This window comes from Amaricoccus solimangrovi, assembly GCF_006385685.1.
GTDB lineage: Bacteria > Pseudomonadota > Alphaproteobacteria > Rhodobacterales > Rhodobacteraceae > Amaricoccus > Amaricoccus solimangrovi.
In genome coordinates this window covers 219,757-425,385 of sequence record NZ_VFRP01000002.1, presented here as the reverse complement: position 1 = coordinate 425,385, position 205,629 = coordinate 219,757, and the positions used below count along the sequence as shown (strand labels likewise).

Annotated in this window: 189 protein-coding genes, 1 tRNA gene and 6 pseudogenes (1 of these 196 only partly in view); 110 read left to right on the top strand and 86 right to left on the bottom strand. The window is 70.0% G+C overall.

The genetic code is table 11. The annotated features are described in order from the left end of the window. Positions 1–469: DDE-type integrase/transposase/recombinase (locus tag FJM51_RS04530; RefSeq protein WP_140452911.1), on the top strand; the 469-nt coding region annotated here is incomplete at its 5' end. A gap of 38 nt (positions 470–507) precedes the next feature. Here FJM51_RS04530 and FJM51_RS04520 read toward each other — a convergent pair. The 4 genes and pseudogenes from FJM51_RS04520 to FJM51_RS24305 form a co-directional block, all read right to left on the bottom strand. After that, positions 508–2,417: pseudogene (locus FJM51_RS04520) on the bottom strand (type I restriction endonuclease subunit R). Continuing rightward, on the bottom strand, positions 2,417–3,946 hold the full coding sequence (locus FJM51_RS04515) for a restriction endonuclease subunit S (RefSeq protein ID WP_181164443.1): 1,530 nt from the start codon (positions 3,944–3,946) through the stop codon (positions 2,417–2,419). Before FJM51_RS04515 ends, FJM51_RS04520 begins: the two are co-directional and overlap by 1 nt. Then, entirely contained in the window at positions 3,939–5,066 is a 1,128-nt protein-coding gene (locus FJM51_RS04510; protein ID WP_233712973.1) for an N-6 DNA methylase, read from the bottom strand. Before FJM51_RS04510 ends, FJM51_RS04515 begins: the two co-directional genes overlap by 8 nt. Positions 5,067–5,095: 29 nt before the next feature. Continuing rightward, positions 5,096–5,428, bottom strand: a complete 333-nt coding sequence (locus FJM51_RS24305; protein ID WP_233712971.1) for a type I restriction-modification system subunit M N-terminal domain-containing protein — start codon at positions 5,426–5,428, stop codon at positions 5,096–5,098. A 449-nt stretch (positions 5,429–5,877) separates the two neighbouring features. Here FJM51_RS24305 and FJM51_RS04505 point away from each other — a divergent pair, with 449 nt between their 5' ends. Beyond that, the gene (locus tag FJM51_RS04505; RefSeq protein ID WP_140452907.1) at positions 5,878–6,855 is read left to right on the top strand and encodes a hypothetical protein; all 978 of its coding nucleotides are present in this window, start codon (positions 5,878–5,880) and stop codon (positions 6,853–6,855) included. 378 nt (positions 6,856–7,233) lie between these two features. Next, positions 7,234–7,815: a beta-class carbonic anhydrase gene (locus tag FJM51_RS04500; RefSeq protein WP_140452906.1), complete on the top strand. Its 582-nt coding sequence runs from the start codon at positions 7,234–7,236 to the stop codon at positions 7,813–7,815. 113 nt (positions 7,816–7,928) lie between these two features. On the opposite strand, the gene groL is transcribed toward FJM51_RS04500, so the two are convergent. The 3 genes from groL to FJM51_RS04485 form a co-directional block, all read right to left on the bottom strand. Next, entirely contained in the window at positions 7,929–9,551 is a 1,623-nt protein-coding gene (groL, locus tag FJM51_RS04495) for a chaperonin GroEL (RefSeq protein WP_140452905.1), read from the bottom strand. Positions 9,552–9,604: 53 nt separating this feature from the next. Continuing rightward, positions 9,605–9,817 (bottom strand): hypothetical protein, encoded by a 213-nt coding sequence (locus FJM51_RS04490; protein ID WP_140452904.1) that lies wholly within the window; start codon positions 9,815–9,817, stop codon positions 9,605–9,607. 154 nt (positions 9,818–9,971) lie between these two features. Beyond that, on the bottom strand, positions 9,972–10,295 hold the full coding sequence (locus tag FJM51_RS04485; protein WP_140452903.1) for a hypothetical protein: 324 nt from the start codon (positions 10,293–10,295) through the stop codon (positions 9,972–9,974). Positions 10,296–10,538: 243 nt separating this feature from the next. Between FJM51_RS04485 and FJM51_RS04480 the strand changes: the two genes are divergently transcribed. The 3 genes from FJM51_RS04480 (at position 10,539) to FJM51_RS04470 (ending at position 14,364) form a co-directional block, all read left to right on the top strand. Beyond that, positions 10,539–10,976, top strand: a complete 438-nt coding sequence (locus FJM51_RS04480; RefSeq protein ID WP_140452902.1) for a recombinase family protein — start codon at positions 10,539–10,541, stop codon at positions 10,974–10,976. Between the two features lie 315 nt (positions 10,977–11,291). Then, positions 11,292–12,518 (top strand): FAD-dependent oxidoreductase, encoded by a 1,227-nt coding sequence (locus FJM51_RS04475; RefSeq protein ID WP_140452901.1) that lies wholly within the window; start codon positions 11,292–11,294, stop codon positions 12,516–12,518. 322 nt (positions 12,519–12,840) lie between these two features. Further along, entirely contained in the window at positions 12,841–14,364 is a 1,524-nt protein-coding gene (locus tag FJM51_RS04470; RefSeq protein WP_140452900.1) for a VOC family protein, read from the top strand. Between the two features lie 618 nt (positions 14,365–14,982). Here FJM51_RS04470 and FJM51_RS04465 read toward each other — a convergent pair. Next, positions 14,983–15,438 carry an Lrp/AsnC family transcriptional regulator gene (locus tag FJM51_RS04465; RefSeq protein ID WP_140452899.1) on the bottom strand — a complete coding sequence of 152 codons (456 nt, stop codon included), beginning with the start codon at positions 15,436–15,438 and terminating at the stop codon, positions 14,983–14,985. A gap of 177 nt (positions 15,439–15,615) precedes the next feature. Between FJM51_RS04465 and FJM51_RS04460 the strand changes: the two genes are divergently transcribed. After that, positions 15,616–19,149: an indolepyruvate ferredoxin oxidoreductase family protein gene (locus FJM51_RS04460; protein WP_306419413.1), complete on the top strand. Its 3,534-nt coding sequence runs from the start codon at positions 15,616–15,618 to the stop codon at positions 19,147–19,149. A 61-nt stretch (positions 19,150–19,210) separates the two neighbouring features. Here the strand turns inward: FJM51_RS04460 and FJM51_RS04455 are convergent, their stop codons facing one another. The 16 genes from FJM51_RS04455 to FJM51_RS04380 all read right to left on the bottom strand — a co-directional run bounded on the left by FJM51_RS04455 (position 19,211) and on the right by FJM51_RS04380 (position 34,945). After that, positions 19,211–19,576: a cytochrome c3 family protein gene (locus FJM51_RS04455; protein ID WP_233712977.1), complete on the bottom strand. Its 366-nt coding sequence runs from the start codon at positions 19,574–19,576 to the stop codon at positions 19,211–19,213. 2 nt (positions 19,577–19,578) lie between these two features. Next, entirely contained in the window at positions 19,579–20,220 is a 642-nt protein-coding gene (locus tag FJM51_RS04450) for a ferric reductase-like transmembrane domain-containing protein (RefSeq protein ID WP_140452896.1), read from the bottom strand. Beyond that, positions 20,220–20,657, bottom strand: coding sequence for a c-type cytochrome (locus FJM51_RS04445; protein ID WP_140452895.1), 438 nt, complete (start codon positions 20,655–20,657; stop codon positions 20,220–20,222). The genes FJM51_RS04450 and FJM51_RS04445 overlap by 1 nt, the downstream gene beginning before the upstream one ends. Before the next feature lie 6 nt (positions 20,658–20,663). Continuing rightward, positions 20,664–21,110 carry a c-type cytochrome gene (locus tag FJM51_RS04440; protein ID WP_140452894.1) on the bottom strand — a complete coding sequence of 149 codons (447 nt, stop codon included), beginning with the start codon at positions 21,108–21,110 and terminating at the stop codon, positions 20,664–20,666. Beyond that, positions 21,107–21,637 (bottom strand): methylamine dehydrogenase light chain, encoded by a 531-nt coding sequence (locus FJM51_RS04435; protein ID WP_140452893.1) that lies wholly within the window; start codon positions 21,635–21,637, stop codon positions 21,107–21,109. Before FJM51_RS04435 ends, FJM51_RS04440 begins: the two co-directional genes overlap by 4 nt. A 21-nt stretch (positions 21,638–21,658) precedes the next feature. Continuing rightward, positions 21,659–22,246, bottom strand: a complete 588-nt coding sequence (locus FJM51_RS04430; RefSeq protein ID WP_140452892.1) for a thioredoxin domain-containing protein — start codon at positions 22,244–22,246, stop codon at positions 21,659–21,661. Further along, complete coding sequence (locus FJM51_RS04425) at positions 22,243–22,773, bottom strand: MauE/DoxX family redox-associated membrane protein (RefSeq protein ID WP_140452891.1); 531 nt, start codon at positions 22,771–22,773, stop codon at positions 22,243–22,245. Before FJM51_RS04425 ends, FJM51_RS04430 begins: the two co-directional genes overlap by 4 nt. 1 nt (position 22,774) lies before the next feature. Then, positions 22,775–23,911 (bottom strand): amine dehydrogenase large subunit, encoded by a 1,137-nt coding sequence (locus tag FJM51_RS04420; RefSeq protein WP_140452890.1) that lies wholly within the window; start codon positions 23,909–23,911, stop codon positions 22,775–22,777. Positions 23,912–24,157: 246 nt separating this feature from the next. Beyond that, positions 24,158–25,561 (bottom strand): aldehyde dehydrogenase family protein, encoded by a 1,404-nt coding sequence (locus FJM51_RS04415; RefSeq protein ID WP_140452889.1) that lies wholly within the window; start codon positions 25,559–25,561, stop codon positions 24,158–24,160. Between the two features lie 120 nt (positions 25,562–25,681). After that, positions 25,682–26,605, bottom strand: coding sequence for a helix-turn-helix domain-containing protein (locus FJM51_RS04410; RefSeq protein ID WP_140452888.1), 924 nt, complete (start codon positions 26,603–26,605; stop codon positions 25,682–25,684). A 215-nt stretch (positions 26,606–26,820) separates the two neighbouring features. Then, positions 26,821–28,509, bottom strand: coding sequence for an AMP-binding protein (locus tag FJM51_RS04405; RefSeq protein ID WP_140452887.1), 1,689 nt, complete (start codon positions 28,507–28,509; stop codon positions 26,821–26,823). Between the two features lie 28 nt (positions 28,510–28,537). Then, positions 28,538–29,296: an enoyl-CoA hydratase-related protein gene (locus FJM51_RS04400; RefSeq protein WP_140452886.1), complete on the bottom strand. Its 759-nt coding sequence runs from the start codon at positions 29,294–29,296 to the stop codon at positions 28,538–28,540. Next, on the bottom strand, positions 29,293–30,174 hold the full coding sequence (locus FJM51_RS04395) for a hydroxymethylglutaryl-CoA lyase (RefSeq protein ID WP_140452885.1): 882 nt from the start codon (positions 30,172–30,174) through the stop codon (positions 29,293–29,295). Before FJM51_RS04395 ends, FJM51_RS04400 begins: the two co-directional genes overlap by 4 nt. Continuing rightward, complete coding sequence (locus tag FJM51_RS04390; RefSeq protein WP_140452884.1) at positions 30,167–32,155, bottom strand: acetyl-CoA carboxylase biotin carboxylase subunit; 1,989 nt, start codon at positions 32,153–32,155, stop codon at positions 30,167–30,169. The genes FJM51_RS04395 and FJM51_RS04390 overlap by 8 nt, the downstream gene beginning before the upstream one ends. Before the next feature lie 9 nt (positions 32,156–32,164). Next, positions 32,165–33,772: a carboxyl transferase domain-containing protein gene (locus FJM51_RS04385; RefSeq protein ID WP_140452883.1), complete on the bottom strand. Its 1,608-nt coding sequence runs from the start codon at positions 33,770–33,772 to the stop codon at positions 32,165–32,167. A 9-nt stretch (positions 33,773–33,781) separates the two neighbouring features. Continuing rightward, the gene (locus FJM51_RS04380) at positions 33,782–34,945 is read right to left on the bottom strand and encodes an isovaleryl-CoA dehydrogenase (protein WP_140452882.1); all 1,164 of its coding nucleotides are present in this window, start codon (positions 34,943–34,945) and stop codon (positions 33,782–33,784) included. A 292-nt stretch (positions 34,946–35,237) separates the two neighbouring features. Here FJM51_RS04380 and FJM51_RS04375 point away from each other — a divergent pair, with 292 nt between their 5' ends. After that, positions 35,238–36,284, top strand: a complete 1,047-nt coding sequence (locus tag FJM51_RS04375) for an AraC family transcriptional regulator (protein WP_140452881.1) — start codon at positions 35,238–35,240, stop codon at positions 36,282–36,284. Between the two features lie 103 nt (positions 36,285–36,387). Here FJM51_RS04375 and FJM51_RS04370 read toward each other — a convergent pair whose 3' ends face one another. Beyond that, positions 36,388–36,648 carry a hypothetical protein gene (locus FJM51_RS04370; RefSeq protein ID WP_140452880.1) on the bottom strand — a complete coding sequence of 87 codons (261 nt, stop codon included), beginning with the start codon at positions 36,646–36,648 and terminating at the stop codon, positions 36,388–36,390. 305 nt (positions 36,649–36,953) lie between these two features. Between FJM51_RS04370 and FJM51_RS04365 the strand changes: the two genes are divergently transcribed. The 5 genes and pseudogenes from FJM51_RS04365 to FJM51_RS04345 form a co-directional block, all read left to right on the top strand. Beyond that, positions 36,954–37,226 carry a transposase gene (locus FJM51_RS04365; RefSeq protein WP_140452879.1) on the top strand — a complete coding sequence of 91 codons (273 nt, stop codon included), beginning with the start codon at positions 36,954–36,956 and terminating at the stop codon, positions 37,224–37,226. After that, a complete protein-coding gene (locus tag FJM51_RS04360; protein WP_140452878.1) occupies positions 37,219–39,537 on the top strand; it encodes a xanthine dehydrogenase family protein molybdopterin-binding subunit in 2,319 nt (772 codons plus the stop codon). Before FJM51_RS04365 ends, FJM51_RS04360 begins: the two co-directional genes overlap by 8 nt. 77 nt (positions 39,538–39,614) lie before the next feature. Continuing rightward, positions 39,615–40,322, top strand: a pseudogene (locus FJM51_RS04355) (GTA baseplate fiber-binding domain-containing protein); the annotation flags it as partial. 63 nt (positions 40,323–40,385) lie between these two features. Next, a complete protein-coding gene (locus tag FJM51_RS04350; RefSeq protein WP_233712966.1) occupies positions 40,386–40,664 on the top strand; it encodes a DUF2793 domain-containing protein in 279 nt (92 codons plus the stop codon). A gap of 51 nt (positions 40,665–40,715) precedes the next feature. After that, positions 40,716–41,059: pseudogene (locus tag FJM51_RS04345) on the top strand (transposase); the annotation flags it as partial. A gap of 76 nt (positions 41,060–41,135) precedes the next feature. On the opposite strand, the gene FJM51_RS04340 reads toward FJM51_RS04345, so the two are convergent. Further along, a complete protein-coding gene (locus FJM51_RS04340; RefSeq protein ID WP_140452876.1) occupies positions 41,136–42,755 on the bottom strand; it encodes a class I adenylate-forming enzyme family protein in 1,620 nt (539 codons plus the stop codon). A 191-nt stretch (positions 42,756–42,946) separates the two neighbouring features. On the opposite strand from FJM51_RS04340, the gene FJM51_RS04335 reads away from it, so the two are divergent. The 14 genes from FJM51_RS04335 (at position 42,947) to FJM51_RS04270 (ending at position 57,280) form a co-directional block, all read left to right on the top strand. After that, positions 42,947–43,144, top strand: a complete 198-nt coding sequence (locus tag FJM51_RS04335) for a hypothetical protein (RefSeq protein ID WP_140452875.1) — start codon at positions 42,947–42,949, stop codon at positions 43,142–43,144. Between the two features lie 475 nt (positions 43,145–43,619). Further along, positions 43,620–45,704, top strand: a complete 2,085-nt coding sequence (locus FJM51_RS04330) for a winged helix-turn-helix domain-containing protein (RefSeq protein WP_181164441.1) — start codon at positions 43,620–43,622, stop codon at positions 45,702–45,704. A 330-nt stretch (positions 45,705–46,034) separates the two neighbouring features. Beyond that, the gene (locus tag FJM51_RS04325) at positions 46,035–46,964 is read left to right on the top strand and encodes a hypothetical protein (protein ID WP_140452873.1); all 930 of its coding nucleotides are present in this window, start codon (positions 46,035–46,037) and stop codon (positions 46,962–46,964) included. A 33-nt stretch (positions 46,965–46,997) separates the two neighbouring features. Then, entirely contained in the window at positions 46,998–48,284 is a 1,287-nt protein-coding gene (locus FJM51_RS04320) for a hypothetical protein (protein ID WP_140452872.1), read from the top strand. A 23-nt stretch (positions 48,285–48,307) separates the two neighbouring features. Continuing rightward, complete coding sequence (locus FJM51_RS04315; protein ID WP_140452871.1) at positions 48,308–50,074, top strand: hypothetical protein; 1,767 nt, start codon at positions 48,308–48,310, stop codon at positions 50,072–50,074. Between the two features lie 12 nt (positions 50,075–50,086). Next, positions 50,087–50,635, top strand: coding sequence for a hypothetical protein (locus tag FJM51_RS04310; protein WP_140452870.1), 549 nt, complete (start codon positions 50,087–50,089; stop codon positions 50,633–50,635). 33 nt (positions 50,636–50,668) lie between these two features. Beyond that, positions 50,669–51,775, top strand: coding sequence for a hypothetical protein (locus FJM51_RS04305; RefSeq protein WP_140452869.1), 1,107 nt, complete (start codon positions 50,669–50,671; stop codon positions 51,773–51,775). Positions 51,776–51,796: 21 nt separating this feature from the next. Continuing rightward, complete coding sequence (locus FJM51_RS04300; RefSeq protein WP_140452868.1) at positions 51,797–52,588, top strand: hypothetical protein; 792 nt, start codon at positions 51,797–51,799, stop codon at positions 52,586–52,588. Continuing rightward, a complete protein-coding gene (locus FJM51_RS04295) occupies positions 52,585–53,622 on the top strand; it encodes a DUF4438 domain-containing protein (RefSeq protein WP_140452867.1) in 1,038 nt (345 codons plus the stop codon). The genes FJM51_RS04300 and FJM51_RS04295 overlap by 4 nt, the downstream gene beginning before the upstream one ends. After that, positions 53,609–54,331 carry a hypothetical protein gene (locus FJM51_RS04290; RefSeq protein WP_140452866.1) on the top strand — a complete coding sequence of 241 codons (723 nt, stop codon included), beginning with the start codon at positions 53,609–53,611 and terminating at the stop codon, positions 54,329–54,331. The genes FJM51_RS04295 and FJM51_RS04290 overlap by 14 nt, the downstream gene beginning before the upstream one ends. A 22-nt stretch (positions 54,332–54,353) precedes the next feature. Then, positions 54,354–54,992 (top strand): hypothetical protein, encoded by a 639-nt coding sequence (locus FJM51_RS04285; RefSeq protein ID WP_140452865.1) that lies wholly within the window; start codon positions 54,354–54,356, stop codon positions 54,990–54,992. After that, positions 54,989–55,828 carry a trypsin-like serine peptidase gene (locus FJM51_RS04280; RefSeq protein ID WP_140452864.1) on the top strand — a complete coding sequence of 280 codons (840 nt, stop codon included), beginning with the start codon at positions 54,989–54,991 and terminating at the stop codon, positions 55,826–55,828. The genes FJM51_RS04285 and FJM51_RS04280 overlap by 4 nt, the downstream gene beginning before the upstream one ends. Positions 55,829–56,102: 274 nt before the next feature. Further along, positions 56,103–56,780 carry a class I SAM-dependent DNA methyltransferase gene (locus FJM51_RS04275; RefSeq protein WP_181164440.1) on the top strand — a complete coding sequence of 226 codons (678 nt, stop codon included), beginning with the start codon at positions 56,103–56,105 and terminating at the stop codon, positions 56,778–56,780. Next, entirely contained in the window at positions 56,777–57,280 is a 504-nt protein-coding gene (locus FJM51_RS04270) for a helix-turn-helix transcriptional regulator (RefSeq protein WP_210240204.1), read from the top strand. The genes FJM51_RS04275 and FJM51_RS04270 overlap by 4 nt, the downstream gene beginning before the upstream one ends. Positions 57,281–57,320: 40 nt before the next feature. Here the strand turns inward: FJM51_RS04270 and FJM51_RS04265 are convergent. The 12 genes and pseudogenes from FJM51_RS04265 to FJM51_RS04210 all read right to left on the bottom strand — a co-directional run. Continuing rightward, a pseudogene (locus FJM51_RS04265) lies at positions 57,321–57,449 on the bottom strand (IS3 family transposase); the annotation flags it as partial. Between the two features lie 12 nt (positions 57,450–57,461). Then, on the bottom strand, positions 57,462–57,788 hold the full coding sequence (locus tag FJM51_RS04260; RefSeq protein WP_140452862.1) for a hypothetical protein: 327 nt from the start codon (positions 57,786–57,788) through the stop codon (positions 57,462–57,464). A 39-nt stretch (positions 57,789–57,827) separates the two neighbouring features. Next, entirely contained in the window at positions 57,828–58,211 is a 384-nt protein-coding gene (locus tag FJM51_RS04255; protein ID WP_140452861.1) for a cytochrome C oxidase subunit IV family protein, read from the bottom strand. 7 nt (positions 58,212–58,218) lie between these two features. Further along, positions 58,219–58,932: a heme-copper oxidase subunit III family protein gene (locus tag FJM51_RS04250; RefSeq protein ID WP_140452860.1), complete on the bottom strand. Its 714-nt coding sequence runs from the start codon at positions 58,930–58,932 to the stop codon at positions 58,219–58,221. Positions 58,933–58,943: 11 nt separating this feature from the next. Continuing rightward, the gene (locus tag FJM51_RS04245; protein WP_140452859.1) at positions 58,944–59,645 is read right to left on the bottom strand and encodes a cytochrome c oxidase subunit 3; all 702 of its coding nucleotides are present in this window, start codon (positions 59,643–59,645) and stop codon (positions 58,944–58,946) included. Beyond that, complete coding sequence (locus FJM51_RS04240) at positions 59,642–61,414, bottom strand: cbb3-type cytochrome c oxidase subunit I (protein ID WP_140452858.1); 1,773 nt, start codon at positions 61,412–61,414, stop codon at positions 59,642–59,644. Before FJM51_RS04240 ends, FJM51_RS04245 begins: the two co-directional genes overlap by 4 nt. Positions 61,415–61,459: 45 nt before the next feature. After that, the gene (locus tag FJM51_RS04235; protein WP_140452857.1) at positions 61,460–62,284 is read right to left on the bottom strand and encodes a cytochrome c oxidase subunit II; all 825 of its coding nucleotides are present in this window, start codon (positions 62,282–62,284) and stop codon (positions 61,460–61,462) included. Between the two features lie 207 nt (positions 62,285–62,491). Then, a pseudogene (locus FJM51_RS04230) lies at positions 62,492–62,707 on the bottom strand (hypothetical protein); the annotation flags it as partial. Positions 62,708–62,835: 128 nt separating this feature from the next. Further along, positions 62,836–64,155 carry a TRAP transporter large permease gene (locus FJM51_RS04225; RefSeq protein ID WP_140452855.1) on the bottom strand — a complete coding sequence of 440 codons (1,320 nt, stop codon included), beginning with the start codon at positions 64,153–64,155 and terminating at the stop codon, positions 62,836–62,838. Then, positions 64,152–64,673: a TRAP transporter small permease gene (locus tag FJM51_RS04220; protein WP_140452854.1), complete on the bottom strand. Its 522-nt coding sequence runs from the start codon at positions 64,671–64,673 to the stop codon at positions 64,152–64,154. The genes FJM51_RS04225 and FJM51_RS04220 overlap by 4 nt, the downstream gene beginning before the upstream one ends. An 18-nt stretch (positions 64,674–64,691) precedes the next feature. Next, the gene (locus FJM51_RS04215) at positions 64,692–65,717 is read right to left on the bottom strand and encodes a TRAP transporter substrate-binding protein (protein ID WP_140452853.1); all 1,026 of its coding nucleotides are present in this window, start codon (positions 65,715–65,717) and stop codon (positions 64,692–64,694) included. Between the two features lie 66 nt (positions 65,718–65,783). Beyond that, the gene (locus FJM51_RS04210; protein ID WP_210240203.1) at positions 65,784–66,785 is read right to left on the bottom strand and encodes a GlxA family transcriptional regulator; all 1,002 of its coding nucleotides are present in this window, start codon (positions 66,783–66,785) and stop codon (positions 65,784–65,786) included. 241 nt (positions 66,786–67,026) lie between these two features. On the opposite strand from FJM51_RS04210, the gene FJM51_RS04205 reads away from it, so the two are divergent. The 12 genes from FJM51_RS04205 (at position 67,027) to FJM51_RS04150 (ending at position 75,965) form a co-directional block, all read left to right on the top strand. After that, entirely contained in the window at positions 67,027–68,421 is a 1,395-nt protein-coding gene (locus FJM51_RS04205; RefSeq protein WP_140452851.1) for an L-serine ammonia-lyase, read from the top strand. Between the two features lie 333 nt (positions 68,422–68,754). Next, the gene (locus FJM51_RS04200) at positions 68,755–69,969 is read left to right on the top strand and encodes a tyrosine-type recombinase/integrase (RefSeq protein WP_233712965.1); all 1,215 of its coding nucleotides are present in this window, start codon (positions 68,755–68,757) and stop codon (positions 69,967–69,969) included. A 5-nt stretch (positions 69,970–69,974) separates the two neighbouring features. After that, on the top strand, positions 69,975–70,700 hold the full coding sequence (locus tag FJM51_RS04195) for a hypothetical protein (protein WP_140452849.1): 726 nt from the start codon (positions 69,975–69,977) through the stop codon (positions 70,698–70,700). Positions 70,701–70,755: 55 nt separating this feature from the next. Beyond that, the gene (locus FJM51_RS04190; protein WP_140452848.1) at positions 70,756–70,980 is read left to right on the top strand and encodes a helix-turn-helix transcriptional regulator; all 225 of its coding nucleotides are present in this window, start codon (positions 70,756–70,758) and stop codon (positions 70,978–70,980) included. Position 70,981: 1 nt separating this feature from the next. Continuing rightward, entirely contained in the window at positions 70,982–71,191 is a 210-nt protein-coding gene (locus FJM51_RS04185) for a hypothetical protein (protein ID WP_140452847.1), read from the top strand. Continuing rightward, positions 71,188–72,072 carry a DUF7146 domain-containing protein gene (locus tag FJM51_RS04180; protein WP_140452846.1) on the top strand — a complete coding sequence of 295 codons (885 nt, stop codon included), beginning with the start codon at positions 71,188–71,190 and terminating at the stop codon, positions 72,070–72,072. The genes FJM51_RS04185 and FJM51_RS04180 overlap by 4 nt, the downstream gene beginning before the upstream one ends. After that, the gene (locus tag FJM51_RS04175) at positions 72,069–73,529 is read left to right on the top strand and encodes a DUF3631 domain-containing protein (protein WP_140452845.1); all 1,461 of its coding nucleotides are present in this window, start codon (positions 72,069–72,071) and stop codon (positions 73,527–73,529) included. The genes FJM51_RS04180 and FJM51_RS04175 overlap by 4 nt, the downstream gene beginning before the upstream one ends. Next, on the top strand, positions 73,526–73,807 hold the full coding sequence (locus FJM51_RS04170; RefSeq protein WP_140452844.1) for a hypothetical protein: 282 nt from the start codon (positions 73,526–73,528) through the stop codon (positions 73,805–73,807). The genes FJM51_RS04175 and FJM51_RS04170 overlap by 4 nt, the downstream gene beginning before the upstream one ends. Before the next feature lie 213 nt (positions 73,808–74,020). Beyond that, a complete protein-coding gene (locus FJM51_RS04165) occupies positions 74,021–74,380 on the top strand; it encodes a helix-turn-helix domain-containing protein (protein WP_140452843.1) in 360 nt (119 codons plus the stop codon). Between the two features lie 103 nt (positions 74,381–74,483). Beyond that, the gene (locus FJM51_RS04160) at positions 74,484–75,491 is read left to right on the top strand and encodes a phage major capsid family protein (protein WP_140452842.1); all 1,008 of its coding nucleotides are present in this window, start codon (positions 74,484–74,486) and stop codon (positions 75,489–75,491) included. Then, positions 75,488–75,739, top strand: a complete 252-nt coding sequence (locus tag FJM51_RS04155) for a hypothetical protein (RefSeq protein ID WP_140452841.1) — start codon at positions 75,488–75,490, stop codon at positions 75,737–75,739. Before FJM51_RS04160 ends, FJM51_RS04155 begins: the two co-directional genes overlap by 4 nt. Then, complete coding sequence (locus FJM51_RS04150; RefSeq protein ID WP_140452840.1) at positions 75,729–75,965, top strand: hypothetical protein; 237 nt, start codon at positions 75,729–75,731, stop codon at positions 75,963–75,965. The genes FJM51_RS04155 and FJM51_RS04150 overlap by 11 nt, the downstream gene beginning before the upstream one ends. 280 nt (positions 75,966–76,245) lie before the next feature. Here FJM51_RS04150 and FJM51_RS04145 read toward each other — a convergent pair whose 3' ends face one another. Beyond that, a complete protein-coding gene (locus FJM51_RS04145) occupies positions 76,246–76,992 on the bottom strand; it encodes a hypothetical protein (protein WP_140452839.1) in 747 nt (248 codons plus the stop codon). 322 nt (positions 76,993–77,314) lie between these two features. On the opposite strand from FJM51_RS04145, the gene FJM51_RS04135 reads away from it, so the two are divergent. The 3 genes from FJM51_RS04135 to FJM51_RS04125 are packed head-to-tail and all read left to right on the top strand — an operon-like array spanning position 77,315 to position 78,188. Further along, entirely contained in the window at positions 77,315–77,509 is a 195-nt protein-coding gene (locus FJM51_RS04135) for a hypothetical protein (protein WP_140452838.1), read from the top strand. Continuing rightward, on the top strand, positions 77,506–77,904 hold the full coding sequence (locus FJM51_RS04130; protein ID WP_140452837.1) for a hypothetical protein: 399 nt from the start codon (positions 77,506–77,508) through the stop codon (positions 77,902–77,904). The genes FJM51_RS04135 and FJM51_RS04130 overlap by 4 nt, the downstream gene beginning before the upstream one ends. Positions 77,905–77,906: 2 nt before the next feature. Next, positions 77,907–78,188, top strand: a complete 282-nt coding sequence (locus FJM51_RS04125; protein ID WP_140452836.1) for a hypothetical protein — start codon at positions 77,907–77,909, stop codon at positions 78,186–78,188. 101 nt (positions 78,189–78,289) lie between these two features. On the opposite strand, the gene FJM51_RS04120 is transcribed toward FJM51_RS04125, so the two are convergent. Continuing rightward, positions 78,290–78,364 (bottom strand) — tRNA-Asn (locus tag FJM51_RS04120). 158 nt (positions 78,365–78,522) lie between these two features. On the opposite strand from FJM51_RS04120, the gene FJM51_RS04115 reads away from it, so the two are divergent. After that, complete coding sequence (locus FJM51_RS04115) at positions 78,523–79,716, top strand: FAD-dependent oxidoreductase (RefSeq protein ID WP_140452835.1); 1,194 nt, start codon at positions 78,523–78,525, stop codon at positions 79,714–79,716. Between the two features lie 7 nt (positions 79,717–79,723). Here the strand turns inward: FJM51_RS04115 and xth are convergent, their stop codons facing one another. Further along, positions 79,724–80,503 (bottom strand): exodeoxyribonuclease III, encoded by a 780-nt coding sequence (gene xth, locus FJM51_RS04110; RefSeq protein ID WP_140452834.1) that lies wholly within the window; start codon positions 80,501–80,503, stop codon positions 79,724–79,726. 51 nt (positions 80,504–80,554) lie between these two features. After that, positions 80,555–80,887 (bottom strand): iron-sulfur cluster insertion protein ErpA, encoded by a 333-nt coding sequence (gene erpA, locus FJM51_RS04105; protein WP_140452833.1) that lies wholly within the window; start codon positions 80,885–80,887, stop codon positions 80,555–80,557. Positions 80,888–80,970: 83 nt separating this feature from the next. On the opposite strand from erpA, the gene FJM51_RS04100 reads away from it, so the two are divergent. Both FJM51_RS04100 and radC read left to right on the top strand, forming a co-directional pair. After that, positions 80,971–82,116 carry a deoxyguanosinetriphosphate triphosphohydrolase gene (locus FJM51_RS04100; RefSeq protein WP_140452832.1) on the top strand — a complete coding sequence of 382 codons (1,146 nt, stop codon included), beginning with the start codon at positions 80,971–80,973 and terminating at the stop codon, positions 82,114–82,116. Positions 82,117–82,199: 83 nt separating this feature from the next. Further along, on the top strand, positions 82,200–83,036 hold the full coding sequence (radC, locus tag FJM51_RS04095) for a RadC family protein (RefSeq protein WP_140452831.1): 837 nt from the start codon (positions 82,200–82,202) through the stop codon (positions 83,034–83,036). On the opposite strand, the gene FJM51_RS04090 is transcribed toward radC, so the two are convergent. After that, on the bottom strand, positions 83,029–84,258 hold the full coding sequence (locus tag FJM51_RS04090; RefSeq protein WP_140452830.1) for an ROK family transcriptional regulator: 1,230 nt from the start codon (positions 84,256–84,258) through the stop codon (positions 83,029–83,031). The genes radC and FJM51_RS04090 overlap by 8 nt on opposite strands. A gap of 167 nt (positions 84,259–84,425) precedes the next feature. Here FJM51_RS04090 and FJM51_RS04085 point away from each other — a divergent pair, with 167 nt between their 5' ends. The 8 genes and pseudogenes from FJM51_RS04085 to FJM51_RS24865 all read left to right on the top strand — a co-directional run. Then, complete coding sequence (locus FJM51_RS04085; RefSeq protein ID WP_181164439.1) at positions 84,426–85,451, top strand: sugar ABC transporter substrate-binding protein; 1,026 nt, start codon at positions 84,426–84,428, stop codon at positions 85,449–85,451. 131 nt (positions 85,452–85,582) lie between these two features. After that, positions 85,583–86,659, top strand: a complete 1,077-nt coding sequence (locus FJM51_RS04080; RefSeq protein WP_140452829.1) for an ABC transporter permease — start codon at positions 85,583–85,585, stop codon at positions 86,657–86,659. 5 nt (positions 86,660–86,664) lie between these two features. Beyond that, positions 86,665–87,444, top strand: coding sequence for an ATP-binding cassette domain-containing protein (locus FJM51_RS04075; protein ID WP_140452828.1), 780 nt, complete (start codon positions 86,665–86,667; stop codon positions 87,442–87,444). A gap of 971 nt (positions 87,445–88,415) precedes the next feature. Further along, the gene (locus FJM51_RS04070; protein ID WP_140452827.1) at positions 88,416–89,177 is read left to right on the top strand and encodes a sulfite exporter TauE/SafE family protein; all 762 of its coding nucleotides are present in this window, start codon (positions 88,416–88,418) and stop codon (positions 89,175–89,177) included. Continuing rightward, complete coding sequence (locus FJM51_RS04065; RefSeq protein WP_140452826.1) at positions 89,177–90,145, top strand: zinc-dependent alcohol dehydrogenase; 969 nt, start codon at positions 89,177–89,179, stop codon at positions 90,143–90,145. Before FJM51_RS04070 ends, FJM51_RS04065 begins: the two co-directional genes overlap by 1 nt. Next, positions 90,146–90,541, top strand: coding sequence for a 6-pyruvoyl trahydropterin synthase family protein (locus tag FJM51_RS04060; RefSeq protein ID WP_140452825.1), 396 nt, complete (start codon positions 90,146–90,148; stop codon positions 90,539–90,541). Further along, positions 90,538–91,572 carry a glycosyltransferase family 4 protein gene (locus FJM51_RS04055; protein WP_140452824.1) on the top strand — a complete coding sequence of 345 codons (1,035 nt, stop codon included), beginning with the start codon at positions 90,538–90,540 and terminating at the stop codon, positions 91,570–91,572. Before FJM51_RS04060 ends, FJM51_RS04055 begins: the two co-directional genes overlap by 4 nt. After that, a pseudogene (locus tag FJM51_RS24865) lies at positions 91,488–91,925 on the top strand (class I SAM-dependent methyltransferase); the annotation flags it as partial. The gene FJM51_RS04055 and the pseudogene FJM51_RS24865, both read left to right, overlap by 85 nt. A 338-nt stretch (positions 91,926–92,263) precedes the next feature. On the opposite strand, the gene FJM51_RS04045 reads toward FJM51_RS24865, so the two are convergent. Next, positions 92,264–93,109: a RibD family protein gene (locus tag FJM51_RS04045; protein ID WP_140452823.1), complete on the bottom strand. Its 846-nt coding sequence runs from the start codon at positions 93,107–93,109 to the stop codon at positions 92,264–92,266. Between the two features lie 175 nt (positions 93,110–93,284). On the opposite strand from FJM51_RS04045, the gene FJM51_RS04040 reads away from it, so the two are divergent. The 3 genes from FJM51_RS04040 (at position 93,285) to FJM51_RS04030 (ending at position 95,554) form a co-directional block, all read left to right on the top strand. Next, positions 93,285–93,821 (top strand): phosphatase PAP2 family protein, encoded by a 537-nt coding sequence (locus FJM51_RS04040; protein WP_140452822.1) that lies wholly within the window; start codon positions 93,285–93,287, stop codon positions 93,819–93,821. Between the two features lie 126 nt (positions 93,822–93,947). Beyond that, the gene (locus FJM51_RS04035; RefSeq protein WP_233712964.1) at positions 93,948–94,943 is read left to right on the top strand and encodes an XdhC family protein; all 996 of its coding nucleotides are present in this window, start codon (positions 93,948–93,950) and stop codon (positions 94,941–94,943) included. Continuing rightward, positions 94,940–95,554: a nucleotidyltransferase family protein gene (locus FJM51_RS04030; protein ID WP_140452821.1), complete on the top strand. Its 615-nt coding sequence runs from the start codon at positions 94,940–94,942 to the stop codon at positions 95,552–95,554. Before FJM51_RS04035 ends, FJM51_RS04030 begins: the two co-directional genes overlap by 4 nt. Here FJM51_RS04030 and FJM51_RS04025 read toward each other — a convergent pair. From FJM51_RS04025 to FJM51_RS04010, 4 genes are all read right to left on the bottom strand, one after another. Then, complete coding sequence (locus FJM51_RS04025) at positions 95,551–96,162, bottom strand: LolA family protein (protein ID WP_140452820.1); 612 nt, start codon at positions 96,160–96,162, stop codon at positions 95,551–95,553. The two genes, FJM51_RS04030 and FJM51_RS04025, sit on opposite strands and share 4 nt — an antisense overlap. A 75-nt stretch (positions 96,163–96,237) precedes the next feature. Continuing rightward, on the bottom strand, positions 96,238–96,486 hold the full coding sequence (locus FJM51_RS04020) for a hypothetical protein (protein ID WP_140452819.1): 249 nt from the start codon (positions 96,484–96,486) through the stop codon (positions 96,238–96,240). A gap of 92 nt (positions 96,487–96,578) precedes the next feature. Continuing rightward, a complete protein-coding gene (locus FJM51_RS04015; RefSeq protein ID WP_140452818.1) occupies positions 96,579–98,471 on the bottom strand; it encodes a potassium transporter Kup in 1,893 nt (630 codons plus the stop codon). A 74-nt stretch (positions 98,472–98,545) separates the two neighbouring features. Next, positions 98,546–99,187, bottom strand: coding sequence for a TetR family transcriptional regulator C-terminal domain-containing protein (locus FJM51_RS04010; protein ID WP_233712963.1), 642 nt, complete (start codon positions 99,185–99,187; stop codon positions 98,546–98,548). A 186-nt stretch (positions 99,188–99,373) separates the two neighbouring features. Here FJM51_RS04010 and aptA point away from each other — a divergent pair, with 186 nt between their 5' ends. From aptA to FJM51_RS03995, 3 genes are read left to right on the top strand one after another with little or no spacing between them, the layout of a single operon-like run. Continuing rightward, positions 99,374–100,711 carry an omega-aminotransferase AptA gene (gene aptA / locus FJM51_RS04005; protein ID WP_140452816.1) on the top strand — a complete coding sequence of 446 codons (1,338 nt, stop codon included), beginning with the start codon at positions 99,374–99,376 and terminating at the stop codon, positions 100,709–100,711. After that, a complete protein-coding gene (locus FJM51_RS04000; RefSeq protein ID WP_210240211.1) occupies positions 100,711–101,961 on the top strand; it encodes a Zn-dependent hydrolase in 1,251 nt (416 codons plus the stop codon). Before aptA ends, FJM51_RS04000 begins: the two co-directional genes overlap by 1 nt. A 37-nt stretch (positions 101,962–101,998) precedes the next feature. Further along, a complete protein-coding gene (locus FJM51_RS03995) occupies positions 101,999–103,057 on the top strand; it encodes an acyltransferase family protein (RefSeq protein ID WP_140452814.1) in 1,059 nt (352 codons plus the stop codon). A gap of 23 nt (positions 103,058–103,080) precedes the next feature. On the opposite strand, the gene FJM51_RS03990 is transcribed toward FJM51_RS03995, so the two are convergent. Beyond that, a complete protein-coding gene (locus FJM51_RS03990) occupies positions 103,081–103,638 on the bottom strand; it encodes an SRPBCC family protein (RefSeq protein WP_210240202.1) in 558 nt (185 codons plus the stop codon). After that, entirely contained in the window at positions 103,619–104,005 is a 387-nt protein-coding gene (locus FJM51_RS03985; protein ID WP_140452813.1) for an ArsR/SmtB family transcription factor, read from the bottom strand. Before FJM51_RS03985 ends, FJM51_RS03990 begins: the two co-directional genes overlap by 20 nt. A 129-nt stretch (positions 104,006–104,134) precedes the next feature. Between FJM51_RS03985 and hydA the strand changes: the two genes are divergently transcribed. Genes hydA through FJM51_RS03970 form a run of 3 tightly spaced genes read left to right on the top strand, consistent with a single transcriptional unit; the run spans position 104,135 to position 106,769 of the window. Then, complete coding sequence (gene hydA, locus FJM51_RS03980; RefSeq protein ID WP_140452812.1) at positions 104,135–105,589, top strand: dihydropyrimidinase; 1,455 nt, start codon at positions 104,135–104,137, stop codon at positions 105,587–105,589. Further along, positions 105,586–105,984: a hypothetical protein gene (locus FJM51_RS03975; RefSeq protein WP_140452811.1), complete on the top strand. Its 399-nt coding sequence runs from the start codon at positions 105,586–105,588 to the stop codon at positions 105,982–105,984. The genes hydA and FJM51_RS03975 overlap by 4 nt, the downstream gene beginning before the upstream one ends. Then, positions 105,981–106,769, top strand: coding sequence for an ABC transporter ATP-binding protein (locus FJM51_RS03970; RefSeq protein WP_140452810.1), 789 nt, complete (start codon positions 105,981–105,983; stop codon positions 106,767–106,769). The genes FJM51_RS03975 and FJM51_RS03970 overlap by 4 nt, the downstream gene beginning before the upstream one ends. Before the next feature lie 56 nt (positions 106,770–106,825). Here FJM51_RS03970 and FJM51_RS03965 read toward each other — a convergent pair whose 3' ends face one another. After that, complete coding sequence (locus FJM51_RS03965; RefSeq protein ID WP_140452809.1) at positions 106,826–109,012, bottom strand: esterase-like activity of phytase family protein; 2,187 nt, start codon at positions 109,010–109,012, stop codon at positions 106,826–106,828. A gap of 190 nt (positions 109,013–109,202) precedes the next feature. Between FJM51_RS03965 and FJM51_RS03960 the strand changes: the two genes are divergently transcribed. From FJM51_RS03960 to FJM51_RS03940, 5 genes are all read left to right on the top strand, one after another. Further along, positions 109,203–110,087, top strand: coding sequence for an ABC transporter permease (locus FJM51_RS03960; protein ID WP_140452808.1), 885 nt, complete (start codon positions 109,203–109,205; stop codon positions 110,085–110,087). Further along, entirely contained in the window at positions 110,084–110,923 is an 840-nt protein-coding gene (locus tag FJM51_RS03955; RefSeq protein WP_140452807.1) for an ABC transporter permease, read from the top strand. Before FJM51_RS03960 ends, FJM51_RS03955 begins: the two co-directional genes overlap by 4 nt. Positions 110,924–111,020: 97 nt before the next feature. Beyond that, the gene (locus tag FJM51_RS03950) at positions 111,021–112,007 is read left to right on the top strand and encodes an ABC transporter substrate-binding protein (RefSeq protein WP_140452806.1); all 987 of its coding nucleotides are present in this window, start codon (positions 111,021–111,023) and stop codon (positions 112,005–112,007) included. 74 nt (positions 112,008–112,081) lie between these two features. After that, positions 112,082–113,131, top strand: a complete 1,050-nt coding sequence (gene speB, locus FJM51_RS03945; RefSeq protein ID WP_140452805.1) for an agmatinase — start codon at positions 112,082–112,084, stop codon at positions 113,129–113,131. Beyond that, positions 113,128–114,630, top strand: coding sequence for a malonate--CoA ligase (locus FJM51_RS03940; RefSeq protein ID WP_140452804.1), 1,503 nt, complete (start codon positions 113,128–113,130; stop codon positions 114,628–114,630). The genes speB and FJM51_RS03940 overlap by 4 nt, the downstream gene beginning before the upstream one ends. 62 nt (positions 114,631–114,692) lie before the next feature. On the opposite strand, the gene FJM51_RS03935 is transcribed toward FJM51_RS03940, so the two are convergent. The 6 genes from FJM51_RS03935 to FJM51_RS03910 form a co-directional block, all read right to left on the bottom strand. Continuing rightward, positions 114,693–115,556 (bottom strand): hypothetical protein, encoded by an 864-nt coding sequence (locus FJM51_RS03935; protein ID WP_140452803.1) that lies wholly within the window; start codon positions 115,554–115,556, stop codon positions 114,693–114,695. Positions 115,557–115,862: 306 nt separating this feature from the next. Further along, a complete protein-coding gene (gene dxs / locus FJM51_RS03930) occupies positions 115,863–117,806 on the bottom strand; it encodes a 1-deoxy-D-xylulose-5-phosphate synthase (protein WP_140452802.1) in 1,944 nt (647 codons plus the stop codon). 74 nt (positions 117,807–117,880) lie between these two features. Then, positions 117,881–118,738, bottom strand: coding sequence for a polyprenyl synthetase family protein (locus FJM51_RS03925; protein ID WP_140452930.1), 858 nt, complete (start codon positions 118,736–118,738; stop codon positions 117,881–117,883). 151 nt (positions 118,739–118,889) lie between these two features. After that, positions 118,890–119,150 carry an exodeoxyribonuclease VII small subunit gene (locus FJM51_RS03920; RefSeq protein WP_140452801.1) on the bottom strand — a complete coding sequence of 87 codons (261 nt, stop codon included), beginning with the start codon at positions 119,148–119,150 and terminating at the stop codon, positions 118,890–118,892. Next, entirely contained in the window at positions 119,143–120,081 is a 939-nt protein-coding gene (locus FJM51_RS03915; protein WP_140452800.1) for a histone deacetylase family protein, read from the bottom strand. The genes FJM51_RS03920 and FJM51_RS03915 overlap by 8 nt, the downstream gene beginning before the upstream one ends. Before the next feature lie 67 nt (positions 120,082–120,148). Beyond that, entirely contained in the window at positions 120,149–120,607 is a 459-nt protein-coding gene (locus FJM51_RS03910) for a DMT family transporter (RefSeq protein ID WP_181164438.1), read from the bottom strand. 363 nt (positions 120,608–120,970) lie between these two features. Between FJM51_RS03910 and urtA the strand changes: the two genes are divergently transcribed. From urtA to urtE, 5 genes are all read left to right on the top strand, one after another. Beyond that, complete coding sequence (urtA, locus tag FJM51_RS03905; RefSeq protein ID WP_140452798.1) at positions 120,971–122,263, top strand: urea ABC transporter substrate-binding protein; 1,293 nt, start codon at positions 120,971–120,973, stop codon at positions 122,261–122,263. 89 nt (positions 122,264–122,352) lie between these two features. Then, the gene (gene urtB, locus FJM51_RS03900) at positions 122,353–123,954 is read left to right on the top strand and encodes an urea ABC transporter permease subunit UrtB (protein WP_140452797.1); all 1,602 of its coding nucleotides are present in this window, start codon (positions 122,353–122,355) and stop codon (positions 123,952–123,954) included. Positions 123,955–123,958: 4 nt separating this feature from the next. Further along, a complete protein-coding gene (gene urtC / locus FJM51_RS03895; RefSeq protein WP_140452796.1) occupies positions 123,959–125,080 on the top strand; it encodes an urea ABC transporter permease subunit UrtC in 1,122 nt (373 codons plus the stop codon). After that, on the top strand, positions 125,077–125,838 hold the full coding sequence (urtD, locus tag FJM51_RS03890; RefSeq protein WP_140452795.1) for an urea ABC transporter ATP-binding protein UrtD: 762 nt from the start codon (positions 125,077–125,079) through the stop codon (positions 125,836–125,838). The genes urtC and urtD overlap by 4 nt, the downstream gene beginning before the upstream one ends. After that, positions 125,828–126,535 (top strand): urea ABC transporter ATP-binding subunit UrtE, encoded by a 708-nt coding sequence (gene urtE / locus FJM51_RS03885; protein WP_267901362.1) that lies wholly within the window; start codon positions 125,828–125,830, stop codon positions 126,533–126,535. Before urtD ends, urtE begins: the two co-directional genes overlap by 11 nt. A 12-nt stretch (positions 126,536–126,547) precedes the next feature. Here the strand turns inward: urtE and FJM51_RS03880 are convergent, their stop codons facing one another. The 3 genes from FJM51_RS03880 to FJM51_RS03870 are packed head-to-tail and all read right to left on the bottom strand — an operon-like array spanning position 126,548 to position 133,175. Next, a complete protein-coding gene (locus tag FJM51_RS03880; protein ID WP_140452794.1) occupies positions 126,548–127,435 on the bottom strand; it encodes a transglutaminase family protein in 888 nt (295 codons plus the stop codon). Between the two features lie 4 nt (positions 127,436–127,439). Continuing rightward, positions 127,440–129,842, bottom strand: a complete 2,403-nt coding sequence (locus tag FJM51_RS03875) for a circularly permuted type 2 ATP-grasp protein (RefSeq protein ID WP_140452793.1) — start codon at positions 129,840–129,842, stop codon at positions 127,440–127,442. 6 nt (positions 129,843–129,848) lie between these two features. After that, on the bottom strand, positions 129,849–133,175 hold the full coding sequence (locus tag FJM51_RS03870) for a transglutaminase family protein (RefSeq protein WP_140452792.1): 3,327 nt from the start codon (positions 133,173–133,175) through the stop codon (positions 129,849–129,851). Between the two features lie 332 nt (positions 133,176–133,507). On the opposite strand from FJM51_RS03870, the gene FJM51_RS03865 reads away from it, so the two are divergent. Both FJM51_RS03865 and FJM51_RS03860 read left to right on the top strand, forming a co-directional pair. Then, positions 133,508–134,455, top strand: coding sequence for an AEC family transporter (locus tag FJM51_RS03865; protein WP_181164437.1), 948 nt, complete (start codon positions 133,508–133,510; stop codon positions 134,453–134,455). Between the two features lie 173 nt (positions 134,456–134,628). Then, positions 134,629–135,603: an AlbA family DNA-binding domain-containing protein gene (locus FJM51_RS03860; RefSeq protein ID WP_181164436.1), complete on the top strand. Its 975-nt coding sequence runs from the start codon at positions 134,629–134,631 to the stop codon at positions 135,601–135,603. Positions 135,604–135,655: 52 nt separating this feature from the next. Here FJM51_RS03860 and FJM51_RS03855 read toward each other — a convergent pair whose 3' ends face one another. The 5 genes from FJM51_RS03855 to FJM51_RS03835 are packed head-to-tail and all read right to left on the bottom strand — an operon-like array spanning position 135,656 to position 140,174. Continuing rightward, the gene (locus tag FJM51_RS03855) at positions 135,656–136,351 is read right to left on the bottom strand and encodes an ABC transporter ATP-binding protein (RefSeq protein ID WP_140452789.1); all 696 of its coding nucleotides are present in this window, start codon (positions 136,349–136,351) and stop codon (positions 135,656–135,658) included. Continuing rightward, positions 136,351–137,058 carry an ABC transporter ATP-binding protein gene (locus tag FJM51_RS03850; RefSeq protein WP_140452788.1) on the bottom strand — a complete coding sequence of 236 codons (708 nt, stop codon included), beginning with the start codon at positions 137,056–137,058 and terminating at the stop codon, positions 136,351–136,353. Before FJM51_RS03850 ends, FJM51_RS03855 begins: the two co-directional genes overlap by 1 nt. Continuing rightward, a complete protein-coding gene (locus FJM51_RS03845) occupies positions 137,046–137,987 on the bottom strand; it encodes a branched-chain amino acid ABC transporter permease (protein WP_140452787.1) in 942 nt (313 codons plus the stop codon). The genes FJM51_RS03850 and FJM51_RS03845 overlap by 13 nt, the downstream gene beginning before the upstream one ends. After that, complete coding sequence (locus FJM51_RS03840; RefSeq protein WP_140452786.1) at positions 137,984–138,865, bottom strand: branched-chain amino acid ABC transporter permease; 882 nt, start codon at positions 138,863–138,865, stop codon at positions 137,984–137,986. Before FJM51_RS03840 ends, FJM51_RS03845 begins: the two co-directional genes overlap by 4 nt. Positions 138,866–138,878: 13 nt before the next feature. Next, positions 138,879–140,174: an ABC transporter substrate-binding protein gene (locus FJM51_RS03835; protein ID WP_140452785.1), complete on the bottom strand. Its 1,296-nt coding sequence runs from the start codon at positions 140,172–140,174 to the stop codon at positions 138,879–138,881. Positions 140,175–140,354: 180 nt separating this feature from the next. Between FJM51_RS03835 and ampH the strand changes: the two genes are divergently transcribed. The 4 genes from ampH to FJM51_RS03815 all read left to right on the top strand — a co-directional run bounded on the left by ampH (position 140,355) and on the right by FJM51_RS03815 (position 144,105). Beyond that, positions 140,355–141,488 carry a D-alanyl-D-alanine-carboxypeptidase/endopeptidase AmpH gene (ampH, locus tag FJM51_RS03830; RefSeq protein ID WP_140452784.1) on the top strand — a complete coding sequence of 378 codons (1,134 nt, stop codon included), beginning with the start codon at positions 140,355–140,357 and terminating at the stop codon, positions 141,486–141,488. Between the two features lie 86 nt (positions 141,489–141,574). Then, positions 141,575–142,228 carry a protein-L-isoaspartate O-methyltransferase family protein gene (locus FJM51_RS03825; RefSeq protein ID WP_140452783.1) on the top strand — a complete coding sequence of 218 codons (654 nt, stop codon included), beginning with the start codon at positions 141,575–141,577 and terminating at the stop codon, positions 142,226–142,228. A 96-nt stretch (positions 142,229–142,324) separates the two neighbouring features. After that, entirely contained in the window at positions 142,325–143,686 is a 1,362-nt protein-coding gene (locus FJM51_RS03820) for a TolC family outer membrane protein (RefSeq protein ID WP_181164435.1), read from the top strand. A 5-nt stretch (positions 143,687–143,691) separates the two neighbouring features. Then, a complete protein-coding gene (locus FJM51_RS03815) occupies positions 143,692–144,105 on the top strand; it encodes a hypothetical protein (RefSeq protein ID WP_140452781.1) in 414 nt (137 codons plus the stop codon). Between the two features lie 5 nt (positions 144,106–144,110). Here FJM51_RS03815 and hpt read toward each other — a convergent pair whose 3' ends face one another. Further along, entirely contained in the window at positions 144,111–144,656 is a 546-nt protein-coding gene (gene hpt, locus FJM51_RS03810; RefSeq protein WP_140452780.1) for a hypoxanthine phosphoribosyltransferase, read from the bottom strand. 166 nt (positions 144,657–144,822) lie between these two features. Here hpt and FJM51_RS03805 point away from each other — a divergent pair, with 166 nt between their 5' ends. Further along, positions 144,823–145,290, top strand: a complete 468-nt coding sequence (locus FJM51_RS03805; protein ID WP_140452779.1) for a type II toxin-antitoxin system RatA family toxin — start codon at positions 144,823–144,825, stop codon at positions 145,288–145,290. On the opposite strand, the gene FJM51_RS03800 is transcribed toward FJM51_RS03805, so the two are convergent. The 3 genes from FJM51_RS03800 to FJM51_RS03790 are packed head-to-tail and all read right to left on the bottom strand — an operon-like array spanning position 145,266 to position 147,447. Then, the gene (locus FJM51_RS03800; protein WP_233712962.1) at positions 145,266–145,766 is read right to left on the bottom strand and encodes a CinA family protein; all 501 of its coding nucleotides are present in this window, start codon (positions 145,764–145,766) and stop codon (positions 145,266–145,268) included. The genes FJM51_RS03805 and FJM51_RS03800 overlap by 25 nt on opposite strands. A gap of 14 nt (positions 145,767–145,780) precedes the next feature. Further along, positions 145,781–146,275 (bottom strand): phosphatidylglycerophosphatase A family protein, encoded by a 495-nt coding sequence (locus tag FJM51_RS03795; RefSeq protein WP_140452778.1) that lies wholly within the window; start codon positions 146,273–146,275, stop codon positions 145,781–145,783. Next, a complete protein-coding gene (locus FJM51_RS03790) occupies positions 146,272–147,447 on the bottom strand; it encodes a bifunctional 2-C-methyl-D-erythritol 4-phosphate cytidylyltransferase/2-C-methyl-D-erythritol 2,4-cyclodiphosphate synthase (RefSeq protein ID WP_140452777.1) in 1,176 nt (391 codons plus the stop codon). The genes FJM51_RS03795 and FJM51_RS03790 overlap by 4 nt, the downstream gene beginning before the upstream one ends. A 168-nt stretch (positions 147,448–147,615) precedes the next feature. Here FJM51_RS03790 and dusB point away from each other — a divergent pair, with 168 nt between their 5' ends. The 9 genes from dusB (at position 147,616) to hflX (ending at position 159,518) form a co-directional block, all read left to right on the top strand. Then, positions 147,616–148,620 carry a tRNA dihydrouridine synthase DusB gene (gene dusB, locus FJM51_RS03785; RefSeq protein ID WP_140452776.1) on the top strand — a complete coding sequence of 335 codons (1,005 nt, stop codon included), beginning with the start codon at positions 147,616–147,618 and terminating at the stop codon, positions 148,618–148,620. Beyond that, entirely contained in the window at positions 148,617–149,696 is a 1,080-nt protein-coding gene (locus tag FJM51_RS03780; RefSeq protein WP_233712961.1) for a two-component system sensor histidine kinase NtrB, read from the top strand. The genes dusB and FJM51_RS03780 overlap by 4 nt, the downstream gene beginning before the upstream one ends. Positions 149,697–149,700: 4 nt before the next feature. Next, positions 149,701–151,152, top strand: coding sequence for a nitrogen regulation protein NR(I) (gene ntrC, locus FJM51_RS03775; RefSeq protein WP_140452775.1), 1,452 nt, complete (start codon positions 149,701–149,703; stop codon positions 151,150–151,152). A gap of 55 nt (positions 151,153–151,207) precedes the next feature. Further along, positions 151,208–153,475 carry a sensor histidine kinase NtrY-like gene (locus FJM51_RS03770; RefSeq protein WP_306419412.1) on the top strand — a complete coding sequence of 756 codons (2,268 nt, stop codon included), beginning with the start codon at positions 151,208–151,210 and terminating at the stop codon, positions 153,473–153,475. Further along, the gene (gene ntrX / locus FJM51_RS03765; protein WP_140452773.1) at positions 153,472–154,869 is read left to right on the top strand and encodes a nitrogen assimilation response regulator NtrX; all 1,398 of its coding nucleotides are present in this window, start codon (positions 153,472–153,474) and stop codon (positions 154,867–154,869) included. The genes FJM51_RS03770 and ntrX overlap by 4 nt, the downstream gene beginning before the upstream one ends. Before the next feature lie 52 nt (positions 154,870–154,921). Continuing rightward, positions 154,922–156,304, top strand: a complete 1,383-nt coding sequence (gene trkA, locus FJM51_RS03760) for a Trk system potassium transporter TrkA (protein ID WP_140452772.1) — start codon at positions 154,922–154,924, stop codon at positions 156,302–156,304. A gap of 3 nt (positions 156,305–156,307) precedes the next feature. After that, complete coding sequence (locus FJM51_RS03755; protein WP_140452771.1) at positions 156,308–157,855, top strand: TrkH family potassium uptake protein; 1,548 nt, start codon at positions 156,308–156,310, stop codon at positions 157,853–157,855. A 153-nt stretch (positions 157,856–158,008) separates the two neighbouring features. Continuing rightward, positions 158,009–158,245 (top strand): RNA chaperone Hfq, encoded by a 237-nt coding sequence (gene hfq, locus FJM51_RS03750; RefSeq protein WP_140452770.1) that lies wholly within the window; start codon positions 158,009–158,011, stop codon positions 158,243–158,245. Positions 158,246–158,258: 13 nt separating this feature from the next. Further along, positions 158,259–159,518, top strand: coding sequence for a GTPase HflX (gene hflX / locus FJM51_RS03745; RefSeq protein ID WP_233712960.1), 1,260 nt, complete (start codon positions 158,259–158,261; stop codon positions 159,516–159,518). A 61-nt stretch (positions 159,519–159,579) separates the two neighbouring features. On the opposite strand, the gene miaA is transcribed toward hflX, so the two are convergent. Then, the gene (miaA, locus tag FJM51_RS03740; protein ID WP_306419411.1) at positions 159,580–160,491 is read right to left on the bottom strand and encodes a tRNA (adenosine(37)-N6)-dimethylallyltransferase MiaA; all 912 of its coding nucleotides are present in this window, start codon (positions 160,489–160,491) and stop codon (positions 159,580–159,582) included. 322 nt (positions 160,492–160,813) lie between these two features. Here miaA and FJM51_RS03735 point away from each other — a divergent pair, with 322 nt between their 5' ends. The 4 genes from FJM51_RS03735 to FJM51_RS03720 all read left to right on the top strand — a co-directional run bounded on the left by FJM51_RS03735 (position 160,814) and on the right by FJM51_RS03720 (position 167,103). Then, a complete protein-coding gene (locus FJM51_RS03735; RefSeq protein WP_140452767.1) occupies positions 160,814–162,508 on the top strand; it encodes an ABC transporter substrate-binding protein in 1,695 nt (564 codons plus the stop codon). A 334-nt stretch (positions 162,509–162,842) separates the two neighbouring features. Beyond that, the gene (locus tag FJM51_RS03730) at positions 162,843–164,579 is read left to right on the top strand and encodes a type I secretion system permease/ATPase (protein WP_140452766.1); all 1,737 of its coding nucleotides are present in this window, start codon (positions 162,843–162,845) and stop codon (positions 164,577–164,579) included. After that, positions 164,576–165,880, top strand: coding sequence for an HlyD family type I secretion periplasmic adaptor subunit (locus FJM51_RS03725; protein ID WP_181164434.1), 1,305 nt, complete (start codon positions 164,576–164,578; stop codon positions 165,878–165,880). The genes FJM51_RS03730 and FJM51_RS03725 overlap by 4 nt, the downstream gene beginning before the upstream one ends. A 155-nt stretch (positions 165,881–166,035) precedes the next feature. Then, positions 166,036–167,103: an LLM class flavin-dependent oxidoreductase gene (locus tag FJM51_RS03720; RefSeq protein WP_140452764.1), complete on the top strand. Its 1,068-nt coding sequence runs from the start codon at positions 166,036–166,038 to the stop codon at positions 167,101–167,103. Here FJM51_RS03720 and FJM51_RS03715 read toward each other — a convergent pair. Continuing rightward, positions 167,089–168,225 (bottom strand): pyridoxal phosphate-dependent aminotransferase, encoded by a 1,137-nt coding sequence (locus FJM51_RS03715; protein WP_140452763.1) that lies wholly within the window; start codon positions 168,223–168,225, stop codon positions 167,089–167,091. The genes FJM51_RS03720 and FJM51_RS03715 overlap by 15 nt on opposite strands. A gap of 149 nt (positions 168,226–168,374) precedes the next feature. Between FJM51_RS03715 and FJM51_RS03710 the strand changes: the two genes are divergently transcribed. Beyond that, complete coding sequence (locus FJM51_RS03710) at positions 168,375–168,785, top strand: ACT domain-containing protein (RefSeq protein ID WP_210240201.1); 411 nt, start codon at positions 168,375–168,377, stop codon at positions 168,783–168,785. Between the two features lie 3 nt (positions 168,786–168,788). Here FJM51_RS03710 and FJM51_RS03705 read toward each other — a convergent pair whose 3' ends face one another. Beyond that, positions 168,789–171,731 (bottom strand): valine--tRNA ligase, encoded by a 2,943-nt coding sequence (locus FJM51_RS03705; protein WP_140452762.1) that lies wholly within the window; start codon positions 171,729–171,731, stop codon positions 168,789–168,791. A gap of 76 nt (positions 171,732–171,807) precedes the next feature. Beyond that, entirely contained in the window at positions 171,808–174,666 is a 2,859-nt protein-coding gene (locus tag FJM51_RS03700; RefSeq protein WP_140452761.1) for an adenosylcobalamin-dependent ribonucleoside-diphosphate reductase, read from the bottom strand. A 184-nt stretch (positions 174,667–174,850) separates the two neighbouring features. On the opposite strand from FJM51_RS03700, the gene hisS reads away from it, so the two are divergent. The 4 genes from hisS to clcA are packed head-to-tail and all read left to right on the top strand — an operon-like array spanning position 174,851 to position 179,554. Next, positions 174,851–176,344: a histidine--tRNA ligase gene (hisS, locus tag FJM51_RS03695; RefSeq protein WP_140452760.1), complete on the top strand. Its 1,494-nt coding sequence runs from the start codon at positions 174,851–174,853 to the stop codon at positions 176,342–176,344. Continuing rightward, positions 176,344–177,489 (top strand): ATP phosphoribosyltransferase regulatory subunit, encoded by a 1,146-nt coding sequence (locus FJM51_RS03690; protein WP_140452759.1) that lies wholly within the window; start codon positions 176,344–176,346, stop codon positions 177,487–177,489. Before hisS ends, FJM51_RS03690 begins: the two co-directional genes overlap by 1 nt. Further along, on the top strand, positions 177,486–178,211 hold the full coding sequence (hisG, locus tag FJM51_RS03685; RefSeq protein WP_140452758.1) for an ATP phosphoribosyltransferase: 726 nt from the start codon (positions 177,486–177,488) through the stop codon (positions 178,209–178,211). The genes FJM51_RS03690 and hisG overlap by 4 nt, the downstream gene beginning before the upstream one ends. A gap of 2 nt (positions 178,212–178,213) precedes the next feature. After that, positions 178,214–179,554: a H(+)/Cl(-) exchange transporter ClcA gene (gene clcA, locus FJM51_RS03680; protein ID WP_140452757.1), complete on the top strand. Its 1,341-nt coding sequence runs from the start codon at positions 178,214–178,216 to the stop codon at positions 179,552–179,554. 16 nt (positions 179,555–179,570) lie between these two features. Here the strand turns inward: clcA and FJM51_RS03675 are convergent, their stop codons facing one another. Together FJM51_RS03675 and FJM51_RS03670 are read right to left on the bottom strand one after the other, a co-directional pair. Further along, entirely contained in the window at positions 179,571–180,032 is a 462-nt protein-coding gene (locus tag FJM51_RS03675; RefSeq protein WP_140452756.1) for a hypothetical protein, read from the bottom strand. Between the two features lie 4 nt (positions 180,033–180,036). Beyond that, the gene (locus tag FJM51_RS03670) at positions 180,037–180,474 is read right to left on the bottom strand and encodes a DUF1489 family protein (protein ID WP_140452755.1); all 438 of its coding nucleotides are present in this window, start codon (positions 180,472–180,474) and stop codon (positions 180,037–180,039) included. A gap of 173 nt (positions 180,475–180,647) precedes the next feature. On the opposite strand from FJM51_RS03670, the gene FJM51_RS03665 reads away from it, so the two are divergent. Both FJM51_RS03665 and FJM51_RS03660 read left to right on the top strand, forming a co-directional pair. Beyond that, the gene (locus tag FJM51_RS03665) at positions 180,648–182,564 is read left to right on the top strand and encodes an acyl-CoA synthetase (protein ID WP_140452754.1); all 1,917 of its coding nucleotides are present in this window, start codon (positions 180,648–180,650) and stop codon (positions 182,562–182,564) included. Positions 182,565–182,634: 70 nt separating this feature from the next. Then, a complete protein-coding gene (locus FJM51_RS03660; protein ID WP_140452753.1) occupies positions 182,635–183,600 on the top strand; it encodes a magnesium transporter CorA family protein in 966 nt (321 codons plus the stop codon). A gap of 13 nt (positions 183,601–183,613) precedes the next feature. Here the strand turns inward: FJM51_RS03660 and FJM51_RS03655 are convergent, their stop codons facing one another. Then, on the bottom strand, positions 183,614–183,793 hold the full coding sequence (locus FJM51_RS03655) for a hypothetical protein (protein WP_140452752.1): 180 nt from the start codon (positions 183,791–183,793) through the stop codon (positions 183,614–183,616). Positions 183,794–184,007: 214 nt separating this feature from the next. On the opposite strand from FJM51_RS03655, the gene FJM51_RS03650 reads away from it, so the two are divergent. Next, on the top strand, positions 184,008–184,328 hold the full coding sequence (locus FJM51_RS03650; RefSeq protein ID WP_140452751.1) for a hypothetical protein: 321 nt from the start codon (positions 184,008–184,010) through the stop codon (positions 184,326–184,328). A 3-nt stretch (positions 184,329–184,331) separates the two neighbouring features. Here FJM51_RS03650 and FJM51_RS03645 read toward each other — a convergent pair whose 3' ends face one another. Both FJM51_RS03645 and FJM51_RS03640 read right to left on the bottom strand, forming a co-directional pair. Next, entirely contained in the window at positions 184,332–184,547 is a 216-nt protein-coding gene (locus FJM51_RS03645; RefSeq protein ID WP_140452750.1) for a SlyX family protein, read from the bottom strand. After that, a complete protein-coding gene (locus tag FJM51_RS03640) occupies positions 184,547–185,854 on the bottom strand; it encodes a hemolysin family protein (protein WP_140452749.1) in 1,308 nt (435 codons plus the stop codon). The genes FJM51_RS03645 and FJM51_RS03640 overlap by 1 nt, the downstream gene beginning before the upstream one ends. Positions 185,855–186,015: 161 nt before the next feature. Here FJM51_RS03640 and FJM51_RS03635 point away from each other — a divergent pair, with 161 nt between their 5' ends. Both FJM51_RS03635 and FJM51_RS03630 read left to right on the top strand, forming a co-directional pair. Then, the gene (locus tag FJM51_RS03635; RefSeq protein WP_210240200.1) at positions 186,016–186,513 is read left to right on the top strand and encodes a flavin reductase family protein; all 498 of its coding nucleotides are present in this window, start codon (positions 186,016–186,018) and stop codon (positions 186,511–186,513) included. A gap of 30 nt (positions 186,514–186,543) precedes the next feature. Further along, the gene (locus FJM51_RS03630) at positions 186,544–187,845 is read left to right on the top strand and encodes a PQQ-dependent sugar dehydrogenase (protein WP_140452748.1); all 1,302 of its coding nucleotides are present in this window, start codon (positions 186,544–186,546) and stop codon (positions 187,843–187,845) included. Positions 187,846–188,043: 198 nt separating this feature from the next. Here the strand turns inward: FJM51_RS03630 and lysM are convergent, their stop codons facing one another. The 3 genes from lysM to FJM51_RS03615 form a co-directional block, all read right to left on the bottom strand. Then, positions 188,044–188,493 (bottom strand): peptidoglycan-binding protein LysM, encoded by a 450-nt coding sequence (lysM, locus tag FJM51_RS03625; RefSeq protein ID WP_140452747.1) that lies wholly within the window; start codon positions 188,491–188,493, stop codon positions 188,044–188,046. A 70-nt stretch (positions 188,494–188,563) separates the two neighbouring features. Then, complete coding sequence (locus FJM51_RS03620; protein ID WP_140452746.1) at positions 188,564–190,342, bottom strand: ABC transporter transmembrane domain-containing protein; 1,779 nt, start codon at positions 190,340–190,342, stop codon at positions 188,564–188,566. 115 nt (positions 190,343–190,457) lie between these two features. Beyond that, complete coding sequence (locus tag FJM51_RS03615; RefSeq protein WP_140452745.1) at positions 190,458–191,684, bottom strand: FAD-dependent monooxygenase; 1,227 nt, start codon at positions 191,682–191,684, stop codon at positions 190,458–190,460. 87 nt (positions 191,685–191,771) lie between these two features. On the opposite strand from FJM51_RS03615, the gene FJM51_RS03610 reads away from it, so the two are divergent. The 3 genes from FJM51_RS03610 (at position 191,772) to FJM51_RS03600 (ending at position 197,019) form a co-directional block, all read left to right on the top strand. Next, positions 191,772–193,100, top strand: coding sequence for an amidase (locus FJM51_RS03610; protein ID WP_140452744.1), 1,329 nt, complete (start codon positions 191,772–191,774; stop codon positions 193,098–193,100). Between the two features lie 91 nt (positions 193,101–193,191). After that, positions 193,192–194,400, top strand: coding sequence for an aminotransferase class I/II-fold pyridoxal phosphate-dependent enzyme (locus FJM51_RS03605; RefSeq protein WP_140452743.1), 1,209 nt, complete (start codon positions 193,192–193,194; stop codon positions 194,398–194,400). A 3-nt stretch (positions 194,401–194,403) separates the two neighbouring features. Next, positions 194,404–197,019: a DNA translocase FtsK gene (locus FJM51_RS03600; protein ID WP_140452742.1), complete on the top strand. Its 2,616-nt coding sequence runs from the start codon at positions 194,404–194,406 to the stop codon at positions 197,017–197,019. An 18-nt stretch (positions 197,020–197,037) separates the two neighbouring features. Here FJM51_RS03600 and preA read toward each other — a convergent pair whose 3' ends face one another. The 4 genes from preA to FJM51_RS03580 form a co-directional block, all read right to left on the bottom strand. Next, on the bottom strand, positions 197,038–198,345 hold the full coding sequence (gene preA, locus FJM51_RS03595; protein WP_140452741.1) for an NAD-dependent dihydropyrimidine dehydrogenase subunit PreA: 1,308 nt from the start codon (positions 198,343–198,345) through the stop codon (positions 197,038–197,040). Between the two features lie 9 nt (positions 198,346–198,354). Then, positions 198,355–199,176, bottom strand: a complete 822-nt coding sequence (locus tag FJM51_RS03590; RefSeq protein WP_140452740.1) for a class I SAM-dependent methyltransferase — start codon at positions 199,174–199,176, stop codon at positions 198,355–198,357. A 116-nt stretch (positions 199,177–199,292) separates the two neighbouring features. Next, positions 199,293–200,105, bottom strand: coding sequence for a class I SAM-dependent methyltransferase (locus FJM51_RS03585; protein ID WP_233712976.1), 813 nt, complete (start codon positions 200,103–200,105; stop codon positions 199,293–199,295). A 40-nt stretch (positions 200,106–200,145) separates the two neighbouring features. Further along, the gene (locus FJM51_RS03580; RefSeq protein WP_140452738.1) at positions 200,146–201,483 is read right to left on the bottom strand and encodes an NAD(P)-dependent oxidoreductase; all 1,338 of its coding nucleotides are present in this window, start codon (positions 201,481–201,483) and stop codon (positions 200,146–200,148) included. 251 nt (positions 201,484–201,734) lie between these two features. On the opposite strand from FJM51_RS03580, the gene FJM51_RS03575 reads away from it, so the two are divergent. The 4 genes from FJM51_RS03575 to FJM51_RS03560 are packed head-to-tail and all read left to right on the top strand — an operon-like array spanning position 201,735 to position 203,801. Continuing rightward, positions 201,735–202,559, top strand: a complete 825-nt coding sequence (locus FJM51_RS03575; RefSeq protein WP_140452737.1) for an urease accessory protein UreD — start codon at positions 201,735–201,737, stop codon at positions 202,557–202,559. A gap of 27 nt (positions 202,560–202,586) precedes the next feature. Further along, complete coding sequence (locus tag FJM51_RS03570) at positions 202,587–202,889, top strand: urease subunit gamma (RefSeq protein WP_140452736.1); 303 nt, start codon at positions 202,587–202,589, stop codon at positions 202,887–202,889. Positions 202,890–202,912: 23 nt separating this feature from the next. Then, complete coding sequence (locus FJM51_RS03565) at positions 202,913–203,485, top strand: HupE/UreJ family protein (RefSeq protein ID WP_140452735.1); 573 nt, start codon at positions 202,913–202,915, stop codon at positions 203,483–203,485. Between the two features lie 10 nt (positions 203,486–203,495). Beyond that, complete coding sequence (locus FJM51_RS03560; protein ID WP_140452734.1) at positions 203,496–203,801, top strand: urease subunit beta; 306 nt, start codon at positions 203,496–203,498, stop codon at positions 203,799–203,801. Between the two features lie 95 nt (positions 203,802–203,896). Here the strand turns inward: FJM51_RS03560 and FJM51_RS03555 are convergent, their stop codons facing one another. Next, positions 203,897–204,745: a c-type cytochrome gene (locus FJM51_RS03555; protein ID WP_140452733.1), complete on the bottom strand. Its 849-nt coding sequence runs from the start codon at positions 204,743–204,745 to the stop codon at positions 203,897–203,899. A gap of 187 nt (positions 204,746–204,932) precedes the next feature. Here FJM51_RS03555 and ureC point away from each other — a divergent pair, with 187 nt between their 5' ends. After that, on the top strand, positions 204,933–205,629 hold the 5' portion of the coding sequence (gene ureC, locus FJM51_RS03550) for an urease subunit alpha (RefSeq protein WP_140452732.1). The gene runs 1,016 nt beyond the window's last position; the window shows 697 of its 1,713 coding nt (coding positions 1–697); its start codon is at positions 204,933–204,935; the stop codon falls past the right edge of the window.

Genomic DNA, 205,629 nt, shown 5'->3' with positions numbered 1-205,629 from the left:
CTTCGTCTACGTCGCGTTCGTCATCGACGCCTTCGCCCGACGCATCGTCGGCTGGCGCGTGTCGCGCGTCGCCAAGGCGGAATTCGTGCTCGACGCCCTCGATCAGGCGCTGCACCAGCGCCACCCCTTCGAGGGCGGCCAGCTCGTCTGCCACTCATACCGAGGGTCGCAATATGTCAGCATCCGCTACACCGAGCGTCTCGCCGAGGCCGGGATCGAGCCCTCCGTGGGCGGCGTCGGCGACAGCTACGACAACGCGCTCGCCGAAACGGTGATCGGCCTCTTCAAGACCGAGGTCATCCACCGCCGAGGGCCCTGGCGATCCTTCGAGGCCGTGGAGTTCGCCACCCTCGAATGGGTCCACTGGTTCAACGAGCGCCGCCTCCTCGAGCCGATCGGGAACATCCCGCCCGCCGAGGCCGAAGCAAACTACTACGCCGGACTGGAGGCACCCGCCGTGGCGGCGTAGGACTCAAACCAAAACGCCTCCGGGCAGCCCGGCGCGGTTCAGACGATCACCAGCCTGAGCGGGTCCTCGGGCTTGCGGTAGCGGTTGCGCAGGAGCTCCTGGCGCGCCTTTGACCGGATGTGCGGCTGCAGTTCCTTCGCGTCGGCCGCATTGCCGGTGATGATGACCTTCACCGCGCCGGCATCGTCCTGATCCGAGTGCCACTCGGGCCGCGCGGCCACGATGCGCTCGTAGACCTTGGCGGCGATGCTCCGGCTCATGCAGACGATCATCGCCTTGCCGTTCATCGCCTCCAGCCGCCGGTCGAAATGCCCCAGCAGGTCCGCGACCAGCGTGTCGAGCCGCTTGTCCGCCCCGACCAGCGCCTCGGCGCGCGCCCAGCGGCGGGCGGTCGCCGCGCGGGCGTCCTCGCCGATCCCGCCCGTGGCGTCGTCGAACTCGGTGTCGATCAGCCCCTCCAGCTCCGGGTTGATCTCGATCTTCGCGACCCGCGCCTCGTAATAGATCGGCACCGTGGCGCCGTCCTGCACCGCCTGGGCGATGTCGTAGACGTCGATCTGGTCGCCGAACCGTTGTATGTATTGGCGCTGACCAGCTCCACCGGGGTCCCCGTGAAGCCCACGAAGGTCGCGTTCGGCAGCGCGCGGCGCAGATGGTGCGCGAAGCCGTAGCGGATCTCGCCGGTCGCCGGGTCCAGCCGCGCGTCGAACCCGTATTGCGACCGGTGGGCCTCGTCCACGAAGACGATCACATTCGAGCGGTCGCTCAGCTCGGGGAAGGCCTCCTCGCCGGGCTTCGGCCGGAACTTCTGGATCGTCGTGAAGATGACCCCGCCCACCTTGCGCCCGCCGAGCAGCGCGCGGAGCCCGTCGATGTCCTCGGCCTGCGCCGGGTCCTCGCCGAACAGCGCGGCGCAGCGCGCGAAGGTGCCGAAGAGCTGCTGGTCCAGGTCGTTGCGGTCCGTCAGCACCACGAGCGTCGGGTTGCCGAGCGCGGGCTCGTGCATCAGCGCTCCGCCGAGATAGGCCATTAGCAGCGACTTGCCCGAGCCCTGCGTGTGCCAGATCACGCCGGCGCGCCCGTCCTCGCGGCGCGCCTCCAGCACCCGGGCCAGCCCCTTCCGGACTGCGTGAAACTGGTGGTAGCCCGCGATCTTCTTCACGGGCCCGCGTCCCTCGTCCTCGAAGACCACGAAGCGGCGCAGCATCGCGAGCAGCGTCGAGGGCGCGAGCAGCCCGTGGATCAGCGTCTCGAGCGCCAGCGCCGAACCCTCGTCCACCAGCGTCTCGCCGTCCACGGTCCGCCAGCGCATGTAGCGCTCGAAATCCGCCGAGACCGAGCCGTAGCGCGCGCTGATCCCGTCCGAGATCACCGAGATGAGGTTCGCCCGGAACAGCTCGGGGACCTGATCCTTGTAGGTCTCGATCTGGTTGAACGCCTCGGGCAGCCCCTTGCCTTCGGCGCCCTTCAGCTCGATCACGACGATCGGCAGGCCGTTCAGGAACAACAGGATGTCCGGCTGCCTCGGGGTCTTGCCGACGATCTCGAACTGGTTGACGGCGAGCCAGTCGTTGTCCCGGTCCTCCCAGTCCACCAGCCGCGCCACCGCCCCGACCGCCTCGCCATTCACCCAGGTCTGCACCTGGACCCCGCCCACCATCAGCTCGTGCAGCCGCCGGTTCTCGGCGATCGGATCGGCCGAGAAGGTTGCGTCCCGCACCTTCAGCGCGGCGTCCCGCACCGCGCTCTCGGGCAGGTCCGGGTTCAGCCGGGCGATCGCGGCCGTCAGCCGCTTCGAGAGGATCGCGTCGTGATAGGCGCCGCGTTCCGCATCCTCGGCGCGCCCGGCGTCCGGGGCGACGGCGGCGGCGGTCGCGGTGGCGAAGCCGAGGCCGCGCAACTCGTCGAGCGCCCAGGCTTCGAGATGGGCTTCCGACGTCCAGCTCATCAGCCGGCCTCGATCCCGGCGCGCTTCGGCTTCGGACCTGGAAGGTCGAGTTTCGGGGATAGCGAGGCCCCCAGCCCGAGGCAACTCTGGAAGATCTGGACGATCCGCTGCCTTGGCGGGGTCGAGACATAGGCGGCGTATTTCAGCGCCTGCCAGACCACGTCGCGGCCGGTGTCGTCGAGCTTGTTCTCGATGACGACGAGCTGCCCCTCCTTGTCGAACGCCAGCAGGTCCAGCCGCTCGCGGACCTCGCCGGACATCAGCTTCGGGAGCAGGGTGTCGCGGAGGGCGGCGAGGGTGTCGATCTGAGCTCCGTTGGCGCCTATCAACGCGAACTGTGGCCCGGTCTCCTCCGCGAACGCGGCGAAGACGCGATCGTCCGGTGTGGCCATCCCGTAAGTCTCCACCCGCTCATTCTGGACGCGCTGACGCCCTGACGAACCGACCATGCTCTGGATGGCGCATTCGCGGAACCCGTCATCGCGCGCGAGGCAGTAGACGAAGCCCGGCGATACGTGCCCCCGCCCGCGCATGACGATGAACTCGGTCGACCCCCAACCTACCGCGCTCTCGGGCATCGCGTCGACCAAAGCCGTCTTGCCGTTTTCAAGGCATGGCGTGATGCGCGCCAAAAGGACGTCACCGTTCCTGAACTTGGTCCCCGAGGTAAAGGCCCGCTGGATGGGGACATCCGTGCGAGGCCCGGACGTGGGCAGCGCCTTCATGTCGAAATAGGGCGCGACCTCACCCTTGCCGAGCCGTTCGCGCGGGTTGAACTCGACAAGCCTGGACGCGGGACAGGACCGCCACCCCTCCGGCAGGCCGTCCTCGCCAAAGCGGGCGGGGAAGAGGGTGGCGGTGGCGGGGTCCATGTGGGCGGGGGCGCGGCCCTCGGCCTTGGCGTGGACGGGGTCGAAATCGACGAACCAGGAACGGAACAGCGCCCGCGCCATCTCCTCCAGCGTCCGGTTCATTCGCCGGTTCAGCTCGATCTTGTTGTCCAGCGCGCCGAGGATGCGGGCGATGGCCTGCTGCTCGGCGCTAGGCGGCACCGCGACGAGCAGCTGCCGCTGCTGTTGCAACCCGATATAGGGAAAGGTGTCCGCTCCACCTGCCGCCGCCCATACTTGGTCCATGAAGGTGGCACAGTGCATCCAATAGTAGAGAAAGCGGCCTGAAAGGACCTCCGGCTTCAGGGCCCTCCAAACAGTTACTCCAGGATTGCACACGAAAGCTGGCGCCTCGATCGGCATCATCGCAAGGCGACCGACCGTCGCGCGATGCGTGAAGAGCACGTCACCACCACGTCCGATCCCCTTACGAACTCGCGCGAACGCAACATCATTGATCTTGTCACATGCCGAGAGATCGACTCGGCCTTCCACCAGGTCGGGAGGGCGGACGAAGGGCACGCCGTCGGTCACGAACGCGTTGGAGCGCGGCCTATACTCACCGTGGTTTCCATCTTCGACGAAAAGGATACCGCTATTCTGAAGTTGGCGGACGCTCTGCAATATCCATTCAGCCAAGGCTCTGGACCTCACCCAACCGCGCCTCGATCTCCAGCTCCAGCCCGCGCCCCTCGGCGAACTGCGCCAGCAGCTCGTCACGGAGCCGCGCGAACTTCTCCTCGAAGGGCTCGTCGTCATCCTCGGCCGCGCCCGCGCCGACGTAGCGGCCCGGGGTCAGCACGAAGTTGTGGGCGGCGATCTCCTCGCGGGTGGCCGCCTTGGCAAAGCCCGGCACGTCCTCATAGGCGCCCGCGTCGGCCTCACCGCGCCAGGCGTGATAGGCGCGGGCGATCCGGGCGGTCTCCTCGGGGCTGAGCGCCTTCTGCTTGCGGCTGCCTGGGATCAGCGCGCCCATCTTGCGCGCGTCGATGAACAGCACCTCACCCCGCCGGTCGCGCAGCCGCTGGTCCCGCGCGACGCCGTTCGACCGGTCCCGCGCGAGGATCCAGAGGCAGACCGGGATCGCCGTGCTGAAGAAGAGCTGCCCGGGCAGCGCCACCACCGCGTCCACCGCCTCCTGCTCGACCATCGCCCGGCGGATCTCGCCCTCGCCCGATTGCATCGAGGACATCGAGCCGTTGGCGAGCACCACGCCCGCGACCCCCGCCGGCGCGAGGTGGTGATAGACATGGCTCAGCCAGGCGAAATTGGCATTGCCCACCGGCGGCGCGCCGAAGCGCCAGCGCGCGTCCTCGCGCAGTGCCTCGCCTTCCCAGTCCGAGATGTTGAACGGCGGGTTCGCGAGGATGAAGTCGAAGCGCTCGTCCGCGAAGGCGTCGCGCTTCAGCGTGCCCTCCTGGTTCCAGCGCAGGTCGGCGAAGATGCCACGGATCGCGAGGTTCATCCGCGCGAGGCGGTAGGTGGTGTGGTTGCGCTCCTGGCCGTAGATCGAGAGGTCCTCGGACCGGCCCTGATGATGCGCGATGAAGCGCTCGGACTGGACGAAGAAGCCGCCGGTGCCGCAGCAGGGGTCGTAGACGCGGCCCTTGGTGGGCTCGATCATCTCGACCAGCGTCTCGACCACCGACTTCGCGGTGTAGAACTCGCCGCCGCGCTTGCCCTCGGCCGCCGCGAACTGGCCGATGCAGTATTCGTAGATCCGCCCGATCAGGTCGAAATCGGCCCGGGTGCCCTCCATCGGCATGTTCGAGAAGAGGGTGATGAGCCCTAGATGATGCCCCGGTCGAGGCTCTCGCGGCCGAAGACCTTCGGGAGCGCGTCCTTGAGCGTCGGGTTCGCCTCCTCGATCGCGCGCATCGCGTTGTCGATCTCGACGCCGATCTCCGGGGACTTCGCGATGGCGGTCAGGCGGGACCAGCGCGCGGCCTCGGGGACCCAGAAGATGTTCTCGGCGAGGTATTCCACGGGGTCTTCGGGGTCGGCGTAATCCTCGCTTGCCAGTTCGGCGTGCCTCAGTTCGAAGGCGGCCGAGACATAGCGCAGGAACAGGAGCCCGAGGGCGACGTGCTTGTACTCCCCCGCGTCCATCGCGCCGCGCATCTTGTCGGCGGCCTCGAACAGGGTTTTCTCGATATTCCCGACGGGATCGCGCCTCCAGGCCTTCGGATTTCGTCTTTGAGCACCGCCGCATAGCCAAGCTCGGGGTGCTTGACGACCTCGCCGGCTCTTGCTCGGGCAACCTCGCACGTGGCTCGGCGTCGGGGGAGCATGCACATGTCGGTGTGGCCGAACAAGTATCGGCTGCGCGCGATCTGTCGATACGACCACGCCGCGCGGCGCGTGGAGCGATACGCATGACACGGCGAACCCGGGCTGCTATTGCCAGAGAAACCCACGCGACGTCCGGAATGCCGACGCCGGATCTGGGCGCCAGAACCCCCCGGGCCGTGCCTCGTTTTTTCTGGTGTTCCTTGCTAGACTGACTGATACTGCCTCAGCGCGCGCCTATCCGCTTCCTTTCGATTTAGAATTCGGAAAGGACATCAGCAATGGGCCAGAGTACCGATCCAGTTCCGGCTGGCTGGAAGGGTGGCTTCGCCGAGTCGAACCCCGCGTTCGCATATCCCGATCCGGATCTATCCTCGCTACCGATGCTCCCGAACATGGCGAACATCCGCAGGTTGCAACGACAGCAGGCGGTTCTCTGGCCGGAGTTCTCGTGGCTGACCGACCCTGGCCAGGAGCAATCGCGCTGCTATCAGATGTTCGCGCCCGACATCTCGCGGATCGGCTATGACGACGAAGGTCGCGTCTATTCGATCATTTGCCCGCAACAGGGAGTCTGCACCGCCGCGTTAGGCTGCCTCAACGTCGAAGTCACGGTGACCGGCCAGCGCGGCTGGGTCGACGAGCCTTGCAAGACCCTCGCGGCCGACATGACCGTCACCGGTCAGATCTGGTTCAGCCCCAGCGCCAGGCAGAACAGTCTTGTCCGATGGCTCTGGAACGAGTTCGTGGCCAGCGATCACCCGTTCCCGCATGACAAGGCCCATGCGATACAGGTCAGTACGTTCAAGCCCGGCGCGCCGGATCAGCCGATCTTTCCCCTTCGCAAGGGTGAAACGACCGATTTTCGTATTCCCGAATTTGCGCGCCACCAGTCCGAAGCCTGGTCCGTGGGGAACCTTGGCGTCGAGATCGGCCCGATCAGGAAAACCGGGGATTCGGTCGCCGATACTTTCAACACCTTGGTCATGGACCTCTTCAACCTCTACTCCGGGAACCTGCTTTTACCCGGAAATATCCTCACCTGGAACGTCTGGTTCACCGAGCCGGCTCTGGTCAACCGGCAGGAGTGGGCTCGTCACGCCGAAGTCTGGCGAAAGTCGATCGACGCCGATCACGGCAGCCCCGACGGACCTGGCACGTCTGCCCGGTACTACAACGGCTCCCCCTTCGAGCCGGTCGAGGCGGCGGTCGAACGCGAGATCGAGAAGATCCTGCAGTTCATCAAGAACCATCTCTGACCGTGCCGGGGGGGTAATGTTGCGGATCGGGGGCGTGCAATAACCTTCCGTGGTGCCCCTGGAGAGCCATGACGGACAGCATGGAGCCGCGGCTCGGCCATTTGCTGGGGTTGAGGACCGCTTCGCCGATACCCGCCGCCAGCGGAGCCAGCCGTGGTATGCCGCCGGGGCAGGGCGGCGCGACACCCTTCGCGCTTGCCAGATTCTCCGGAATCGCATGTGCCCCCCGTACAGCATCTTCCGCGACCGAAGCGCCCACGCGGCTCCATCCGGCGTTACTACCAGCGCCGCGCAGGCTCATGGTCGGCGGCGTGCTTGATCCAGGCGCCGGACAAGCGGAAACTACCGCCCGGCTCGAGGGGCCGGGGGAGGAAGATCATGAGCATCAAGAGCGAAGTCGAAGCCGCCAACGCCGCGTACGCGGCGGATTTCGGCGAAAAGGCCAGTCTGACGCTGCCGCCTGCGCGAGGCTTCCTGATCCTGACCTGCATGGACGCGCGCCTCGACCCGGCGAAATACGCCGGGCTCGCCGAGGGAGACGCGCACGTGGTGCGCAACGCCGGTGGCAGGGCCACGGACGATGCGATCCGCAGCCTGGTGATCAGCCACAAGTTGCTCGGAACCCGCGAGTGGTTCGTCGTGCAGCACACCGACTGCGGCATGCTCTATTTCGACGATGCGACGATGGGTGACCTGCTTGCAGGGTCGCTCGAGACCGCCGAGCTGACGCCGCGAGGTTTCGAAAATGCCTCGAGCCCCGGCGGCTCCGCCGAAGGGCGATACATCAAGTGGCACACCATCGCGGATCAGCAGCGCGCGGTCATCGAGGATGTTACGCGGATCCGCCGGCATCCGCTCGTCGACCCGGTCGTACCGATCTACGGCTACGTCTATGACGTGAAGACCGGCCGGCTGAACGAGATCGTGGCGGCCAGTCAGGCGGGCCAGCCGCTGCGCTGAGGCGCCTCGGCTCGGTGGGGGGAGGGTTGATCCCCGCGGCGAGGTCTTCCAGCCTGCGTGCGAGCGCAGGATCCATACTGTCAACTTTCTATCGCGTCAGGATTGAGCCCTGATCACATCATGTCATCCATGACGCCGCCGTCCGCGGCCTTCGGTTGCGGCTTGTCAGCAATCATCGCCTCGGTGGTGATCAGGAGACCGGCGACCGAGCCGGCGTCCTGCAGCGCGGTGCGAACGACCTTCGCGGGGTCGATAACGCCGAACTTGAACATGTCGCCATACTCTTCGGTCTGGGCGTTGAAGCCGAGGCTCGCGTCCTCGGAGTCGATGATCTTGCCGACGACGACCGAGCCGTCCACGCCCGCGTTCGTGGCGATCTGCCGCAGCGGCGCCTGCAGCGCCTTGCGGACGATCGCGATGCCCGCGGTCTGATCAGGGTTAGCCCCTTCCAAGCCCCGGAGCTTCTTTGAGCCGCGCACCAACGCCACGCCGCCGCCGACCACCACGCCCTCCTGCACCGCGGCGCGGGTGGCGTGCAGCGCGTCGTCGACGCGATCCTTGCGCTCCTTCACCTCGGTCTCGGACGCACCGCCGACGCGGATCACCGCGACGCCGCCCGCGAGCTTTGCCAGCCGCTCCCGCAGCTTCTCCTTGTCGTAGTCCGAGGTGGTCTCCTCGATCTGTTGGCGGATCTGGGCGGTTCGACCGTCGATATCGGATTTTTCGCCCGCGCCGTCGACGAGCGTGGTCTCGTCCTTGGTGATCGAGATCCTGCGGGCCTTGCCGAGCAGGTCGAGCCCAACATTCTCGAGCTTCATGCCGAGTTCCTCGGAGATCACCTGGCCGCCGGTGAGGATCGCAATGTCCTGCAGCATCGCCTTGCGGCGGTCCCCGAAGCCGGGCGCCTTCACGGCCGCGATCTTGAGCCCTCCACGCAGCTTGTTGACCACGAGGGTCGCCAAGGCTTCACCCTCGATGTCCTCGGCGATGATCAGGAGTGGCTTGCCCGACTGGATCACCAACTCCAGCAGCGGCACCATCGGCTGCAGCGACGAAAGCTTCTTCTCGTGGATCAGAATTACCGCGTCCTCGAGCTCGGCGATCATCTTGTCGGTGTTGGTGATGAAGTAGGGGCTGAGATAGCCGCGGTCGAACTGCATGCCATCGACCACCTCGGTCTCGGTCACGAAGCCCTTGTTCTCCTCGACGGTGATCACACCTTCGTTGCCCACCTTCCGCATCGCGTCCGCGATCTGCTTGCCGATTTCGGCCTCCCCATTGGCGGCGATCGCGCCGACCTGGCCGATCTCCTCCGAGCCTGAAACCGTTCGGGCCTGGGACCTGATGTCCTCGACGACGATGGCGACCGCCTGGTCGATGCCGCGCTTCAGGTCCATCGGGTTCATACCCGCCGCGACCGACTTCATGCCCTCGCGGACGATCGCCTGGGCGAGCACGGTGGCGGTGGTGGTGCCGTCGCCGGCTACATCGCTGGTGCGGCTGGCCACGTCCCGGACCATCTGCGCGCCCATGTTTTCGAACTTGTCCTCGAGTTCGATGTTTTTGGCGACCGTGACCCCGTCCTTGGTGATCCGCGGCGCTCCGAACGACTGGGCAATGATAACGTTGCGACCCTTGGGGCCAAGGGTGACCCGCACCGCGTCGGCGAGGATGTTCACGCCCTTCAACATGCCGTCACGCGCATCGGTGTTGAACTTGAGCTGCTTGGCGCCCATGGCATCGCTCCCTGCGAAATCGGACGCGGGTCGGTATCTCGACCCACTGTCTCTCAATCATGATCCTGGCCGAACGTGCGCACAAGGGCCGCGTCCCGCGCGAAAAATGCACCAATCTCGATCGAGAGGATGGCGGACAGAGGACGCGCGGCGCCTTGGCTGGCGCTGCCAGAGAGGTTGCGGATCGTTGGCGTACCCAATGCGCCGCGCATTACCCGCGCCGACGTCTTCACCTTGACGTCAGACCAAAACCAAACAGGCTCCAACGTGTTTGTCCTACTTCAGTGGGTGCCCGGCCAGCAGATCATCCAGCTGAAGCCCCGCGCGGGCTGCCGCCCAGCGAGGATCGCCTCCAACATCTGTGGCGCGAGATGACAGCGACACGAGCGAAGGAGCGCGGCCGTGGATGCTGCCAGCGTCCTAGGCCGGTTCGCCGAGGAGCTCCATGCGCACGACGCGCCGCGCGAAGGGTGCCATCCCGTCAGGACCCGAAGCGCGATCCTTCACATGGATGCAGAGATCCGGGCAAAGCCCCGCGATCACGCCGATCAGGTCACCCCGTACCCGGTCATCGAGACCAGCGCCGATCACCACGGTCGCGATGCCGGGCTCGTTCTCGAGCTGGGCTATCACTTCATTGCGATCATGAGCCCCAAGCCACTGAATGGGCAGGTCTTCGAGCTCGCGCGCCACGTTTTCCACCACCGCCGGCAGGCGTCCTACAAGCAGTACGACGGGTCTCATCTCGACTCCTCCTTTATTAATCGTGGTGGGGCTCCCGCGTCGGTCGCAGCAGCTTGGTCAACCTTATCATGTCTGCTCGCGGTTGTGCGGAACGTCGCCGCCCTGATCGCCTTGGATCCGCTGGGCATCGCCGTCCTCCGCGCAGGCGCGCTTCGTCGCTACGCCGCGTGGTCGGAGCTGCCATCCGCCGCGCTGATCGCGGGGCCGCGGCCCCCCGGACCTGGGGCGATGGCGCCCGCGGCCATGCTTACGACCCCCGACCGGCCGCGGCCGGAGGATGCCACGAAACGCGGCGTCGACGTCGATGGCACGAGAAAGGGCCTCGTATCGACGCGCGGCCTCGGTGCCCAGTCCGGGCCGTCCGGTGTCACCACCAGCTTCCGTCTTCCCCGCTTGCGGAGCGTCCGCGGTGATCGGCTCATCGGCTACGAGCGGGTCTCGACGACGCGGCAGGGTGCGAGCGGCCTCGGGCTCGAGGCGCAGCGCCAGGCGATCGAGGGCTGTGCCGCCCAGCGAAGCGCGAACCTGCTTGCGCGGTTCACCGAGGTCGGCGTCTGGGAACGGCTCTTCATCTACGATGTCGCGCGGATCGCCACGACCGGCTCGACGCGGTCGCTCGCCCCGGCGCGAAGGGACAGCAGCGGCTCACCAAGCGCTGGCGGCTCGGTAGCGGAAGCCTGATCGATCAGCAGGCGCGCGGTGGCACAAAACCACGCACCGGACACGAGGACGGCATGGCATGGCTCCGAGGGCCGCGCCTCCTGCGTCGCCGTCTTCCGGAGACTCTGGCGGATGCTGGCCGGATGATGCTCCTTCGCTCGAGGCGTATCGTGGCCGATTTCACCTGACGACCAGATGCCGGTTCGCTCCGCCTGGTTAGCCCGGCCGGCCTTCTTGCCGCGAAGCGGGCGATCAGTGGAATTCAAGCGGCGATGGACCGGACGACCGCGGCGGCGTAGCCTCGCGTGATCGGTGCAAGGAGGGGAGGGAGATCCGATGCGGCGGATCGCGGTGCGATGCTGCGTCGTTGGCGGTGGCCCGGCGGGGATGATGTTGGGATACCTGCTCGGCCGCGCCGGCATCGACACGCTGGTGCTGGAGAAGCACGCGGACTTCTTCCGCGATTTTCGCGGCGATACCGTGCATCCCTCCACCTTGACCGTGCTGGACGAGCTCGGACTGGTCCATGACTTCCTGAAGCTGCCGCATCAGGAACTCCGGCGGATGGAAGGCGAAATCGGCACGCAGCGGTTTCGCATCGCCGATCTCTCTCGGCTCAGCGCGCCGCATCCTTTCATCGCGTTGATGCCGCAGTGGGACTTCCTCAACTTCCTGCGCGAAAAGGGAAGCGGTTTCCCGAGCCTCACCCTCATGATGCGGACCGCGGCTACCGATCTCCTGCTCGCCGGGGACACGGTCCGGGGCGTCAGGGCGGAGACGCCCGAGGGGCCGATCGAGATAAGCGCCGATCTGACTGTCGCGTGCGATGGCCGTCACTCGGTCCTGCGCGACCGCTCCGGCCTCGAAGTCGAGGACATCGGCGCGCCGATCGACGTGCTGTGGTTCCGCGCCGGCAAAGGCGCCGCGACCGATTCGCTCTTCGCGCGCATCGACGGCGGTGAGATGATGGTCACCTTCGATCGCGGCGACTACTGGCAGTGCGCCTACGTCATCGCCAAGGGTGCATTCGAGGCGGTCAAGGCACGCGGTCTCGACGCCTTCCGCGCCGCCGTCATCCGCATGGTGCCTCTCCTCGCCGGGGGCATCGCCGAGGTCGCGACCTGGGACGACGTAAAGCTCCTGACCGTGACCATCAATCGGCTGAGGCGTTGGTCTCGCCCCGGCCTGCTCTGCATCGGGGACGCCGCCCACGCGATGTCGCCAGTGGGCGGAGTCGGCGTCAACCTCGCGGTCCAGGACGCCGTCGCCACCGCCAACCTCCTCGCGGCCAGGCTCGCGGATGGTTGCCCGCCCGGGGCCGTGCTCGACGAAGTGCGCCGCCGCCGGGAGTTCCCGACCCGCACGACGCAGCGGATGCAGGTCGTGATCCAGAACACCATCCTCACACCGGCCCTCGAAGCCAGCGCCGGCCCCTTCGAGCCTCCGCTCGCGCTTCGCCTCGTGAGCGCGACACCGTGGCTGCAAGGGCTCACCGCGCGCTTGCTCGGGATCGGCGTGCGCGCTGAGCACGTCAGGTCTCCGGTGGCCGCGTCTGCGTCCTGAGGCTTCAGTCGTTGGCTCGCCGCTGACGACCAACCTTCGCGGCGACGGACCCGGTCTCGGACCAGCGCAGCGGTGTCCTCACCTGCTGGCGGGGCACCGCCGCTGGGCTCGGCGGCTGGACCTTCGTGACCATCGCACGGCCAGCGCCTCATCGTGTTGCCGGTGGTGCTGGCCTTCGTCCTCGGCTACGAGTTGGGCATGCCGCCGCTACTCGTTCGGGGCGCGGTTCGGCCTGGGAGACTCCACTGGCGTCGGCGGCCGATACCGCTTCGAATGACGGTGGTCCGGCCGCATTGTAGGTGCTGGGCGAGGAAGCCGCCTCATGACGACGGGAATCCACCATGTCACGGGAATCACCGGCGACGTTCAGCGCAACGTCGATTTCTACGCGGGCTTCCTGGGGCTCCGGCTGGTCAAGCAGACCGGAGGCTACGAGGATGCCGAGCAGCTGCACCTGTTCTACGGTGATGCTCTCGGCAGTCCCGGCTCGATCGTCAGCTTTCTCGTCTGGCAGGCGGGCGCGCGGGGACGGATCGGTCTTGGGCAGGTCTCGGAGATCGCTTTCGCCGTTGCGCGCGAAACCATCGGCGCCTGGCTGCAACGGGCGATCGCGGCGGGCGTGCCCATCACCGGCCCCGCGCGCGAAATGGGCGAGACGGTGTTGCGCCTGCGCGATCCCGACGGGCTCATCGTCAAGCTGGTCGGGATCGACCTGCCCGCCGCCGCGGCCCTGCCGGGCGCGGAGACGCCGCGTCGCATCCGGTCGGTCACCATCCTGACCCGTGATGCCGAAGTCACCGCCGGCTTCGCAGCTCGCTTCGGCTACGCCGTGGCGCTGCGTCAGGGGCCCTTCCTCCGCATGGCTTCGGACACCGACGTGATCGACATCCGCCACTCCGCGGGATTCGTGGACGGCGGGCAGGGCGTTGGAACCTTCGACCACGTCGCCTTTCGCGCACCGGATGTGGATGCCGTGCGCCGGATGCGGCTCGCGTTGCGCGATCACGATGGCGCGATCCGGGTCCATGACCGAAAGTACTTCACCTCGCTCTATGTCCGCGAACCCGCGGGCACCCTGTTCGAATATGCCACCGACACTCCCGGCTTCGCGGTTGACGAAACCCCGGACCGTCTGGGCAATTCCCTGATGATCCCGTCACGTGACGCGGCCCGCGCCAGGGATCTGCGCGTGATGCTGCCGCAGTTCGCCATGCCTGGCGAGGAACGTATGCCGATGCGCGAGCTGCCCTTCATCCACCGCTTTCACACGCCCGACGATCCCGACGGTTCGGTGATCGTGCTGTTGCATGGCACCGGCGGGAACGAGGCGGATCTGATGCCCCCGGCCTCGCGCGTCAGCCCGCGCGCGACGCTTCTGGGAGTTCGAGGCCGCGCGACCGAGGAAGGCGTCAATCGCTGGTTTCGCCGCTTCGATGCCGTCACCTATGATCAGGCCGACATCCGCGCCGAGGCCGAGGCCTTCGCCGCGTTCGTGGAGGGCGCGATCCGGGGTTACGGACTCGTCGCCGATCGGCTGACCTTCCTGGGCTATTCCAACGGCGCCAATTTTCTGGCCGCGGTGCTCCGGCTGCGACCCGCCACGGTGCGCCGTGCCATTCTCTTGCGCGCGACCGAGGTGCTGGAGTCGCCGCCCACGCCGGACCTGACCGGAACGCGAGTGCTGATGCTGAGCGGCGCGCGTGACCCGTTCGCCGAGATGGGTCCCGCGTTGGAGGCCTCCCTGAAGGCGGGCGGGGCAAGCGTCGATGCGAGCATCATTTCGGCTGGCCATGAACTGGTGTCCGAGGATGGCGCGATCGCCAAGGCCTGGCTGGCCACGGGCTAGCTAGCATTTCCCGATCGATCCGCGCCGGATCTCGCGGCGTGGCATTAGATGTCGGAAAGACCCATAACTCGTACAACGAACTCAGGCTCAGCAGCCTCGAGATTCAGGGAATGGAGGGCTACATTCAGCTAATTGAGGATGTCGCCGACGTCCACTTCGTCCGCGAGTTCGTAGGCAACGGATGGCCGAACGATGGCGCCCTCGGAATCCAGAAGCACGATGCTACCGGCGGAATTACGCCGCCAAGGTACCAGGAACACCCCGGCCCTGATCTGCTGCCGCCCTCGGATCACCCGTCGTGCTCGTCCGAAGTCGACCGGTCCAGATCGGCTCGGCGGCGCCTTGCTCCTAACCCGCTACCGTGCTCTCGCAGGGGCACTTGCGGCGGGAGGGAACGATGGCTCAAGGTCATGGATGGCCCTCAGCCTCGGCTGCGATGGTCGCAACGGGGTGGTTGGGCGCGACGTGGGGGCAGGAGCCCGCCGACGCCTGCGGCCGCCTGAGCAGGGACGAGTTCCAGGCGCTGACCGGAAAGACGGAGTACTCCGATCCGACCGGAATGCCTTGGAGCGGCATTTTCCCGGTCGCGCCCGATCCGGGCCAACGGGGCGCGGCGACTCAGACGGGAACGTCCAGCGACGCCTTGACCTTCCTCAGCGTGAAGCTCGTGTTGATCGAGGCGATGTTCGGAAGCTCGACGATCGCGTCCTTCACGGTCCGCTCGTAGTCCGACACGCTCCGCGCGATCACCTGAAGGATGTAGTCGTATTCCCCGCTGATCGAGAAGCACTGGATGATCTCCGGCACCTTCAGCGCGGCCTCCTCGAACTCCGTCAGCCTTTCCCGGCGGTGCTCCTTGAGCGTCACGAAGCAGAACACCGTGACGGCGAAGCCGGCGGCGTCGTGATCGACGACATGGCGGCGCTCGGTGATGACACCATCGTCGCGCATGCGCTGGAGACGGCGCCAGCAGGGCGTGTGGCTGAGGCCCACGCGTTCGGCGAGTTCGCGGGTCGGAATCTCCGGTGAGCGCTGGATTTCGCGAAGAATGCGCCGGTCCGCCTCGTCGATCATCGCGCCACTCCGTCTCCTCGGCCGTCCGCGCCCCACGGTGGTCCGGAACGTCGTACTCCGGTTTCGCTCTCACCGAAACAAGGATGCCACTTCGATGGCGAGCACAGGAACAACGTTGCGTGAAGCTGGCCCGCGCCGCGCGACAAAGCAACGCCAATCCCCGGCGTCCGGCGTAGGATGGGACCTAAGGCCCACGAAGACCTCGCGCCGATGCCCTCAGCCGAAGGGAGAGCCAGGGTGAACAAGGCAGTCAGCCTCGACGACAAGTATTCCGCCACCGCGGGCGCGGCCTACATGACCGGCATCCAGGCGCTCGTGCGCCTGCCGATGACGCAGATGCGCCGCGACCGCGCGGCGGGGCTCGATACCGCCGCCTTCATCAGCGGCTATCGCGGCTCGCCCCTCGGGATCTACGACCAGCAGCTCGTGAAGGCACGCGACCTGCTCGCCGAATACGATGTGACCTTCCAGCCCGGCGTGAACGAGGATCTGGCCGCCGCCGCGGTCTGGGGCTCGCAGCAGGCGGGGCTGTCGCCCGGGGCGCGCAAGGACGGCGTGCTCGGCATCTGGTATGGCAAGGGCCCCGGCGTGGACCGCTCGGGCGACGTCTTCAAACACGCGAACGCGGCTGGTACCTCCGCCCTTGGCGGCGTGCTCGCCTTCGCCGGCGACGACCACACCTGCAAGTCCTCCTCGATCCCGCACCAGTCCGACCACGCCTTCATGTCGGCGCTCATGCCCTGCCTCTACCCCTCCTCGATCCACGAGTTCATCGAGATCGGCCTGCTCGGGATCGCGATGTCGCGCTTCTCGGGCTGCTGGGTCGGGATGAAGGTCATCTCCGAGACGGTGGAGACGACCGCCGTGGTCGATCTCGCCGGGGAGCGGCGCCGGTTCGTGCTGCCCGAGTTCGAGATGCCGCCAGGCGGGCTCAACCTGCGCTGGCCCGACCCGCCGCTGGTTCAGGACGAGCGGTTGCAGGAGTACAAAGGCTACGCCGCCCTGGCCTTCGCGCGGGCGAACCGGCTCGACGAGATCACCCTCGACACGCCCGGCGCCCGGTTCGGGATCGTCGGCTCCGGCAAGGCCTACGAGGACGTGCGCCAGGCGCTGCACGAACTTGGCATCGGCCCGGAGGAAGCGCGCGCAATCGGCCTCCGGCTCTGCAAGGTGCGGATGACCTGGCCGCTCGAACCCGCGAACATCCGCGAATTCTCCGAGGGGCTCGAGGAAGTTCTGGTGGTCGAGGAGCGCCGCGAGATCATCGAGAACCAGATCAAGCAGCAGCTCTTCAACTGGCATTCCGACACCCGGCCCCGGATCGTCGGCAAGCTCGACGAGGACGACCGCCGCTTCCTGCCACACTCGAAGGGGCTGACCGTCGAGATGGTGGGCCGGGCGATCGCCGAGCGCCTGCTCGCCTTCGACCTCGATCCGGGCCTGCGCGCCCGGATCGAGGAGAAGCTCTCCCGCTTCAAGGCGCGTGAACGGGAGCTCGCGGACCACATCCCGCCCGTCGTCCGCCCGCCCTACTACTGCGCGGGTTGCCCGCACAACACCTCGACCCGCGTGCCCGAGGGTTCGCGCGTGCTCGCGGGCATCGGCTGCCACTTCATGGCGCAGTGGATGGAGCGGCGGACCGAGACCTTCACTCATATGGGCGGCGAGGGCGTCCCCTGGACGGCCGCGGGCCGCTACACCGACGAGCGCCACGTCTTCGTCAACATGGGCGACGGCACCTATTTCCACTCCGGCCAGCTCGCGATCCGCCAGTCGGTCTCGGCGGGCGCCAACGTCACCTACAAGCTGCTCTACAACGACGCGGTGGCGATGACCGGCGGCCAGCCGGTGGACGGCACGCTGAAGCCCGATCAGATCACGCACCAGCTTCACCACGAGGGGGTGGTGCCGATCTATCTCCTGAGCGAACGGCCCGGCGAATGGCCAGCGGCGCGGCTCGCGCCCGGAGTGATCGTGCGGCACCGCGATGAGATCGACGCGGTGATGGAGACGTTGCGCGAGGTGCCCGGCTGCTCGGCGATCGTCTACGTCCAGACCTGCGCGGCGGAGAAGCGGCGGCGGCGCAAGCGCGGGCTGATGGAAGACCCGGACATGCGGGTCTGGATCAATCCGGCGGTCTGCGAGGGCTGCGGCGACTGCTCGCTCCAGTCGAACTGCGTCGCGATCGAGCCGCTCGAGACCGAGATGGGCCGCAAGCGCGAGATCAACCAGTCGGCCTGCAACAAGGATTACTCCTGCCTCAAGGGATTCTGCCCGTCCTTCGTCACCCTGCGCGGCGCGAAGCTCAGGCGCGGCGCGCGCGCGGCGCCACCCGATCTCTCCGATCTGCCCGAACCGGAACCGCCTGGGCTCGACCGCGTCTGGAACATCGCGGTGACGGGCGTCGGCGGCACCGGGGTGCTGACGATCGGCGCGCTGATCGCGATGGCGGCGAACATCGAGGGAAAGAACCCGATGGTGCTCGACATGGCCGGGCTGGCGCAGAAGGGCGGCGCGGTGCTGAGCCACATCCGGCTCGCCCCGGCGGGCACCCGCGTCACGGAGCCCCGGATCGCGAGTGGCACCACCGACCTGCTGCTCGCCGCCGACGGCGTGGTGGCCACCAGCAGGGAGGGGATCACGCTCTGCGATCCGGCACGCACCCACGTGGTCCTGAACACGCGGATCACGCCGGTCGCCGATTTCGCCCGCCACCGCGATTTCGACTTCCGGGCGGCCCAGGTGGAGCGGACCGTCCGGAAGGCCGCGCGACCGGGCGCGCATGTCCACGATTTCGGCGGCATCGCGCGCGCGCTGACCGGCGACGAGATCGGCGCGAACGTCATGATGCTGGGCTACGCCTGGCAGGCCGGTCTGGTGCCGCTCGCCGCCGATGCGATCGAGCAGGCGATCGGGATCAACGGGGTCGCGGTCGAGGCGAATATCGACGCGTTCCGCTGGGGCCGGCTTCTGGCGAGCGATCCGGCGCGGGTCGGGACTTTCCTGCCCCCGCCGCGCCGCTCACTCGCCGATCTCCGGACGGAGGAGGTGATCGCGCATCGCGCCGGCCACCTCGCGCGCTACCAGAACGAAGCGCTCGCCCGGCGCTACCGCGAACTGGTCGCCCACGTCGCAGAGGTGGCGGAGGCGAAACTCTTCGACACGGCGAGCCGGGAGGCGCTGACGCGCGCGGTGGCGCTCAACTACGCGAAGGTGCTCGCCTACAAGGACGAATACGAGATCGCGCGACTCTACGCGGAGCCGGCCTTCAGGGAGCAGCTCGGCGCGCGGTTCGAGGGTGATTTCCGCCTCTCGTTCAACCTCGCCCCGCCCTTCCTCGCCGGAACCACGCCGAACGGTCGCCCGAGGAAGCGCGAGTTCGGCGCCGCGATGCCGACGATCTTCCGTCTGCTCGCGAAGCTCAGGGGGTTGCGCGGAACGCCGTTTGATCCGTTCAGGCATACCGCCGAGCGGCGGGCCGAGCGGGCGCTGATCGCGACCTACGAGGAGGATGTGGCACGGGCGCTCGCGGGCCTCGCGGAGGGGACGCTGGCGCTCCACGTCGAGATCCTGTCGTTGCCCGATGCGATCCGGGGCTTCGGGCCGGTCAAGACAGAGGCGATGCGAACGGCGGAGGCGCGGCGGGCCGCGCTCATCGCGCGACTCGGGGAGGGCCTCAACGCCGGTTCGGCGACGCGCGCGGCTGAGTGATGCGCCAGTCAGAGGGCCTATTCGTCGGCTCCACAGGGCAAGATCGGGCCGATCAGCCGGATCAGAACTCTTCGTCGGTCTGGTGGCAGGCGACGCAACTCCGCGTCGGTCCCGCCGGCTTGCCCTCGGCCTGCTCCTTGATGTGGCAGGAGCGGCAGAGGTCGTGGAACTGGCGCTCGAGCAGTGGCGAGACCTTTGGGTCGGTGACATGGCAGTGCATGCAGGTCGATCCTGTCCTGCGATCAACGAACTCGTGGTGGCAGGTCGCGCAAGGTATGCCTCGGTGATCATCGTCGTGGGCGAAGCGCATCGGCAGGATCGGCCGGCCCGCGCCGGCGATCGTGACCCGCTGGATCCTGAGGATCGGGGGTGGCGGGCCGAAGACGACAAGCGCCAGCCCGAGGACGAGCAACGCCGCGAAGAGCATCTTCACCTGCCGAGGTTCCGCGCGAGGACGAAGGCGGCGGCCGCGGCGAGGCCGGCGGCGGCGAAGGCGGGGGCCGAGGCGACAGCCGGTGCCCCGAGCCGGGCCCAGTACGACCGCCCCAGGCAGCAAGCGGAGATGACGGCGAGGAGCAGCGCGTCCTGCAGCCAGCGCGTCAGGTAGAAGCCGGTCAGCGCGACGTGCAGCGAAGCCGTCCCGACAACGGCGAAGCCGAGGAAGCGGTGGACGGCGCGGAAGCCGCGGAAGCTTCGGTGAACCCTGGCGCGTTCGGGCATGCGGGCGAGCAGAGTGAGCGGGGCGAGGACAAGGAGCGCGGCGAGGCCGAGCCACATCGCGAGGGGGGCGCCGGGCTGAAGGTAGACGCGGACGGCGCCATCGCCGAGGAGAAACCAGAAGGCATGAGCGCCGGCGATGGCGAGCACCCAGTAGCCGAGCCGTTCATGGCGCTTGGTCGCGGCGCCGCGGGCGGCAGGGATCATCTGGAACAGGATGCCGGCGAGGCCGAGAAAGCCGAGGGCGTTGCCGAGGTCCCAGAACCAGCCGCCGCCGACCCGCGCTCCGCTGGCGAAGGAGACGAGGAAAACGAGGCCGACAATGGCCGCCAGGACGGCGTTGCCGCGGCTCATCAGGGCCAGGGGTAGTCGGCGACCTTCCCGCCGTCGCGCGCGAGCGCGGCGACGACGCCCCGCCGGTAGTCGACAACGTCGGGGACCGGCACGGCGCGGCGCTCGGTCACTTCCGCCGCGGTGAAGAGAGGCGCGCCGTTGCCCCAGGCCTCGAGGACGTAGTTCATCACCTCGGCGATGCCCTCGTCGGAGAGCCCGGCCGAGATCACACCCGGTACGTGCATCATGTAGGTGCGCCCGGTATCCGATCGCGCGATCGTCCCGACCGAACCGATGAAGGTCGGGATGCCCGCCGCCGGCTCGCCCGTGCCGGTCATCGTGTGGCAGCCCGAGCAGTGCAGCGCGTAGCTGGTGCGGGGGGTGACTCCCCCCGCTCCGGCTTCGGCGAGCGACGGTCCGGACAGCAACACCGCGAGGGTGAGGAGGGCGCGGCGCATGCGGCGCTACTCCGATGCCGGGCGCAGCGCCTTGACATCGGCCATCTTTACGCCGTCGCGGGCGCCGGCGATGTCGTCGGGCGTCACCGTCTTGTCCGTCTTGCCGAGGGTATCGAGCACCCAGGTGCTGATCGCCGCCAGCTCGTCGTCGGTGGTGTCGGGCACCGGCGGCATCATCGTCCCGGCATACATCTCGCCGCGGACGGTGATCGGCATGTTGAGGCCCTGGGTGACGACGCCGGCGATGTACTTCGGGGCGTTGTCGCCGAGCGCCTGCCAGAACTCGGGGCGGTCGAGCGGTGGCGCGAGGCCAGGCGTGCCGACGCCGCCGGAGGCGTGGCAGGCGGAGCAATGCTGCTCGAAGAGCGCCGCGCCGTCGAGGTCGGCGGCCCCGGCCGCTCCGCCCGCGAGGACGAGCGCCAGCGCGGCGAGGGGAAGGCGGACGGCGGTCATTCCGCTTCACCCATCACGATCGACACGGTGCAGTGGTAGCCCTTCTCGGGATTGGCCATGCACCAGTTGACGTCGTTGTAGAGTCCCATGCGGTAGCCCGGCCGCTCGCCCTTGTTGTTGTTGCAGAAGGTCGCGCCGAGGACCGCGGGCTTGCCGCAGCAGTCGTTGTAGCTGATCAGGTAGTTCTTGCCGTCGTCGGGGTTGGCGCAGGTCCCGACCCAGGCGACCGACGAGGCGGCGCTGCCCGGCGGGCAGGCGGTGAGGCTGCCTCCCGACTGCTCACAGACGAAGCCGTCGATGGCGCAATGCCGCCAGTAGGCGCAGGGATCAGCGAGATCCTCGGCCGGCTCGGCGGCGTTTGCGCGGCGGTCGAAGGGCAGGACGGGGAGGCCCGCCGCGGCCCCGGCGACGACGACGCCGGTGGTGGCGAGGAACGAGCGCCGGCCGAAGGTCCGCGCGGAGGTTCGCACGTTGGCCTCGACGACCTTGTCGAAGCGCTTGAGCAGGCTGTCGATGATGCGCGACATGATCGGTTTCCTTCTTGTGCGTTACGAGGAGAGGCCAGCGATCGCGGCCTGGTAGGACGGGATGCCGGTCTCCGAGGCGGTGAACAGGCTCTCGAGCTGCTCGCGGCTGTTGACGAGGCCCTTGGCCACGACCTTGCCCCCCGGGTCGATCAGGACGGCGAAGGGAAGCTTCGCCACCTTGAAGCTCATGCCGAGCTCGGGAGAAAGGACGTAGGGAAAGCCCCCGAGCCCCTCGCTCTCGATCAGCCGGCGGTGCGGCGCCTCGCGCCCGTCTGAGGCGAGGACGATGTCGAGCCATTTCGCCTCGTCGCCCCGGATCGATTTGAGCGCGGGGAGCAGCGCCTTGCAGATCGGGCAACTCGTCGAGAGAAAGAAAACGAGCTGAGCCCGGCCACCGGTGCCGAGGCTGACCGGCGCGCCGTTGAGGTTGGCGAGCGCGAGTCGCGGTACCGCGGTGCCGAGGTCGGGGCCGTTCGAGGACATCATCGCCCCGACCGGGGAGACGCGCTCGAAGAGGATGCCCACCTGGCGGGCAAGGGCGAAGATGACCCCGAGTTGCAGGATGACAATCACCCAGAGGGCGATGACCGAGAAGCCGAGGAGCGTCATCGTCCGCCCTCCCGGATGTGCGGCAGGTGGGAGCCGAGCTTCTCGGCGACGCCGTACTGCGCCGCGAGGACGAGCGCCGCGACGATGGCGATCGCGGCGCCGAGCGGCGGGACCGTCGTGGCCGGCAGAAGGGCGACGGCGAGGCCAAGCCCCGCGAGGACCGCGTTGCGGGTGAGCGTGAGCGCCGAGACGATCTGCGGGGCGCCGCCGCAGCCGCATTCGATGCGGCCGCGGCCGTTCGCGAGCGCCAGCGCCATCAGTCCGCCGTATCCGGCGAAGAGCAGCGCGGCTGCGAGCCCGCCGAGGGGGCGGGTCGCCGGGACGAGGAGCGCGCCTACCGTGGCGATCTCGGCCACGGTCAGGCCGCGGACGATCGGCGCGGCGGCGGCCTCGGGGACGAGGCCGTAGCCTTGCGCGAAGCCGATCGTTTCGGGGAAATGGTCGAGCTTGTGCCAGGCGGCGCGGGCGAGGACGATCACCAGGAAGGCGGTGATCGTCACCGACGCCAGGGTTGCGGTGTCCGCCATCTCAGAAGTCGGTGGCGAGGATGGTCGGGAACAGCGCGGCGCCCTCGCGCGAGGCGGTCTCGGTCAGGGTGACCTTGCCGCCGTCGGACTTGACGTCGTAGCGGTGAACGCTGCCCTCGTGGCCGACGCCGAAGAGGACGGGCTGATCGCCACTCGACACCTCGATGCTCGCCTCGCCGTGGGCCGGCGAGCGGCCGACGACCTTCATCGTCGCCGTGTCGATCGCCCAGATCTCCTCGGCCGGGGCCTTGTGGGAGCCGTCGCGGGGATTCGAGTGCATCAGGACGAACAGGGTGTGGGCGGGCTTCGAGTAAGCCATCAGGTTGTAGCCGCTCGGCGCCCAGCCCTCCTCGGCGAACTTCACCTGCTTGTCGAGCACCGGCTTGTCGCCCGAGTCGTCGATCACATAGAGAGTGCCGCCGTAGGTGACGTAGACCAGCTTGCCGTCGATCCGCATCGCGTCGCCGTAGAGCGGGTCCTTGTCGGGGTCGAAGATCTTGTCGGACTTCGCCGGCGCGGCCGTCTTGCCGGTGGCGTCGTAAGTGAACTTGGCGAGGGTGCCGTCGCCGCAGAGCATGGTGAAGGCGTTGCCGGTCTCGGAGGGATAGGCCGTCCAGCATCCGGGCGTCGGCACCTCGCCGAGGTCCTTGCCCTCGACGGCGTCGGCGATGGTGACCGAGGTCGCGGGCGTGGCGTTCTGGGCGAGGATGAACTTCCCGTCGGACGAGACGTTGAGGATGCCGCGCTGGCTGAGCGCCTGGACGAGCTTCGGCGAGACCATGAACTCCTTCTTCGCCTTCAGCGTCTCCGGATCCCACTCATGGATGACCGCCTCGACCTCCCCGTAGGTATAGCGGCGGAGGTAGACCGACGAGCTGTAGAGCGTCGATTTGTCGGCGCTCATGTGCATCGTGGCCAGCGTGCCGGTGCCGATCGAGCCGACCAAGGAAAGGTCGTCGGCGTTCAGCACGTAGATCGGGCTCGACCCGTTGATGCCCATGTCCATGACGTAGACATGCGGGCCGGCCGGGATACGCTCCTGGACGGTCAGGGTCTCGGCCGGGAGGGCATCCTGCGCGAGAGCGGGTGTCCCCGCGGCGGCGAGGACCGAAAGGGCGACGAGGAACTGGCGTTTCATGGGCAACCTGCTGGGTTCCTGTTGAAAAAGTGGAGGGGGGAACGGGTCGCGGCGCGCGGTTGACTGTGAGCCACCTCACGCCCCCCCCCGGAACGCTTCACCGCGCGAGACGGCATTCCATTCACAATCCACCCCTCCCGTTGGCGGTCAGCCGGCTTGGGAAGAACCCCTATACCATACCCGAGGCCGGATATTCGGGTTTTCAATGCCGCCGACCTTGCCGCGTCTTCCCGACGCGAGCCGCGATCAGCCCCGCGCGATGTTGATCACCTGCATCTGGGTGTATTCGGCCAGGCCTTCGACCGACTGTTCGACCCCGAGTCCCGAGCCCTTGAAACCAGCCATTGGGATATGGGGACCGATGTTCAGCTGCTGGTTGACCCAGATGGTGCCGGATTCGATGCGCCCCGCTATTTCGGCCGCCTTCTCCACATCGGCCGAATGAACCGAGCCGCCGAGGCCGTAGTCCGAGCTGTTGATGCGGTCGATCACCGCGTCGACCTCGGTGAAGCGGATGACGGGCAGGATCGGGCCGAACTGCTCCTCGTCGACGATCCTCTGGCCGTCCCGCACATCCCGCACGATGGTCGGGCTGATGAAGTATCCCGAGCCGCCGCGCACCTCGCCGCCGGCGATGATCGTGCCGTCGTTGCGCGCATCCTCGAGGTGGCCCTTCACCTTCTCGTACTGCGCCTTGTTCTGGATCGGACCGATGGTCGTGCCCTGTTTGAGGCCGTCGTCGACGATCGCCTGCGAGGCGAAATCGGCCAGGGCATCGCAGAACTCGTCATAGATCTCGTCATGCACATAGGCGCGCTTGACTGCGAGGCAGACCTGGCCGGCGTTCAGGAAGGCACCGCCATAGACCTTCTCGGCCGTGCGGCGGACGTCGACGTCGGGCAGGACAATGGCGGGATCGTTGCCGCCCATCTCCAGCGTGACGCGCTTCATCGTCGCCGCCGCGCCCGCCGCGATCCGCTTGCCGGTTTCCGAGGAGCCGGTGAAGCCGATCTTCGCTACCCCGGGATGCGCGGTCATCTTCGGGCCGAGGTCGTTGTCGTCGGTCAGGATGTTCACCAGCCCGGCCGGGAAGACACGGGCGCAGAGCTCGCCGAGCTTCAGCGCCGAGACCGGCGTGGTAGGCGCCGGCTTCAGCACGATGGCGTTGCCAGCCATCAGCGCCGGGCCGATCTTCCAGCAGCAGAGCAGCAGCGGGAAATTCCACGCGACGATCCCGCCGACGACGCCGAGCGGCTTGTGGCGCGTCTCGATACGAAACTGCGCGTCGTCCTGGATCACCCGGTCCGGCAGCTCCAGCGTCGCGGTGTGCGCGAGGTAGCCTTGGGCCCATTCGACCTCGCCGCGCGCCTCGGCCAGGGGCTTGCCCTGCTCCTGGGTGATTGTGCGGGCCAGATCGTCGGCATTCTCGCCGATCGCGGCCGCGAGCGCCTCGATCCGCTCGCGGCGCTGCGCCATCGACAGCTCCGCCCACTTCTTCTGCGCCGCCCGGGCCGCCGCGACCGCCTCGTCGAGCTGGGCCTCGGTCGCATGCGGCACACGCGCGAAGACCGTTTCGGTCGCGGGATTGACGACGTCGAGCATCCGGTCGCTCGACACCAGCCGCCCGTCGATGAGCATCTTGTGGTCCATGGTTTCCTCCGGCAAGGCCGTTCGGTCGGCCGTTTGGGAAACCATAGCAGCGGGGCGCGATTCCCTCTCGGACATCGGCGCCAGCCGTCCCGCGACTCGCGCCAAAAAGATTGTGTCGGATCAACGATCCGACACAATCTCGACGCAATTCGCGTGATAGTCGCTCGGCGACATGCCGTAGCTGGCGCGGAACACCCGGTTGAAGTGTGAGAGCTCGCTGAAGCCGACGCGGAACGCAAGCTCGGCGATCGCCGGACGCTCGTTCATCTGCGCGGCCCGGCGCAGATGACTGGCGGTCAGCTTTGCCCGCCGGTCGGACAGGAACCGGGTGAAGGACGTGCCGTTGTCGCTGAAGTCGCGCTGTACCTGGCGGCGGGACATGTGCACCAGGGAAGCGAGCTGCTCGATCGAGAATTCCGGGTCCCGCAGGTGACGCTCGACCATCCCGCGGATGTAGTGGAACCGGCCGTGGCGGTCCCGGAAACGGGTCGCGTCGCCGACCGGCGCTTCGGACCTGAACATCAGCGCCACGAAGTCGAACAGATAATCCCCCGATATTTCGACGCTCTCGTCGGAATCACTCGGAGAAAGAAGAGCCAGAAGGCTCGGCCGCAGCGGATGAGACTTGCCGACGCGGCGTCCCGCTACCGGGGCGGCCGTTCGCCCCTCGAGACAAAGGCCACGTGGCAGATGGACCGAGGTAAACGAGGCCGCGCGCCCCTCGTATCGGAGTTCCGCCGGGCGGGTCGAATCCATCAGCACGCAGTCACCGGCGGTCAGCGCCTCTTCATGACCGTCATGCACAAGGATGGTCTCGCCGGATTTTTGCACCAACAGAAAGAGATACTCGTTGTCATCCCGACGGATGCCCTCGCGCTGCCTGTCGATGCGGTCGATCCGGCACTCGATCTCGGCGATATCGATGCCGAACCGTCGGCGCAGCTGGAAATCACCCATCCCGCCGTGCCCGCCCCTCAGCGGAGAACTGTAATAGTGCCCGCAGTTCGAGAGGATGCAATTCCGCCATTCCTCGAAACACATCATGGCCTTCCCTCCCGCGAGGTTGCCTGTGCGCCCCGGACCGGTGGGCGATGTCCCGACCGGCGCATCGTTGAGGCACCCCCGCACACGAGGAACCTCTCACGCGACAGGGAGCAACGTGCGTCTTCATCGGACGCGCCGGCGCGGCGCGCCCGGGATGGAGCATCGCCTCTTCGTCCGGCCAGGCCGCTTCGTGTCATGGGTCCCGGAGGCGAGCATCACGCGGTCTTCTCGGCCTCGAGGCCGAGCCGCTCCTCAACTTCCCGGCGCATCAGGAACTTCTGCACCTTGCCGGTGACGGTCATCGGGAACTCGGTGACGAACTCGACGTAGCGCGGAATCTTCTGGTGCGCGATCTGCCCCAGGCAGAACTCCCGCACCTCCGCTTCGGTCATTGTCTCGCCGTCGCGGAGCACGATCCAGGCGCAGAGCTCCTCGCCGTACTTCCGGTCAGCGACGCCGAAGACCTGCACGGTCTGGATCTTCGGGTTGGTGAACAGGAACTCCTCGATCTCGCGGGGATAAAGGTTCTCGCCGCCACGGATCACCATGTCCTTGATACGTCCGACGATGTTGCAATAGCCTTCGGCGTCCAGGCTCGCGAGATCGCCGGTGTGCATCCAGCCCGCGGCGTCGATCACTTCGGCTGACTTCGCCTCGTCGCCCCAGTAGCCCAGCATGACGGAATAGCCGCGAGTGCAGAGCTCTCCGGGCTCGCCGCGACGCACGACGCGGCCCTGGGTGTCGACGATCTTGACCTCGAGGTGGGGGTGAACCCGCCCCACGGTGGAGACGCGGCGCTCCAGCGGATCGTCCGTGGCGCTCTGGAAGCTCACCGGGCTCGTCTCGGTCATGCCGTAGGCGATGGTGACGTCCCGCATGTGCATGCGATCGACCACTTTTCGCATCACCTCGATCGGACAGGGCGAACCCGCCATGATGCCGGTCCTGAGCGAAGAGAGATCGAAGCGCGCGAATTCGGCGTGGTCGAGTTCGGCGATGAACATCGCCGGCACGCCGTATAGCGCCGTGCACCGCTCGGCCTGGATCGTCTCGAGCGTGACGAGCGGGTCGAAACCCTCCCCGGGATAGACCATCGCGCAGCCGTGGGTAACGGCGGCGAGGTTGCCCATGACCATGCCGAAGCAGTGGTAGAGCGGCACCGGGACGCAGATCCGGTCCTGTTCGGTAAGCCTGAGCGCGCGGCCGACGAAATATCCGTTGTTGAGGATATTGTGGTGGGTCAGCGTCACGCCCTTCGGCGAGCCGGTGGTGCCGCTTGTGAACTGGACGTTGATCGGGTCGTCGAATTGCAGTTCGCCGGCGAGGGCGCTCAGGGCCGCGCTCTCGGCCTCGCCGCCCAGGCCCGCGACCTCGTCGAAGCCGACCGTGCCGGGAAGCCGCGGCCCACCGATCTGGATCACGGTGCGCAGCCGCGGCAGGCGCGCGGCGGTGAGCGCGCCCGGCCTCGCGCCGGCGAGTTCGGGCGCGAGCGTCGTCACCATGCCCATGTAGTCGCTGCTCTTGAACCGGGTCGCCGCGACCAGCGCCACGCATCCGACCTTGTTGAGCGCATATTCGAGCTCGGAGATTCGGTAGGCCGGGTTGATGGTAACCAGCACCAGACCGGCTCTCGCGGCGGCGAACTGCGTGATCGTCCATTCCGCGCGGTTGAGTGACCAGATGCCGATCCGATCGCCGCGGCGGAGTCCCAGCGCGAGCAGTCCGGCGGCGAAGGCATCGGCTCGGTCGCGGATCTCCGCCCAGGTCCAGCGGACGCCTTGGGCCGGCACGACCAGAGCCGGCCGGTTGCCCCAGGTCCGCGCGGCGCGTTCGAGCGCCTCGCCGATCGTGTGGCCGATGAGCGGGACGTCGGAGATGCCCGAAACGTAGCTCATGTCGTCCATCGAATTCCTCCCGTGATTCCCGTTGTCGTCAGCCGAGAAAGGCGCTGATGCGCTCTTGTGCCTCGTCGCTCTCCCAGCAATCCGCGAGCGCTGCGATCGAGGTCCCGATGTCGGCCGCCTCGTCGCCGCCGAGTCCGAGACACAGCGCCTTCGCCGCCGCGACGGCGCCCGGCGCCGTCCTCAGCACCGCCTCGGCCTGTCGGCGCACGCGCTCGTCCAGGCAGTCGGCGGGGCAGACCTCGTGCAGCAGCCCGGCCCGCAACGCGAAGTCGAGCGGGATCGCGTTGCCGGAGAAGAACACCTGCCGCGCCATTCCCTGGCCCATGCGGGCGACGACGAACGGGCCGATCGTCGCGGGGATCAGACCAAGCCGGGTCTCGGTCAGCGCGAGCTTCACCCCCTCGGCCGCGATCGCGACGTCGGCGACCGCGATCAGCCCGATGCCGCCGCCGAAGGCGTTGCCCTGCACCCGGGCGATCAGCGGCTTCGGCAGCGCGTTGAGCGCGGCGAGCATCGCAGAGAGCCGCCCGGCCTCGGCCATCTTGCCGGCGCGGTCGGCCGCCTGCTGCGTCCGCATCCACTCGAGATCGCCTCCGGCGCAGAAGCTCGGACCCGAGGAGGCGAGCACGACCGCGCGCACGCCGGCGTCGCCGCCGAGCATCGTGGCGGCCTCGGTCAGCTCGCCGATCATTTCCGCGCTCATCGCGTGGTGCTTGCCGGGCCGGTTGAGCGTGACGGTGGCGATGCCGTCCGCGTCGGACTCGACGAGGATCGTCTGGAAGCTCATGGCGCGGTCCTCACGAGCTTGGGCGCAGTCGCGACACGGTCGGACATGAAGGCCTCCGCGCGCCGCAGCGCCGTGAGATCGAGCCCCGCCTCCCAGCCGCCCGCCGCGAGCATCTGGACGAGCGGCACGGTCGAGACATTGCCCCTGGCGCCAGGTGCGTACGGACAACCGCCGAGCCCGCCGATCGCGCTGTCGAAGGTGCGAAGCCCGTGGCCGAGCGCGACCTCGACGTTGGCGAGCGCATTGCCGTCGGTGTCGTGGAAATGCCCGGCCAGCCGAGCGGGCTCGATCGTCGCCGTGAGCCGCGCGAGCAGCCGGTCGATAGCCTCCGGCGTGCCGCGGCCGATGGTGTCGCCAAGCGAGACCTCGTAGCAGCCCATGCCGAGCAGCGCGTCAGTGACCGACGCCACCGCCTCCGGCGCTACCGCTCCCTCGTAGGGGCATTCGACGACGCAGGAGACATAGCCCCGGAGGTGCAGGCCGGCGTCGAGCGCCGCGGCCGCGACCGGCGCGAAACGCTCGAGGCTCTCGGCGATGGTGCAGTTGATGTTCTGGCGGCTGAACCCCTCGGAGGCCGAGGCGAAGATCGCCACCTCGTCCGCCCCGGCCGCCTTCGCCGCCTCGAAGCCCTTCAGGTTCGGCGTCAGCGCAGCGTAGCGCACCCCCGGCGCGCGGCGGATGCCGGCCATCACCGCGGCGGCGTCGGCCATCCGAGGAACCCACTTCGGCGAGACGAAGCTTGTCGCCTCGATCCGGGTGAGGCCGGTGTCGGAGAGGAGGTCGATCAGCGCGATCTTGTCCCCGGTCGCCACGAGGCTCGGCTCGTTCTGCAGGCCGTCGCGCGGCCCGACCTCGTAGACGGTCACCCGCTCAGACATGCGCCTCCTCCCCCTCCGGCTGGCGTTCGCCGGGCGCGAACTCGACGAGGAGCGTGCCGTCGCTGACGTGGTCGCCGACCGCGCAGTGCACCGCCTGGACCACGCCGTCCGAGGCGGCGCGCAGGGAATGCTCCATCTTCATCGCTTCGAGCACCACGAGGATGTCGCCTTTGGCGACCTGGGAGCCGGCCTCGACCGGCACCGAGCGCACCAGCCCGGTCATCGGGGCGGCGATCCGGTTCTCGGCCGCGCCGCCCGACGGCTCGACCGCCAGCGGATCGATCACCGCGAAGTCGGTGATCCGCCCGTCGAGCAGCACCGAGACGGCGCTGCCCACTTTGGCGACGCGGGCGAGGAGGTTCCTGCCCCCCTGCCGGGCGCGCATCCAGTCGGGTCCGATCGTCACCGCCTCGAAGGTGACCGACCGCCCGCCGTCCTCGACCGCGATCTGGCGCGGGCCGAGCAGACGCAGGCCGCGCGCGACGAGCTGGCCGTCCGAAACGAGTTCGACACGCCGGCTCGCGGAACCCCAGAGCCGGAAGCCGAAGAACGGCCGGGCCGGGTCGAGGTCGAGCGCCGCCAGCGCCCCGAACAGCGTCGCGGCGTCGTCCGGCGGGCCGACATGGGTCAGCGCCTCCTGCTCGCGGCCGATCAGGCCGGTGTCCATCCGGCCGGCGGCGAAGTCGGGATCGAGGCAGAGCGCCTGCAGAAAACCGAGGTTGGTCGAAGTTCCCGAGATGTGCGTCCGGCCCAGCGCCTGGCGCAGCCGGAACAGCGCCTCCGCGCGGCCCGCGGCATGGGTGGTGAGCTTGGCGATCATCGGGTCGTAATGCGCGCTGATCCGGTCGCCGCCGCGTACGCCGGTATCGACGCGGGCGCCGTCGGGGAAGGCGACGTGAAGCAGCGGGCCGGGCGCCGGTAGAAAACCCTTCGCCGGATCCTCGGCGTAGACGCGGGCCTCGAAGGCGTGGCCGTTCAGCGGGATCTCGTCCTGCGCCAGCGGCAGTGCCTCGCCGGCTGCGACGCGGAGCTGCCATTCCACGAGGTCGAGCCCGGTGATCGCCTCGGTCACCGGGTGCTCGACCTGCAGCCGGGTGTTCATCTCCATGAACCAGAACCCGTCGGGCCGGAGCGGGCCGGATCCGTCGACGATGAACTCGATCGTCCCGGCGTTGTGGTAATCGACCGCCCTCGCGGCGCGAACCGCCGCGCCCGTCATGGCGGCGCGCACATCGGGGGGCATGCCCGGGGCGGGGGCCTCCTCGATGACCTTCTGGTGGCGGCGCTGCAGCGAGCAGTCACGCTCCCAGAGGTGCACGACGTTACCGTGGCGGTCACCGAAGACCTGCACCTCGATATGCCTCGGGGTGGTGATGTACTTCTCGATCAGCACCGCGGCGTCGCCGAAACTCGACTGACCCTCGCGCTGCGCTCCCTCGAGCGCGGCGGCGAAGTCGGCCGGATCCTCCACCAGCCGCATTCCCTTGCCGCCGCCGCCGGCGCGGGCCTTGATGAGGACGGGATAGCCGATCTTGTCGGCTTCGGCGGCGAGGAAGTCCGTGTCCTGGCGCGCGCCGTGATACCCCGGCACCACCGGCACTCCGGCCTCGGCCATCAGCGCCTTGGCGGCGTCCTTCAGCCCCATCGCGCGGATCGAAGCCGCGGACGGGCCGATGAAGGCGAGGCCGGCCGCCTCCACCGCGCCCACGAACCCGGGGTTCTCGGACAGGAAGCCATAGCCGGGATGGATCGCCTGCGCGCCCGCCGCGCGCGCCGCCTCGATGATCCGCTCACCGTTCAGGTAGCTCTCGGAGACCGGAGCCGGTCCGATGCGCACCGCCTCGTCGGCGAGCGCGCGGTGGCGCGCGTCCGCGTCGGCGTCGGAATAGACGGCGACGGTCGCGATGCCCATCTTGCGGGCGGTTTCGATGACGCGGCAGGCGATCTCGCCGCGGTTGGCGATCAGGATCTTCGCGAACATCGCTTCCCCCTACATCCGGAACACGCCGAAGCGTGTCTCCCCGATGGCCGCGTTCAGCGCGGCCCTGAGCGACAGCGCCACAACGTCACGGGTGGTGCGCGGGTCGATGATTCCGTCGTCCCAGAGCCGGGCCGAAGCGTAGAGCGGGTGCGACTGGGTTTCGAACTGGTCAAGCACCGGCTGCTTGAACGACGCCTCTTCCTCGGCGCTCCAGGCGCCTCCGCGACCCTCGATCGCGGCGCGGCGCACGGTCGCGAGCACACCCGCCGCCTGCTCGCCCCCCATCACCGAGATGCGCGCGTTCGGCCACATCCACATGAATCGGGGACCGAAGGCGCGGCCGCACATGCCGTAGTTGCCGGCGCCGAAGGAGCCGCCGACGACCACCGTGATCTTCGGCACCGCCGCGGTCGAGACCGCGTTGACGAGCTTCGCCCCGTCGGCGGCGATGCCGCCGGCCTCGTATTTGGAGCCGACCATGAAGCCGGTGATGTTCTGCAGGAACAGGAGCGGCGCCCGGCGCTGGCAGCAGAGCTCGATGAAGTGCGCTCCCTTCTCCGAGCTCTCGGAGAACAGCGCGCCGTTGTTTCCGACGATCCCGACCGGAATGCCGTCGATATGGGCGAAGCCGCAGACCAGCGTCGTCCCGAAACGCTCCTTGAACTCCTCGAAGTCGGAGCCGTCGACGATCCGGCCGATGATCTCGCGGATGTCGAAAGGAATCTTCGGGTCCGTCGGAACGACGCCGAGGAGGCCCTCGGCATCCATCGCCGGCGGCGCGGCCTCGCGCAGGGTGATCGAGGGCGCCGGCGGAGCCCCGAGATTCCGCACCGCCTGCCGGGCGAGCGCCAGAGCATGCGCGTCGTTCTCGGCGAGATAGTCGGCGACGCCGGAGAGCCGGGTGTGGGTGTCGCCGCCGCCGAGGCTCTCGGCATCGACCACCTCGCCGGTGGCGGCCTTCACCAGGGGTGGTCCGGCGAGAAAGATCGTGCCCTGTTCCCTGACGATGATCGTCTGGTCGCTCATCGCCGGCACATAGGCCCCGCCCGCCGTGCACGAACCCATGACCACCGCGATCTGGGTGATCCCCTTCGCGCTCATCCGCGCCTGATTGTAGAAGATGCGCCCGAAGTGGTCGCGGTCGGGGAAGACCTCGTCCTGGTTCGGCAGGTTCGCGCCGCCCGAGTCCACGAGGTAGATGCAGGGCAGGTTGTTCTCTTCCGCGACCTCCTGAGCCCTCAGGTGCTTCTTGACCGTGAGGGGATAGTAGGTACCCCCCTTCACGGTGGCGTCGTTGCACAGGATCATGCAGTCGCGCCCCGATACCCTGCCGATGCCGCCGATCACACCGGCCGCCGGAATGTCCGACCCATAGACCCCGTGCGCCGCGAAGAGTCCGAGCTCGAGGAACGGGCTGCCTGGATCGAGCAGGCGCGTGATCCGCTCGCGCGGCAGGAGCTTGCCGCGCGAGACGTGCCGCGCGCGTGACTTCTCGTCGCCGCCGAGGATGACCGTCTCGGCGAGCGCCCCGAACTCCTCGACGAGCCCGGTCATCCGCGCCACGTTGGCGGCGAAGTCGGGCGTGTTCGTCGAGAGCTTGCTGGTCAGCCGGGTCATCGCCGCCCCTCACTTCGTCTGTTCGAAGATTTCCCGCCCGATCAGCATCCGCCGGATCTCCGACGTTCCCGCCCCGATCTCGTAGAGCTTGGCGTCGCGCAGGAGCCGCCCGGTGGCGAACTCGTTGATGTAGCCATTGCCGCCGAGACACTGGATCGCCTCGAGCGCCACCTGTGTCGCCTTCTCCGCCGCGTAGAGGATGCACCCGGCGCTGTCCTTGCGCGTGGTCTCGCCGCGGTCGCAGGCCGCTGCCACCGCGTAGACGTAGGCGCGGCACGCGTTCATCGTCGTGTACATGTCGGCGAGCTTGCCCTGCATCAGCTGGAATGTGCCGATCGGCTGGCCGAACTGCTCGCGCTGGTGCACGTAAGGCACCACGATGTCGAGCGCCGCGGCCATGATCCCGATCGGCCCGGCCGCGAGCACGACCCGCTCGTAGTCGAGCCCGGACATCAGCACCTTGACGCCCTTGCCCTCTTCGCCGACCACGTTCTCGAAGGGAACGAGGCAGTCCTGGAACACCAACTCGCAGGTGTTCGACCCGCGCATCCCGAGCTTTTCGAGCTTCTGCGCCGTGGAGAAGCCCTCCATGTCGCGCTCGATCAGGAAGGCGGTGATGCCGCGCGGGCCCGCCTCGGGGTCGGTCTTGGCGTAGACGATCAGCGTGCTCGCCTCCGGCCCATTGGTGATCCACATCTTGTTGCCGTTGAGTACATAGCCGTCGTTCCGCTTCTTCGCCCGAAGCTTCATGCCCACGACATCGGACCCCGCGCCGGGCTCGGACATGGCAAGCGAGCCGACATGCTCGCCGGAGATGAGCCTCGGCAGGTACTTCGCCTTCTGCTCGGGCGTTCCCCAGCGGCGGAGCTGGTTGACGCAGAGGTTCGAATGCGCTCCGTAGGAAAGGCCCACCGACGCGGAGGCGCGCGAAATCTCCTCGAGCGCGACGCAATGGGCGAGGTAGCCCATGCCGGAGCCCCCGTCCTCCTCGGACACGGTGATTCCGAGCAGGCCGAGCGCGCCCATCTTCCGCCACAGGTCGGTCGGAAACGCATTCTCCGCGTCGATGCGCGCCGCTCGCGGCGCGATTTCATCGGCGGCGAAGCGGCGGACCATGTCGCGCAGCGCCTCGATCTCCTCGCTCAGCCCGAAGCTCATCACAGAATCGAACATCATGTTCTCCCAGTTGCGGTCGATGCCGCGTGCCGCGATCGGCATGGATGTGACCGTTCGCGATCCGGCCAAGATTGCTTGGGCGCGACCCGGCGCCGGGAACGCCGGATGTCGCGGCCATCGGCAGCCATAGCGGCATTCGGAGTGATCCGAACCGGCGAAGCGGCGCGGCATGTACCCACCTCGTTGTTGTCTGGTCCCCTCGCGAGCCAAATGCGTTTGACGGAAGCTACCGCGTCGGCGACTGTATTGGCCGCCAATTCCTGTGCAGAATGCGCCACGTGGAGGGACCATGCGTAGTGCGGCGTCTAGGCCGGGGACCCCGGCCGCCTTCGTTCGTGCGATCATGCAGGCCTATGAGCGCCGGGGAATGGACCCGAGATCGACCCTGCGGCGGGTAGGATTCGCCCCGGAGGAGGAGTTGCTCGAACCGGAAGGGTGGGTCGCCATCGAATTGTTCGAGGCGCTCTCGGGCCAGGCGATGCGCGAGCTCGACGACGAAGCGCTCGGCTGGTTCTCGCGGCGGCTTCCCTGGGGCAGCTATGGCATGCTGCTGCGTGCTTCGCTCACCGCGCCCAACCTGGAGGTCGCTCTCCGCCGGTGGTGCCGGCACCATGGTCTGCTCACCGACGATGTCCGGATCGAACCGGGGGTAGAGGACGCGGCCGCCGTGGTCCGCATCCGGGAGTTTCGGAGTCTCGGCGCCCTGCGCGAGTTCTGCCTCGTCAGCCTGCTCCGCAACCTGCACGGCGTCGCCTGCTGGCTCGCCGACTCGCGCATCGCGCTCATCGGCGCCAAGTTCCCCTTCCCGGCGCCGGCGCACGCCGAGGCCTACGGTCGGATGTTTGGCGGCGAGACCTCTTTCGACGCCAGCGAGGCCGAGCTGCGCTTCGACGCGGCCTATCTGCGGTTGCCGGTCGTCCGCGATGACGTGTCGCTGCGCAGGATGCTGCGGGACCCGATATCACTGATGGCGAGGCGATACCGTAACGACAGGCTGCTGTCGCAGAGGATCAGCAGTTTCCTCATGGCCAATGACGGCCTTCCCCCCGACGCGGAGGTGATCGCAGCGCGTTTCAACATCTCGGTGCGAAGCCTGCAGCGGCACCTGCGGAACGAGGGAACGTCGCTCCTTACCCTCGCGTCCAAGGCCCGGCGCGTTCGGGCGGAAGCCATGCTCCGCCGCGGCGACGTACCGCTAAAGCGCGTTGCGCGCGTCGCCGGCTACGGCGACGAGTCGAGCTTCGGGCGCGCGTTCCGTCGCTGGACCGGCCAGAGTCCCGCCGAATTCCGACGGAACGAATCTTCGCCCGCCAAAGTCTTGCCTTCCGACCTGTAACCACACCGCGTCTGGGTGATCAAACGGAGGTCGTTCCCAAGGCTTCCGGTCTGCGCCGGTGGCGTATGATACTGGGATCGCCTCCGGACTGATCTGAGGAAAATCAGCATGTTAGATCCAGAGGCTGTTCGACCGCAGCCCCCCGTTCGGGCGCGTCGACCTGGTAGGGCTGCGCGACGTAGCCGATGGTCATCCACTCGGCGAGCGCCTCGTCGCGATGCCGGCTCCAGTAGATGGCGTGAACCGTCAGGCGCAGGGTCAGCAGCAGCGTGACGACGAGCGTGAACCCGAAGGCGATGAGCAGGGCGCGGTGCTCGTGCCAGAGGCTCCGGAGCACGACGCGAGCCGGGCGCCGGCCGCTCATCGCGGCGACGCCCGGAGGCGAGGCCGAAGAGCAACGCGATCGCGAGCCACCTCTCCGGCGCTGGCCGGCGCGTGGCCCGACGCGCGGCCCTACCTGGTACGTGAGGGGCTGGGCCTCGAGGCAGGGCGCTACCAGGGACCGCGTTTGGCGGACGTCGGCAGGCACCGGCCACACTCCAGCGATCACGGGGCATTGGTCGTCGACTTCCCTGGGCCGTGTGGACGAATTGACTCAGGTATCGCTTTCCGGGTTCCCGCGCTGCGACTTGTCTGATTCACGGAGAGCCGACCTTGGGAGAGTTGGCGATGTCCACGAAGATGAACGAAGCGGATTGGGTGATGGCGGTCGAGGTGTTCCGGGCCTGCCTGCCGGCGCGCGGGGCGAAGGCTCGGAACGACCGGCTGTTCCTGGAGGCGCTGCACTTCTTCGCGGTTCGCAACATCACTTGGCGGGCACTGCCGGAGCGGTTCGGTCCCTGGAACAGCGTCTGGAAGCGGTTCTCGCGCCTGAGCCAGGCGGGGGTGTTCGAGGCATTCTTCGCCCTGCTCGCGATGAAGGGAGGTGTCCGGAATGGCTGAGGATCCCATGGTGGCGCCCATGAACGCGCCCCGCGCCCGCGTCAGCCGGCGCTGCTTCCTGATCGCGATGTGCGCCTCGGGCGCGGTCTTCGGCTTCCCGCGCGCGTCCGGCGCGGCGATGAATCCCGGCGCGCTGGACGGCCTGCCGGTCGCCGCCGCCGGCGCGCGGTTCGAACCGACGATCTGGTACTGGATCGATGCCTCGGGCGCGGTCAACGTCAAGGTGATCCGCGCCGAGATGGGCCAGCACATCGGCACCGCGATCGCCCGCATCCTCGCGGACGAGCTCGGCGCGAACTGGGACGACGTCCATGTCGAGCATGTCGACAGCGATGCGAAATGGGGGATGATGGTAACCGGCGGCAGCACCTCGGTCTGGGAAAGCTGGCCGGTCTACCGCGAGGCGGGCGCGGCGGGCCGCGTCGCCCTCGCGCGGAAGGCGGCGGAGATCTGGGGCATTGATCCGGCTTCGGTCACGGTCGAGAACGGCGTCGTCTCGGGCGGTGGCCGGTCCGCGGGATTCGGGGAACTGGTCGCCGGGGGGATCGAGACGACCTATACCGAGGAGGAACTCGACGCCCTGCCGCTTCGGCCGCGCTCCGAGATGCGGCTCATCGGCAAGGATCTGCCCGCGCTCGACATCGCGCCGAAGACGACGGGCCAGGCGATCTACGGGATCGACGCGCGCGTCGAGGGCATGGTCCATGCCGTGCCGATCCTGCCGCCCACGCGTTACGGCTGCGCGATCACGGCCATCGACGAGTCCGGCGCGGCCGGCATCGGGGGCTATCGGCGGACGCTCCGGCTCGACGATGCCTCGGGCACGGTGCCCGGCTGGGCGATGGTGATCGCCGACACGCACTGGGCGGCGCTGCGGGCGGCGGAGCGGATCAAGGTCTCCTGGTCGACGGGCGAGGCCGTCAATATCGGCGAGGCGGAACTGCAGGCCGAGAACCGCCGGCTGATCGAGGATCCGGCCGCCGGCGCCCTGCTCGACACCGGCGACGACGCGGTCGATCCGGTCTTCGCCGCGGCCGCCGACACGCTCGAGGCCGACTACACGACCCAGACCGTGCTGCATTTCCAGATGGAGCCCAGCAACGCGCTCGCCTTCCGGAACGCGGACGGGATCTGGGAGATCCACACCGGCTGCCAGTGGCAATCGCTCTGCCTGCCCTGGATCCAGACCGCGCTCGGCGTCGGAGACGGCGAGGTAGTGATGCGGACCTATCTGCTCGGTGGCGGCTTCGGCCGGCGGCTCAATGGCGATTACGCGGTGCCGGCGGCGCTCGCCTCGAAGATGCTCGACGACCGGCCCGTCAAGATGGTGCTGACACGCCCGGCGGACACGCATTTCGACAGCGTCCGCTCGCCGAGCATGGCGCGGATGCGCATGGCCTTCGACGCGGAGAAGAAGGTGACGGCGATGGACGCGGCCGTCGTCGCCGGCTGGCCGACCAAGCCGCTGGTGCCGGCGTTCATGCCGCCGGGGGTCAATGGTGTCCCTTATGATCCGTTCTCCACCAGCGGGATCGATCACTGGTACGAGGTCGGCGCGCAACGCGCCCGGACGATCCCGAACGAGCTCGCCGAGGCGACCTTCCGCCCCGGCTGGCTGCGCGCCGTCGGGCCGGGCTGGATCAATTTCTCGATCGAGAGCTTCATGGACGAGGCCGCGCGCCACATAGGGGTCGATCCGGTCCGGTTCCGGCTCGACCATCTGACCGCCGAGGGCCGCAACGCGGGGAGCGCGCCGAACGCGGTCGGCGGCGCGGCGCGGCAGGCGGCGGTGCTCAGGCGGGTGGCCGAGATCTCGGGCCATGGCACGGCGGACCTCCCGGCCGACACCGCGATCGGCGTCGCCACGACCTTCGGCCAGATGCGCGCCATGCCGACCTGGGTCGGCACCGCCGCGCGGGTCCATGTCGACCGCAAGACCGGCGCGGTCGAGCTCGGGAAGCTCTGGCTCGTCGTCGACTGCGGCACGGTGATCGATCCCGACGGCGCCCGGGCCCAGATCGAGGGCGCGGCGCTCTGGGGGGTGTCGATGGCGCTGCGCGAGGGGACGAGGTTCGTCGGCGGGCGCGTCGCCGACAGCAATCTCGACACCTATACCCCGCTCCGGATGGAAGACACGCCGGAGGTCGAGATCGAACTCGTCGACAGCGCCGAGGCGCCGGTCGGGCTGGGCGAGCCGGGCGTCACCGCCGTCGCGCCCGCGATCGCCAATGCGATCTTCGCCGCGGTCGGCGTGCGGGTCCGTCACCTCCCGATCACCGCCGAGGCGATCCGCGACGCCCTCGGCGCCTGATCCCGCGCGCGCGGAAGCCATGCTCCGCGCGGCGCGTTTTTTCCCGTGCGCCGTCGCGGTTCGCGCACCCGATGCGAAGCGATCCGCTCGCCAGCGTCACCGACCTCGCGCTCTTCGGCGGCGCCAACGCGCTGGCGGTCGAGGCGAGCCCCGGCACCTGGGAGGTGCTGCAGGTCGGGAGCGCCGAGCCGATCGCGCCCGGGCGCTACCGCCTCTCGCGACTGCTGCGCGGCCAGCGCGGCACGGAGGGCGCGATCGGCAACCCGACGCCGGCCGGCGCGCGGGTAGTCATGTTCGACGAGGCGCTCGTGCCGCTGCGGATCCCGGAGGCGGCGCTCGGGCTCGAGGCGAACTGGCGGTTCGGGCCGGCGTCGAAGCCGGTGGCCGATCGGTCGTATCGGCAGCTCGGCTTCACGCCGGAGGGCTTGGGCTTGCGGCCGTTCTCGGTCGCCCACGTTCGCCAGCCGTGGCGGACGGCCCGCGAGCCCGGCGGTCTCGTCATCGCCTGGACCCGTCGCTCGCGGGCGCTCGCCGCCGACAGCTGCACCGCGCCCGAGGTGCCGCTCGCCGAGGAGCGTGAGGCCTACGAGGTCGAGGTGCTCGACGGCTCGGCAGTACTGCGGACGCTGGCCACGTCGACGAACAGCGTCACCTACGCCGTCGCCCAGCAACTCGCCGACCTCGGCGCACTTCTTGGTCCCGGCGACACGCTTGACCTCCGCACCCTCCAGCTCTCCGCCCTCTTCGGGCGGGGCGCACCGGCTTCCGTCACGCTCGAGTTCTGACCATGTCCGACACCAGCACCCACCTCCTGCTGCCCTACCTCCTCGCGGCGCAGGCGCAGAAACATGTCACCGTCAATGAGGCCCTGCGGCTCCTCGAGGGGCCTCGTGCAGCTCGCCGTGCTCGACCGGCACCTGACCGCGCCACCGGCGAGCCCGGCGGACGGGGCGCGCTACATCGTCGCCGACGGCGCCACCGGCCTGTGGTCCGGCTGGGACCGCAACGTCGCCTATTGGGTCGATGGTGCTTGGACGCGGCTCGTGCCACGCACTGGCTGGCAGGCGTGGGTCGTCGACGAGGCGAGCTTCCTCGCGTGGACCGGCAGCGCCAGAGGTGGTCCCTGAAATCCGGACACCGCGCTAAGCTTGCCGGCAATGAGGATGAGGACGGACAGCGTGGCTGGCAAACGGAAGAAGTACAGCGCCGAGTTCAAGGCGAAGGTGGCGCTGGAGGCCATTCGTGGCGAGGCGACAATCGCGGAACTGGTGGTCAAGCATGGCGTGCACCCGACGGTGATCAACACGTGGAAGCGGCAGGCCATCGAAGGGATGGCGGGGGTGTTCTCGGGGAAGGCCGAGGCGCAGGCGGCCGAGAAGGAAGGCGAGATCGAGAAGTTGCACGCCAAGATCGGCCAGCTCCTGGTGGAGCGGGATTTTTTGGCGCGAGCCTCCGGACGATGAGCGCGGCCCGGAGGCGGGAAATGATCGATCCGCGGCATCCGTCGCTGCCGGTGGCGCGGCTCGTTAATCCGCGCGCACATCACACGATAAGCCCCCGGATGCTCCATGGCCCGGACCGATCGTTGCGAGGCGATCCTACACGAGGCTCTTTCCGGCGAAGCGCACTGGCTCCGGCCGCAGGTCGCCGCGCCTGACCATGTCCGTCAGTTCGCGCTTGAGGATCTTGCCGCTCGCGGTCAACGGGAACTCGGCGACCGTGGCATACCATTCGGGCATGTCGAATTTCGACAGGCCGGCCCGGGCGAGATGCTCCAGCATCTCCTCCGCGCGGACCTCTCCGATCACCGCGAGGCAGACCTTCTCGCCCAGACGGTCATCGGGAACGCCGAAGGCCGCGACCTTCTCGACGCCGGGGTGGGTCAGCGCCAGGGACTCGATCCGCGCCGGATAGATGTTGTGGCCGCCGCGGATGACGAGATCCTTGATCCGGCCATCGATCCGCAAGTTGCCCTGGTCGTCGAACGAGCCGAGATCGCCGGACAGCAGGTAGCCATGCCGGTTGAAGGTCTGCTCGGTCGCCGCCTGGTTGGCGAAATATCCCAGCATCATGGCCGCGCCGCGCCCGCCGATATTGCCGGACTGGCCCGGCGGCATCTCCCGGTCGGGTTCCTCGGGATCCCAGATCTTCACCTCGTAGGCGCGTCCACCCCGGCCACAGGTCCGGATCCAGACGTCCTTCGGGTCCGAGGGATGGGTATACTGGTGGGAGGAGCACTCGGTCATTCCGTAGATGTTCTGCGGCGCGATGCCCTGCTCGACGAAGGCCTCGGCCACGACCTCGGGGATCGGCGAGCCGGCCATGTAGAAGGTTTCGACCCGCCCCAGCCGCTCGAGGCCGGTCTTCTTCTGCTCGGCGAGAATGTCCATCGCATGTAACGGGACGCCCAGCACATAGGTCGCGCCGGTCTCGACCATCCATCCCATCGGCGTCACGCCCGCCGGCGGATCGTTGGTGATCAGCCGTCCGCCGCACACGAGCCATTGGCCGACGGCGACCCAGGCGATGTGATGCGAGAGCGGGCTCAGTGTCAGGATCGCGGAATCCTCCGAAAGCCCCCAATCGCGCGCCAGGTCCCGGGCATTGGCCAGCAGTGTGTTGCACGAGTGCATGACGCACTTCGGCCTGCCGGTGGTGCCGGAGGTGAAGGCGAGATAGACGACGCTGTCCGGATTGGAATGCGGAGGTTGCCCGGGACCGGCGCCGCAGATGGGAAAGTCGCCCGGCTTGTAGACCTTCCGCAGGAACGACAGTTTCCCAGCCATCGCGTCGAAGTCGCGCGCGTCTCCGTCGGCGCCCCACCCATCCTCGGTGACGAGCGCGCTGGCGCGCAGTTCCGTCAGCAGGTCGACGATCTCCGCGCAGGTATGGCTCCTGTGCAGCGACGGATTGCAGGCGATGCCTTCGCGCGAGCAGGCGAGGAAGGTGATCACCGCCTCGACCCGGTTCGACATCCAGATCGAGACGCGATCCCCGGCACCGATCCCTGTTCCCCGGAACGAAGCGGCCATCGCGTCGACCCGGCCCTTCAGCGCGCGCCAGTCGAGCTGGGTCCGGCCGTCGCGCAGCGCCGGCGCGTCCGGCCGGGCTTCCGCGTGTCCGGCCATCAGCGTGTAGAAGGTATCCGACGCCCAGAGACCCCGGTCATAGTACTCCCGCGCGGCCGTCGGATCATGCAATGTGAGGAATGGTCTCATGGACCCCCTCCCGCTGGTCGAGCTTGAAAGTCGCCGTGAGCGTCCGCGCCCGGATGTCCGAAGAATAGCACAATCGATCGCCGACCGGGGCAATTCCTGTCAGAATGCCACCTCGCCCTCTTGGCTCAGGGCGGAGTTCCGCTTGCATCCGCGCGCGTACAAGGCTCCGCCTTCGCCGACGGCGCGAACTCGTGGCGACCGGCTCCGGCCGCGCGCCACCCCATGACATCCCGAAGTTCGACGAGGCGACGGCGAGCATCACGACCAGCTACAACCTCGACGATCCGTTCGCGCCATGGATCATGGCCGCGGGCCAACCGCACGAGCATCTGATGGTGCATTTCTCGTCCGAGGACATGGCGGCGATGATGGGCGGCTCCGAGCGGTAACGTCGCAGCCAGCCCAAGGCCTTGGCCCGCGGCTCACTGGCCATGGGGAGAGGTGAGGAGCAGGAAGCATCCGGCGTTCACCGGGAAATGGCAGAGGGCGAGCGTCGTCCAGGCTGCGAAGGCCGCGCCTCCCCCCACACGGGCGACGCGGAGATCCCGGCGATCCGCGGCATGGCGGAGGCGCGCGGAGCAACGCCTCCTCGCTGGCGCACGTCGTCGGAAGGTTGGGCGCGGCCCATCGAAGCAACGCGGGGGGAGAGGGTGGGGTCCCGGTGCGCCTTCCGCCAAAGGCGCACCGGCTCACGTTGTCCTCCCAGGCTTCGGCCTGAACCCGGACGCGCGCCCGCGCCTGCCGGCAGGTGATCCCGGCCCGAGCCTTCGCTCCGGTCATCGGCGCTTCGCAGCGCGGCCACGCGGTCGTGCGAGCTTACCCGCGGCCGCCTTCCGGGGTATGAATCGGCACGGAGGCAAGCCGGTGCGTCATTCATTCGGGCCCTATGTTCTTGACGAGGACGCTCGCGAGCTCTTGCTGCGGGGCGCGCCGGTGGCCATTCAGCCTCGCGTCTTTGATCTGCTTGTCCACCTTGTCCGCAACGCCGGCCGCGCCGTTCCGAAGGATGAGCTGATGGATACGCTTTGGCCGGATGTCATCGTCACGGAGGCATCCCTGCATCGGCTGGCAAGTCTGGCCCGCCGGGCGCTTGACCCCGGAGGGGCCGGTTCAGCAATCCGCAGCGTCGCCCGTCACGGCTACCGCTTTTCGACCGACCAGTTGGACATCGCCACCGGGACATCGGCCGAGAGCGCGGCGGGGGGGCACAGCGACACACCTTCGAAACCGAGGCTCGCCGCGATCCTCGCGGCCGGCGTCGTCGGCTCCGGCACGTGGGCGCGGCGCGACGGCGGCGGCGCGGTCCGGACCGTGAAGGGGCACATCAATGCCTTCGAGCCCCATCTCGCACTGCATCATGGCCGCGTCGTCAGGAACATGGGGGACGGGTTCCTGGCGGAATTCCCTTCGGTCCTGGAGGCGGTCGCATGCGCCGTGGCTTTGCAGAAGATCGCCGTGGAGCGAAACCAGAGGCTGGGATCGGCCGATCGGGCCATGTTTCGGATTGGCGTGCACGCCGGCGACGTCATCGAGGACGACGGCGATATCTCCGGCGACAGCGTCGACATCGCGTCGTGCCTCGAAGACATGGCGGCGCCGGGCGCGATCGCGGTCTCCGCCAGCGTCTTCGAAGACGTCAACGGACGACTGGACCTCGCTTTCAGGGACCGAGGGCGGCGGACGCTCAACAGCGTTCAACGGCCTCTCAAGGTGTTCGAGATCGAAATCGGCGTCGCTGCGATACCGAGGCGGCCACGGCCTGAACTTCCGGACAAGCCGTCGATCGCCATCTTGCCCCTGAAGGCGCTTTCGGGGAACGCCGAGGACGAATTCCTCGCCGACGGACTGACCGACGATCTGACCACGGCGCTCTCGAGCGTTCCGTGGCTCTTCGTCATCGCGCGCAATTCGGCCTTCACCTACAAGGGGCTGGCGATGGATATCCGCCGGATCGGCCGGGAACTCGGCGTGAGGTACATCGTGGAAGGCAGTGTGCGACGCTCCGGAGAGCACGTAAGGATATCGGCGCGGCTGGCCGACGCGGCGGACGGAAGGCAGATCTGGGCCGACAGGTACGACGGCGAGCTTGGGGACGTCTTCGACCTTCAGGACAGGATCGTCGGCGAAGTCGTCCGGGCCGTCGCGCCGCGGGTACAATCCGCCGAGATCCGGAAATCGACCCGAAAGCGACCGGACGACCGCACGTCTTACGATCTATACCTCAATGCGCTCGGCCATCTGCGTTGCGCGAGAATTACCGAGGCCAGGACCCTCTTGCGAAAGGCGATCGAAGTCTATCCTGACTTCGCCGGTGCAAGAGCGATACTGGCATGGTGTACGACCTTGCAGGTCGCGTGGCAGTCGCCTGAAGAGCACAGGAAACTCCGCGAAGAGGGGGCGGGCCTTTGCAGGGAGGCCCTCGAAAGCATGCAGCGTGACCTCGAAACCGAAGCATACGCGGGGTATTCGCTTGCCTTCCACATGCTCGATGTCCAGCGGGGCATGGAACTGGTGGCCCATGCCGTGGAGGATTGCCCCAGCTTTGCCTGGGCCTGGACGTCGCGCAGCTTCCTGGAATCCTTCTTCGGCGATCCGCGCCGCGGCCTCGAGTTCGGCGAACGCGCGTTTCGTCTGAACCCGCGGGATCCGCTGATCTTCCGGACATTCCACGCCTTGGCCACCGCCTATGCCGGCCTCGGCGACTATCAGAAGGCGTTGGAGATCGCAGAGGAAGGCTTGAAACACAACTCGAACATATTCGCCTTGAAGCTTCAGAAGATATCCGCCTTGGCAAGAATGCGCCGTCTGGATGAGGCCAGAGCGGAGGCAAGAAAACTTCTTGGAGCGCAACCGGGATTTCGTATCGCGGGCTTTCAGAGCTATAGAGGAAAATTCCAGGGCTCCTCTGACATGATCCACGACTTTCGGGTAAGCGGTCTGCCGGAATAGAGTCAACTGAGCCGCGAATGCGCGCGCGCCCGCCGATGCGGAGGGGCGGCGGAGCGGAGACCCGAGCGGCGCGATCAGCCACCGGCCGGGAAGGACGTTGATCCTACCTCACTGAGCCAGATGACCCGTTTGGGGGACCCCGAGGCGGGAGCCATGAAGCGGGTAGGAGGCAACGGGTTCCCGGGAGGGGGCACCCGGCAGGGCGAATTGTCGTGCGCGCCACCGGGGTTCATCCTCTGGTCGCGGGGCCGAATTTCCGCGCTCCCGCGCGGTAGCCGGGCCGTCGGCCCGAGGAAGCCGTCCCAGTAGCAGCCAGGAAGGAGTGTCGAAATGGCTCTCTACGAGGAAGACATGTTCGACGATCTCGCCTACGACGAGGCCGAAGGCGCTGCGGACGCCTTCGGCGACGAATTCGACGAATACGAGGATTTCGACCAGTACGACGAGATGGACGCCTATGACGAGTTCGACGAATACGACGAGCTCGAGGCGATGGGCGATTTCGGCGACGCGGCGGACGCCTATGACGAGTTCGACGAATACGACGAGTTCGACGAGGGCGGCGGCTACGAGGAGGACATGTTCGACTCCGCGCTGGCCTACGCGCTCGCCGCGGAGGACGAGGACGAGTTCTTCGGCAAGCTGTTCAAGGCGATAAAGGCGGGCGTCAAGAAGGTGGCGCCGGTCATCGGCAAGGTTGCCCGCGTCGCCGGCCCGATCCTCTCGAAGATCCCGCATCCCTACGCGCAGATGGGTGCCAAGGCGGCCCAGCTGCTCGGCAAGCTGCGGATGGAGGGGGCCAGCGAGGAGGAGGCGCTCGAGGCCTTCGCGGAGCTCGCCGCCCGCGATCCGCGCGCGCTGCCCATCGTGGCGACGATCGGCGCCCGCACCATGCTGAAGGGCCGGGCCAAGACGATGAGTCCGGTCGCCCGCAAGAAGGCGGTCAGGGACGTCAAGGCGGCGGCGAAGACGCTGGTGCGCGCGCAGGGGCCGAAGGCCGTGCGGGCGCTGCCGAAGATCGTCCGGTCCTCGAAGAAGATCGCCGCCCGCAAGGGCACGCCGGCGCCGCTGCGCACGAAGGTGGTCAAGGCCGCCGCGGGCAAGGTCGCACGCAGCCCCGCGATGACCGCGAAACTGGCCCGGCCGTCGCGCAGGGCGGTCGTCGCGGTCAGGAAGGCGGGCGTGGCCCGGCCGGGCATGACCGGCTCGAGGAGCTTCACGATCGCCGGTCCCGCCCGCATCACGATCAGCGCGGCCTGAGCCGCGGGCTCTTGAACCTGGAGGATCCCGACCATGATCGCGGTCGCGACAGCGGAGTTCATCGACGCCAAGGTCCGGGCGCTCTCGGCCCGGTCCCGTCGGCTGACCGCGCTGACGCCGCGCCGAATCGGGATCCCCGAAACCCACGCCGGCTTCGCGCCCAGCCCCGCGCATTTCCGCGCCGCGAACAGCAGGCTCGCCGCCATTCACCGGCAGATCGGCACCCGTGTCGACTTCGTGCGTCGCAAAGCGGGGTCGGGGAACCCGCGCGGCGTTCTGGTGGCCATCGCGCTGGCCGAGCGCGAGGTCGATCGCGCGCGTCGCACCTTCGGGATGATCCACGAGATCTTCGCCCAGCGGAACGGCGGTTTCGCAGCGGCCCTCGCGGCGCACGACGCCATCGCCGCGGATTGCTACGCCGCGGTGCTGGCGGTGGCGCCGATGGTCTTCGACCACGGGATCCTGCGTCCGCTGACCTACATGGAACACGGCTATTCCCCGGCCACGATGCGCCGGGGCGTGGCGCTGGCGCGGCTCCTCGGCGAGTCCAATCCGTTTCCGGTCATCCGCATCCCCTGGGACCGCGACAACCCCTGGCAGTCGGTGTTCCTCCACGAGGTCGCGCACAACCTGCAGGCCGATCTCGGCGTCTGGCAGGAGACCGAGCAGGCGGTGACGCGGCGCCTCGTCGGTGGCCGCGCCGACCCGCTGGTGGCGACGGTCTATCGCCGCTGGCACAAGGAGATCTTCGCCGATCTCGCGGCGCTGCTGCTCGGCGGCACCGCCTCGGCCTGGGGAATGATGGATTTTCTCGCCCATCCCGGGCCCAAGGTGGTGACCTACCGGCCCGGCGGCGCGCATCCGACCGGCTTTCTCCGTGGCCTGATCCTCGCCGAGATGATGCGCCGGATGGGTTTCGCCCAGGACGCCGCCAAGGCGCGCGAGGTCTGGCGCGACCTGTACGGGACGGGGAGGGGCGGGCGCATTCCCACGCCGCTCCTGTCCTCGGCCAACCGGATCATCCCGGCGGTGGTGGACGAGATCGCCTTCCAGCCGCGCCGCAATCTCGCCCAGCGCGCCCTGGTCGACGTGATCCCCTACGGCCGCGAGGACGAGGCACGCATCCGCCGCGGCGCGGTGGAACTGATGAATGGCAGGATCCCCGACCTGCCACCGCGCTTTCTGGTCAGCGCCAGCCGGTTCGCGCTGACCATGGGAGCCAAGGCGGAGCCGCTGTCGGACACGGTGATCCGCCATCTGTCGCAACACGCGGCCCGCGAGCGGTCGCGGCCGGTCCTGCACAGGACGCAGGCGGCCTGATGGTAACCTGAGAGGTGACTGCCATGACCGAATCGACTGACCTCGGCCGCGCCGCCGCCCTTCGATCTCCGGGCACGGTCGTCGTGGACAACGTGATCCGCCGGTCCCTCCGCGTCGCCGATCCGACGGATCCAAGGCAGCTTGCCAGGGCGCTGCTCGACCGCTTCGCCGGCGACGCCGAGGCGATCCGGCGCGAGCGCGCCGGCACGCCGATCCAGATCCGCACCGCGCCGCCGCCGGTGATCGCCGAGGCGGGCGCCGGGCGCGCGGAACTCGCGGAGGCTCAGTCCGACCTCGACTGCGACCTCGACGCGTTGGTGAACGAGAGCCAGATCAAGGACATCCAGCCCGAATTGCGCGGCTGGGCCAGCGCGATCCGCGCCGCCGCCCGCGATGGCGTCGCCTATGCCCGCCTCGCCCTCGGGGCGGCGGAGCGCGACCGCGCCTTCGCCGCCCGCCGCGCGCTCACAGACTACGCCCGGCTCTCGCGGTATCTCGCCGCGCTCACCGGCTGCGTGCCGGGCCTGTTCTGCCGGCTGGCCCAGAGCTGCGACAACATGGGCGCGCTGATCCTGGTCACCGCGGGCGAGGCGCTGGCCGCCGGCGGGGTGACAAGCACCTCGGTCATCCTGCAGTCGGCCTCCTCCGAGCTGCAGGTGCGTCGCGAGACGGTGCTCTCCGCGTTGCGCGCCCTCCAGGGGTCGGCGCGGGAGGTGTCGGGGCAACGGGACTGGCCGCGCGGCGTGGTCGCCTTGCGGCAGCTTCACCGCGCGCTCGAGGATACCGGCGCCACCGATCTTCGCGCCTATCTCGACGAGGGTTACCTGGCGAATGTGTTCGACGAGATGATCGCGCTCGTCTCGGGCCGCGACGCCGAGGGGATGCGGGCGCTCGGCGCGACCTCCGTCGTCACGGTCGCGCAGCTGGAACGCTTCCTGCGGGTCGCCAATGGCGTCGCCTCGCCCGAAAGCCCGCCGCTGACCAGCTTCCTCGCGGCGATCCAGTACTTCATCGACGCGTTCGGCGCGGCGCGCTCGGGCCACCGGCTCGTGTTCATCGCCCGCCCGCCGCTCCTGTTCTACGGGCTCTATGGCATGAGCCGCCCGGACGGCGTGACCGAGCTGCTGCTCGAGATCATCCAGCAGCGCGGCCGTTTCGCCGAGGCGCTGGACTGCTTTTGCTGCTGCTGCTGCGACGAGGACGCCGCGAGGATCCTGGTGATCGGTGGCAAGGCGCTCTACGACATCGACCGCGCCATCGATCTGCTCGCGCAGGCGCCCTCGGGATTTACCGACGCGCTGCTGACCGCTCTCGCCTACGGGTTCGTCGTCCGCGCGGTCCGCGACGCGCTGAAAGTCCCGTCGGGCGGCAAGCAGCCACCGCTGAGCCTGGTGGGTCCGTTGAACCGCATGAGGGCGGCGGCGAGCACCTTCTTCCAGAGCCTGCCGCCCACGTTGCGGCAACCCGGCGCCGATGAGCTGAACCGCCGCGCCCTGGCGGTCCACGCGGTGCTCTGCGCGCAGATCGCCACGGAAAGAAGCTGGATCGACCTGGTGACGAACATGTCCGCCAAGTGCAACCACGACCTTCTCGGGCGCCGGGGGTCCGAGGCCGCGACGGTCACGCTGCTCAACAAGGCGATCGACGACCTGAAGCAGGTCACGCGGGGCACGACCTATCCGCCCTGCGGATCGGTATCGATCACGATCCCCCGCGACGACGATGTCTCGCTGGAGGATATCGCTGCCAAGCTCGCGCCGGATGATCTGTCGCTGGGCAGGAAGCTCTGAGGGGAAAGTGCGATGAAAACGCAGCGACACAAGGTACAGGCTCCGGCGCGCGGCCCGGGATCCCCTCGCAAGACGATCGTCGGCGCGCTGCGGAGGAATACCGCCGCGATCAACCGTCTCGGGGTCGGGCGGGATCGCCTGACAGAGGCGGAAGCCCGTGTCACCAAGGCCGAGGACGCCATCGAAGGGAATGCCCGGGCGATCGGCGGGCTCCTGCGCGGGCAGGATCGCCTGACGGATCTTGGAGCCCGCCTCGAACGGGTCGAGGCCGGCATGAAGGCGCTCTGGGTCCTGAACCTGCTCCATGTCCACCTGAACAAGGACCATCTCACGATTTCCTCCGCGGGAGCCGTTCCCTCGGAATACGGCGCCGCCCAGCTGAGGAGCGTCGGCGATATCGCGGCATGCGGAAGCGGCGAGAACCTGCGCGGCGCGCTGCTGGGCTGCGACGCGCCGATCCTCGGCGCGCTTCCCCCCGAGGTCCACGATGCGATCTACGAGGCCGCGTCGCGGCTTTGCCAGTCCAGTCAAGCTCAGGGTCCGAGCGCGACGACACCCTGAGGCCATCCGGGCCGAAAACACCGAGGTTCCGCCATGTCATCGCTATCCTTTGAGACCAACGAGACCCTGAAGCGGCTGTTTCAGCGGTTCTATCGCGAGGAACTGGCCAATCTCGCGCCGGAAGAGCGGGCGGCCTTCGAGCGGCAGTTCGAGCAGCGATTCCAGCAGTTGCTCGAGGAGAATGGCGGCGAGCCCTTCGGCTTCGCCGATCTGATCGGCTTTGGCGGCGAGGGGGTCAAGCCGTTCGGGGATCTGCCGTATCCGCGGGTCAAGCCCGATTTCGACGCCGCCGTGATCCCGAGCCAGCTGCACGCGGCCGCGGAACTCTATTACATCTACCAGCACGAGCGGATGAAGGTGTTCGAGGTGATCGACGTCCTGCGCAAGCTCTTCCAGCTCGGCCGGCTCAGGATCCAGCAGGGCCCCGGCGCGCGCGGGCTCTACATCCTCGAGAAGTGGCGGCCGCTCCGCTACACGCGCCGCGACCGGATGATCGCCTACAAGCGCGCCTTCAACTACGGCCAGGGTCCGACCCCCGCCGGCGCCGTTGTCAACAGGAACTTCCACTACCAGTTCGTGGCCTTCATGTCCTCGATGGCGCAGTACACCCGCGATCTGACCATCAGCGAGGTGATCAAGGGCAGCCAGCAGATCGACGACCGGCCCTATGGCACCATCGCCTCGATCCAGCGCCTCGGCACGGATCTGCGCTACGCGCTGGACCGGTCGAGCTACGGCAACATCCTCGCGCTGACGCATGAGATCGGCCAGTACCTGCAGACCTCGCTCGATCTGCTCGAGGCGCCCGACATCCTCAAGGGCTTCGATGCGAACAACAAATGGGATGTGATCGAGATCGTCTCGCAACGGCATCTGAACGGCCACGCGCCGCTGTCGCAACGCTCGAAGATGGCCGAGGCGGGGCGGCGGGCGCTGGAATTCATCGCGTCGAACGACTTCGCGACCTCGATCGACATCGACGTGTTCCGCGCCGAGATCCGGCCGATCGCGGCCTACGCGGAAGCCTGGATCGCCGCCTATCGCATGACCTCCGAGGGCCGGCGCTTCCCGGGCGTCTCCGACCAGCTGCGCTGGTCGGTCGGCCTGCCGGCGCGGCAGGCGATGCGGATCCCGGCCTGAATCCCGGCATGAGGTGGCGCCATGACCCTTCCCCTCGCCGCCAGGGCCCTTGGTTCGGAGACCGACTCCGACCTGATCATCGACGGGCGCCTCGCCTTCTCCGAACATGGCCTCCTGATCGCGCTCGCGCTCGCCGAGCGGCGGCGCTGCTGGCTGGCGCAGGGCCTCTGGGCGCTGCTGCAGCGTTTCGAGGTCATCGACTATCCCGATCTGGCCGATCCGGGGGAGGATGCGCGGGCGCTGCTGCCGCGCCTGCGCGAATGGCACGCGGTCTGGAGCGCCACGACGCTGCTCGAACGGTTCTGCTGGATCGGCGATGTCCTGTTCGAAAGCCACCTGCCGCCGGGCTTCGACCAGAGCGCTGCCCGACGGTCGCAGGAATTCGCCGCGCTGCTCGAGCGCTTTCTCGCCCCCGGCACACCGGTTTCCTCGCTCGGGCTCTGCGCCCGCGACTCCCTGGCGCTGGCGGCGGTGAACGCGATCGCCGCTCCGGTGATCCTGACGCTGACCGAGCCGGACGGCCCGCCGCGGATGTGCCGGATGCTCTCCGCCGCCGGCCTCGACTGCGTTGAGATCGAGGGCGAGCAGGCCGCCCGTCTGTCCCGCGCCGGGACGGGAGAAGCCCCGCCGCGGCCGGTCGGGCTCGCCCTAGCCGCGGGTGCCCGGCTGGCGGCGGTCTGCCTCCTCGCGCCGCGCGCCGTCGCCGCGGCGCTCGACGACGCGCCCGACTTCGAACCCGACGACGCGGAATACAGCGAGGAGCGCGACCCCTGGCACGGCGCCAGCGCGTTCTGGTGCGAGGTGGCGTCATGATCGCCTCCGCGCCTCCCGGACCGCCGGCCCCGTCCCCCGGCGGTCCCCGCGTCAACCGCGAGGAACTGGCGACCATCGCGGTGCTCGGGCGCGTCACGCCTCCGCTCAGCAAGGGCTCGCCGTACCGGATCGGCCAGGACGGCGTGGCGCGGGTGCTGCCGGGGCCGGGCGGCATCACGCTCAGCCACCGCATCGGCGACCGCTGCGTCGGCATCGCGGCCGATCATCTCGAACCGGCGGTCTCGATCCGCGCGACCGGGAAGACTGAGGGCCCGGTACCGGACGCGGCGAACCGCGGGCTGAACCTGCTCGCCTGCGTCGGCAACGCGGCGCGGGTGGTCTCGGGACCGGCGGCGGGCGCGAAGGGGCTGGTCACCGGCAAACATGGCGGGGTCGGGCATGTGATCGTGGACTTTCCCCGCGAGCCGATGCGCCGGATGCGGGTGGGCGACATGGTTCAGATCGCGGCCACGGGGCAGGGGCTCCGCCTGCCGAATTTCCCCGAAGTCGCCGCGATGAACGCCGATCCGGGCCTGATCGCGCGCATGGGCATCCTCGTCGAAGGCGGGCGCCTCCTCGTCCCGGTGACGCATCTGGTGCCGGCGGCGCTGATGGGCTCCGGGCTCGGCAGGGGCTCGGCGTCGCTCGGGGATTGCGACATCCAGCTCTTCGATCACGAGGCCGTGGAACGCTTCCGCCTGGGCAGCCTGCGCTTCGGCGACATCGTCGCCATTCTCGACACGGAGGGGCGCCATGGCCGCTCCTACGCGCGGCGGCACGTGACGATCGGCGTGGTGGTGCATTCCGACAGCACGGTTTCCGGCCATGGGCCGGGCGTGACGGCGCTGCTCAGCGGACCGGCCGGGCGGCTGAGGCCGCGCCATGACCCGAATGCCAACCTGGCGGTGCTCTATGGTGTCCGGCCCGCGGCGGCGCCCCGGGTGGAGCCGACCTTCACGCGGCGGACCCGCCCTCTCGCGCCCCCGTCCGGGCGGGCGCTCCGGACAGGGAGAAGAGCCGATGTCCATCCATGAACGCGCCCTCGACCGGCTGGTGGCGAGCCTTCTCGACCGCCGGCGCCACCGTTGCGGACGGCCGGATTGCCCGATCTGCGGTGGGCGTCGTTTCGAGGCGGCGCCGGCCGGGCGGGTTCCGGCGCCGCCGGCGACCGCCAGGCGGGTGGGTACGCCGCGAAGCGGCACCCGCGAGGGGCCGCTGTCGCTCGACGACTGGGGCGGCTGGAGGAACGGCGTGGTCCTGAAGGATCTGATCGCCGCGGCGCTCCATCTGGACGCGCGGATGGCAGAGCGCGGCGGCGGCGGCGGCAAGCCCGTTCCCCGTGACCTTCTGGCGGCCATTCCCCCCGCGCTCTGGCCCTATTTCAGCGTCACGAGCGGCCTTTACCGGATCGAGGTCGCCGGACAACCCGTGCCCGTCGACATAGGGATGGTGGTGTCGCAGGTGCCCGGCTTCCGAATTCTCAAGCATTTCCGGCCGGCGGCGCGGATCCGCTCCGGCGCCGCGCGCCACGGCGGCAAGGGGCGCTACGATGCCAGGGTCGGCGCTCCCCGCAAGTTCGTTCCCGGCGAGAACGCGGCGGTCGTCCATCTCGGACACTTCCGCCGGAAGCTGCTCTGGCAGGGGCGGCCAGACCGCCGGATCCTGCACGCCTACGAGATCCTGCTTCAGCGGCGGGAGCGCGCCCGGACGTACAACCCCGCCACCTGGACCTTCGAAGACTGATCCCCCCGAGGAGGTGACCGCCATGCAACCGAACGAGGACACCGACGATTTCGACGAGCTCGACCGCCTCGTCGATCGGGAGCTCCAGGCGCTCCTGGCCCATCTGGGGCCGCGGCGGCGGGCCCCGGAGCGGAGCCAGGGCGATGCTGACCCGGACCGCCGCGAGCCGCGTCCCGCGCCCCGCCGCGGCGACGACAGGGGCGACAACGTCGTCCGGGCGCATCCGCTGGCCCGGCGCCCGCCCGCGGCGCCGCCGCGGCACATGCGCGGGCTGTTCGCACCCGAGGAGGAGGCGTTTCTCGCCAACGCGGCGGACTGGCTGGCCAGGTGTCCGAACGCCGACATCCTGCTCGAGACACTGGCGCGGCGCGTCGGCGAGGCGCGCGAACTCTCCGCGGCGCCCGAAGGGGCAGCGGCGTCCAGCGAGCAGGATCGTGCGCGGGAGCCCAGGCAGCGCGGCCGCGTCGCGACCCCGCGGGAGGACGCGGATATGGACGGCGAGCGCGCGGGCGTCGATGACGCCGACGGGGTGGAAGCGGTCCGCGCCGATCGTCCGGAGGCGGCGCCCCACGGCGGGCGCGGTCCGGACGGGGAGGAGGATGCGACGCCGCCTCGTCGCACGGCGCCGGACGAAGAAGGCGGCCCGGCCGGACGGCCATGAGCCGGGCGGCGGTCATCGAGACGCCGGTCGAGGCCGACCGCCTCGCGGAATGCCTCGATTATGCGATCATCGGTCCGACCGATGGCCGCTGGCGCGTCCGCGCGCCGATGCCGCCGCCGTATTCCTCGATCTGCCATATCGCGCGCGACTTCGGAACGGGAGGGCTGTCCGGCTGCACGGCCTTCCTGATCGCGCCCCGCGTCCTGCTGACCGCCGGGCACTGCCTCTTCTCGCTGGCGCGCCGCCGGACACCGCGGCGCATCCTGGTGACGCCCGCGCGGGACGGGGCCAGCCGCCCCTACGGCGCGGCCTGGGCCGAGCAGTGGTACGTCCACCCGCGTTTCGCCGCGCGCGCCGACCCCCGGCTCGACTGGGGCATAATCCGGCTGTCGCGGGGCTTCGGCCTGGAACCGGGGTTGAGACTCGCGGCTCTGTCCTCCGAGGCTCTCGAACGTGTGCGAAGCAGCCGGCTCCTGCGTATCGCCGGCTATCCCTCGGACAAGGCGCCTGGCGAACTCTGGGCTCATGCCGAACGTCTCGACGGATTCGGCCGGCACCTGATGCGCTACAGCGTCGACACCTGTCCCGGGCATTCCGGGGCGCCCGTGTGGCTCGACGGCGCGAACGCCGCCGGCGCGGTGATCGCCATCCACACGCGCGGCCCGCGCCCCTCGGCCCGGGGTCCCTGGGGGTGCCGCCCCGGCGCGCCCAACGCCCCGCCGGGCCACTTCAACGCCGGAGTCCGCGTCACCGCGCCGCTGCTCGCGGCCGTCGCCTCGTCCCTTGCCGGAAACGGGCCGCTCGCCCCCCTGCGTCCATCGCCGCCGCCCAGGTAAAGAAGCCCGCGCCGTGTCAAATGTTCCTCATATGCCCGTTGAAGCTTTCTTCGAGGGCCCAGTCGTGTCAAACTCATCTGACAGTGGACCGTCCGAGTCCATCCCGCTTTCATCGAGAGCGCGGGTGGTTCCGCATGATGATCCAGATGTCGTTCGATGGCGCGGTCACACTGCTTTCTCGGACGACACGGTCAGGCAGGGGCGACGCGCGAGACCGTATTCGTCTTTCGCGGCGATCTATGACAAGGCCATGGGTGAATGGGCTCTCCCAAGCGTGCTGGACGCGTTTTCCGAAAGCCGCGCGCGCTTCGGCATCGGGACCGGAAGCATCGCTGACATCGGGTGCGGCACCGGGCTGTTCCTGAGCTATCTCAGCCGCTTCGGCGGCGCGCTCATCGGCGTGGACCGGTCGCCGTCGATGCTGCGCCTCGCCGCGAAACGGCTGAGGGGCACGCCCGCGCGGCTCCTGCGGATGGACATGCGGCGCCTTGCGCTGCCCGAGCCGGTCGAGACGCTGAGCTGTACCTTCGATACGATCAACTACCTCCTGTCCCCGTCCGATCTGGCGGCGACCATCAGGGGCTTCGCGCGCAACCTGCTGCCGGGCGGGACGCTTGTCTTCGACTTCATCCCGGAAGGCGCCAGCCGCGGCGGGACGCGGGCGCGGCAGTCCCTGAGGATCGGAGCGATCCGCTCGGAATGGCGGATCAGGATCGATCCGGAGGGCCGCGGCAGCGTCGCGGCGATCCGTCTCGGCGCGCCGGGTCACGGGCGGCACGCGTGGACCGAGATCCACCGACAGCGCTGGCCCAGCCGCGAGGAGGTGATGCGCGCCCTCGCCGCGGCCGGGTTCGATCCGCTTGACTGCCGCCCGGTCGAGCCCGGCGGCGCCGGTGACTGGCTGCATGTGGTGGCGCGACGGGCCGCGGCCGCCAGCGAGACGTCGAGATGACCGCCCATGCGCCAGCCAACGCGGTGATGCCCGTGCCGCGAAGCGGCGGCGCCCGTCTCCTGGCGCTGTTGTCGCGGTTCGATCCATCTGTGCGGGAGTTCGTTTTCGCGGGAAGCCACCTGGCGGCGATCAGACAGGAATCCTGGGTCGCGGCCGATTTCGAGGATGAAGAGGTCTGCCGGCTGCGGGCCCATGTCGCAGGCCGCCTGCTGTGCAATGGCGACGTCTTCGTGGTCTTCTCCTCGGAGGCCCCGGAAGCCGCCGTCGCCGAGCAGTGCATCGCGCAACGGCTGACGCAACGCGAATTGAAGGTCGGCTGCATGATCGCCGAGGGGCTGACCGACAAGCAGATCGCCCGCAGGCTTGGCATCAGCGCCTATACGGTCCGCGAGCATTGCCGCCGCGCCTGCGCCAAGCTGGGCATATCGAGGCGCTCGGCGCTCGTGCGGTGCCTGTTCACGACACGCCTCGGCGGCCTCGATCCCGAGGATCAGGACTGAGCGCGGTCGATCCCGAGGCAGCTCCGCCTTCCGGGAGTTAACAACCGATCTTCGCCGCGATCGACTGGATCGCGGCCCATTGCGAGCCGTGCTCCTCCGGATGGTCCATGACCATCCGGACGGGGCGGGCGCGCACCTCGGGACTATAGGGCGGGATTCTCTTCGTCATGGCTCCAGTCTCTCAAGAGTTGGAGCCTCCGGGCAACCCGGCGCGGTTTGGTGACGCCGCTGCCCGGAAGCTGGCGGCATAGACGGCGCAGAGGACCGTCGTCGCCCCGCAGGCGACCATGAGCCAAGGCTCGCTGAAGCCCAGCCACCAGAGGGGGCCGAACCAGGACAGATAGACCACCAGCATGGCAAGCCTGTCGAACCGCTCGGACACGAGTGATCTTCCCCGCGCATTCGCATCGCCCAGGAAGATCAGGAACGCGAAGCCGAGACCAAGAACCGCCGCCGCGGCGACACCGCGCAGGGTAAGAAAGACCACAACCAGGATGTCGTAGAGCACTTGGTTCCTCCCTTGCGAGGCGCTTCGGGCGTCACACTTCTACTTGTCCGCCGCGAAATACTCCCGGCGGATGAGGACGGTATAATCGGACTCGACGGCCATGATCCCGACGAAGACGATGACTGCGAACATCGGCAAGAGGATGGCGTAGGCCAGCGCCCGGCGCTCCCAGACCATGTGCATGAAGACCGCGACGATCAGCCCGGCCTTTATCAGCATGAAGAGCAGGATGAGCGACCAGCGCGGGTAGCCCCGCAGGCCGACGTAGTCGACGAGGTAGGAACAGGCGCTCAGTACGAAAAGCCAGCCCCAGACGATGAAGTAGACCTTCAGCGGATGGTGCTGGCCCTCCTCGTGCGCGACCGCCGCGAGGTTGGCGTGGGTGTCCGGAACTGCCGGGCCGTGGACGATTGTTTCAGGCATGTGCGCCTCACCACAGGTAGAAGAAGGCGAAGATGAAGACCCAGACGAGGTCGACGAAGTGCCAGTAGAGCCCCATCACCTCGACGTTCTCGTAGCCGCCCCTCCGGCTGGTGAAATAGCCCCGCCTGCCGGTGTCGAAGTCTCCGCGCAGCACCTTCCGCGCGATGATGAGCAGGAAGATCACCCCAAAGGTCACGTGGGTGCCGTGGAAGCCGGTGATCATGAAGAAGGTCGCGCCGAACTGCTCGGCGCCCCAGGGATTGCTCCAGGGCCGGACGCCCTCGCGGATGAGCTTGGTCCATTCGAAGGCCTGCATGCCGACGAAGGTCGCGCCGAGCGCGGCGGTGGCGAGCATCAGCCGGGCCGTCATCCTCCGATCGCGGCGGTAGCCGTAGTTGACTGCGAGGGCCATCGTGCCCGAGGAGGAGATGAGCACGAAGGTCATGATCGCGATCAGGATCAGCGGGATGTCCTGGCCGAACAGGTGTAGTGCGAAGACCTCGCTCGGGTTCGGCCAGGGGATCGTCGTCGAACTGCGCGCGGTCATGTAGGCGACGAGGAAGCAGCTGAAGACGAAGGTGTCGCTCAGCAGGAAGATCCACATCATCGCCTTCTTCCAGGAGACCTGCTTGAAGGCGCGCTGGTCCGAGGACCAGTCGGCGACGATGCCGCGCCAGCCCGGGGGGCGGGATCGAACGGGAACGGAAGGGACGTCGGTCATGCTCGGGGACCTCAGGTCAGGAAACCGCGGCAGATGTTGACGAAGCCGGTCGCCCAGCCGGTGAAGAGGACCAGCAGGCAGAGCCACACGAACAGGAGGAAGTGCCAGTAGGCGACGCAGAGCTCGAGACGGAGCCGGAGCCCGCGCGCGTCGCCCGTGCCCCAGGCCGCGGGAGTGGCGCGCGCCAGCGCCACCAGGCCGCCGAGGATGTGCAGGCCGTGCAGCCCGGTCAGGAGATAGAAGAAGCTGTTGGCCGGGTTGCCGGTCACGAGGTATCCGCTGGCGGCGAGATCGCGCCAGGCGACGAGTTGGCCACCGAGGAAGGTGACCGTCGCGACGGCGCCGGCGGCGAGGCTGAGGCGCAGCGAGCCCCGGTCATGCTGACGGTCCGCGGCGAGGGCGCATTCCAGCGCGACGCTGGCGAGAACCAGCACGCCGGTGTTCAGCCAGACGATCCGCGGGATCGGGATCGGCCGCCAGTCGGCGAATTCCATGCGCATGAAGTAGGCACTGGCGAACAGGGCGAAGAGCGCGCCGACCACCGCGAGGAAGATGCCGAGCGCGATCTTCTCGGTCGGCATGCCCGTCGGCCGCGGCCCTCCCAGTGGGTCGGGCCCGACCTCGAGCCAGGGCTTGGACAGGAGCCGCTGATGCGCGAGCCACCAGCCCGCGAAGCCGATCACCACCACGAGGAAGACGAGGATCACGCTCATGACGGGCGCGCGGGCGGCTGTGGCCAGGGATCGTCCTGGGCGATGAAGTCGCGCGGGGCGCCCGGCACGCTGTAGTCGTAGGCCCAGCGGTAGACGATCGGCAGTTCGCGGCCCCAGTTGCCGTGGCCCGGCGGCGTCTCGGGCGTCTGCCACTCGAGCGAGGCGGCGCCCCAGGGATTGCCGCCGGACGGCCGGCCGTGGCGCAGGCTCCAGACGATGTTGAACAGGAAGACGAGCTGCGCGAAGCCGACGACGAGGGCGGCCACGGTGATGAAGGCGTTGAGCCCGTGCACCGGCGTGGTGACGAAGGCCGGGTCGCCGAGTTCGACGTAGCGCCGCGGCACCCCGACCAGCCCGACGTAGTGCATCGGGAAGAAGATCGCATAGGCGCCGACGAATGTCACCCAGAAGTGGAACCGGCCCATCTTCTCGTCGAGCATCCGGCCGGTGATCTTCGGATACCAGTGGTAGATCGCCCCGAAGATGACGAGGATCGGCGCCACCCCCATCACCATGTGGAAATGCGCCACCACGAACATCGTGTCGGAGAGCGGCACGTCGACGACGACGTTGCCGAGAAAGAGCCCGGTCAGCCCGCCGTTGAGGAAGGTGACGATGAAGGCGAGCGCGAAGAGCATCGGCAGCCTCAGATGGATGTCGCCGCGCCAGAGCGTCAGGATCCAGTTGTACACCTTGAGCGCCGTCGGCACGGCGATGACCAGCGTCGTCGTGGCGAAGAAGAAGCCGAAGCGCGGGTCCATGCCCGAGACGTACATGTGGTGCGCCCAGACCACGAAGGAGAGCGCCCCGATGATCACGATCGCCCAGACCATCATCCGGTAGCCGAAGATGTTCTTGCGGGCGTGGACGCTGATCAGGTCGGAGACGATGCCGAAGGCGGGCAGGGCGACGATGTAGACCTCGGGATGGCCGAAGAACCAGAAGAGGTGCTGGAACAGGATCGGGCTGCCGCCGCCGTATTTGAGCTGCTCGCCCATCTCGACCAGCGCCGGCATGAAGAAGCTCGTGCCGAGCACGCGGTCGAACATCATCATCACGCAGGCGACGAAGAGCGCAGGGAAGGCGAGAAGCGCCATGACCGTGGCGGTGAAGATGCCCCAGAGGGTGAGCGGCATCCGCATCAGCGTCATGCCGCGGGTCCTGCCCTGCAGGATGGTGACGACGTAGTTGAGGCCGCCCATCGTGAAGCCGATGATGAAGAGCATCAGCGAGGCGAGCATCAGCAGGATGCCGGCCTGCTGGCCGCCCGGCGTGCCGCCCAGGATCGCCTGCGGCGGGTAGAGCGTCCAGCCCGCCCCGGTCGGTCCACCGGGCGCGAAGAAGCTCGCGACCAGCACGAGCACCGCCAGGAGGTAGATCCAGTAGCTGAGCATGTTGACGTAGGGAAACACCATGTCCCGGGCGCCGACCATCAGCGGAATCAGGTAGTTGCCGAAGCCGCCGAGAAAGAGCGCGGTCAGCAGGTAGACCACCATGATCATGCCGTGCATGGTCACGATCTGGTAGTAGGCCTCCGGCGTGATAAAATCGACGAGACCGGGGAAGCCGAGTTGCAGCCGGATCAACCAGGACAGCACCAGCGCGACGAGGCCGATGGCGAACGCGGTCCCCGAATATTGCAGCGCGATGATCTTGGCGTCCTGCGAGAAGACGTAGGTCGTCCACCAGCTTTTCGGATGGTAGAGTTCGAGTTCCGGTACCTCGGCCGGCGGGATGTCGGTATCGATCTCCTGCGTCGCATCGACCATCGGTCTTCCTCCGTGCCGGCGCCTTCGCGCGCGGCTCCCCTTCCGTCACCGCATGGGCGCCGCCGCCCCCAGGCGTACCGGCCGCGACAGCGCGGCGAATGTCGGTTGCTCGCCGAGCCAGGCCTGGTAGTCCGCCTCGCCGTCGATCTGGACGGCCCCGCGCATGAAGGCGTGGCCGACGCCGCAAAGCTCGGCGCAGAGCACCTCGAAGGCGCCGGTGCGCGTGGGGGTGAACCAGAAATAGGTCACCATCCCCGGCACCATGTCCATCTTGGCGCGGAACTCCGGCACGTAGAAATCGTGGAGCACGTCGATCGAGCGCAGCAGGACCCTGACCGGACGATCGACGGGCAGGTGCAGGTCGCCCGCCTCGATGATGACGTCGTCGGCGCCGGCCGGGTCATCCGGATCGACTCCGAGCGGGTTTTCGGGCCCGATCAGCCGCGCGCTGGATTGGCCGAGCCGGCCGTCCTCTCCCGGCAGCCGGTAGCTCCATTGCCATTGCTGGGCGATGACCTCGACGTCGGCTGCCTCGTCGGGGACGGTGACGAACCTGTGCCAGACGAAGAGACCCGGGGTCAGCAACGCCGCGACGCCGACCGCGGTGATCACGGTCAGCCAGAGTTCCAGCCGCCTGCTCTCGGGCTCGTAACGCGCGCGCGCGCCCTCGCGATGACGGAAGCGGAAGACGCAATAGGCCATGAACAGGACGACCGACGCGAAGACAAGCCCGGTGATCCAGAAGGTGATCACCAGCGTGTGGTCGATGTAGCCCCAGTTCGAGGCGATGGGCGTCCACCACCACGGGCTCAGCAGGTGAAACAGCACCGAGCCGACGACGACGACGACGAGTACCACCGCGATTGCCATGCACATGCCCCTTGGCAGTGGTTGGCGTGGCCAGCCTCACCGACACACCATAGCTCAATCGGCGGCTTGAAACCACCATGCTGAACTTGTGGCCAGATCCGGGCTCCGGCCGCCCGGGTTTCCTCGGCCGCTTCCCTGGCGCTCCCGGGGGACACTCTCGAGGCGCTCGCCGGCGAGGGGGCATCGGCGACCCGGCCCCCGGAACGCTCACCGAGCCTTCCACCAGACTTTCACGGCTTGCCGGATGTAGCCGCCGCCGTCGACGTCGAGCGTCGCCCCGTCGAGCGAGGCCTGGGATGGTTGAAGGGCGAAGGCGATCGGCTCCGCGACTTCCATCGGATCCGCCCTTCGGCCCATCGGGATGTCCGCGATGGCCGCGGCTTCCCCGCGCTGGGCCAACGGACCGTCGACCATCGGAGTTCTGACCGACCCGGCGCGATCGTGACAGCGACGATTCGCTCCGGGCCGAAGCCGCGGGCGATCGACATCCGCAGGTCAAGCCCGATCTCGACGCCGCCGTGATCCGAGCCGGCCGCGCGCGGGCCGTCCGCCTATCCCAGAAGCCGGACGAGGCCCAGCGTGATGGCCGGAAAGGCGATCAGCGCGGCGATGCGGATCGCATCGCTGACGAGGAAGGGGAGGACGCCGCGGAAGCTTTCGAGCATCGGGACATCCCTCGCCATCCCGTTGATGACGAAGACGTTCATGCCGACGGGCGGGGTGATCAGTCCGACCTCGACCACGACGACGGCGAGAATCCCGAACCAGATCAGCGTGTCCTCCCGCGGCATCCCGAAATCGAGCCCGGCGATGATCGGATAGAAGATCGGAATGGTCAGGAGCAGCATGGACATCGAATCCATCACGCAGCCGAGCACGAGATAGAGCAGCAGCATCGCCAGCAGCACCGACATCGGCGAGAGGCCGGAGGCCGAGATCGCGCTCGCGGCCAGCATGGGTGTCTGGGTCTGGGCCAGGAAGGCGTTGAAGATCTCCGCGCCGAGAAGGATCAGGAAGATCATGGCCGAGGTGTTCGCCGCGCCGCGAAGGCACTCGAGCAGTCCCGCCAGCCGCATCCCGCCGCGCAGGATCGCGAGGATCCCGGTGCCGAAAGCGCCGACGGCGGCGGCTTCGGTGGGCGTGAACCACCCCCGGTACATCCCGATGATGACCAGTCCGAAGATGAGCGCGATCGACCAGGTCTCGCGCAGCGCCCCGAGCCGCTCGGCGGTGCTCGCGCGCGGGCCGGCGGGTCCATCCTCCGGATTGCGCCGGACGAAGATCGCGACGGCGATCATGTAGCCGGCGGCGGCGAGGATGCCCGGAACGATCGCGGCGACGAACATCCGCGCGATGTTCTGCTCGGCCATCAGCGCGTAGAGCACCAGGATCACCGAGGGGGGAATCAGGATGCCGAGGGTGCCGCCGGCCGCGAGGGAGCCGGTGGAGAGCGCGCCGGAGTAGTTATAGCGCCGCATCTCGGGGAGCGCGACCTGGGCCATCGTGGCGGCGGTGGCGAGCGAACTGCCGCAGATCGCGCCGAAGGCCGCGCAGCCGCCGATCGAGGCCATCGCCAGCCCGCCCCGGCGGTGGCCGAGGAACGCGGCCGCCGCGCGGTAGAGCGCCCGGCTCAGGCCCGCGTGGGTGGCGAATTCGCCCATCAGCACGAAGAGCGGGATGACCGAGAGCGAATAGGTCGAGAACTGGTAGTAGGTGGAGGTCTTGAGGAAGGCCAGCAGCGGCGTCACCCCGTTGTAGAGCCCATACCCGCCGATCCCGACGGCGAGCATGGCGACCCCGATCGGGACGCGGATCGCCATCAGCGCGAGGAGGACCCCGAAGCCCGTCAGCCCGGCGGCGAGCCCGGTCATGACCGCGCCGCCCGCAGATGGCCCGCCATGGTGGCGGCGCAGGTGACGGCGAGAAGCGCCATCGCGGGCACGATGACGACGAAGCTCCACCAGATCGGCAGGCGCAGCACCATCGACTGCTCCCCGTATTGCCGCATCTCGATGCCCCCGCGGATCAGGCGCCAGGTCAGCAGCGCCGCGATCAGGCAGTAGAGGAGGTCGCCGAGCGCCTCGAGCAGGTGGTTCGCCCGCCGGCCCGAGCGCTGGGTGAAGAAATCCACCAGCACATTGCCGCCGGAAAGCTGGCACCAGGGCAGGAAGCAGAAGATCGCGATGGCGCCGCCCATCTCGACGAGTTCGAAATCTCCGGGGACCGGATGGCCGAGGATGCCGCGGAGCGTCACGCTGGCGACCGTGACGAGCATCATCGCCAGCAGGGCGACGCCGCCGATGCCCGCGAAGATCCGGCAGAGGGCCGACAGCCACGCCGGAACGGCCACCGGACGCGCATGTTCGGTCGGAGTTTCCATTTCGGCCATCCGGCCCTCCCTCGGTGATCAGTCGCCGCGCGCCGCGTCCATCATCGCCCGCGCGTCGTCGAGCATCGCGTGTCCGTCCAGACCGGCGTCGTTCATGGAGCTGACCCAGTCTTCGATGACCGGAAGCGTCGCCTCCCGCCACGCGGCCAGGTCCGCCTCGGGGACGATGTGAACGACGCCGCCGGCGTCGAGCGCCTTGCGCCGCTCCTCCACCTCGGCCCGGTCGAAGGCGGCGCCGGCGATCGGTGCCAGGGTCGTGCCGGAATTGTCGTCGATCACCTTCCTCAGATCGTCCGGAAGGCTCTCGTATTTCGCCTTGTTCATCACCAGCGCCATGACGGAGGTGGACATGCCGCCATTCTCCTGTCCGAACTCGGTGTGGTCCCGCGTCATGGTCTCGATCCGCAGCGAGCCGAACACTTCCCAGGGGATGACCGCGCCGTCGATGACGCCCGTGGTGAGCGCCTGCGGCACCTCGGGTACCGGCATCCCGACCGCCGTGGCGCCGAGCGCGTTCAACCCCTCCGTCATGGTGCGCGAGGGGGCGCGGATCTTCAGCCCCTTCAGGTCTCCCATGGTCCCGACCGCCTTGTCACGGGTGTGGATCTTGTAGGCGGCGGGCGCGTGGATCAGCAGCGGATGCACGTCGGCGAGTTCGTCGCCCATGTATTTGGCCTGGTATTCCTGCAGCGCCATGGTCGTCTCCAGGGCGGTCCCGGCCAGGAAGGGCAGTTCGAACGCCTCCGAGACCGGAAAGCGGCCGGGCGTGTAGCCGAGCAGCGTCCAGCTGACGTCGACGATCCCGTCGCGCGCCTGATCGAAAAGCTGCGGCGGCTTGCCGCCGAGCCCCATCGAGGGAAAGATCCGCACGTCCACGCGCCCGCCGGACTGCTCCTCGACCGCCTTCTCCCAGGGCTCCAGCACGCCCTTCTGGATTGTCGAATCTGCCGGCAGGAAGTGATGCACGCGCAGCGTGACTTCCTGGGCGGCGGCGGCTCCCGCCAGCGCCGCGACCGCGACGGTGGCAAGCAGACAGAGCTTCATCGGACTTCCTCCCCTGGGTTCCGTTTTTCGGGAAGCATAGGCCGGCGCCGATCCGCGCCACAACCGTCAAACGCGGGGCGCCGGGCCGCCGTCGGTTCCGCCGTCGGTTCCGGCGCCGGCGCGGCGGAAGGCCTCCGGGGTGACGCCCTCGGAGGCGCGGAAGGCGCGTATGAGATGGGGCAGATCGCAGAAGCCGGTGTCGGCGGCGATCTGGGTCGCGGAGCGGCGCGTGGTCATGAGGAGGTGCTTCGCCTGTTCGATCCGGATCAGCCGGTCGGCCTCGAGCGGGGTCATGCCGAGCGCGTCGCGGAAGTGCCGCTCGAGCTTGCGGCGCCCGACACCGAGCCGCGCCACCACGCGGCCGATCGAGAGCGGCGCGTCGATCGACTGCTGCATCGCGCGCAGCGCCTTGCGCACCAGCGGATCGCCGGTGGCGAGCGCGAGCGGCAGGCCCGGCTGCGGCTTCTCCGCCGCCATCGCCTCGTCGATGATCATGATGTGCAGGCTCTTGGCCGCGCGCGCCCGGCCGAGGTGGCGCTCGACGATGAAGGCGGCGAGATGGGCCGAGGAAACCCCGCCCGAACAGGTGAGCCGGTCGCGGTCCACCACGAAGATCTGGTCCGAGACGGGTTCAAGCCCGTCGAAACGCTCAAGGAAATCCTCGTGGTGGAACCAGCTCACGCAGACGCGGTAGCCCCGCATCAGCCCCGCGCGATGAAGCGCGAAGGCGCCGGTGCAGACGCCGACGAGCGGCACCCCCGCCGCCGCCGCGCGCGCGAGGAAGCGCGCCGTGTCCGGGTGGAGGTTCTCGACCTCGTCCACCAGGCCCCCGACCACCACGAGATAGTCGAACCGCGCCGGATCGCCGAGCGGCTCGTCGGGCTGGACCGCGACGCCGCAGCTCGAGCGGATCGCCTCCCGCTCGGGCGCGATGACCCGCCAGGAGCAGTGGATCGGTCGCGAGCGGTCGCCCTCGTCCGCGGCGAGCCGGAGCACGTCGACGAAATTGGCGAAGGCGGAGAGGGTGAAGCGCCGCGCCAGGATGAAGCCGATGTTGAGCCGCGCCATGTTTCCTCCCGTGACGCCAGGATACAGCGATTCCGACGCGATCATACAGCAATGCCCCGCCATTGTCGGGCATGACGGCGCATCGCTCGCGAGGATGCGCCGCGCCGCCTTCGGGCATCGCCGGGGCGCGATCCTCCGGCGCTGGCCCGCGCGGAGGCCGCGCTTTTGACGTATCCTTCGGCGACGGATCCGGGCGCGCGCGCGCTCCGGGCCACGCCGCGACCGAGCCGGGAGGCCTGCCATGTTCCTCAGCGTCTTCGACATCTTCAAGATCGGCGTCGGACCCTCGTCCTCGCACACGATGGGTCCGATGCTCGCCGCCGCGCGCTTTCTCGACGCGCTGCGCGACGGGGCGGATCGCGTCCCGGGCTCCGGCCCGGCCGCGCGGCTCGAAGCCGTGCTCCACGGCAGCCTCGCCTTCACCGGCAAGGGCCACGCGACCGACCGCGCGGTGATCCTCGGCCTGCTCGGCTTCGTGCCCGACACGCTCGATCCGGAGGAGGCGGAGCGCCGGCTCGGCCTCCTGCGCGAGACCGGCGCGATCGACGTGCCCGGCCTCGGTCCGCTCGCCTTCGACCCGGAGAAGGGCGTCGTCTTCGACTACGGGCCGCCGCTGCCGGGCCATGCCAACGGCATGGTGCTGCGCGCCTTCGACGCGGCCGGAAACCTGCATCTGGCCGAGACCTACTACTCGATCGGCGGCGGCTTCGTGCTGACCGAGCGCCAGATGCGGACCGAGACATTGAAGGGCGACGACGCCGAGATCGGCCGTCCCTATCCCTTCGCCAGCGCCGCCGAGATGCTCGCCATGGGCGAGAGCTCGGGTCTCTCGATCGCCGCGATGAAGCGCGCGAACGAGAGCGCGGGCGGCCATGCCACGCTCAACGCCGGGCTCGACCGGCTCTGGGGGGTGATGAATTCCTGCGTCGACCGCGGCCTCGCCGCCGACGGCATCCTGCCGGGCGGGCTCAAGGTCCGCCGCCGCGCCAGGGCGATCCACGAGGCATTGCTCGCGGAGCGCGGCAACAATCTCTCCCAGCCCCATACCGTGAACGACTGGCTCTCGGTCTATGCGATGGCGGTGAACGAGGAGAACGCGGCCGGCGGTCAGGTCGTGACCGCGCCGACCAACGGCGCGGCGGGCGTGGTGCCGGCGGTGATCCGCTACTACCGCGACCATTGCGTGGGCGCGACGCACCAGGGCATCCGCGATTTCCTGCTGACCGCCGCCGCCGTCGGCGGGATCATCAAGACCAACGCCTCGATCTCGGGCGCCGAGGTCGGCTGTCAGGGCGAGGTCGGCTCCGCCGCCGCGATGGCCGCCGCCGGGCTCTGCGCCGCGCTCGGCGGCACCAACGCCCAGATCGAGAACGCCGCCGAGATCGCGCTCGAGCATCACCTCGGCATGACCTGCGACCCGGTCAAGGGGCTGGTGCAGGTGCCCTGCATCGAGCGCAACGGCCTCGGCGCGATCAAGGCCGTCGCCGCCGCCTCGCTCGCGCTCCGGGGCGACGGTTCCCATGTCGTGCCGCTCGACGCCTGCGTCGAGACGATGCGCCAGACCGGGCGCGACATGAGCGTGAAGTACAAGGAAACCTCGACCGGCGGCCTCGCCGTCAACCTGCCGGAGTGCTGAGCCTCGGGAAGGCGCGTCCCCTCGGCGGACGCGCCGCGCCGCGCATGGGCGGGCCCGGGCAGGGGGCCTCCCGCGCGACCGCCACGCGTCAGGTCAACCATCTGACTTCGGGAGGATTTTTGGCTCCGGCGGCAGGGATCGAACCTGCGACCAATTGATTAACAGTCTTGGTCAGCGGGATAACGTTCCCTATCATCTCTTAGCGGGATGGGCCGATACATGTCTGATTCTAATTGCAAAACAGAGGATTTCGCCTCACAGTCCCTAACTGTGGGTAACTTCGCCTATCAGGCGGATCTGTTACCCCTGTGTTACCCCAAGGGACCATTTGACTTGGCGAAAGCGCTGACGACGAAGGCGGTGGAGGCCGCGAAAGCCGATCCAGAGCGGCGGTATGAGATGCCTGATCCGGCGCTGTCCGGTCTGTATCTCGTGGTCCAGCCGAGTGGGGCCAAGTCATGGGCACTTCGCTATCGCTTCGGAGGGAAGACAGCCAAGCTCACGCTCGGCCGCTGGCCGCTTCTCGGGCTGGCCGATGCCCGCGCCGCCGCCTCGGCCGCCGTCGAGAAGATCGAACGCGGCCGAGATCCCGCCGCCGAGAAGAAGGCGACCAAGGTCGCTCGCCTCGACGCGCAACTCGCGGAGCGTGACAAGATCAAGACACTGGTCGGGCGGTATGCCGCGCGCCACCTCGCGACGCTGAAGAGTGGCGCCACGGTGCGGCGCGAGCTGGAACGGCATGTGGTCGCCGCTTGGGGCGAGCGGGACATTCAGACCATCACCCGGCGGGACGTGATCGACCTGCTGGACGGAATCGCGGATAGCGGCCGGGCAGTCACGGCGAACCGGGTTCGTGCCTATCTCGGCAAGTTTCTGAATTGGGCTGTTGAGCGGGACATCATCGCGGCGAATCCGGCGCTGACCGTCAAGCCAGTGACGAAGGAGGCGAGTCGCGACCGTTATCTGACCGACGATGAGATCCGCTGGTTCTGGCAGGCCTGCGAGGCCGAAGGCTTTCCGTGGGGGCCGCTTGGAAAGCTGCTGCTGCTGACGGGCCAACGGTTGGGCGAAGTGACGCAGATGACCGAAGGCGAGATCCGGGGCGATGTCTGGCACTTGCCAGCCGCGCGCACGAAAAACGCACGAGCGCATGACGTGCCCTTGTCCGAGGCCTCCCGCGCGGTTCTGGCGGGAGTGGAGCGGATCAAGAGTAGGGCCGGGCTGATCTTCACGACAACGGGCGAGACCCCTATCAGCGGCTTCCATAGGGGCCGAAATCACCTTGCCGAGGCGATGGCCGAAATCGCAGCGAAGGAGCGTGGCGAGCCTGTCGAGATCCCCCGTTGGACCTTCCACGACCTGCGCCGCACGGCCGCGACCGGCATGGCTCGGCTCGGTATCCCGGTCCGCGTGACGGAGGCTGTTCTGAACCATGTGAGCGGGACGGGAGGCGGTATCGTCGCGGTTTATCAACGGCACGACTACGCGGACGAGAAGCGGGCAGCGCTCAATGCTTGGGCTGACTCTGTATTCAGCAAGGTGGGGTAGCCGCGATGCCAAAGTTCGTCACGAAGGGCGTTGGCCTGATGCAGCGCACAGTCGTCCAGTACAATCCCGAAGATGATCCGGAAGCCTTCCGACCTGGTGGAGAAATCGAGGTGGCTTTCTCGAAGTGTCGGACAGCGGACGGTTATCGGGATGAAAAGGCGGAGAACATGCGCAAATCGCTCGCAGCCGCTTATTCAAAAATGGATCCTGCTTGGTTTTGCCGTAAAGCGCCGCAGCACACCGAGGGGACCCGAGCCGATATGGCACTTCGGCCGGCCTTCTATGTGCGAGCGTACTACGGAGAAAACCACGCATATGCGATAATGCAGCAATGGCTTGATCGGTACGATGAACTCGCAGCCGAGCGGGGGGAGGCGGAACCTAACCTCGCGCGACTGATCGAGCTGGGCGAAGAACTAGGAAGGTTGCACGAGCGCATTTTCTGGCGCGCCGGGGTTGATCGCGATACAGGGCAGATCCGGGAAACGTTGGCACTGAGGGAAAAGAAAGCAGTGTCTGACCGCCGAGCGGGCGGCGCGACGAACGCGGCCAAGGCCGAGAGATGGCAAGCAATCGCGCGCCGGCTTGCAGCCGAAATCCGCTCCCGGCGATCGAAGCCTGCGTCCATGCTCGAACTTGCCAACGCCATACACCAGCGCTGGCCAGACAACGAAGATTCCCCGCCAAGCGTCAGGACTCTGCGAAATTGGTTGGCCAAGTCTGACGCGTAGCCAGCCGCGCCTCTGCATCTTGGTGCCTATCGTTCCATAACGAGAGGCAACCCCTGTGACCTTGGTTCCTGAAAAGAGCGCCACCCACCTCCTGATCTCCGCGACGGGCACGCGGCAGATCTGCGGCGGCATCTCAGACATGACGCTCCATCGCTGGCTGTCCGACCCCGCGCTGAACTTTCCGAGGCCGGTCTACATCCGGAAGCGCCGCTTCTGGCGTGAGGCGGAATTGCTCGCCTGGCTCGAAGAGCGCGCCGCCGCGAGCCACGAGGCCGCCTGACATGCCCTCGAAAATTGAAAGCCCCGCCGCCGGTAGCACGGCGAACGGGGCGGAAATCGAAAGCGGATCGATGACCCCTTATAGCACTCCGACCCCGAAGGCCGCAACGCTCTCCCGTCTGCGCTCGGCGCATATCGCCACGCTCTGCGGCCTCACCGATCATCGCGCGGCCATGATCGCGGCGCTCATCTTCTCGGAGGTGGCGCGATGAACGATCCCGAACGCATCACCCGCGCCCTCGGCGGCTGCTGGAACGATCACTCCGGCGGCTCCGCCTGTTGCCCGGCGCATGAAGACAAGCATCCGAGCCTTTCGATCGGCATTGGCGCGGATGGGCGGCTTCTCCTCCACTGTTTCGCCGGCTGCTCCTTCGAGGCGATCGTCGCCGCGCTGCGCGGGCTCGGCATCCTCGAAGGCCGGGGGGCGATCTGGAAGCCCGACGCCGCGGATCTGGCGCGGCTCAGGGCTGCCGAGGAGTCGCAGCTCGTCAAGCAGTCCGCGCGGGCGAAAGCCGTCTGGGATGAGGCCGAGTCGATCCCGGCCACGATCGCCGAGGCCTATCTCCGCGCGCGGGGCATCACCTGCGAACTGCCCGCGACGCTCCGCTTTCTGGCGAACGGCTGGCACCCGACCGCCCGCCGCTTCCCGATGATGGTCGCGGCGGTGGAGGGCGGTTCGCGTTTCGCGGTGCATCGGACCTATCTCCGCGCCGATGGGCGCGGGAAGGCCGATGTCGAGCCCGTGAAGGCGATGCTCGGGCCGACCGCCGGGGGCGCCGTGCGGCTCTCCGAAGGCGAGGGGCCGCTTGTGGTCGCCGAGGGGATCGAGACCGCGCTCGCGCTGCTTTCCGGCCTCCTGCGGCGACCCGCGACCGTCTGGGCCGCGCTCTCGACCTCGGGCATGCGCGCCCTCAACCTCCCGCCGATCCCTGGCAAGCTCACGATCGCATCGGATGGCGATGCGCCCGGCCGGGCCGCCGCGCACGCGCTCGCCACGCGCGCGGCCGCGCTCGGTTGGCGGGTTTCTATGCTGCCCGCGCCCGAGGGGCGGGACTGGGCCGACATTCTCGCCATGAAGGGGGCAGCAGCATGAACGCGCACGCGATGCCCGAGGAAGATGATCTTCACTCCGACGAGCAGCCGTTCGACATGGATCAGTGTGAGGCTCGGGTTGCCGAATTGGCGAAGATGAAGCCTATCGACTATGAGCGCCGTCGCAAGGCCGAGGCGGAGGCGCTCGCGATCCGCGCCCCCGTGCTCGACAAGTTGGTGGAGGCCGCGCGGCCGAAGAAGGGCGCGGAAGACGTGGCCGATCCCTTCGAGGATGTCGAGCCAGCCGCTTCTCCGGTTGATGGCGCGGCCCTGATGGAGGTTCTTCGGGCGACCTTCCTGCGCTTCTGTGTTCTGCCGGAGCACAGCGCGCCATTGATGGCGGCTTGGGTGCTCCACGCCTGGGCGCACGACGCCGCGGACATTTCTCCGGTGCTCGCGATCACTTCGCCCGAGAAGCGTTGCGGCAAGACCACGGCGGTCTCCGTAGTCTCGGCGCTGGCCCCGAGGGCAATGCACGCGGTCAACATCTCCGCATCGGTGCTGTTTCGCGTGATCGAGAAATATACGCCCACTGTTCTGATCGATGAGGGCGACACCTTCCTCGGCGACGATCAGAAAAGTGACATGCGCGGGATGCTGAACGGCGGCCACAACCGGCTGAGTGCCTATGTCTGGCGTTCCGTGGGCGACGACCACGAGCCTCGGCGCTTCACGGTCTGGGCTCCCAAGGTCATCGCGATGATCGGGAGCCTGCCGGACACGCTCGAGGATCGTTCGCTGGTGGTGAGGCTGCGGCGCGAGCGCGATGGCGAGAGCATCGAACGGTTCCGGGCAGACCGGGTGAACGATTTCCTGCCGCTGCGCCAGCGCGCGGCGCGCTGGGCGAAGGACAATGTCCTTTCGCTGCGCTGCGCCGATCCGGCCGTGCCTTTGAGCCTCAATGACCGAGCGCAGGACAACGCCCGCGCTATCTGCGCGATCGCCGATGCAGTCGGCGGGCATTGGCCGGAGACGATCCGGCGGGCGCTGGTCGGAATGCATCGGATCGTGGAGGCCGACGAGCCGCAATCGGCTGGCGTGCTCCTGCTCCGCGACGTGGCCGAGATCTTCGCCACGCGGAGGGGCGAGCGGATCGGAAGCACGGACCTGCTCAACGCTCTCGTCGCCCTCGAAGAAAGCCCCTGGGGCGAGTGGCGGGGCGGCCGGCCGATCTCAACGCGCGGAATCGCGAAGCTTCTCAAGCCCTATGGCATCAGCCCGGCACAGGATCGGCTAGGCAGTTTCTACCGGCCGAGCGACTTCGCGGATACCTTCAACCGCTATCTCTCAGAAGGGGGCAAAAATACCGCCACAAGCGCCTCAAGTACCACGAGAAGCGGAAATGCCATTCAAAATGTTAGCAAAAACAATGGGATCGGCACTTGTGGCAGCTATGGCACTTCTCTTGGGGGTGGTGGAAGCAACGGCCACGGTGGCGCTTGGGAGGGCGAGTTTTGAGCGCGATCCCTCTCCTTCGCGGCCTTCTCGCCTCGGGCATCGAGATCACCACGGACGGGTGCAAGGTCCGCTGGCGCGATGCCTATGGACGCCTGGACGTAGTGACCCTCGACGCGCTCCGCGCCGAAAAGGCGGCGGTGATCGCCTTCCTTGAGGCCGAGGACTACCGCGCCGACCGTTTCGAGGAACTGGCGGCGATCCTCGAATATGACGAGCACATGCCGCGCGCCGAGGCTGAACACCGCGCCCGCCGGATCGTCTACGGAGCCGGGGCATGAAGCGCCCGCACGGGAGGGGGGGTATTCGGAAAATCCGGCGGGTTCGCAGCCGAAACCGGCGCCCCCAATTCGATATATCGCTAACCGGCTTTTTTGCCTCTGGCATGCCCTCGAGCGCGCGCAACGCGCGAGCATCCGTAAGTCGCCAACTTGGCGACAAAGGACAGGCGCCCTCACGCGCACGCGCGCGCAACGCGCGCGAGGGAGGAGCGAATGACGACTGACCCCGCCGCGTCCCGTCATCGTCTCGCCCGCCAGCTGCTCGACCGGATCACGAGCGATACCGCGATGCTGCGCGCTCTGCTTCTCCACACCTCGCGGGAGGCTCCGCCCGATCCTGCGGCCGAGATCGAGGCCGAGATGAGGGAACGCGCCGCCGACCTCGGGATCGTCATCGACGCGGCCGGGCGCGTCGCGCTTCCCGATGCCGCGCGGCTCGCGGGATGCAGCGCGCGGACGCTGACGCGCTGGCGGGAGAGCGGCGACCTGCCCGCCGCGATCATGAACCGGCGTCCCCGCTTCGGCCTCGCGGATCTGGCGCGGAAACTGGCTGGCGAGCCGGACATTTCCTGACAGCGAGATTGACATCCGCGCCTCACGGCTCCGCGCCGCGCGCCTGTACGATCGCGGGCGAAGGGGGCGGATCGCCCTCGCCAGGATCGAGAAGGAATGAGATTTGAGACCTGACCTCTCCACGCGCATGAAGGGCTTGGACGCCATTCGCGTTGCCATCGCAAAGTCGATCGGAGACGCCACGCGATCGGCGGGCGCGGTCGCCGAGTCCCGCTGGGGATCGACCTCGCGAGTGGCCGAGCACCTGATGAAGACGGCCGTCCCCAGCCTCGGTTCCGCCGACCTGATCGAGGGCGGCTCGGGGATCATGGCTGAATTCTTCGGCGCCGCCGTCGAACGCTCCGCGCTGGGCGCCATGGCCGGAATCCGCCGCGTGCCGTTCCGGGTGCGGGCGATCGCGGGCGGAGGCGCGCGCGCCTATTGGATCGGCGAGGGCGTCGCCACGCCAGTCTCGGCCGCGTCGCTCGACTTCTCGACGCTCGCCCCGAAGCGGGTGGCCGCGCTCACGGTGGCCGACCTGGACGCGCTCCGCGACGCGGGAGATGCGGTTGAGATGGGGCTTCGCTCCGATCTGCTCCGCGCGGTCGCCGAGGCCGTCAATGCGGCCGCGTTCGCGATCCCCGACGACGCGGACCCGAACGCTCCCCCCTCGCTGCTGGACGGCGCGCCGCTTGATGGCGCCTCCGATCTCGACGGCGTGCGGGCCGTGCTCTTGGAGCCGTTCACGGGCGATCTGGCGGCCGCCTATCTCGTCATGGCGCCGCAGTTGGCCGCCTACCTGAGCGGCCTCGACGCGCCGGATCTGGGCGCGCGCGGCGGCTCGCTGTGGGGTATCCCCGTCGCGACCGGAACCGGCATCCCCGACGATCTGATCGCGCTTGTCGATCCGACCCAGATCGCGCTCGCGCAGGCCGGGGGTGAGATCAAGATTTCGCAGTCGGCTACGATCGAGATGGCAGACAATCCGGCGGGCGACAGCGTGACGCCGACCGCGACGCAGGCGGTTTCGCTGTTCCAGAACAACGCGGTCGCACTCGGCGCGGATGCCTACGTCGATTGGCAGCCGGTGCGCTCCGGCGTGGTCACGGCGGCGATCTGGGGCACGGCATGAGCGAGGGCATGAACCGGCTCGCGGCCGAGCTTCACGAGCGCCAGATCGAGGATCTGCGCAAGAGCACGGCTCCCGCGCGGATACGCGACCTCTACGCGGTCGCCGACGCGCTGGGGGACGAGACGATCAAGGCGGCCAAGAGCGAGCAGGCGGCGCGGGCGGCGCTCGAAGCCCGGCTCTCCGCCGCCGAGGCCGCCATCGCGCATATCCTGACGCGGTTCGGAGGCGCGTTCCCGGATGGAGATTGACGATCTCGCCCTCGACCGGGCAATCGAGCAGATCGAGGACTTCGACCTTCCCGGCGCGACCGAGGCTGAATGGCGCGCCGAGGCGACGCGGCGGATGAACACCCATCTCACCCAGGAGCGGGCGATCATCGCGCTCGGGCTCGACAAGACGCTCGACGCCGAAGCCCTCGACGCGTGGCGAGTCTTGAGCCTTCCGGCATTCATCGATCTTTTCGTCGCCAAGTGAGATGACCCGCGCGGGCTTTGTTTCCCTTCACCGCGCGATGGTCGGGAGGGCGGGCGCCATGGACGCGGGGCGCCCGCCCAAACCGGGCAGATCGGAGGAAATCTCAGGAGACGCGGCGGGGGGGTATGGAGAAAGTGGGACGGCTTCGCTTTCCTAACCGGCCGCCCCCTAAATCTTTCGCAAAGCCAAATCAACGTCTTGAGATGGCCAATTTGGCGATGGGCGGGAGGCGTCAGCCATGAACGCAGGCGCCAAGTTGGCGCTTGTGTTACGCGGAGATCTATTCGGGGGCTTTGAGGAACTCCGCCGGTATCGCGCGACGCCAGTAGCGCAGCGATCTACGGTGCGCATCGCTGGAGATCTCCATGCTCGCCCACTCGCCCCCGTCGAGGTTAAGGCGACCAAGCGGTTCCGTCATCTGGCCTAAGCTCTCCATGAGGTTTCGTAACTCTTCCGCTGTGACAGATTTGGCCATCGGCTTTTCAAGTAGATGAGCGATACCGTGATGCCGTAGATGTTGGAGCCGCGAGATAGATCCGCCTGGGTTCCAGTCGAGCTTTCTCCATGCTGCCAGAAAGGCATTGATCCATGCATAAGCATCCGCGCGCGAACCGCCGAAGGCAGCGCAAAAAGCGGGATCCTGCTTCTCCTCCCAGAGATCCACGAATGCCTCTGCCTCGTCGGGAAACTTCAACCGATGATAAATCTCCTGCAAGCTGACCACACCTTGCCCGGCCGAGCGTCGGCTGTCTGATTTTGCGAGCAGGGAACAAAGCCCAACGACTGCCATGCACATAGAGTCGTGAGAATATCCGTGGATCACTTCTCGGAAGTCGTGCTGGCGAATGAAGCTCCTTGCGTCTTCCACTTCCTGAACTTCGAGAAGTAGAGCGTTCGCGGCGGTGAATTGACCGTGGGAGATAAAGGTTCGATGAGCGATCCGCAGGGTGCGAGGCATCCACTCGGCGACCTTCCTCGCGGCTTCGATCGGGGATTCTGGTAGCGGCTGATCGGTTTCTTCGCTCATGCTCGCCGCAACCGTACCCCAGCGCCCCCGCCGTTTTCCGCAATGAACTCGACGCCGGCCGCTTCGAGCGCCGAGCGGATCGCGGCAAGGTTATTGTGGTTGGGCGCCCTCTGCCCCTTCTCAAAAGCGACGACCGTATTCCGTGCAACACGGGCGGCTTCCGCCAAGCCTGCCTGATCGAGCTCGATTAGTGCTCGCGCTGCGCGACACTGGGCGGGAGATATGGGCATAAAGCGCAACCTTGTGCTTTTAGATTGACTGAATGCCCAAAGTTGGGCACCATGCTCAATATCTATCATGAAGTGAACCAACGTAGCAAATCATGCCGCGCAACCGCGCTTCGGCAGCCGCTATCGGCTTGCCTGAAAATCCCCTCTTCGAAATCCACGACCTTTTGCTCCTGGCGCTCGACGCGTCCGAGCGTCGCGACGGCTACAGCCTGCCCGAGCGCGAGGCGCGCTCCTACGTCCGCGCCGCGCTTCGCCGGGCCAAGCGGCTGATGGGGGCGCTGTCATGATCAAGAACATCACCCGCCGCGAGATCATCAAAGCCGCGCCCGCGCTCACCGCTATCCCGGCGGTGGCCATGGCCAGCGGGACGCCCGAAGACCAGACCTTCGCGCTGATCGAGGCTCACCGCGTGGCGCTGGAAACTCACAATGAGGCCTGCGCGGCGTGCGACTCTGTTGCTCTGGGCCGAGCGGCCACGGCCGAGGAGTGGGCGGCGGAGGAAGAAGCCAACGACGACGAGATCGAGGCGGCGACCGCGCTGGCCGAATATGCCCCGACGAGCATCGCGGCGAGCCGCGCGAAAGCCGAATACATCACCGCGCAAATTTCTCGCGGAAGCTTCGACAATCAGGATACCGTCGCCGCGCTCATGCGTGCCTCGGCCCAGATGGTGAGAGCCTAACTATGGATAATCCGAACACCGAGATCCTGAGCCTTTTTCGCGAGTACCGCGCCCTCATGGACGCTGCGGGAACCTATCCGAACGATACCGACGAGGTGCTTGAGCGCCTGTTCCACCGTCCCGCCCGTGAGATCCTTGACCGGATGATGGCGCTACCCTGTACCTGCGCCGCCGACTTCGCCGCCAAGGTGATCGCAGACACCTGCGAGGGCGGGCTGCTTTCGGATTGGGAAACGGGCGACCTTTGGATTGAGGCGCGGGATCTCACTGGCTACGCCGCCTGATTTCCAGCGCGCAAACCGTTACCCCGAATGTTACCCCTGTCGCCAAAACGCCAAACCCACCCGGTGAGGGCTGGGCTAACGCTCTGAGATCTTGAGGTTTTTGGCTCCGGCGGCAGGGATCGAACCTGCGACCAATTGATTAACAGTCAACTGCTCTACCGCTGAGCTACGCCGGAACGCGGTCCCCATCCGCTGGGGTGGGGAGCCTATAGCAAAGCCGATTCCGGGCGTCCAGAGCAATTCGAACCTTTTTGGCCGCGTTGAAATCGCCCCCTGACCCGGGCGGGGCGAAAGCCTAGGATGCGGCGCGGAATCGGGGATCGGGAGGCTTCGGGTGGCGGTCGAGGGGCGCGATGTTCTGGTGGTCGGCGGCGGGATCGCCGGTCTCGCGGCGGCGGCGGCGCTCGCGCGGCGAGGCGCGCGGGTGCGGGTGCTCGAACAGGCGCCGGAACTCGCGGAGGTGGGGGCGGGGCTGCAGATCGGGCCGAACGGCGTCGCGGTGCTCGAGGCGCTCGGCCTCGGCGAGGCGGCGGCGCGGCGGGCCAGCGCGCCGGAGGCGATCGAACTCACCGACCGGGGCGGGCGGCTCGTCGCGCGCGTGCCGATGGGGGCGGCGGCGCTGGCGCGGCACGGGCGGCCCTACTGGCAGTTCCACCGGGCCGACCTCCTCGACCTGCTCGAGGGCGCCGCGCGGCGCGCGGGCGCGGAGATCCTGCTCGGCGCGCGGGTCGCGCGGTTCGAGACCGGGGACGGGGCGCCGAGGCTCCGCACCGAGGCGGGCGAGCGCTTCGAGGCGGATCTCGTCGTCGCGGCCGACGGGGCGCGCTCGCGGGCGCGGAGCGCGCTCTTCGGTGGCGGCGCGCCGCGCTACGCCGGCGCGGTCGCCTGGCGCGCGCTCGTGCCCGCCGAGCGGCTGGCGCGCCCGCATCCGCCGGTCACGCGCCTCGCCATGGGGCCGCGTCGGCACGTGGTGAGCTATCCGCTGCGCCGGGGGACACTCGTGAATCTCGTGGCGATCGAGGAGCGCGAACGGCGCGCGGACGAGGGCTGGATGAACGAGGGCGACCCGGCGGAACTGCGCGCCGGCTGCGCGGGCTGGGCGCCGGAGGTCACCGACCTGCTCGGCGCGGTGGACCGGGTCTTCCTCTGGGGGCTCTACGATCACGAGCCGCTCGCCGAATGGCAGCGCGACGGGGTGGTGATGATCGGCGACGCCTGCCATCCGATGCTGCCCTTCCTCGCCCAGGGGGCCGGGATGGGGCTCGAGGACGCGCATGTGCTCGCATGCGAACTCGACGCGCGGACCGACCGCGACGCGGCGCTCGCGGCCTTCGTGGCGCGCCGGCGCGCGCGGGCGGAGCGGGTCCAGCGGGCGGCGGCGCGCAACGGCCGGATCTACCATCTCGGCGCGCCCGGGATCCGGCGGGCGGCGCATCTCGGCCTCGCGCTCATGTCGCGCCTCGCGCCCGGACGGATGCTCGGTCGGTTCGACTGGCTCTATGGCGAGGACGTGACCCGGGAGGGATGAGGCCCGCTCAGGCGGCGAGCTCGATCCAGACCGGCACGTGGTCGGAGGGCTTCTCGCGGCCGCGCACATGCGCGTCGACGCCGCAGGCGGTCAGCCGGTCAGCCGCGGCCGGTGTCAGCAGCAGGTGGTCGATGCGGATGCCGTGGTTCTTCGGCCAGGCGCCGGCCTGGTAGTCCCAGAAGGTATAGACGCCCGCGTGCGCGTCGGTCGCGCGCAGCGCGTCGGTCAGGCCGAGGTTCAGGAGCCGCTGGTAGGCGGCGCGGGTCGGCGGAAGGAAGAGCGCGTCCTTCGCCCAGATCCGCGGATCCCAGCAATCCTCCGGCGCCGGGATCACGTTGTAGTCGCCCGCGAGCACGGCGCAGCTTTCCTCGGCGAGCAGCGCCTCGGCCCGGTGGCGCAGGCGCTCCATCCAGGCGAGCTTGTAGTCGTATTTCGGTCCTGGCGCCGGATTGCCGTTCGGCAGGTAGAGGCCGCAGATCCGCGCGGCGGTCTCGCCCACCACCGTCGCCTCGATCCAGCGCGCCTGTTCGTCGCTCTCGTCGCCGGGCAGGCCTCGCGTCACATCCTCGAGCGGCAGGCGGGAGAGGATCGCGACGCCGTTGAAGCCCTTCTGCCCGTGGGTCTCGATCGCGTAGCCGAGATCCTCGACCTCGAGCCGGGGGAAGCCGTCGTCGACCGTCTTGATCTCCTGCAAGAGCACGACGTCGGGCCGGGTCTCCCTGAGCCAGTCGAGCAGGGCCACGATCCGGGCGCGGACGCCGTTGATGTTGAAGGTCGCGATTTTCATGGCGCGGACGCTAGACGCGCGGCGCCGCGGAGGCAAGCGGCGGCGGCGGGGTCACATCGAGAAGCTGGTGCCGCAGCCGCAGCTCGAGGTGGCGTTGGGATTGTTGATCACGAAGCGCGCGCCGATCAGCTCGTCGGCGAAGTCGATCTCCGCGTCGGCGAGGAAGGGCAGGCTCACCGGGTCGATCAGTACCGCGGCGCCGGCCTTCTCGAGCACGAGGTCGTCGCTCGCCGCCGCCTCCTCGAGGCGGATGTCGTACTGGAAGCCGGAGCAGCCGCCGCCCTCGACCGCGACGCGGAGGAACCGGCGCGGGCCTTCTTCGTTGATCTCGCTGAGCCGGGCGAAGGCCCGGTCCGTGACGCGCGGCGGAATGGCAAGCTGCATCTTTCGACCCGATCCTCGATGCGTTAACGGTGGGTAGGTAGGCGCGAGACCGCCGCCCGACAAGGCCCGGAGCACTGACGAAGATGACCGCCGCGTATGCCACCCGCCCCGAGACGAGCCGCGGACGGCTCCATCCCGAGGAAGGCTCGGCGCATCGCTCCGCCTTCCAGCGCGACCGGGACAGGATCATCCACTCCTCCGCCTTCCGGCGGCTGAAGCACAAGACCCAGGTTTTCGTCGAGCACGAGGGCGACTACTACCGCACGCGCCTCACCCATTCGATCGAGGTGGCGCAGGTGGCGCGGACGGTCGCGCGGACCCTCGGGCTCAACGAGGAGCTGGCGGAGGCGGTGGCGCTCGCCCACGACCTCGGGCATCCGCCCTTCGGCCATACCGGCGAATACGAGCTCCAGGACCTGATGGAGCCTTTCGGCGGTTTCGACCACAACGCCCAGGCGCTGAAGATCGTGACGCGGCTCGAGGCGCATTACGCGGAATATGACGGGCTGAACCTCACCTGGGAGACGCTGGAGGGGATCGCCAAGCACAACGGGCCGGTGACGGGCGAGCTGCCCTTCGCGCTCGCGGAATACGCGGCCTCGCAGGATCTGGAGCTCCACACCCATGCGAGCGCCGAGGCGCAGGTGGCGGCGATCGCCGACGACATCGCCTACAACAACCACGATCTCGCCGACGGGCTCCGGGCGGGGCTCTTCACGCTCGACGATCTCAGGGCGCTGCCGCTGATCGGCCCCTGCGTCGAGGCGGTGGACCGGCGCTGGCCGGGGCTCGAGCCCGGGCGGCGGGAGCACGAGTCGCTTCGGCGCTTCTTCGGCCTGCTGGTCGAGGACGTGCTGGCGGAGAGCAGGCGCCTGATCGCGGAGGCCGCGCCCGCGAGCGCGGAGGCGGTCCGCCTGCTCGGCCGCCCGGTGATCCGCTTCTCGGGGCCCGTCTTCGAGAAGCTCAAGGAGATCCGGACCTTCCTCTATCACCGGATGTACCGGCACTGGACGGTCCAGCGGATGCGGCGCAAGGCGAAGCTCGTGGTACGCGAGCTTTTCGAGCTCTTCACCTCGGGGCCGGAACTGATGCCGTCGGGCTGGAACGCCTGCGCCCTGTTCGACCCGACCGAGCGCGCCCGCGTGGTCGCCGACTACATCGCCGGGATGACCGACCGTTTCGCGCTCCAGGAACACCGCAAGCTCACCGATCCGATGGTGAAGGGCTGAGGGGCCACCGCCGGGGCCTGTCGGGACTTTCTTAACCATCCCGCCCGATCCTCGCCCCGCCGAACGCGGGAGGGAGAAACGGGATGAGCCGGGAACGGGAGAACTTCGGCTTCTCGGAGGAGGCGCTCCGGAGCCTCGCCGATTTCGACCGGCGGCTGCCCCCGGCGGAGGCCTATGCCCGCGACCCGGGTCCCGAACGGCCGTCGGCTGTTTCCGGCGCCTTCGGGGCGCGGCCCGAGCCCGACGCGCGGCCGCATTACTGGGGACATCGCGAGCGGCTGCGCCAGCGCTTCCTCGCCGGCGGGCACGCGGCGATGCCGGAATACGAACTCCTGGAGATGATCCTCTTCAATGCGATCGGCCGGATCGACGTGAAGCCCCTCGCCAAGACGCTGCTCTCGACCTTCGGCGACCTGAACGGCGTGATCGCGGCGAGCGAGACGCGGCTGATGGCGGTCGCCGGGGTCACGCCGAAGGTCTGGTACCAGCTCCGCCTCTTCGAGGCGATCTCGCACCGGATGGCGCGGGCGCGGGTGATGCGGCGCGAGGTGATCGGCTCATGGGAGGCGCTGATGAGCTATTGCAAGACGGTGATGGCCTATCGCGAGACCGAGCAGTTCCGGATCCTGTTCCTCGACACGAAGAACACGCTGATCGCCGACGAGGAGCAGGCGAAGGGCACGGTCAATCACGTGCCCGTCTATCCGCGCGAGGTGGCGAAGCGGGCGCTGGAACTCGGCGCGACGGCGATCATCCTCGTGCACAACCATCCCTCGGGCGACCCGACGCCGAGCCGGGCGGATATCGACATGACCGGCCAGATCGAGAGCGCCTGCGGCGCGATCGGGGTTCAGGTCTTCGACCACGTGATCATCGGCCGCGAGGAGGATGCCTCGTTCCGGAGCCTCGGCCTCATCTGACGATCGAGGGGTCGGCCCGGATCGAGGCGAGCCGGTGCTGCTCGACCAGATAGCGGTCGAAGAGCGGCAGGCTCGCCCCCCCGAGCGCGCGGGCGGCGGGGCCGATGCCGCCGGGCTCGATCCGGGGCGGCTGGATGCCGGAGAGGTCGGTCTCGCCGAGCCGCGCGCGCACGCCCTCGACCAGCCGCGTCTGGATCGAGGGCGGTATCGCGCCGTCGATCACCGCCGCCTCGATGTCGATGACCGCGCCGACCGCGGCGACCGCGGCGGCGATGCCGCGCGCCGCCTGATCGAGCCAGGCATCGAGATGGGCGCCGAAGCCCGACCAGTCGGCGGCCGGATCGTAGAGCGGCTCCGGCTCGATCCCCGCCGCGCGCAGCCGCCGTTCCAGCACGACGAGCGAGGCCTGATGGATCAGCTGCTCGGTGCCGCCGCCGGGCCGGGGCACCGGCATCGATCCGATCGCGGCCGCGTTGCCCGAGCGCCCGGTATAGAGCCCGCCATCGAGCACCAGCCCGCCGCCTATGAAGGCGCCGACGTAGAAGTAGATGAAATCGCGCAGCCCCGCGTGCTGGCCGAAAACCAGTTCCGCCCCACAGGCCGCGGTCGCGTCGTTCTGCAGGTAGACCGGATAGGGCAGCAGGTTCGCAAGCTCCGCGCGCAGGTCCACCTGGCGCCAGAGGTCGAGCTCCTCCGGCGGCGCGCCCACGGCCTCGGCCCATTGCCACAGCAGGAAGGGCATCGCGAGCCCGATGCCCGCGATCCGGTCGGATCGCCGGCCGAGCAGCCGCTCGCAGGACCGGACGCCGGCGCGGATCGTCGCGATCGCCCGGCTCGGCGTGGGGTAGGGATAGGCCTCGCTTTCCTCGAGCCGGAGGTTGCCGGCGAAATCGACCAGCACCAGGTCGAGGCCGCGGCGGCCGATCTTGACGCCGATGAAATAGGCCCCGTCCGGTTCCAGCGACAACGGCACCGAGGGCTGGCCCACCCGGCCGCGCTGCGGCTCCCCCCGGCGGAGCAGATGCTCGGCCTCGAGCGCGCGCATGATGACCGAGACGGTCTGGGCCGAGAGTCCGGTCATGCGGGCGATGTCGGTCTTGGCCAGCGGCCCGTGCGCGCGCACCAGCGTCAGCACCAGCCGCTCGTTGAAGGCGCGCATCCCGGCCTGGTTCGTGCCTCGCCGCGCGGGCGACAGCGTCTCGTCGCGCATGCTCTGGTTCATCGCGGATTCCCCCTGGCCGCCGGTACTCCGACCGGTCTCGCCCGGGGCAGTCTACGCTCTAATAATAAATCAGAGTGATTTATTTATTGACAGAACGGCCGGAATCGGGTTTCCTTATCCACAAGCCGGGCGGGATGGACCCGGCTGCCAAGGGAGGAGAACTCAGCATGACTTTCGGAACCCTCAGGGGGGCGCTGATGGCCGCCGCCGCCTTCGGCGCGATGACAGCCGGGGCGCAGGCCGCCGACGTGAACGCCTGCCTCATCACCAAGACGGACACCAACCCGTTCTTCGTGAAGATGAAGGAAGGCGCGCTCGCCAAGGCCGAGGAACTCGGTGTCGGGCTCAAGACATACGCCGGCAAGATCGAGGGCGACAACGAAAGCCAGGTGCAGGCGATCGAGACCTGCGTCGCCGACGGCGCCAAGGGCATCCTGCTCGTGCCGACGGATTCCAAGGGCATCGTCGAGTCGGTCAAGAAGGCGCGCGACGCCGGCATCCTCGTGATCGCGCTCGACACGCCGCTCGACCCGGCGGACGCGGCGGACGCCACCTTCGCCACCGACAATTTCGAGGCGGGGCGGCTGATCGGCGAATGGGCGAAGGCGACGCTCGGCGACGGCGCGGCCGACGCGCGGATCGCCTTCCTCGACCTGCTGCCCGCGCAGCCCACGGTCGACGTGCTGCGTGACCAGGGCTTCATGACCGGCTTCGGCATCGACACGAAGAACGTGGCGGTGATCGGCGACGAGGACGATTCCCGGATCGTCGGCCACGACGTGACCAACGGCAACGAGGAGGGGGGCCGGACCGCGATGGAGAACCTTCTCCAGCAGGATCCGATGGTCAACCTCGTCTACACGATCAACGAGCCGGCCGCGGCCGGCGCCTACGAGGCACTGAAGTCGGTCGGCCGCGAGGGCGATGTCACCATCGTCTCCGTCGACGGCGGCTGCCCCGGCGTCAAGAACGTGGCCGAGGGCGTCATCGGCGCGACCTCGCAGCAATACCCGCTGATCATGGCCTCCAAGGGCATCGAGGCGATCAAGGAATACGCCGATACCGGCAAGCTTCCCGAAAAGACGCCGGGCAAGGAATTCACCGACACGGGCGTGACGCTCATCACCGACAAGCCGGTCGAGGGGGTCGACTCGATCACCTCGCAGGAAGGGCTGGAGAAGTGCTGGGGCTGATCGCCGGCGACTGACGGGATCGGCCGGCGCCGCCGGCCGTTCCCCCGACAAGCAAGAAGAAGACGACCAACGGACAGATCAACGCAAATCCGCGGGCTCCGCCCGCCGCCAGGTTCCATGGGGGGAAACCAATGGCCGATGCGAAGTCCCAGCCAACACAGGAATTCGAACGGGTCCTGAAGGACAGCGCGACCGAGGTCGCCTCCTTCGAACGCCATCGCAAGAGCCCGCTGGAACGGGCGCAGCACGTACTGCACGGCAATCCGGCCTTCGTGCCGCTGATCGTGCTCGTGATCTCGCTCCTGCTCTTCGGGCTGCTGCTCGGAACGAAGTTCTTCTCCGCCTTCGCGCTCACTCTGATCCTGCAGCAGGTGGCGATCACCGGCATCGTCGGCGCGGCGCAGACGCTCGTGGTGCTGACCGCGGGCATCGAACTCTCGGTCGGGGCCATCATGGTGATGTCCTCGGTGATCATGGGGCAGTTCACCTTCCGCTACGGCCTGCCGGCGCCGATCTCCATTCTCTGCGGCTTCGCCGTCGGCGGCCTGATCGGCTATGTGAACGGCTTCCTCGTCGCGCGGATGAAGCTGCCGCCCTTCATCGTCACGCTCGGCATGTGGCAGATCGTGCTCGCGGCGAACTTCCTCTACTCGAAGAACGAGACGATCCGCAGCCAGGACATCGCCGCCCAGGCGCCGATGCTCCAGCTCTTCGGCGGTCAGGTCCGTATGGGCGGCGCGGTCTTCACCTTCGGCGTCATCGCGATGGTGCTGCTCGTCCTCGTCCTCGCCTATGTGCTGACGCAGACCGCCTGGGGCCGGCATGTCTACGCGATCGGCGACGATCCGGACGCGGCCGAGCTCGCGGGCGTCAAGGTCGAGAAGACGCTGATCCAGGTCTACACGCTCTCGGGCCTCATCTGCGCGCTGGCGGGCTGGGTGCTGATCGGGCGCATCGGCTCGGTCTCGCCGACGGCGGGGCAGTTCGCCAACATCGAATCGATCACGGCCGTGGTGATCGGCGGCATCTCGCTCTTCGGCGGACGGGGCTCGATCCTCGGCATGCTGTTCGGCGCGCTGATCGTCGGCGTCTTCCAGCTCGGCCTTCGCCTGCTCGGGACCGACCCGCAGTGGACCTACCTGCTGATCGGCCTGCTCATCATCTTCGCGGTCGCTGTCGACCAGTGGATCCGGAAAGTCGCGGGGTAATCCAGATGACCGATGCAATCCTCCAGGCGCGTGGAATCGTGAAGCGCTACGGGCGGGTCACCGCTCTCGACAACGCGGATTTCGAACTCCGCCGGGGTGAGATCCTCGCGGTGATCGGCGACAACGGCGCCGGCAAGTCGAGCCTGATCAAGGCGATCTCCGGCGCGGTCGTGCCCGACGAGGGCGAGATCCATCTCGACGGGGAGAAGGTGCAGTTCACCTCGCCGATGCAGGCGCGGGAGGCGGGGATCGAGACGGTCTACCAGAATCTCGCGCTCGCCCCCGCGCTCTCGATCGCGGACAACATGTTCATGGGCCGCGAGCTGCGCCGCGAGGGGGTCATGGGCAAGTGGTTCCGGATGCTCGACCGGCCGGCGATGGAATCCTTCGCCCGGCAGAAGCTCTCGGAACTCGGCCTGCTCACGATCCAGAACATCCACCAGGCGGTGGAGACGCTCTCGGGCGGCCAGCGCCAGGGCGTGGCGGTGGCGCGCGCGGCGGCCTTCGGCTCCAAGGTCGTCATCCTCGACGAGCCGACGGCGGCACTCGGCGTCAAGGAAAGCCGCAAGGTGCTGGAACTGATCCAGGACGTGCGGAGCCGGGGGCAGTCGATCGTGCTCATCAGCCACAACATGCCCCATGTCTTCGAGGTCGCGGACCGCATCCACGTCCATCGCCTCGGCCGGCGGCTCTGCGTCGTCGATCCGAAGGAATGCACGATGTCGGACGCGGTCGCCTTCATGACCGGCGCCAAGGCGCCGCCGCCCGAGGCGATCGCCGCCTGATCGCCCGGCGGCCCTGAGTCGGCCCCGAAGGCCCGCCGGTGGAGAATCAGCCGGCGGGCCTTTCTCGTCCAAGGGCGCGGTGTGGCGGCAATATTGCGAGGACCGCGGCGGCCGCCTGATGGAAACAACGAATTCTTGCTTGTTAACAGGGTACTAGGAGACGTCCCGCGCCCTGTTTCTCAACCGCGCGACACGGCGATGTCCCGCCGGTGGAGACGGGAGGGTAGAGATTGCGGTTGATTTTTACGCATTTTTTCTGAAATAAATCGCCTTGCATCGAACGCGGACAAACGCGCGCAATCGGTTATCCTTGTGATTGAGTTCAGGGTATGCGCGCGGACCCTCCGGCGGGAGATGGCCTGCGGTCCGCCTCGCGGCGGGCCTTGCCGATGGCGGGTGCTCGTAATCTCGAGCACCCGCCTGGCGGCAACCATGGCGACCGATTGTGTGAGGGGTGGGGTGGTCGCCAGGGCCCCGTGATCTCTTGGTGCAGCGATCACGGGGCTATTAACCGCGAGGTCGGGGCTTCGCGCAACAGCCAAAATTTCGGGGCTTCCCGCGCATCCGGCGCGGCGGGAGCATTCGGCCCCGCCAGCGCGCCCCCGGGGGCATGTCAGCCGTCGCCGCGAACGTCGCAGTTCCGCCAGATTTTCTATTGGTTCCAAACTGTTGAATGGGTGTGACGGGAATGCAACTCCTCGGATATTTTGCTACACTGATGTTTTTAGGCAAGAATCCGCCGATGCGCGGAGGCCTTCGATCCGGTGTCCCGCGGGGCATCCGATGCCTGTTTCGGAGGCAGCGGAGGCCGTCCGGCTGGCTCCGCCGGCGCGCCTGAGTCGCGCCGCTCGTGGCAGGCGATTTGGCGCTTCTGTCCGCGCGCGCGAACCATTAGAAACGCCGTGAGCATGCCCGGGACGATCCGGGCGGAGAGAGGGGCTCCGGTCGCGGCGCCGGAAGGAATACCGCCGATGGCCGAGCCGATTTCCGTCATCCTGCTCGCGATGCTCGCGGCCTTCCTCGTCGGCATGTCCAAGGGCGGGCTGCCGGCGGTCGGCGCGCTCGCCGTGCCGCTGATGGCGCTCGTCATGTCGCCGATCCTGGCCGCGGCGCTGCTGCTGCCGATCTTCTGCGCCACCGATCTCGTCGGGCTCTGGCTCTACCGCAGGATCTACTCGGGGCGGAACCTCGCGATCCTGATCCCGGCGGGCGTGATCGGCGTCGGAATCGGCTGGGCGATCGCCGCGCATGTCTCGGACAGTTTCGTCGGGATGCTGGTCGGGCTCACCGGCATCGGCTTCTGCCTCCGCGTCTGGCTCGCCGGGCGGAAGGGGGCGGTGGCGCCCCGGCCCGCGGACCTGCCGGGGGGCCTGTTCTGGGGCGCGCTGACGGGGTTCACCAGCTTCGTCTCGCATTCCGGCGCGCCGCCCTTCCAGATGTACGTCCTGCCGCAGAAACTCGAGAAGCTCGTCTTCGCCGGCACCGCCACGATCACCTTCGCGGTGATCAACGCGGCGAAGATCATTCCCTACTGGGAACTCGATTCCTTCTCCGCCGTCGACGGCAAGCTCGCGCTCCTCATCCTGCCGGTCGGGATCGCCGGCACCTTCGCCGGGGCGAAGCTGACGCGGATCATTCCGGACGGGCTCTTCTTCCGGCTGGTGCAGGTCACGCTCTTCGCGATCTCGCTGAAGCTCGTCGCGGACGCGCTCCTGTCGATGGCGCGGAGCTGATGCCGCGCGCGCTCTGGATCACCGCGCCGGGCGTGGCGGAACTGCGCGAGACGGCGGCGGGGACGGGCGAGATCCGCGCGCGGGCGCTCTTCGGCGGCGTCAGCCGCGGGACGGAGGCGCTGGTCTTCCGGGGCGGGGTTCCGGAGGGCGAGCGCGGGCGGATGCGCGCGCCGCTGCAGGAGGGCGATTTCCCGTTCCCGGTCAAATACGGCTACGCGACGGTCGCGCGGGTGACCGAGGGACCGGCGGCGCTGCGTGGCCGCGTGATCTTCGCGCTCGCGCCGCATCAGGACGAGTTCGCGCTGCCCGCCGCGATGGCGGCGCCGGTGCCCGACGCGGTTCCCCCGGCGCGCGCGGTGCTCGCGGCGAACATGGAGACGGCGCTCAACGTGGTCTGGGACGCGGGCGCGGGGCCGGGGGACCGGGTCGCGGTCATCGGCGCGGGCGTCGTGGGCGCGCTCGCCGCCTGGCTCTGCGCGCGGATGCCGGGGGCGGAGGTGACGCTCGTCGACGTGAACCCGGCCCGGGCCGGGCTCGCCGCGGCGCTCGGCTGCCGCTTCGCCGCGCCCGAGGCCGCGCCCGGGGGCTGCGACCTCGCCATTCACGCCAGCGCCAGCGCGGCCGGCCTTGCCACCGCGATCGGCGCGGTCGGGGTCGAGGGCACGGTGGTCGAGGCGAGCTGGTACGGCGACCGCGCGGTCGAGATCGGCCTCGGCGGCGCCTTCCACGCCGGCCGCGTCCGGATCGTCTCGAGCCAGGTCGGCTCCGTGGCGCCGAGCCGCCGCCCGCGCTGGAGCCACGCGCGCCGGCTCGCGAAGGCGCTCGACCTGCTCGCCGATCCGGTGCTCGACGCTCTCATCAGCGGGGAGACGGACTTCGCGGATCTCGCCGCGCGCTACGGCGCGATCCTCGGGGATCCGGGAACCCTCTGCCACCGCGTCCGTTATCGCGCCGAGGGAGGAAGCTGAATGTTCGCAGTCGAAGTCAGGGATCACATCATGGTGGCGCACAGCCTGCCGTCGCCCACCTTCGGGCCGGCGCAGGGCGTGCATGGCGCGACCTTCGTCGTCGACGCCGCCTTCCTCGCGGAGGAACTCGACGCCGAGGGGCTGGTCGTCGACATCGGCCTGGCCACGGAGGCGCTCGCCGCCGCCCTGGCGCCGCTGCGCTATGCCAATCTCGACGAGAAGCCCGAATTCGCCGGCAAGTTCACCACGACCGAATTCCTCTGCAAGCACGTCTTCGACGCCCTCGCCGGGGCCGCCCGGGCCGGACGGCTCGCGGATGGCGGAAGGCTCGCGCGGATCCGGGTGACGCTCCACGAAAGCCACCTCGCGCGCGGCTGGTACGAGGGCGCGCTGTGAGGCGACGCCTCGGCTTCGTCGTTCCCGGCGATCTCGACGCGCCGACCGGCGGCTATGGCTATGACCGGAAGCTGATCTCGGAACTGCGCGCGCTCGATTGGGAGGTCGAGGTCCTCGGCCTCTCCGGCGCCTTCCCCGACGCGGGACCGGAGGAGCGGGCCGCGGTCGCCGCGCTCCTCGCGGCGCGGCCCGACGGAGAGATCCTGCTGATCGACGGGCTCGCCTTCGGCGCCGCGCCGGAGGAGATGACGCGGGAGGCCGGGCGGCTCCGGCTCGTCGCCCTCGTCCACCATCCGCTCGGAGACGAGAGCGGGCTTGATCCCGCGACGCGAAGCCGCCTCCTCGCGGCCGAGCGGCGGGCGCTCGAAGCGGCGGCGGCGGTGGTCGTGACCAGCGCCGCGACCGGCCGGCGCCTCGCGGAGGGTTTCGGCGTCGATCCGGCGCGGATCACCGTGGCGCCGCCGGGCACCGATCCGGCCGCCCGCGCGCCGGGCGGGAACACGCCGCCCCGGATCCTGTCGGTGGGCTCGCTGATCCCGCGCAAGCGCCACGACGTGCTGATCGACGCGCTGGCCCTTCTCGCGGATCTCGACTGGGAGGCGCGGATCATCGGGTCCGACCGGCTCGACCCGGATTGCGCCGCCGCGCTCACCGCGCGGATCGTCGCACGCGGTCTTGACCGGCGGATCGCGCTGGAGGGGGCGGCCGCGGACACGCGCGCCGCGATGACGCGGGCGGATGTCTTCGTGCTCGCCTCCGAATACGAGGGCTATGGCATGGCCTTCGCGGAGGCGCTGAGCCAGGGCCTGCCGGTCGTCGCCTGCCGGGCCGGGGCGATCGCGGATCTGGTGCCGGAGGCGGCGGGCGGGCTGGCGCCGCCCGGCGATCCCGCGGCCCTGGCCGCCGCGCTCCGGCCGCTCCTCGCTGACCGGCGCCACCGCGCGGAATGCGCCGAGGCGGCGTGGCGGGCGGGCCGCGCCCTGCCGGGATGGCCCGAGACCGCGGCGCGGGTCGCGGAGGCGCTCGGATGAGTTTCGACGCGGACTGGCTGGCGCTTCGGGAGCCGGCGGACCGGGGCGCGCGCAGCATCCCGCTGCTGCGCGGCGCGGTCGATTGGCTGCGGCGCGCGGGGGCGCCGGTGGTGGTCGATCTCGGCTGCGGCACCGGCGCGGCGCGGCGCGCCTTCGGGGCCGAGGCCCGCGCGGCGCGCTGGCGCCTCGTGGACCGCGATCCGGCCCTGCTCGAACGGGCGGTGCGCGACGCGGGCGCGCGGGGCGAGGGGCATCTGCTCGACCTCGGCGACATCGAGGCCCTGCCGCTCGGCGGCGCGACGCTCGTCACCTGCTCGGCGCTGCTCGACCTGATGCCGCGCGACTGGCTCGAGGCCTTCGCGGATCGGCTGGCCGCCGAAGGGCTCGGGTTTCACGGCGCGCTCAGCTACGACGGGCGGATGAACTGGTCCCCGGGCGTCGCGCCGGGCGAGGCGGAGATCCTCGCCGCCTTCAACGGCCACCAGTTGCGCGACAAGGGCCTCGGCCCCGCGCTCGGCCCGCAAGGGGCGGCGATCCTCGCCGAACTCCTGCGCGCGCGGGGCTTCGTGGCGCGGATGGCGCGGTCGGACTGGCTGCTCCATCCCCGGGACGCGGCGCTTCAGCGCGAACTGGCGAAAGGCGTCGCCCGGGCGGCGGAGGAATGCGGCTGCCCGGGAGCGGAGGACTGGCTTCAGGCGCGGCTCGCCGCGATCGCGGGCGGGATTTCCTCCGCGGTGGTCGGCCATGTCGATCTGCTCGCGCTGCCCGAAGGGTCGAGCGCGCAATCGAAGATCACGTCGGTGTCGAGCCCGTAGACCGCCGTCCTCGGCCGGAGCGCCTGCGAGAGCCGGTCGATCGGAGAGGTGCGGAGCCCCGAGGGCCCCGCGCCGATGATGAGCGGCGCGACGCCCACGTGCAGCCGGTCGAGCAGCCCGGCCTCCAGGAAATGCGCGATGGTCGTGCCGCCCCCCTCCACCAGCACGCGGCGAAGGCCGCGCGCCAGCAGCGCGTCGCGGATCGCGCGGGGGTTCATCACATGCTCGCGCGAGGGCAGGGTGATCACCTCGACCCCGTCGGGCCGGCGGCGGGGAACCGACTGGATCACGATCCGGTGCGCGCTCGCGTCGCTGAGCAGCCCCGCCTCGTCGGGCAGCCGGCCGCGCGGATCGAGGACGACGCGGACCGGATGGCGCCCCGGCACATGACGCACCGTCAGCCGCGGATTGTCGGCGAGCGCGGTCCGCACCCCGATCACCACCGCGTCGGCGAGCGCCCGGCAGCGGTGCAGATGGCAGAGCCCCTCGTGGCCGGAGACATCGGCCGCGTCGCCGCTGACCGTCGCCACCCGCCCGTCGATCGACTGACCGACCTGGGCGAAGAAATATGGGCCCGGATCGGCCCCGCCGGCGATCGGCGCGTAGAGATCCCAGGCCGCCCGCTCGGCCGCGCTCCAGTCGGGGCCGGGGGCGCGGCGCGCGCCCTCGCGGAGCCCGAGCAGCGTCGACCAGACCCCCTCGGTCACTTCGGCTTGGCGCATCTCTCTCCGTCCCCCCGACTTTTCGCGCCCGGGAAACGCGGTCCGCCCTCGGGCGGTTCCACCGCTTCGGCGCCCGAGGATAGAGCAGGCGGCGCGAAATGTCGCGCCTTGCCCGAGCCTTGAACTCGCGCCGGGTTTCGCGCTCTATGAACCGCCGATCCGCCGAGGAAAGCCGATGCGTCCAGACCAAGCTCCCCCCCCGTTCCGCAGGGCCGCGCTCGCGCTCGCGGCCGGGCTCGCCCTCGCGCCGGCGGGCGCGCGCGCCGACGGGCTCGACACCGCGGGCGATGTGCTGAAATACGCTCTGCCCGGCGCCGCGGCGGTCTGCGCCTGGAAGCAGGAGCGCCTCGCGAGCTATGCGACCGGCTTCGGCGTCATGGCGCTGAGCGTCGAGGGGCTGAAATACGGGCTGGGCGATTCCGGGATTAACGAGCGGCCGAACGGCGAGTCGCATGGCTTCCCCTCCGGACATACCGCCGCCGCCGCCTCCGGGGCCACCGATCTCTCGCTCAACTGCGCCCCCGGCAACCCTTGGGTCGCGGCCGGGACCGCGGCCGCCACGGTTCTCGTCGGCGCCTCGCGCATCGACACGGACGAGCATGACCTGGTCCAAGTGCTCGCCGGCGCCGCGATCGGCTTCTTCTCCACCGGCATCCGGCTGGAGCGGACCGCGCATGGCGGCTACGGGCTGAGCTACAGCCTCAACTTCTGAACCCCGGGCACCCGGCCGGGTGGAATTCCCGGACCGGGCCTTTATCTTCACGCCTCGGCGCGGCTCGCCGGTTCCCGGAACGGGGCGGCGAGCGAAGGCGCGCACGGGGCCGCGGGGATGACGACGATGAGCGAGAGGAACGCAATGGGCGAAGCGACGCCGCGGGAGGCGCCGGAGGCCGCGCTCGCCTTCGTCGAGGCCGGAAGGGGCGCGGCGATCGCGACGGTCATGGAAACCTGGGGCTCCGCCCCCCGGCCCGCCGGCGCGCAGCTCGCGATCAGCGGCGACGGCGCGCTCGTCGGCTCCGTCTCCGGCGGCTGCGTCGAGGGCGCGGTCGCGGCGGAGGCGGTCGCGGCGCTCGCGGATGGAAAGCCCCGGCTGCTCGAATACGGCGTCGCCGACGAGGACGCCTTCTCCGTCGGCCTCGCCTGCGGCGGCACGATCCGGATCCTGCTCGAGCCGGTGGGCGGGGCGGGACCGGACCCGGAGATGCTGGCGGAGATCGTCGCGGCGCGGGCGGCGCGCCGGGGCGTCGTGCTCGCGACCCGGCCCGGCGACTGGGCGCACAGGCTGATCGCGGATCCGGGCGATCCGCTCTGGCCGGAGGCGGAGGCGGCGCTCCGCGCCGACCGCTCCGGCTTCGCGGGGGAGTGGTTTCTCTGCGCGCATGCCCCCGCGCCCCGGCTCGTCGTCGTCGGGGCCGCGCATGTGGCGCAGCATCTCGCGCCGATGGCGCGGATCGCCGGGTTCGACGTCACCGTGATCGACCCGCGCTCCGCCTTCGCGACCGAGGCGCGGTTTCCGGGCACGCGGGTGATGGTGGATCTGCCCGACGAGGCGCTGGCCGAGGTCGGGCTCGATTCCCGCGTCGCGGTGGTGACCCTGACCCATGATCCGAAGATCGACGATCCGGCGATCGTCGCGACGCTCGCGAGCGACGCCTTCTACCTCGGCTGCCTCGGCTCGCGAAAGACCCATGCCCAGCGGCTGGAGCGGCTCGCCGGGCTCGGCGAGGCGCTCGGGCGGATCCACGCGCCGGTTGGTCTCGCGATCGGCGCGCGCACGCCCGCGGAGATCGCCGTCGCGATCCTGGCCGAGATCGTCGCGCGGCTGCGCGCATGAGGGCGGCGCCCGTCGACCTCGTCCTGCTCGCGGCGGGCGCGGGCCGGCGGATGGAGGGGCGGGACAAGCTGCTCGAACCGGTCGAGGGTCGCCCGCTCCTCGCCACGCTCGTGGCCCGCGCGCGCGCGAGCGCGGCGCGGGAGGTGCTGGTCGTGCTGCCGCCGGGGGCGGCGGCGCGGCGGGCGGCGCTCGCTGGCCTCGCCGCGCGGATCGTGGAGGCGCCCGATCACGCCGAGGGCATGGGGGCGTCGCTGCGCGCTGGCGTCGCCGCGCTCGCGCCCGACGCGGGGGCGGTGATCGTGATGCTGGGCGACATGCCGGAGGTGACGGCGGCGGGGATCGACGCGCTGATCGCCGCGCATCGGGCGGGGGCGGCGATCTGCCGGGCGGTGGAACCCGGCGTGGCATCCGGCGGCGCGCCCGGCCACCCGGTGCTCTTCGACCGCCGCTTCCTGCCCGCGCTCGCCGCGAGCGCGGGGGACGCGGGCGCGCGGGCGCTGATCCGGGCCGAGGGGCCGCGCGTGGTCGCGGTGCCGCTCGCCGGCGCCGCGGTCGATCTCGACACGCCGGCGGACTGGGCCGCCTGGCGCGCGGCCCGTCCCGGCCGCTAGCGCCGGTTCGCGGTGGCGAGCTCGATGTTGAAGAGCGACCGGCTCGGCCGGACGCGGGTGTCGAGGCTCGTGATCTGGACGCTGGTGCGCTGCCCGGTCCGGGTGATGACCTGCCACCCCCGGAGCGCGATCGGATCGGCGCCGAAGCGCATGACGATCCGCCCCTCGTCGCGCGCCTTCGGATCGACGACGGTGATGTCGGTCGTCCCGTCGGCGTCGCGCGTGGCGCCGAGCACCATGCCGGGTTCGGCCAGCGAGATGTCGTCGCGCAGCAGCAGCGAGAGCGGCGTCTTCGAGAGCGGGTAGCGCGTCGGCCCCCGGTTCGACTTCGGATCGAAGACCCCGACCCAGGAGCCGTCGGCGATCACCATCGCGCCCTTGGGCGCGTCGTATTCGAAGCGGATCCGGCCCGGCTTCGCCAGGGTGAAGGTCCCGGTCTGGGTCGAGCCGTTCGGATTGGTCTGCCGGAAGCGTCCCTGCGCGACGCGGAGCCCGCGCAGATAGGCGTCGATGGCGGTCACGTCGACCGGCTGCGCCAGCGCCGGCGCGCCGAGGGAGCCGAGAAGCGGCAGGGCGAGCGCCGCGCGGAGAAGGTCACGTCGTTTCATGGCGATGGATATAGCCCGGCGCCCGGCCCGCTGGCGAGGGGCGCCCGTTCACATTCCGGCGGACACCGCCGCGCCTCAGCTTCGCCGGTCGACGATCTGCCCCGGCAGGAAGAACGTCCCCTCGGAGAAGCCGCGCGCCGCCTCCGTCGCGGCGAGGCGGCGCTGGCGGTGCGGAACGCCGTCCGAGACGGGCGCGCTCAGCCCCAGGGCGAGCGGAACGGGCCGGAGGGGGCGCGCGGGCGGCGCGGCCGCGACCTCCACCACCACATGGGCGCGGGGCCGTGGGCGGGGAGCCGAGGCATGGGCGAGGCGGATCCGGATCATTGCGATTCCCCCGAAAATTCTCCGAGACTTCGCGTCGATCCTAACGCGAATTGCCGGGAACCGGGGCCGAACCTTGCCGGAACGTTAACGCGTCAGATCACGAACTGCTGCCCGAGTTCCAGCACCCGGTTCGAGGGCAGGCTGTAGAAGCTCGTCGCATCCGAGGCGGCCTTGGTCAGCGTGATGAAGAGCCGGTCCTGCCAGAGCGGCATCCCCGAATGCCGCGACGGCTTGAAGGAGCGGCGGTTGAGGAAGAACGAGGTGCTCATGATGTCGAACTTCACCCCCTGCTTGCGCGCCATGGCGAGCGCGCGGGGCACGTTCGGCTGTTCCACGTAGCCGAAGCTCAGCGTCACCCGGATGAAGTTCTCGTCGAGATGCTCGATCACCACGCGTTCGGATTCGGGCACCGTCGGCGTCGTCGCGGTATTCACCTTCACGATCAGGTTGCGCTCGTGCAGCACGTAATTGTGCTTGAGGTTGTGCATGAGCGCGGAGGGGGCGATGTCGGGATCGGAGGTCAGGAAGACGGCGGTGCCCGGCGCGCGGGCGAGCTTGGGCTTGCGCAGCATCGCGATGAGCGAGAGCAGCGTGACCGCGTCGGTGCGCGCCTTGCGCTGCACGATGCCGGTGCCGCGCACCCAGGTCCAGATCAGCAGGCAGACGATGGCGGCGATCACGAGCGGCACGTAGCCGCCGTCATGCACCTTCATGAGGTTCGCGCCGAGGAAGAAGCTCTCGATCACGAGGAGCGGCGCGATCACCGCGACGACGGCGGCGAGCGGCCAGCGCCAGACGCGGCGGAAGACGACCGTCGCCATCAGCGAGGTGATCACCATCGTCCCGGTGACGGCGATGCCATAGGCGTTCGCGAGCGCCCCGGAGTTCTGGAAGCTCAGGACGAGGATCAGCACGCCCGCGAGCAGCGTCCAGTTCACGCGCGGCATGTAGATCTGGCCGACCTCCTTCTCGGAGGTGTGCCGCGCCTCGAGCCGGGGCAGGAGGCCGAGCTGGACCGCCTGATGCGTGATCGAATAGGCCCCGGTGATGACCGCCTGGCTCGCGATGATGGTGGCGAGCGTCGCGAGCAGCACCAGCGCCGGCAGGCCCCAGGCGGGGGCCATCAGGAAGAACGGATTGACGAGCGTGTCGGGCCGCGCGAGCACGAGCCCGCCCTGGCCGAGGTAGTTGACCGCGAGGGCGGGAAAGACCAGCCCGCTCCAGGCGACCCGGATCGGGCCGCGGCCGAAATGCCCCATGTCGGCGTAGAGCGCCTCCGCGCCGGTGACGGCGAGAAAGACCGAGCCCATCACCGGCAGCGCGCCGAAGCCGTGGCTCGCCACGAAGCCGACCGCGCGCGCGGGATTGAGGGCGTGGAGGATCGCGAGATTGTCGCTGACATGCAGCAGGCCGAGCCCGCCCATCGTCAGGAACCAGACGAGGGTGATCGGCCCGAAGAAGCGCGAGACGAGCTCGGTGCCCTGGCTCTGCACCGCGAAGAGCGCGACGAGGATCGCGATGGTGATCGGCAGCACATAGGGCGCGAAGCCGGGCTCGATCAGTTCCACGCCCTCGATCGCGGACAGGACCGAGATCGCGGGCGTGATCACCGCGTCGCCGTAGAAGAGCGCGGTGCCGAGGATCCCGAGGACGAGCAGCGCCGGGGTCCGGCGCCCGACCGCGCGCTGCGCCAGCGCGAGGAGCGAGAGCGTGCCGCCTTCGCCCCGGTTGTCGGCGCGCAGGATGAGCACGACGTATTTGAAGCTGACGATCAGGATCAGCGTCCAGAGCAGCATCGAGACGATGCCGATCACCTCCGCCCGCGTCAGCCCGTCGCGCGCCGCGGTGCCGAGCGCCTCGCGCATCGCATAGAGCGGGCTCGTGCCGATATCGCCATAGACGACTCCGATCGAGCCGAGAACGAGCTTCCAGAAATGCGACCGCGGATGCGCGGCCTGGTCCTGAGCCACCTGGGCTGTCGTCATCGGAAGTCCCGCGCCAAGGAACGAGACCGTCCGTTTACCGCGGGCGCCGGAGCGTCACAAGGCCGCGAGCCGCGTCAGCCCGCGCCGGCCCGCGCCGGCGCGATGGCGCGCCGGAAGAGATGGACGAGATGGGCCTCGGCCGCTGGAAAATGCGCGCCTCCGGCGGTTCCGAGGATGCCGCGGATCTGGGCGTCGAAATCGGCGTAGTGCTGGGTCGCGGCCCAGATCGAGAAGATCAGGTGATGGGGATCGACCGGTGCGATCAGACCCGCCTCCGACCATCCCCGGATGACGGCGGCCTTCTCCTCCATCAGCGCCCTGAGCGGGCCGCCGATCCGGTCGGCGATCCGGGGCGCCCCCGCGAGAACCTCGCCGGCGAAGAGACGGCTTTCGCGCGGGAAATCCCGCGACATGCGGAGCTTGCGCACCACATAGCCCTCGATCTCGGCCGCCGGGTCGCCCTCGGGATCGAGCGCGCGCAAAGGCTCGAGCCAGGTGTCGAGCAGCCGGTCGAGCAGCGCGCGGTGGATCTCGTCCTTCGAGGCGAAGTAGTAGAGCAGGTTCGGCTTCGAGAGCCCGGCCGCCTCGGCGATCTGGTCGAGCGTGGCGCCGCGATAGCCCTGGGTCGAGAAGGCGTCGAGCGCGGCGGCGAGGATCGCCTCGGTCTTCTCGCGCTGGATCCGGGTCGGATTGGCGCGGGCGGCGGCGCGGCTCACGCGCGGGTGTCTCCGGCTTCGCACGGGGATCGGATCATGGCCGCGGCCGGGCTCCCTGGATTGCGCTTGACGCCGCGGACGCCGGTGATAGCGTCCGTTTTTGACCGTTTGGTCATAAGACCAGAGTTTGCCTGGCGGGTCGAGTGTCATCGCCCCCGCGGGCGGCCATCCCGAGGAAAGCCAGCGATGTCCGAACGTTCCGCAGCGAGCCTTTCGGCCCCGAACGACCTCAGGGCGTTCTGGATGCCCTTCACCGCGAACCGCCAGTTCAAGAAGGCGCCGCGGATGCTGGTCGCGGCCGAGGGGATGCATTACACGACCTCGGACGGGCGCCGGATTCTCGACGGCACCGCCGGGCTCTGGTGCTGCAACGCCGGGCATTGCCGGCCGGCGATCACGAAGGCGATCCAGGACCAGGCGGCGGAGCTCGACTACGCGCCGGCCTTCCAGATGGGCCATCCGAAGGCCTTCGAGCTTGCGAACCGGCTCGTCGACATCGCGCCCGAGGGCATGGAACACGCGTTCTTCTGCAATTCCGGCTCCGAAGCCGTTGAAACCGCGCTGAAGATCGCGATCGCCTATCAGCGGGCGATCGGGCAGGGGTCGCGTACCCGGCTGATCGGGCGCGAGCGCGGCTATCACGGGGTGAACTTCGGCGGCATCTCGGTCGGCGGCATCGTCAACAACCGCAAGGTCTTCGGCACGCTGCTGACGGGCGTCGACCACATGCCGCATACCCATCTGCCGGGAAAGAACGCCTTCTCGGTCGGCCAGCCCGAGCACGGGGCCGAGATCGCCGACGAACTCGAGCGGATCGTGACGCTGCACGACGCCTCGACCATCGCCGCGGTTATCGTCGAGCCGGTCGCGGGCTCGACCGGCGTGCTGATCCCGCCGAAGGGCTATCTGAAGCGCCTGCGCGAGATCTGCTCGAAACACGGCATCCTGCTGATCTTCGACGAGGTCATCACCGGCTTCGGCCGGACCGGCGCGGCCTTCGCGGCGGAGAAATACGGCGTGGTGCCGGACATGATCACCTGCGCCAAGGGCATCACCAACGGCGTGATCCCGATGGGCGCGGTGCTGACGACGGCGGCGATCCACGACGCCTTCATGACCGGTCCGGAGAACCTGATCGAACTCTTCCACGGCTATACCTATTCCGGCACGCCGATCGCCGCCGCCGCCGGGATCGCCACGCTCGACACCTACCGCGAGGAGGGGCTCTTCGAGCGCGCCGCCGACCTCGCGCCCTACTGGGCCGAGGCGCTGCATTCGCTCAGGGACTGCCCGCATGTCATTGATATCCGCAACGAAGGCCTGATCGGCGCGGTGGAGCTGGAGCCGATCCCGGGGCAGCCGACCGCGCGCGCCTTCCAGGCCTTCCTCGACGCCTACGAGAAGGGGATCATGATCCGCACCACCGGCGACATCATCGCGATGTCGCCGCCGCTGATCATCGGGAAGGGGCAGATCGACGAACTGGTCGGGACGCTCCGCGACGTGCTGACGGGGCTGAAATGATGCCGAGGACCGGCGAGAACTTCCGGATCGACGGTGCCCGGCTCTGGGACAGCATCATGGAGATGGCGAGGATCGGGCCGGGCGTCGCGGGCGGCAACAACCGCCAGACGCTGACCGACGCGGACGCCGAGGGGCGGGCGCTGTTCAGGACCTGGTGCGAGGCGGCGGGGCTCACGCTCGGCGTCGACGCGATGGGGACGATGTTCGCGACGCGCCCCGGCGAGGATCCCGACGCGCTTCCGGTCTATGTCGGCTCGCATCTCGACACGCAGCCGACGGGGGGCAAGTACGACGGCGTGCTCGGCGTGCTCGGCGCGCTAGAGGCGGTGCGCTCGATGAACGACCTCGGGATCCGCACGAAGCATCCGATCGTCGTCACCAACTGGACCAACGAGGAAGGCGCGCGGTTCGCCCCGGCGATGCTCGCCTCCGGCGTCTTCGCCGGGGTGATCGACCTCGACTACGCCTACGGCCGGACCGATCTGGACGGACTGAGCTTCGGAGAGGAACTGGAGCGGATCGGCTGGAAGGGCGATGAGGAGGTCGGCGCGCGCAGGATGCACGCTTATTACGAGCTCCACATCGAACAGGGGCCGATCCTCGAGGCCGAGGAGAAGGAGATCGGCGTCGTCACCCATTGCCAGGGGCTCTGGTGGCTCGAATTCACGCTGACCGGCAAGGAGGCGCATACCGGCTCGACGCCGATGCCGATGCGGGTGAACGCGGGGCTCGCGATGGCGCGGATCTTCGAGATGGTGCAGGAGGTCGCGACGGGCGAGCAGCCGAACGCCGTCGGCGGGGTCGGCCAGGTGAAATTCGCGCCCAACTCGCGCAACGTGCTGCCGGGGAAGGTGGTCTTCACCGTCGACATCCGCTCGCCGGAGCAGGAGAAGCTCGACCGGATGCGCGCGGAGATCGAGAAGCGGGCGACGACGATCTGCGAGGTGCTCGGCGTCGGATGCGCGGTGGAGCCGGTCGGGCATTTCGACCCGGTGACCTTCGCGCCGGACCTGGTCGCGACGGTGCGCGGCGCGGCGGAGAAGCTCGGTTACTCGCACCGCGACATCATCTCCGGGGCGGGCCACGATGCCTGCTGGGCGGCGAAGGTCGCGCCGGCGACGATGGTGATGTGCCCCTGCGTCGACGGGCTCAGCCACAACGAGGCCGAGGAAATCACGCCCGACTGGGCCGAGAAGGGCGCCAACGTGCTCTTCCACGCGGTGCTGGAGACGGCCGGGGTGGTCCGGTGAAAAACCGCCGCGCCTCCGCCCGGCGCTAGGTCCCGGCTTGTCGGGAGAGACGGCGGAGCGCCTGCCGGGGCTGGACGCGGGGCGGGCGCTCGCGGCGATCGGCGTGGTGTTCTTCCACGCGAACAACTACTTCCTGCCCGTCGTTGCGATACCGGGTGAGGACGCGGGCAGTTTCTGGCGCCTCGGCCAGCACGGGGTGGAGTTCTTCTTCGTGCTCTCGGGTTTCCTTGTCCTCCTCCGCCACCGGCGCGGCGACCGGGGCGAGGCGGTGGCGGCGGCCTTCCTGCTCGGCCGCGCGCGGCGGCTGCTGCCGCTCTACTGGACGGTCCTCGCCTGCGTCGCGCTCGGCATCGCGCTCGCTCCCGCCTTCGGGCTCCATCTCGGCGCGGGGCGGCTGAGCGCGGAGCGACTGCTGGCCTCGCTGGTCCCGCTGCCCGGCGCCGAGGAGCCAGTGCTGCGTGTCGCCTGGACGCTGGGGCGGGAGGCGCTGTTCTACATGCTCTTCGCGCTGGTCCTGCTGCGCCCGGCCCGGTTCCGGCCGCTGTTCCTCGGCTGGATGGCAGCCTCGGGGCTCACGGTATTCATGGCCCCGCCGGCGCCGCTCGACGCGGTGCTTTCGCCGTTCGATCTCTGTTTCGGCCTCGGGATGCTCGCGGCCCTTGCCCGGGAGCGCCTTCCGGCGGGCGCGGCGGCGCCGCTCGCGACGCTCGGCCTCGCGATCGTGCTCGCCGGGGCGGCGGGCGAGATGACGGGGCCGGGCTGGGGCGAGGCGGCGCGGGTGGCGATCTTTGGGCCGGGCTCGGCGCTTCTCGTGCTCGTGCTGGCGATGGCGCGGCGCGTGCCCCGGATGCTCGTCGCGCTGGGAAGAGGCTCCTTCGCGATCTACCTCGTCCATGGCTCCGCGCTCGCGCTGGTCGCGCCGGCAGCGCGGCGGCTGCCGGGCGCCGCCGCGCTGCCGCCCGCGGCGATGCTGGCGCTGCTGACCGGGACCGCCGTCGCGGCCGGGATGCTGGTCCATCGCCTCGTCGAGGGTCCGCTCGTCGCGGCGGCGCGTGCGCGGCCATCCGGGCGCGCCGCCCCGGCCGAGACCCGCTGAGCCTCGGGCCGGGGCGGTCCCGATCAGGCGGGAAGCCGGGCGTCGTATTCGGCCCTGAGCCGCGCCCAGGCGTCCCAGAACGGCGCCGGCTCCACGCTCCGCGCCCGCGCCACCAGCACGTCGAGATGCGCGTGCCAGCCGGCGGAGACGCCGAGCAGCATCGAGCGCCGCGGCAGGTCGCGATGCGTCAGCGTCAGGAGCACGCGCGTGCCCTTCGGCTCCAGCGTGATCGCGACGCCGCCGGTCTCCTCCCAGGTGAAGGCGAGGCGGCGGGGCGGGTCGTATTCGGTCACGGTGGCCTTCATCCGGTGCTCGGCGCCGAAGCCTTGGGGTTTCGCGCCGGGCGGATCGGTCAGCTCGTCGTTGCGCCAGATGAACTCCGCGGCGCCACCGACCCGGGGCTCCATCTCCCCCGCCGCGAGCCAGCGCGCGCGCAGCGCGCCGTCGGTGAGATAGTCCCAGATCCGCTCGACCGGCCCGGGCAGGATCCGCTGGATCGTGAGCGTCATCGGCCCGGTGAGCGCGCCATAGGCGTCGACCGGGACCATGTCCGGGGCCATGTCAGTCGTCATCTCGTTCATCCTTCTCTCCTTCCCGTTGGTGTTCCGCCGCCGCCTTCGCATCCTCCTCGCGGAGCAGGCGGTCGAGCGTGTCGAGCCGGTCGGTCCAGAAGCGTTCGTAGAAGCCGAGCCAGTCATGCGCCCGCGCGAGCGGCTCGGGCGCCAGCCGGCAGACATGCGTCCGCCAGCGGATCTCGCGCCGGATGAGGCCGGCGCTCTCCAGTACCTTGATGTGTTTCGAGGCGGCGGCGAGCGTCATCTCGAAGGGCTCGGCCAGTTCGCTCACGCTCTTCTCTCCATCGGCCAGCGCGCGGAGCATCCGCCGCCGGGTGGTGTCGCCAAGGGCGTGGAAGATCGCGTCGAGCCGGGGTGCTTCTGATTCAACCATGTGGTAAATCTACGTTCCACGCGACCATCAGTCAACCGATTCGTAAAATGAAACGCGCGCCCGCCTCAGGCCCCTTGCCCGGCGGAGCGAAAAGCGGTCTGCTGCGGTTGTCGAGGCAAGGAGAGCGGCATGAGCACCACGGTCATCAAGGGCGGAACCATCGTCACCGCCGATCTCACCTACGAGGCCGACGTGCTGATCGAGGGCGGGAAGATCGCCGCGATCGGGCCGGATCTCGCGGGCGACACGGTGCTCGACGCCTCGGACGCCTTCGTGATGCCCGGCGGGATCGACCCGCATACCCATCTCGAGATGCCGTTCATGGGCACCTATTCGGCGGATGATTTCGACAGCGGCACGCGCGCGGCGCTCGCGGGCGGGACGACGATGGTGGTCGATTTCGCGCTGCCGAGCCCCGGCCAGTCGCTTCTCGACGCGCTCAAGGCCTGGGACAACAAGTCGGCCCGCGCCCATTGCGACTACTCGTTCCACATGGCGGTGACCTGGTGGGGCGAGCAGGTCTTCGACGAGATGAAGGCGGTGACGGAGAAGGGGATCAACACCTTCAAGCATTTCATGGCCTACAAGGGCTCGCTGATGGTCAATGACGACGAGATGTACGCCTCGTTCCGCCGCTGCGCGGAACTGGGCGCCATCCCGCTCGTCCATGCCGAGAACGGCGACGTGGTGGCCGAACTTTCCGCCCGGCTGCTCGCCGAGGGCAATACCGGCCCCGAGGCGCATGCCTACTCCCGGCCCGCGCAGGTCGAGGGCGAGGCCACGAACCGCGCGATCATGATCGCCGACATGGCCGGCGTGCCGCTCTACGTGGTCCATGTCTCCTGCGAGGACGCGCACGAGGCGATCCGGCGGGCGAAGATGCTGGGCAGGCGCGTCTGGGGCGAGCCCTTGATCCAGCACCTGACGCTCGACGAGAGCGAATACTTCAACCCGGACTGGGACCACGCCGCGCGCCGGGTGATGTCGCCGCCGTTCCGCGACAAGCGCAATCAGGACTCGCTCTGGGCGGGGCTGGCGTCGGGAACGCTCTCCTGCGTCGCGACCGATCATTGCGCCTTCACCACGGCGCAGAAGCGCTTCGGCGTCGGGGATTTCACCAAGATTCCGAACGGAACCGGCGGGCTCGAGGACCGGCTGCCGATGCTCTGGACCCAGGGCGTCGAGACCGGCCGGATCACCCCGAACGAATTCGTCGCCGTCACCTCGACCAATATCGCGAAGATCCTGAACTGCTATCCGAGGAAGGGCGCGGTGCTCGTCGGCGCGGACGCCGATCTGATCGTGCTCGATCCGAGGAAGGAGAAGACCATCTCCGCCAGCACGCAGCAATCGGCGATCGATTACAACGTCTTCGAGGGCAAGACGGTGCGCGGGCTGCCGCGCTACGTGCTCTCGCGCGGGCGGGTGATGGTCGACGACGGCGCGCTGAGGCCGGCCGAGGGCCATGGCGAGTTCGTCGCGCGGCCCCCGGCCGGCCCGGTCTCGAAGGCGCTCTCGGCCTGGAAGGAGCTGACCGCGCCCCGGCCGGTGGAGCGCGCGGGCATCCCGGCGAGCGGGGTATGACCCCCGGCCGGGCCGTCTGGCGGCGCGCCGTGGCGCTGGCGGCGGGGCTCATGCTTCCCGCCGGCTGCGCGAGCCTCGGGCCGGGCGTGCCGGTCAGCGTCGCGACGGCGGACGGCTCGGCGCGCTACGAGGGTGAGCGGACGCGGGGGCGCGCCTCGGATTCCGTCGCGCTCTCCACCCAGGACGGCGCCGATTGCGCGGGCGACCTCCGCCAGACGAAGGAGACCGCGACCGGCCGGCCGGCGGCCTTCGGCGCGATCCACTGCGCCGACGGGGCCTCGGGCATCCTGCTCTTCTCCGGCGGGCCGGAGGCGACCGGCGGCGCCGTCAGCGGCGTGATGGCGCGCCGCCCGGTCCGGGGCGGCTGGGGCGACGGGCCGGGAGCGGGCGCGTGAGCGCGAACGCTCCGGTCATCGAGGCAAGCGGCCTCGACCTCGTGTTCCGGACCGCCGATGGCCCGGTCCACGCGCTCCGCGACGTGAACCTCTCGATCGGGCGGGGCGAGTTCGTGAGCTTCATCGGCCCCTCGGGCTGCGGCAAGACCACCTTCCTGCGCTGCGTCGCGGCGCTCGAGACGCCGACCGGCGGCCGGCTCGCAGTCAACGGGATGAGCCCGGACGCGGCGCGGCGCGCGCGCGCCTATGGCTATGTCTTCCAGGCCGCCGCGCTCATGCCCTGGCGAACCATCGCGGGCAACATCCGCCTGCCGCTCCGGATCATGGGCTACCCGAAGGCCGAGCGGGAGGAGCGGGTCGCGCGCGTGCTCCGGATGGTCGAACTTGGCGGTTTCGAGAAGAAATACCCCTGGCAGCTTTCGGGCGGGATGCAGCAGCGCGCCTCGATCGCGCGCGCGCTCGCCTTCGACGCCGACCTCCTCTTGATGGACGAGCCCTTCGGCGCGCTCGACGAGATCGTGCGCGACCGGCTGAACGAGGAGCTGCTGGCGCTCTGGGCGCGGACGGGCAAGACGATCTGCTTCGTCACCCATTCGATCCCCGAGGCGGTCTATCTCTCGACGCGCATCGTCGTGATGAGCCCGCGGCCGGGCCGCGTGACGGACGTGATCGAAAGCCCGCTCCCGCGCGAACGCCCGCTCCACATCCGCGAGAGCGCGGATTTTCTCTCAATCGCCGCGCGGGTGCGCGACGGGCTCCGCGCGGGCATCGGCGCGGAGGTCTGAACGCGAAACTGGCGCCTCGGAGAAGGCGCCCGTCGATTTCCCGCCGCCGTCGGAGATTACATCGCTTCCGCCGGGCCGAGGCGCAGGAAATCGGTCTCGCCGGAACTGTCGTCGACGCCGTCGTTGTCGGTGACCGCGTAGGCGGCGCCGGAGGCGTCGATGGCGAAGCCCTCGACCTTGTCGACCACATAGCCCTTCGGCGCGGCGAGATCGGGCAGCAGGTCGCGCACCATTTCCTTGGTCACCACCGGAAGTTCGCCCCCGAGCGGCGCGGGCTCGAGCTCGGAGATCGCGACCCGCGTGATCCGCTTCACCTTCGCCGCCGTCCCGATCCGGTTGTCGCGCTCGATCAGGTAGACGTGATCGCCATGCGCGCTGATCTCGGAAAGGCCGATCCAGCCGCCCTCCGGCGCCGGGTCGAGCGGGTAGCGCACCGCGCCCCAGATCTCGGCCTCGGGGTCATAGGCGAGGAGCTTCGCCGCGCCCTTCGGGTCGTCGCCCCATTCGCGCTGGACCGCGACCCAGAGCTTGCCATCGACCATCGTCACGCCCTCGGCGCCGAAGCGCGTCTCGGCGCCGGCGAGTTCCTCGGGGAAGGCGATCTCCTCCGCGACGGCGCCCTCGGCATCGACATGGATCAGCGCGTGCGGGATCAGCTTGTCGCGGTTCCCCTCGTTGGCGAGCCAGAAGCCCCCTTCGCCGTCGGGCGCGATCCCTTCGAGGTCGAGCTTCCGCGCCGGCGCGCCGTCGCGGGTGACGTCGATCGCGCGGGTGATCCGGGCGGGCGTCGCGGTGGCGTCGATCTCGAAGATCCGGGGCTCTCCGCCATAGAAGCTGTCGCTGACCGCGTAGAGCTTGCCCGGGGTTTCCGGATCGGCCGCGAGACCCGAGAGCGCGCCCCAGCCGATGAGTTCCGGGGCGCCCGCCGAGGTGATCGTCGGATAATCCGGCGCCGCGACATCCTGGAGCGCGTAGAGCATCACGTGAGACCGCGCCGCGCCGTCCTCGACCAGATCGGCCTCGTTCGCGGTGACGAGCAGGCGGCGCGACGGGATCGCGACCGCCCCCTCGGGCGAGACGCCGGAGGGCAGCAGCTGGCGCAGGTCCGGCTGCCCGTCCTTCATCCCGTAGACTCCGACCACCGAGGCGCGTTCGGTCAGCACGAAGAGATAGTCCTCCTCGCCGAAACGCGCGAATTCGAGCCCCTCCGGCTCCACCCCCTTCGCATCCGAGCGCTTGTCGGGATACTGGCCGATCTCGACGATGGCCCGTTCGAGGGCCGGGCCGCTCTCGTAGGCGAGCGATCCGTCGCGGTTCAGGACCGAGAAGCCGCGCGAGCCGCCCTGCCAGTCGCCCTCGTTGGCGATGGCGAGCCGGTCGGCGCTCACCCACTGGACCGCGTCGGGCTCGCGGCGCACGCCCTTCGCGCTCTCGGTGAAGGAGAGCCGCCCGTCGTCGGAGAGATCGACGCCGTCGAGATCGACGGTTCCGGCGGAAAAATGCGCCAGCACCTCGCCGGTCCGGTCGAGGATCACGACGTGGTTGTTCTCCTGCAGCGTCACCGCGATCTCGCCCGCCGCGTTCACGTCGACGAATTCCGGCTCCGGATCCTCCGGTGCGATCTCCGCGAGTCCGGTCACAGCGGCGCGGATCAGCCCGGCGCAATCGACCGCGCCCTCCCTGAGCGGCGCGATCGCGACGTGGCCCGCCGGCATCTGCGGAAGCGCGCCGTCGTTCAGATCCTCGTCGCGCTCGTTCTCGACCGCGACCGCGACGAAGCTCCCGTCCGGCGCCACCGCGACCGAATCCGGCTGACCGCCGAGTTCGCAGGAGCCGGTCTCGGCGCGCGTCGCGATGTCGACGGTGGCGAGGCGGCCCGAGGGATTGGCGTGGCTCTCAGAAGTGTTGACGCCGACGAAGACCGTCCCGCCCCGCGTCGCGACCGAGGTGGGCTCGCCCCCCATCGCGAGGCTGCCGAGCCCCTTCGGCGCGGCGGGATCGGCGATGTCGACGAAGCCGATCTCCTCGTTCGGGCTGTCGCTGTAGATCACCACCATCCCGTCGCCGCTCGCCGTCACGATCTCCGCCGAGGTCGGCGTGGCGGGATCCGTCCCCTCGGGCAGGTTCTCCGCGACCGGGAAGGAGGCGATCCGGTTGAAGAAGGGTTCCGCCAGCGCCGGCGTGGCGAGCGTGAGCGCGGCCAGCGAGACGAGGCAGGCGGCGGGGGGCCGGGTGATCGGCATGAAGGGCTCCATCGCGAAAAGAGGATCGCGCCTTCATCGACGCGCGGGATGACGCTTTCATGTCGTCCCCGCGTCGGTTTCGTGACCGCCCGCCCGCGCGAAATCCGCGTGGACGCGGCGGCGATAGCTGCTAACCTTCGCCCATGCCGGCTGTTTTCATCCCCGTACCCGATCCGCGCGAGGCGTCGGAATGACCGCCCGGGGCGCGCTCGCGCCGGTCCTGACCGTGCTCGCGGTGCTCGTCGCGGTCTGGTATCTCGCCGCCATCGCGCTCAACGCGCCGATGGCGCGGGACGCGGCCGCGCGGGCCGGGGCGCCGCTCTCGGGGCGCGCGCTTGTCGAGGCGACGCTGAGCCAGGAGCGGCCGCGGCTGCCCGCGCCCGACCAGATTGTCGCCGAGGTCTGGAAGACGACGGTCGAAATGAATCCGACCTCGAAGCGGAGCCTGATCTACCATTCCTGGGTCACGCTCTCGGCCACGCTGACCGGCTTCGCGCTGGGGACGGGCCTGGGCGTGCTGCTCGCCATCGGCATCGTGCGCGACCGGACGATGGACGCGAGCGTGATGCCCTGGGTGATCGCGAGCCAGACGATCCCGATCCTCGCCATCGCGCCGATGATCATCGTGGTCCTGAATTCGGTCGGCGTGACAGGGTTGCTGCCGAAGGCGCTGATCTCAATGTATCTTTCCTTCTTCCCGGTCGTGGTCGGCATGGTGAAGGGCTTCCGCTCGCCCGACGCGATCCTGGTCGATCTCACCCGGACCTGGAACGCGACGGCGGGCCAGGCCTTCCGGAGCCTGCGCTGGCCCGCCTCGGTGCCCTTCCTCTTCGCCTCCTTGAAGGTCGCCGCGGCGGCGAGCCTCGTCGGCGCGATCATCGGGGAGCTTCCGACCGGGGCGGTGGCGGGGCTCGGGGCGCGGATGCTCTCGGGCAGCTACTACGGCCAGACGATCCAGATCTGGGCCGCGCTCTTCATGGCGGCGCTCATGGCCGCCGCGCTGATCGCGGTGATCGGCCTCGCGGAGCGGGGCGTCGCGCGCGCGATGGGCGCGCGGCGGGAGGGCGCGCGATGAACCTCTGGATCCTCGCCGCGCTCGCCGTCTGGATCGGGGGATGGGCGCTCAACATCTGGCTGGCGCGGCGGCCCGGGCGGATCGCGCGGATCGCGCCGCCGCTGGTCTTCGGGCTCTCGCTCCTCCTGTTCTGGGAGTTCATCGTGCGGGGCCTTCAGGTCTCGCCCGTGCTCCTGCCGAGCCCCAGCGCCATCCTCGCCCGGATCGCGTCGAGCGGGCCGATCCTGCGCGAGGATGTGACGCAGACCTTCTTCAAGGGCGCGCTCGGCGGCTATGCGATCGGCTGCGGCGCGGCCTTCCTGACCGGGATCGTGGTCGACCGGTTCGACTTCCTGCGCCGGGGGCTGCTGCCGATCGGCAATTTCGCGAGTGCGCTGCCGATCGTCGGCATGGCGCCGATCATGGTGATGTGGTTCGGCTTCGACTGGGAATCGAAGGCCGCGGTCGTCGTGCTGATGGTGTTCTTCCCGATGCTCGTGAACACGGTGCTGGGGCTCGAGGCCGCGGGCGCGATGGAGCGCGACCTGATGCGCACCTATGCCGCGAGCCACGCGCAGGTGCTATGGGCCCTGCGCCTGCCGGCGGCCGCGCCGTTCCTGTTCAACGGGCTCAAGATCTGCGCCACGCTGGCGCTCATCGGCGCCATCGTCGCGGAATTCTTCGGCTCGCCGACGCGCGGCATGGGGTTCCGGATCTCGACCGAGGTCGGGCGGCTCGCGCTCGACATGGTCTGGGCCGAGATCGCCGTCGCGGCCCTTGTCGGCTCAGCCTTCTACGGGCTCGTCGCGCTTCTCGAGCACTGGGCGACCTTCTGGCATCCGTCGCAGCGGCGCTGAACCCTCAAGCCGCTTGAAAAGCGCCGCGCGGCCCGGTTTGATCGCCTGCGCGTCCGAAGGGGCGAGGGCGGTTTCGAGCCAAGGAGTATCGACCAAAATGACCATCCGTATCGCAGCCCTCGCCGGAGCCTCGGCGCTGCTCCTCTCCGCCGCCGCGCGGGCCGAGGACGTGACGCTGCAGCTCAAGTGGGTGACCCAAGCGCAGTTCGCCGGCTATTACGTCGCGCAGGAGAAGGGCTATTACGAGGACGAGGGGCTCGACGTCACGATCAAGCCCGGCGGCCCGGACGTGGCGCCGGCGCAGGTGCTCGCGGGCGGCGGCGCGGATGTGATCGTCGACTGGATGCCCTCGGCGCTCGCCGCGCGCGAGAAGGGCCTGCCGCTCGTCAACATCGCTCAGCCGTTCAAGCGGTCGGGGATGGAACTGACCTGCCGGAACGATTCGGGCGTGACCAAGACCGCCGATTTCCCCGGCCACACGCTGGGCGTCTGGTTCGGCGGCAACGAATATCCGTTCCTCTCCTGGATGTCGAAGCTCGGCTATTCGACCGATGGCGGCCCGGAGGGCGTGACGGTGCTGAAGCAGGGGTTCAACGTCGACCCGCTGTTGCAGAAGCAGGCGGCCTGCATCTCGACGATGACCTACAACGAATACTGGCAGGTGATCGACGGCGGGCTGACGCCCGAGGAACTCACCGTCTTCAAGTACGAGGACGAGGGCGTGGCGACGCTCGAGGACGGGCTCTACGTGCTCGAGGACAGGCTGAAGGATCCCGCCTTCGTCGAGACGATGGCGAAATTCGTGCGCGCCAGCATGAAGGGCTGGAAATACGCCGAGGAGAACCAGCGGGAGGCGGCCGACATCGTGCTCGAGAACGACGCGACCGGCGCGCAGACCGAGGAGCACCAGGTCCGGATGATGGGCGAGATCGCGAAGCTGACCGAAGGCTCGGACGGCGCGCTCGACCCGGCCGATTACGAGCGCACGGTCAAGACGCTGCTGACCGCGGGCTCCGATCCCGTGATCACCAGGGAGCCCGAGGGCGCCTGGACCCATTCGGTGACCGACAGCGCGCTGAGGTAGGGCGGACATCTGTCCGCCTTCCACGCCCATGCCGCGAGACGGCGGACGGATGTCCGCCCTACGAGAGGTGCCCGATGACCTTCACCCCCGAGAAGCTCGCGCGGCTCAAGGCGCGCTACGCCGACGATCCCGGCGGGCGGATGTACGATCCCACCTATGCGAAGGTCGCGGCGAAGGTGTTCAGCCGGGGGGCGCGGCCCGCGCCCTTCGTCGGCGTGCCGACCTTCCTGACCGCGCCCTTCCGGCAGGTCGATCCGGCGGCGCCGGACTTCTCCGGGCTCGACGTCGCGATCACCGGCGTGCCGATGGATCTCGGGGTCGGAAACCGCGCGGGCACGCGCTTCGGGCCGCGTGCGATCCGGGCGATCGAGCGGGTGGGGCCGTATAATCACGTCCTGAAATGCGCGCCGATCCACGACCTCCGCGTCGCGGACGTGGGCGACGTGCCGTTCCGGGGGCGCTACGGGCTCCACGAGAGCCACGCCGATATCGAGGCCTGGATCGGCGCGATGGTGGGGCAGGGGGTGATCCCGCTCTCGGTCGGGGGCGATCACTCGATGACGCATCCGATCCTGCGCGCGGTCGGGCGCGACCGGCCGGTCGGCCTCGTCCATATCGACGCGCATTCCGACACCGGCGGCCCGTTCGACGGCGAGCGCTTCAACCACGGCGCGCCCTTTCGCAACGCGGTGCTCGACGGCGTGCTCGATCCCGAACGCACGATCCAGATCGGGCTGCGCGGCGCCTCGGGCTATCTCTACGAATTCGCCGAGGAAAGCGGCATGACGATGCTGAACGCCGAGGAGGTGGCCGAGATCGGCCCGAAGGCGGTGGTCGAGCGGGCGAAGGCGGTGATCGGCGACGGGCCGACCTATGTCTCCTTCGACATCGACAGCCTCGATCCCGCCTTCGCGCCCGGGACCGGCACGCCGGAGATCGGCGGGCTCACCACGCGCGAGGTCCAGGCGATCCTGCGCGGGCTCGATGGCATGAACATCGTCGGCGGCGACGTGGTCGAGGTCGCGCCGCAATACGACGCGACGACGAACACCGCGCACGCCGGGGCGCAGATGCTGTTCGAGATCCTGAGCCTGATGGTCGCGAGCCCGGCGGTGCGCGGATGAACGGGAACCTCTTCGCCCGGCTCGCCGCGCGCTTCCCGGCCGATGCCTCGACCGTCGCGATCGAGACGCCGGAGGGGCGCGCGATCACCTATGCCGATCTCCTCGCCGCCTCCGGCCGGATGGCCGCCGTCCTGCGGGCCGAGGGTGTCGTGCCCGGCGACCGGGTGATGGTCCAGGTCGAGAAATCGCCCGAGGCGGTCTTTCTCTACCTCGCCTGCCTGCAGGTCGGCGCGATCTACCTGCCGCTCAACACCGCCTATACCGCCTCCGAGCTCGCCTATTTCATCGCGGACGCCGAGCCGCGCGTGCTCGTCTGCGATCCCGGCGCCGAGGCGGCGCTGCGCCCGCTCGCGGAGCGGGTCGGGGCGCTTCCCCTGACGCTCGACGCCGGGGGGCGCGGCGGGCTGACGACGGCCGCGCTCGCGAAGGCGCCCGACACGGCCGTGGCGGCGCGCGCCGGGGCGGATGTCGCGGCGATCCTCTACACTTCGGGCACCACCGGGCGGTCGAAGGGGGCGATGCTGACCGGGGACAATCTCTGGTCGAACGCGCTGACGCTGAGCGAGGCCTGGGGTTTCTCCGGCGCCGACGTGCTCCTCCACGCGCTGCCGATCTATCACACGCACGGGCTCTTCGTCGCGCTGAACCTGACGCTGATGAACGGCGGGCGGGTGCTGTTCCTGCCGAAATTCGACGCCGAGCTGATCCTCGAACTGATGCCGCGCGCGACCGTGCTGATGGGCGTTCCGACCTTCTACACGCGGCTCCTCGCCAGCCCGCGGCTGACCCGGCCCCGCGCGCGGGCCATGCGGCTCTTCATCTCCGGCTCCGCGCCGCTGCTCGCGCAGACGCATGTCGAGTTCGAGGCCCGGACCGGCCAGCGCATCCTGGAGCGCTACGGCATGACCGAGACGGGGATGAACACGTCGAACCCGCTCGAAGGCGACCGGCGGGCCGGGACCGTCGGCCCGGCGCTGCCCGGCGTCGAACTCCGGCTCGGCGATCCGGCCGCCTCCGGCTACCGCCCCGCCGAGGGGGTGGGCGTGCTGGAGGTGCGCGGCCCGAACGTCTTCGCGGGCTACTGGCGGATGCCGGAAAAGACCGCGGCCGAGAAGCGCGCGGACGGGTTCTTCATCACCGGCGATCTCGCGACGATCTCGGAGGACGGTTATGTCACCATCGTCGGCCGCGCCAGGGATCTGGTGATCTCGGGCGGGCTCAACGTCTATCCCAAGGAGGTGGAGGAAGCCATCGACGCGCTGCCGGAGGTGATCGAGAGCGCGGTGATCGGCGTGCCGCATCCCGATCTCGGCGAGGCGGTGGTCGCGGTCGTGGCGACGCGGGGCGATCCGGGCGATGTGACCGGGGCGCTGCGCGGCCGGCTCGCGGCCTTCAAGCTGCCCCGTCACGTGGCCCTGGTCGAGGACCTGCCGCGCAACGCGATGGGCAAGGTCCAGAAGGCGGCGCTGCGGGAGCGGTTCGCGGGCCTCTTCGCCTGAACCGGCACCGGCGCGCCTTGGCGGGCGCGCCGGCCGGGAGGATCAGGAACGGGCCGGCTTCCTCAATAGGGCGCCCACATCATCTGGGCCGTCACGCCGATGCCGAGCCCGGCGCCGCCGAGCGCGGGGCGGGGCAGGACGCCGCCGATCACCTGCTCGATCGCGCCGAAGACCGACCGGCCGCCGGGCTCGCGTGCCTCGAGACGGATCTGGTCGCCCGGCTCGACCGGGCGGCGGATCAGGGTGGGGCCGCCGATCAGGCTGCCCGCCTCCACCGCGCCGGCCTCCGCGGCCCGCGCGATCAGCGCGGCGAAGGTGTCGCGGCCGCCGACCGGGCAGGTCGGACCGAAGGCCTGGCCGTTGATCGTCAGCCGGGGCGCCAGCATCCAGTCGCCGGGGCCGAGCGCATCCGGGGTGACGGCCGCCGGGGCGAAGCAGACCGGCTCCGTTCCGTCCTCGATATCCGGCCCGAAGAAGGTCAGCATCAGGAGCGCGAGGCGGATCGTGGCGCCGGCCTCCGCCGCGCCGGCCCCCGCGGCGACCGGTCCGGCGGCGACGGCGAGCGAGACGGCGACTTCCGTGGCGGGGGGCAGCGGCCCGCGCGGATCGAGGAATCCGTCGGCGGTGATCGGGCGCAGCATCGGCGCCGCGTCGTCCGGTCCGGCCGGAGCGCGCGCGATCAGGAGGCGCGGCCCGTGCGGCAGCGGCGACTGGGCGCCGCGTTCGTGGAAACGCTCCATCGGCTGCGCGCCGCCGTCGAGGCCGCGGGCCACGATCTCAAGTTCGGAGGCGACCCGGTCCCAGTCCTCGAGCGCGCGGAGCAGGCTCGGCGCCACGTGGCCGACGTCGGTGGCATGGATCACGTCGCTGTCGATCACGACCAGACGGCCGTCGCCGGTCCCGTCGCGCAGCGTGCCGAGCTTCATCGCCGGATCTCCCGGGCGAGGGCCGCGGGCGGGGCGGCGGTGCCCCATTCGAACACGCGAGGCGCGCGCGCGGCGGCGCGGACGGACGGAAAGTTCATGGCTCTTCCTCCCAAACTGCCAGGCCGGCCCGTTAACCGGGATCCGTTCACGAGGCATTGCAGAATGTTTCGCATGCCGGGGCCTCAAGTCAAGCGAGCAGGCGCCTGAGACCCGGGCGATCGCCCGGCGAGCGGCGTCCGCGGGCGGAGAACCGCCCGGCGGTCGGGCCGGGCGGGGAGGGATGCAATCAGTAGGCGAGCATTTCCGTCAGGCGCGCACGGCGCCGAACCGGGCGAGGCCGAGGACCTCGAGCACCTTGGCCTCGATATGCTCGGCGCTCATCCCGGCGGCCGCGTACATGCGCGCCGGGCTGTCCTGGTCGATGAACGTGTCCGGGAAGACCATCGAGCGGAAGCGCAGCCCGCCGTCGAACACGCCTTCCTCGGCCAGAAGCTGCGCCACATGGCTGCCGAAGCCGCCGACCGCGCCTTCCTCGATCGTGATCAGCGCGTCGTGGCGCGCGGCGAGCGAGAGGATGAGCTCGCGGTCGAGCGGCTTGGCGAACCGCGCGTCGGCCACGGTCGGGCGGATGCCGCGCGGCGCCAGCGCCTCGGCGGCGCGCAGCGCCTCGTGCAGCCGCGCGCCGAAGCTCAGGATCGCGACGCCCGCGCCCTCGCGCAGCACTCGGCCCTTGCCGATGGGCAGCACCTCGCCGCGCTCGGGCATGTCGACGCCCTCGCCCTCGCCGCGGGGGAAGCGGAAGGCGGAGGGGCGGTCGTCGATCGCGGTGGCGGTGGCGACCATGTGGACGAGCTCCGCCTCGTCCGCCGCCGCCATCACGACGAAATCGGGCAGGTTCGCGAGGAAGGCGATGTCGAAGGCGCCGGCGTGGGTCGGCCCGTCAGCGCCGACGAGCCCCGCGCGGTCGATCGCGAAGCGCACCGGCAGCCGCTGGATCGCCACGTCATGCACCACCTGGTCGTAGCCGCGCTGCAGGAAGGTCGAGTAGAGCGCGCAGAAGGGCTTCATCCCGGCGGCGGCGAGCCCGGCGCAGAAGGTGACGCCATGCTGCTCGGCGATGCCGACGTCGAAGCAGCGGTCGGGAAACCGCTCGGCGAAGAGGTTGAGCCCGGTGCCGTCGGGCATGGCCGCGGTGACGGCCACGATCTTCTCGTCGTGCTGCGCCTGCCGGATCAGGCTGTCGGCGAAGACGCGGGTATAGCTCGGCGCGTTCGAGGGCGCCTTGGCCTGCGCGCCGGTCGCCACGTCGAATTTCGAGACGCCGTGATACTTGTCCGCCGACCGTTCCGCCGGGGCATAGCCCTTGCCCTTGCGCGTCAGCGCGTGGATCAGCACCGGCCCATGCGCGCGGGCCTTGGCGACGCGCAGGATCGAGACGAGCTGCTCCATGTCGTGCCCGTCGATCGGCCCGACATAGGAAAAGCCGAGATCCTCGAAGAGCCGGCCGCCGACGGCCGCGGATTTCACGAGGTCGCGCGCCCGTTTCGCACCCTCGCGCAGCGGCCCGGGCAGCAGGTTCACCGCGCTCTTCGCCGCGGCGTAGAGGTCCTGGAACGGCTCGCCCGCGTAGAGCCGCGAGAGGTAGGAGGACATCGCCCCGACCGGGGGGGCGATCGACATCTCGTTGTCGTTGAGGATGACGAAGAGCCGCGTTTTCAGATGGCCGGCGTTGTTCATCGCCTCGTAGGCCATGCCGGCGGACATCGATCCGTCGCCGATGACGCAGACCACGTCGCCCACGTCCTTCGCACCGAGGTCGCGCGCGACGGCGAAGCCGAGGCCCGCGGAGATCGAGGTCGAGGAATGCGCCGCGCCGAACGGGTCGTAGACGCTCTCGGCGCGCTTGGTGAAGCCCGAGAGCCCGCCGCCCGCGCGCAGCGTCCGGATCCGGTCGCGCCGGCCGGTCAGGATCTTGTGCGGATAGCACTGGTGGCCGACGTCCCAGATCAGCTTGTCGCGCGGCGTGTCGAAGACGGCGTGGATCGCGACGGAAAGCTCGACGACGCCGAGCCCCGCGCCGAGATGGCCGCCGGTGGTCGAGACCGCCGAGATCGTCTCGGCGCGCAGTTCCTCCGCGGCGCGGGCCAGTTCCGGGATCGAGAGGCCGCGCAGATCGGCCGGCCGCTCGATCCGGTCGAGGAGCGGCGTGCGCGGCGGGTTCTCGGGGCTGGGGTTCGGCTGGTCGGGCATCGGTCCGGTTCCTTCGGCTTCTCGGTTCCGCGCGGCCTCCGGGCGCCGCGCGGGAATGTGCAAGATTGCCCCGGTCAGGCCGCGCGGTCGAGGGCGAACCCGGCGGCGAGGCGGAGGTTCCCCGCGGCCGAGCCATAGGCCGCGAGATGGGCGCCGGCCGAGGCGACGAGAGCGCGCGCCCGCGCCCGCGCGCCGTCGAGTCCGAGCAGCGACACGAAGGTCGCCTTGCCCGCCGCCTCGTCCTTCCTGAGCCGCTTGCCGGCGGTCTCCGGATCGCCCTCGACGTCGAGGATGTCGTCGCGGATCTGGAAGGCGAGGCCGAGGTCGGCGGCGTAGGCGCGCAGCGGACCCGGGTCCGACCGGCCGAGGATCGCGCCGGATTCCGCGGCCCAGATGATCAGCGCCCCGGTCTTCAGCGCCTGGAGCGCGGTCGTCGCCTCGAGGTCGAGCGGCCGGGCGGCGGTCTCGGCGGCGATGTCGAGCGCCTGGCCGCCGACCATGCCGTGCCAGCCGGCGGCCTGGGCCAGCCCCTGGATGAGCCGCACCCGGATCCTCGGGTCGATCCCGCCGTGATCGGAGGCGAGGATCTCGAAGGCCAGCGTCTGGAGCGCGTCGCCGGCGAGGATCGCCGTCGCCTCGTCCCAGGCGCGGTGCACGGTCGGCTTGCCCCGGCGCAGGTCGTCGTCGTCCATCGCCGGCAGGTCGTCGTGGATCAGGCTGTAGCCATGGACGCATTCCACGGCCGCCGCGGCCCGCAGCGCCTGGATCCGCGGCACCCGGAAGAGCGCGGCGCTTTCGAGCGCGAGGAAGGCGCGCAGCCGCTTGCCCCCCTGCAGCACGCCGTAGCGCATCGCCGCCTCGAGCGCGCCGCCCTCGGGCGGCAGCAGGTCGGAGAGCGTCGCCTCGACGGCGGCGGCGGATTCCGACAGCATCGCGCGGAACCGGAGGGTCTCGGGGCTCTCGGCGGCGTCGGACGTCCCGGGGCGGGGGTCCGGTGTGGGACGGGGCTGCGTCATGTCTATGGCCTGTTTTCGCAAGGGCCCGGGGCCGATGGCCGCGCCGGGCGCCACGGGGGGCGGGCTCTCAGGGGATCTCGACCGTCCGCGCCGAGACCGCGCCGTCGGAACCCTGGGTGATCTCGGCGACGCGCGCCTCGGCCGCCTTCAGCTTCGCCTCGCAATGGGCGCGAAGCTCGGCGCCGCGAGCATAGAGGGAGATCGAATCCTCGAGCGTCGCCTCGCCGGATTCGAGCCGCGCCACGACGCTCTCGAGTTCGCGCAGCGCCTGTTCGAAGCTCATCCCGGCGACCGGGGTCGCGCCGGCGGTCGGTTCCGTGTCAGCCATATCCTCGTTCCATCAAGACCCTTACATGCGCCGCCGCCGCGGAGGCCAGCGCCGCAAGATCATATCCGCCCTCGAGAGTCGAGACGACGCGGCCCTCGCAATGGCGATCGGCGATGTCGCAGATCCGCGAGGTGATCCAGGCGAAATCCGAATCCGCGAGGTTGAGGTTGGCGAGCGGGTCGCGGTGATGAGCGTCGAATCCGGCCGAGACGAGGATCAGCTCGGGCGCGAAGGCGTCGAGCGCGGGCAGGATCTTCGCAAGCATGCCGGCGCGGAACACCTGTCCGCTCGCGCCCGCGGGCAGCGGCATGTTGCAGATCTGGCCATGGGCGCCGGTCTCGTCCGAGGAGCCGGTGCCCGGGAAGAGCGGCATCTGCTGGCTGGAGCCGAAGAAGATCCTCGGCTCGTTCCAGAGCACGTCCTGCGTGCCGTTGCCGTGGTGCACGTCGAAATCGACGATGCCGACGCGGGAGAGCCCGTGCGCCTCGAGCGCGTGAAGCGCGGCGATCGCGACGTTGCCGAGGAAGCAGAACCCCATCGCGGTCGTCTTTTCCGCGTGATGCCCAGGCGGGCGGATCGCGCAGAAGGCATTCCGCGCCTCGCCGCCCAGCACCATGTCGACGCCCGCCACCACCGCGCCCGCGCCGCGCCGGGCGGCGGTCAGCGAGCCGGGGCCGAGGAAGGTGTCGCCGTCGATCACCGAATAGCCCTGGACCGGATCGCGGGCCACGAGATCGGCGAGATAGGATTCGGGATGGGCGCGGAGGATCTGTTCGTCGGTCACGAGCGGCGCCTCGACGCGGAGCAGATAGGCGAATTCCTCGCCTTCGAGCGCGCCGAGCACCCGGCGCAGGCGCTCGACCTGTTCCGGATGGCCGGGGGGATTGACGTGGCCGAGGCAGTCGCCGTGGGTGATGAGCGCGGTTGTCATGGGCGCACACTATGCCAGCGATCCGGCGGGGGAAACGGAAATCCGGCGGGTTTTCGCCGCTTCGGTCTCATGCCCGCTGCACGATCACGCAGCCGATCAGCACGAGCAGCAGCCCCGCGATCCTGGTGAGCGAGACGGGCTGCTGTTCCAGCCCGAGCAGGCCGATGTGATCGGCGAGGGTCGCGCCGATCAGCTGGCCCGCGACCACGCAGACGAAGAAGGCCGCCGCCCCGATGACCGGCGCGATCAGGATCGCGCCGAAGACGAAGGCGGTTCCGATCATTCCCGCGAGATAGACCCACCAGGGAACCGGGGCCTGGAAGGCCGCGAGCCCGCGAAGGAAATCGCCCGGGCGGCCGGAGACGGCGAGCAGCGCCAGCGCGCTCAGGAAGGTCACGAGGCCCGAGACCGTGGTGGCGGCCAGCGGATTGCCGACCGCGCGGGTCAGCACGCCGTTCATCAGCGGCTGGATGGTCAGCAGCGCGCCGAGGCAGGCCGCGAGGAGAGGGTAGAGCCAGATCGACATGATGGTCCTTTCGCCGGGGGCGCCGGGGAGCGCCCGGGGGCGCCACACCGCCCCCGGCGGCATGGTGGGGGGCCGGGGCGCCAAGTCAATCAGGCGTTGCGCGGCCCTTCACCCGGCGCCTTCCGCCTCGGCTATGGTCACGAAATGGTCGCATTGTCGTGATGCGCGTGATGAAATGCGCAATAAATGATCAGATGCCAACCGACGCATGTTTTGCAAGCGATACTGCTTGACCGGCTGACCGGTGCTTCGCAGGTTGGCGCCCGAACCTCGGCGGAGTTTCGCCGAAGGGGGTTCGGGCGACGCCGGCCAGGCCGCTCCCCGACGCGAGGCGCTCGGGGCAAGAAACAACGAGGGACAGTGATGATCTGCAATCTGAAGCATTTCGGCCTCGGCGCCGCGGCGGCGGCCTCGCTCTGGGCCGGTTCGGCGCTGGCGCAGGAGGAGACGATCAAGGTCGGCGTGCTGCACTCGCTCTCGGGCACGATGGCGATCTCGGAGACCACGCTGAAGGACGCGGTCCTGATGATGATCGACGAGCAGAACAAGAAGGGCGGCGTGCTCGGCAAGAAGCTGGAGCCGGTGGTCGTCGATCCCGCCTCCGACTGGCCGCTCTTCGCCGAGAAGGCGCGCGAGCTCGTCGCCTCGGACAACGTCTCGGTCGTCTTCGGCTGCTGGACCTCGGTCAGCCGCAAGTCGGTGCTGCCGGTCTTCGAGGAGCTCAACTCGATCCTGTTCTACCCGGTCCAGTACGAGGGCCAGGAGAGCCAGCGCAACGTCTTCTACACCGGCGCCGCGCCGAACCAGCAGGCGATCCCGGCGGTCGACTACCTGATGAACGAGGAAGGCGTGGAGCGCTGGGTGCTCGCGGGCACCGACTACGTCTATCCGCGCACGACCAACCAGATCCTCGAGGCCTATCTCAAGATGAAGGGCGTGGCGCCCGAGGACATCATGATCAACTACACGCCGTTCGGGCATTCCGACTGGCAGACGATCGTCTCCGACATCAAGGCCTTCGGCTCTGCCGGCAAGAAGACCGCCGTGGTCTCGACCATCAACGGCGACGCGAACGTGCCCTTCTACAAGGAACTCGCGAACCAGGGCGTCTCGGCCGAGGACATCCCCGTGGTCGCCTTCTCCGTCGGCGAGGAGGAGCTCGCGGGCCTCGACACCGCGCCGCTCGTCGGCCATCTCGCGGCCTGGAACTACTTCATGAGCGTCGACACGCCCGAGAACGACGAGTTCATCGAGAAGTGGCACGCCTTCATCAAGAACGATGACCGCGTGACGAACGACCCGATGGAGGCGACCTACATCGGCTTCAACATGTGGGTGAAGGCGGTCGAGGCGGCGGGCACCACCGAGACCGACGCGGTGCTCGACAACATGATCGGCGTCGCGGTCCCGAACCTGACCGGCGGCATCAGCTCGATGGGCGCGAACCACCACATCACCAAGCCGGTGCTGATCGGCGAGATCCAGGACGACGGCCAGATCGAGACCGTCTGGGAAACCCCGGGCCTCGTGCTCGGCGACGAATGGTCGGACTACCTGCCGGAATCGAAGGACCTGATCTCCGACTGGCGCGCGCCGATGAGCTGCGGAAACTTCAACGTCGCGACCGGCAAGTGCGGCGGAACCGCCGCGAACTGATCCGATGACCGCGCCTCCCCGCGGCCCGTCCCGGCGGACCGCGGGGAGGCTTCCCCCTTTCGAAGTCGGCCGCGGAGGCTCCCGGGCACATGCGCATTCTTCTCACCCTCACCGTCTGGTTCGGGCTCCTCCTCGCCTCCGCCGCCTCCGCCCAGTCGCTGGAAGACCTGGCCCGGCAGTTGCCGGAGGGCAGTTTCAACGACCGCGCCGAGGTGGTGGCAAAGATCGGGGCGACCGGCGACGACCGCGCCGTGGGCCTGCTGAACGCGCTCGGCGAGGGAGAACTCAGGGTCCGCGAAGCCGACGGCGCGGTGATCCAGGTGAAGGGCAGGGGCTCGAAGGCGGTCGGCTACGACCCGCTGACGGGCGACGAACTCGGCCCCGTGGGTTCCGGCTCGACGGAATCCATCCGCGTGAACAACAGCCTGCGCCGCGCCGTCCGCGCCGCGATCGGCCTGCTGACGCTGAGCTCTCCCGACGCGGGCAAGCGCCTCGCCGCCGCCAACACCGCCTTCGCCGCGCCCGATCCGGAGCAGATCGAGGCGCTCGACACCGCGATCGCGAAGGAGGGCGACGCGGCGGTCAGGACGGCGATGGAACAGGCCCGCGCCGCGGCCGTGCTCGCGAGCGACGCGCCCGGCGCCGAGAAGGTCGCCGCGATCGGGATCGTCGCGCGGCGCGGCGGCACCGACGCGCTGACGGTGCTCAATCCCTACCGGGGCGACGCGGACGCGCCGGTGGCCGAGGCCGCCGACAAGGCCATCGCCGGGATCGAACGCGCCCAGCAGCTCTGGAACGTCGGCCAGAACGTCTGGTTCGGCCTCTCGCTCGGCTCGGTCCTGCTGCTCGCCGCGGTCGGGCTCGCGATCACCTTCGGCGTGATGGGCGTCATCAACATGGCGCATGGCGAGCTGATCATGATCGGCGCCTACACGACCTACGTGACGCAGCAGGTGATCCGGACGAGCTTCCCCGGCCTCTTCGACTGGTCGCTCCTGATCGCCGCGCCGCTCGCCTTCCTCGTCGCGGGTGCGATCGGCGTCGCGATCGAACGCTTCATCGTGCGCTTCCTCTACGGCCGCGCGCTCGAGACGCTGCTCGCGACCTGGGGGGTCAGCCTCATCCTGCAGCAGCTGGTCCGGACCTTCTTCGGCCCGTCGAACCGCGAGGTGGGCAACCCGTCCTGGATGTCGGGCGCCTTTCCGCTCGGCGGGCTCTCGATCACCTGGAACCGGTTCTACATCGTGATCTTCGCGGTGGCGATCTTCGTCGGCCTGCTGCTGCTGCTCAAGCGCACGCTCTTCGGCCTGCAGATGCGCGCGGTGACGCAGAACCGGCCGATGGCCTCCGAGATGGGCATCCGCACCGCCCGCGTCGACGCGCTGACCTTCGGCCTCGGCGCCGGCATCGCCGGGCTCGCGGGCGTGGCGCTCTCCCAGATCGACAACGTCTCGCCGAACCTCGGGCAGAGCTACATCATCGATTCCTTCCTCGTCGTGGTCTTCGGCGGCGCCGGCAACCTCTGGGGCACCTTCGCCGCCGCCTTCACCCTCGGCGTCGCGAACAAGTTCATGGAGCCCTTCGTCGGCGCGGTGCTGGCGAAGATCCTGATCCTCGTCTTCATCATCCTCTTCATCCAGAAACGCCCGCGCGGCCTCTTCCCGACCCGCGGCCGCGCAGTGGAAGGCTGAGCGCATGGCTTCGACCTCCTTCATCGACCGCCGCCTCGGCGTCTTCCTCGCGCTGCTCGCCGTCGTCACGGTCGGCGTACCGCTCGCCAACACGGCGCTGAGCCCGGAATCCGGGCTCCACGTGCCGACCTACATGCTCTCGCTCATCGGCAAGTATCTCTGCTACGCGCTGCTCGCCGTCGCGCTCGATCTCGTCTGGGGCTATTGCGGCATCCTCTCGCTCGGCCATGGCGCCTTCTTCGCGCTCGGCGGCTATGCGATGGGCATGCATCTGATGCGCCAGATCGGATCGCGCGGCGCCTATGGCAATCCGGTCCTGCCCGATTTCATGGTGTTCCTCGGCTACGAGAAGCTGCCCTGGTTCTGGCACGGTTTCGACATGTTCTGGTTCGCCTGCCTGATGGTGCTGCTCGCGCCCGGCCTGCTCGCCTTCGTCTTCGGCTGGTTCGCCTTCCGCTCGCGCGTCACCGGGGTCTATCTCTCGATCATCACCCAGGCGATGACCTACGCGCTCCTGCTCGCCTTCTTCCGCAACGAGATGGGCTTCGGCGGCAACAACGGGCTGACCGACTTCAAGGACGTGCTCGGCTTCTCGCTGTCGAGCGACGGCACGCGGGTGACGCTCTTCGTCCTCTCGGCGCTCGCGCTCGGGGGCGGGCTGCTGGTCGGGCGCTGGATCACGATGACGAAGTTCGGCAAGGTCCTCGTCGGCGTGCGCGACGCGGAGAGCCGCACGCGCTTCCTCGGCTACCGGGTCGAGCAGTTCAAGCTCTTCGTCTTCACCGTCTCGGCGATGATGGCCGGCGTCGCGGGCGCGCTCTACGTGCCGCAGGTCGGCATCATCAACCCCGGCGAGTTCAGCCCGGCGAATTCGATCGAGATCGTGATCTGGGTCGCGCTCGGCGGCCGGGGCACGCTCGTCGGCGCCGCGCTCGGCGCGCTCATCGTCGTCGCGGCGAAAAGCTGGCTGACCTCGGCCTTCCCCGATGCCTGGCTCTACGCGCTCGGCCTCATGTTCATCCTCGTCACGATCTTCCTGCCCCAGGGCGTGCTCGGCCTGATCGAGAAGCTCGGGCGGGGCCGGCGGGAACAACCGGAACCCGAGGCGGTGGAGGCCGAGGCATGAGCGACGAGGTCCGCGGCCTGAAGGGCACCCAGCTCTATCTCAACGACGTCCACCGCTCCTTCGACGGCTACAAGGCGATCAACGGCCTCTCGATGGTGATCACCGAGGGCGAGTTGCGCGCCGTGGTCGGTCCGAACGGCGCCGGAAAGACCACGATGCTCGACATCATCACCGGCAAGACGCGGCCCGACCAGGGCCGGGTGATCTGGGCCGAGCATACCGACCTGACGAAGCTCGACGAGGCCTCGACCGCGCGGCTCGGCATCGGGCGCAAGTTCCAGAAGCCCACGGTCTTCGAGACCCACACGGTCGAGGACAACCTGATGCTCTCGCTCGCGGGCGACCGCGGCGTGAAGGCGAGCCTCCTCTTCCGGATCGCGAAGGCGCAGAAGGCGCGGATCGACGAACTCCTCGAACTGGTGCGGCTCACCTCCGCGCGGCACCGGCTCGCGGGCAGCCTCAGCCACGGGCAGAAGCAGTGGCTCGAGATCGGCATGCTGCTCGCGCAGGAGCCGAAGCTCCTGCTCGTCGACGAGCCGGCCGCCGGCATGACCGACGCCGAGACGATGCGCACCGCCGAACTGCTGCGCGACATCGCGGGCAAGCGCTCGGTCGTGGTGATCGAGCACGACATGGATTTCGTCCGCGCGCTCGACTGCAAGGTGACGGTGCTGCACCGGGGCGCGGTGCTGGCCGAGGGCTCGCTCGACCATGTCTCCGCGAACCAGGAAGTGATCGAGGTGTATCTTGGCCGCTGACAAACTCGCCATCGAGGGCATGGATCTCTATTACGGCGCCGCCCAGGCGCTGAAGGACGTCTCGCTCGAGGCCGAGACCGGGCAGGTGACGGCGATCCTCGGGCGCAACGGGGTCGGCAAGACCTCCACGCTGCGCGCGGTCTCCGGGCGGCAGGGGATCCGCTCGGGCAGGATCATGTGGGAGGGCCGCGACATCTCGAAGCTGCGGCCCGACGCGCGGGCGAAGCTCGGGGTCGCGACCGTGCCGCAGGGGCGCGAGATCTTTCCGCTGCTGACGGTGAGGGAGAACCTCGAGACCGGCTACGCGCTGCTGCCGCGCGGGGCGCGCAAGGTGCCGGACACGGTGTTCGAGCTCTTCCCCGTGCTCGCCGAGATGATGGGCCGCCGCGGCGGCGACCTCTCGGGCGGGCAGCAGCAGCAGCTCGCCATCGGCCGCGCGCTGGTGACGGGGCCGCGGCTCCTCCTGCTCGACGAGCCGACCGAGGGCATCCAGCCCTCGGTGATCAAGGACATCGGCCGCGCGATCGCCTATCTGCGCGACCAGGGGACGATGGCGATCGTGCTGGTCGAGCAGTTCTTCGATTTCGCCGTCGAGCTCGCCGACCGGATCGCGGTGATGGACCGGGGGCGCATCGTGCTTTCCGGCCGGACCGCGGAGCTCGACCAGGAAGAAGTGCGGCGCTGGATGACCGTCTGAGGCCGGCGGGGGTCAGTACCCGGCGCCGACCGGGATCACATCGACCGCCTGCTCGCTGGTCTGGTCGCCGGCGATGCGCAGGATGCCCCGCACCGGCGAGACGTCGCCATAGTCGCGGCCGCGCGCGATGACGATATGGTCGAGCGACACGACCAGGTCGTTGGTCGGGTCGAACTCGATCCAGCCCATGTCCCGCCCGCACCAGGCGCGCACCCAGGCATGCATCGCATCCGCGCCCTCGAGCCGGGGCTGGCCCGGGGGCGGGTTGGTCCGCAGGAAGCCGCTCACATAGCCCGCCGGCACGCCGATGCCGCGCAGCATCGCGATCATGATCTGGGCGAAGTCCTGGCAGACGCCCCGGCGCCGCGCGAAGGCTTCCTTCGCCAGGGTTTCCACCGTCGTCGCCTCGGCGTCGAATTCCATGTCGCGGAAGAGCGCCCGGCCGATCGCGAGCACGGCCGAGAAGGCGGTGATCCCGTCGAAGACATGGGCGCGCGCGTAGTCGGTCATCTCCGGCGTCGGCTGGACCCGGGCGCTGGACCAGAGGAAATGGAGCGGCGAGTCCGGGTCGAGGCTCCGGTACTCGGCGATCTCCGCCGCGAGGCCGGAGAGGGGCGGCGAGATGTCGAGCCCCGAAGGCTCGGCGAAGCGTTCGACGCGCGCGTCGACGCGGAACTCGATCTCGTCATGCAGGTCGCGGAAGATGATCTCGGTCCCGTAGTTGCCGAAGAAATCCACCATCTCGCTCCGCTCCGCCGGCGCGGGCGAAACGGAGAGCAGTCCCGAGACCAGCCGCTGCTGTCCCGGCAGGTCGGCGGGCAGCAGCCGGAGCAGGTGCCGGCCGCCGGCGGCCGGCCGGTCGTAGCTGTAGGTGATCCGCATCCCGACGTCGTAGAGCATCATCCTATCCGAGATAGGTTTCGGAGAGCAGGCCCGACAGATCGAAGAGCCGGTCGCGCAGGTCGAGCAGGGCGTCGGTGTCGAGCCCCTCGGGCAGTTGCGTCGCGACGTCGGTATGCAGGCGCATCACCTCGCGCGAGAGGCGCGAGAGCTGGCCGTTCACATCCGCGCCGGGCAGCAGCGCCACCTGGTTCCTGACCTCGCCCATCTGGTAGAGGATCGCGCGCGGGTTCATCCCGTCGAGCGCGAGCAGGTCGATCACCGTCTCCCGCGTCGTCGCGGCGGCGTAGCGGCGGCGGTGGGTCATGACGCTGTCGCCGATCTCGATCGCGAGATCGAGCGCCCCGTCCGGCGCGTCCGGCGCGCCGAGCCAGGCGAGCAGCCCCGCCATCTCCATCGAGCGCTCCATCGCCCGGCCGATCACGAGGAAGCGCCAGCCGGTGAAGCGGTACATGTTCTCGTGCACGAGGCCCGAGAAGCCGGTGATCTTGCGCAGCAGCACCCCCATCGCGCGGGCGCAGTCGTCGCCCGCCCGCGCGGTTCCCGCCATCCGCCGCGCCGTGCGGGAGAGGTCGTTCAGCGCCATCCAGCCGTCGGTCGAGAACCGGTCGCGCACCTGACCCGCGCTCGACGTCGCGGCGCTCAGCGTGGCGCGCAGCCCGTCGGGGATCTCCTGGCCCGGGTCGAGGCCGACATCGCCCAGATGCCGGTCGAGATAGGTGAGGAGCGGCGCGTCCGGGTCGCCGGTCTCCGCGAGGCGGATGTGGTGCGCGCGCAGCAGGCGCATCATCCCCTCGGCGCGTTCGATGTAGCGGCCGAGCCAGAAGAGGTTGTCGCCCGCCCGGCTCGGCAGCGCGCCCTGCTTCAGGCGGGGCTGGGCGACGGACGGCTCCGGAAGCATGGTGACCGATTGCGTCGGGCCGGGGCCGAGGATCCAGACATCCGCCGCCGAGCCGCCGCGCTGCATCGCGATCGCGGTCGGATCCGGGGTCCGGCCGATCCGGGCGAATCCGCCGGGCATCACCTCCCAGCCCCGAGCGGTACGCACGAGGAAGGCGCGCAGGCTCATCGGGCGGGGGACGAGCCTGCCATCGACATGCGCGGGCGTGGTCGAGAGCGTCACCGCCTCCTGTCCGACGAGCGCCGGACCCTCGCTCTCGATCCAGGCGTCGATCTCCTCGGGGCCGCGGCCCTGGCCGCCGATCCCGGTGGCGCTGTCGAGGTCGAAGGGCAGCCGGGTCGAGAGCGCCGAGCCGATCATCATCCGCGCGGCGTTGGCGCGCACATGCGCGCGCTCCACCGGCTGGCCGCACCACCAGGTCGCGATATTGGGGATCCGGAGCGGCTCGCCGCGCAGCGCCATCGAGATGCGCGGCAGGAAGGCGAGCAGCGCGCGGGTCTCCAGGATGCCGGAGCCGAGCGCGTTGACGAGGCTGACATTGCCGCGCCGGACCGCGCCGACGAGGCCAGGTGTGCCGATGCGCGAGCCCGAATTGAGCTCCAGCGGATCGGCGAAGGCCGCGTCGAGCCGGCGCCAGAGCACGTCGATCGGCATCAGCCCGCCGACGGTGCGCACCATCACATGGCCCTTCTCGACGGTCAGATCCTCGCCTTCGAGCAGCATGAAGCCGAGATAGCGCGCGATATAGGCGTGTTCGAAATAGGTGTCGTTGAGCGGCCCCGGCGTCAGGATCGCGACGCGCGGCTCACGATGATCCTCGCAGAGCCCGTGCAGCGCGTCGCGGAAGGTCCGGAAGAAGCCGGCGAGCCGGTGCGCGTTCGCCTCGGCGTAGAGTTCGGCGAAGACGCGCGCGGTCGCCATCCGGTTCTCGAGCGCGAAGCCCGCGCCCGACGGCGCCTGGGCGCGGTCGCCGAGCACCCACCAGGTGCCGTCCGGCCCCCGTCCGAGCTCGAAGGCGAGGAAGTGGAGATGATGGCCCGAGCGCGGCGGCACCCCGACCAGCGGCCGGAGCCATTCCGGGCTGCGCCCGACGAGCGTCGCGGGCAGCTGCCCGGTCCCGACCAGCCGGTTCGGCCCGTAGAGATCGGCGACCACCGCCTCGAGCAGGTCGGCGCGCTGGATCAGCCCTTCCGCGACCGTGTTCCACTCCGCCTCGTCGATCAGCACCGGAATGTGGGAGAGCGGCCAGGCCCGTTCCGAGGAATTGTCGTCGCCGTACTGGCGGAAGAACACGCCCGCGTCGCGCAGGTACTGGTCGCCCCGCGCGAAGCGGGCGGAGAGTTCCTCCGGCGGCAGGGCCGCGAGATGGGCCATGAACCGCTCCCAGACCGGGCGGATCCGTCCGGTCTGGTCGAGCAGTTCGTCCGCGACACCCGGCAGCGGGTGATAGTCGGCGAGCAGCCGTGCGATCGCATCCTGAGCCGCCAGCCCGTCGCGGGGTCGCATGATCCGTCACACTCCGGCGGAGCGGCGCAGGTCGAGCGTCAGCGGGAAGGCGCGGTTCGGCATCTCGAGCGGCGGCAGGTAGAGGCCGGGCGTGTGCCCCCTCGGCTCGAACCGGGCGAGCCGGCGCGCCTCCGCCTCGTTGCCGTTCACCGGGAAGGTGTCGTAGTTGCGCCCGCCCGGATGGGCGACGTGATAGACGCAGCCGCCGAGCGCGCGGTTGTTCCAGGTGTCGTAGATGTCGAAGGTCAGCGGCGCATGCACCGGGATCACCGGATGGAGCGCCTGCGCCGGCTGCCAGGCCTTGTAGCGCACGCCCGCGACCGAGACGCCGCTCGTTCCGGTCTCGGTCAGCGGCAGCCGGCGTCCGCCACAGACCACGGCGTAGCGGCCCGGGTTGGTCGCGGTGAGCTTTACCTGCAGCCGCTCAGTCGAACTGTCGGTATAGCGCACCGTGCCGCCGATCGCGCCGGTCTCGCCCAGCACGTGCCAGGGTTCGAGCGCGGCGCGCAGCTCGAGATGCACCCCCTCGTGCTCGACCTCGCCGCAGAACGGGAAGCGGAACTCCGCCTGCGCCTCGAACCAGTCCGGGCGCATCGCGAAGCCGTTCGCCGTCAGGTCGCGCAGCACGTCGAGGAAATCCTCCCAGACGAAATGCGGCAGCATGAAGCGGTCGTGCAGCGCCATGCCCCAGCGCGTGAAGTCGCCGCCCGCCGGCGCCGCCCAGTAGCGCGCGATCAGCGCCCGGATCAACAGCTGCTGGGCGAGCGACATCCGGGGATCGGGCGGCATCTCGAAACCCCGGAACTCGACGAGGCCGAGCCGGCCGGTCGGCCCGTCCGGGGAATAGAGCTTGTCGATGCAGATCTCGGCGCGATGCGTGTTGCCGGTGACGTCGACGAGCAGGTTCCGGAGCAGCCGGTCGACGAGCCAGGGCAGCGGCTGCACGCCCTGGCCGGGCGGCGGCATCTGCGCCATCGCGATCTCGAGCTCGTAGAGCCCGTCGTGGCGCGCCTCGTCCACCCGCGGCGCCTGGCTTGTCGGGCCGATGAAGAGCCCGGAGAAGAGGTAGGACATCGACGGATGCCGCTGCCAGTGCAGGATCAGGCTCCTGAGCAGGTCGGGCCGGCGCAGGAACGGGCTGTCGAGCGTGTTCGAGCCGCCGACGACCACGTGGTTGCCGCCGCCGGTGCCGGTATGGCGGCCGTCGATCATGAACTTGTCGGCGCCGAGGCGCGACTGGCGCGCCTCCTCGTAGACCGTCTCGGTGATGAAGACGCAGTCCTCCCAGGAATGGGCGGGCTGGATGTTCACCTCGATCACGCCCGGGTCCGGCGCGACGCGCACGACGTTGAGGCGCGGATCGTGCGGCGGGGCATAGCCCTCGATATGCACCGGCAGGTTCATCGCCTTCGCCGCCGCCTCGGCCGCGGCGATCAGTTCGAGATAATCCTCGAGCCGCTCGACCGGCGGCATGAAGACGCAGAGCCGGCCGTCGCGCGGCTCGACCGAGAGCGCGGTGCGCACCGCGCCGTCGAGCTCGCCCATCTGCTGCTCGATGCGGTCCTGCACCGGCTCCGCGGCGGTGAAGCTCGCCTGCCGGTTCGGCCGGATCTCGGGCACCGCCACGTCGAAATCGGGGAGCGCGCTCCTCGGCTCGGTCGGATCGGCGACGTTGGTGTAGGGATAGGAGGAGGGCGGCACATAGGGCAGCGAGGAGAGCGGGATGCGATAGCCCACGGGGCTGTCGCCCGGCACGAGGAAGAGGTACTTCCGCCGCAGCTTCCAGCGTTCCGAGCGCCAGCGCCGCGCGTCGGCGGCGCGCGCCTGCCAGCGCTGGACCGGCAGCACGAAGCCCGTGGGCTCGGTCAGGCCGCGGGCGAAGACGCGGCTGATCCGGTGGCGCTCCTCCGCGTCCTCGAGCTTGGAATTCTCCGGCGTCACGTTCTCGGGCAGGTTCGCTTCCTTCAGGATCCAGCTCGCCGGATCCTCGAAGGCGGGAATGACCAGGTCATGATCGACGCCGAGCACGTCGGCGATCCCCATCAGCAGCTGCTCCGCCTCGTTCGGGCCGACGCCGGTATCCTCGCCCTCGCCCGCGATCAGCCCGGCGTTGGACCAGATCGGCTTGCCGTCGCGCCGCCAGTAGAGCGAGAAGGTCCAGCGCGGCAGCGTCTCGCCCGGATACCACTTGCCCTGGCCGTAGTGCAGGAAGCCGCCCGGCGCGAACCTGTCGCGCAGCCGCCTGATCAGCAGGTCGGCCCGGCCGCGCTTGGTCGGCCCGACCGCGTCGGTATTCCACTCCCCGCTCTCGAAATCGTCGATCGAGACGAAGGTGGGCTCGCCGCCCATCGTCAGGCGCACGTCGCCCTCGGCGAGCGCGCGGTCGACCTGCGCGCCGAGCACGTTGAGATCGGCCCAGGCCTCTTCGGAATAGGGCTTGGTGATCCGGGGATGCTCCGCGACGCGGGAGATCTTCATGTCGAAGGCGAAATCGACCTCGGCGTAGCTCGCCATCCCCGAGATCGGCGCGGCGTTGCGGAAATGCGGGGTCGCGGCCAGCGGCACATGGCTCTCGCCGGTCAGCAGGCCGCTCGTCGGGTCGAGCCCGATCCAGCCCGCGCCGGGCAGGTAGACCTCGCACCAGGCATGCAGGTCGGTGAAGTCGTGATCCGTCCCCGCCGGCCCGTCGAGCGCGACGAGATCGGGCTTCAGCTGGATCAGGTAGCCCGAGACGAACCGCGCCGCGAGACCGAGGTTGCGCAGGATCTGCACCAGCAGCCAGGACGAGTCGCGGCAGGAGCCGGTGCCGCGTTCGAAGGTTTCCTCCGGCGTCTGCACGCCCGGCTCCATCCGGATCACGTAGCCCACGTGCTGGCTGAGCCGCGCGTTGAGCCCGACGACGAAATCGACCGTGCGCGCCGTCTCCCGCGGGATGGTGTCGAGGAAGGCCGCGAGCCTCGGCCCGACCGGCTCGGGCGTCATGTAGATCGAGAGATCCTCGCGGATGTCGGCCGGATACTCGAACGGCCATTCCTCCGCGCTCTCCTCCACGAAGAAGTCGAACGGGTTGTAGACCGTCATGTCCGCGACGAGATCGACCTCGATCCTCAGTTCGCGCACCGGCTCGGGAAAGACGAAGCGGGCGAGCCAGTTGCCGTAGGGATCCTGCTGGTGGTTGACGAAATGCCCGCCGGGGCTGACGCGCAGCGAATGCGAGATGACGCGGGTGCGCGAATGCGGCGCGGGGCGAAGGCGGATGATCTGCGGGCCGAGCGTGACCGGACGATCGTACTTGTAATGCGTCAGGTGATAGATGGCGGCCTTGATCGACATGCGTTCCCCAACTCCGGCTAGGTCTCCGGGCTACCGTTTCACAGGACATCGGCGCGCGCGACAAGCATTTTCCGAGCCGCGCGGCCCCGCGGCGGCGGAAACGCCCAGCGATTTGGCGCCCGCGCCCTCGGGAGGGCAGAGACGGAACGATCCGGGGGTTCGCCGGCCCCGGGCCTTTGCAAGCCCCGGGGCGCCCGCTAGGCTCCGCTCCGGACCGCCCCGCCCGCCGGGGGACGGCCCGGACCTTCCGGAAAGGAACACCCCCGCATGAGACCGCCCGCGATCCCCCGCCGCGTCAGGCGCCAGAACGGCCGGGCCGGGGAGGGGGCGCGGTGATCCTCTCGGTCCTCGGCGTCATCGCCCCGGTCTTTCTCATCATCGCGGCCGGCTATGTCGCGGTGCGCTCGGGCTATTTCGGCGACGCGCTGCGCGGGCTCGGCGCCTTCGTCTTCAAGATCGCGATGCCGGCGCTGGTCCTCTCCGCCATCACCAGCGCGCCCCTCGGGGACACGCTCAACCACGCCTATCTGCTCGGCTACGGCGGCACGACGCTGGGGCTCTTCGCGCTCGGCTATCTCGCGGCGCGGCGGATCTTCGGGCGCGCGGTGACGCCGGCGGCGGTGCGCGCGCTCGGCGTCTGCGGCTCGAACACCGGCTTCATGGGCTATCCGATCGCCACCATGGTGATCGGCCCCTCCGCCGCCGGGGTCTTCGCGCAGAACATGATCATCGAGAACATGTTCGTGCTGCCGATCGCGATGGCGATCGCCGACATCGGCCTCGGCCAGAGCCGCTCGCGGCGCGGCATGATCCTGACGATGGGGGCGAGCCTCGCGCGCAATCCGCTGATGGTCGCGATCATGCTCGGCGGCGCCTTCGCCGCCACGGGGCTGACGCTGCCTCCGCCGGTGGCGAAGCCGATCTCGATGCTGGCCGCGGTCGCCGCGCCCCTCGCGCTCTTCGTCGTCGGCGGCACGCTCGCCGGGCTCGAGACGCAGAACCTGCCGACGGGCGTCGGGCGCATCGTCGCGGGCAAGCTCGTCCTGCACCCGCTCCTCGTCGCGCTGGTCCTCGGCGCTTCCGGCGTCGACCCCGCGACCTTCGCGACCGGCGTGATCTTCGCCGGCGCCCCGATCATGAGCATGTACCCGATCATCGGCGGCCGCTTCGGCGAGGCGAAACTGACCGCCACCGCGCTCTTCGCCGCGACCGTCTGCTCGGCGGCGACGCTCTCGGTGATCCTGGCGTTATTGGGGCATTGGGGGCTGGTGGAGATTTGAGGGGGCCGCACCAGTGAAAGACGTCCGCCTACGCTGAGCATCGGAACATGGAACCAGAAACGCTGATTGCCCTCGCAGCCTCCCACAGGCAGGAATTAATGCCCAATGCGCATAGCCGTAGGCTAAGCAGGGCCACCACAAATTCACTCTTTCGGCAAGATCCGGACACGCGAATGAAACGAGACAGTTGGTCCGAGGCGGACATCGATGATTTGCCGTTGGAGGAGTCGGATAATTTTGAACGTAAATCCGGAGCTCTCTTTGACGATCGGAACGCCTTTCTCAACGCACTCGCAAAGGCGGCTTCAGCTTTTGCGAATTCTGGGGGCGGTAGCTTAATCTTGGGTGTAAAGGACGACGGAGTACCCGACGGATTACCAGCCCAAATGGGGCGAGCCACCATGCGAGATTGGATCGAACAGAAACTGCCCAACTTACTGAGTTATCCTCTGAGCGACTTTCGCGTTCACACAGTTGCGAGAGCAGACGTCTCAAGGATCCCCTCTGGGAGGGTGGTTGTAGTAATTGATTTTGGGGATAGCCTTCTGGCTCCCCACCAAGATACAAAAAGTCATCTCTATTATGTGAGGCAGGCCGGGCGTTCTATCCCTGCTTCACATTCTTACATCGAGTTGCTCCGGCAGCGTCTTACCAGCCCAACCTTAGATTTTAATCTCGAAGGAATTGAGGCAGAGCAGTTCGCAGTCGGAAAAGATTATGTTTTTGTAGAATTTCAATTGAAATTTCGCCTAGAGAATACGGGACGAGTAGCGGCATATAAATGGCAACTGAATCCTCGAGCGTACACCCATGATAGAGAAAATGGATTGGACATCCATTTCTCTCGGGAAAAATATCCTGTGAAAATGCCAGAAACTCGAGTTCCTGTTAGGTTCGATTATACTATCTTGCCAGGTTGTTATGAATCACACAATATGCGTGTGGGGATGGCCCTGCGTCCGCTTTCCAAAACAGCCGAAGCGATGATGGCAGAAGTAAGATCTTTAGAGAACTTGACCATGACTTTTTCGCTTGCGACAGAAAATTGTCCCGGAGAACCGAAAGAATTTCGATTGGGATCACATTTTAAAGTGAATAAGATAGTGGGGAAAGCGGTTGATATGATTCCGGATTTCTTTGAGCCTTAAAAGAACCCCAGCCCTACGTGGCGCTACGGTTTAGCGGTCGTTTCAAACAATTCTAGACCCCCACCCATCTTGCAAACACCTCCGCCCGCGGGTCCAGCCCCGCCGCCGGCAGCACCTCGGCCACCTCGCCGTTGACGAGGAAGGCCACGCGGTCGGCGATGCTCAGCACCGCCTCGATGCGCTGCTCGACCAGGACCACGGCGACGCCCTCGGCGCGGAGCCGCGTCACCGTCTCGCGGATCAGCGCGATCATCGAGGGCTGCAGCCCCTCGGTCGGCTCGTCGAGCAGGAGAACGGAGGGTTCGAGGCAGAGCGCGCGGGCGGTCGCGAGCATCTGCTGCTCGCCCCCCGAGAGCGTGCCGGAGATCTGGCCCAGCCGCTCGCGGAGCCGGGGGAAGAGGTCGAGCACGCGGTCGCGCGTCGCGGCGCCCTTCCGCCGCGTCATCAGCCCGATCTCGAGATTCTCCGCCACCGTCAGCTCCGCGAAGAGCCGGCGGCCCTGCGGCACGTAGCCGAGCCCCGCGCGCGGGATCCGGTGCGCCGGCAGCCCGGTCAGTTCCGTCTCCCCGAGCCGGATCGATCCGGCGGTGACGCGGGCGAGGCCGAGGACCGCCTTCAGGAGCGTGGACTTGCCCGCGCCGTTGCGGCCCATCACGCAGAGCACCTCGCCCGGGGCGACGGCGAGGCTCACGCCCCGGAGCACCCGGACGTTCCCGTAACCCGCGTCGATGCCGGAGATCTCGAGCATCATCCCCCCAGATAGGCGGCGCGCACCGCCGGGTCCGCGCGGATCGCCTCCGGCGCGCCCTCGGCGAGCTTCGTCCCGCCGTCGAGCACGGTGATCCGCTCCGCGAGCCGCATCACGAGGTCCATGTTGTGCTCGATGAGCAGGATCGTCGCGCCGCCGGCGAGCCCCTCGATCAGCGCGGCGAAACGGTCGACCTCGGCGTTGGCGAGCCCCTGGGTCGGTTCGTCGAGGATCAGGAGCCGGGGCTCCAGCGCGAGGCCCATCGCGATCTCGACGAGGCGCTGGTGGCCGTAGGAGAGATCGCCCGCGCGCGCGCCCGCCTCCGCCGCGATCCCGACCCGCTCCAGCACCGCGCGCGCCCGCGCCTCGCATCCGCGCGACCCGAGCCGCTGCGCGGCGATGGCGACGTTCTCGAAGGCGGTGAGGCGCGGGAAGATCGAGGTGATCTGGAAGGTATAGGCGATGCCGAGCCGGACGCGGGCATGGGCGGGCAGGCGGGTGATGTCGCGCCCCTCGAAGCGGATCGTGCCGGAGGAGGGTGCGATCCGGCCGCAGAGCAGGCTCACGAAGGTGGTCTTGCCCGCGCCGTTCGGCCCGATCAGCGCGTGGATCTCGCCGCGGCGCAGGTCGAAATCGACGCCGTCGACCGCGCGGAGCCCGCCGAAGGTCTTCGTGAGCCCGCGCGCCTCCAGAATCACGGCAGCCATGGCGCCACCCGGGCACGGAGCGCGCCGAGGATGCCCTTCGGCGCGAAGAGCACGAGCGCGAGCAGCGCCGCGCCGACCACCATCAGCGTCGCCGTGGTGATGGCGCCGGCGAGATCGACGAGGTAGTACATGACGAGCGTGCCGAGGAAGGGGCCGAGCACCGTCCCCGCGCCCCCCGTCAGCACCCAGAGGAGCGGCAGGATCGAATACTGGATCCCCGCGAAGCTCGCGCCCACGTAGCCGAAGGCGAGCGCGTAGAGCGCCCCCGCCGTCCCCGCGCAGAGGCCCGAGAGCGTGAGCGCGATCAGCCGGTAGCGGAACGGGTCGTAGCCGAGCATCCGCGCCCGCTCCGCGTTCTCGCGCATCGCGACGAGCACCCGGCCGAGGGCCGAGCGCGCGAGCAGGAGCGAGCCGACGAGCGCGAGGGCGAAGGCCGCGAAGGCGACGGCGAAGCGCGCCGTCTCGTCCGTGAGCGGCAGGCCCGCGAGCGCGCGCGCCGCCTCCGGCACGACGAAACCCTCGTCGCCCCGGGTGATCTCGCCGAACTGCAGGATGGTGAGCGCGCCGGCCTGGGCGAACATGAGCGTCACGATCATGAAGGCCGTGCCGCTGGCGCGGAGCGCGAGCAGCCCGGTCAGGAACGCGACGAGCGCGCCCGCCGCGATCCCCGCGCCGAGCGCCGTCCCGCCGCCCCAGCCGCCGAGCGTCGCGCCGAGCCCCGCGGCGTACATGCCCGCCGCGAAGAAGAGCGCGTGGCCGAGGCTGAGCAGCCCCGCGTAGCCGAAGGCGATGTTGTAGCCGATCGCGAAGACCGAGAGCAGCATGATCCGGACGAGGTTCGCCTCGTGATAGGCCGGCAGCGCCAGCCCGACCGCGCCGAGCGCCGCGAGGAAGGCGAGGTGAAGGAGGATGAGCCGCGCGGTCGTCATCGCGCGCGCGCCCCGAAGAGCCCCTCGGGCCGGAAGACGAGTACCAGCGCCACCGCGAGCGTCGCGAGGATCTTCGCGAGCGTCGGCGAGAAGAAGACCGAGACCATGCCCTCGCCGACGCCGATCAGCAGCGCCGCGGCCAGCGTGCCGCGCAGGCTCCCGAGACCGCCGATGATCACGACGACGAAGGAGAGGAGCAGCGGGTCGCCGCCCATCAGGTAATGCGCCTGGGAGATCGGCGCGATCAGCACCGCCGCCGCCGCCGCGAGCCCGGCGCCGAGCGCGAAGACGCCGGCGTAGACCCGGTCGGTGTCGATCCCGAAGGCCTGCGCGGTGCGCGGATCGTATTGCGTCGCGCGCATCACCAGGCCGAAGCGGGTCCGCGCCATCAGGAGCCAGAGCCCGCAGAGAAGCGCGCCGGCCGCGGCGATCACGAAGAGCTTGTAGCCGGAATAGCCGAACCAGGGAAACCGGACGCGCCAGTCGAAGGGCGCCGGCACCGGCCGCGCGTCGGGACCGTAGAAGCTCAGCGCCGCCTGCTGCAGCAGGTAGAGCAGGCCGATCGTCGCGACGATGGTCGCCTCGGGATCGTAGTTCAGCCGTTTCAGCACCAGCCGGTCGGCGGCCGCGGCGATCGCGCCGACGACGAGCGGGCTCAGCGCCAGCGCGAGCAGGAAGCCGAGCCAGGGCGGCCCGCCGACATGGGCGGTCACGAACCAGGCGATGACGGCGCCGAGCATGAAGAACTCGCCATGGGCGACGTTGACGACGCGCATCACCCCGAAGACGAGGCTGAGCCCGGCCGCCGTCAGCGCCAGCACCGCCGCCGAGGTCAGCCCCTCGAGCGCGGCGAGCAGCAGGTAGGGTCCGAGATCCACGGCGCGGGCGGGGTCAGAAGGGCCGCGTGGTGTAGTCCACCTCGTCGGGATAGAGCCCGTCCTCGATCGTCGTCGTATGGACCCGGACCAGCCGCCCGTCCTCGATCTTCGAGATGTTCTGGACCCCGAAGGCCTGGTGCGTGCGCCCGTTGAAGATCTTGTCGCCCTGCGGATGCTCGTTCGAATAGGGCATCTCGCTCATCGCCTCGAAGGCCTCGACCAGCGCCTCGCCATCCTCCCGGCCGCCGTACTGCGCCGCCTCCATCGCGGTCTTGAGCGCGAAGAGCGTCTCCCAGGTCGAGAACATGTGCGAATAGGTCGAGATGTTGCGCGGATCCTCGATCGCGGCCCCCTTCGCATCCACGCCCACCGCCTCGCGGTAGAAGGTCTCCACCGGCGTCGCATCCTCCTGGAGATCGCGGCACTGGCCTTCCCAGAAATGCGTGCCCTCGAGGAACTCGAGCCCCGGGCTCGCGACGTCGACGCCCTCGAGCGAGTCGATGAAGCCGAAGATCGCCGGATGATCGCCGCCGGAATAGAATTCGCCGAGTTCCTTGACGAAGGTCAGCACCGCGGGGCCGACCATCACATGGTAGATCACCTCGGTCTCCTTCGGGATCCGGGGCAGGTAGCGCGTGAAGGAGGTCTCGGTCGGCGGAATGCCGAGCGCGGCGATCACCTCGCCGCCCTGCGCGGCCATCGCGGCGGTGAAATTGTCGCGGTGATCGTAGCCGAACGCGTAGTCGGGATAGATCATCGTGACCTTCTTGCCGAGGTTCGCCGAGACCCATGGCGCCATCGCCTGCACCTGGCTCTTCACATCGGTGATGCCGGGCTGGAGCGTCCAGCGGTTGAGCGCGCCGGAGGCGACGTGGTGGCCCTCCGAACAGACAAGATAGGGCACCTTCAGTTCCTGCGCGCGCGGCGCCGTGCCGACGACGACATGGGAGAAGAGCGCGCCGAAGACGAGGTCGCAGCCATGCCGCGTCACGAGCTTCTCGAACACCTCCGCGCCGCGCTTCGGGTCGGTCGCATCGTCCTCGAAGACGAGTTCGACCGGACGGCCGTTGATCCCGCCGCCCGCGTTCAGCACCTCGAGCGCGGCGTTCACCGTGCGTTCGTACCAGCGCCCGTAGGTGGCGCCGATACCGGTGCGATGCACCTGGAAACCGAGCCGGTAGGGGGCGGAACTTTGCGCCTGGACGAAGCGGGGGAAGGCGCCGGCGCCCGCGATCAGCCCGCCGCCCGCGGCCATGCCGCGCAACAGGCCGCGGCGCGACAGCGTGCCGGGAACAGGGATCTTCGTCATCTCTCGGGCTCCGCGATGCTTCGGCCGCGGACCGCGCCGCCGCTCTCTCGGCGTCGAGATTGTCGGCCGTCCGCGCGAATGTCTACCCCGGCGGCGAAACCCGCGGCCCCGCGGGGAATTTCCGGTCTATCCTCGCCCGGACGACTCGGAAGGCGCCGGGTCACGGGAGGGAGAGACGGGATGCGCGCGAAGATCCTGGCGGGACTGCTGCTCGGCCTCTGGATCGGCCCGGGGGCGGCGCCCGGCCGCGCCGATCCGCTGCTCGACGAGATGGTGGAGTTCGACGGGGTGATTGGCTCGCTCAGCGTCGGCTCCCCGGGTTTCGTGCTCGCGGCGATCCGCGACGGCGAGACGGCGGTGCGCGGCTTCGGCGACCGGGGCGACGGCCAGGCACCCGACGGCGACACGCTGCTGCGCGTCGGCTCGATCAGCAAGGTCTTCTGCGGCGCCGCGCTCGCGGATCTCGTCGCGCGGGACAGGCTCGCGCTGACAGACACGCTGGAATCGCGCGCGGGTTTCGAGGGGGTGAGCTTTCCCGAGCGCGACGGCGTTCCGATTCGCCTCATCGATCTCGTCACCCAGTCCTCGGGCCTGCCGCGCGAGGTGCCGGCCCAGCCGGGGCCGCCCGACGATCCCTTCGCCGGCAATACCCACGCCGCGCAGCTCGCGGGGCTGGGGGCGCCGCTTCTCTTCACGCCGGGGCGGGGCATCCTCTATTCCAACTACGGTTTCGACCTGCTCGGCGCCGCGCTCGCCCATACCGCCGGCCAGCCCTACGCGGATCTGCTGGCCGAGCGCGTGCTGAGGCCGAACGGCATGGCCGACACGACCTTCGCCCCCACGCCGGAGCAGGAGCCGCGGCTGATGCGCGGCCATGACTTCTCGGGCGCGCCGATGCCCTTCGCGCCGACGCCGGTCACGATCGAATGCGCGGGCGGGCTCTATTCGACGCCGAACGACATGCTGCGCTGGCTCGCCTGGCAGCTCGACACCGGTTCCGCCGAGGACGCGGAATGGCGCCTGCTCGACCAGGCCGCCTGGCGCTACCGCGACGGGCTCGACCCGGTCTCGGGCCTCGACGACGGCGGGACGATGGATGCGATGGGGCTCGGCTGGGTCGTGATGCTGCCCCGCGACAACGCGCCGCTCGTCCTGCAGAAGACCGGCGGGCTGCAGGGCGTCTTCTCCTATGTCGCGATGGCGCCGAGCCGGAAGGTCGCCGTCTTCGCGGCGATGAACCAGTTCAGCGTCACGGGCTTTCCGGCGATGGTTAAGACGGTGAACGACCTCCTCGACGCGCTCGCCGGGCGCTGAGGGCGGCGCGGGGCTCTCGGTTGCCGCCCCGCGGAAAATGTGCGATCACGGCTGCCGACAGACAATAAGCTCCGGGGTTTCCCAGCATGATCGATTTCGCAGCGGCGCGCGAAGCCATGGTCGATTGCCAGGTTCGTCCGTCCGACGTGACCCGGTATCCCATCATCGAGGCGATGCTGGCCGTCCCGCGGGAGGAGTTCCTGCCCGAGGCGCTGCGGCCGGTGGCCTATCTCGGCGAGCACATGCCGATCGCGCCGGGGCGCGTCCTGCTCGATCCCCGGGTCTTCGCGAAGATGCTCGACGCGCTCAACGTCGGCGGCTCCGACCTCGTGCTCGATATCGGCTGCGGTTACGGCTATTCGAGCGCGGTGCTCGCGCGCATGGCCGAGGCGGTTATCGCGCTCGAGGAGATCGAGGATCTCGCCGGCCGGGCCGAGACGCTGCTCTCCGCCCATTCGGTCGACAATGCGATCGTCGAGAACGGACCGCTCGCCGCCGGCGTGCCAGGGCAGGGCCCCTACGACGCGATCATCGTCGAGGGCGGGATCGAGGTGCTGCCGGAGGCGATCACCGACCAGCTCAAGATGGGCGGCCGGATCGTCGCGATCTTCCTCGAAGGCCGCGGCGGCCAGGCGCGGCTCGGGATCAAGATGGCCCATGGCATCGCCTGGAGGCGTGTCTTCGACGCCTCGGCGCCGAAACTAATCGGTTTCGAAACGGCGAAAACATTTGTATTCTGAGCCCGCCCGGACGATAGTCGCGCGCACGAAGCCCGGCCAGCGGGCCGGGAGCAGTTAATCGAGGACATGATGGCGAAGCGACTTCGACCGTTTCTGATGTCGACGGCCATGGCGGTCGCCGTGGCGTTGCCCGGGGCCGGTTTCGCCGAGACACTCGCCGACACCCTGGTGAAGGCCTACCAGACCAGCCCGACGCTTCAGGCGGCGCGCGCCGCGCTGCGCGCCACCGACGAACGGCTGCCGCAGGCGGAATCCGCGAAGAAGATCCAGTCGCAGCTGTCCGCGAGTGCGAATGCCTTCGCGGTCTCGGACGACGATTACGTCCAGATTCCGGACTATTACAACGCGGCGCTCGAGGCGAGCCTTCTCGTCTACGACCACGGCCAGACCGCGGCCGCGATCGAATCCGCCCGGATGTCGATCGCCGCGGCCCGCGCCGACCTGCTCGACGTGGAGCAGCAGGTGCTCTACGCGGCGGTCTCGTCCTACATGGACGTGCGCCAGGCGGTGGAATTCCTTCAGATCGCGCGGAACGACGTGCAGGTGCTCGAGGAGCAGCGGCGCGCGATCAACAACCGTTTCGACGTGGGCGAGGTGACGCGCACCGACGTCAGCCTGACCGAGGCGCAGCTGCAGAGCTCGCGCGCCCAGCTCGCCGACGCGGAGGGCAATCTCCAGACCGCGCGCCAGGCCTATCTCGCCGCGGTCGGCACGCTCCCCGGCGATCTCGAGCCGCCGCCGCCGACGCCGGATCTGACGAAGACGGTGCGCGACGCGGTCGCGATCGGCCTGCGCAGCAACCCGCAGATCATCTCCGCCCAGTTCGCCGAGCGCGGCGCGATCGCCGATTTCGACCGCGCGCTCGCCGCCAAGGGTCCGACCGTCTCGGTCTCCGGCTCCTACGGCTATCAGGGCTACAACCGCTACCAGGGCTATGACCGGATGATCGGCCAGGTCGGGGTCAGCGGCAGCCTGCCGCTCACCACCGGCGGCAATCTCGACAGCGTCGTGCGCCAGGCGCAGCAGGTCGTCGATCAGCGCAAGTCGCAACTGCAGGCCGCCGGCCGCAACGTCACGCAGAACGTCAACGCGGCCTGGATCCAGCTCGACGTCGCGAAGGCGACGATCCTCGCGAACCAGCGCCAGCTCGACGCCTCGCGCATCGCCTACGAGGGCGTGGTCGAGGAAGCCCGCCTCGGCGCGCGCTCGACGCTCGACGTGCTGAACTCGAACCAGGACCGGCTGCAGGCGGAGGCCGAGGTGGTGCGCTCGCATCGCAACGAATACGTCGCCGCCTACGCCGTGCTCCAGGCGATGGGCCTGCTCACGGCCGAGCATCTGAAGCTCGGCGTGCAGGACTACGACCCGAACGTCTATTTCAACCAGGTCCGGAACGGCCCGCGCGGTGGCTACGATACCTCCGCCGTCGACCGCGTCCGCGCCCGCTGGCAGCAGTGACGCGCATGTCGGGCGACGAGGACCGTCCGGACCACCAGCCCGAGGATCAGGCGAAAGGCCCGAACCGGCAGGCGCTGTCCGAGGTGCTCGCCTCGATCCGCGCCCTCGTCTCGGCCGAGACCAGCGCCCGGATGCACGAGCCCGACGAGATCGGCGAGGAAGAGGCCGGGGAGGGCGTGCTGATGCTGACCCCGGACATGCGGGTGGACGCGCGCGCCGCGCCCGGCCGGCTGGCCGAGGGGGCGGGCCTGCTCTCCGGCGCCCCGATCCTCGACGAGGAAGGGCTGCGGCGCATCGTGAACGAGATCGTGCGCGAGGAACTTCGCGGCGAATTCGGCGAGCGCATCAGCCGCGACCTGCGCCGGATGGTCCGGCGCGAGGTCGAGGAGGCGCTCCGCGCCGAACGCGGCGGCGACTGACCTTCTCAGGAATGCTCGGCGAAGCGCACCGCCCCGATGAAGGGCAGGTTGCGGTTGCGCTGGCCGTAGTCGATGCCGTAGCCGACCACGAAGCGGTCCGGGATCTCGAAGCCGATCCAGCGCGCATCGACCGCGACCTCGCGCCGCGACGGCTTGTCGAGCAGCGCGCAGACCTCGAGCCGCCGCGGACGGCGCGTGCGCAGGATCGCGAGCACGTGGCTGAGGGTGAAACCCGTGTCGATGATGTCCTCCACCACCAGCACGTCGCGCCCCTCGATCTCGCCGCGCAGGTCCTTCAGGATCCGCACCTCGCGGCTCGATTCCATCGCATTGCCGTAGGAGGAGGCCTCGAGGAAATCGACCTCGATCGGCAGGTCGATCTCGCGCACCAGATCGGCGATGAAGATGAAGGAGCCGCGCAGCAGGCCGACCACCACGAGCTTCTCGGTGCCTTGGTAGAATTCGGAGATCTCGCGGGCGAGCGACTCGACCCGGGCCGCGATCGCCTTCGCGGAGATCAGCGTGTCGATCGCATAGGGGCGGGGGTTCATTCCGGACCTTGATCCTCGCATTGCGCGGCGCGCCGCCGCCTCGGGGGCCCGGGGCAAGTTCTTGCCCCCGGGCCTTGTGCCCGCCGGATCCTATTGTCAAATACCGGGACCGACAACGCGAAACCCGGGCGCGCGCCCCGGGCCAGTACAGAAGGTCGAGCGACCCATGCCCACCCACGCGGAAACCCGGATCATGCCCTATTCGGCCGATCAGATGTACGCGCTGATCGCCGATGTCGGACGCTATCCCGAATTCCTGCCCTGGTGCTCGGCGGCGCGGATCCGCTCGGTGACGCCGCTGCCCGACGGCGGGGGCGAGGTGATGGAGGCCGATCTCGTCATCTCGTTCAAGGTCTACCGCGAGAAGTTCGGCAGCCGCGTGACGATGCGGCCCGAGGCGCGCACGATCGACGTCGAATACATCGACGGCCCCTTCCGCTACCTGCGCAACCGCTGGAAGTTCGTCCCGCTCGGCGAGCACCGCTGCGAGGTGGATTTCTTCGTCGATTTCGAGTTCCGCTCCGCGATCCTCTCGAAGCTGATCGGCTTCGTGTTCAACGAGGCGATGCTCCGGATCGTGCGCGCCTTCGAGGCGCGGGCGGCGGCGCTCTACGGCGCGCCCACCACCGCCTGAAGCCCGAGTTCGAGCGCGGTCTCGACCGCGCGCGCCCGCACGTTCCCCCGGCCGAGCGGCCCGAAGTCGCGCCGCTCCGCGACGGTGCCCCGGGCGGTGGCGGTGGCGAACCAGACCAGCCCCTCGGGTTTCGCCGCCGAGGCGCCGGGGCCCGCCACGCCGGTGATCGCGATGGCGAGATCGGCGCCGGAGGCGCGGCGCGCCCCCTCGGCCATCGCGCGGGCGACCGGCTCGGAAACCGCGCCGTGCTCGGCGATGAGGTCGCCCGGCACGCCGATCATCTCGGACTTGGCCGCGTTGGAATAGGTGAGATAGCCCCGGTCGAACACGTCCGAGGAGCCGGGGATGTCGGTCAGCGCCGCGGCCACCAGCCCGCCGGTGCAGCTCTCCGCGGTCGCGACATGCCAGCCCCGCGCCCGCGCCGCCCCGAGGAGCGCGCGCGCCCGCGTCTCGTCGATCATGCCCGCCCCGGCCATCTCCGCGCCTCCCGTCACATGCCCATGAGGCCGTGCGAGATCGCCGCCGCGACCGCGACCGCGACCGCGGCGAATAGGCCCGCCACCACGTCGTCGAGCATCAGGCCGAGCGGCGAGTGCAGCCGGTCGGCCCGGCCGACGAGCCAGGGCTTCCAGATGTCGAACAGCCGGAACATCAGGAAGCCGCCGACCCAGCCCGGCCACGGGAAGAGCGCCGGCGGCGCGCCCATCGCCCAGAGCCCGGCCGAGAGCGGGAAGAGGGCGATCCACTGGCCCACCACCTCGTCGACGACGAATTCGCCCGGATCCTTCGCCGGGTCGTCGGCGGTCTCGATCCGCACCGCCCAGAACCCGACCAGGAACAGCGCGAGCGTCGCGAAACCGAGCAGCGGGAAGCCGCCGAGCCGGTGCAGCAGGTAGCCGAGCGCGACGGCGGCGAGCGAGCCCCAGGTGCCGGGCGCGGGGCGCAGCAGCCCGACCCCGGCGAAGGTCGCGATGAACCGCGTCACGGCTTCACCAGCGTCGCCGTGGCGAGCGCGGCGATGCCTTCCTCGCGCCCGGTGAAGCCGAGCCGTTCGGAGGTCGTCGCCTTCACGCTGATCCGCTCCAGGTCGATCCCGGTGATGCGCGCCAGTTCCGCGCGCATCTCGGCGGCGCGGGGGCCGATCTTCGGCTTCTCGCAGACCAGGGTGCAGTCGAGCGCGCTGACCGCGAAGCCGCGCGCATCCGCCCGCTCCACCGCCTTGCGCAGGAAGATCTCCGAGGCGGCGCCCTTCCATTCCGGCTCCGACGGCGGGAACCACTGGCCGATGTCGCCCTCGGCGAGCGCGCCGAAGATCGCGTCGGTCAGCGCGTGCATGCCCACGTCGGCGTCGGAATGGCCGACGAGGCCGCGGTCGAAGGGCAGGCGCACGCCGCAGAGCGTGACCCCGTCGCCGGGGCCGAAGGCGTGGACGTCGAAACCGTTGCCGACGCGGATATCCATGGCAGTCTCCTGAACGGCCGGATCCGCGACGCGCGCCCGGGCGCGGACGAGATCGGCCGGGGTGGTGATCTTCACATTCGCCTCGTCGCCCGGCACGATCCGCACCGCGAGCCCGGCCTCCCGCGCCACCGCGACGTCGTCGAGCGCGCGCGCCGGATCGGCGAGACCGCGATGCGCGGCGAGGATCGCGTTGAAGGCGAAACCCTGCGGCGTCTGCGCCCGGGTCAGCCCGTCGCGCGGGATGGCGCGGCCGGCGCGGCCCCGGTCGATCTCCCAGAGCGCGTCGACCACCGGCAGGCAGGGCACCGCGCCCGGCACCTCGCGCAGCGCCGCGATCACGGCGCCGATCACCTCCCCGGTCACGAAGGGGCGCGCGGCGTCGTGGATCAGCACCATGTCGGGCGCGAGCAGCGTCAGCGCCTCGAGCCCCGCCCGGACCGAGCCCGCGCGGTTGTCCGCGCCGGCGACCGGCGGCAGCAGCCGGCGGTCGGCGATGTCCCGCGTGGCCTTGTGGTAGAGCATGATGTCGTCGGGGGCGATCACGGTCAGCACCGCGCCCACCTCGGGATGGGCCAGCAGCGCCCGGATCGTGCGCGTGAGGATCGCCTCTCCGCCAAGATCCTGGTACTGCTTGGGAATATCTCCGCCGAGCCGCGTCCCACGGCCGGCGGCGACGATCAGCGCGGCGATTGCCATCGGTCCCGGCCCCCCTGGATCTGTTGTTCGCCGTTTATAGAGGCGCGGACGCGTCCGGGGCAATCCCATGGGCGCCGCCGCGGCGGCGATGGACGGTTTCCCGAGCGGTGCTTGCCTTGTGTGCGGCCATTTGTTAATCAGGTCCGAAGATGCACACGGATTGGGCATATGGATGTCTCTTTGGATCGCATGAGCCCCCCGGCGCCCGTTTTTCTCGCACCGATGGCCGGAATCACTGATCTGCCGTTCCGGGAGCGCGCGCTGGACCATGGCGCCGCGATGGTGTTTTCCGAGATGATCGCGAGCGGCGAGGTTCTGAGCGCGCGGCCGCTCGCGCGCGGCAAGGCGCGGATCGGGCGCGCGGCGGAACGCAGCGGGGCGCAACTGGCCGGGCGCGAGCCCGGGCCGATGGCGGAGGCGGCGCGCTACTGCGCGGGCGAGGGCGCGCGCCTCATCGACATCAACTTCGGCTGTCCGGCGAAGAAGGTCACCAACGGCCTCTCCGGCTCGGCGCTGATGCGCGACCTCGATCTCGCGCTCGCGATCGTCGAGGCGGTGGTGGCCGCGGTCGACGTGCCGGTGACGGTCAAGACCCGGCTCGGCTGGGACGCGGAGGCGCTGAACGCGCCGGAACTCGCGCGGCGGGCCGAGGCGGCGGGGGTGGCGCGGATCACCGTTCATGGCCGCACGCGCTGCCAGTTCTACACCGGAAGCGCCGACTGGGCGGCGATCGCGGCGGTCTCCCGCGCGGTTTCGATCCCGGTCATCGCCAATGGCGACATCCGCGACGCGGCGGAGGCGCGCGCGGCCCTCGCGGCCTCGGGCGCCCGGGGCGTGATGATCGGCCGCGCGGCGCGCGGCGCGCCCTGGCTGCCGGGCCAGATCGCCGCCGAACTCGCCGGCGCGCCGGTGCCCGCGGCCCCCCGGGGCGCCGCGCTCGCCGACTACGTGATCGGCCATTACGAGGCGATGCTCGGCTTCTATGGCCGCGACATCGGCGCGCGCGTGGCGCGCAAGCATCTCGGCTGGTATCTCGACCGCCTGCCGGGCTCGGCGCCGGCGCGGGCGCGGCTGATGCGGGCGGCGAGCCCGGAGGCGGTGACCGCGATCCTGCGCGCCGAGGTTCCGGATCTCGATGGCGCGGACCAAACCGCGCGGGAGGCGGCGGCGTGATCGTGACCGGTTTCGAGGCGCTCTGGAGCGCCATTCCCTATCCCGCCGTGGTGCTCGACGCGGAGGACCAGATCCGCACCGCCAATCCCGCCGCCGAGAGCTTCGGCGGGGTCTCGCTGCGCCAGATGACCGGCCGGCCGATCGGCCGCTTCCTCGGCCACGACAGCGCCGTGCTCGAGGTGATCCGCCAGGCGCGGCGGAACAATTTCTCGGTCGCCCAGTACAACGTGATGGTCGCCTGGGGCGAACAGCCGCCGCAGCCGCAGAACGTCCACGCGACCCCCCTGCAAGACAACGAGGGAGAGATCCTGCTCTTGATGCATCCTCAGGGCATGGCCGACAAGATGGACCGCAGCCTCAACCACCGCTCCGCCGCGCGGTCGGTGACGGGCATGGCCGCGATGCTCGCGCACGAGATCCGCAACCCGCTCGCCGGCATCTCCGGCGCGGCGCAGCTCCTTGAGATGAGCCTCGGCGAGGCGGACCGGGAACTGACCGGCCTGATCCAGGCGGAGGCGGCGCGCATCGGCAAGCTCGTCGACAAGGTGGAGCAGTTCGGCGACCTGCGCCCCGCGCAGCGCCAGCCGCTCAACATCCACGACGTGCTCGACCGCGCCCGGCGCGCCGCCCAGGCGGGCTTCGCCGCGCATGTGCGCTTCTCCGAGGATTACGACCCGTCGCTGCCCGCGACCCCCGGCGATCCCGACCAGCTGCTGCAGGTGTTCCAGAACCTGCTCAAGAACGCGGCCGAGGCGGTGCCGCGCGTCGGCGGCACGATCGGCATCTCGAGCGCCTTCCGTCCCGGGGTGAAGATGATGGGTCCGAGCGGCAGGCAGAGCGAGAGCCTGCCGCTCGTCGTCACCATCACCGACAACGGGCCGGGGATTCCGGAGAACCTGATCCGCGACGTGTTCGACCCCTTCGTCAGTTCCAAGGTGAACGGCACCGGGCTCGGCCTGTCGCTGGTGTCGAAATTCGTCGCCGACCACGGCGGCGTCGTCGAATGCGACAGCCGCCCGGGCCGCACGCGCTTCCGCGTGCGCCTGCCGGTCTGGCGCGACGCGATGGGAGCCTGAGGCGATGGAAGGAACGATCCTCGTCGCGGACGACGACCGCACGATCCGCACCGTGCTCGCGCAGGCGCTGACCCGCGCCGGCTGCCGGGTCCGCGCGACTGGAACCGCCTCGACCCTCTGGCGCTGGGTGGAGGAGGGCGAGGGCGACGTCGTCGTCACCGACGTGATGCTGCCCGACGGCGACGCGCTCGACCTCCTGCCCGCGATCAGGAAGCGCCGGCCGGACCTGCCGGTGATCGTGATGAGCGCGCAGAACACGGTGATGACGGCGATCCGCGCCGCCGAGGTCGGCGCCTACGAATACCTGCCGAAACCCTTCGACCTGAAGGAGGTGCTGGGCCAGGTCTCCAAGGCGCTGAACCAGAAGACCCGCCGCGCCCCCGCCGCCGACGAGCCGGAGCCGCAGCGCGAGGACAACCTGCCGCTGATCGGGCGCAGCCCGGCGATGCAGGAGGTCTACCGCATCCTCGCGCGGCTCATGAACACCGACCTCGGCGTGATGATCAACGGCGAGAGCGGCACCGGCAAGGAGCTCGTCGCCCGCGCGCTGCACAATTTCGGCCTGCGCAAGAACGGCCCCTTCGTCGCGATCAACATGGCCGCGATCCCGCGCGAGATGATCGAGAGCGAACTCTTCGGCCACGAGAAGGGCGCCTTCACCGGCGCCGACCGGGCGATGTCGGGCAAGTTCGAACTCGCCAAGGGCGGGACGCTCTTCCTCGACGAGGTGGGCGACATGCCGCTCGAGGCGCAGACGCGGCTCCTGCGCGTGCTGCAGGAGGGCGAGTTCACCCGCGTCGGCGGCCGCGAGGTGCAGACGGCGGATGTGCGCATCGTCGCGGCCACCCACCAGGACCTGCGCGGCCTGATCAACGAGGGCCGGTTCCGCGAGGATCTGTTCTACCGCCTCAACGTCGTGCCGATCCGCCTGCCGCCGCTGCGCGAACGGCTCGAGGACGTGCCCGACCTCGCCCGCGCCTTCCTGCGCCGGGCCGAGGCGGAGGGGCTGCCGCGCAAGTCGATCTCGAAGGAGGCGCTCGACATCCTGAAGAAGCAGGAATGGTCGGGCAACGTGCGCGAGCTCGAGAACCTGATGCGCCGGCTCTGCGTGCTCTGCCCGGACGACGTGATCTCGGGCGCGGTCGTCGGGCAGGAGATCTCGGCGCGGCCGAGTTCGGCGACCAGCCCCTCCGGCCCGCAGCCGCAGCGCCTCGCCCATGCGATCGAGGGGCATCTGCGCCGCTATTTCGACCTGCACGGCGACGGCCTGCCGCCCGACGGGCTCTACGAGCGGATCCTGAAGGAGATGGAACTGCCGCTGATCGCGCTCAGCCTCGCCGCGACGCGCGGCAATCAGGTGCGGACCGCGGAATTGCTGGGCATCAACCGGAACACGCTGCGGAAAAAGATCAAGGATCTCGACATTCGGGTGACACGTGGCAAGCGGATGATGTAAGACTGCAACAGTCGAGCTGGAAACCAAGCGTAACACAAGAATGCGCGCGTCATCGTTGACCCTGGCCTGGTTGCGTCTGGGCCGATGGCGGAGCAACCGCGGCGTCCAGGCCGCGGGCTTCTGGCTCATGGTCGCGCTCGCGCCCATGCTCGCCATCGCCACCTTCGCCGTGCTCGGCGAGATGGAATGGCTCGGCGGGGGCAGGTCGCTCCGCGTCGTGCTGCTCGCCGATTTCGTCTACGCGCTCATCGTCGCCGGCTTCGTCGTCCGCCGCCTCGCGGAGATGATCTCGGAGCGCAAGAAGGGCTCGGGCGCGACGCTGCACATGCGGCTGGTGCGCTTCTTCACGCTGATCGCGCTGATCCCGACGATCCTCGTCGCGATCTTCGCGACGATCACGCTCAACGTGGGGCTGGAGGGCTGGTTCTCCGACCGGGTGCGCAACGTGGTCTCCAATTCGCTCGCCGCGGCGCAGGCCTACGAGGACGAGCATCGCGTGACGCTGACCACCGACGCCGGCGCGCTCGCGCGCTACATCGAGGAGCAGAAGCGGCGCTATCCGCTGATGTCGGGCGGCCAGCTTCGCGAGACGCTGACCCATGGCCAGCTCCAGATGCAGCGCGCGCTGCCCAAGGCCTATGTGATCGACGGCGACGCGCGGATCCGCTCGCGCGGCGAGCGGAGCTATCTCTTCGACTACAGCCCGCCGAGCCCGGCGGAGATCGAGGAGGCGCGCTCCGGCGAGACCGTCGTGATCCAGGACTGGGAGCACAACGAGTTCCGCGCGCTGCTGCGGCTCGACGGTTTCGCCGACTATTTCCTCTACGTGAGCCGCGACGTCGACGGGAAGATCCTGAGCCTGCTCGACGAGACCAAGGAGACGGTCCGGCTCTACGAGCAGCTCGAGGCCGACCGCGGCCGGATGGTGTTCGAATTCGCGCTCATCTACCTCGGCTTCGCGCTCGCGGTCATTCTCGCCGCGATGTGGATGGGGATGTGGTTCGCCGAGCGGCTGGCGCGGCCCGTGGGCCGGCTCGCGCGCGCGGCGGAGCGCGTCGGCCAGGGCGATCTCGACGTGCGCGTGCGCGAGGAGACCGGCGGCGACGAGATCGCGATCCTCTCCCGCGGCTTCAACAAGATGACGCGCCAGGTGAAGGGCCAGCGCGACGCGCTGATCGCGATCAACGCGGAGACGGAGCGGCGGCGGCGGCTGTTCGATTCGGTCCTTTCCGGCGTCACGGCCGGGGTGATCGGCCTCGACGGGCTCGGCCGGATCGAGATGATGAACACCGCCGCCTCGGCGCTGCTCGCGCTCGACCCGGCGACGGCCGCGGCGCGGCCGCTGCGCGAGGCGGCGCCGGAATTCGGCGCGCTCATCGACAAGCTCGACCCGCGCAAGCCCCATCCCGTCGCCCAGGCCGAGGTCCGGGTGCTGCGCGACGGGCGCCAGCGCGACCTGCTCGCCCGCGTCGCGGCGCGCGCCGGCGCGGACGGGATGCTCGAGGGCTATGTCGTGTCCTTCGACGACGTCACCGATCTCGTCGTCGCCCAGCGCCTCGCCGCCTGGGGCGACGTGGCGCGGCGCATCGCCCACGAGGTCAAGAACCCGCTCACCCCGATCCAGCTCTCGGCCGAGCGGATGCGGCGCAAGTTCGGCCCGATGGTCGGCGAGCAGCGCGAGAGCCTCGAGCAGTACGTCGACGTCATCGTGCGCCAGACCAACGACCTGCGCCGGATCGTCGACGAATTCTCGAAATTCGCCCGGATGCCCGCGCCGGAGCGCAAGCCCCTCGACCTCGGCAAGCTGATCGGCGAGGCGCTGCTGTTGCAGGAATCCGCCCGTCCGGACATCCGCTACGTCCTGAGCTTGCCCGAGCACGCCGTCCTGTCGCATCTCGACGGCACGATGATGAACCAGGCGCTGACCAATCTGATGAAGAACGCCGCCGAGGCGATCGACGAGCGCGAGCCGGGGCAGGGCGCGGCGCCGGGCGAGATCCGCGTCGCGATGACGAGCGGAGAGAGCGAGATCGTGATCGAGATCGAGGACAACGGCCGCGGCCTGCCGGAGGATCCGACGCGGCTCTTCGAACCCTATGTGACGCATCGCGCCAAGGGGACCGGCCTCGGCCTGCCCATCGTCAAGAAGATCGTGGAGGAACACGACGGAACGCTCGAACTGCTGCCGGCGCGGCTGTTCGAGGGCGGGGACCATGTAGGGGCGCGGGCGCGGATCACCCTGCCGCGCGGGCTTCCGGACCGCGCGGCCGGCGGGGAAGACCGGACAACGACAAGCACGAGACTGAGAGAGAGCGTCCAATGAGCGATATCCTGGTGGTCGACGACGAGCCCGATATCCGCGCGCTGATCGCGGACATCCTGTCCGACGAGGGCCACGCGGTGCGGACCGCGGCCGACAGCGACGCGGCGCTGTCCGAGATCAACGCCGCCGCCCCCGACCTGGTGATCCTCGACATCTGGCTGAAGGACAGCCGGCTCGACGGCATCGACATCCTCAAGCGCGTGAAGCGCGACAATCCCGCGATCCCGATCGTCATCATCTCCGGCCACGGCAACATCGAGATCGCCGTCGCCGCGATCAAGCAGGGCGCCTACGACTTCATCGAGAAGCCTTTCAACATCGACCAGCTCATGGTCGTGATCGGCCGCGCGCTGGAGGCCTCGCGGCTGAGGCGCGAGAACGCGGCGCTGCGGGGCAGGGAGACGAGCAACTCGGTCATGATCGGCTCGAGCCCGGCCTTCCGCCAGCTCCGCTCCCAACTCGAGAAGGTGGCGCGCACGAACAGCCGCGTGATGCTGACCGGCCCGGCCGGCTCCGGCAAGGAGGTGGCCGCGCGCGCGGTCCACCGCGCCTCCGACCGCGCGAACGGCCCCTTCATCACGGTGAATTCCGCCTCGATCGGCGCCGACCAGATGGAGGAGGTGCTCTTCGGCCGCGAAAGCGCCGAGCGCGGCGTCGAGCCCGGCCTCTTCGAGCGCGCGCATACCGGCATCCTCTTCTTCGACGAGGTCGCCGACATGCCGCTCGGCACGCAGTCGAAGATCCTGCGCGTGCTGGTCGACCAGAGCTTCCAGCGCGTCGGCGGCTCGGACACGGTCCGGGTCGACGTGCGCGTGCTCTCCGCCACCACCCGCGACCTCGCCCGCGAGGCCGCCGCCGGCCGCTTCCGCGTCGAGCTCTTCCACCGGCTGAACGTGGTTCCCGTCATGGTGCCCCCGCTCGAAGCCCGCCGCGAGGACGTGCCCGAACTCGCGCGGCATTTCCTGACCGAGCTCAACGCCACCCAGGGCCTGCCGCTGCGCGAGCTCTCGCCCGAGGCGGAGGCCCAGCTCCAGACGATGCGCTGGCCCGGCAACGTGCGCCAGCTCCGCAACACGCTCGAACGCGCGCTGATCCTCGGCTCGGAGACCGGCCCGATCGAGCCCGAGGAACTGACCGCCGATTCCCAGGCCAACGGCGCCTCCGCCGGCGGCATGCTCGGCGCCTCCTTCGCCGGCCTCGCGCTGCGCGAGGCGCGCGAGATGTTCGAGCGCGAATATCTCCTCGCCCAGATCAACCGCTTCGGCGGCAACATCTCGCGCACCGCGAGCTTCGTCGGAATGGAGCGTTCGGCCTTGCACCGCAAGCTGAAGTCCCTGAACGTCATCTCGGCCGGCCGCGGTGGCCGGAACGAGGAAGCCGAGGAGGCCGTCTGACGCTTCCCCCGCGGAAGCGCGGACGCGAGGAACCCGTCGGGAAAGACCGTCCATGAAGATCATCATCTGCGGCGCCGGCCAGGTGGGCGGCCAGATCGCCCGGCACCTCGCGCGCGAGGAAGGCGCGAACAACGTCACCGTGATCGACAACGATCCCGCGCTGGTGCGCCGGCTGATGGACGGCTACGACATCGGCGGCATCGCCGGCTTCGCCTCGCATCCGGACGTGCTCGAACAGGCGGGCGCGCGCGACGCCGACATGATCATCGCCGCGACCCAGTCCGACGAGGTCAACATGGTCGTCTGCCAGGTCGCGCATTCGATCTTCTCGGTGCCGCGCAAGATCGCCCGGCTGCGCTCCCAGGCCTATCTCGACGCGATCTACGCCGACCTCTACCGCACCGGCCACCTGCCGATCGACGTGGTGATCTCGCCCGAGATCTCGGTCGCGGACGCGGTGATGCAACGGCTGAACGCGCCCGCCGCCTTCGACATCGAGGGCTTTCTCGAGGACCGCGCCCAGCTCGTCGGCATGACGCTCGACGCCTCCTGCGCCGCGCTCTACACGCCGCTCCGGCAGCTGAGCGAGCTCTTCTCGACGCTGCGCGCGGTCATCGTCGGGCTGCGGCGCAAGGGCCGGCTCGCGGTCGTGACCTCCGACGAGCAGCTGAAGCCGGGCGACCAGATCTACGCGCTGGTCGTGACCGAGGACATGGCCCGCTTCATGGAGGCCTTCGGCAAGGACGCGCTCAGCGTCGAGCGGGCGCTGATCATCGGGGGCGGCAACATCGGGCTGCGCGTCGCCCAGACGATGGAACGGCTGCGCCCCCGCGCCCAGGTGAAGCTGATCGAGCGCGACAGGGAGCGCGCCGAGACCGCGGCCGAGGCGCTCCGGCGCGCCGTGGTGCTGCGGGGCGACGGGCTCGATCTCGACCTGCTGCGCGAGGCCAACGTGGCCGAGACCGATGCGATGGTCGCGCTGACCGAGGACGACAAGACCAACCTGCTCGCCTGCGTCCGCGCCAAGGCGGCCGGCGCCAAGCTCGTGATCGCGCTCCTCAACGACCAGACGCTCGTCGATCTGGTCGAGCCGATCGGGATCGACGCCTATGTGAACCCGCGCTCGACCACCGTCTCCTCGATCCTGCGCTACGTGCGCCACGGCCGGATCCGGCAGGTCTATTCGATCGGCGACGGCGAGGCGGAGGTGATCGAGGCGCAGGTGCTGCGCACCTCGGCGCTGGCCGGGCGCATGGTGCGCGAGGCGGAAATGCCGGAGGATGCCCGGATCGGCGTGATCCGCCGGGGCGACAAGGTCTTCACCCCCCGGGCCGACACCCGGCTCGCGGAGGGCGACGAACTCACCATCTTCGCGATGCGCAAGTCGGTGGCCGACGTGGAACGGCTGTTCCAGGTCGGCTTCGACTTCTTCTGAGCGATGGCCACCGCGAGGAAGCGCCGCCTGAGGGAGCGCGCGCGGCGGCTCGAGGCCGTCGCGCCCCGACGCTTTCCCGGCTTCATCCGCGTGATGCTGCTCGCCTCGGCGATGATGCTGGTGCCCGCGCTGATCGGCGCGAGCGAACGCGACTGGCTCGTCGCCCGGGTCTTCCTGATCCACGGCGTCTTCTTCGCCTTTCTCTCGGTCATCCTCGGCCTCGCGGTGATGAACCGCGTGCCCCGGATCGCGGAGCGCTATCACCTCGTCACGCTCTTTCTCGTCTACGCGCTGCTGCCGCTCGTGCTCGCCACGCCGGTCAATGCGATCGTGCCGGGCGTCTCCATCGGCGCGGCCTATTTCGAGATGCTGTCCTGCCTGACCACGACCGGGGCGACGCTCTTCGACCGGGCGCCCGAACTGCTGCCCGCGCCCCTGCACCTGTGGCGCGCGATGACGGGCTGGGCGGGCGGGTTCATGGCGCTGGTCGTGGTCTTCGCGATCCTCGCGCCGATGAATCTCGGCGGCTTCGAATTCGCCGAGGCCGCGGGCGTCGGCAACCGCTCCGCCACGATCGACGAGGCGGCGCGCCGTCTGGTCCGCTTCTCGACCGAGATCGGGCCGATCTACGCCGGGCTGACCGGCCTCCTCGCGATGGCGCTGCTGATCGCGGGCGATCCGCCGCTCGTCGCGGTCAGCCACGCGATGGGCACGCTCTCGACCAGCGGCGTCTCGCCGATCGGCGGCGTGCAGGACGCCCCCTCCGGGCGGCTGGGCGAGATCCTGGTCGCGATCCTGTTCCTGCCCGCGATCTCGCACCGGATCACCAACTATCACCTGCGCCACCGCCGCTGGCCGACCTTCGACGACCCGCAGTTCCGGCTGATGCTGATCAGCGTGCTCGGCGTGACGCTGGTGCTCTATCTGCGCGCCTTCGCAGGCGCGGCGGAGATCGATCGCGAGCATGATCTCGCCGGCACCCTTCGCGCCCTCTGGGGCGGCTTCTTCACCAGCGTCTCGTTCCTCACGACCACCGGTTATGTCAGCGCCGACTGGCGCGCCTCGCAGCTCTGGTCGAACCTGCCGCAGCCCGGCACGATCCTGATGGGGCTCGCGGTGATGGGCGGCGGAATCGCGACCACGGCGGGCGGCGTGAAACTGTTCCGGCTCTACGTGCTCTATCGCCACGGCCTGCGGGAGATGGACCTGCTGACCCACCCGAGCTCGGTCCTGCGCCGGGGCCGGGGCGAGCGGCTGATCACGCCGGCGGGCGCGCGCATCGCCTTCATTTTCCTCATGCTTTTCCTGATCGCGATCGCGGTCGCGATGGTCGGCCTCGCCGCCACGGGCCTCGGATTCGAGGAAAGCCTCACCTTCGCCATCGCGGCGCTCACGACGACCGGACCGCTCGCGGGGACCCTGGGCGAGGCCGGCCGCTACGCCGCGCTCCCCGATTCGGCGCTGGCGATTCTCTCGCTCGGGATGATCGTCGGGCGGATGGAGACGCTCGTGGTCGTCGCGCTGCTGAACCCGGCCTTCTGGCGGCGCTGAACCGGGCGCGGCGAAAATGCCGCAGTCGCGGGAGGATTCAAAAAATTGCCCTTGCGCTCTGGAAATGGCCGGGGCCCACGACCATACTGCCCCGCAACAACAACAACGACGCGAGCCGATTTCGCGCCGCCATACAACTGAAGGCTGAAAAAAATGGCTGCCGACAAACAGAACCTCCAGGACGCCTTTCTCAACAACATCCGCAAGGCCAAGGTTCCGGTCACGATCTTCCTCATGAACGGCGTGAAGCTGCAGGGCGTGATCACGTGGTTCGACAATTTCTGCGTGCTTCTCCGCCGGGATGGGCAGTCCCAGCTGGTCTACAAGCACGCGATCTCGACCGTCATGCCCTCGCAGCCGATCACGCTCTATGAGGCCGACGATCACTGATCCGGTGGCGCGCATGCGCGCCCTTGTCCTGCATCCCCTCCGCCACGGCGCCGCGGCCCGCGATCCGGCGGGCGCGCTCGCCGAGGCCGTGGCGCTGACGGAGGCGCTCGATCTCGAGGTGGTCGGCGCGGAACTCGTGCCGCTGCCGAAGGCGCGCGCCGGCACGCTGGTCGGATCGGGGAAGCTCGAGGAGATCGGCGCGACGGTCGCGGAGCGCGAGGCGGGGCTCGTCATCGTCGACGGGCCGCTGACGCCGGTGCAGCAGCGCAATCTCGAGAAGGCCTGGAACGCCAAGGTGCTCGACCGCACCGGGCTGATCCTCGAGATCTTCGGGGACCGCGCCCGCACGCGCGAGGGCGTGCTCCAGGTCGAACTGGCGCATCTGAGCTACCAGAAGTCGCGGCTGGTCCGCAGCTGGACCCATCTCGAACGCCAGCGCGGCGGCCACGGCTTCCTCGGCGGCCCCGGCGAGACGCAGATCGAGGCCGACCGGCGCGCGATCGACGAGCGCATCACCCGGATCAAGGCGCAGCTCGCCAAGGTCGTGCGCACGCGCGGCCAGCATCGCGCGGCGCGGCGGCGGCTCGACTATCCGGTGGTGGCGCTGGTCGGCTATACCAACGCCGGGAAATCGACGCTCTTCAACCGGCTGACCGGATCGGCGGTGCTCGCGAAGGACATGCTCTTCGCGACGCTCGATCCGACGATGCGCGCGATCGACCTGCCGGACGGGCGCCGCGCGATCCTCTCGGACACGGTCGGCTTCATCTCCGACCTGCCGCACCAGCTCGTCGCGGCCTTCCGCGCCACGCTGGAGGAGGTGCTGGACGCCGATCTGATCCTGCACATCCGCGACATCTCCCACGAGGAGAGCGAGGCGCAGGCCGCCAGCGTGCGGACGACGCTCGACGAACTCGGCCTCTCGGAGGCGGAGCGGGAGCGGATGATCGAGGTCTGGAACAAGGTCGACGCGCTGCCCGAGGGCCGGGTGGAGCCCACGCGCCAGATCGCCGCGCGCAATCCCCGCGTGCGGGTGATCTCGGCGCTGACCGGGGAAGGGGTGCCGGACCTGCTCGAGGTCGTGGCGGAGGAACTCGCCGGACCGACCTCGGAGGCCGTGCTGCGGCTCGGCTTCGACCAGGGCCGGCGCCGGGCCTGGCTCTTCGACCACAGGCTGGTGCGCGCCGAGCGGCGGACGGAGGAGGGCTACGAGGTCGAGGTGCGCTGGACCGAGCGCGACCGCGACCGCTACGCCGCGCTCGATACGGAGTAGGGCGCCCGAATATGCATTGACATATTCGCAGCGGGGCCGCCTGGAAACGGGCGGCTCCGTTTCATATGCATTTGCATATCGCCGCCAGCGGATCCTCGGCCAAGGGATCGATCCAGCGCCAATCCGCCATCCGGCCACGAAACCAGCTGCGCTGGCGCTTCGCGAATTGCCGTGTCCCGATGACGGCCGAGGCCGTGGCTTCCGTGAGCGTGACCTCGCCCCGGAGATGCGCGAGCAGATCCGGCGCGCCGAGAACGCGCGCGGCGGGCAGCGCGGGATCGAGGCCGCGCGCGGCGAAATCGCGGGCTTCCTCCAGCGCGCCTTGTTCAAGCATCAGATGAAAACGATGCTCTATCCTCTTGCCAAGCAGAGATCTTTCTGGCATCAGAACGATACGGACACAGGCCGCCGGATCGAGAAGCGGCGCCGCGGTGTCCCGGTGCCAGGCGCCGATGCCGCGCCCGGTGGCGCGCAGAACCTCCCAGGCACGCTGGATCCGGGCCGGGTTGGCCCGATCGATCCGGGAATGGGTTTCCGGATCCTCGCGCGCGAGATCGGCCAGAAGGTCCGCGACCGCGCCGGCGTCGATCCGTTGCTGAGACAGGGCGCGGATCCTCTCGGGGATCGGCGGGATCTCGGCCAGACCCTCGGTCAGGGCGGAGAGATAGAGCCCGGTGCCGCCGGTGATGATCAGCCGGCCGGGCGGATCCGCGAGAAGCGGCGCGAGGTCGCGCAGCCAGGCGCCGACGGAATAGCGCGTCGCGCCGGGCACATGGCCGTAGAGCAGATGCGGCGCGCGGGCGAGATCCTCGGGTGACGGCCGCGCGGTCAGGACGCGCCAGCAGTCATAGACCTGGGCCGCGTCCGCGTTGACGACCACGCCGCCGAGCCGCTCGGCGAGGCGCAGCGCGAGTTCGGATTTCCCGCTGGCGGTCGGACCGGCGATCAGAACGGGCGAAAGACGATCGGGCACGGGGGAAATCCTTGGTCGCGGCGCGTGCCGAGGGCTAACCGGCGCGGTGGTGGCGGTTCAAGCGCGAAACGGGCCGGACCGACCCGGGGCCGGCTGCTGACTGCTCCGCGGATCAGCGGACCCATGTGATGACCGGCATGGCGCTTCGGCATCGTCGAGGCGGCGCATACATCATAATCATCATTATCCGAATCTGACACCCTGCCATTGACCGGAGGCTTTTTTCGGTCTGCAATGCCGCGAACCGCACCCCCGAGCATGGCACCGAGGCATGGACGATCATCTTCCGCGCGCCGCTCTTGTCCACCCCGCGATCCCGAAAATGGTCCGCTCCCATCGCGCCGGCCGGCTCACGCGGCGCGACTTCCTCGCCGGCGCCACCGCGCTCGGCCTGGCGGCCCCGCTGGCGCGCTCGCTCGCGGGCGCGCCGGCCCGCGCGGCGGAGCCCGCGCCGGTTCCGGGCGGCCGGCTCAGGATCTCGATGTCGGTGATGGCGATCGCGGATCCGCGGCTCTTCGACTGGCCCGAGAAAGGCAATCTGGCGCGCGGCACGCTCGAGACGCTGGTGCGCTACGACGCGGACGCGGCGCTGGTGCCCTGGCTGCTCGAAGGCTGGGAGGTCAACGCGGACGCGTCGGAATTCCTGCTGCGGCTCCGGCCGGAGGTCTACTGGACCAATGGCGACGCCTTCGCCGCCGAGGATGTGATCGCCAATCTCTCCCGCTGGGCCGAGGCGCATGTGCCGGGCAATTCGATGGCCGCCCGGATCGCGAGCCTGACCGAGACCAAGCGCGTCGAGACGCGGCGGATCCTCACGACGCGCGCGGGCCGCGAGATCGAGGACGAGATCGAGGTGGCGGTCACCGGGCTGATCGAGGGCGCGGTCGAGCGCGTCGACGCGCTCACCGTGCGGCTGCGCCCGGTCCGGCCCGACATCACGCTGATCCCGGGTTTCTCCGACTATCCCGCGCTGATCGTGCATCGCGATTTCGACGCCGCCGGCGGCGACCTGATCCGGGCGCCGATCGGGACCGGCCCCTGGGTGCTCGACCGCGTCGATGTCGGCGTCTCGGCCGCGCTCAGCCGGCGCGCGGACACGAATGGCTGGTGGGGCGCGCGGATCTTCGGCCCGGCGCCGCTCGACGGGATCGACTATGTCGATCACGGCACCGATCCGGAGCGCGATCTCGCCGCCTTCGAGGCCGGCGAGATCGATGCGAATTACGAGACGACGCCCGCCTATGTGCCCGATTTCGACGCCGCCGGGCTGAACCGGGCCGACGCGCGCACCGCCAATACCGTCTGCGTCCGGATGAACGTCGAAAAGCCGCCCTTCACCGTGCAAATCACGCGCAACGCCGTCCAGCGCGCGGTCGACAACGCCGTGGTGCTCGAACTCGGCCAGCAGGACCGCGGCATCGTCGCCGAGAACCACCATGTCGCGCCGATGCATCCCGATTACGCGGCCATTCCGCCGATTCCGGCCGATCCGGCGCGCGCGCGCGCGATGTTGCGCGAGGCCGGCGCGGCGGAGACGGAATTCGAACTCGTCTCCTCCGACGCCGATGTGCCGCGCAACACCTGCGACGCGGTCGCCGCGCAGATGCGCGACGCCGGCATGCGCGTGCGCCGCGTCATCCTGCCTGGCGCGGCCTTCTGGCGGGACTGGCGCGGCTATCCCTTCTCGGCCACGGAATGGATCGGCCGGCCGCTCGCCGCGCAGACCTACGCCCTCGCCTATCGCTCCGACGCGCCCTGGAACGAGACCGGCTTCGCCGATCCGGAATTCGACGCCCTGCTCGACCGCGCGCTGGCGCTGGCCGATCCGGAGGCGCGCCGGCCGCTGATGGCCGAGATGGAGACGCGGCTGCGCGATTCGGGCGTGCTCGTACAGGCCTTCTGGCGCGACACCTTCCGCCACATGACGGGGCGCGTGCGCGGCCTCGCGATGCATCCGACCTTCGAGTTGCATCTCGAACAGGTCTGGCTGGCCCCGGGCGAGGATCCGGAGCGATGACGGCGCCGTGAAGCGCGGCCTTGATTCGATTCGCAACCTGCCGCAGAATGGATCTCACCCGGTTCCGCGGGCAGGCGGGGCTGGCGATTTCGTTCCCGCGCGCCCCGGTAATCCCGGGGCGACGATATATTTTTGCATTCCAGCGTCGAGGGTTCCATGGGAAAACGGCTGGAAGAAGGGTCGGCGGGTTTACGCCATCGCAGAGCTTTAGGAAGCGATTTCCGGGTCTTCCCGGGCTTTCGTCATGAATCGGAAACCAAATCCCGCTTTGCCTTGTGCGTCCCGCGGGACTATCAGCCGGGCCGATCTGGGGCTCGCGTCGGAAGGAGCTGGCATGCGTGGTGAGTTGGACAATCCGGGGGCGGCGTTCAGGGGCATGACGCCCCTTTTCGTGAGCGTGGCCGTCTTCAGTTTCTTCGTGAACGTGCTCCAGCTGATCGGGCCGCTCTACATGCTGCAGATCTACGACCGCGTGATCCCGAGCCGGTCGGAGGAGACGCTGGTCGCGCTCACGGTGCTGATCGCCGCGCTCTACGCCTTCATGGGCCTGCTCGACTATTCGCGCAGCCGCATCGCCTCGCGCATCGGCGCGATGGCGCAGTCGCGGCTCGACGGGCGGGTGTTCAACGCGGTGCTGCGCCGCTCGGTGCTCTCGACCGAGCGTTCCAAGCCCTCCTCGGGGCTCAGGGATCTCGAATCGGTGCAGAAGCTTCTCGGCTCGCCCGTGCTCTTCGCGATCTTCGACATGCCCTGGGCGCCGGTCTACATCCTCGCGATCTTCACCTTCCATCCCTATCTCGGCTATCTCTCGATCGCGGGCGGGCTGGTGCTCGTCGCGGTGACGCTGCTGAACCAGATGCTGACGCGCAAGCCGGAACTCGAGGCGGTGCGCAGCAGCCTGCAGGGCGACGCCTTCGCCGAGACGATCCGCCAGCAGGGCGAGATGATCCAGGCGCTCGGCATGCGCGGCACGGTGCTCGCGCGCTGGCAGAAGCTGCGCGACAAGGCGCTGAGCGCGACGCTGAGCGCGGGCGACAAGGTCTCGGGCTTCTCGACCTTCTCCAAGACCTTCCGCTTCTTCCTGCAGTCCTCCGTCCTCGGCCTCGGCGCCTGGCTCGTGATCCACGGCGAGATGAGCGCGGGTGCGATGATCGCGGGCTCGATCCTGCTCGGCCGCGCGCTGGCGCCGATCGAACAGGCGATCGGCGGCTGGCCGCTCGTCACCCGCGCCCGCCAGGGCTGGGCCTCGCTCAAGGCGCTGCTCGAGAGCACGCCGGAAACGGACCAGCGCACCGCCCTGCCCCGTCCGCGCGCGATCTTCGACTGCTCCCAGATCACCGTCTTTCCGCCGGAACAGCAGCGCGCGAGCCTCCGGATGCTCGATTTCCACGTCCGTCCCGGCCAGGCGCTCGGCGTGATCGGCGCCTCCGCCTCGGGCAAGTCGACGCTGGCGCGGGTGCTGACCGGCATCTGGCGTCCGGCCTCGGGGGCGGTGCGCCTCGACGGCGCGGCGCTCGAGCATTACGACCCGGACGTGCTCGGCTCCTACATCGGCTATCTGCCGCAGGACGTCGTGCTCTTCGACGGCACGGTGGCCGAGAACATCGGCCGGATGCAGGAGCATCCCGACGCCGAGGCGGTCGTGGCCGCCGCGAAGAAGGCCGGCGCGCACGAGATGATCCTCGGCCTGCCGCAGGGCTACGACACGCCGGTCTCGGCCGGGGGCGCGCGGCTCTCGGGCGGGCAGAAGCAGCGGATCGGGCTCGCCCGCGCCTTCTACGGCGATCCGGTCATCATGGTGCTCGACGAGCCCAATTCCAACCTCGACGCCACCGGGCAGGACGCGCTGAACGCGGCGATCGCCCAGGCCAAGGCCGAGGGCAAGGCCGTGGTGATCATGGCGCACCGTCCGGCGGGCATCGCCGAATGCGACATGATCCTCATCATCGACGGTGGCGTCGCCAAGGCCTTCGGGCCGCGCGACGAGGTGCTGAAGGCCCATGTGCGCAACTACGCGCAGGTGGCCGGGCGCATCGGCGAGAACACGGCGCAGGCGGGAGCGCAGGCATGAACGAGAAGAAATCCAACTGGCATCTGAGCCGCTTCCTGATCGGCGGCTACGTGGTCCTCGCGGTCATGGTCTTCGGCCTCGGCGCCTGGGCGGCGGTGGCGAAGATCTCGGGCGCGGTCGTGATCGGCGGCAGCCTCGAGGTCGAGGGCAACCGGCAGGTGGTGCAGCATCCGAACGGCGGCGTGATCGAGGCGCTGAACGTGCGCGACGGCGACGAGGTGAGGAAGGGCGACGTGCTGGTCGAGCTCGAGGGCGACAGCATGATCACCGAACTCGGCATCGTCGAGGGCCAGTGGTTCGAGATCCTCGCCCGCAAGGGCCGGCTCGCGGCCGAGCGCGACGGGCAGGACACGATCACCTATGACGACGAGATCGCCTCGCGGGCGAAGGACAGCCCGAAGATCGCCGAGCTGCTGAAATCGCAGCAGCAGCAGTTCGAGGCGCGGCGCAAGCTGAACGAGGACGAGAGCAACCAGATCACCGAGCGCCAGAAGCAGATCCAGAAGGAGATCGACGGGTTGCTCGCGGTCCAGACGGCGAATGTCGAGCAGGTCCGGCTCGTCAAGCAGGAGGTCACGCAGCAGCAGACCCTGCTCGACAAGGGGCTGACCGAGATCGGCAAGCTGCTGGCGCTGCAGCGCACGCTGGCCGATCTCCAGGGCACCGCCGGCCAGGTCGAGGCGAATATCGCCGAGAACCGCGGCAAGATCGCCGAGCTCGAGATCAACCGGGTGCAGATCGACTCGAAGACCCGGGAGGAGGCGATCTCGGAACTGCGCGATCTCGAATTCCGCGAGATCGAGCTGCGCGAGAAGCGGACCGACCTGAAGGAGCAGATCGGGAAGCTCAGGCTGCGCGCGCCGGTCGACGGGGTGATCTACGGCAACACCGCGGACACGCTGCGCGGCGTGATCCGGGCGGCCGAGCCGATCATGTACGTCGTGCCGAAGGACGCGCCGCTGATCGTGCGCGGCCATGTGCTGCCGACCGCGATCGATCAGGTCCATGTCGGGCAGGAAGCGAACCTGCGCTTCTCGGCCTTCGATTCGCGCACGACCCCGGAGCTCAAGGGCCATATCCTCTCGATCTCGGCCGACGCGGTCGAGGACAAGGCGCGCGGCACGCGCTACTACACCGCCGACATCCAGATCGACGACCACGAACGCGACAAGATCGCCAACCGCAAGCTGCTGCCCGGCATGCCGGTCGAGGCCTTCATCGGCACCTCGGAGCGCAGCCCGCTCAGCTACTTCGTGAAGCCGTTCACCGATTACTTCGCGCGGGCGTTCCAGGAGACCTGACGTCACGCCCCGCGAAGGGGGAAGGAGCCGTCGCGGAATTTCCTCCGCGGCGGCTCTTTCCGTTCGCGCGCCCCGGAAAAGGACTGTTGCCCGGATCGGCCATGGCGCCGCGCGCTCGCGCGCCTATCTCCCGGGGAAACGAAGGAGACGGCGCGATGGAACTCGGGCTCTACACATTCGGCGACGTCGGCTTCGACCGGGCAAGCGGGCTCCGGGTCGATCCGGCGGAGCGGCTGCGGAACCTCATCGAGGAGATCACCCTCGCCGATCAGCTCGGCCTCGACGTCTTCGGCCTCGGCGAGCATCACCGGCCCGATTACGCGGTCTCCGCCCCCGCCGTGGCACTCGCCGCCGCGGCGGCGGCGACGAAGCGGATCCGGCTCACGAGCGCGGTCAGCGTGCTTTCCTCGGACGATCCGGTCCGGGTCTTCCAGCAGTTCGCGACGCTCGACAATCTCAGCGGCGGACGGGCGGAGATCATGGCCGGGCGCGGCTCCTTCATCGAGTCCTTCCCGCTCTTCGGCTACGATCTGAAGGATTACGACACGCTCTTCGCCGAGAAGCTCGCGCTCCTGATGGCGCTGAACGAGGGCGAGTTCGTCACCTGGCCCGGCGGCGAGCATACGCCCGCGATCGAGGGCCGCGGCGTCTATCCGCGTCCGGTGAACGGCGCGATCCCGATCTGGCTCGCGGTCGGCGGCACGCCGCAATCGGTGGCGCGGGCGGGGATGCTGGGCCTGCCGGTGGCGCTCGCGATCATCGGCGGCGAGCCCGCGCGCTTCGCGCCGCTCTTCGATCTCTACCGCCGGGCGGCGGAACAGGCCGAGGCCGATCCCGCGCGGCTCCGGACCTCGATCAACGTGCATGGCTTCGTCGGCGAGACCAGCCAGGCGGCGGGCGACATCTTCTACGGGCCGCAGGCGGCGGTGATGGACCGGATCGGGCGCGAGCGCGGCTGGCCGCCGACGAGCCGTGCCCAGTTCGAGGCGGCGCGAAGCCCGCGCGGCGCGCTCTTCGTCGGCTCGCCCCAGGAGGTGACCGAGAAGATCCTCGCCGCGCACGAGGTTTTCGGGATGGACCGCTTCCTGCTCCAGCAGGCGATCGGCCTCGTGCCGCATCGCGACCTGATGAAGGCGATCGAACTCTACGGCGACAGGGTCGCGCCGGCGGTGCGCAAGGCGCTGGGGGATGGCGGACAGATGTCCGCCCTACGCGCCCCGTAGGGCGGACCTCGGTCCGCCGCCCCCCGCCGCCCCCGCCGCCCGGAGCGCCTCGGGCAACGCTTCCGCGAGGACGTCGAGATCCTCCGGCGTTCCCGCGCTGATCCGGACGCAGCGGTCCTGCGGCGCGACGAAGGGCATCCGGACGAAGACGCCGCGCTCGATCAGCCCGCGCAGCACCGCGCGGGCGAAATCGCCGTCGCGGCCGCAGTCGACCGCGACGAAATTCGTCGCGGAGGGCAGCGCGCGCAGCCCGTTTTCCGCGGCGATCGCGCCGATGCGCGCCCGCGCCTCGCCCACCCGCGCCACCACGGAGGCGAGCCAGTCGCGATCCGCGAGCGCGGCGCGCGCGCCGGCCTGCGCGACGATCCCGAGGCCGAAATGGTCGCGCACCCGGTCGAAGGCCGCGATCATCTCCGGATGCCCCAGCGCGTAGCCGACGCGCAGCCCCGCGAGCCCGTGCGCCTTCGAGAAGGTGCGCATCCGGATCACCCGTGGGTCCGCGACATCGAGCGCGGGCACCGATCCCTCGGGCGCGAAATCGGCGTAGGCTTCGTCGAGGATCAGCAGGCAGTCGCCCGGCAGCGCCGCGATCATCTCGGTGATCCGCCCGGCCGAAAGCCAGCTTCCCATCGGATTGTCGGGATTGGCGAGATAGACGAGCGGCGCCCCGGTCTCGCGCGCGAGCGCCGTGAGCGCCTCGGGATCCTCCGCGTCGTCGCGATAGGGCGCCATGTGGAGCACGCCGCCATATCCCGTGACATGGTAGTTGAAGGTCGGATAGGCCCCGCGCGAGGTCACGACCGGCGTTCCGGGCGCGACGAGCAGCCGGACGAGAGTGCCGAGCAAGCCGTCGATCCCCTGCCCCGGCATGACGTTGTCGGGCGCCACGCCGTGATGCGCGGCGATCGCGGCGCGCAGGTCATGCGCCTCCGGATCGCCGTAGCGCCAGGCCATCGCCGCGGCCTCGCGCATCGCGGCGATGGCCTTCGGCGAAGGGCCGAACACACTCTCGTTCGCGCCGAGCCGGGCGCGGAATGTGGCGCCGCGCGCCCGCTCCTGGGCCTCGGGGCCGACGAAGGGCACGCTCGCGGGCAGGCTGGCGGCGAGCGGCGTCAGGCGCATCGCGGGGCTTTCTCTGGCTCCGGCATCCGTCGGTCCTCCGGTCACGGGGCCACATCTATGGCAGCGCGCCGGGCGCCGCGCAACGGAGGCTTGCGGCGCGGGGCCGCGCTCCGATAGCCTGCCACACGCCGCCCCCGAAGGAGCCCCGGATGCCGGACCTGACGCGCGATCGTCGCGAGATGCTGGCCAGGATGACGCCGGTCCCGGATCCGGAGACCTACCATTTCTGCGTGACGCGCGATCCCGATCTCGCCGCCCGCGTCGCCCCCGTCGCGCTCGCGACCTTCCGCGAGGCGGAGGGGTTCACGCTGGTCCTGACCGAGACGGAGGCGGCGCGTTTCGGCTTCGACACCGGCCTGCCGATGACGCGGATCATGCTCTCCGTCTTCTCGGCCCTCGACGGCGTCGGGCTGACGGCGGGCGTCGCGACGGCGCTCGCCGAGGCGGGGATCCCCTGCAACATGATCGCGGCCTATCACCACGATCATGTCTTCGTGCCGCGCGAGATGGCCGGCCACGCCCTCGCCCTGCTGCGCGCGACGCAGGCGGCCGCGCGCTGAGGCTCAGAGCGCGGCGAGGCGGGCCTGGGCGTCGCGCAGGATCGCGAGTTCCTCCTCCTTCGCCTCGAGATTGGCGCGGGCCTCGTCCACCACCTCCTCCTTGGCATTGGCGATGAACTTCTCGTTCGCGAGCTTTTTCCGCAGCCCGTCCGCTTCCTTGTCGAGCTTCGCCATCGCCTTCGCCAGGCGCTCCCGCTCGGCGGCGATGTCGATCACATCGGCGAGCGGCAGGCAGAAGCTGCCGCCGTCGCGCGCGATCGTCACCGCGCCCTTCGGCGCCTCGGCCGCGGTCTCGAACCGCTCGATCCGGGCGAGCCGCGCCACCAGCGGGCGGTTGCGCTCCAGCGCCTCGGCCTGGCCTTGGCTGAGCGAGAGCTCGATCAGCGTGATCCTCGCCCCCGCCGGCACATGCATCTGCGCGCGGACCGAGCGGATCTCGTCGATCAGCCCGGTGATCCAGCCCATCTCCGCGTCGGCCGCGGCGTCGATCAGGTCGGCGCCATACTCCGGCCAGTCGCCGTGGACGAGCAGTTTCGGCCGCTCCGCGATCTGGCCCCAGAGGCTTTCGGTGATGAAGGGCATGATCGGATGCATCAGGATCAGGCACTGGTCGATGACCCAGGCCATGGTCGCGCGCGTCTCCGCCACCGCCGCCTCGTCCTGGAAGAGCGGCTTCGCAAGCTCGACGTACCAGTCGCAGACCTTGCCCCAGACGAAGGCGTAGAGCGCGTTGGCCGCGTCGTTGAAGCGATAGGCGGCGAGCGCGGCGTCGAGTTCCTCGCGCACCCGGCCGGTCTCCCCGACGATCCACTTGTTCGCGGTGAGCGTGACGGATTTCGGATCGAAGCCCGGAACCGGGCGGCACTCGTTCATCTCCGCGAAGCGCGCGGCGTTCCAGAGCTTGGTGCCGAAGTTGCGATAGCCCGCGATCCGGTCCTTCGAGAGCTTCAGGTCGCGCCCCATCGCCGCCATCGCGGTCAGCGTGAAACGCACCGCGTCGGCGCCGAATTCGTCGATGAGCTCGATCGGGTCGAGCACGTTGCCGAGCGATTTCGACATCTTCTTGCCCTTCTCGTCGCGGACGAGGGCATGGACGTAGACATCCCTGAAGGGCACCTCGTCGACGAGTTCGAGCTGCATCATCATCATCCGGGCGACCCAGAAGAAGATGATGTCGAAGCCGGTGACGAGGACGGATGTCGGGAAGTACTTCGCCAGTTCCGGCGTCCGTTCCGGCCAGCCGAGCGTGCCGATCGGCCAGATGCCGGACGAGAACCAGGTGTCGAGCACGTCCGGGTCGCGGCGGAGCGTGATGAAGGTGGTCTCGGGCTCCTCCGGCAGCGCCTCGGCTTCCTCGGGATCCTCGCCCTCGAAGCGGACGATCACGCGGTGGCCGATACGGGCGCGGTACCAGTTCTCGGCGTCCTCGCGCGCCGCGTCGGGGCCGGCGGCGCAGAAGGCGCGGACGAAACGGCCCTGGTCGTGGAAGACGGCCGGCTCGTCCGCCGCCGGAACGCCGCCCGCGCGGTGCGGGAAACGGCCCTCGGCATCGACGTAGTCGCCGTACCAGACCGGGATCTGATGGCCCCACCAGAGCTGGCGCGAGATGCACCAGGGCTCGATGTTCTCCATCCAGTGGAAATAGGTCTTCTCGTCGCGCTCGGGCAGGATGCGCGTGCGTCCCGAGCGGACCGCCTCCATCGCCTTCTCGGCCAGGCCTTCGGTCTTCACGAACCACTGGTCGGTCAGGAAGGGCTCGATCGCGACCTTGGAGCGGTCACCGTGCGGGACCATATGCGTCTCGGAATCGATCCCGTCGAGCCAGCCCTCGTCGCGGGCCATGGTCACGATCGCGTCGCGGACCTCGTAGCGGTCGATCCCGTCGAGCCCGGCGAGTTCCTCGGTGATCTCGATCCCGTCCCAGAAATCCTCGTTTTCCCGGAGCGCGATCTGGCCCCTGGTGCCCATCACGTTGATGACGCGGAGCCCGGCGCGCCTGCCGACCTCCCAGTCGTTGAAGTCATGCGCCGGGGTGATCTTCACCGCGCCGGTGCCCTTCTCGGGATCGGCGTAGTCGTCGGCGACGATCGGGACCGAGCGGCCGACCAGCGGCAGGCGGACGGTGTTGCCGACGAGATGCGTGTAGCGCGGATCCTTCGGATTGACCGCGACGCCGGTGTCGCCCAGCATGGTCTCGGGCCGCGTGGTCGCGACGACGAGATAGTCGCGCGTCTCATACGCGGTGGGCTTGCCCTCCGCGTCGAACTCGACCGGATGCTCGTAGGTCGCGCCGTTCTCGAGCGGATAGCGCAGGCGCCAGAGGCTGCCCTTCTCCTCGACCTGCTCGACCTCGAGATCGGAGATCGCGGTCTCGAAATGCGGATCCCAGTTCACCAGCCGCTTGCCGCGGTAGATGAGCCCCTTGTCGTAAAGCGCGACGAAGGCTTTCAGAACCGCGTCGTGGAAGTTGCCGTCCTCGCCCGCGGGCGCGCCCGGGGCGCCGGACATGGTGAAGGCGTTGCGCGTGAGATCGAAGGAATCGCCGAGCCGCCGGCACTGGTCGAGGATCGTGCCGCCCGACTTGCCCTTCCATTCCCAGACCTTCGCGGTGAAGGCCGCGCGGCCCATCTCGCGGCGCGAGGGCGCCTTGGCGGCGGCGAGCTGGCGTTCGACCACCATCTGCGTCGCGATGCCCGCGTGATCGAGGCCCGGCTGCCAGAGCACGTCGTCGCCCTTCATCCGGTGCCAGCGGGCGAGGATGTCCATCAGCGTGTGGTTGAACGCATGGCCCATGTGCAGGCTGCCGGTGACGTTGGGCGGCGGCAGCAGGATGGTGAAGGGTTCTCCACCGGGTTTCGCATTGGCGCCGGCCGCGAAGGCGCCCGCCGCGTCCCAGAGGTCGGCGATCTCGGCCTCGGCGGTTTTCGCGTCGAATGTCTTTTCCATGGCTCGCCCCGGGTCCCTCAAGAGGCCCGTTTCTTAGCGCCGCGACGGGGCGAGGAAAAGCCCCGTCGCCCCGGCCTCAGCCGCAGGCGCCGGTATAGCCGCAGGCGGTGCAGAAGTCGCAGCCGTCGCGTCGGACCACGGCGGCGTGGCCGCATTCGGGACAGACCTTGCCCGGCGTCTCGACCGCGGCGCCGGGCGCGGGCGCGTCGGTCCAGAGCCGGGCGCCGCCCGCGAGCGGATAGCCGTCGGGATCGAGTATGCCGAGCATCCCGAACCGGTGGATCAGCAGACGCGCGACATAGGCGATGGTCGAGGGCTGCACCGCCTGTTTCTCGCTGCCCGGCACGCGGGCGAAGAAATCGCCCTTCGCCTCGGGCAGGTCCTTGAGGCCGCGGAGCTTCTTGCCGATCCAGGCCGGATCGATCACCCGCATGTCGAGGCTGAGCGAGCGCGTCAACCCGTTGAATTCCAGCGGATAGGCGCCCGAGAGCCAGACCGAATAGGGCCGCTTCGACCCGTCCGGCAGCACGCATTCCTTGACGAACATCGCGAAATCGTCGCCGGTCGCGGGATTGAGGATGTCGACGGTCCAGGAGAGCGTGCCGTCGACACCCGATTTCGGCTCCTTGCGCGAGAACATCGCGTCGACGAGCGGCGTCTCGCCCTCGGGTCCGTCGAAGAGGCCGAGCGCCTCGCAGCGCCAGCGCACCACCTGGGCGAAGGCGCTGACATTGCCCGCGACGGGCAGCACGCGGCCATCGGGCGGCATCGGCACCGAATAGGGCGCGCCGGGGGTCTTGGCGAGGCTGTCGAGCTTGGCGGCGAGCCAGGCGCGGTCCTGCGCGCGCATGTCCATCGAGAGGTTCTTCGCGAGCGCGCCGAGGCCGCGCGGCGTCTGCTCGCCGTTGACCCAGACCTCGAAGGGCTGCGGCGCGCCGTTCTCGACATGGCCGACAAAGACCGCGAAGCGGTTCGAGGGGGCCTCGATCATGTAGGTCCAGGAGGGGGAACCGGCGGAGAGCTTCGGCCGGTGCGGCCAGCGCAGCGCCTGGAGCGCGACATTGGGCGCGTCGGTGATGCGGATGCGCCGCTCCGGATCGCTCTCGTCGAGATCTCGCGGCGCCTCCTTTTCGACCGAGAGCACCGAGCCCAGCACGCTGTTCGGGCGATAGGTGGTGATCCCCTTCAGCCCGGCGCGCCAGGCTTCGAGATAGAGGGTCTCGAATTCCTCGAACGGGTAGTCCTCGGGTACGTTCACGGTCTTGGAGATCGCGGCGCAGATGAAGGGCTGGATCGCCGCCTGCATCGCCATGTGGTCGCGCGCGCTGATCTCGAGCGCGTTCACGAAGGCCTCCGGCAACGCCGCGTCATTGCCGCGGCGCGCGCGCCAGAGCCGCCAGGCGTGATCCTCGACGCGGTATTCGCGCATCGAGCCATCCGCCTCGCGCTTCTTGCGGGTGTAGAACCAGGAATAGGCGGGCTCGATCCCGTTCGAGGCGTTGTCGGCGAAGGCGAGGCTGATCGTGCCGGTGGGCGCGATCGAGAGCAGGTGGCTGTTGCGCAGGCCGTGCGCGGCGATCTCGTCGCGGATCTCGCCCGGCAGGCGCCGCGCCATGCCGGAGGCCAGCAGCTTCGATGCGTCGAAGAGCGGGAAGGCGCCCTTCTCGCGCGCGAGCGCGACGCTGGCATGGTAGGCGGCGTCGCGCATCGCCCGCGTCCAGTCCGCCGCCGCCGCCCGCGCGGCTTCGGTATCGTAGCGCAGGCCCATCTGGATCAGCGCGTCGCCGAGCCCGGTGAAGCCGAGGCCGACGCGCCGCTTGTTCGCCGCCTCCGCCGCCTGCTGCGGCAGCGGCCAGACGGTCGCGGTCAGCACGTTGTCGAGCATCCGGATCGCGACGCCCACGGTCGCGGCGAAACCCTCGGCGTCGAACCGCGCCTCGGGGGTGAACGGGTCGAGGATGAAGCGGGTGAGGTTGATCGAGCCGAGGCAGCAGCAGCCGTGATCGGGGATCGGGATCTCGCCGCAGGGGTTGGTCGCCTCGATCCGCTCGGCGTAGTGGAGGTTGTTCTCGGCGTTGATCCGGTCGAGGAAGAGCACGCCGGGCTCGGCCGCCTCGTAGGTGTTGCGCATCACGACGCGCCAGACCTCGCGCGCCTTCACCGTCGCATAGACCCAGAGGCCGTCCTCGCGTTGGTGCGCGCCGCCCGCGATCCGCGCGGGCGAGGGTTCGGCCTTGTGGACGAGTTCGAAGAGCGCGTCCTCGGCGACGGCCGCCATGAATGCGTCGGTGACGCCGACCGAGATGTTGAAATTGTTGAGCCGGCCCGCTTCGCGCTTCGCGGAGATGAAGTCGAGGATGTCGGGGTGGTCGCAGCGCAGCACGCCCATCTGCGCGCCGCGCCGCGCGCCCGCGCTCTCGACCGTCGCGCAGGACTGGTCGAAGACGTGCATGTAGCTGATCGGCCCGGAGGCGGAACTGTCGGTGCCGCGCACGCGCGCGCCCTTCGGCCGGATCGCGGAGAAGTCGTAGCCGACGCCGCCACCCCGGCGCATCGTCTCGGCAGCCTCGCGAAGCGCGATGTAGATGCCGGGCTTGCCGTCCACCGTCTCGGAGATCGAGTCGCCGACCGGCTGGACGAAGCAGTTGATGAGCGTCACCTCGCGGATCTCCGCGCCCGCCGCCGAGTTGATCCGGCCGCCGGGGATGAAGCCGCGTTCCAGCGCCTCGAGGAACACCGGCTCCCAACGCGCGGGCTCCTCCTCGACCGCCGCCAGCGCGCGCGCGACGCGCAGCCTGACCGCGCGCGCCATCTCCGGCCCGTCGAGCTCGCGCTCCGCGCCCTTCGCGTATTTCTCGCGCAGCACGTCGAGGCTCACCTCCTGCCAGAGCAGGTCGAGGTGGGCGACGAAGGCCGCGGAGGCGGGCTTGTTCATGGGCGGCTCCGATGCGAGGGGAAGACAATTGTTAGGCGCCGCCCCGCCCCCGGTCAATCGCGCCCCGCCCGGAGCCGACCCGATCGGCCGGAAGAACCCGGCCCGTCCTTGCCCCCGGGGAGATGGGAGTTTAGGAGAGCGCGCGAACACCCGACCCGGACAAGCCTGACAGGACACGCCCACGATGGCCAAGGAGAAGAAGCCTCGCCGCCCGCGCGCCGAGACGCCGCGGGGCTTTCGCGACTATTTCGGCGCGGAAGTGCGCGCGCGAAACGCGATGCTCGCCCGTGTGACCGAGGTCTACCACGCCTACGGGTTCGACCCGCTGGAGACGAGCGCGGTCGAGACGGTCGAGGCGCTGGGCAAGTTCCTGCCCGACGTGGACCGGCCGAACGAGGGCGTCTTCGCCTGGAAGGACGAGGACGAGGACTGGCTCGCGCTCCGATACGACCTGACCGCGCCGCTCGCCCGCGTCTACGCGCAGTTCCGCCGCGACCTGCCGCTTCCCTACCGCCGCTACGCCGTCGGGCCGGTCTGGCGCAACGAGAAGCCGGGGCCGGGCCGGTTCCGGCAGTTCTACCAGTGCGACGCCGACACGGTCGGCTCCGGCAACGTGGCCGCGGACGCCGAGATCTGCGGCATGCTCGCCGAGGCGATGGAGGCCGCCGGCATCGCGCGGGGCGACTATCTGATCCGCGTCAACAACCGCAAGGTGCTGAACGGCGTCATGGAGGCGGCCGGCGTGCTCGACCCGGCCGATCCGGAGAAGGACGCGCATGCCCGCGGCATCGTGATGCGCGCGATCGACAAGCTCGACCGGCTCGGGACCGAGGGCGTCGCCGCGCTGCTCGGCGCCGGCCGCAGGGACGAGAGCGGCGACTTCACCAGGGGCGCGGGGCTTTCGGGCGAGCAGGCCGCGGTGATCATGGGCTTCATGGACGCGCGCCGCGGCGACGGCGCGGCGACCTGCGCGCGGCTGCGCGAACTCGTCGGCGCCTCGGCGGCGGGAACCGAGGGCGTCGCGGAGCTGGAGCGGATCGCGGAATTCCTCGACGCGCGCGGCCTCGGCTCCGAGCGGGTGGTGATCGACCCCTCCGTCGTGCGGGGCCTCGGGTACTATACCGGCCCGGTCTACGAGGCGGAGCTCACCTTCGAGATCCTCGACGACGAGGGGCGGAAACGCCAGTTCGGCTCGGTCGCGGGCGGCGGACGCTACGACGATCTCGTCAAGCGCTTCACCGGCGAGGCGGTGCCCGCCTGCGGCGTTTCGGTCGGCGTCGACCGGCTGCTCGCCGCGCTCACCGCGAAGGGCCGCGCCGCGGTGGCGGAGCCGGGGCCGGTGGTCGTCACCGTGATGGATCGCGACCGGATGGCCGGATACCAGGCGATGGCCGCGGAACTGCGCGCCGCCGGCATCCGGGCCGAGGTCTTCCTCGGCTCGGGCAACATGGCGCGGCAGATGAAATACGCCGACCAGCGCGGCAGCGCCGTCGCGGTGGTCGAGGGCGGCGACGAGCGGGCGCGCGGCGTGGTCCAGATCAAGGATCTCGCACTCGGCGCGCGGCTCGCCGCGGCGATGGAGAGCCACGAGGACTGGAAGGCCCAGCCGGCGCAGCGCGAGATCGCGCGCGGCGATCTGGTGGCCGAGGTCCGCGCGATGCTGGCGGGGCAAGGCTGATGGTCTCGGATCGGGCCTATCTCAAGGGCGCGCGCGTCGGCGCGGGGCTGGAGCGGCTGCGGGCCGAGGTGGCGCGCCTGCTCGACATCTTCCGCTCGGGCGGCGCGGTGCTGGTCGAGCCGGAGGCGCTGCAACCCGCGGAGGTGCTGCTCGACCTCTATGGCGAGGAGATCCGGGCGCGCGCCTTCATGGCTTCCGACGACCGGGGCGAGATGATGCTCCGCCCGGACTTCACGGTGCCGATCGTGCGGCTGCACATGGATTCCGGCGCCGAACCCGCGCGCTACGCCTATTGCGGCCCGGTCTGGCGCAAGCAGGAGGCGGGGTCGAAACGGGCGCGGGAATATCTCCAGGCCGGGTTCGAAGTGTTCGAATCGGGCGATCCGGCGCGCAGCGACGCCGAGGTGATGGCGCTGATCGCCCGCGCGCTCGACGGCGCGCCGGTCGATTTCGTCACCGGCGACATGGGGCTCGTGCTCGCCGCGATCGACGCGCTGGCGACGAACCCGGCGCGCAAGGCCGCGCTGCGCCGCCATGTCTGGCGCCCGGCGAAGTTCCACGCGCTGCTCCGCCGCTACGGCGTCGAGCACGCGGGGCTGGTCGAGCGGCGCGCGGCGATGATCCTCGCGCGCGACGAGGGGCGCCTGCCGGCCATGGCCGCCGCCGCCGGCCCGGCGATCGGGCTCCGCACGCTCGAGGACATCGACTGGCGCGCCGGGCGGCTCGCGATCGAGGCGGCGACGCCGGCGCTGAGCGCGGGCGAGGTCGACCTGCTCGAGGCGGTGCTGGGCGTCGAGGCGCCGAGCGGCGCCGCGCTCGACCGCTACCGCGACCTCTCCGCCGGAATGCCGGGGCTGCGCGCGGCGGTCGACCGCTTCGCCGCGCGGCTCGACGCGCTCGAGGCGGCGGGGCTCGACGCGGCCGCCCTGCCCTTCCAGGCGAGCTTCGGCCGGACCGCGCTCGAATATTACGACGGCTTCGTCTTCGGCGCGGTGGCGCCGGGGCGGCCGGACCTGCCGGCGATCGCGAACGGCGGGCGCTACGACGCGCTGACCCGGGTGCTCGGCCGGGGCCGCGGCATTCCCGCGGTCGGCGCGATCATCCGGCCCGAGGCGCTGGTCGCGCTGACGGAGGGCATGGAATGACGGCGCTGAAACTCGGGGTTCCCTCCAAGGGGCGGCTCCAGGACGCCACGATCGACTGGTTCGCCGCGCGCGGCATCCGCCTGTCGCGCTCCTCGCAGGGGCGCGAATACGCGGGCCGGGTCGAGGGGATCGACGGGATCGAGCTCGTGCTGCTCTCGGCGGGCGAGATCCCGCGCGAACTCGCGGCCGGCCGGCTCCACCTCGGCGTGACCGGCCAGGACGTGGTGCGCGAGCAGATCCCCGCCTGGGAGAGCCAGGTGGAGGAGATCGCGGAGATGGGCTTCGGATTCGCCGATCTCGTCGTCGCGGTGCCGGCCTTCTGGATCGACGTCGAGGACATGGCCGATCTCGATTCGGTCGCCGCCGAGTTCCGCGCCCGGCACGGCCAGAGGCTCCGCGTCGCCACCAAGTATCACGCGCTGGCGCGCGCCTTCTTCCGCCGCCACGGCGTCGCGGACTACCGGCTCGTCGACAGCCAGGGCGCGACGGAGGGGACGGTGAAGAACGGGACCGCGGAGGCGGTGGTCGACATCACCTCCACCGGCTCGACGCTGCGCGACAATCACCTGCGCGTCCTGCCCGACGGGCTGATCCTGCGCAGCCAGGCGACGCTCTTCGCGGCGCGCAACGCCCCCTGGGACGAGGAGGCGCGGGGGACGCGGGCCGAACTCGCGGCGCGGCTCGCCCGCGCCCCGGCCCCGGTGGCGGGCGGGAGCGCGTGAGCATGGCGGAACCCGAGAGCATCGTCCCGCATCACGATCTCGCGCCGCCGCGCGAGGGGCATCTGCTGTTTCTCGCCTGCCTCGCGCCGCTGATCGGCGTGGCCTCCGGCCTCGTCTGCGCGCTGTTCCGGCTGGCGCTCGAGGCGGCGGTGCATCTGCGCGTGGTGGCGGTGGGCGCGGCGCGCACGCTCGGCCCCGCCGGGCTGCCGCTCGTGATGCTGGTGATGGCGGTGCTGGTCGGCGCCGCCGCCTGGATGGTGCGCCGCTTCTCGCCCCATGCCTCGGGCAGCGGCATCCCGCATGTCGAGGCGGTGATCGAGGGCGAACTGCCGCCGGCGCATGGCAATCTGCTGGTCGTGAAGTTCATCGGCGGCGTGCTCGCGATCGGCTCCGGCCTCGCGCTCGGCCGCGAGGGGCCGAGCGTGCAGATGGGGGCGAGCATCGCCCATACCGTCGGCCGGCTGTTCCGCCGCGACTGGGCCGATTGCCGGGTGCTGATGGCCGCCGGCGCGGGCTCGGGCCTCGCCACCGCCTTCAACGCGCCGATCGCGGGCGCCGTCTTCGTGCTCGAGGAGCTGGTGCGCCGCTTCGAGCCCCGGATCGCGATCGTGATCCTCGCCGCGACCGCGAGCGCGATCTCGGTGGCCCGCGTCCTGCTCGGCGACGCGCCGGACTTCCACGTCGACGTTCTCGATTACGGCGACCCGCTCACGCATCTGCTCTACGGCGTGCTCGGCATCGTCGCGGGCTTCGCGGCGATCGCGCACAACCGGATGATCCTCGGCGGGCTCGCGCTCGCCGGGCGGCTCTCCTTCGTGCCGGTCGAGATCCGGGCCGGAACGGTGGGCGCGGTGGTCGGGCTGCTCGCCTGGTACCTGCCCGACATGATCGGCGGCGGCGACGGGATCACCCAGGCGGCGCTGCTCGGGCAGCAGGCGCTGATGATGATCCCGCTGATCCTCGTCCTGCGCATGGTGCTCGGCAGCGCGAGCTACGCCGCCGGCACGCCGGGCGGGCTCTTCGCGCCGATGCTGGTGCTCGGCGCGCTGCTCGGGCTCGGCGTCGGGCTGGTGCTGCATCGCCTGCTGCCCTTCGTCGACATCCAGCCGGCGGCCTTCGCGGTCGTCGGCATGGCCGCCTTCTTCGTCGGCGTCGCGCGGGCGCCGGTCACGGGAATCGTGCTCGTGACCGAGATGACGGCGAGCGTCGATCTGCTGGTGCCGATGCTCGGCGCCTGTTTCGCGGCGATGCTGGTGCCGACGCTCCTGAAGGATCCGCCGATCTATGACAGCCTGCGCGCGGCGACGCTGCGGCGCGAGGCGGAGCGGCTCTCGCGCGGCTGAGCCGGCGGCGGCGCGCTCAGCGCCCCGCCGCCCAGGCGTCGAGCCGGGTGCGCAGCGTGTCGCTGCGCCGGGTCGCGAAGAGCACGTTGTCGATCCGCGTCGTGCCGTCGGCGAGCGGCACCACCTCCAGATATTCGGTCCAGGCCGGCGCCTTGCCGCCCGGCATCGAGCGGGTGATCTGCACGATCGCGGCGTTGCGGGTCCGCGCCTCGCAGACCGGGACCGGGTTCAGGTAGCTCTGGAACAGGACGTTCGGCGCGGGCATCCGGGGATTGCCCGAGGCCGCGCGGATCTTCTCGACGAGCGAGGGCGTCAGGATGTCGCGGAGCCCGTCGAGATCGCCGGCGAGCGAGCGGGCGCAGAATTCGGCGCCGAGCGCGTCCCAGTCGTAGCGGCTCTTGCTCCCGGCGCTTGCGGCGGAGGTCGCGATCGAGACCGCGAGCACGGCGGCGGCGATCAGCGGGTGGCGGATGGACATGGGTTCAGACGACTCCGATCTGGTCGAGTTCCAGCGCGAGCGGCGCGGGAAGCTCGGGCTCCGCGGCCGCCGCGACATCGGGCGGCGCCTCGGCCGCCGGCAGGTAGCGCCAGCCCTGGAACGGGCGGCGCGGCCGGGGGGCGGTGCGCGTGACGACCGGATCGAGCGTGATCGCGCAACGCTCGATCCCGTCCGCGCCGGTCCGGGGGTCGAGCGACAGGATCCGCTGGCGGGCGAGGATCAGCCCCTTGAACACCCAGTAGAGCGAGCCGCCGTCGAGCAGTTCCTCCGCGCGCCTCGGCCACATCCGCGTCACATGGCTCGGCAGCGGCGTCCGGCCGGCGGCGCGCGCCTCCTCCATCCGGGCGGCCTGCCAGGAGACGAGATCCGACACCTCGGCGGCGCCGACGCAGAGTTTCACGAGATGAAGCGAGGCCGACATCCGAATTCCGTGGTGCGCGACGGGAACGGGGGGACACTATGCGCTCCGGCGGGGAGCGTCCAGTCGAGCCGGCGTGATCGCGGGGCGCGCCGGCGGCCGGGACTTGCCGGCGCCGGTCCGGCGCGGCAGGATCGGGGCGCCGGACCATCCCACCCCGGCGGGAGGAACGCCGAATGCCGAATGTGGCGACGCTCGCGGACAAGCGGGCCGTCGAGGCCGAGATGCCGGTCGAGCGCCGCTGGGAGGCCCGCGCGCCCTACGAGCAGCTTGTCAGGACCGCCGCCGCCCATCCCGCCCGGCCGGCGCTGTCCTTCCAGCTGCGCGCCCGGCCCGGCGACAAGGCGGTGCGTCTCGACTGGGAGGCGCTTCGCGCCGAGGTGACGCGCGCGGCCAACGCGCTGCGCCGGCTCGGGATCAGGCCCGGGGACGCCGTCGCCTGCGTGCTGCCGAACGGGATCGAGGCGCCGGTCGCCTTCCTCGCCGGCGCGACGGCGGGGCTGGTCGCGCCGATCAACCCGCTGCTTTCGCCCGAGCACATGGCCGCGCTGCTGCGCGAACTCGGCGCGAAGGTCGTGGTGACGCTCGCCCCCTTCCCGCGCTCGGACGTGGCCCAGACCGTGGCCGCGGCGCTCGCCTCCGCCCCCTCGGTCGAGACGGTGATGACGGTCGACCTGCGGCCCTACCTGCCGCGGCTGCTCGGCTTCGCCGCCGCGCTGGGCCGGCCGAAGGTCGCCTGGCCCGCGCGGGTCCGCGTGCTCGGCTGGCGGCGGGCGCTCGCGCGGGAGCGCGCGGAGGGGCTCGATTTCGAGGATGCCGAAACGGATCGCCCGCGCGCCGCCTTCCATACCGGCGGCACCACGGGCCTGCCGAAGCTCACCCGTCACCGCGCGCGCGGCATGCTCTACAACGGCTGGTGCGGCGCCTACTATCTGATCGGCCCCGAGGACGTGCTGTTCTGCCCGCTGCCGATGTTCCACGTCTTCGCCGTCTATCCGGTCTTCATGTCCTGCCTGATGTCGGGCGCCGAGATGGTGATGGCGACGCCGCAGGGCTACCGCGGCGAGGGGGTGTTCGAGAATTTCTGGAAGCTCGCGGAGCACTGGCGGGCGAGCTTCCTCGTCACCGTGCCGACCGCCGCCGCCCGGCTCGCCCAGGTTCCGGTCGACGCCGACCTGTCGCGCCTCCGCCTCGCGCTCTGCGGCTCCGCCGCGATGCCGCGCGAACTCTTCCAGCGTTTCGAGACCGCGACCGGCACCAGGATCATCGAGGGCTACGGGCTGACCGAGGCGACCTGCCTCGTTTCGGCCAATCCGCCCGCCGGCGAGCGGCGAATCGGCAGCGTCGGCCTTCCCTTCGCCTATACCGAGGTCAGCATCCGCGACCCCGAGCAAGGCGCGGTGGAGCTCGGGCCCGGACAGGCGGGGGAGATCTGCGTGCGGAACCCGGGCGTCTCCCCGGAAACCTATTACGACCCGGCGGCGAACGCGCGGATGCTGACGCCCGACGGATACCTGCGCACCGGCGATCTCGGCCGGATCGACGCGGAGGGCTATGTCTGGATCACCGGCCGGGCCAAGGACCTGATCATCCGGGGCGGCCACAACATCGACCCGGCGGTGATCGAGGAGGCGCTGGCCCGCCATCCCGCGGTCGCCTTCGTCGGTGCCATCGGCCAGCCCGACGCCCACGCGGGCGAGGTGCCGGCGGCCTATGTCGAACTGGTCGCGGGCGCCGCGGCCGAGGCGGCGGAGCTGCTCGCCTTCGCCCGCGCCGGGATCGCCGAGAAGGCGGCGGTGCCCCGGCATGTCGAGATCCTCGACGAACTGCCGAAGACCCCGGTCGGCAAGATCTTCAAGCCGGACCTCAGGCGCCGCGCGATCGGCCGCGTCTTCGACGCCGCGCTCGCGGAGGCGGGATCGGGCGCGCGCGTGATCGAGGTGGTGGAGGATCGCCGGCTCGGCCTCGTCGCGGAACTCGTCCCCGGACGGGCGGGACCGGACGAGGATCTCGACCGCGTCTCGCGCGCGCTCGGCGGTTTCGTGGCGCCTTGGCGCTGGCGCGAGGCCGGCGGCGGCGAGGCGGCGGATTAACCGCGGCAGGGTGCTTTCCCGCCGTGCCATCCTGCCCTAGCTTGCGCCCGGCGAGCGACGAGGAGCCGGCATGATCAACGGATATGTTCTGAACGAGGGCCGCCTGAACCGGCTGAAGGAGCCGATGGCGCCGGAGTCGCGGCCGATCTGGCTCGACCTGCTCAATCCGCTGCCCCACCACAGCCGCGACATCGACGCCCGATTCGGCATCGAGGTTCCGACGCGCGAACTCCGGGAGGAGATCGAGGAATCGAGCCGGCTCTACGCCGACGGCGAGGCCATCTACATGACGGTCTCGCTGCCGGTCCGGACCGAGCTCGACCTGCCGCTGCTCGTGCCGGTGACCTTCATCCTGACGCCCGAGATCCTCGTCACCGTGCACGACTACGAGCCGCGCGCCTTCCAGACCTTCCCGCAGCGCGCGCAGCGCCTCGACACCGGCTGCCGGGACTCGGCCACGCTGCTGCTCGCGCTGCTCGACGCTGTGGTGGACCGGCTCGCCGACATCCTCGAATCGGTCGGGCGCGAGATCGAGAAGCTCTCGCGCGAGGTGCTGCACGTGATCCCGGGCGAGAAGGCGCATGACTACCGCCTCGTGCTGCGCCAGATCGGCCACCATGGCGAGGTCGTCTCGCACGTGCTGCAGAGCCTCGTCTCGGTCGAGCGGATGCTGGTCTTCCTCGGCCCGGCCGCGAGCGCGCGGATGGCGACGAAGGAGGCCCGCGCGCGCCTCAAGTCGCTCGGCCGCGACGCGCGTCACCTGACCGAGCACGCGAATTTCCTCGCCCAGAAGATCAGCTTCCTGCTCGACGCGACGCTCGGCATGATCGGGATCGAGCAGAACGACACGATCAAGATCTTCTCGGTCGCGGCCGTCGTCTTCCTGCCGCCGACGCTCATCGCCTCGATCTACGGGATGAACTTCGTCGACATGCCGGAACTGAGCTGGTACTTCGGCTATCCCTTCGCGCTCGGGCTGATGATCTGCTCGGCCTGGCTGTCCTACTGGATCTTCAAGCAGCGCGGCTGGCTCTGACGCGCGCGCGCGATCAGGGCCGGTCCCGGCTCGCGGGGGCCGGCGCGGGGACGAGCCGCCGCCGTTCCGCCGTCAGGACCACGAGCGCGTCGTCGAGCCGCTCGGCCAGCGCGGGCATCCCGTTCGCCGCGGCGTAGACCCTGAGTTGGGACAGGATGTCGAACAGCTGATCGTCGTTCTCGGGCAGATACATGGAGACCCTCGGCGCCTTCCGGGCTTTGTTCCGCCATAGATCGAAGGCGCGGCCGATGCCAGCGACTTTTCGCGGCCAGCCGCCGGATCGGCGGATTTTCACTTGAAAAGTTAATGGCTTCGCGCCCTTCCCGCTCGGGTTTTGCCTTCGCTCCGCTTTCGTGCTGAGATGGGCGTCCGGCCCTCTCCGGGCCGGTCAGAAGGGAGGGCGCGCGATGGACGCTCTGACACCGGTCGCCGTGCAGGCGATCGCGGGACTGCTCGGCGGCGGGATCGCCGGCAACCTCATGGACGTGGCGGCGATCCGCACGCCGCCGAAGGTGCTCGTGAGCCTGATCGGCGGCGTCGCGGGCGGCGCGCTCGCCGGGCTGGCGCTCGGCGTGGGCGCGGTCGCGGTGGTCGCGCCCGATCCGGCGGTCACCGCCGACGTGACGAGCCGGGTCAATTTCGCCGGGCTCGGCGCCTGGGTCGGGGGCGGGTTGATCGGCGGCGGCCTGCTCACCACCGTGAGCGGCGCGATCGGGCTCGGCCGCTGAGGCTCACCAGTGCGGCGGCGGCTGGTTCGGATCGGGCGCCTCGTCCGGCAGCGCCGCCTCCGCCTGGGCGAGCCTCAGCGCCAGGACGCGGCCTTCCGCGCGCAGCCGGTCGATCACCTCGCCCTGGTCGCGGACGACGTCGGAAAGCTCCTCGACGCGAAGCTCGAGATGGGTAAGCGCGATCTCGAGCGCGGTCAGCCGGTCCGGATCCGCCGCCATCAGCCGGCCTTCGTGTCCGAGGCGGCCTCGGCCCGCTCGACGAGCAGCTTGTCGATGCGCCGCCCGTCCATGTCCACGACCTCGAACCGCCAGCCGAAGGCGGTGAAATCGTCGCCGGCCGCGGGGATCCGCCGCATCCTCTCGAGCACGAATCCGGCCAGCGTCGCATAGCCGTGCCCGCCGAACTGCTCGACCTCCAGCAGTTCGGCCACCTCGTCCACCGGCATGCCGGCGTCGAGCAGCCATGAGCCGTCGGCGCGCCGCACCGCCTCCGCCTCCTCGCCGGGCCCGCCGTCGGGCACGTCGCCGGCGATCGAGGTCAGGATGTCGGTCGGCGTCACGACGCCTTCGAGCCCGCCGTATTCGTCGACCACGATCGCCATGTGGACGGGGGTGACGCGGAACTGCTCGATGAGCTGGAGCGAGGGCATGTCGGGGCTGACATAGACCGGCTGGCGGGCGATCGAGAAGAGATCGCCCCGTCCGGTCTCCGAGAGGGCGAGCACGTCGCGCACGTGCACGACGCCGATCACGTCCTCCGACCCTTCCGAGGCGCGCAGCGGGTAACGCGAATGGCCATGCGCGCGGATCGCCTCCAGCGTCTCCTCCATCGAGTCGGAGGCGTTGAGCCAGCTCAGTTCGCGCCGCGGCACCATGATGACGCGTACCGGCCGGTCGGCGAAGCGGAGCACGCCCTCGATCAGCTCGCGCTCCTTGACCTCGAAGACCCCGCTCTCGGTCCCCTCGGCGATCATCGCCTTGACCTCCTCCTCGGTCACGGTGCTCTGGTCGCTCGCCTTCACGCGGAGCAGCCGCAGCACCGTCTCGGTCGAGAAGCGCAGGAACCAGACGATGGGCGTGCCGACGGCGGCCAGCATGGTCATCGGCCCGCTGACGACGGCGGCGATCCGCTCCGCGTGCTGGAGCGCGAGCCGCTTCGGGACCAGTTCGCCCACGATCAGCGACAGATAGGTGGTGACCACGACGACGAGCACGAAGGCGAGCGGATCGGACCAGCGCGCGAGGCCGGGGATCCGGTCGAGCAGTTCGGAAAGCGGCCCGGCGAAGGTCGCGCCGCTATAGGCGCCGGCGACGATGCCGATGAGGGTGATGCCGATCTGCACCGTCGAGAGGAACCCGGTGGGATCCTCGGCGAGGCGCAGCGCCTTGGCGGCCCCCCGGTTGCCTCCCTTCGCCATCTGTTCCAGCCGGACGCGCCGGGCGGAGACGATGGCAAGCTCCGACATGGCAAAAAAGCCATTGAGCAGGATGAGGAAAAGAACGACGAAGAGTTCCCAGACCGGCATTCGCTACCCGCGTCTTGCGCGGGCCTCCCTTGATCGCCCCCGAGCCGGGGCTGCCAGTCCTCGTATACGTGCTGCCCCGCGCGGCGCAAAGGCATGGTTGCAAAAGGTCGCGATGCTTCGCCGGATGGCCGGCGGGGATCGCGCGAAAGGAGAAGACGACGGTGCAGGCTTTCTCGCCACGCGATCTGCGCGACGCCCTGGGGCGGTTCGTGACCGGCGTGACGGTGGTCACCACCCGCGCCGAGGCCGGACCGCTCGGCATGACGGTCAACAGTTTCGCGAGCGTGTCGCTCGACCCGCCGCTGGTGCTCTGGTCCCCGGCGCGCCGGTCGAGCCGGTTTCCGGCCTTCGAGGCGGCGCCCTATTTCGCGATCCACGTGCTGAGCGCCGGCCAGCGCGACCTCGCCGAGCGCTTCGCCCGCCCGGGCGCGGCCTTCCCCGACATTCCCCACGAGACGGGAATGGGGGGCACGCCGCTGCTCGACGGCGCGGTGGCGCGGTTCGAATGCCGCCACGCCGCCGGCCACGACGGCGGGGACCATCTGATCGTCGTGGGCGAGGTGCTGAGGCTCGTCACCGCCGACCTGCCGCCGCTGGTCTTCAACCGGGGCGGCTTCACCACGCTCGGGGGGCTGGAGCCGCCCGGCGCGGGCGGCTAGGCTCGCGCGCGTCGAAACGGAGGGACGAAGATGGCGGTGGCGGATCAGTTCGCAAAGGTCGTGGCGATGATCGGCGCCGCGGCGATTCTCGCGCGGCGGCGCGGCGGCGGGGCGACGCCGCCCCAGGCCTTCGGCGCGGCGCCCGCGATCCCGGAGGCGCGGCCCCAGGGCATCCCGACGCTGAAGCTGCCGACGGCCACGGGCTGGCACGGCGGCCGGACGCCGGTGGCGGCGCCGGGGCTCCGCGTGAACGCCTTCGCCCGCGACCTGCGCCACCCGCGCTGGATCGAGACGCTGCCGGATGGCGACGTGCTGGTCGCCGAGGCCAGGGAGCAGAAGGGCACGGTCCGCGGCGCCTTCGACTATGCGATGTATGCGACGATGAAACGCGCCGCCGCCGTGGGCGAGAGCGCGAACCGGATCTCGCTCCTGCGCGACCGCGACGGCGACGGCGTCGCCGAGACCCGCGAGACCTTCCTCGACGGCCAGCGCCAGCCCTTCGGCATGGCGCTCGTCGACGGGACCTTCTACGTCGGCAATACCGACGGCATCATGGCCTTCGACTACGCGCCCGGCGCGACGCGGCTGAGCGGTCCGGGACGGCGGATGACGACCTTCAAGCCCGGCGGCCACTGGACGCGGAGCCTGATCGTGAGCCCCGACCGGCGCCGGATCTACTGCGGCGTCGGCTCGCTCAGCAACATCGGCGACAAGGGGATGGAGGCCGAGGAAGGCCGGGCGGCGATCTACGAGCTCGACCTCGCCACCGGCCGGTCGCGGATCTTCGCCTCCGGCCTGCGCAACCCGGTCGGCCTCGCCTGGGAGCCGGGAACCGGCGCGCTCTGGACCGTGGTGAACGAACGAGACGGGCTCGGCGACGAGACGCCGCCCGACTACCTGACCGAGGTGGTCGAGGGAGGCTTCTACGGCTGGCCCCACTGCTACTGGGGCCAGACGGTCGACGACCGCGTGCCGGCGAACCCGGCGCTGGTCGCCACCGCGCGCACCCCGGATTACGCGCTCGGCGGGCACACCGCCTCGCTCGGCCTCTGCTGGATGCCGGAGGGCACGCTGCCGGGCTTCGGCGCGGGCATGGTGATCGGCCAGCACGGCAGCTGGAACCGCTCGGTGCTCTCGGGCTACCGGATGATCTTCGTGCCCTTCGAGAACGGCCGCCCCGCCGGGCCGGCGCGCGACATCCTGACGGGCTTCCTCTCCGAGGACGAGAAGAGCGCCTATGGCCGGCCCGTCGGCGTCGCCCTCGCGCCGGGCGGCGGGCTTCTGCTGGCCGACGACGTCGGCAACGTCATCTGGCGGGTGACCGGCGCCTGAGACCGGCCCGTTCCGGGCGGTGGCGCCGCCTCCGGCGCGGCCCGCGCGCGGCGCTCCGCCGGCGGCCCGCTTCCTTCCCGTGCCTCATGCGGGCATGAAACATCGGGCAGTCCGTCCCGGCCAAAGGGCCGGGACGAGGGGCCCCGCCATCGGGCGGGGAGAAGGCGACTCCGGCCAGGGGGCCAGCCGCGGTAGCGGCTATTTCGCCGGGATGCGCAGCACCTGGCCCGGATAGATCTTGTCCGGATCGCTCAGCATCGGCCGGTTCGCCTCGAAGATCTCCTTGTAGCGCGCGCCCTCGCCGAGCGTCTTCTCCGAGATCGCCCAGAGCGTGTCGCCCTTGACCACGGTGTGGAACACCGGCTCGCCCGGATCCGGCGCGGAGATGTCGTCCTCGACCTTGGCCACGCCCTTCACGTTGCCGGTGGCAAGGATGATCTTCTCCTTCTCCTCCTGGCTCAGCGCCTTGCCCGAGACCTTGACCTTGTCGCCCTCGACCTCGACCTTCAGGTCGTCGGCCTTGAGCCCGAGATCCTCGATCTCCTTGCGGAGCGCGTCCGGCGTCGGCGCCTCCTCCGGCTCCTTCGCCTCGGCGGGGCCGATCCCGATCGCCTTGCCCGCGCCCTTCACGAAATCCCACAGTCCCATCGCGTCCTCCTCAGCGCCATGCCGGAAGGATAGAGCCACGCCGCGACGATCGGGGCAAGGGCCGCGCGGCTCAGGCCGCGCCGTCGGTGAATTGCAGCCGGGCGAGCCGGGCATAGAGCCCGCCCTCGGCGACCAGCGCGCCATGGGTGCCCTCGGCGATGATCTGGCCGTCCTGGAAGACGAGGATCCGGTCCGCGCGCTTCACGGTGGCGAGCCGGTGCGCGATGATGAGCGTGGTGCGCCCCTCCGCGAGATGGTCGACCGCGGTCTGCACCAGCCGCTCGCTCTCGGCGTCGAGCGCGCTCGTCGCCTCGTCGAGCAGCAGCACCGGCGCGTCGCGCAGGATCGCCCGGGCGATCGCGATCCGCTGCTTCTGCCCGCCCGAGAGCATCACGCCGCGCTCGCCGACATAGGTGTCGTAGCCCTGGGGCAGCCGGGTCAGGAAGTCATGCGCCGCCGCCGCGCGGGCCGCGGCCTCGACCTCGGCGTCCGAGGCGCCGGGCCGGCCGAAGCGGATGTTCTCGCGCGCGCTGGTGGCAAAGATGACCGGCTCCTGCGGCACGAGCGCCATCTGCGCGCGCAGATCGGCGCGGCGGAGCGCGTCGACGGGCACGCCGTCGAGCGTGACCCGGCCGGCGTCGGGATCGTAGAAGCGCATGAGAAGCTGGAAGATCGTGGTCTTGCCCGCGCCCGAGGGGCCGACGAGCGCCACGGTCTCGCCCGGCGCCACGCGCAGCGACAGCTCGCTCAGCGCCGCCGTCTCGGGGCGCGAGGGATAGCGGAAGGTCACGTCCTCGAAGACGATCTCGCCGCGCGCCCGCGCCGGCAGGCTCCGGGGCTCGGCGGGATCGGTGACCGTGTCCTCGGCGGCGAGCAGTTCGACCATCCGCTCCGTCGCCCCGGCGGCGCGCTGCAATTCGCCCCAGATCTCGGAGAGCGCGGCGGCGGAGCCCGCGACCATCACCGCGTAGATCACGAACTGCACCAGCTCGCCCGAGCTCATGATCCCCGTCCGCACGTCGCGCGCGCCGATCCAGAGCACGCAGACGATCGAGGCGAAGACGAGGAAGATCACGATCGCCGTCAGCACCGCGCGCGTCAGGATCCGCCGCCGCGCCGCGTCGAAGGCGGCCTCGGTCAGCGCGCCGAAGCGCGCGCGGCTCGCGAGCTCATGGGTATAGGCCTGCACCGTCTGGGCGGCGAGCAGGCTCTCGGAGGCCTGCGCGGTCGAGGTCGCGATCCGGTCCTGGCTCTCGCGGCTCAGCACCCGGAGCCGGCGGCCGAGCGCGAGGATCGGCACGATGACGAGCGGCACCCCGATCAGCACGAGGCCCGTCAGCTTCGGGCTGGTCCAGAAGAGCAGCGCGAGCCCGCCGATCAGCGTCAGGATGTTGCGCAGCGCGATCGAGACCGAGGAGCCGATGACCGAGAGCACCACGGTCGTGTCGGTCGTGAGCCGCGACAGCACCTCGCCGGTCATGATCTTCTCGTAGAAGCCGGGGCTGAGGCCGATCACCTTGTCGAAGAGCGCGCGGCGGATGTCGGCCACAACACGCTCGCCGAGCCGGGTGACGAGGTAGAACCGCGCCGCGGTGCCGAGCGCCAGCAGCGCGGCGATCGCGGTGGCGGCTCCGAAATATTCGTCCATCAGCCCGGCGGACTGGCTGAACCCGTCGATCACCCGCCGCACCGCGAGCGGGAGCGCGAGCGACAGCCCCGCCGTGACCGTCAGCGCGACGAGCGCGCCCCAGACCAGCGGCCGGTAGGGCGCGAGAAAGGGCGCCAGCCCCCGGAGCGGCCCGATGTTGCGGGCCTTCGCCCTGCGATCCCCGTCCTTCGCCCGCGCCATGGCTCACTCCCCGTTCGCTGACCGCGCAATAGCAAGGCGTTCCCGGCCCGACAAGCGACGCGGAAGTCGGGTGTCCCGGCGGGGGTGACTTTCGCGTGAGAGGCCGCCCGGCGGCTCAGAGCGGCTGGCCGCGCAGGAGCCGGGGCAGGTCGCCGGTGATGCCCGCCGCCTCGCGGATCAGCCGCCGGCGCAGCCCCGGCAGGTGGTTGACGATCCCGAGGCCGAGGTCGCGGCCGAGGCGGAGCAGCGGGTTGTCGTTCGAGAACAGCCGGTTGATCCCGTCGGTCGCCGCGACGAGCGTCGCGGTGTCGACCCGGCGCCAGTCGCGATAGCCGCCGAGCACGTCCGCCGCGCCCGGATCGAGGCCGCGGCGGCGCGCCTCGGCCAGCACCTCGGCGAGGGCGGCGACGTCGCGCAGCCCGAGGTTCAGCCCCTGCCCCGCCAGCGGATGGATCCCGTGCGCCGCGTCGCCGACGAGCGCGAGCCGCGGCCCCACGATCTCCTCGGCGAGCGTGAGCCCGAGCGGATAGGAGAACCGCGCGCCCGCGAGGCTGATCGGCCCGAGGAAATCGCCGAACCGGGGCCGGAGCGCCTCCAGATAGCCCTCGGGATCGAGGCGCTGGATCGCCTCGGCCACGCGCCGCCGCTCGGTCCAGACGATCGAGGAGCGGTTGCCCGGCAGCGGCAGGATCGCGAGCGGCCCCTCGGGCATGAAGAACTGGTGCGCGACGCCCTGATGCGGGCGTTCATGCGCGATCGCGCAGACGAGCGCGCTCTGCGCGTAGTCATGGCCGCGGCGCCCGATCCCGGCCCGCCGCGCCACGCCGCTGTCGCGTCCGTCGGCGCCGACGAGAAGCGCGCCGGTCAGCCGCGTCCCATCCGCGAGCGTCACCGCCACCCCGCCCGGGACGACCTCCTGCGCGACGACGCGCGCGCTCTGGCGCGTCGTGATCTCCGGCGCGGCGTCGAGCGCGGCGAAGAGCGCGGCGCGCAGGTAGCGGTCCTCGAGCATGTGGCCCATCGGGCCCTCGTCGATCTCGCCGCCGTCGAAGCGCAGGTACCAGGGCGCGGCGCCCTCGCCCGCGCGGCCGTCGCTGATCCTGATCTCGGCGATCACCCGCGCGCGGTCCGCGACCATGTCCCAGATCCCGAGCGCGGCGAGCATGCGCCGCGAACTCAGCGACAGCGCGTAGGCGCGGCCGTCGAATTCGGGATCGGCCTGCTCGGCGCGCGCGCCGGCGTCGATCAGCGTGGAGGACATGCCGGCGGAAGCGAGCGCGAGCGCGAGCGTCGCGCCGTTCAGCCCGCCTCCAACGATCAATACGTCGCAATCCCGCGCCATGCGCTTCCCATATCTCCGCGGCCGGGCGATTGTCCACCGCGCGGCGCGCGGCTAGGCTCGCCCGATCACGATCGCGGGAGGCTCGGCATGTCGGAAACCTGGCTCTGGATGGGCGCCGCGGCGCTCGGCCGGGAAATCGAGGCGGGGGCGATCGATCCGCGCGAACTGGCGGAGGTCTATCTCGGCGCCATCGAAAGCCATCCGCAGGCGCCGGCGATCTATGCGCGCCCGACGCCCGAGCGGGCGCGCGAGGAAGCAAGCGCGGCGGCGGAACGGGCGCGGGCCGGGCTGCGCCGCGGGCCGCTCGACGGGGTGCCGGTGAGCTGGAAGGATCTCTTCGACAGCGCCGGCGTCGCGACCGAGTCGGGCTCCGCGCTTCTCGCGGGCCGGGTGCCGGAGCGCGACGCCGAGGTTCTGGCGCGGGCGACGCGCGCGGGGCTGGTCTGCCTCGGCAAGACGCATCAGACCGAACTCGCCTTCTCCGGCCTCGGGCTCAACCCCTCGACGGCGACGCCGCCCAACATCAACGATCCCGAACTCGCGCCCGGCGGCTCCTCCTCGGGCGCGGCGACCTCGGTCGCCTTCGGCCTCGCCGCGGCCGGCATCGGATCGGATACCGGCGGATCGGTGCGGGTGCCCGCGGCCTGGAACGATCTGGTCGGGCTGAAGACCACGCACGGGCTGCTCCCGCTCACGGGCGTCGTGCCGCTCTGCCCCCGGTTCGACACGGTCGGCCCGCTCTGCCGCTCGGTCGAGGACGCGGCCCTCCTGCTCGGCATCCTCGGCGCCGCGCCGGCGCCGGATCTCGCGGGCGCGACGCTCGACGGGCGGCGCTTCCTCGTGCTCGAACACGAGGCGCTCGGCAGCCGGCCCGAACCCGCGGCCGCCTTCGAGGCGGCGGTGGCCGCGCTCGAGCGCGCGGGCGCCAGCGTCGCGCGCGGCGCGCCGGACGCGGCGATCGACTGCCTGAACCTCGCCCCCGTCCTCTTCGCGAGCGAGGCCTATGCGAGCTGGGGCGAGGCGATCGAGGACGCGCCGGATCTGATCTTCGCCCCGGTGCGCGAGCGGTTCCGGGGCGGCGCCGCCTTCTCCGCCGTCGACTACATCCGGGGCTGGTCGCGGCTCGGCGACTACCGCGAAGCCTATCTCGCGGCGACGGCGGCCTTCGACGCGGTGCTGCTGCCGACGACGGCGAACATGCCGCCGAATACCGAACGGCTGCTCGCCGATCCCGAGCATTTCGCCACCGAGAACCTGCTGACGCTGCGCAACACCCGCGTCGGCAACCTGCTCGGCCTCTGCGCGCTGACGCTGCCGACGGCGACGCCCTCGGCCGGGCTCATGATGATGGCGCCGCCGGGCGCGGAGGCCGCGCTGTCGCGGCTCGGCGCGGCGGCGGAGCGGGCACTGCGATGACGGGCGCCAAGATACTGGACCGCAAGGCCGCTTGCCGCTACACTCCGGCGCCAACGGGGCGTCCATGACCCCGAGACCTTGAGGCACAGCGATGCAGTTCCCCGCGCGGTTCTCCGACCTGCCGGAATACGCGTTTCCGCGTCTGCGGGCGCTCTTGCGCGACCATCCGGCGGGTGGGCCGGATCTCGCGATGACAATCGGCGAGCCGAAGCATCCGATGCCCGCGATGATCGCCGAGACCGTCGCCGCGCACGCGCATGAATTCGCGCTCTACCCGCCCAACGACGGCACGCCCGAACTGCGGGCCGCCATCGCGGACTGGGTGGGGTTCCGCCACGGCGTGCCGATCGATCCGGAGACCGGGGTCATGCCCCTGAACGGCACGCGCGAGGGGCTCTTCAACGCCGCGCTCGCGCTCTCGCCGGAGGAGAAGGACGGGCGGGCGCCGGCGGTGCTGATGCCCAACCCCTTCTATCAGGCCTATGGCGCCGCGGCGCTCGCGGTCGGGGCGGAGCCGGTGCTCGTCCCGGCGACGGCCGCGACCGGCTTTCTGCCGGATTACGCGAGCCTGCCCGGGGAAGTGCTTGATCGCGCGACGCTCTGCTATCTCTGCTCCCCCTCCAATCCGCAGGGCGCCATCGCCTCGGAAGAGTATTGGCGCGACCTGATCGCCCTCGCGGAGCGGCACGATTTCCGGATCGTCGCGGATGAATGCTACGGCGAGATCTATCGCGAGACCCCGCCCCCGGGCGGGCTCGCGATGGCGGCGCGGGCGGGCGCCGATCCCGAGCGGGTGCTGATCGTCCAGTCGCTTTCGAAACGCTCCAACGCGCCCGGGCTGCGCTCGGGCTTCGCCGCGGGCGGTCCGCGCTCGATCGCGGCGCTGAAACGGCTCCGCGCCTATGGCGGCGCGCCGCTGCCGCTGCCGCTGCAGCGCGCGGCCACCGCGCTCTGGCGCGACGAGGCGCATGTGGAGGCGAACCGGGCGCTCTACCGCGCGAAATTCGACCTCGCGGACCGGATCCTCGGCGATTTCCCCGGCTATGTCTCGCCGCGCGCGGGGTTCTTCCTCTGGCTCGACGTCGGAGACGGCGAGGCGGCGGCGCTGCGGCTCTGGCGCGAGACGGGGGTGCGGGTTCTGCCCGGCGGCTATCTCGGCCGGGCCGGGGCGGACGGGGTCAATCCCGGCGCCCCCTACATACGCGTGGCTCTGGTGGCGCCCGAGGCGGAGGTGGCGCGCGGTCTCGGTGCGATCCGCGACACGCTCGGCGCGGGCAGGTTTTCCGAGAAGGTGGTGTGAGAGATGGCAGCGCGCAAGCAGACCAAGGTCCGGGCCCGGCTCGTCGAGACCGATACGGAGATCGCGCTGCGCCGGCGCGGCGCCGAGCTCGTCGGGCTGGTCCTGATCGGCCTCGCCGCGCTCGCCACCGCGATCATCTGGACCTATTCGCCCGACGACCCGAGCCTCTTCAGCGCCACCGACGCCGCGCCGCGCAACGCGCTCGGCCTGATCGGCGCCTCGATCGCGGATCCGCTGCACCGCGCGCTCGGCTGGGCGGCCTACGGCCTGCCGGTCGCGCTCGCGGTCTGGGGGCTCCGGCTCGTCCTTCACAGCGGGGACACGCGGATCGTGACGCGCACGATCTTCACCCCGATCGCCATGCTCGTCGCCGCCGCCTTCGCCGCGACCCATGTGCCGCTCGCGTCCTGGACGCATGACTACGGGCTCGGCGGGCTGCTCGGCGACGCGGCGCTGGGCGCCATCCTCGGCGCCCTGCCCTTCGCCATGGCCGTCTCGCTGCCCTTCGTGGCGCTTGGCCTCGGCCTGCTGTTCCTCGCCGCCTCCGGCTTCGTCCTCGGCGTGACCTGGGCGGAATTCACCGCCTTCCTGCGGATGCTGCGCGACGGATCGGTCCTGCTCTACGCGGCCCTGCTGCGGCTGACCGGCCGCGCGGTCTCGACGGCCGCCGCCGGGGCCGCGGGCGGCGCGCGGGTCGCCCGCGAGAAGGCGGCCGAGGCGCGCGCGCGCCGCGCCGACGCCGCGCAGGCGTCGCGGGTCGCCACCCCTCCCCTGTCGCGCGCCGCGGGCATTCCGCCCTTCGACCCGACCGCCCTCGGCGGCGCGTCCGAGCCTCCGGCCCCGCCGCCGCTCCGGGCCGAGCCGGCGCCGCGCGCCGAGAGCCGCGCGGCGCCCCGGCGCGGGCGCCGGGCGGCCGAGCCCGCGATGGCCGAGGAAATCGACCTGCTCGACCCCGAGGACGAGGCGGTCCCGCCGCTCGCCGCGCGCATGGTTCCCGAGGCGCCCGAGGCGAAGCCCGCCGCGCCCCGGACCGGCAAGAGCCGCGCACGGGCGCGCGCGCCCGAGCCCGGCGCCGACTTCCTTCCCGAGGCGGAGTCCGATCCGGAAGCCGAATACCAGGCGCCGCCGGTGACGCTGCTGCAGAACCCGGCGACGATCATCCGCCAGCATCTCTCGACCGACCAGCTCGAGGAGAACGCGCGGATGCTCGAATCCGTGCTCGACGACTACGGCGTGCGGGGCGAGATCACCTCGATCCGGCCCGGCCCGGTGGTGACGATGTACGAGCTCGAACCGGCCGCGGGGCTGAAGGCGAGCCGCGTCATCGGCCTCTCGGAGGATATCGCGCGCTCGATGTCGGCGCTGGCCTGCCGCGTCTCGACCATCCCGGGCCGTTCGGTGATCGGCATCGAGCTTCCGAACGACTTCCGCGAGAAGGTGCTCCTGCGCGAGATCCTCGCCGCGAAGGGCTTCAGCGACTCGGCCCACGCGCTGCCGCTCGCCCTCGGCAAGGACATCGGCGGCGAACCCGTGGTCGCGAACCTCGCCCGGATGCCGCACCTGCTGATCGCCGGCACCACCGGCTCGGGCAAGTCGGTCGCGATCAACACGATGATCCTGTCGCTGCTCTACAAGCTCGCGCCCAGGGACTGCCGGCTCATCATGATCGACCCGAAGATGCTGGAGCTCTCGGTCTACGACGGCATCCCGCATCTGCTCTCCCCCGTGGTCACCGACCCGAAGAAGGCGGTGGTCGCGCTCAAGTGGACGGTCGCGGAGATGGAGGAGCGCTACCGCAAGATGTCGAAGATGGGCGTGCGCAACATCGACGGCTACAACCAGCGCGTGAAGGACGCGCTGGAGCGCGGCGAGGGGTTCACGCGGACAGTGCAGACCGGCTTCGACGAGGAAACCGGCGAGCCGATGTTCGAGACCGAGGAATACGCGCCCGAGACCATGCCCTACATCGTCGTCATCGTCGACGAGATGGCCGACCTGATGATGGTCGCGGGCAAGGAGATCGAGGCCTGCATCCAGCGCCTCGCCCAGATGGCCCGCGCTTCCGGCATCCACCTGATCATGGCGACGCAGCGGCCCTCGGTCGACGTGATCACCGGCACGATCAAGGCGAACTTCCCGACGCGGATCTCCTTCCAGGTCACCTCGAAGATCGACAGCCGCACCATCCTCGGCGAGATGGGCGCCGAGCAGCTTCTCGGTCAGGGCGACATGCTCTACATGGCGGGTGGCGGGCGCATCACCCGCGTCCACGGTCCCTTCGTCTCCGACGAGGAGGTCGAGGACGTGGTGACGCATCTGAAATCGCTCGGCAGCCCCGACTACGATGCGGGCGTGATCGAGGGGCCGGACAGCGACGAGCAGCAGGAACTCGACCTCGTGCTCGGCCTCGGCGGCAATACCGGCGGCGACGACGCGCTCTACGATCAGGCGGTGGCGATCGTCGCGAAGGACCGCAAGTGCTCCACCTCCTACATCCAGCGCAAGCTCTCGGTCGGCTACAACAAGGCCGCGAAGCTCGTCGAGATGATGGAGGACCAGGGCGTGGTCAGCCAGGCCAACCACGTCGGCAAGCGCGAGGTGCTGGTGCCGGAGCGCTGATGGGCGCTCCGGTCCCCCCTACTCCGCCGCCCTCGGCGGGGCGGCGGGGTTGTTCGGATGGGTGGTCCAGTTCGCGTATTCGCGCTCGACCACGCGGCCGGTGCGCGGATCGACCGTCCCGGGCGTCATCGCCTCCATCGAGATGCAGCCCTCCACCGGGCAGACGTTGACGCAGAGGTTGCAGGCGACGCATTCGTCGTCCTTCACCTCGAAGACCCGCCCCGGCTTCATCGCGATCGCCTGGTGCGAGGTGTCCTCGCAGGCGGCGTAGCAGCGGCCGCAATGGATGCAGAGATCCTGGTCGATCCGCGCCTTGGCGACGTAGTTGAGGTTGAGATACTGCCAGTCGGTCACGTTCGGCACCGCCCGGCCCCGGATCGCGTCGAGCCCGGCATGGCCCTTGTCGTCCATCCATTGCGACAGGCCGGAGATCATCTCCTCGACCACCCTGAAGCCATAGGTCATCGCCGCCGCGCAGACCTGCACCGATCCCGCGCCGAGCGCGATGAACTCGGCCGCGTCGCGCCAGGTGGTGATCCCGCCGATGCCGCTGATCGGAAAGCCCGCCGTCTCCGGGTCGCGTGCGATCTCGGCCACCATGTTGAGCGCGATCGGCTTCACCGCCGGGCCGCAGTAGCCGCCATGGCTGCCCTTGCCGTCGATCGAGGGTTCCGGGCTGAACGTGTCGAGGTCGACGGAGGTGATCGAACTCACCGTGTTGATGAGCGAGACCGCGTCCGCGCCCCCGGCCCGCGCCGCGCGGGCGGGATAGCGGATGTCGGTGATGTTGGGCGTGAGCTTCACGATCACCGGCATCCGGGTGTTCGCCTTGCACCAGCGCGAGACCATCTCGATGTATTCGGGCACCTGTCCCACGGCCGAGCCCATGCCGCGCTCGCTCATCCCGTGCGGGCAGCCGAAATTGAGCTCGATCCCGTCGGCCTCGGTTTCCTCGACGAGCGGCAGGATCGCCTTCCAGCTTTCCTCGTCGCAGGGCACCATCAGCGAGACGACCAGCGCGCGGTTCCGCCAGTCGCGCTTGACCTGCTTGATCTCGCGCAGGTTCACATCGAGCGGCCGGTCGGTGATGAGCTCGATGTTGTTGAGGCCGAGCAGCCGCCGGTCCGCGCCCCAGACCGCGCCGTAGCGCGGCCCGTTGACGTTGACGATATGCGGGTCGAGGCCGAGCGTCTTCCAGACCACGCCGCCCCAGCCCGCCTCGAAGGCGCGGCGGACGTTGTACTCCTTGTCCGTCGGCGGCGCGGAGGCGAGCCAGAACGGGTTCGGTGACTTGATGCCCACGAAATCGGTGGAAAGGTCGGCCATTGACTGCTCCTAGTTGCGCGCGCGGAAGATCATCTCGACCGGCTGGATGTCGCCAGACGAGACCGCCGCCATCATGTTCGCCACCTTGACCGGCGCCCCGTCGCCGAGCAGCAGGGGCAGGCCGACGGCCGGCGGCGCCTTGCCGGCCATCTCGTCGCGGATCCGGGCGAAGAAGGCCTTCGCCACCTCGCCCCGGTCGCGGCGCGCGGCGAGCTCGAATCCCGCCGCCCCGGCCGCGGCCAGATAGGCCTCGGGCGGTTCGAGGAACGAGGCGGAGGGCTCGCTCGCCCAGGGCAGCGGAAAGGCCGGATGATCGCCGAAGCGCATCACGTCGTAGACCGCGAAGGTCCCGCCCGGGACCAGCACGCGCGCGGCCTCCGCGAAGAGCCGGGGCTTGTCGGGCAGGTTCATGCCCACGTGGAGCAGCGTCGCGAGGTCGAAGCTCGCCGCCGGGAACGGCAGGTCGAGCGCGCTACCGGTGACGAACCGGGCCTCGATCCCGAGCATCTCGCAGAGCCGCCGCGCGGTCTCGACGAAATCCGGCGTCAGATCGACGCCGGTCACCTGCGCCCCGAAGCGGGTGGCGATCATCCGCGCCGGGCCGCCGATGCCGCAGCCGATATCGAGCACGCGCGTCTCCGGCCCGATCGCGAGCTGGTCGAGCAGCGCCGTCGTCGCCTCGGCGCCGCCGATGTGGAATTCGTCGACCGCCTTCAGATGCTCCGCCGTCACCTCTCCCGCCGTCACGCCCGCCTCGGCCAGCCGCTCGAGGATGCGCTCGTGCAGCCCGGCGCCGGCGTAATGGCGCGCCACGCGCTCCTCGACGCTCATCGCCCGCCCGCCCCCGCGCATCCGACCCTGTCCCGTTCCATGAGAGCCTCCGTCGCCAGTGTGGGGACGCAGGATATCACGCCCCTGGTTCGCGACGAAGCGGGCGCGCTCATCGCTCAGTCGCGCCGGATCAGCGTGAGCTCGACCGGCGCGAGCGTCCCGGCGCGGAACGCGGCGGCGAGGTTCACGAGCTTTCCGCGCATCGCCTCCGAGACCGGCCGGGGCTCCGCCGGGGAGAGCAGCGCCGCGACGAAGGCGACGCCTTCCTCGCGCCGCTCCACCCGCGCGGCCTCGGTGAACCAGGGCGCGGCGGCGGCGAGATAGGCCTCCGGCGTCTCCGCGAACGAGCTTTCCGGCCCGTCCGACCAGGGCTGCGGCTCGGCGATCGGGCCGGGGCCCGCGCGCATGATGTCATAGATCGCGAAGGTGCCGCCGGGCCGGATCACCCGCGCCGCCTCCGCCATCGCGCCGCGCTTGTCGGCGATGTTCATGCCGACGTGCAGCATCAGCGCGTGATCGAAGGCGCGGTCGCGATAGGGCAGCGCGCGCGCGCCGCCGACGGCGAAGATCCCCGGATCCGCGCCGATCATCCGGCTGAGGTCGCGCGCGACGGCGATGAATTCCGCCGTCAGGTCCACGCCGCGGGCGAAGGCGCCCCGGCGGGCGAGCGCGCGGACCGCGCCGCCGACGCCGCAGCCGATGTCGAGCACGGCGCGCCCCTCGAGCGGGGGCATCGCGTCGAGCAGGCGTTCCACCGCCGGGGCGCCGCCGACGTGGAAGGAGCCGTAGAGCCGCGCCCCCTCCGGCGACAGGTCGCCGTCGAAGCCGCGCCCGAGATCCTCCTCGATCCGCTCGACCAGCCCCATGCCGCCGTAATAGGCCGCGACCCGGGCCTCGACGCCCGAGAGTTCCACCGTTTCCGCCTCCATGCTCACGCCGGGGCCTCCCGTCCGTCGCGCGCGCCGGGGCTCAGCCCATCAGCGCGCGGTGAATGTCGATCGCGGCGTCGCGGCCCTCGGCCACCGCCGTCACCGTCAGGTCGTCGCCGCCCGAGGCGCAGTCGCCCCCCGCCCAGACGCCCTTCACGCTGGTCTGCCCCGGCCCGGTGACGCGGATCTTGCCGCCCTCGAGTTCGAGCTTGCCCGGCACGTCGGGTCCGAGCGTCTGGCCGATCGCGGTCAGGAGCTGGTCAGCCTTGAGCGTGAATGTCTCGCCGGTCTCGCGCAGGCCCTTCGGCCCTTCCTCGACATAGGCGCATTCGACCTCGCGCACCGCGCCATTGCCCTTCACCTTCACCGGGACGACGCCGCAGAGGATGCGCACGCCGTGGCCGGCGGCGAGATCCTGTTCGTATCCGGAGGCCGACATCTTCCCGCGGGACCGCCGGTAGAGGATCGTCACCTCCTCCGCGCCGAGGAGCTTCGACTGGACCGCGGCGTCGATCGCGGTCATCCCGCCGCCGACCACGACGACGCGCCGCCCGACCGGAAGCCGCGCCAGATCATCGGACTGCCGCAGCTCGGCGATGAAATCGACCGCCGGCCGGACGCCGTCGCGATGCGTGCCCTTCGCCGCCAGCGCGTTCACGCCGCCGAGGCCGATCCCGAGGAAGACCGCGTCGAACCGCGCGCGCAGATCCCTCAGCGTGAGATCCCCGCCGAGCGCCGCGCCGTATCTGACCTCGATCCCGCCGATCCCGAGCAGCCAGTCGAGTTCGGCCTGGGCGAAGCCGCCCGGCGCCTTGTAGGCGGCGATGCCGAATTCGTTGAGGCCGCCGCCCTTCGGGCGCGCGTCGTGGAGCGTGACGGCGTGGCCGAGCAGCGCGAGCCGGTGCGCGCAGGCGAGCCCCGCGGGTCCCGCGCCCACCACGGCGACGGCCCGGCCCGTCGGCGCCGCGCGCCGGAAGGGATGGCCGGGCCGCGCCATCGCGACGTCGGTGGCGTGGCGCTGCAGCCGGGCGATCTCCACCGGCCGCCCCTCGGCCGCCTCGCGCACGCAGGCCTCCTCGCAGAGCGTCTCGGTCGGGCAGACGCGGGCGCACATGCCGCCGAGGATGTTCTGGCTCAGGATCGTATGCGCCGCCGCCTCGGGCGTCCCGGTCGCGATCTGGCGGACGAAGAGCGGGATGTCGATCGCGGTGGGACAGGCCGCGACGCAGGGCGCGTCGTGGCAGAAATAGCACCGGTCCGCCGCGACCAGCGCCTCGTGCGGCGTGAGCGGCGGCGCGAGGTCGGCGAAATTCGCGGCGATCTCCTCGGCGGGCAGGCGTCCCGGGGCGATGCCCAGGGTCCTCGGTGTGGGTATCATGGACCTCTCCCGACGCGCGTGGCAGTCAACGGGCGACGCTGGCACAGGCCCCATTTTTGATCAACCGGTAAAACAGGCGCCTCGCGGCGCCGATCCGCGGCGGCTCGCGTCGCGAGCAATCCTGCCCAAATTCCAGGCAAAAGCCGATTCACGCCCGACTCCCGCGCCTTCGTGACTCGCCAGCCCGTTGCCTCGCGGACCGCGCCGCGCCTATGGCTTGGATCCCCGCAAAGGCCCGAGAGACCACCCCGATGCAGATGCGCCCGCCACCCCTTCGCCTCCAGCGCGCCCAGGGGCGCGCCGAGGTCGCCATGGAGGTCTCGCGCGGGGCCAGCCGGCTCCGCCGGCTCTACCAGGAGGGCTGCGCCAAGGCGCTGCTGCCGCGCGCGCACGGGCCGACGCCCGAGGCGATCCTGATCAACACCTCGGGCGGGATCACCGGCGGCGACCGGCTCGCCTACGCGGCGGCGGTCGGCGCGAGGGCCGAGCTCACCGTGACCACCCAGGCGGCGGAACGGATCTACCGCTCGACGGGCGAGGCCGGGACGCTCGACGTAACGCTCTCCGTCGGTCCCGGCGCGCGGCTCGACTGGCTGCCGCAGGAGACGATCCTCTTCGAGGGCGGCCGGCTCGTCCGGCGCCTCTCGGCGGAGATGGCCGAGGATGCGCGGCTCACGCTCCTCGAGACCGTGGTGCTCGGCCGCGCCGCGATGGGCGAGACGCTGCGCGACGCGTCGATCACCGATCACTGGCGGATCAGCCGGGGCGGCCGGCTCGTCCACGCCGAGGCGCTGCGGCTCGGTCCCGACATCACCGTCGGCTCGCGGGGCCGCGCCACGCTCGGCGGCGCGCGCGCCTTCGCGACGCTCGTCCATCTCGCGCCCGGCGCCGAGGACCGGCTCGGCGAGGTCCGGGCGCTGCTCGCCGGGGTCGATCTTCAGGCCGCGGCCTCGGCCAAGCCCGGGATCCTGATCCTGCGCTTCCTCGCGCCGGACGCGGCGCCCTTGCGCGAAGCGCTGTTCCGCCTTTTGATGGGCTTCCGCGGGACGCCGCTTCCCCGCGTCTGGTCGCTCTGAACCGAAAGCCGCGAAAGGCCCGACCCAATGAACCTGACTCCCCGTGAAAAGGACAAGCTCCTGGTCTCGCTCGCCGCCATGGTGGCGCGGAACCGGCTGGCCCGCGGCGTCAAGCTCAACCATCCCGAGGCGATCGCCCTCATCACCGATTTCGTCGTCGAGGGGGCGCGCGACGGGCGGCAGGTCGCCGAGCTGATGGAGGCCGGCGCCCATGTGGTGACCGCCGCGCAATGCATGGAGGGCGTGCCGGAGATGATCCACGACGTCCAGGTCGAGGCGACCTTCCCCGACGGCACCAAGCTCGTCACCGTGCACAGCCCGATCCGCTGATCCCGAAGCCAAGGAACCCGCCCATGCGACGCAGCCTTCCCCTTCTGGCCTTCCTTCTCTCGCCCGCGGCGGCGATGGCCCATACCGGGCTCGGGGCGCATGGCGCGCCCTTCGCGTCCGGCTTCCTTCACCCGTTCCTCGGCGCCGACCACATGCTCACCATGGTCGCCGTCGGCATCCTCGCCGCGATGACCGGCGGGCGCGCGGCCTGGGCCTATCCGGCGAGCTTCGTGGGCGCGATGCTGCTCGGCGGCCTCCTCGGCTTCGACGGCGCCGCCCTCCCGGTGGCCGAGCCGGCCATCCTCGCCTCCGTCGTGGTGCTCGGCGCCGCGGTCGCCTTCGCGTCGCGCCCGCCGCTGCCGCTCGCCTGCGGCGTCATCGGCCTTTTCGGCGTCGCGCATGGCTACGCCCACGGGCTGGAGGGGCCGGCGCTGGGTGGCCCCGCCTACGCGGCCGGCTTCGTGATCGCCACGGCGGCCCTGCATGGGCTGGGGCTCGGCCTCGGCTTCGCCGCCGGCGCGCTCGGACGGCCATCCCTCGCCCGGACGCTCGGCGGGCTGACCGCGGCCGCCGGCCTCGTTCTGGCGCTCGGCTGAGGGGGTGCCCATGATCCCCGGAGAGATCTTCCCCGCCGAGGGCGACATCGAACTGAACACGGGCGCGACGGCGATCAGCCTCACCGTCGCCAATACCGGCGACCGTCCCGTCCAGGTCGGCAGCCACTACCACTTCGCCGAGACCAACCCGGGCCTCGCCTTCGACCGCGAGGCGGCGCGGGGCATGCGGCTCGACATCGCGGCCGGAACGGCGGTGCGGTTCGAACCGGGCCAGACCCGCGACGTGCGCCTGGTGCCGATCGGCGGGGCGCGCAGGGTCTACGGCTTCAACCAGAAGGTCATGGGGCCGCTCTGACGCGCGCTCCGGGGAGGACGGCACCATGGGCGAGACCCGCGACTACCACGGCTCCTGCCAGCGCGGCGCCGCGGCCTGAGATGGCCGCCCGCGCGCTACTCCACGCTCGGCAGCGGCGGCAGGGTCCGCAGATAGAGGACCGTCGCCGTCAGGTCGTCGGGCGTCATCTTCGCGAGCCAGGCGTAGGGCATGGGCGGCAGCATCTTCGACCCGTCGGGGCGAACCCCCTGGGTGATCATCGTCCGGATCTCGTCGTCGGTGAAATCCGCGAGCCCGTCCTTGCCCGAGGTGATGTTGGCCGAGATCGAGACGCCCCAGGGGCCGGGGAACCTGAACCCGCCCTGACCGAGATGCCCGTCATACATCGGCCCCGTCGGTCCCATCGGCGTATGGCATTCGAGGCAGTGGCTGACCGGCCCGGCCATGTAGGCGCCGTATTCGGCGGTCGGACCGCGCGGAATGTCGGCGACATGCCCGACCGGCGGGCCATAGGCCGGCGGCAGCGGGATGTGATAGACCGACTCCGGCACCGTGTGCTCGATCGGCTTCAGCGTGCGCAGGAAGGCGACGATCGCGGCGACGTCGGTATCCGACAGGCCCCGGTAGAGGCTGATGGGCATGGGCGGGCCGATCAGGCCGCCGTCCGGGCGCAGCCCCTCGCGGATCGCGCGCGCCAGCTCCGCGTCGGTCCAGCCGCCGACCTCGCCCGCGGGGGTGATGTTGGGCGGATAGGCCGTCATCGTCTCGTCGTCGATCACCGGGCCGCCGCCGGCGAGCTCCAGGCTCATGTCCGGACCATTCGGCCCCTGGGGCGTGTGGCAGTTGCCGCAACTCATCGGCCCGCGCACGAGGTATTCGCCGCGTTCGACCGGCGTCTCGGCCCGCGCCGCCACGCCGAGGCAGAGACCGGCGCAGGCGCCGGCCAGCATCGATTTCCAGATCATCCGTCCCTCCCTGGCCGGGCTCGCCGCGACGCGGTCTCCCCGCGCTCCGCGACGGCCGCGGTTGGTCCGCGGATGCTAGCGCGATCGGCCGATTCCCGCCATCGGAGTCACGACGCGGCCCCCGAGCGGGCGGCCGCCTGAAATCCCGGCGGCGCGCAGGGCGCCCGCCTTCGCCCGAGAGGATCCCATGCCCCAGAAGATCTCCCGCGCCGCCTACGCCGACATGTACGGGCCGACCACCGGCGACCGGCTCCGGCTCGCCGATACCGACCTCTTCATCGAGGTCGAGCGCGACCTCACGACCTATGGCGAGGAGGTGAAGTTCGGCGGCGGCAAGGTGATCCGCGACGGCATGGGCCAGTCCCAGGCGACGCGGGCCGAGGGCGCGGCCGACACGGTGATCACCAACGCGCTGATCCTCGACTGGTCGGGGATCTACAAGGCGGACGTGGCGATCCGCGACGGCCGGATCGCGGCGCTGGGCAAGGCGGGGAACCCGGATACGCAGCCCGGCGTCGACATCGTCATCGGCCCCGGCACCGAGATCATCGCGGGCGAGGGCCGGATCCTGACGGCGGGCGGTTTCGACGCGCACATCCACTTCATCTGCCCGCAGCAGATCGAGGACGCGCTGCACGCGGGGCTGACGACGATGCTGGGCGGCGGCACCGGCCCGGCGCATGGCACGCTCGCCACGACCTGCACCCCCGGCCCCTGGCACATCGGGCGGATGATGCAGGCGGTCGACGGCGTGCCGATGAACATCGGCATCGCCGGCAAGGGCAACGCCTCGCTGCCGGGCGCGCTCGTCGAGATGGTCGAGGGCGGCGCCTGCGCGCTGAAGCTGCACGAGGACTGGGGCACGACGCCCGCGGCGATCGACT

Coding starts and splice junctions, on each gene's coding strand:
- FJM51_RS03620 (WP_140452746.1), bottom strand. CDS start 190,342: ATGGCGCGGGCGAAGGACGGGGATCGCAGGGCGAAGGCCCGCAACATC.
- FJM51_RS03730 (WP_140452766.1), top strand. CDS start 162,843: ATGCGTGGTGAGTTGGACAATCCGGGGGCGGCGTTCAGGGGCATGACG.
- FJM51_RS03755 (WP_140452771.1), top strand. CDS start 156,308: ATGGCCACCGCGAGGAAGCGCCGCCTGAGGGAGCGCGCGCGGCGGCTC.
- FJM51_RS04000 (WP_210240211.1), top strand. CDS start 100,711: ATGCCGAGGACCGGCGAGAACTTCCGGATCGACGGTGCCCGGCTCTGG.
- urtA (WP_140452798.1), top strand. CDS start 120,971: ATGATCTGCAATCTGAAGCATTTCGGCCTCGGCGCCGCGGCGGCGGCC.
- FJM51_RS03875 (WP_140452793.1), bottom strand. CDS start 129,842: ATGCGACCCCGCGACGGGCTGGCGGCTCAGGATGCGATCGCACGGCTG.
- FJM51_RS04290 (WP_140452866.1), top strand. CDS start 53,609: ATGTCCATCCATGAACGCGCCCTCGACCGGCTGGTGGCGAGCCTTCTC.
- FJM51_RS03675 (WP_140452756.1), bottom strand. CDS start 180,032: ATGTCCATCCGCCACCCGCTGATCGCCGCCGCCGTGCTCGCGGTCTCG.
- FJM51_RS03630 (WP_140452748.1), top strand. CDS start 186,544: ATGGCGGTGGCGGATCAGTTCGCAAAGGTCGTGGCGATGATCGGCGCC.
- hflX (WP_233712960.1), top strand. CDS start 158,259: ATGCGCGCCCTTGTCCTGCATCCCCTCCGCCACGGCGCCGCGGCCCGC.
- FJM51_RS03555 (WP_140452733.1), bottom strand. CDS start 204,745: ATGATCTGGAAATCGATGCTGGCCGGCGCCTGCGCCGGTCTCTGCCTC.
- FJM51_RS03700 (WP_140452761.1), bottom strand. CDS start 174,666: ATGAACAAGCCCGCCTCCGCGGCCTTCGTCGCCCACCTCGACCTGCTC.
- FJM51_RS04235 (WP_140452857.1), bottom strand. CDS start 62,284: ATGGCAATCGCGGTGGTACTCGTCGTCGTCGTCGTCGGCTCGGTGCTG.
- FJM51_RS03605 (WP_140452743.1), top strand. CDS start 193,192: ATGCAGTTCCCCGCGCGGTTCTCCGACCTGCCGGAATACGCGTTTCCG.
- FJM51_RS04150 (WP_140452840.1), top strand. CDS start 75,729: ATGGAGATTGACGATCTCGCCCTCGACCGGGCAATCGAGCAGATCGAG.
- FJM51_RS04440 (WP_140452894.1), bottom strand. CDS start 21,110: ATGACCGCCGTCCGCCTTCCCCTCGCCGCGCTGGCGCTCGTCCTCGCG.
- FJM51_RS03580 (WP_140452738.1), bottom strand. CDS start 201,483: ATGATACCCACACCGAGGACCCTGGGCATCGCCCCGGGACGCCTGCCC.
- FJM51_RS04480 (WP_140452902.1), top strand. CDS start 10,539: ATGCTTACGACCCCCGACCGGCCGCGGCCGGAGGATGCCACGAAACGC.
- FJM51_RS03955 (WP_140452807.1), top strand. CDS start 110,084: ATGAACCTCTGGATCCTCGCCGCGCTCGCCGTCTGGATCGGGGGATGG.
- hisG (WP_140452758.1), top strand. CDS start 177,486: ATGACGGCGCTGAAACTCGGGGTTCCCTCCAAGGGGCGGCTCCAGGAC.
- FJM51_RS03735 (WP_140452767.1), top strand. CDS start 160,814: ATGGTCCGCTCCCATCGCGCCGGCCGGCTCACGCGGCGCGACTTCCTC.
- FJM51_RS04080 (WP_140452829.1), top strand. CDS start 85,583: ATGGCCGATGCGAAGTCCCAGCCAACACAGGAATTCGAACGGGTCCTG.
- FJM51_RS03665 (WP_140452754.1), top strand. CDS start 180,648: ATGCCGAATGTGGCGACGCTCGCGGACAAGCGGGCCGTCGAGGCCGAG.
- FJM51_RS03600 (WP_140452742.1), top strand. CDS start 194,404: ATGGCAGCGCGCAAGCAGACCAAGGTCCGGGCCCGGCTCGTCGAGACC.
- FJM51_RS03790 (WP_140452777.1), bottom strand. CDS start 147,447: ATGGCAATCGCCGCGCTGATCGTCGCCGCCGGCCGTGGGACGCGGCTC.
- FJM51_RS03925 (WP_140452930.1), bottom strand. CDS start 118,738: ATGCTGTCGGAATCCGCCGCCGCCGTCGAGGCGACGCTCTCCGACCTG.
- FJM51_RS03575 (WP_140452737.1), top strand. CDS start 201,735: ATGCAGATGCGCCCGCCACCCCTTCGCCTCCAGCGCGCCCAGGGGCGC.
- FJM51_RS04485 (WP_140452903.1), bottom strand. CDS start 10,295: ATGAGACCCGTCGTACTGCTTGTAGGACGCCTGCCGGCGGTGGTGGAA.
- FJM51_RS04420 (WP_140452890.1), bottom strand. CDS start 23,911: ATGAAACGCCAGTTCCTCGTCGCCCTTTCGGTCCTCGCCGCCGCGGGG.
- FJM51_RS03645 (WP_140452750.1), bottom strand. CDS start 184,547: ATGGCGGCGGATCCGGACCGGCTGACCGCGCTCGAGATCGCGCTTACC.
- FJM51_RS04500 (WP_140452906.1), top strand. CDS start 7,234: ATGAGCATCAAGAGCGAAGTCGAAGCCGCCAACGCCGCGTACGCGGCG.
- urtD (WP_140452795.1), top strand. CDS start 125,077: ATGAGCGACGAGGTCCGCGGCCTGAAGGGCACCCAGCTCTATCTCAAC.
- FJM51_RS03610 (WP_140452744.1), top strand. CDS start 191,772: ATGTCGGAAACCTGGCTCTGGATGGGCGCCGCGGCGCTCGGCCGGGAA.
- FJM51_RS03880 (WP_140452794.1), bottom strand. CDS start 127,435: ATGCTCTACGACGTCGGGATGCGGATCACCTACAGCTACGACCGGCCG.
- FJM51_RS04465 (WP_140452899.1), bottom strand. CDS start 15,438: ATGATCGACGAGGCGGACCGGCGCATTCTTCGCGAAATCCAGCGCTCA.
- preA (WP_140452741.1), bottom strand. CDS start 198,345: ATGGCCGACCTTTCCACCGATTTCGTGGGCATCAAGTCACCGAACCCG.
- FJM51_RS04320 (WP_140452872.1), top strand. CDS start 46,998: ATGATCGCGGTCGCGACAGCGGAGTTCATCGACGCCAAGGTCCGGGCG.
- FJM51_RS04075 (WP_140452828.1), top strand. CDS start 86,665: ATGACCGATGCAATCCTCCAGGCGCGTGGAATCGTGAAGCGCTACGGG.
- FJM51_RS04445 (WP_140452895.1), bottom strand. CDS start 20,657: ATGCGCCGCGCCCTCCTCACCCTCGCGGTGTTGCTGTCCGGACCGTCG.
- FJM51_RS04405 (WP_140452887.1), bottom strand. CDS start 28,509: ATGGACGACATGAGCTACGTTTCGGGCATCTCCGACGTCCCGCTCATC.
- erpA (WP_140452833.1), bottom strand. CDS start 80,887: ATGCAGCTTGCCATTCCGCCGCGCGTCACGGACCGGGCCTTCGCCCGG.
- FJM51_RS04085 (WP_181164439.1), top strand. CDS start 84,426: ATGACTTTCGGAACCCTCAGGGGGGCGCTGATGGCCGCCGCCGCCTTC.
- FJM51_RS04155 (WP_140452841.1), top strand. CDS start 75,488: ATGAGCGAGGGCATGAACCGGCTCGCGGCCGAGCTTCACGAGCGCCAG.
- hydA (WP_140452812.1), top strand. CDS start 104,135: ATGAGCACCACGGTCATCAAGGGCGGAACCATCGTCACCGCCGATCTC.
- FJM51_RS03590 (WP_140452740.1), bottom strand. CDS start 199,176: ATGAGCGTCGAGGAGCGCGTGGCGCGCCATTACGCCGGCGCCGGGCTG.
- FJM51_RS04060 (WP_140452825.1), top strand. CDS start 90,146: ATGTTCGCAGTCGAAGTCAGGGATCACATCATGGTGGCGCACAGCCTG.
- FJM51_RS04145 (WP_140452839.1), bottom strand. CDS start 76,992: ATGAGCGAAGAAACCGATCAGCCGCTACCAGAATCCCCGATCGAAGCC.
- FJM51_RS04280 (WP_140452864.1), top strand. CDS start 54,989: ATGAGCCGGGCGGCGGTCATCGAGACGCCGGTCGAGGCCGACCGCCTC.
- FJM51_RS03725 (WP_181164434.1), top strand. CDS start 164,576: ATGAACGAGAAGAAATCCAACTGGCATCTGAGCCGCTTCCTGATCGGC.
- FJM51_RS04455 (WP_233712977.1), bottom strand. CDS start 19,576: ATGCTCTTCGCGGCGTTGCTCGTCCTCGGGCTGGCGCTTGTCGTCTTC.
- FJM51_RS04370 (WP_140452880.1), bottom strand. CDS start 36,648: ATGAGCGGCCGGCGCCCGGCTCGCGTCGTGCTCCGGAGCCTCTGGCAC.
- FJM51_RS04195 (WP_140452849.1), top strand. CDS start 69,975: ATGCCAAAGTTCGTCACGAAGGGCGTTGGCCTGATGCAGCGCACAGTC.
- FJM51_RS04325 (WP_140452873.1), top strand. CDS start 46,035: ATGGCTCTCTACGAGGAAGACATGTTCGACGATCTCGCCTACGACGAG.
- dusB (WP_140452776.1), top strand. CDS start 147,616: ATGGATGTCTCTTTGGATCGCATGAGCCCCCCGGCGCCCGTTTTTCTC.
- FJM51_RS04250 (WP_140452860.1), bottom strand. CDS start 58,932: ATGACCGACGTCCCTTCCGTTCCCGTTCGATCCCGCCCCCCGGGCTGG.
- FJM51_RS04505 (WP_140452907.1), top strand. CDS start 5,878: ATGGGCCAGAGTACCGATCCAGTTCCGGCTGGCTGGAAGGGTGGCTTC.
- FJM51_RS04460 (WP_306419413.1), top strand. CDS start 15,616: ATGGGACCTAAGGCCCACGAAGACCTCGCGCCGATGCCCTCAGCCGAA.
- FJM51_RS03560 (WP_140452734.1), top strand. CDS start 203,496: ATGATCCCCGGAGAGATCTTCCCCGCCGAGGGCGACATCGAACTGAAC.
- FJM51_RS04255 (WP_140452861.1), bottom strand. CDS start 58,211: ATGCCTGAAACAATCGTCCACGGCCCGGCAGTTCCGGACACCCACGCC.
- FJM51_RS04295 (WP_140452867.1), top strand. CDS start 52,585: ATGATCGCCTCCGCGCCTCCCGGACCGCCGGCCCCGTCCCCCGGCGGT.
- hisS (WP_140452760.1), top strand. CDS start 174,851: ATGGCCAAGGAGAAGAAGCCTCGCCGCCCGCGCGCCGAGACGCCGCGG.
- FJM51_RS03585 (WP_233712976.1), bottom strand. CDS start 200,105: ATGGAGGCGGAAACGGTGGAACTCTCGGGCGTCGAGGCCCGGGTCGCG.
- FJM51_RS03990 (WP_210240202.1), bottom strand. CDS start 103,638: ATGAACGAGATGACGACTGACATGGCCCCGGACATGGTCCCGGTCGAC.
- FJM51_RS04310 (WP_140452870.1), top strand. CDS start 50,087: ATGAAAACGCAGCGACACAAGGTACAGGCTCCGGCGCGCGGCCCGGGA.
- FJM51_RS03860 (WP_181164436.1), top strand. CDS start 134,629: ATGAAACGAGACAGTTGGTCCGAGGCGGACATCGATGATTTGCCGTTG.
- FJM51_RS04510 (WP_233712973.1), bottom strand. CDS start 5,066: ATGGAGGGCACCCGGGCCGATTTCGACCTGATCGGGCGGATCTACGAA.
- FJM51_RS04315 (WP_140452871.1), top strand. CDS start 48,308: ATGACCGAATCGACTGACCTCGGCCGCGCCGCCGCCCTTCGATCTCCG.
- FJM51_RS04165 (WP_140452843.1), top strand. CDS start 74,021: ATGACGACTGACCCCGCCGCGTCCCGTCATCGTCTCGCCCGCCAGCTG.
- FJM51_RS03835 (WP_140452785.1), bottom strand. CDS start 140,174: ATGACGAAGATCCCTGTTCCCGGCACGCTGTCGCGCCGCGGCCTGTTG.
- FJM51_RS03715 (WP_140452763.1), bottom strand. CDS start 168,225: ATGCGCCTGACGCCGCTCGCCGCCAGCCTGCCCGCGAGCGTGCCCTTC.
- FJM51_RS04100 (WP_140452832.1), top strand. CDS start 80,971: ATGACCGCCGCGTATGCCACCCGCCCCGAGACGAGCCGCGGACGGCTC.
- FJM51_RS03720 (WP_140452764.1), top strand. CDS start 166,036: ATGGAACTCGGGCTCTACACATTCGGCGACGTCGGCTTCGACCGGGCA.
- FJM51_RS04030 (WP_140452821.1), top strand. CDS start 94,940: ATGAGGGCGGCGCCCGTCGACCTCGTCCTGCTCGCGGCGGGCGCGGGC.
- FJM51_RS04045 (WP_140452823.1), bottom strand. CDS start 93,109: ATGCGCCAAGCCGAAGTGACCGAGGGGGTCTGGTCGACGCTGCTCGGG.
- FJM51_RS04070 (WP_140452827.1), top strand. CDS start 88,416: ATGGCCGAGCCGATTTCCGTCATCCTGCTCGCGATGCTCGCGGCCTTC.
- FJM51_RS04285 (WP_140452865.1), top strand. CDS start 54,354: ATGCAACCGAACGAGGACACCGACGATTTCGACGAGCTCGACCGCCTC.
- FJM51_RS03845 (WP_140452787.1), bottom strand. CDS start 137,987: ATGACGACCGCGCGGCTCATCCTCCTTCACCTCGCCTTCCTCGCGGCG.
- FJM51_RS03965 (WP_140452809.1), bottom strand. CDS start 109,012: ATGCCGATCACCCGGCCCCCCGCCGCCTGCCTCGTCTCGCTGGCCGCG.
- urtB (WP_140452797.1), top strand. CDS start 122,353: ATGCGCATTCTTCTCACCCTCACCGTCTGGTTCGGGCTCCTCCTCGCC.
- FJM51_RS04450 (WP_140452896.1), bottom strand. CDS start 20,220: ATGAGCCGCGGCAACGCCGTCCTGGCGGCCATTGTCGGCCTCGTTTTC.
- hfq (WP_140452770.1), top strand. CDS start 158,009: ATGGCTGCCGACAAACAGAACCTCCAGGACGCCTTTCTCAACAACATC.
- trkA (WP_140452772.1), top strand. CDS start 154,922: ATGAAGATCATCATCTGCGGCGCCGGCCAGGTGGGCGGCCAGATCGCC.
- FJM51_RS03670 (WP_140452755.1), bottom strand. CDS start 180,474: ATGTCGGCCTCGCTTCATCTCGTGAAACTCTGCGTCGGCGCCGCCGAG.
- FJM51_RS03870 (WP_140452792.1), bottom strand. CDS start 133,175: ATGTCGATCAAGGCCGCCATCTATCACCTGACGCATTACAAGTACGAT.
- dxs (WP_140452802.1), bottom strand. CDS start 117,806: ATGCCCGACCAGCCGAACCCCAGCCCCGAGAACCCGCCGCGCACGCCG.
- FJM51_RS03655 (WP_140452752.1), bottom strand. CDS start 183,793: ATGTATCTGCCCGAGAACGACGATCAGCTGTTCGACATCCTGTCCCAA.
- FJM51_RS03570 (WP_140452736.1), top strand. CDS start 202,587: ATGAACCTGACTCCCCGTGAAAAGGACAAGCTCCTGGTCTCGCTCGCC.
- FJM51_RS04430 (WP_140452892.1), bottom strand. CDS start 22,246: ATGACGCTCCTCGGCTTCTCGGTCATCGCCCTCTGGGTGATTGTCATC.
- FJM51_RS03650 (WP_140452751.1), top strand. CDS start 184,008: ATGGACGCTCTGACACCGGTCGCCGTGCAGGCGATCGCGGGACTGCTC.
- FJM51_RS04135 (WP_140452838.1), top strand. CDS start 77,315: ATGCCGCGCAACCGCGCTTCGGCAGCCGCTATCGGCTTGCCTGAAAAT.
- FJM51_RS03855 (WP_140452789.1), bottom strand. CDS start 136,351: ATGCTCGAGATCTCCGGCATCGACGCGGGTTACGGGAACGTCCGGGTG.
- FJM51_RS03815 (WP_140452781.1), top strand. CDS start 143,692: ATGTCGGGCGACGAGGACCGTCCGGACCACCAGCCCGAGGATCAGGCG.
- ampH (WP_140452784.1), top strand. CDS start 140,355: ATGCGCGCGAAGATCCTGGCGGGACTGCTGCTCGGCCTCTGGATCGGC.
- ntrX (WP_140452773.1), top strand. CDS start 153,472: ATGAGCGATATCCTGGTGGTCGACGACGAGCCCGATATCCGCGCGCTG.
- FJM51_RS04435 (WP_140452893.1), bottom strand. CDS start 21,637: ATGTCGCGCATCATCGACAGCCTGCTCAAGCGCTTCGACAAGGTCGTC.
- FJM51_RS04240 (WP_140452858.1), bottom strand. CDS start 61,414: ATGGTCGATGCGACGCAGGAGATCGATACCGACATCCCGCCGGCCGAG.
- FJM51_RS04385 (WP_140452883.1), bottom strand. CDS start 33,772: ATGACCCGGCTGACCAGCAAGCTCTCGACGAACACGCCCGACTTCGCC.
- FJM51_RS03640 (WP_140452749.1), bottom strand. CDS start 185,854: ATGCCGGTCTGGGAACTCTTCGTCGTTCTTTTCCTCATCCTGCTCAAT.
- FJM51_RS03565 (WP_140452735.1), top strand. CDS start 202,913: ATGCGACGCAGCCTTCCCCTTCTGGCCTTCCTTCTCTCGCCCGCGGCG.
- FJM51_RS04425 (WP_140452891.1), bottom strand. CDS start 22,773: ATGGCGGACACCGCAACCCTGGCGTCGGTGACGATCACCGCCTTCCTG.
- groL (WP_140452905.1), bottom strand. CDS start 9,551: ATGGGCGCCAAGCAGCTCAAGTTCAACACCGATGCGCGTGACGGCATG.
- FJM51_RS03960 (WP_140452808.1), top strand. CDS start 109,203: ATGACCGCCCGGGGCGCGCTCGCGCCGGTCCTGACCGTGCTCGCGGTG.
- urtC (WP_140452796.1), top strand. CDS start 123,959: ATGGCTTCGACCTCCTTCATCGACCGCCGCCTCGGCGTCTTCCTCGCG.
- speB (WP_140452805.1), top strand. CDS start 112,082: ATGACCTTCACCCCCGAGAAGCTCGCGCGGCTCAAGGCGCGCTACGCC.
- FJM51_RS04300 (WP_140452868.1), top strand. CDS start 51,797: ATGACCCTTCCCCTCGCCGCCAGGGCCCTTGGTTCGGAGACCGACTCC.
- FJM51_RS04130 (WP_140452837.1), top strand. CDS start 77,506: ATGATCAAGAACATCACCCGCCGCGAGATCATCAAAGCCGCGCCCGCG.
- FJM51_RS04375 (WP_140452881.1), top strand. CDS start 35,238: ATGCGTAGTGCGGCGTCTAGGCCGGGGACCCCGGCCGCCTTCGTTCGT.
- radC (WP_140452831.1), top strand. CDS start 82,200: ATGAGCCGGGAACGGGAGAACTTCGGCTTCTCGGAGGAGGCGCTCCGG.
- FJM51_RS03975 (WP_140452811.1), top strand. CDS start 105,586: ATGACCCCCGGCCGGGCCGTCTGGCGGCGCGCCGTGGCGCTGGCGGCG.
- FJM51_RS04390 (WP_140452884.1), bottom strand. CDS start 32,155: ATGTTCGCGAAGATCCTGATCGCCAACCGCGGCGAGATCGCCTGCCGC.
- FJM51_RS04270 (WP_210240204.1), top strand. CDS start 56,777: ATGACCGCCCATGCGCCAGCCAACGCGGTGATGCCCGTGCCGCGAAGC.
- FJM51_RS03690 (WP_140452759.1), top strand. CDS start 176,344: ATGGTCTCGGATCGGGCCTATCTCAAGGGCGCGCGCGTCGGCGCGGGG.
- FJM51_RS04410 (WP_140452888.1), bottom strand. CDS start 26,605: ATGATGTGTTTCGAGGAATGGCGGAATTGCATCCTCTCGAACTGCGGG.
- FJM51_RS03710 (WP_210240201.1), top strand. CDS start 168,375: ATGCCGGACCTGACGCGCGATCGTCGCGAGATGCTGGCCAGGATGACG.
- FJM51_RS04470 (WP_140452900.1), top strand. CDS start 12,841: ATGACGACGGGAATCCACCATGTCACGGGAATCACCGGCGACGTTCAG.
- FJM51_RS04400 (WP_140452886.1), bottom strand. CDS start 29,296: ATGAGCTTCCAGACGATCCTCGTCGAGTCCGACGCGGACGGCATCGCC.
- FJM51_RS04340 (WP_140452876.1), bottom strand. CDS start 42,755: ATGAGACCATTCCTCACATTGCATGATCCGACGGCCGCGCGGGAGTAC.
- FJM51_RS03985 (WP_140452813.1), bottom strand. CDS start 104,005: ATGGTTGAATCAGAAGCACCCCGGCTCGACGCGATCTTCCACGCCCTT.
- FJM51_RS04180 (WP_140452846.1), top strand. CDS start 71,188: ATGAACGATCCCGAACGCATCACCCGCGCCCTCGGCGGCTGCTGGAAC.
- FJM51_RS04305 (WP_140452869.1), top strand. CDS start 50,669: ATGTCATCGCTATCCTTTGAGACCAACGAGACCCTGAAGCGGCTGTTT.
- xth (WP_140452834.1), bottom strand. CDS start 80,503: ATGAAAATCGCGACCTTCAACATCAACGGCGTCCGCGCCCGGATCGTG.
- FJM51_RS04090 (WP_140452830.1), bottom strand. CDS start 84,258: ATGAACCAGAGCATGCGCGACGAGACGCTGTCGCCCGCGCGGCGAGGC.
- FJM51_RS04245 (WP_140452859.1), bottom strand. CDS start 59,645: ATGAGCGTGATCCTCGTCTTCCTCGTGGTGGTGATCGGCTTCGCGGGC.
- FJM51_RS04015 (WP_140452818.1), bottom strand. CDS start 98,471: ATGACGACAGCCCAGGTGGCTCAGGACCAGGCCGCGCATCCGCGGTCG.
- FJM51_RS04475 (WP_140452901.1), top strand. CDS start 11,292: ATGCGGCGGATCGCGGTGCGATGCTGCGTCGTTGGCGGTGGCCCGGCG.
- FJM51_RS04365 (WP_140452879.1), top strand. CDS start 36,954: ATGTCCACGAAGATGAACGAAGCGGATTGGGTGATGGCGGTCGAGGTG.
- FJM51_RS04380 (WP_140452882.1), bottom strand. CDS start 34,945: ATGTTCGATTCTGTGATGAGCTTCGGGCTGAGCGAGGAGATCGAGGCG.
- FJM51_RS03825 (WP_140452783.1), top strand. CDS start 141,575: ATGATCGATTTCGCAGCGGCGCGCGAAGCCATGGTCGATTGCCAGGTT.
- FJM51_RS03950 (WP_140452806.1), top strand. CDS start 111,021: ATGACCATCCGTATCGCAGCCCTCGCCGGAGCCTCGGCGCTGCTCCTC.
- FJM51_RS03935 (WP_140452803.1), bottom strand. CDS start 115,556: ATGAAGCTCGGCACGCTGCGCGACGGGACCGGCGACGGCCGTCTGGTC.
- FJM51_RS03850 (WP_140452788.1), bottom strand. CDS start 137,058: ATGGCTGCCGTGATTCTGGAGGCGCGCGGGCTCACGAAGACCTTCGGC.
- FJM51_RS04065 (WP_140452826.1), top strand. CDS start 89,177: ATGCCGCGCGCGCTCTGGATCACCGCGCCGGGCGTGGCGGAACTGCGC.
- FJM51_RS03920 (WP_140452801.1), bottom strand. CDS start 119,150: ATGGCTGACACGGAACCGACCGCCGGCGCGACCCCGGTCGCCGGGATG.
- ntrC (WP_140452775.1), top strand. CDS start 149,701: ATGGAAGGAACGATCCTCGTCGCGGACGACGACCGCACGATCCGCACC.
- FJM51_RS03705 (WP_140452762.1), bottom strand. CDS start 171,731: ATGGAAAAGACATTCGACGCGAAAACCGCCGAGGCCGAGATCGCCGAC.
- FJM51_RS03615 (WP_140452745.1), bottom strand. CDS start 191,684: ATGGCGCGGGATTGCGACGTATTGATCGTTGGAGGCGGGCTGAACGGC.
- clcA (WP_140452757.1), top strand. CDS start 178,214: ATGGCGGAACCCGAGAGCATCGTCCCGCATCACGATCTCGCGCCGCCG.
- FJM51_RS04350 (WP_233712966.1), top strand. CDS start 40,386: ATGTCACCGTCAATGAGGCCCTGCGGCTCCTCGAGGGGCCTCGTGCAG.
- FJM51_RS24305 (WP_233712971.1), bottom strand. CDS start 5,428: ATGCGCGGCGCGATGGACGCGGGGGAGTACAAGCACGTCGCCCTCGGG.
- FJM51_RS04175 (WP_140452845.1), top strand. CDS start 72,069: ATGAACGCGCACGCGATGCCCGAGGAAGATGATCTTCACTCCGACGAG.
- FJM51_RS04415 (WP_140452889.1), bottom strand. CDS start 25,561: ATGGACCACAAGATGCTCATCGACGGGCGGCTGGTGTCGAGCGACCGG.
- FJM51_RS03805 (WP_140452779.1), top strand. CDS start 144,823: ATGCCCACCCACGCGGAAACCCGGATCATGCCCTATTCGGCCGATCAG.
- FJM51_RS04395 (WP_140452885.1), bottom strand. CDS start 30,174: ATGTCTGAGCGGGTGACCGTCTACGAGGTCGGGCCGCGCGACGGCCTG.
- FJM51_RS03915 (WP_140452800.1), bottom strand. CDS start 120,081: ATGACAACCGCGCTCATCACCCACGGCGACTGCCTCGGCCACGTCAAT.
- FJM51_RS03820 (WP_181164435.1), top strand. CDS start 142,325: ATGTCGACGGCCATGGCGGTCGCCGTGGCGTTGCCCGGGGCCGGTTTC.
- FJM51_RS04020 (WP_140452819.1), bottom strand. CDS start 96,486: ATGATCCGGATCCGCCTCGCCCATGCCTCGGCTCCCCGCCCACGGCCC.
- aptA (WP_140452816.1), top strand. CDS start 99,374: ATGTCCGAACGTTCCGCAGCGAGCCTTTCGGCCCCGAACGACCTCAGG.
- FJM51_RS03910 (WP_181164438.1), bottom strand. CDS start 120,607: ATGTCGATCTGGCTCTACCCTCTCCTCGCGGCCTGCCTCGGCGCGCTG.
- FJM51_RS03800 (WP_233712962.1), bottom strand. CDS start 145,766: ATGGCCGGGGCGGGCATGATCGACGAGACGCGGGCGCGCGCGCTCCTC.
- FJM51_RS03940 (WP_140452804.1), top strand. CDS start 113,128: ATGAACGGGAACCTCTTCGCCCGGCTCGCCGCGCGCTTCCCGGCCGAT.
- FJM51_RS04220 (WP_140452854.1), bottom strand. CDS start 64,673: ATGGCCGAAATGGAAACTCCGACCGAACATGCGCGTCCGGTGGCCGTT.
- FJM51_RS03660 (WP_140452753.1), top strand. CDS start 182,635: ATGATCAACGGATATGTTCTGAACGAGGGCCGCCTGAACCGGCTGAAG.
- FJM51_RS04040 (WP_140452822.1), top strand. CDS start 93,285: ATGCGTCCAGACCAAGCTCCCCCCCCGTTCCGCAGGGCCGCGCTCGCG.
- FJM51_RS04185 (WP_140452847.1), top strand. CDS start 70,982: ATGCCCTCGAAAATTGAAAGCCCCGCCGCCGGTAGCACGGCGAACGGG.
- FJM51_RS04025 (WP_140452820.1), bottom strand. CDS start 96,162: ATGAAACGACGTGACCTTCTCCGCGCGGCGCTCGCCCTGCCGCTTCTC.
- FJM51_RS04360 (WP_140452878.1), top strand. CDS start 37,219: ATGGCTGAGGATCCCATGGTGGCGCCCATGAACGCGCCCCGCGCCCGC.
- FJM51_RS04205 (WP_140452851.1), top strand. CDS start 67,027: ATGTTCCTCAGCGTCTTCGACATCTTCAAGATCGGCGTCGGACCCTCG.
- FJM51_RS04215 (WP_140452853.1), bottom strand. CDS start 65,717: ATGAAGCTCTGTCTGCTTGCCACCGTCGCGGTCGCGGCGCTGGCGGGA.
- FJM51_RS04125 (WP_140452836.1), top strand. CDS start 77,907: ATGGATAATCCGAACACCGAGATCCTGAGCCTTTTTCGCGAGTACCGC.
- FJM51_RS04035 (WP_233712964.1), top strand. CDS start 93,948: ATGAGCGAGAGGAACGCAATGGGCGAAGCGACGCCGCGGGAGGCGCCG.
- hpt (WP_140452780.1), bottom strand. CDS start 144,656: ATGAACCCCCGCCCCTATGCGATCGACACGCTGATCTCCGCGAAGGCG.
- lysM (WP_140452747.1), bottom strand. CDS start 188,493: ATGGGACTGTGGGATTTCGTGAAGGGCGCGGGCAAGGCGATCGGGATC.
- FJM51_RS04225 (WP_140452855.1), bottom strand. CDS start 64,155: ATGACCGGGCTCGCCGCCGGGCTGACGGGCTTCGGGGTCCTCCTCGCG.
- FJM51_RS04210 (WP_210240203.1), bottom strand. CDS start 66,785: ATGGCGCGGCTCAACATCGGCTTCATCCTGGCGCGGCGCTTCACCCTC.